This window comes from Brevundimonas sp. KH_025 (assembly GCF_057839885.1).
The window spans coordinates 607,661-831,866 of sequence record NZ_CM174501.1 but is presented as its reverse complement, the minus strand read 5'-3'; the positions used below and the strand labels follow the sequence as shown (position 1 = coordinate 831,866).

At 67.3% G+C, this 224,206-nt stretch carries 214 protein-coding genes and 8 tRNA genes (2 of these 222 cut by a window edge); 109 read left to right on the top strand and 113 right to left on the bottom strand.

Annotated elements, in window-relative coordinates; all coding sequences use genetic code 11:
• Positions 1–4, top strand: the end of a protein-coding gene (locus AC3IS2_RS04170; RefSeq protein ID WP_489199408.1) for an amino acid ABC transporter ATP-binding/permease protein. 1,658 nt of this gene lie to the left of the window's left edge; the window shows 4 of its 1,662 coding nt (coding positions 1,659–1,662); the start codon falls outside the window, past its left edge; the stop codon is at positions 2–4.
• 273 nt (positions 5–277) lie between these two features.
• Here the strand turns inward: AC3IS2_RS04170 and AC3IS2_RS04165 are convergent, their stop codons facing one another.
• The 5 genes from AC3IS2_RS04165 to AC3IS2_RS04145 form a co-directional block, all read right to left on the bottom strand.
• A complete protein-coding gene (locus AC3IS2_RS04165) occupies positions 278–1,597 on the bottom strand; it encodes a hemolysin family protein (RefSeq protein ID WP_489199407.1) in 1,320 nt (439 codons plus the stop codon).
• Between the two features lie 311 nt (positions 1,598–1,908).
• Positions 1,909–3,483: a PAS domain-containing hybrid sensor histidine kinase/response regulator gene (locus AC3IS2_RS04160; RefSeq protein ID WP_489199406.1), complete on the bottom strand. Its 1,575-nt coding sequence runs from the start codon at positions 3,481–3,483 to the stop codon at positions 1,909–1,911.
• Positions 3,484–3,739: 256 nt separating this feature from the next.
• Positions 3,740–4,930: an elongation factor Tu gene (tuf, locus tag AC3IS2_RS04155; RefSeq protein ID WP_489199405.1), complete on the bottom strand. Its 1,191-nt coding sequence runs from the start codon at positions 4,928–4,930 to the stop codon at positions 3,740–3,742.
• Positions 4,931–4,991: 61 nt separating this feature from the next.
• Positions 4,992–5,065, bottom strand: a tRNA-Gly gene (locus AC3IS2_RS04150).
• Between the two features lie 94 nt (positions 5,066–5,159).
• Positions 5,160–5,243: transfer RNA gene (locus AC3IS2_RS04145), tRNA-Tyr, on the bottom strand.
• A gap of 369 nt (positions 5,244–5,612) precedes the next feature.
• Between AC3IS2_RS04145 and rlmB the strand changes: the two genes are divergently transcribed.
• Together rlmB and AC3IS2_RS04135 are read left to right on the top strand one after the other, a co-directional pair.
• A complete protein-coding gene (rlmB, locus tag AC3IS2_RS04140; protein ID WP_489199404.1) occupies positions 5,613–6,266 on the top strand; it encodes a 23S rRNA (guanosine(2251)-2'-O)-methyltransferase RlmB in 654 nt (217 codons plus the stop codon).
• A 95-nt stretch (positions 6,267–6,361) separates the two neighbouring features.
• Positions 6,362–7,210, top strand: a complete 849-nt coding sequence (locus AC3IS2_RS04135; RefSeq protein ID WP_489199403.1) for a TerC family protein — start codon at positions 6,362–6,364, stop codon at positions 7,208–7,210.
• A 55-nt stretch (positions 7,211–7,265) separates the two neighbouring features.
• Here the strand turns inward: AC3IS2_RS04135 and metG are convergent, their stop codons facing one another.
• The 6 genes from metG to AC3IS2_RS04105 all read right to left on the bottom strand — a co-directional run bounded on the left by metG (position 7,266) and on the right by AC3IS2_RS04105 (position 15,933).
• Positions 7,266–8,975, bottom strand: coding sequence for a methionine--tRNA ligase (gene metG, locus AC3IS2_RS04130; RefSeq protein ID WP_489199402.1), 1,710 nt, complete (start codon positions 8,973–8,975; stop codon positions 7,266–7,268).
• Between the two features lie 220 nt (positions 8,976–9,195).
• Entirely contained in the window at positions 9,196–10,542 is a 1,347-nt protein-coding gene (locus tag AC3IS2_RS04125) for an MATE family efflux transporter (protein ID WP_489199401.1), read from the bottom strand.
• 63 nt (positions 10,543–10,605) lie between these two features.
• On the bottom strand, positions 10,606–11,001 hold the full coding sequence (locus tag AC3IS2_RS04120) for a DUF1489 family protein (protein WP_489199400.1): 396 nt from the start codon (positions 10,999–11,001) through the stop codon (positions 10,606–10,608).
• A gap of 169 nt (positions 11,002–11,170) precedes the next feature.
• Complete coding sequence (locus AC3IS2_RS04115; protein WP_489200096.1) at positions 11,171–13,162, bottom strand: acetyl/propionyl/methylcrotonyl-CoA carboxylase subunit alpha; 1,992 nt, start codon at positions 13,160–13,162, stop codon at positions 11,171–11,173.
• Between the two features lie 197 nt (positions 13,163–13,359).
• Entirely contained in the window at positions 13,360–14,262 is a 903-nt protein-coding gene (locus tag AC3IS2_RS04110) for an enoyl-CoA hydratase-related protein (protein WP_489199399.1), read from the bottom strand.
• Between the two features lie 78 nt (positions 14,263–14,340).
• Positions 14,341–15,933 (bottom strand): carboxyl transferase domain-containing protein, encoded by a 1,593-nt coding sequence (locus tag AC3IS2_RS04105; protein ID WP_489199398.1) that lies wholly within the window; start codon positions 15,931–15,933, stop codon positions 14,341–14,343.
• 81 nt (positions 15,934–16,014) lie between these two features.
• Between AC3IS2_RS04105 and AC3IS2_RS04100 the strand changes: the two genes are divergently transcribed.
• Positions 16,015–17,802: a patatin-like phospholipase family protein gene (locus AC3IS2_RS04100; RefSeq protein WP_489199397.1), complete on the top strand. Its 1,788-nt coding sequence runs from the start codon at positions 16,015–16,017 to the stop codon at positions 17,800–17,802.
• Here the strand turns inward: AC3IS2_RS04100 and AC3IS2_RS04095 are convergent.
• The 16 genes from AC3IS2_RS04095 to AC3IS2_RS04020 form a co-directional block, all read right to left on the bottom strand.
• On the bottom strand, positions 17,735–18,526 hold the full coding sequence (locus tag AC3IS2_RS04095) for a methyltransferase domain-containing protein (protein ID WP_489199396.1): 792 nt from the start codon (positions 18,524–18,526) through the stop codon (positions 17,735–17,737). The two genes, AC3IS2_RS04100 and AC3IS2_RS04095, sit on opposite strands and share 68 nt — an antisense overlap.
• 42 nt (positions 18,527–18,568) lie before the next feature.
• A tRNA-His gene (locus AC3IS2_RS04090) sits at positions 18,569–18,645 on the bottom strand.
• Positions 18,646–18,727: 82 nt separating this feature from the next.
• Entirely contained in the window at positions 18,728–19,471 is a 744-nt protein-coding gene (locus tag AC3IS2_RS04085; RefSeq protein WP_489199395.1) for a M48 family metallopeptidase, read from the bottom strand.
• 80 nt (positions 19,472–19,551) lie between these two features.
• Positions 19,552–19,899 carry a TonB family protein gene (locus AC3IS2_RS04080; RefSeq protein WP_489199394.1) on the bottom strand — a complete coding sequence of 116 codons (348 nt, stop codon included), beginning with the start codon at positions 19,897–19,899 and terminating at the stop codon, positions 19,552–19,554.
• Between the two features lie 119 nt (positions 19,900–20,018).
• Positions 20,019–20,738: an energy transducer TonB gene (locus AC3IS2_RS04075; RefSeq protein ID WP_489199393.1), complete on the bottom strand. Its 720-nt coding sequence runs from the start codon at positions 20,736–20,738 to the stop codon at positions 20,019–20,021.
• Positions 20,739–20,756: 18 nt separating this feature from the next.
• Positions 20,757–21,188, bottom strand: a complete 432-nt coding sequence (locus tag AC3IS2_RS04070) for an ExbD/TolR family protein (protein WP_489199392.1) — start codon at positions 21,186–21,188, stop codon at positions 20,757–20,759.
• A gap of 5 nt (positions 21,189–21,193) precedes the next feature.
• Positions 21,194–22,108, bottom strand: a complete 915-nt coding sequence (locus AC3IS2_RS04065) for a MotA/TolQ/ExbB proton channel family protein (protein WP_489199391.1) — start codon at positions 22,106–22,108, stop codon at positions 21,194–21,196.
• Positions 22,109–22,548: 440 nt separating this feature from the next.
• Positions 22,549–22,624 (bottom strand) — tRNA-Phe (locus AC3IS2_RS04060).
• Between the two features lie 72 nt (positions 22,625–22,696).
• Positions 22,697–22,855, bottom strand: a complete 159-nt coding sequence (locus AC3IS2_RS04055) for a DNA gyrase inhibitor YacG (protein ID WP_431565328.1) — start codon at positions 22,853–22,855, stop codon at positions 22,697–22,699.
• Positions 22,852–23,889, bottom strand: coding sequence for a ribonuclease E/G (locus tag AC3IS2_RS04050; RefSeq protein ID WP_489199390.1), 1,038 nt, complete (start codon positions 23,887–23,889; stop codon positions 22,852–22,854). The genes AC3IS2_RS04055 and AC3IS2_RS04050 overlap by 4 nt, the downstream gene beginning before the upstream one ends.
• A 1-nt stretch (position 23,890) precedes the next feature.
• Entirely contained in the window at positions 23,891–24,490 is a 600-nt protein-coding gene (locus tag AC3IS2_RS04045) for a Maf family protein (protein ID WP_489199389.1), read from the bottom strand.
• Between the two features lie 8 nt (positions 24,491–24,498).
• The gene (infA, locus tag AC3IS2_RS04040; protein WP_008261544.1) at positions 24,499–24,717 is read right to left on the bottom strand and encodes a translation initiation factor IF-1; all 219 of its coding nucleotides are present in this window, start codon (positions 24,715–24,717) and stop codon (positions 24,499–24,501) included.
• A 102-nt stretch (positions 24,718–24,819) separates the two neighbouring features.
• Positions 24,820–25,287, bottom strand: a complete 468-nt coding sequence (locus tag AC3IS2_RS04035) for a UPF0262 family protein (protein ID WP_489199388.1) — start codon at positions 25,285–25,287, stop codon at positions 24,820–24,822.
• Entirely contained in the window at positions 25,284–25,769 is a 486-nt protein-coding gene (locus tag AC3IS2_RS04030; protein WP_489199387.1) for a DUF2948 family protein, read from the bottom strand. Before AC3IS2_RS04030 ends, AC3IS2_RS04035 begins: the two co-directional genes overlap by 4 nt.
• On the bottom strand, positions 25,759–27,048 hold the full coding sequence (gene murA / locus AC3IS2_RS04025) for a UDP-N-acetylglucosamine 1-carboxyvinyltransferase (RefSeq protein WP_489199386.1): 1,290 nt from the start codon (positions 27,046–27,048) through the stop codon (positions 25,759–25,761). The genes AC3IS2_RS04030 and murA overlap by 11 nt, the downstream gene beginning before the upstream one ends.
• A gap of 102 nt (positions 27,049–27,150) precedes the next feature.
• Complete coding sequence (locus AC3IS2_RS04020) at positions 27,151–27,357, bottom strand: hypothetical protein (protein WP_489199385.1); 207 nt, start codon at positions 27,355–27,357, stop codon at positions 27,151–27,153.
• Between the two features lie 64 nt (positions 27,358–27,421).
• On the opposite strand from AC3IS2_RS04020, the gene AC3IS2_RS04015 reads away from it, so the two are divergent.
• Both AC3IS2_RS04015 and AC3IS2_RS04010 read left to right on the top strand, forming a co-directional pair.
• Positions 27,422–27,496, top strand: a tRNA-Thr gene (locus AC3IS2_RS04015).
• Positions 27,497–27,669: 173 nt separating this feature from the next.
• Complete coding sequence (locus AC3IS2_RS04010) at positions 27,670–30,963, top strand: amidohydrolase family protein (protein WP_489199384.1); 3,294 nt, start codon at positions 27,670–27,672, stop codon at positions 30,961–30,963.
• A gap of 195 nt (positions 30,964–31,158) precedes the next feature.
• Here AC3IS2_RS04010 and AC3IS2_RS04005 read toward each other — a convergent pair whose 3' ends face one another.
• The 4 genes from AC3IS2_RS04005 to AC3IS2_RS03990 form a co-directional block, all read right to left on the bottom strand.
• On the bottom strand, positions 31,159–31,815 hold the full coding sequence (locus AC3IS2_RS04005; protein ID WP_489199383.1) for a DedA family protein: 657 nt from the start codon (positions 31,813–31,815) through the stop codon (positions 31,159–31,161).
• 128 nt (positions 31,816–31,943) lie between these two features.
• The gene (locus AC3IS2_RS04000) at positions 31,944–32,537 is read right to left on the bottom strand and encodes a hypothetical protein (protein WP_489199382.1); all 594 of its coding nucleotides are present in this window, start codon (positions 32,535–32,537) and stop codon (positions 31,944–31,946) included.
• A 62-nt stretch (positions 32,538–32,599) separates the two neighbouring features.
• Positions 32,600–33,091: a peptide-methionine (R)-S-oxide reductase MsrB gene (msrB, locus tag AC3IS2_RS03995; protein ID WP_489199381.1), complete on the bottom strand. Its 492-nt coding sequence runs from the start codon at positions 33,089–33,091 to the stop codon at positions 32,600–32,602.
• Positions 33,092–33,226: 135 nt separating this feature from the next.
• Positions 33,227–34,705 (bottom strand): hypothetical protein, encoded by a 1,479-nt coding sequence (locus AC3IS2_RS03990; RefSeq protein ID WP_489199380.1) that lies wholly within the window; start codon positions 34,703–34,705, stop codon positions 33,227–33,229.
• A 175-nt stretch (positions 34,706–34,880) separates the two neighbouring features.
• On the opposite strand from AC3IS2_RS03990, the gene AC3IS2_RS03985 reads away from it, so the two are divergent.
• Positions 34,881–35,285 carry a DUF805 domain-containing protein gene (locus AC3IS2_RS03985; RefSeq protein ID WP_489199379.1) on the top strand — a complete coding sequence of 135 codons (405 nt, stop codon included), beginning with the start codon at positions 34,881–34,883 and terminating at the stop codon, positions 35,283–35,285.
• On the opposite strand, the gene lipB is transcribed toward AC3IS2_RS03985, so the two are convergent.
• Positions 35,261–35,977: a lipoyl(octanoyl) transferase LipB gene (gene lipB, locus AC3IS2_RS03980; RefSeq protein WP_489199378.1), complete on the bottom strand. Its 717-nt coding sequence runs from the start codon at positions 35,975–35,977 to the stop codon at positions 35,261–35,263. The genes AC3IS2_RS03985 and lipB overlap by 25 nt on opposite strands.
• 9 nt (positions 35,978–35,986) lie before the next feature.
• Between lipB and AC3IS2_RS03975 the strand changes: the two genes are divergently transcribed.
• The 6 genes from AC3IS2_RS03975 to AC3IS2_RS03950 all read left to right on the top strand — a co-directional run bounded on the left by AC3IS2_RS03975 (position 35,987) and on the right by AC3IS2_RS03950 (position 41,034).
• Positions 35,987–36,292 carry a FliM/FliN family flagellar motor switch protein gene (locus AC3IS2_RS03975; protein ID WP_489199377.1) on the top strand — a complete coding sequence of 102 codons (306 nt, stop codon included), beginning with the start codon at positions 35,987–35,989 and terminating at the stop codon, positions 36,290–36,292.
• Positions 36,293–36,589: 297 nt separating this feature from the next.
• Positions 36,590–36,674: transfer RNA gene (locus tag AC3IS2_RS03970), tRNA-Leu, on the top strand.
• A gap of 62 nt (positions 36,675–36,736) precedes the next feature.
• Positions 36,737–38,152, top strand: a complete 1,416-nt coding sequence (mgtE, locus tag AC3IS2_RS03965; protein WP_489199376.1) for a magnesium transporter — start codon at positions 36,737–36,739, stop codon at positions 38,150–38,152.
• Between the two features lie 103 nt (positions 38,153–38,255).
• Complete coding sequence (locus AC3IS2_RS03960; protein WP_489199375.1) at positions 38,256–39,038, top strand: lysozyme; 783 nt, start codon at positions 38,256–38,258, stop codon at positions 39,036–39,038.
• A 42-nt stretch (positions 39,039–39,080) separates the two neighbouring features.
• A complete protein-coding gene (locus tag AC3IS2_RS03955) occupies positions 39,081–40,247 on the top strand; it encodes an isovaleryl-CoA dehydrogenase (protein ID WP_431565319.1) in 1,167 nt (388 codons plus the stop codon).
• Between the two features lie 148 nt (positions 40,248–40,395).
• Entirely contained in the window at positions 40,396–41,034 is a 639-nt protein-coding gene (locus AC3IS2_RS03950; RefSeq protein WP_489199374.1) for an exopolysaccharide biosynthesis protein, read from the top strand.
• A gap of 309 nt (positions 41,035–41,343) precedes the next feature.
• Here the strand turns inward: AC3IS2_RS03950 and flaF are convergent, their stop codons facing one another.
• Complete coding sequence (flaF, locus tag AC3IS2_RS03945) at positions 41,344–41,706, bottom strand: flagellar biosynthesis regulator FlaF (RefSeq protein WP_489199373.1); 363 nt, start codon at positions 41,704–41,706, stop codon at positions 41,344–41,346.
• Positions 41,666–42,091 (bottom strand): flagellar biosynthesis repressor FlbT, encoded by a 426-nt coding sequence (flbT, locus tag AC3IS2_RS03940; protein ID WP_489199372.1) that lies wholly within the window; start codon positions 42,089–42,091, stop codon positions 41,666–41,668. Before flbT ends, flaF begins: the two co-directional genes overlap by 41 nt.
• 168 nt (positions 42,092–42,259) lie before the next feature.
• Between flbT and AC3IS2_RS03935 the strand changes: the two genes are divergently transcribed.
• From AC3IS2_RS03935 to AC3IS2_RS03765, 35 genes are all read left to right on the top strand, one after another.
• Positions 42,260–42,694, top strand: a complete 435-nt coding sequence (locus AC3IS2_RS03935; RefSeq protein ID WP_489199370.1) for a hypothetical protein — start codon at positions 42,260–42,262, stop codon at positions 42,692–42,694.
• On the top strand, positions 42,691–42,897 hold the full coding sequence (locus tag AC3IS2_RS03930; protein WP_489199369.1) for a hypothetical protein: 207 nt from the start codon (positions 42,691–42,693) through the stop codon (positions 42,895–42,897). Before AC3IS2_RS03935 ends, AC3IS2_RS03930 begins: the two co-directional genes overlap by 4 nt.
• 76 nt (positions 42,898–42,973) lie before the next feature.
• On the top strand, positions 42,974–43,834 hold the full coding sequence (locus tag AC3IS2_RS03925; protein WP_489199368.1) for an AAA family ATPase: 861 nt from the start codon (positions 42,974–42,976) through the stop codon (positions 43,832–43,834).
• Positions 43,835–43,927: 93 nt separating this feature from the next.
• A complete protein-coding gene (locus AC3IS2_RS03920; protein WP_489199367.1) occupies positions 43,928–44,812 on the top strand; it encodes a methyltransferase type 11 in 885 nt (294 codons plus the stop codon).
• Positions 44,813–44,968: 156 nt separating this feature from the next.
• The gene (locus AC3IS2_RS03915; protein ID WP_441455625.1) at positions 44,969–45,562 is read left to right on the top strand and encodes a YfbR-like 5'-deoxynucleotidase; all 594 of its coding nucleotides are present in this window, start codon (positions 44,969–44,971) and stop codon (positions 45,560–45,562) included.
• A gap of 7 nt (positions 45,563–45,569) precedes the next feature.
• Complete coding sequence (locus AC3IS2_RS03910; RefSeq protein WP_489199365.1) at positions 45,570–46,511, top strand: NUDIX hydrolase; 942 nt, start codon at positions 45,570–45,572, stop codon at positions 46,509–46,511.
• A gap of 95 nt (positions 46,512–46,606) precedes the next feature.
• Positions 46,607–46,696, top strand: a tRNA-Ser gene (locus tag AC3IS2_RS03905).
• 145 nt (positions 46,697–46,841) lie between these two features.
• On the top strand, positions 46,842–48,026 hold the full coding sequence (locus tag AC3IS2_RS03900; RefSeq protein ID WP_489199364.1) for a tyrosine-type recombinase/integrase: 1,185 nt from the start codon (positions 46,842–46,844) through the stop codon (positions 48,024–48,026).
• Positions 48,027–48,034: 8 nt separating this feature from the next.
• Positions 48,035–48,715, top strand: a complete 681-nt coding sequence (locus AC3IS2_RS03895; protein WP_489199363.1) for a hypothetical protein — start codon at positions 48,035–48,037, stop codon at positions 48,713–48,715.
• Positions 48,716–48,795: 80 nt separating this feature from the next.
• Positions 48,796–48,981, top strand: a complete 186-nt coding sequence (locus tag AC3IS2_RS03890; protein ID WP_489199362.1) for a helix-turn-helix transcriptional regulator — start codon at positions 48,796–48,798, stop codon at positions 48,979–48,981.
• 95 nt (positions 48,982–49,076) lie between these two features.
• Positions 49,077–50,279 (top strand): helix-turn-helix domain-containing protein, encoded by a 1,203-nt coding sequence (locus AC3IS2_RS03885; RefSeq protein WP_489199361.1) that lies wholly within the window; start codon positions 49,077–49,079, stop codon positions 50,277–50,279.
• A gap of 220 nt (positions 50,280–50,499) precedes the next feature.
• A complete protein-coding gene (locus AC3IS2_RS03880; protein ID WP_489199360.1) occupies positions 50,500–50,775 on the top strand; it encodes a hypothetical protein in 276 nt (91 codons plus the stop codon).
• Between the two features lie 9 nt (positions 50,776–50,784).
• Complete coding sequence (locus AC3IS2_RS03875; RefSeq protein ID WP_489199359.1) at positions 50,785–51,282, top strand: MobA/MobL family protein; 498 nt, start codon at positions 50,785–50,787, stop codon at positions 51,280–51,282.
• The gene (locus AC3IS2_RS03870) at positions 51,254–51,745 is read left to right on the top strand and encodes a MobA/MobL family protein (protein WP_489199358.1); all 492 of its coding nucleotides are present in this window, start codon (positions 51,254–51,256) and stop codon (positions 51,743–51,745) included. The genes AC3IS2_RS03875 and AC3IS2_RS03870 overlap by 29 nt, the downstream gene beginning before the upstream one ends.
• 246 nt (positions 51,746–51,991) lie before the next feature.
• Positions 51,992–53,560 carry a type I restriction-modification system subunit M gene (locus AC3IS2_RS03865; protein WP_489199357.1) on the top strand — a complete coding sequence of 523 codons (1,569 nt, stop codon included), beginning with the start codon at positions 51,992–51,994 and terminating at the stop codon, positions 53,558–53,560.
• Positions 53,557–54,714 carry a restriction endonuclease subunit S gene (locus AC3IS2_RS03860; protein ID WP_489199356.1) on the top strand — a complete coding sequence of 386 codons (1,158 nt, stop codon included), beginning with the start codon at positions 53,557–53,559 and terminating at the stop codon, positions 54,712–54,714. Before AC3IS2_RS03865 ends, AC3IS2_RS03860 begins: the two co-directional genes overlap by 4 nt.
• 3 nt (positions 54,715–54,717) lie before the next feature.
• On the top strand, positions 54,718–55,251 hold the full coding sequence (locus AC3IS2_RS03855) for a hypothetical protein (RefSeq protein ID WP_489199355.1): 534 nt from the start codon (positions 54,718–54,720) through the stop codon (positions 55,249–55,251).
• 8 nt (positions 55,252–55,259) lie between these two features.
• Positions 55,260–55,634 (top strand): type II toxin-antitoxin system RelE/ParE family toxin, encoded by a 375-nt coding sequence (locus tag AC3IS2_RS03850; RefSeq protein ID WP_489199354.1) that lies wholly within the window; start codon positions 55,260–55,262, stop codon positions 55,632–55,634.
• Between the two features lie 25 nt (positions 55,635–55,659).
• On the top strand, positions 55,660–55,986 hold the full coding sequence (locus tag AC3IS2_RS03845) for a helix-turn-helix domain-containing transcriptional regulator (RefSeq protein WP_489199353.1): 327 nt from the start codon (positions 55,660–55,662) through the stop codon (positions 55,984–55,986).
• 28 nt (positions 55,987–56,014) lie between these two features.
• Positions 56,015–59,425 carry a DEAD/DEAH box helicase family protein gene (locus tag AC3IS2_RS03840; protein ID WP_489199352.1) on the top strand — a complete coding sequence of 1,137 codons (3,411 nt, stop codon included), beginning with the start codon at positions 56,015–56,017 and terminating at the stop codon, positions 59,423–59,425.
• 544 nt (positions 59,426–59,969) lie between these two features.
• Positions 59,970–63,224 (top strand): TonB-dependent receptor domain-containing protein, encoded by a 3,255-nt coding sequence (locus AC3IS2_RS03835; RefSeq protein ID WP_489199351.1) that lies wholly within the window; start codon positions 59,970–59,972, stop codon positions 63,222–63,224.
• Positions 63,225–63,460: 236 nt separating this feature from the next.
• Complete coding sequence (locus AC3IS2_RS03830) at positions 63,461–64,909, top strand: aldehyde dehydrogenase family protein (protein ID WP_489199350.1); 1,449 nt, start codon at positions 63,461–63,463, stop codon at positions 64,907–64,909.
• Between the two features lie 11 nt (positions 64,910–64,920).
• Entirely contained in the window at positions 64,921–65,685 is a 765-nt protein-coding gene (locus AC3IS2_RS03825; RefSeq protein ID WP_489199349.1) for a glucose 1-dehydrogenase, read from the top strand.
• Positions 65,669–66,790 carry a 3-isopropylmalate dehydrogenase gene (gene leuB / locus AC3IS2_RS03820; RefSeq protein ID WP_489199348.1) on the top strand — a complete coding sequence of 374 codons (1,122 nt, stop codon included), beginning with the start codon at positions 65,669–65,671 and terminating at the stop codon, positions 66,788–66,790. Before AC3IS2_RS03825 ends, leuB begins: the two co-directional genes overlap by 17 nt.
• Before the next feature lie 10 nt (positions 66,791–66,800).
• Entirely contained in the window at positions 66,801–68,087 is a 1,287-nt protein-coding gene (locus AC3IS2_RS03815) for an acetylornithine deacetylase/succinyl-diaminopimelate desuccinylase family protein (protein ID WP_489199347.1), read from the top strand.
• A 5-nt stretch (positions 68,088–68,092) separates the two neighbouring features.
• Positions 68,093–68,665, top strand: coding sequence for a cupin domain-containing protein (locus AC3IS2_RS03810; RefSeq protein WP_489199346.1), 573 nt, complete (start codon positions 68,093–68,095; stop codon positions 68,663–68,665).
• Positions 68,666–68,958: 293 nt separating this feature from the next.
• Complete coding sequence (locus tag AC3IS2_RS03805) at positions 68,959–71,154, top strand: TonB-dependent receptor (protein WP_489199345.1); 2,196 nt, start codon at positions 68,959–68,961, stop codon at positions 71,152–71,154.
• Between the two features lie 182 nt (positions 71,155–71,336).
• A complete protein-coding gene (gene aptA / locus AC3IS2_RS03800) occupies positions 71,337–72,656 on the top strand; it encodes an omega-aminotransferase AptA (protein ID WP_489199344.1) in 1,320 nt (439 codons plus the stop codon).
• A gap of 29 nt (positions 72,657–72,685) precedes the next feature.
• The gene (locus tag AC3IS2_RS03795; RefSeq protein ID WP_489199343.1) at positions 72,686–74,905 is read left to right on the top strand and encodes a TonB-dependent receptor; all 2,220 of its coding nucleotides are present in this window, start codon (positions 72,686–72,688) and stop codon (positions 74,903–74,905) included.
• Positions 74,906–74,985: 80 nt separating this feature from the next.
• Positions 74,986–76,566: an alkaline phosphatase D family protein gene (locus AC3IS2_RS03790; RefSeq protein ID WP_489199341.1), complete on the top strand. Its 1,581-nt coding sequence runs from the start codon at positions 74,986–74,988 to the stop codon at positions 76,564–76,566.
• Positions 76,567–76,583: 17 nt separating this feature from the next.
• Positions 76,584–77,429 (top strand): acid phosphatase, encoded by an 846-nt coding sequence (locus AC3IS2_RS03785; RefSeq protein WP_489199340.1) that lies wholly within the window; start codon positions 76,584–76,586, stop codon positions 77,427–77,429.
• A 109-nt stretch (positions 77,430–77,538) separates the two neighbouring features.
• The gene (locus tag AC3IS2_RS03780; protein ID WP_489199339.1) at positions 77,539–80,106 is read left to right on the top strand and encodes an ABC transporter substrate-binding protein; all 2,568 of its coding nucleotides are present in this window, start codon (positions 77,539–77,541) and stop codon (positions 80,104–80,106) included.
• Positions 80,103–80,963: an ABC transporter permease gene (locus tag AC3IS2_RS03775; protein WP_489199338.1), complete on the top strand. Its 861-nt coding sequence runs from the start codon at positions 80,103–80,105 to the stop codon at positions 80,961–80,963. Before AC3IS2_RS03780 ends, AC3IS2_RS03775 begins: the two co-directional genes overlap by 4 nt.
• 2 nt (positions 80,964–80,965) lie before the next feature.
• Positions 80,966–82,594 carry an ABC transporter ATP-binding protein gene (locus AC3IS2_RS03770; protein ID WP_489199337.1) on the top strand — a complete coding sequence of 543 codons (1,629 nt, stop codon included), beginning with the start codon at positions 80,966–80,968 and terminating at the stop codon, positions 82,592–82,594.
• Positions 82,591–83,718, top strand: a complete 1,128-nt coding sequence (locus AC3IS2_RS03765) for a P1 family peptidase (RefSeq protein ID WP_489199336.1) — start codon at positions 82,591–82,593, stop codon at positions 83,716–83,718. Before AC3IS2_RS03770 ends, AC3IS2_RS03765 begins: the two co-directional genes overlap by 4 nt.
• Before the next feature lie 28 nt (positions 83,719–83,746).
• Here the strand turns inward: AC3IS2_RS03765 and AC3IS2_RS03760 are convergent, their stop codons facing one another.
• On the bottom strand, positions 83,747–86,203 hold the full coding sequence (locus AC3IS2_RS03760; RefSeq protein ID WP_489199335.1) for a zinc-dependent metalloprotease: 2,457 nt from the start codon (positions 86,201–86,203) through the stop codon (positions 83,747–83,749).
• A 19-nt stretch (positions 86,204–86,222) separates the two neighbouring features.
• On the bottom strand, positions 86,223–87,965 hold the full coding sequence (ggt, locus tag AC3IS2_RS03755; RefSeq protein ID WP_489199334.1) for a gamma-glutamyltransferase: 1,743 nt from the start codon (positions 87,963–87,965) through the stop codon (positions 86,223–86,225).
• 396 nt (positions 87,966–88,361) lie between these two features.
• On the opposite strand from ggt, the gene AC3IS2_RS03750 reads away from it, so the two are divergent.
• Positions 88,362–91,418, top strand: a complete 3,057-nt coding sequence (locus AC3IS2_RS03750; RefSeq protein ID WP_489199333.1) for a TonB-dependent receptor domain-containing protein — start codon at positions 88,362–88,364, stop codon at positions 91,416–91,418.
• Between the two features lie 80 nt (positions 91,419–91,498).
• Positions 91,499–92,953: an amidohydrolase gene (locus AC3IS2_RS03745; protein WP_489199332.1), complete on the top strand. Its 1,455-nt coding sequence runs from the start codon at positions 91,499–91,501 to the stop codon at positions 92,951–92,953.
• Here AC3IS2_RS03745 and AC3IS2_RS03740 read toward each other — a convergent pair.
• Complete coding sequence (locus tag AC3IS2_RS03740; protein WP_489199331.1) at positions 92,941–93,426, bottom strand: low affinity iron permease family protein; 486 nt, start codon at positions 93,424–93,426, stop codon at positions 92,941–92,943. The two genes, AC3IS2_RS03745 and AC3IS2_RS03740, sit on opposite strands and share 13 nt — an antisense overlap.
• 50 nt (positions 93,427–93,476) lie before the next feature.
• Positions 93,477–95,726, bottom strand: a complete 2,250-nt coding sequence (locus tag AC3IS2_RS03735; protein ID WP_489199330.1) for a S9 family peptidase — start codon at positions 95,724–95,726, stop codon at positions 93,477–93,479.
• Positions 95,727–95,864: 138 nt separating this feature from the next.
• Between AC3IS2_RS03735 and AC3IS2_RS03730 the strand changes: the two genes are divergently transcribed.
• Together AC3IS2_RS03730 and AC3IS2_RS03725 are read left to right on the top strand one after the other, a co-directional pair.
• Positions 95,865–96,680 (top strand): ferredoxin--NADP reductase, encoded by an 816-nt coding sequence (locus AC3IS2_RS03730; RefSeq protein ID WP_489199329.1) that lies wholly within the window; start codon positions 95,865–95,867, stop codon positions 96,678–96,680.
• Between the two features lie 4 nt (positions 96,681–96,684).
• On the top strand, positions 96,685–97,017 hold the full coding sequence (locus tag AC3IS2_RS03725) for a chorismate mutase (RefSeq protein WP_489199328.1): 333 nt from the start codon (positions 96,685–96,687) through the stop codon (positions 97,015–97,017).
• 141 nt (positions 97,018–97,158) lie between these two features.
• Here AC3IS2_RS03725 and AC3IS2_RS03720 read toward each other — a convergent pair whose 3' ends face one another.
• Both AC3IS2_RS03720 and AC3IS2_RS03715 read right to left on the bottom strand, forming a co-directional pair.
• Positions 97,159–97,512 (bottom strand): Hpt domain-containing protein, encoded by a 354-nt coding sequence (locus AC3IS2_RS03720; protein ID WP_489199326.1) that lies wholly within the window; start codon positions 97,510–97,512, stop codon positions 97,159–97,161.
• The gene (locus AC3IS2_RS03715; RefSeq protein WP_489199325.1) at positions 97,512–98,921 is read right to left on the bottom strand and encodes an amino acid permease; all 1,410 of its coding nucleotides are present in this window, start codon (positions 98,919–98,921) and stop codon (positions 97,512–97,514) included. The genes AC3IS2_RS03720 and AC3IS2_RS03715 overlap by 1 nt, the downstream gene beginning before the upstream one ends.
• A gap of 195 nt (positions 98,922–99,116) precedes the next feature.
• On the opposite strand from AC3IS2_RS03715, the gene AC3IS2_RS03710 reads away from it, so the two are divergent.
• Positions 99,117–99,192, top strand: a tRNA-Lys gene (locus tag AC3IS2_RS03710).
• 159 nt (positions 99,193–99,351) lie between these two features.
• On the top strand, positions 99,352–100,293 hold the full coding sequence (locus tag AC3IS2_RS03705) for a DUF808 domain-containing protein (RefSeq protein WP_489199324.1): 942 nt from the start codon (positions 99,352–99,354) through the stop codon (positions 100,291–100,293).
• A gap of 12 nt (positions 100,294–100,305) precedes the next feature.
• Here the strand turns inward: AC3IS2_RS03705 and AC3IS2_RS03700 are convergent, their stop codons facing one another.
• From AC3IS2_RS03700 to cyoA, 7 genes are all read right to left on the bottom strand, one after another.
• Positions 100,306–100,851 (bottom strand): response regulator transcription factor, encoded by a 546-nt coding sequence (locus AC3IS2_RS03700; protein ID WP_489199323.1) that lies wholly within the window; start codon positions 100,849–100,851, stop codon positions 100,306–100,308.
• The gene (locus AC3IS2_RS03695) at positions 100,848–102,164 is read right to left on the bottom strand and encodes an ATP-binding protein (protein WP_489199322.1); all 1,317 of its coding nucleotides are present in this window, start codon (positions 102,162–102,164) and stop codon (positions 100,848–100,850) included. The genes AC3IS2_RS03700 and AC3IS2_RS03695 overlap by 4 nt, the downstream gene beginning before the upstream one ends.
• Before the next feature lie 2 nt (positions 102,165–102,166).
• Positions 102,167–102,880 (bottom strand): SURF1 family protein, encoded by a 714-nt coding sequence (locus AC3IS2_RS03690; RefSeq protein WP_489199321.1) that lies wholly within the window; start codon positions 102,878–102,880, stop codon positions 102,167–102,169.
• 67 nt (positions 102,881–102,947) lie between these two features.
• Positions 102,948–103,337 carry a cytochrome o ubiquinol oxidase subunit IV gene (cyoD, locus tag AC3IS2_RS03685; RefSeq protein ID WP_489199320.1) on the bottom strand — a complete coding sequence of 130 codons (390 nt, stop codon included), beginning with the start codon at positions 103,335–103,337 and terminating at the stop codon, positions 102,948–102,950.
• The gene (cyoC, locus tag AC3IS2_RS03680) at positions 103,334–103,978 is read right to left on the bottom strand and encodes a cytochrome o ubiquinol oxidase subunit III (RefSeq protein WP_312146223.1); all 645 of its coding nucleotides are present in this window, start codon (positions 103,976–103,978) and stop codon (positions 103,334–103,336) included. The genes cyoD and cyoC overlap by 4 nt, the downstream gene beginning before the upstream one ends.
• Before the next feature lie 4 nt (positions 103,979–103,982).
• Positions 103,983–105,992, bottom strand: coding sequence for a cytochrome o ubiquinol oxidase subunit I (gene cyoB / locus AC3IS2_RS03675; protein ID WP_489199319.1), 2,010 nt, complete (start codon positions 105,990–105,992; stop codon positions 103,983–103,985).
• A gap of 13 nt (positions 105,993–106,005) precedes the next feature.
• Positions 106,006–107,235, bottom strand: a complete 1,230-nt coding sequence (gene cyoA, locus AC3IS2_RS03670) for a ubiquinol oxidase subunit II (RefSeq protein WP_489199318.1) — start codon at positions 107,233–107,235, stop codon at positions 106,006–106,008.
• A 190-nt stretch (positions 107,236–107,425) separates the two neighbouring features.
• On the opposite strand from cyoA, the gene AC3IS2_RS03665 reads away from it, so the two are divergent.
• Both AC3IS2_RS03665 and AC3IS2_RS03660 read left to right on the top strand, forming a co-directional pair.
• Positions 107,426–108,769 carry an MFS transporter gene (locus AC3IS2_RS03665; protein ID WP_489199317.1) on the top strand — a complete coding sequence of 448 codons (1,344 nt, stop codon included), beginning with the start codon at positions 107,426–107,428 and terminating at the stop codon, positions 108,767–108,769.
• Positions 108,770–108,994: 225 nt separating this feature from the next.
• Complete coding sequence (locus tag AC3IS2_RS03660; RefSeq protein WP_489199316.1) at positions 108,995–109,426, top strand: hypothetical protein; 432 nt, start codon at positions 108,995–108,997, stop codon at positions 109,424–109,426.
• A 77-nt stretch (positions 109,427–109,503) separates the two neighbouring features.
• Here the strand turns inward: AC3IS2_RS03660 and AC3IS2_RS03655 are convergent, their stop codons facing one another.
• The 8 genes from AC3IS2_RS03655 to AC3IS2_RS03620 all read right to left on the bottom strand — a co-directional run bounded on the left by AC3IS2_RS03655 (position 109,504) and on the right by AC3IS2_RS03620 (position 119,917).
• Positions 109,504–110,415: a hypothetical protein gene (locus tag AC3IS2_RS03655; protein WP_489199315.1), complete on the bottom strand. Its 912-nt coding sequence runs from the start codon at positions 110,413–110,415 to the stop codon at positions 109,504–109,506.
• Positions 110,416–110,420: 5 nt separating this feature from the next.
• Positions 110,421–112,952: a fimbria/pilus outer membrane usher protein gene (locus tag AC3IS2_RS03650; RefSeq protein ID WP_489199314.1), complete on the bottom strand. Its 2,532-nt coding sequence runs from the start codon at positions 112,950–112,952 to the stop codon at positions 110,421–110,423.
• A 38-nt stretch (positions 112,953–112,990) separates the two neighbouring features.
• A complete protein-coding gene (locus AC3IS2_RS03645; protein WP_489199313.1) occupies positions 112,991–113,839 on the bottom strand; it encodes a fimbrial biogenesis chaperone in 849 nt (282 codons plus the stop codon).
• A 172-nt stretch (positions 113,840–114,011) separates the two neighbouring features.
• Positions 114,012–114,773 carry a hypothetical protein gene (locus AC3IS2_RS03640; protein ID WP_489199312.1) on the bottom strand — a complete coding sequence of 254 codons (762 nt, stop codon included), beginning with the start codon at positions 114,771–114,773 and terminating at the stop codon, positions 114,012–114,014.
• A 79-nt stretch (positions 114,774–114,852) separates the two neighbouring features.
• Positions 114,853–115,716, bottom strand: a complete 864-nt coding sequence (locus AC3IS2_RS03635; protein WP_489199311.1) for a hypothetical protein — start codon at positions 115,714–115,716, stop codon at positions 114,853–114,855.
• A 96-nt stretch (positions 115,717–115,812) separates the two neighbouring features.
• Positions 115,813–116,655: a hypothetical protein gene (locus AC3IS2_RS03630; protein WP_489199310.1), complete on the bottom strand. Its 843-nt coding sequence runs from the start codon at positions 116,653–116,655 to the stop codon at positions 115,813–115,815.
• A gap of 239 nt (positions 116,656–116,894) precedes the next feature.
• Positions 116,895–117,470 carry a hypothetical protein gene (locus AC3IS2_RS03625; protein WP_489199309.1) on the bottom strand — a complete coding sequence of 192 codons (576 nt, stop codon included), beginning with the start codon at positions 117,468–117,470 and terminating at the stop codon, positions 116,895–116,897.
• Between the two features lie 275 nt (positions 117,471–117,745).
• Positions 117,746–119,917, bottom strand: a complete 2,172-nt coding sequence (locus AC3IS2_RS03620; protein ID WP_489199308.1) for a malate synthase G — start codon at positions 119,915–119,917, stop codon at positions 117,746–117,748.
• A gap of 103 nt (positions 119,918–120,020) precedes the next feature.
• On the opposite strand from AC3IS2_RS03620, the gene AC3IS2_RS03615 reads away from it, so the two are divergent.
• Complete coding sequence (locus AC3IS2_RS03615; RefSeq protein WP_489199307.1) at positions 120,021–120,911, top strand: LysR family transcriptional regulator; 891 nt, start codon at positions 120,021–120,023, stop codon at positions 120,909–120,911.
• A gap of 162 nt (positions 120,912–121,073) precedes the next feature.
• On the opposite strand, the gene AC3IS2_RS03610 is transcribed toward AC3IS2_RS03615, so the two are convergent.
• Positions 121,074–123,536, bottom strand: a complete 2,463-nt coding sequence (locus AC3IS2_RS03610; protein WP_489199306.1) for a S9 family peptidase — start codon at positions 123,534–123,536, stop codon at positions 121,074–121,076.
• 199 nt (positions 123,537–123,735) lie between these two features.
• Here AC3IS2_RS03610 and AC3IS2_RS03605 point away from each other — a divergent pair, with 199 nt between their 5' ends.
• Positions 123,736–124,440: a CoA transferase subunit A gene (locus AC3IS2_RS03605; RefSeq protein WP_489199305.1), complete on the top strand. Its 705-nt coding sequence runs from the start codon at positions 123,736–123,738 to the stop codon at positions 124,438–124,440.
• Complete coding sequence (locus tag AC3IS2_RS03600) at positions 124,440–125,090, top strand: 3-oxoacid CoA-transferase subunit B (RefSeq protein ID WP_489199304.1); 651 nt, start codon at positions 124,440–124,442, stop codon at positions 125,088–125,090. Before AC3IS2_RS03605 ends, AC3IS2_RS03600 begins: the two co-directional genes overlap by 1 nt.
• Before the next feature lie 243 nt (positions 125,091–125,333).
• On the opposite strand, the gene AC3IS2_RS03595 is transcribed toward AC3IS2_RS03600, so the two are convergent.
• The 6 genes from AC3IS2_RS03595 to flgK form a co-directional block, all read right to left on the bottom strand.
• Positions 125,334–125,954: an ABC-type transport auxiliary lipoprotein family protein gene (locus tag AC3IS2_RS03595; RefSeq protein WP_489199303.1), complete on the bottom strand. Its 621-nt coding sequence runs from the start codon at positions 125,952–125,954 to the stop codon at positions 125,334–125,336.
• Positions 125,951–126,889, bottom strand: coding sequence for an MlaD family protein (locus AC3IS2_RS03590; RefSeq protein ID WP_489199302.1), 939 nt, complete (start codon positions 126,887–126,889; stop codon positions 125,951–125,953). The genes AC3IS2_RS03595 and AC3IS2_RS03590 overlap by 4 nt, the downstream gene beginning before the upstream one ends.
• 15 nt (positions 126,890–126,904) lie before the next feature.
• Positions 126,905–127,693 (bottom strand): ABC transporter ATP-binding protein, encoded by a 789-nt coding sequence (locus tag AC3IS2_RS03585; RefSeq protein WP_489199301.1) that lies wholly within the window; start codon positions 127,691–127,693, stop codon positions 126,905–126,907.
• Positions 127,690–128,811, bottom strand: coding sequence for an ABC transporter permease (locus AC3IS2_RS03580; RefSeq protein ID WP_489199300.1), 1,122 nt, complete (start codon positions 128,809–128,811; stop codon positions 127,690–127,692). The genes AC3IS2_RS03585 and AC3IS2_RS03580 overlap by 4 nt, the downstream gene beginning before the upstream one ends.
• Before the next feature lie 310 nt (positions 128,812–129,121).
• Complete coding sequence (locus AC3IS2_RS03575) at positions 129,122–130,042, bottom strand: flagellin (RefSeq protein ID WP_489199299.1); 921 nt, start codon at positions 130,040–130,042, stop codon at positions 129,122–129,124.
• Positions 130,039–132,153, bottom strand: coding sequence for a flagellar hook-associated protein FlgK (gene flgK, locus AC3IS2_RS03570; RefSeq protein ID WP_489199298.1), 2,115 nt, complete (start codon positions 132,151–132,153; stop codon positions 130,039–130,041). Before flgK ends, AC3IS2_RS03575 begins: the two co-directional genes overlap by 4 nt.
• 381 nt (positions 132,154–132,534) lie before the next feature.
• Between flgK and AC3IS2_RS03565 the strand changes: the two genes are divergently transcribed.
• The 5 genes from AC3IS2_RS03565 to mnmA all read left to right on the top strand — a co-directional run bounded on the left by AC3IS2_RS03565 (position 132,535) and on the right by mnmA (position 138,154).
• Entirely contained in the window at positions 132,535–134,124 is a 1,590-nt protein-coding gene (locus tag AC3IS2_RS03565; RefSeq protein ID WP_489199297.1) for a flagellar hook-length control protein FliK, read from the top strand.
• A 2-nt stretch (positions 134,125–134,126) separates the two neighbouring features.
• Positions 134,127–134,885 carry a flagellar hook assembly protein FlgD gene (locus AC3IS2_RS03560; protein ID WP_489199296.1) on the top strand — a complete coding sequence of 253 codons (759 nt, stop codon included), beginning with the start codon at positions 134,127–134,129 and terminating at the stop codon, positions 134,883–134,885.
• 12 nt (positions 134,886–134,897) lie between these two features.
• The gene (gene flgE, locus AC3IS2_RS03555) at positions 134,898–136,331 is read left to right on the top strand and encodes a flagellar hook protein FlgE (protein ID WP_489199295.1); all 1,434 of its coding nucleotides are present in this window, start codon (positions 134,898–134,900) and stop codon (positions 136,329–136,331) included.
• Positions 136,332–136,517: 186 nt separating this feature from the next.
• Positions 136,518–136,802 carry a CtrA inhibitor SciP gene (gene sciP / locus AC3IS2_RS03550; protein WP_331034762.1) on the top strand — a complete coding sequence of 95 codons (285 nt, stop codon included), beginning with the start codon at positions 136,518–136,520 and terminating at the stop codon, positions 136,800–136,802.
• A gap of 182 nt (positions 136,803–136,984) precedes the next feature.
• The gene (gene mnmA, locus AC3IS2_RS03545; RefSeq protein WP_489200094.1) at positions 136,985–138,154 is read left to right on the top strand and encodes a tRNA 2-thiouridine(34) synthase MnmA; all 1,170 of its coding nucleotides are present in this window, start codon (positions 136,985–136,987) and stop codon (positions 138,152–138,154) included.
• A gap of 66 nt (positions 138,155–138,220) precedes the next feature.
• Here the strand turns inward: mnmA and AC3IS2_RS03540 are convergent, their stop codons facing one another.
• The 3 genes from AC3IS2_RS03540 to AC3IS2_RS03530 form a co-directional block, all read right to left on the bottom strand.
• Positions 138,221–138,880 (bottom strand): dihydrofolate reductase family protein, encoded by a 660-nt coding sequence (locus tag AC3IS2_RS03540; RefSeq protein ID WP_489200092.1) that lies wholly within the window; start codon positions 138,878–138,880, stop codon positions 138,221–138,223.
• Positions 138,881–139,023: 143 nt separating this feature from the next.
• Positions 139,024–139,704, bottom strand: a complete 681-nt coding sequence (locus AC3IS2_RS03535) for a hypothetical protein (RefSeq protein ID WP_489199294.1) — start codon at positions 139,702–139,704, stop codon at positions 139,024–139,026.
• Positions 139,705–139,792: 88 nt separating this feature from the next.
• Positions 139,793–140,284 carry a winged helix-turn-helix transcriptional regulator gene (locus AC3IS2_RS03530; protein ID WP_489199293.1) on the bottom strand — a complete coding sequence of 164 codons (492 nt, stop codon included), beginning with the start codon at positions 140,282–140,284 and terminating at the stop codon, positions 139,793–139,795.
• 177 nt (positions 140,285–140,461) lie between these two features.
• On the opposite strand from AC3IS2_RS03530, the gene AC3IS2_RS03525 reads away from it, so the two are divergent.
• The 4 genes from AC3IS2_RS03525 (at position 140,462) to AC3IS2_RS03510 (ending at position 143,687) form a co-directional block, all read left to right on the top strand.
• Entirely contained in the window at positions 140,462–141,289 is an 828-nt protein-coding gene (locus AC3IS2_RS03525; RefSeq protein WP_489199292.1) for an acyl-CoA thioesterase, read from the top strand.
• A 73-nt stretch (positions 141,290–141,362) separates the two neighbouring features.
• Entirely contained in the window at positions 141,363–142,553 is a 1,191-nt protein-coding gene (locus AC3IS2_RS03520) for a thiolase family protein (protein WP_489199291.1), read from the top strand.
• Positions 142,554–142,608: 55 nt separating this feature from the next.
• Positions 142,609–143,121 (top strand): serine protease inhibitor ecotin, encoded by a 513-nt coding sequence (eco, locus tag AC3IS2_RS03515; protein ID WP_489199290.1) that lies wholly within the window; start codon positions 142,609–142,611, stop codon positions 143,119–143,121.
• 230 nt (positions 143,122–143,351) lie between these two features.
• Positions 143,352–143,687 (top strand): VOC family protein, encoded by a 336-nt coding sequence (locus tag AC3IS2_RS03510; RefSeq protein ID WP_489199289.1) that lies wholly within the window; start codon positions 143,352–143,354, stop codon positions 143,685–143,687.
• Positions 143,688–143,691: 4 nt separating this feature from the next.
• Here AC3IS2_RS03510 and AC3IS2_RS03505 read toward each other — a convergent pair whose 3' ends face one another.
• From AC3IS2_RS03505 to thiE, 3 genes are all read right to left on the bottom strand, one after another.
• The gene (locus tag AC3IS2_RS03505; RefSeq protein ID WP_489199288.1) at positions 143,692–144,117 is read right to left on the bottom strand and encodes a T-complex 10 C-terminal domain-containing protein; all 426 of its coding nucleotides are present in this window, start codon (positions 144,115–144,117) and stop codon (positions 143,692–143,694) included.
• Between the two features lie 380 nt (positions 144,118–144,497).
• A complete protein-coding gene (locus AC3IS2_RS03500) occupies positions 144,498–146,177 on the bottom strand; it encodes a sensor histidine kinase (RefSeq protein WP_489199287.1) in 1,680 nt (559 codons plus the stop codon).
• A gap of 64 nt (positions 146,178–146,241) precedes the next feature.
• The gene (thiE, locus tag AC3IS2_RS03495) at positions 146,242–146,901 is read right to left on the bottom strand and encodes a thiamine phosphate synthase (protein ID WP_489199286.1); all 660 of its coding nucleotides are present in this window, start codon (positions 146,899–146,901) and stop codon (positions 146,242–146,244) included.
• 122 nt (positions 146,902–147,023) lie between these two features.
• Here thiE and AC3IS2_RS03490 point away from each other — a divergent pair, with 122 nt between their 5' ends.
• Positions 147,024–147,209: a (2Fe-2S)-binding protein gene (locus tag AC3IS2_RS03490; RefSeq protein WP_105563100.1), complete on the top strand. Its 186-nt coding sequence runs from the start codon at positions 147,024–147,026 to the stop codon at positions 147,207–147,209.
• A gap of 169 nt (positions 147,210–147,378) precedes the next feature.
• Positions 147,379–147,879: a bacterioferritin gene (gene bfr / locus AC3IS2_RS03485; protein WP_489199285.1), complete on the top strand. Its 501-nt coding sequence runs from the start codon at positions 147,379–147,381 to the stop codon at positions 147,877–147,879.
• A 62-nt stretch (positions 147,880–147,941) separates the two neighbouring features.
• On the opposite strand, the gene AC3IS2_RS03480 is transcribed toward bfr, so the two are convergent.
• Positions 147,942–148,667 (bottom strand): ABC transporter permease, encoded by a 726-nt coding sequence (locus AC3IS2_RS03480; protein ID WP_489199284.1) that lies wholly within the window; start codon positions 148,665–148,667, stop codon positions 147,942–147,944.
• Positions 148,667–149,602, bottom strand: coding sequence for an ABC transporter ATP-binding protein (locus AC3IS2_RS03475; RefSeq protein WP_489199283.1), 936 nt, complete (start codon positions 149,600–149,602; stop codon positions 148,667–148,669). Before AC3IS2_RS03475 ends, AC3IS2_RS03480 begins: the two co-directional genes overlap by 1 nt.
• A 93-nt stretch (positions 149,603–149,695) precedes the next feature.
• On the opposite strand from AC3IS2_RS03475, the gene AC3IS2_RS03470 reads away from it, so the two are divergent.
• The 5 genes from AC3IS2_RS03470 to AC3IS2_RS03450 all read left to right on the top strand — a co-directional run bounded on the left by AC3IS2_RS03470 (position 149,696) and on the right by AC3IS2_RS03450 (position 153,337).
• Positions 149,696–150,193, top strand: coding sequence for a DUF2975 domain-containing protein (locus tag AC3IS2_RS03470; RefSeq protein WP_489199282.1), 498 nt, complete (start codon positions 149,696–149,698; stop codon positions 150,191–150,193).
• Positions 150,193–150,438, top strand: a complete 246-nt coding sequence (locus tag AC3IS2_RS03465) for a helix-turn-helix domain-containing protein (protein ID WP_292084284.1) — start codon at positions 150,193–150,195, stop codon at positions 150,436–150,438. The genes AC3IS2_RS03470 and AC3IS2_RS03465 overlap by 1 nt, the downstream gene beginning before the upstream one ends.
• Positions 150,439–150,573: 135 nt before the next feature.
• Positions 150,574–151,140 (top strand): elongation factor P, encoded by a 567-nt coding sequence (gene efp, locus AC3IS2_RS03460; protein WP_489199281.1) that lies wholly within the window; start codon positions 150,574–150,576, stop codon positions 151,138–151,140.
• A gap of 138 nt (positions 151,141–151,278) precedes the next feature.
• Complete coding sequence (locus tag AC3IS2_RS03455; protein WP_489199280.1) at positions 151,279–152,085, top strand: inositol monophosphatase family protein; 807 nt, start codon at positions 151,279–151,281, stop codon at positions 152,083–152,085.
• A gap of 205 nt (positions 152,086–152,290) precedes the next feature.
• Positions 152,291–153,337: a glycerophosphodiester phosphodiesterase gene (locus AC3IS2_RS03450; protein WP_489199279.1), complete on the top strand. Its 1,047-nt coding sequence runs from the start codon at positions 152,291–152,293 to the stop codon at positions 153,335–153,337.
• A gap of 113 nt (positions 153,338–153,450) precedes the next feature.
• On the opposite strand, the gene AC3IS2_RS03445 is transcribed toward AC3IS2_RS03450, so the two are convergent.
• Positions 153,451–155,310, bottom strand: a complete 1,860-nt coding sequence (locus AC3IS2_RS03445; RefSeq protein WP_489199278.1) for an ABC transporter transmembrane domain-containing protein — start codon at positions 155,308–155,310, stop codon at positions 153,451–153,453.
• Between the two features lie 131 nt (positions 155,311–155,441).
• Between AC3IS2_RS03445 and rpmE the strand changes: the two genes are divergently transcribed.
• On the top strand, positions 155,442–155,666 hold the full coding sequence (rpmE, locus tag AC3IS2_RS03440; RefSeq protein ID WP_114818770.1) for a 50S ribosomal protein L31: 225 nt from the start codon (positions 155,442–155,444) through the stop codon (positions 155,664–155,666).
• A gap of 139 nt (positions 155,667–155,805) precedes the next feature.
• The gene (locus AC3IS2_RS03435; RefSeq protein ID WP_489199277.1) at positions 155,806–157,362 is read left to right on the top strand and encodes a L,D-transpeptidase family protein; all 1,557 of its coding nucleotides are present in this window, start codon (positions 155,806–155,808) and stop codon (positions 157,360–157,362) included.
• Positions 157,363–157,370: 8 nt separating this feature from the next.
• On the opposite strand, the gene rcdA is transcribed toward AC3IS2_RS03435, so the two are convergent.
• Positions 157,371–157,898 carry a protease adaptor protein RcdA gene (rcdA, locus tag AC3IS2_RS03430; RefSeq protein WP_489199276.1) on the bottom strand — a complete coding sequence of 176 codons (528 nt, stop codon included), beginning with the start codon at positions 157,896–157,898 and terminating at the stop codon, positions 157,371–157,373.
• A 104-nt stretch (positions 157,899–158,002) separates the two neighbouring features.
• Positions 158,003–158,206: a DUF1192 domain-containing protein gene (locus AC3IS2_RS03425; protein WP_489199275.1), complete on the bottom strand. Its 204-nt coding sequence runs from the start codon at positions 158,204–158,206 to the stop codon at positions 158,003–158,005.
• Positions 158,207–158,285: 79 nt separating this feature from the next.
• Here AC3IS2_RS03425 and AC3IS2_RS03420 point away from each other — a divergent pair, with 79 nt between their 5' ends.
• Complete coding sequence (locus tag AC3IS2_RS03420; RefSeq protein WP_489200090.1) at positions 158,286–159,257, top strand: NAD(P)H-quinone oxidoreductase; 972 nt, start codon at positions 158,286–158,288, stop codon at positions 159,255–159,257.
• A gap of 43 nt (positions 159,258–159,300) precedes the next feature.
• Here AC3IS2_RS03420 and AC3IS2_RS03415 read toward each other — a convergent pair whose 3' ends face one another.
• Entirely contained in the window at positions 159,301–159,933 is a 633-nt protein-coding gene (locus AC3IS2_RS03415) for a beta/gamma crystallin-related protein (RefSeq protein ID WP_489199274.1), read from the bottom strand.
• A 216-nt stretch (positions 159,934–160,149) separates the two neighbouring features.
• Between AC3IS2_RS03415 and AC3IS2_RS03410 the strand changes: the two genes are divergently transcribed.
• Entirely contained in the window at positions 160,150–160,815 is a 666-nt protein-coding gene (locus AC3IS2_RS03410) for a DUF1013 domain-containing protein (protein ID WP_489199273.1), read from the top strand.
• Between the two features lie 69 nt (positions 160,816–160,884).
• Here AC3IS2_RS03410 and AC3IS2_RS03405 read toward each other — a convergent pair whose 3' ends face one another.
• Entirely contained in the window at positions 160,885–161,058 is a 174-nt protein-coding gene (locus AC3IS2_RS03405; protein WP_489199272.1) for a YdcH family protein, read from the bottom strand.
• Positions 161,059–161,173: 115 nt separating this feature from the next.
• Here AC3IS2_RS03405 and AC3IS2_RS03400 point away from each other — a divergent pair, with 115 nt between their 5' ends.
• The 4 genes from AC3IS2_RS03400 (at position 161,174) to AC3IS2_RS03385 (ending at position 163,273) form a co-directional block, all read left to right on the top strand.
• On the top strand, positions 161,174–161,791 hold the full coding sequence (locus tag AC3IS2_RS03400) for a UbiX family flavin prenyltransferase (protein ID WP_489199271.1): 618 nt from the start codon (positions 161,174–161,176) through the stop codon (positions 161,789–161,791).
• Positions 161,788–162,255, top strand: a complete 468-nt coding sequence (locus AC3IS2_RS03395; protein ID WP_489199270.1) for a TIGR02444 family protein — start codon at positions 161,788–161,790, stop codon at positions 162,253–162,255. The genes AC3IS2_RS03400 and AC3IS2_RS03395 overlap by 4 nt, the downstream gene beginning before the upstream one ends.
• A 39-nt stretch (positions 162,256–162,294) precedes the next feature.
• Positions 162,295–162,519: a YdcH family protein gene (locus AC3IS2_RS03390; protein ID WP_489199269.1), complete on the top strand. Its 225-nt coding sequence runs from the start codon at positions 162,295–162,297 to the stop codon at positions 162,517–162,519.
• Between the two features lie 64 nt (positions 162,520–162,583).
• Complete coding sequence (locus AC3IS2_RS03385; protein WP_489199268.1) at positions 162,584–163,273, top strand: class I SAM-dependent methyltransferase; 690 nt, start codon at positions 162,584–162,586, stop codon at positions 163,271–163,273.
• Between the two features lie 19 nt (positions 163,274–163,292).
• On the opposite strand, the gene AC3IS2_RS03380 is transcribed toward AC3IS2_RS03385, so the two are convergent.
• Positions 163,293–163,859: a GGDEF domain-containing protein gene (locus AC3IS2_RS03380; protein WP_489200088.1), complete on the bottom strand. Its 567-nt coding sequence runs from the start codon at positions 163,857–163,859 to the stop codon at positions 163,293–163,295.
• Positions 163,860–163,996: 137 nt separating this feature from the next.
• On the opposite strand from AC3IS2_RS03380, the gene purE reads away from it, so the two are divergent.
• Positions 163,997–164,488: a 5-(carboxyamino)imidazole ribonucleotide mutase gene (purE, locus tag AC3IS2_RS03375; protein ID WP_489199267.1), complete on the top strand. Its 492-nt coding sequence runs from the start codon at positions 163,997–163,999 to the stop codon at positions 164,486–164,488.
• Entirely contained in the window at positions 164,488–165,570 is a 1,083-nt protein-coding gene (locus AC3IS2_RS03370; protein ID WP_489199266.1) for a 5-(carboxyamino)imidazole ribonucleotide synthase, read from the top strand. The genes purE and AC3IS2_RS03370 overlap by 1 nt, the downstream gene beginning before the upstream one ends.
• Here the strand turns inward: AC3IS2_RS03370 and AC3IS2_RS03365 are convergent.
• Together AC3IS2_RS03365 and AC3IS2_RS03360 are read right to left on the bottom strand one after the other, a co-directional pair.
• Complete coding sequence (locus AC3IS2_RS03365; RefSeq protein ID WP_489199265.1) at positions 165,567–165,944, bottom strand: hypothetical protein; 378 nt, start codon at positions 165,942–165,944, stop codon at positions 165,567–165,569. The genes AC3IS2_RS03370 and AC3IS2_RS03365 overlap by 4 nt on opposite strands.
• Positions 165,944–166,609, bottom strand: coding sequence for a COQ9 family protein (locus tag AC3IS2_RS03360; protein ID WP_489199264.1), 666 nt, complete (start codon positions 166,607–166,609; stop codon positions 165,944–165,946). Before AC3IS2_RS03360 ends, AC3IS2_RS03365 begins: the two co-directional genes overlap by 1 nt.
• Positions 166,610–166,799: 190 nt before the next feature.
• Here AC3IS2_RS03360 and rpsU point away from each other — a divergent pair, with 190 nt between their 5' ends.
• Positions 166,800–167,042, top strand: a complete 243-nt coding sequence (gene rpsU / locus AC3IS2_RS03355; RefSeq protein WP_105562988.1) for a 30S ribosomal protein S21 — start codon at positions 166,800–166,802, stop codon at positions 167,040–167,042.
• A gap of 88 nt (positions 167,043–167,130) precedes the next feature.
• Here the strand turns inward: rpsU and AC3IS2_RS03350 are convergent, their stop codons facing one another.
• The 7 genes from AC3IS2_RS03350 to AC3IS2_RS03320 form a co-directional block, all read right to left on the bottom strand.
• The gene (locus tag AC3IS2_RS03350) at positions 167,131–167,412 is read right to left on the bottom strand and encodes a hypothetical protein (protein WP_489199263.1); all 282 of its coding nucleotides are present in this window, start codon (positions 167,410–167,412) and stop codon (positions 167,131–167,133) included.
• Positions 167,413–167,488: 76 nt separating this feature from the next.
• On the bottom strand, positions 167,489–168,937 hold the full coding sequence (locus AC3IS2_RS03345; protein WP_489199262.1) for an ABC transporter permease: 1,449 nt from the start codon (positions 168,935–168,937) through the stop codon (positions 167,489–167,491).
• On the bottom strand, positions 168,934–169,914 hold the full coding sequence (locus tag AC3IS2_RS03340) for an ABC transporter ATP-binding protein (protein WP_489199261.1): 981 nt from the start codon (positions 169,912–169,914) through the stop codon (positions 168,934–168,936). The genes AC3IS2_RS03345 and AC3IS2_RS03340 overlap by 4 nt, the downstream gene beginning before the upstream one ends.
• 98 nt (positions 169,915–170,012) lie before the next feature.
• Positions 170,013–170,639, bottom strand: a complete 627-nt coding sequence (locus AC3IS2_RS03335; RefSeq protein WP_489199260.1) for a M23 family metallopeptidase — start codon at positions 170,637–170,639, stop codon at positions 170,013–170,015.
• Positions 170,640–170,892: 253 nt separating this feature from the next.
• Positions 170,893–172,695 carry an autotransporter domain-containing protein gene (locus AC3IS2_RS03330; RefSeq protein WP_489199259.1) on the bottom strand — a complete coding sequence of 601 codons (1,803 nt, stop codon included), beginning with the start codon at positions 172,693–172,695 and terminating at the stop codon, positions 170,893–170,895.
• Positions 172,696–172,793: 98 nt separating this feature from the next.
• The gene (gene serA / locus AC3IS2_RS03325; RefSeq protein WP_489199258.1) at positions 172,794–174,683 is read right to left on the bottom strand and encodes a phosphoglycerate dehydrogenase; all 1,890 of its coding nucleotides are present in this window, start codon (positions 174,681–174,683) and stop codon (positions 172,794–172,796) included.
• 85 nt (positions 174,684–174,768) lie between these two features.
• On the bottom strand, positions 174,769–175,290 hold the full coding sequence (locus AC3IS2_RS03320) for a hypothetical protein (RefSeq protein ID WP_489199257.1): 522 nt from the start codon (positions 175,288–175,290) through the stop codon (positions 174,769–174,771).
• Between the two features lie 186 nt (positions 175,291–175,476).
• On the opposite strand from AC3IS2_RS03320, the gene AC3IS2_RS03315 reads away from it, so the two are divergent.
• On the top strand, positions 175,477–176,403 hold the full coding sequence (locus AC3IS2_RS03315; RefSeq protein WP_489199256.1) for an Hsp33 family molecular chaperone: 927 nt from the start codon (positions 175,477–175,479) through the stop codon (positions 176,401–176,403).
• 189 nt (positions 176,404–176,592) lie between these two features.
• Here AC3IS2_RS03315 and phoB read toward each other — a convergent pair whose 3' ends face one another.
• The 6 genes from phoB to AC3IS2_RS03285 all read right to left on the bottom strand — a co-directional run bounded on the left by phoB (position 176,593) and on the right by AC3IS2_RS03285 (position 183,258).
• A complete protein-coding gene (gene phoB / locus AC3IS2_RS03310; RefSeq protein WP_105562885.1) occupies positions 176,593–177,282 on the bottom strand; it encodes a phosphate regulon transcriptional regulator PhoB in 690 nt (229 codons plus the stop codon).
• 43 nt (positions 177,283–177,325) lie between these two features.
• Positions 177,326–178,075 (bottom strand): phosphate signaling complex protein PhoU, encoded by a 750-nt coding sequence (gene phoU, locus AC3IS2_RS03305; protein WP_489199255.1) that lies wholly within the window; start codon positions 178,073–178,075, stop codon positions 177,326–177,328.
• A 10-nt stretch (positions 178,076–178,085) separates the two neighbouring features.
• Complete coding sequence (gene pstB / locus AC3IS2_RS03300) at positions 178,086–178,955, bottom strand: phosphate ABC transporter ATP-binding protein PstB (protein WP_489199254.1); 870 nt, start codon at positions 178,953–178,955, stop codon at positions 178,086–178,088.
• A gap of 5 nt (positions 178,956–178,960) precedes the next feature.
• A complete protein-coding gene (gene pstA / locus AC3IS2_RS03295; protein WP_489199253.1) occupies positions 178,961–180,271 on the bottom strand; it encodes a phosphate ABC transporter permease PstA in 1,311 nt (436 codons plus the stop codon).
• A complete protein-coding gene (gene pstC / locus AC3IS2_RS03290) occupies positions 180,264–181,694 on the bottom strand; it encodes a phosphate ABC transporter permease subunit PstC (protein WP_489199252.1) in 1,431 nt (476 codons plus the stop codon). Before pstC ends, pstA begins: the two co-directional genes overlap by 8 nt.
• Positions 181,695–181,833: 139 nt before the next feature.
• Positions 181,834–183,258, bottom strand: a complete 1,425-nt coding sequence (locus AC3IS2_RS03285; protein WP_489199251.1) for a sensor histidine kinase — start codon at positions 183,256–183,258, stop codon at positions 181,834–181,836.
• Between the two features lie 233 nt (positions 183,259–183,491).
• Here AC3IS2_RS03285 and AC3IS2_RS03280 point away from each other — a divergent pair, with 233 nt between their 5' ends.
• Positions 183,492–185,705 carry a response regulator gene (locus AC3IS2_RS03280; protein ID WP_489199250.1) on the top strand — a complete coding sequence of 738 codons (2,214 nt, stop codon included), beginning with the start codon at positions 183,492–183,494 and terminating at the stop codon, positions 185,703–185,705.
• A gap of 10 nt (positions 185,706–185,715) precedes the next feature.
• Here the strand turns inward: AC3IS2_RS03280 and AC3IS2_RS03275 are convergent, their stop codons facing one another.
• Positions 185,716–185,925: a hypothetical protein gene (locus AC3IS2_RS03275; protein WP_331033784.1), complete on the bottom strand. Its 210-nt coding sequence runs from the start codon at positions 185,923–185,925 to the stop codon at positions 185,716–185,718.
• Between the two features lie 15 nt (positions 185,926–185,940).
• A complete protein-coding gene (gene aceA / locus AC3IS2_RS03270; protein WP_489199249.1) occupies positions 185,941–187,218 on the bottom strand; it encodes an isocitrate lyase in 1,278 nt (425 codons plus the stop codon).
• A gap of 154 nt (positions 187,219–187,372) precedes the next feature.
• Here aceA and AC3IS2_RS03265 point away from each other — a divergent pair, with 154 nt between their 5' ends.
• Positions 187,373–188,803 carry a helix-turn-helix domain-containing protein gene (locus AC3IS2_RS03265; protein WP_489199248.1) on the top strand — a complete coding sequence of 477 codons (1,431 nt, stop codon included), beginning with the start codon at positions 187,373–187,375 and terminating at the stop codon, positions 188,801–188,803.
• A 180-nt stretch (positions 188,804–188,983) separates the two neighbouring features.
• On the opposite strand, the gene AC3IS2_RS03260 is transcribed toward AC3IS2_RS03265, so the two are convergent.
• The 3 genes from AC3IS2_RS03260 to AC3IS2_RS03250 form a co-directional block, all read right to left on the bottom strand.
• A complete protein-coding gene (locus AC3IS2_RS03260) occupies positions 188,984–189,817 on the bottom strand; it encodes a universal stress protein (RefSeq protein ID WP_489199247.1) in 834 nt (277 codons plus the stop codon).
• Positions 189,818–189,919: 102 nt separating this feature from the next.
• A complete protein-coding gene (locus AC3IS2_RS03255; protein ID WP_489199246.1) occupies positions 189,920–191,293 on the bottom strand; it encodes a hypothetical protein in 1,374 nt (457 codons plus the stop codon).
• A gap of 68 nt (positions 191,294–191,361) precedes the next feature.
• Positions 191,362–192,351 carry a helix-turn-helix transcriptional regulator gene (locus tag AC3IS2_RS03250; protein WP_489199245.1) on the bottom strand — a complete coding sequence of 330 codons (990 nt, stop codon included), beginning with the start codon at positions 192,349–192,351 and terminating at the stop codon, positions 191,362–191,364.
• 94 nt (positions 192,352–192,445) lie between these two features.
• On the opposite strand from AC3IS2_RS03250, the gene AC3IS2_RS03245 reads away from it, so the two are divergent.
• Together AC3IS2_RS03245 and AC3IS2_RS03240 are read left to right on the top strand one after the other, a co-directional pair.
• Positions 192,446–192,688, top strand: a complete 243-nt coding sequence (locus AC3IS2_RS03245) for a hypothetical protein (RefSeq protein WP_489199244.1) — start codon at positions 192,446–192,448, stop codon at positions 192,686–192,688.
• Positions 192,689–192,940: 252 nt separating this feature from the next.
• The gene (locus AC3IS2_RS03240; RefSeq protein WP_489199243.1) at positions 192,941–193,513 is read left to right on the top strand and encodes an HdeD family acid-resistance protein; all 573 of its coding nucleotides are present in this window, start codon (positions 192,941–192,943) and stop codon (positions 193,511–193,513) included.
• Here AC3IS2_RS03240 and AC3IS2_RS03235 read toward each other — a convergent pair.
• The 12 genes from AC3IS2_RS03235 to AC3IS2_RS03180 all read right to left on the bottom strand — a co-directional run bounded on the left by AC3IS2_RS03235 (position 193,491) and on the right by AC3IS2_RS03180 (position 202,421).
• Positions 193,491–194,960 (bottom strand): amidohydrolase family protein, encoded by a 1,470-nt coding sequence (locus AC3IS2_RS03235; RefSeq protein ID WP_489199242.1) that lies wholly within the window; start codon positions 194,958–194,960, stop codon positions 193,491–193,493. The genes AC3IS2_RS03240 and AC3IS2_RS03235 overlap by 23 nt on opposite strands.
• Positions 194,961–195,001: 41 nt before the next feature.
• Entirely contained in the window at positions 195,002–195,418 is a 417-nt protein-coding gene (locus tag AC3IS2_RS03230; RefSeq protein ID WP_489199241.1) for a DUF1801 domain-containing protein, read from the bottom strand.
• Positions 195,411–195,821 (bottom strand): cupin domain-containing protein, encoded by a 411-nt coding sequence (locus AC3IS2_RS03225; RefSeq protein WP_489199240.1) that lies wholly within the window; start codon positions 195,819–195,821, stop codon positions 195,411–195,413. The genes AC3IS2_RS03230 and AC3IS2_RS03225 overlap by 8 nt, the downstream gene beginning before the upstream one ends.
• Positions 195,822–195,929: 108 nt before the next feature.
• Positions 195,930–197,348 (bottom strand): NAD(P)(+) transhydrogenase (Re/Si-specific) subunit beta, encoded by a 1,419-nt coding sequence (locus tag AC3IS2_RS03220; protein WP_489199239.1) that lies wholly within the window; start codon positions 197,346–197,348, stop codon positions 195,930–195,932.
• Between the two features lie 32 nt (positions 197,349–197,380).
• On the bottom strand, positions 197,381–197,758 hold the full coding sequence (locus AC3IS2_RS03215; RefSeq protein ID WP_489199238.1) for a hypothetical protein: 378 nt from the start codon (positions 197,756–197,758) through the stop codon (positions 197,381–197,383).
• 11 nt (positions 197,759–197,769) lie between these two features.
• On the bottom strand, positions 197,770–198,054 hold the full coding sequence (locus tag AC3IS2_RS03210) for a hypothetical protein (protein ID WP_489199237.1): 285 nt from the start codon (positions 198,052–198,054) through the stop codon (positions 197,770–197,772).
• Positions 198,051–198,362 (bottom strand): hypothetical protein, encoded by a 312-nt coding sequence (locus tag AC3IS2_RS03205; protein WP_489199236.1) that lies wholly within the window; start codon positions 198,360–198,362, stop codon positions 198,051–198,053. The genes AC3IS2_RS03210 and AC3IS2_RS03205 overlap by 4 nt, the downstream gene beginning before the upstream one ends.
• The gene (locus AC3IS2_RS03200) at positions 198,362–198,679 is read right to left on the bottom strand and encodes an NAD(P) transhydrogenase subunit alpha part 2 (protein ID WP_489199235.1); all 318 of its coding nucleotides are present in this window, start codon (positions 198,677–198,679) and stop codon (positions 198,362–198,364) included. The genes AC3IS2_RS03205 and AC3IS2_RS03200 overlap by 1 nt, the downstream gene beginning before the upstream one ends.
• Position 198,680: 1 nt before the next feature.
• Positions 198,681–198,911 (bottom strand): hypothetical protein, encoded by a 231-nt coding sequence (locus AC3IS2_RS03195; RefSeq protein WP_489199234.1) that lies wholly within the window; start codon positions 198,909–198,911, stop codon positions 198,681–198,683.
• On the bottom strand, positions 198,911–200,044 hold the full coding sequence (locus AC3IS2_RS03190) for a Re/Si-specific NAD(P)(+) transhydrogenase subunit alpha (RefSeq protein WP_489199233.1): 1,134 nt from the start codon (positions 200,042–200,044) through the stop codon (positions 198,911–198,913). Before AC3IS2_RS03190 ends, AC3IS2_RS03195 begins: the two co-directional genes overlap by 1 nt.
• Positions 200,045–200,274: 230 nt before the next feature.
• Positions 200,275–200,523 (bottom strand): aa3-type cytochrome c oxidase subunit IV, encoded by a 249-nt coding sequence (locus AC3IS2_RS03185; RefSeq protein WP_489199232.1) that lies wholly within the window; start codon positions 200,521–200,523, stop codon positions 200,275–200,277.
• A 95-nt stretch (positions 200,524–200,618) separates the two neighbouring features.
• Positions 200,619–202,421: a M3 family oligoendopeptidase gene (locus tag AC3IS2_RS03180; RefSeq protein WP_489199231.1), complete on the bottom strand. Its 1,803-nt coding sequence runs from the start codon at positions 202,419–202,421 to the stop codon at positions 200,619–200,621.
• 129 nt (positions 202,422–202,550) lie between these two features.
• On the opposite strand from AC3IS2_RS03180, the gene AC3IS2_RS03175 reads away from it, so the two are divergent.
• The 4 genes from AC3IS2_RS03175 to AC3IS2_RS03160 all read left to right on the top strand — a co-directional run bounded on the left by AC3IS2_RS03175 (position 202,551) and on the right by AC3IS2_RS03160 (position 206,680).
• Positions 202,551–203,024: a DUF1203 domain-containing protein gene (locus AC3IS2_RS03175; RefSeq protein WP_489199230.1), complete on the top strand. Its 474-nt coding sequence runs from the start codon at positions 202,551–202,553 to the stop codon at positions 203,022–203,024.
• A gap of 52 nt (positions 203,025–203,076) precedes the next feature.
• Positions 203,077–204,900, top strand: a complete 1,824-nt coding sequence (locus AC3IS2_RS03170; protein WP_489199229.1) for a DUF4153 domain-containing protein — start codon at positions 203,077–203,079, stop codon at positions 204,898–204,900.
• 113 nt (positions 204,901–205,013) lie between these two features.
• On the top strand, positions 205,014–206,465 hold the full coding sequence (locus AC3IS2_RS03165; protein ID WP_489199228.1) for a sigma-54-dependent transcriptional regulator: 1,452 nt from the start codon (positions 205,014–205,016) through the stop codon (positions 206,463–206,465).
• Positions 206,466–206,485: 20 nt separating this feature from the next.
• On the top strand, positions 206,486–206,680 hold the full coding sequence (locus tag AC3IS2_RS03160) for a hypothetical protein (RefSeq protein WP_489199227.1): 195 nt from the start codon (positions 206,486–206,488) through the stop codon (positions 206,678–206,680).
• Between the two features lie 19 nt (positions 206,681–206,699).
• On the opposite strand, the gene AC3IS2_RS03155 is transcribed toward AC3IS2_RS03160, so the two are convergent.
• From AC3IS2_RS03155 to ykgO, 4 genes are all read right to left on the bottom strand, one after another.
• Positions 206,700–207,263: a hypothetical protein gene (locus AC3IS2_RS03155; RefSeq protein WP_489199226.1), complete on the bottom strand. Its 564-nt coding sequence runs from the start codon at positions 207,261–207,263 to the stop codon at positions 206,700–206,702.
• Between the two features lie 261 nt (positions 207,264–207,524).
• Positions 207,525–207,869, bottom strand: coding sequence for a hypothetical protein (locus tag AC3IS2_RS03150; protein ID WP_489199225.1), 345 nt, complete (start codon positions 207,867–207,869; stop codon positions 207,525–207,527).
• A 107-nt stretch (positions 207,870–207,976) separates the two neighbouring features.
• A complete protein-coding gene (gapR, locus tag AC3IS2_RS03145; RefSeq protein ID WP_331032779.1) occupies positions 207,977–208,252 on the bottom strand; it encodes a nucleoid-associated protein GapR in 276 nt (91 codons plus the stop codon).
• Between the two features lie 236 nt (positions 208,253–208,488).
• On the bottom strand, positions 208,489–208,614 hold the full coding sequence (gene ykgO / locus AC3IS2_RS03140) for a type B 50S ribosomal protein L36 (protein ID WP_006274063.1): 126 nt from the start codon (positions 208,612–208,614) through the stop codon (positions 208,489–208,491).
• 368 nt (positions 208,615–208,982) lie between these two features.
• Here ykgO and AC3IS2_RS03135 point away from each other — a divergent pair, with 368 nt between their 5' ends.
• Positions 208,983–210,269 carry a lytic murein transglycosylase gene (locus AC3IS2_RS03135; RefSeq protein ID WP_489199224.1) on the top strand — a complete coding sequence of 429 codons (1,287 nt, stop codon included), beginning with the start codon at positions 208,983–208,985 and terminating at the stop codon, positions 210,267–210,269.
• Positions 210,270–210,303: 34 nt separating this feature from the next.
• On the opposite strand, the gene cysS is transcribed toward AC3IS2_RS03135, so the two are convergent.
• Positions 210,304–211,755 carry a cysteine--tRNA ligase gene (gene cysS / locus AC3IS2_RS03130; RefSeq protein WP_489199223.1) on the bottom strand — a complete coding sequence of 484 codons (1,452 nt, stop codon included), beginning with the start codon at positions 211,753–211,755 and terminating at the stop codon, positions 210,304–210,306.
• 128 nt (positions 211,756–211,883) lie between these two features.
• Between cysS and folE the strand changes: the two genes are divergently transcribed.
• The 13 genes from folE to AC3IS2_RS03065 all read left to right on the top strand — a co-directional run.
• A complete protein-coding gene (folE, locus tag AC3IS2_RS03125; protein WP_489199222.1) occupies positions 211,884–212,501 on the top strand; it encodes a GTP cyclohydrolase I FolE in 618 nt (205 codons plus the stop codon).
• Positions 212,502–212,700: 199 nt separating this feature from the next.
• Entirely contained in the window at positions 212,701–213,141 is a 441-nt protein-coding gene (locus tag AC3IS2_RS03120) for a biopolymer transporter ExbD (RefSeq protein WP_489199221.1), read from the top strand.
• A gap of 150 nt (positions 213,142–213,291) precedes the next feature.
• Positions 213,292–215,127, top strand: a complete 1,836-nt coding sequence (locus AC3IS2_RS03115) for a gamma-glutamyltransferase family protein (protein WP_489199220.1) — start codon at positions 213,292–213,294, stop codon at positions 215,125–215,127.
• A 24-nt stretch (positions 215,128–215,151) separates the two neighbouring features.
• On the top strand, positions 215,152–215,952 hold the full coding sequence (locus AC3IS2_RS03110) for a hypothetical protein (RefSeq protein ID WP_489199219.1): 801 nt from the start codon (positions 215,152–215,154) through the stop codon (positions 215,950–215,952).
• 51 nt (positions 215,953–216,003) lie between these two features.
• Positions 216,004–216,870 (top strand): alpha/beta hydrolase family protein, encoded by an 867-nt coding sequence (locus AC3IS2_RS03105; RefSeq protein WP_489199218.1) that lies wholly within the window; start codon positions 216,004–216,006, stop codon positions 216,868–216,870.
• A gap of 44 nt (positions 216,871–216,914) precedes the next feature.
• A complete protein-coding gene (locus AC3IS2_RS03100) occupies positions 216,915–217,772 on the top strand; it encodes an aldo/keto reductase (protein WP_489199217.1) in 858 nt (285 codons plus the stop codon).
• Positions 217,773–217,806: 34 nt separating this feature from the next.
• The gene (locus AC3IS2_RS03095; RefSeq protein ID WP_489199216.1) at positions 217,807–218,055 is read left to right on the top strand and encodes a helix-turn-helix domain-containing protein; all 249 of its coding nucleotides are present in this window, start codon (positions 217,807–217,809) and stop codon (positions 218,053–218,055) included.
• Positions 218,055–218,696, top strand: a complete 642-nt coding sequence (locus tag AC3IS2_RS03090; RefSeq protein WP_489199215.1) for a Pr6Pr family membrane protein — start codon at positions 218,055–218,057, stop codon at positions 218,694–218,696. Before AC3IS2_RS03095 ends, AC3IS2_RS03090 begins: the two co-directional genes overlap by 1 nt.
• Positions 218,697–218,706: 10 nt before the next feature.
• A complete protein-coding gene (locus tag AC3IS2_RS03085; RefSeq protein WP_489199214.1) occupies positions 218,707–220,236 on the top strand; it encodes a UbiD family decarboxylase in 1,530 nt (509 codons plus the stop codon).
• 97 nt (positions 220,237–220,333) lie between these two features.
• Entirely contained in the window at positions 220,334–222,652 is a 2,319-nt protein-coding gene (locus AC3IS2_RS03080; protein ID WP_489199213.1) for a methyl-accepting chemotaxis protein, read from the top strand.
• An 80-nt stretch (positions 222,653–222,732) separates the two neighbouring features.
• Positions 222,733–223,359 carry a hypothetical protein gene (locus tag AC3IS2_RS03075; protein WP_489199212.1) on the top strand — a complete coding sequence of 209 codons (627 nt, stop codon included), beginning with the start codon at positions 222,733–222,735 and terminating at the stop codon, positions 223,357–223,359.
• A gap of 118 nt (positions 223,360–223,477) precedes the next feature.
• Positions 223,478–223,819, top strand: coding sequence for a hypothetical protein (locus AC3IS2_RS03070; RefSeq protein ID WP_489199211.1), 342 nt, complete (start codon positions 223,478–223,480; stop codon positions 223,817–223,819).
• Positions 223,820–223,859: 40 nt separating this feature from the next.
• A protein-coding gene (locus AC3IS2_RS03065; RefSeq protein WP_489199210.1) for a M14 family metallopeptidase crosses the window boundary here: on the top strand, positions 223,860–224,206 show its beginning. 1,489 nt of this gene lie beyond the right edge of the window; 347 of the gene's 1,836 nt are visible here — the first part of the coding sequence; it begins with the start codon at positions 223,860–223,862; its stop codon lies off the right edge, out of view.

The following is a 224,206-nucleotide window of genomic DNA, read 5'->3' as shown; positions in this document are numbered from 1 at the left end:
CTGATCCCTCAACATTCCTTTGATCTCCATCAAGGCACGGCCGCCCGGAAACGGCTCTACTGGGATCAAAGGAGATATCCCATGCCCGCAGACGTCGTTCCCGTCATCGCCGCCATTGTTTCGGCCTTCCTCGTCTTCATGGCCGTCCTCGGCTTCGCCTCCGTCTGGAGCAACATGGGCGAAGATCGGAACAACTGAGCATGAAAAAGCGCACGTCCGCCTGGCGGTCGTGCGCTCGCTCAAGGAAGCCCTAACGCCGCTGGCGCGGCCGGCCCCATCAGTTGGTGTCGGTAGGAGCGTTCCCCCCCGGAATGATCGCCCGGAACAGCAGCTTGTCGATCCGGCGATCGTCCATGTCGATCACCTCGACCTCGAACCGGCCCAACTGCAGCACCTCGCCCTCGTGCGGCAGGCGCGACAGATGGTGCAGCACCAGACCGGCGACGGTGTGGAAGCTCTCATGCTCGCCGAAGTCCTCGCCCAGCACGTCGCCCAGTTCGTCCAGATCGGCCTGACCATCGACGGCCCATGAGCCGTCCTCGCGCTTGCGGATCGACAGGTCCAGTTCGTCGTGGCTCTCGTTGAAGTCGCCGGCGATCATCTCCAGCAGGTCGGTGGCCGTGACCACGCCTTCGAAGGCGCCGTATTCATCGACGACGAAGGCCATGTGCACCTTGGATCCCTTGAGGATCTCCAGCGCCTTCAGCACCGAGGTCGACTGCGGGATGAAGGCCGGCTCGGCCACCAGCTTCTCGATATCGTAGGAACCGTCGGTCAGCAGGGCGTCCAGCAGGTCCTTCTTGTGGACCACGCCCAAGGGATTATCGACGTCGCTCTCGCGCGCCACGACGATCCGCGAATAGGGGCAGGTGCGGATTTCCTCGCGCAGCACTTCCTCGGGGTCGTCCAGGGCGATCCAGAAGACCTCGTGGCGCGGCGTCATGGCCACGCGCACCGCGCGGTCGCCCAGGCGCAGGATTTCCTCGATCATCACCTGCTCTTCAGGCTCGATCAGGCCGGCGGACGCGCCCTCGGCCAGAATGCTCTCGACCTCTTCCTGGGTGACATCCGAACCGTCGCGGTCCTTGACGCCCATGACCTTGAGAATGCCCGAGGTCGAGGCCGTCAGCAGCAGCACGAAGGGCTTCATCACCAGGGCCATGGTCGAGATCGGCGCCGCCATCTTCGACGCGATCGCCTCAGGGAAGATCAGGGCCAGGCGCTTGGGCACCAGTTCGCCGACGATCAGCGAGACATAGGTGATCAGCACGACCACCAGGGCCGTCGAGACGATCTCTGAATAGGGAGCGAAGGCCGGGAAGTTGGCTTCCAGGATCCGGTCCAGCTCGCCCGCGATGGTCGCCTGACCATAGGCGCCCGCCAGAATGCCGATCAGGGTGATGCCGACCTGAACCGCCGACAGGAACTGCGTCGGCTCTTCGGACAGCTTCAGAGCCGCTCGGGCCCCGCGATCCCCGCGTTCGGCACGGCTTTGAAGCTTGGATTTGCGCGATGAAACGACCGCGAGCTCGGTCATGGCGAACAGGCCGTTCAGCACCACAAGCAGCAGCACGACGACGATAGCGATGGTCAACATCGAAAGGGGAGAAACCCGCGGCGCGGCGCGACAACCGGCGTCCGCTTCGCAATAGTAAGGCTGATCGCCCGGCCGCGCCAGCATTTCATTGCCGGCGGCGTCCGCTTAGTAGGTCCGGCCGACACCGATCGAACCATAGGCGCCCGAGGTCGGTCGGCCGTCGGAATCCGGCACGGACGCGCATGCGCTCATCCCGACGATGGTCCCAATGAACAATCCAAGCCTGATCGCGCGCCGCATCTATGGTTACCCATTCCTTAACGTCGTGATCCAACGTCAGGCGCGACGGGCGGTTCCGCACCCCCAAAACCTCAGGCGGCGATCGCGGCCACGGCGCGTGCTTCAGCCGCCGCCATGCCCTGGCTCAGCCCCTCCAGAAGGATTTCCAACGTCACGGGCTTGGCCAACAGGGCGTCAGCCCCGGCCTGCCGAGCCCGTTCATGATGCGTGTCGGTCGTATTGGCGGTCAGCATGACGATCGGTGTCCGGACCAGCCCTTTCTGAGCCTCCTGCCCCCTGATGATCGAGATCGCCGCAAGCCCGTCCATCACCGGCATCTGCATATCCATCAGGATCAAGTCGAAGCCGCCCCGCTCGAACTGATCGACGCCCTCCTGGCCGTTGTCGGCGGTCACGATCTCGAAGCCGAAGGGCTCCAGCAGGCATCGGACCACCATCTGATTGGCCGGATTGTCCTCAACCAGAAGGATGCGCAGGCCTCCAGCGGCGACCTGCAGGCTGTCGTCGCCGTTCGAGACCTCGGGCGCTGGCTCGAGACGCTCGATAGGCAGAACGACGGAGAACACGCTGCCCTCTCCCGGCGTCGATCGGGCCGAAATCTCGCCGCCCATCAGTTCGGCAAGGGACCGGCAGATCGACAGTCCCAGCCCCGTCCCGCCGAACTCGCGCGAGATCGTGTCGTCGGCCTGGACAAAGGGATTGAACAGGCGCGCGGCCGTCTGGGGATCGAAGCCGATGCCCGTGTCCTGCACCTCGATCCGCAGACGGTCGCCGTCCGCCTGGCTTGTCAGATCGACCCGCACGTCCACCTTGCCCATCGGCGTGAACTTGACCGCGTTGGAGACCAGATTGGACACGATCTGCGTGATGCGGACGCCGTCGCCCATCACCCGGCCGCTGGCCGCGTCGGAAAATGCGACCGACAGAGCCACATCGCCCCGCTCGGCCGTCGCCGCCCGCATCTCCACGACCGCCGCAATGTCGGCGCGCAGGTCGAACGGCGCCGGGGCCAGGCGGAACTGCCCGGCCTGCATCTTCGACAGGTCCAGCATGTCGTCCAGCACACGACGCAGGGCGTCGCCGGCGCCCGTGATCAGGGACAGCATCTGCGCCTGCCGCTCCGTCAGCGTCGTATGCGCCAAGGCCGAGGCCAGGCCGAGCACGGCGTTCAGCGGCGTGCGCACCTCATGGCTGATGTTGGCGAAGAATCGGTCCCGGACCTGCGCCGCGCTGCGGGCCTCCTCCTGAGCGATCTCCAACGCCTTCAGCGCCCGCACGTGGTCGGAGACTTCAAAGCGGATGGCCGTATAGGTCTCGGGCCGGCCATCCTCGCCCAGGTTCGGCACGATGGTGGTGTCGACCCAATAGAGGTCGCCGTTCTTGTTGCGGTTCTGGATCGTACCCCGCCACACGACGCCGCTCGCAATCGTGCGGTACAGGTTCTGGAAGAACTCGCGCGGGTGATGGCCGGAATTGACCAGCCGATGGCTCTGCCCGACCAACTCCTCACGACTGTAGCCGCTGATCTCGGCGAATTTCTGATTGCAGTACAGAATCTGGCCCGCGCGATCCGTGATGGCCACGATCGCCGCTTCGTCCAACGCCCCGGACAGGCCCGCGCGGCGCGGCCAGTCGATGTCAGTCATGAGTATCCCTTTTCACGAGGAAGCCATGCGCCGATCCTGCCTTCGGGTCGTTAATATCGACGCTTTTCAGCGACTTATCGCGAGATCGGGTGCGACAATTGATACAGGTCAATCGCCCCCTGCCCCGAACGGCAAAAACGGCCCCCGGATTGCTCCGGAGGCCGCTCTGTTACGCTTTACGCTTGGCCTACCGCGCTTGCGCGCTGCTTGAGGCCGGTACGCTTACTGTTCGAGCCCGAGGGCTCGGATCGATCGATTACTCGATGATCTTGGCGACCACGCCGGCGCCGACGGTGCGGCCGCCTTCGCGGATGGCGAAACGCAGGCCCTGATCCATGGCGATCGGGGTGATCAGCTCGACGCTCAGCTCGGCGTTGTCGCCGGGCATGATCATCTCAACGCCTTCCTTCAGGTGAACGATGCCGGTCACGTCCGTCGTGCGGAAGTAGAACTGCGGGCGATAGTTCGTGAAGAACGGCGTGTGACGGCCGCCTTCTTCCTTGGTCAGGATGTAGGCTTCAGCCATGAACTTGGTGTGCGGGGTGATGGAGCCCGGCTTGCACAGCACTTGGCCGCGCTCGACGTCTTCACGCTTGGTGCCGCGCAGCAGCACGCCGACGTTGTCGCCCGCTTGACCTTGGTCCAGCAGCTTGCGGAACATTTCGACGCCCGTGCAGGTCGTCTTCTGGACCGGACGGATGCCGACGATTTCGACTTCTTCACCGACCTTGACGATACCCTTTTCGACGCGGCCCGTGACCACGGTGCCGCGGCCCGAGATCGAGAAGACGTCTTCGACCGGCATCAGGAAGGGCAGGTCGACCGGACGTTCCGGCTGCGGGATGTAGGCGTCGACGGTTTCCATCAGCTTCAGCACTTGCTGCTCGCCGATTTCCGGGTTCACGCCGTCGGTCGCGGCCTTGGCCGAACCCATGGTGACCGGGATGTCGTCGCCCGGGAACTGGTAGGACGAGAGCAGCTCGCGCACTTCCATTTCCACCAGCTCGAGCAGCTCGGCGTCGTCAACCAGGTCGACCTTGTTCATGAAGACGACCAGGGCCGGCACGCCGACCTGACGGGCCAGCAGGATGTGCTCGCGCGTTTGCGGCATCGGGCCGTCAGCGGCCGAAACCACCAGGATCGCGCCGTCCATCTGAGCGGCGCCCGTGATCATGTTCTTCACGTAGTCGGCGTGGCCGGGGCAGTCGACGTGCGCGTAGTGACGGTTGGCCGTCTCATACTCGACGTGAGCCGTGTTGATCGTGATGCCGCGGGCTTTTTCTTCCGGGGCGGCGTCGATGTCGGCGTAGTTCATCGCCTTCGCGCCGCCGGCCTTCGCCAGCGTCATCGTGATCGCAGCCGTCAACGTCGTCTTGCCGTGGTCAACGTGACCGATCGTGCCGATGTTGCAGTGCGGCTTAGTGCGTTCGAACTTTTCCTTGGCCATGGCCAAACTCCTGTGGCCCGGGTCCAAAGCGGAGGGGCGCTTCTGCTCAGTTCAAAAAACCTGGAGCGGGTAGACGGGATCGAACCGACATCCTCAGCTTGGAAGGCTGCTGCACTACCATTGTGCTATACCCGCGCGAAGAATGCGTTGCCCCGACCCCGTGAGAGGTCAGCGTTTCCGCACCCGATTCCTTTTTGAGGTTCCCGTCCTCTCGATTTCGAAACGCGCGTGGTGGGGGAAGAAGGACTCGAACCTTCGAAGCTTACGCAGCGGATTTACAGTCCGCCCCCTTTGCCACTCGGGACATTCCCCCAGCGCGCGTTTTCAAAACCGGTCTGGAAACGCAACGGAATGATCTTTCGATCATTTTCGTCGCGAAAGCCTTCGTGTCCGGCGACGCCTGTAATAGAGGAAGCGCCTGACCCGAAGCCCTAGGGCCCAAATCGGAGGCCGTCTTATAGTGTCGTCATTTCCAGAACGCAACGACCGGAAACCCGGTAAAAAGCAGTCTTTCCACAAGCGCGGGGAGAGTCGGCCCGAGAAGGGTTGGTCGCCTGCGCCGACAGGCCGTTCCGGGGGCGATTCAGCCCCCAAGGCCCCGCGCGGCAAGGCCGATGCGGATAATTTTCTCTGGGGCCGCCACCCGGTTCTAGCCGCCTTGGCCAATCCGGCCCGTCGCGGCATGGGCCGTTTGATGGTCACGGAGGACCGCGCCGCTGAAATCGAACGGGAAAATCTGGCGAACGGCCACCGAATCGAGGTGATTGATTCTGTCGCCCTCGCCCGGATGCTGCCCGCCGGCGCCGTTCACCAGGGCATGGTCTTCAAGGTGCAGCCGCTGGAAGGCGTCTCTCTGGAAGACCTGGCCGAGGAGGCCAGCGGCGTCATCGTCATGCTGGATCAGCTGACCGACACCCAGAACGTCGGCGCCATCTTCCGTTCGGCCCTGGCCTTCGGGGCCAAGGGCATCGTCGTGCAGGACCGGCACTCGCCCGCCCTGGCCGGCGCCCTGGCCAAGGCGGCTGTCGGCGCGACCGAACGCCTGCCCTGCGCCCGCGTCACCAACCTGAGCCGCGCGCTGGAAAAGCTGGCCGACATGGGCTGGCGCGCCGTGGCCCTGGACGGCGCCGCCGAACTGACGCTGGAACAGGCCCTCGATTCGCGCCCGACCGTCCTGGTCATGGGTTCGGAAGGCGACGGCGTGCGCCGGCTGGTGGCCGAGCACTGCGACGTCCTGGCCAAGATCCCCATGCCCGGCGGATTCGAGAGCCTGAACGTCTCCAATGCGGCGGCCATCGCCCTGTATGAAGTCGCCCGCGCCCAGCGCCCGGCCTGATCCTTGCTCCTCCCGTCGGCGCTCTAGCGTCGGCGGGAGGATGACTTTGCCTGCGGCGTCTTGGCGCAGCTTCGCCCGGGCCTTATGAAACCCGGATGGAATTCCTCTCAAATCCCGAATTCGTCAGTCAGGCCTCCGCCCTCGGCAAGGTCCTGATGATCGACCTCGTGCTGGCCGGCGACAACGCCGTGGCCGTGGGCCTCGCCGCCGCCGCCCTGCCCCAGGAACAGCGCCGCAAAGCCATCCTGATCGGCCTGGCCGCCGCCGTCGTCATGCGCATCGGCCTGGCCCTCGTCACCGTGCAGCTTCTGGCCATCGTCGGCCTGCTGCTGGCGGGCGGCTTCCTGCTGCTCTGGGTGTGCTGGAAGATGTGGCGCGAACTGCGCGAACAGGCCACCCACGACCAGGCCGAGGCCGAGGCCGAGATCGAACGCGCCCTGGCCATCGAGAACGGCGGCGGCCCCAGCCCCGAGGAACTGGGCCTGAAGCGCAAGACCTTCGGCGCCGCCCTGATCCAGATCATGATCGCCGACCTGACCATGTCGCTGGACAATGTGCTGGCCGTCGCCGGCGCCAGCCACGACCACCCCTGGATCATGGTCTTCGGCCTGATCCTGTCGATCGCCCTGATGGGTCTGGCCGCGACCTTCATCGCCAGGTTGCTGAACCGCTATCGCTGGATCGCCTACGTCGGCCTGGCCATCGTCCTCTACGTCGCCCTGCACATGATCTGGGACGGCGGGCGTTCGGTGATCGTGCGCACCGGCCACACGGATCAGTTCAACGCCTCGGCCCCCGGCTTCCTCGACATCGGCGCGGCAGAACAGGCCAAGCACCTGCGGCACGGCGGCAAGGGTCCGGATTCCCACACGCCCGCCGCCCTGCCCGGCGGCCGCGAACGACGCGACCAGCCGCCCGTGGCGGCGGACCAGCCCGCCTCCTGATACAAAAAAGGCCCGGAGCGATCCGGGCCTTTCTTCTATCCAGCGCTCGGACGGCTCAGCCCTCGGCGCCGCCGAAGCGTTCGGTCCATTCGGCGACCTGGGCGTCCTCGATCTTGGCGAACAGGACCTCGGCGGCGGCGACCGTCTGACCGGCGGGGACCAGGTTCAGCAGGTCGGCGTCGGCGTTCGGCCAGGACAGGTCGGTCGCACCGACCGTCGCGCCGATGCGTTCGGCGCTGCCCGGCATGAAGGGCACGGTAATGCGGGCGAACAGAGCGACCAGCGACAGGCCGGTGCGCACCACGACGGCGGCGCGGTCGCGGTCGGTCTTCAGCGCCGTCCACGGGGCGGCTTCTTGCAGGTATTCGTTGCCCATGACCCAGAGGGCGCGCGCAGCCTGGGCCGCCTTGCGGAACTCCATGGCCTCGAACTCGGCGGTCAGGGCTTCCAGACCGGCCTTCAGGTCGGTCGCCAGCTTGGCTTCCAGCGGGCCGGCCTCGCCGCCCTCCGGCACGACGCCGTCGAACTTGGACTCAGTGAACTTGACGATGCGGTTGACGAAGTTGCCCAGGACGTCGGCCAGGTCCTTGTTCGTCGTCGCCTGGAACTGCTCCCAGGTGAAGGCGGCGTCAGAGTGTTCCGGGCCATAGGCCGTCAGGTGCCAGCGCCAGTAGTCGGCGGGCAGCAGCTCCAGCGCCTGATCCATGAAAACGCCCCGGCCCATGCTGGTCGAGAACTTGCCGCCGTACCAGTTCAGCCAGTTGAAGGCCTTCAGCTGATCGACCGTCTTCCACGGCTCGCCCGAGCCCAGGATGGTGGCGGGGAAGCTGACGGTGTGGAAGGCGACGTTGTCCTTGCCCATGAACTGGACGTAGCGGACATCGTCGGCGCCCTCGTCCAGACGCCACCACGAGCGCCAGTTTCCGCCCGAAGCTTCAGCCCATTCCTCGGTCGCGCCGATGTATTCGATGGGGGCGTCGAACCAGACGTAGAAGACCTTGCCCTCCATGCCCGGACGCGGACCGCCGTCGGGACCGACGACCGGCACGCCCCATTTCAGGTCGCGGGTGATGCCGCGGTCGATCAGGCCTTCGTCCAGATGCTTGTAGGCGATGGAGCGGGCCAGCGGCTGCCACCCTTCCGAGCGAGCGTCGACCCAGGCGCGGACCTCGTCGGCCACCTTGGTCTGCAGCAGATAGAGGTGGCGGGTGTCGCGGACCTCCAGATTGCGGCTGCCCGAGACCGCCGAATAGGGATTGATCAGATCGGTCGGGTCCAGCAGGCGGCCGCAGTTGTCGCACTGGTCGCCGCGCGCCTTTTCATAGGCGCAGTGCGGGCAGGTCCCCTCGACGTAGCGGTCGGGCAGGAAGCGGGCGTCGTCGATCGAATAGATCATCCGGTCGACGCGCTCCTCGATCAGGCCGCGCTCTTCCAGCACCTTGGCGAAATGCTGGGTCAGGCGGGTGTTCGGGGCGTTGGAGCTGCGGCCGAAGACGTCGAACGACAGGTTGAAGGCCTCGCCGGCCCGGCGCTGAACCTGATGCTGTTCGTCGCAATAGGTGCGGACGTCCTGACCGGCGGCGGCGGCGGCCAGCTCGGCCGGGGTGCCGTGCTCGTCGGTGGCGCAGACGTAGAGGACGTCGTGGCCGCGGCCGCGCATGAACCGCGCCCAGACGTCTGCGGGCAACATGGACCCGGCCAGATTCCCAAGGTGCTTGATGCCGTTGATGTAGGGCAGCGCCGAGGTGATGAGGATGCGGGCCATGGTCGTCCAGTCTGCGGGAGGAAGCAGACGGATATAGAGGGCGATCCGCCGGTCGTCACCTTTAACGGGACATTCACGTTGGAAGCGTCGCCTGCGGCGCCGCTGGGTTCTCCGATCTGCGCTGCGCTTCGTCGGAGAATGACGGAGCGATCTGATTTCCGTCATTCTCCGGGCCGCGAAGCGGAACCGGAGAACCCAGCGGCGCCCGAAGGGCGAAACCTCAGGCCGGGAGCCTTTTCGCGATCCGCACGAAGCGCCCGGTCAGCAGCGCGCCCGAGATCAGGCTGGCCACGATGACCGACCAGACCAGACCGTCGACGCCGATCCGGTGCGCCAGCCACCAGCCCAGCGGGATCATGATGATGCCGTAGGACAGGAGGTGCATTAGCGTCGGCCAGACCACGTCGCCCGCCGCCCGGTTGGCCTGGGCCGCGACGACCTGCTGGGCGTCGGCGACGAAGAACAGGGTCGCCAGCACCAGGGCCGGGGCCGCGATGGCCAGGATGGCCGGGTCGGTCGTATAGGCGCTGACCACCAGGGGCGCAGTCAGCCACAGGCCGACGGCGATGATGAAGGCCAGCACCGTCACCACGCCGATGCCCGCGAGGCCGCCGCGCATGACGCCGGCCTTGTCGCCCGCGCCGTAGCTGCGGCCCACCAGGACCGCCGTCGCGGACGACAGGCCCATCGGCACCATGAAGACGATGGCGGAGACGTTGATGACGACGGCCCAGCTGGCGGTCTCGGCCGCGCCCAGCTGACCGGCGAACAGGGTCATGGCGGCGAACGCCCCGACCTCGATGAAGTTGGACGAACCGGCGCCCATGCCGACCTTGATCTGCTCGCGCTCGACGGCCTTGTCGCGCTTGGGCTTGTTGAACAGGCCCCAGGCCCGCGCTTCGGGCAGTCGCAGGATGAAGATGACCAGGAAGATCGCCAGCGCCATGCGCGCGCCGAAGGTGGCCCAGGCCGAGGCCTCGGCGCCGTGCAGTCCGACGCCCAGCAGGTCAGGCACCAGCAGCAGGTTCAGGCCCAGGTTGACCGCATTGGCCACCCACATGGCGACCATGCCGGCCTTGGGCCGATGCAGGCCCTCGAGGAAGAACTGGGCCGCGACCGAAATCAGATAGGCGGGCATCGACAGGGCGAAGATCATCAGGACCGGCGAAGCGCCCTCGCCCAGACCGTCCTCCAGACCCATGTGCTGCAGGCCGAACGGCCCCAGCAGCATCAGGGCGATCATGGAGATGAAGCCGATCTGCAGCGCATAGACCATGCCGCGCCGCAGCACCGCGCCCACCTCGTCCTTGCGGCCCTCGCCCAGCAGGCGGGCGGTCATGACCTGCACGCCCATCATCAGGCCGACCGCCGTGGTCAACACGACCGACGAGGGCGCCCAGGCCAGGGAGTGGAAGGCCAGTTCGCGGCTGGCGTAATGGCCGACGACGATGGCGTCGGTCAGACCCATGGTCATGATGCCCAGACGCGCCAGCACGACCGGCCAGGCCAGCTTCAGCAGCTCGGACAGGGTCTGACGGGTTTTGAAGCTGAGCAGGGCGTTGGTCATGGGAGGCCGCACCAGCCACGCGCGCGGGCGCGGGTCAAATGATTTTCCGGCCGTTTCAGGCGCCTACCATGCGCCCAGCTCTCGCAGTTCGCGCGCCAGGTCGTCGGGCAGGTCCGTCGCCTCGGCCACCGACAGGTCCGGCGGCACGTCCTTGTCGAAGTAGCGCCAGCCCTGGAACGGCCGCCGGGCCAGCGGCGCGGTGCGGATGACCTGGCTGTCCAGCCTGATCTCGCAACGGCTGGCCTTGCCCTCGCCGATGGTCGTGATGTCCAGAATGCGCTGACGGCAGGTCACCGAGCCCTTCATCACCCAATAGAGCGAGCCGCCGTCCTCGATCTCGGCGGCGCGCTTGGGCGTCATGCGGGTGTGGACGATGCGCCAGTCCGAACGCGCGGCGTTCGCCTCCAGCGTCTCGACCTCGGACACGCCGACGCAGAGTTTGATCATGTTCAGGGGCATAAGGGTGCAGATAATCTCTTGGCGCGATGGGCGAAACCACCCTGTCCGTCATCCCGGGGCCGCGCAGCGGAACCCGGGACCCAGGCGGCGGATCATGGAGTGGCCATAGCGCCTGACGCAGAAGCCTGGGTCCCGGATCGGCCTGACGGCCGTCCGGGATGACGGCGGATTAGTCGGCGGCTTTCACCACGGCCAGAACCGCGCCGTCTGTGACCTGATCGCCGACGGCGACGTTGAACTCAGTCACCACGCCGTCGAAGGGCGCGGTCAGGGCGTGCTCCATCTTCATGGCCTCCAGCACCACGATGGGCTGGCCCTTGGTCACAACGTCGCCAGCCTTGGCGGGCGCGGCGACGATCTTGCCCGGCATGGGCGCGCGAAGGCCGCCGTCGGAGGCGGAGCCGCCCGCGCCTGCGCTGGCCTTGCGACGGCGGAACTCGATGACGTCGCCTTCGTCGAAAACCACGATCCGTTCGGCGTCCGGCGTCAGGGCGCTGACGACCTCGCCGTCCACGACCACCAGATCCGGCTCGCCATAGACGCGGGATGTGCCGAAGTCGCCGGACACGTCGAAGCTGGACTGACGACCATGCCAGCCGGGCTCGCCGTTCAGGGTCATGGCGTGGACGCTGTCGCCGTGGTGCAGGGCGGTGCGCGCCTCGGCGGGGGCGTTCATGCGGAAGCCGAACAGGCCCGCGCGCCAGGGCGCCAGCTCGGCGTCCGGCGCGTCAAAGGCCGCCGCGTCGGCGTCCAGACCGATCAAGCCAGCAGCGCCGGCCAAAGCGCGCGCCGAGACGGGTGCCGCGATCAAGGTCGCCTCTTCCGCCCCGATGAAGCCGGTGTCCACGTCGCCTTCAACGAAGCGCGGGTGGTCCAGGCAGCGGGCCAGGAAGCCGGCGTTGGTGCGGACGGGCCAGACCTCGACCTCGCGGCAGGCGTCGGCCAGACGGGCGGCGGCGGCTTCGCGGCTGTCTTCGTGGACGATCAGCTTGGCGATCATCGGGTCGTAGAACTGGCTGACCTCGCCGCCCTGCTCCACGCCCGTATCCACGCGGATGTCGTCGGGCATGACGAAGTGATCCAGCCGCCCGATGGACGGCAGGAAGCCGTGGGCCGGGTCTTCGGCATAGAGACGGGCCTCCATGGCCCAGCCCTTCATGGGGATGTCGGCCTGAGCCAGCGGAATCGGCTGGCCCGCCGCGACGCGCAGCTGCCATTCGACCAGATCGACGCCGGTGATCGACTCTGTGACCGGATGCTCGACCTGCAGCCGGGTGTTCATCTCCATGAACCAGATGCGGTCGGCCTTCAGCCCGTCCGAGGCGTCGGCGATGAACTCGATGGTCCCCGCGCCCTGATAGTTCACGGCCTTGGCCGCGCGCACGGCGGCGGCGGTGACGGCCTCGCGCGTGGCGGCGTCCATGCCCGGCGCGGGCGCCTCTTCGATCACCTTCTGGTGGCGGCGTTGCAGCGAGCAGTCGCGCTCATGCAGGTGGACGACGTTGCCGTGGCTGTCGCCGAAGACCTGCACCTCGATGTGGCGCGGGCGGGTGATGTAGCTCTCGATCAGGACGCGCGGGTCGCCGAAGGAGGACTGACCCTCGCGCTGCGCCGAAGCCAGACCGTCGGCGAAGTCCTCGGCGCGGTCGACCTTCTTCATGCCCTTGCCGCCGCCGCCGGCGACCGCCTTGATCAGGACCGGATAGCCGATGCGCGCCGCCTCGGCCGTCAGAGTTTCGACCGACTGGTCCTCGCCCTGATAGCCGGGGGTGACGGGCACGCCCGCCTCGATCATCAGCTTCTTGGCTGCGTCCTTCAGGCCCATGGCGCGGATCGAGGACGGTTGCGGGCCGATCCAGACGATGCCCGCCGCCATGACCGCTTCGGCGAAGTCGGCGTTCTCGGACAGGAAGCCGTAACCGGGGTGGATGGCCTCCGCCCCCGTCGCCTTGGCCGCCGCCAGCACCTTGCCCGCATCCAGATAGGATTCACGCGCCGCCGCCGGGCCGATCAGCACCGCCTCGTCAGCCTCGCGCACATGCAGGGCGGCGGCGTCAGCCTCGGAATAGACGGCGATGGTGCGCAGGCCCATGCGGCGGGCGGTGCGGAAGACGCGGCAGGCGATCTCGCCGCGATTGGCGACCAGGACGGACTTGAACATGGCGGTCTTGAACTCTGCCTCTGCGAGAAAACCGGCGGTCTGCCCCATCTTGCTCCTCCCTGTTCGCAAAGCGAATGGGGAGGTGGCGCGGCGCCGAAGGCGACGTGACGGAGGGGGCGACTCCACGGCTGACGTTTACGCCGCCCCCTCCACCACGTCGTGGTCCCCCTCCCAACTGGGCGGGGAGGAAAGTAGTCTTACTGCGCCCAGCTCGGCGCGCGCTTGTCGAGGAAGGCGCGGACGCCTTCCTGGCCTTCGTCGGAGACGCGGGCGCGGGCGATGCGCTTGGCGGTTTCTTCCAGCAGGCGATGGTCGATGGCTTCGCCGGCCACGTCGTTCACCAGACGCTTGGCCTCGCCCATGGCGCCGGGGGCGCAGGTCGTCAGGCTGTCGGTCAGCATGGAGATGAACTCGTCCACCGAGCCTTCCGGCAGGACCATGTCGATCAGGCCCGCGTGGGCGGCGTAGTCGGCGTCGAAGATGTTGGCCGTCAGGAACAGCTGGCGGGCGCGGCGCGCGCCGACGGCTTCAATGACATAGGGGGCGATGGTCGCGGGGATGAGGCCCAGCTTGACCTCGGAGAAGGCGAAGCGCGCGCCCTCGACCGCCACGGCCATGTCGCAGGCGGCGACGATGCCCGCCCCGCCGCCCATGGCCGCGCCCTCGACCAGGGCCACCGTCAGGGCCGGCACGTCGTGCAGGGCCTTCAGCATCTTGGCCAGGCCCATGGCGTCGTCGCGGTTGTCGGCCTCGGACCAGCCGGCGGCGTCGCGCATCCAGTTCAGGTCGGCGCCCGCGCTGAAGGTGCCGCCCGCGCCGCGGATGAAGACCACGCGCACCCGGTCGGCGCCCTGCAGCGTCTCGAAGGCCTCGAACAGGGCGGCGATGGTGGCGGCGTCGAAGGCGTTGCGCTTCTCGGGCCGGTTGATGGTGACGAAGACCACGCCCGACGGCAGGGCGTCGATCTTGACCAGTTCATTGTCCGCATCCGGCGCCGGATCGGTGACGAAGGGATGGGCGATGGCGTTCATCTCGGCCGCCTCGGCGTCGGTGACGTCCAGGGCGTTCAGGTCTTCTTCGGTCGGCTTCTGGTCGGTCATGGTCGGCTCCTCACCGAAGTGAAACGCGGCAGCAGGGCTTTGGTCCTTGCTGCGGATCAAAGTTGAGCTTTCGCCCGATTACATCCGGAACACGCCGAAGCGCGTCTCGGGGATGGGGGCGTTCAGGCTGGCGCTGATGGCCAGGCCCAGGACGTCGCGGGTCTGGGCCGGGTCGATGACGCCGTCGTCCCAGAGGCGGGCGGTGGCGTGGTAGGGATTGCCCTCGTCCTCGTATTTCTGGCGGATCGGGGCCTTGAAAGTCTCGGCTTCTTCCGGCGTCCAGGTCTCGGCGTCGCGGTGGACGGCGGCCAGGACCGAGGCCGCCTGCTCGCCGCCCATCACGCTGATGCGGCTGTTGGGCCAGGTGAAGAGGAAGCGCGGGCTGTAGGCGCGGCCGCACATGCCGTAGTTGCCGGCGCCGAAGCTGCCGCCGATCAGGACGGTGAACTTGGGCACCTCGGCCGAGGCGACAGCCGTCACCAGCTTGGCGCCGTGCTTGGCGATGCCCTCGGCCTCGTACTTGCCGCCGACCATGAAGCCCGAGATGTTCTGCAGGAAGAGCAGCGGGATCTTGCGCTTGCAGGCCAGCTCGATGAAGTGCGCGCCTTTCTGGGCGCTCTCCGAGAACAGCACGCCGTTGTTGGCCAGGATGGCGACCGGATAGCCCCAGATGCGGGCGAAGCCGCAGACCAGGCTGGTCCCGTACAGCGATTTGAACTCGTCGAAGTCCGAGCCGTCGACGATGCGGGCGATGACCTCGCGCACGTCATAGGGAGCGCGCACGTCGTCGGGGATGATGCCGTAGAGCTCCTGCGGGTCCAGGGCCGGGGCGCGCGGCTCGCGCACGTCCAGCGGGACGTCCTTGACCGTGTTCAGGTTGGCGACGATGGAGCGGACGATCTCCAGCGCATGCTCGTCGTTCTCGGCCACGTGGTCGACCACGCCCGACTTGCGGCCATGAGTCTCGGCGCCGCCCAGTTCCTCGGCCGAGATGACCTCGCCGGTGGCGGCCTTCACCAGCGGCGGGCCGGCCAGGAAGATGGTGCCCTGATTGCGCACGATCACCGTCTCGTCCGACATGGCGGGCACATAGGCGCCGCCGGCCGTGCAGGAGCCCATGACGCAGGCGATCTGCGGGATCGAGCGGGCGCTCATCCGCGCCTGGTTGAAGAAGATGCGGCCGAAGTGATCGCGATCGGGGAAGACCTCGGCCTGGTGCGGCAGGTTGGCCCCGCCCGAATCGACCAGATAGACGCAGGGCAGGTTGTTCTGCTCGGCGATTTCCTGCGCCCGCAGGTGCTTCTTCACCGTCATGGGGAAGTAGGCGCCGCCCTTCACCGTCGGGTCGTTGGCGACGATCATGACCTCGCGGCCAGACACGCGGCCAACGCCGCAGATCATGCCCGCGCCCGGCGCTTCGTCCCGGTACATGCCGTTGGCGGCCAGCTGGCCGACTTCGAGGAAGGGCGAGCCGGGGTCCAGCAGGCGCTCGACCCGGTCGCGCGGCAGCAGCTTGCCCCGCGCCACGTGGCGGTCACGGCTGGCGTCCGAGCCGCCGCGCGCGGCCTTGGCGACCTTCTCGTAAAGCTCGTCCCGCAGGGCGCGATTGTGCGCATCCAGCGTTTTGAAAGCAGGACTGTTGCGATCGACGGAGGAAATCAGCTTGGGCATGCCTCAAGGTTTAGGAGGCTTCCGCGTCGGGGGGAAGTCGTTCGGTTTCCTCGGCGAAGGAATCCGGCGTAACTGATGCTCATGGCTGCTGAACGTCCCGACACGCTGGAGGCCGCCCTCGCACGGGTTTTCGAGGGCACCAGGAACACCCGCGCCAGTTGGTTCGCCCTGACGCGGGGCGAGCGGCTGTTCTCGGCGGGAGATCCGGCCGATACCCTTTACCTGCTGCGCGCCGGGCGACTGGGCGTGTTCCGCGACGACAACGGACGCGGGCCTCAGTTCATCGGCGTCATCAAACCCGGCGATCCGGTCGGCGAAATGGCCATGCTGGCCGGCACGACCCACATGGCCAATGTCGTGGCCCTGCGCGACAGCGACATCGTCGCCCTGCCCCGCGACGCCTTTTTCGAGGCCGCCCGCGCCGAGCCGTCGCTGATGGCTGAGCTGGGCCAGATCATGCTGACGCGCGCCCGCGATCGGAACTCGACCGGGACCGACGCCAGCGTCTTCGGCTTCATCTCCGCTCGGTCCCAGCCGATCAGAAGCTTCGTAGAGCGCGTGGCCCGCGCGGTCGAGGCCCAGGGCTTCACCTGCCGGATCATCGACCACACAGCCCTGTCGTCCGCCGCCGAATGGTTCTCGGGCGTCGAGGAAGCCCATGACTACGTGCTGTACGTGGCCGAATCCGACGAACCTGGCTGGGCCTCGCTGTGCGCCCGCCAGGTGGATCGCGTCTTCGTCGTCGGTGACGCCGACCGGTCGCCGCACCCGCCCTTCCCCCCGATTCAGATCGAGGATGAAGCCCACCCTCTGACCGACCTGATCCTGCTGCGCGCGCCGCACATGGCGCGTCCGACCAAGACCCGCGCCTGGCTGGACGCCTACAAGCCCGGTCGCTGGTTCCATGCCGTCGAGGGCCTGTTCGACGACACGGCGCGGATCGCCCGCATCGTCACCGGCTCGGCCGTCGGGGTGGTGCTGTCGGGCGGCGGCGCCCGGGCCTATGCCCATATCGGCGCGCTGAAGGCTCTGCGCGAAGCGGGGATGCCGATCGACTTCATCGGCGGCTCCTCCATGGGGGCGGTGATCGCCGCCGGGCCGGGCCTGGGCTGGTCCGACGAGGAACTGGACGAGCGCATCCGCAAGGCCTTCGTCGTGTCGGATCCGCTATCGGACATCGCCTTCCCGATCATCGCCATGACCCACGCCCGCAAGGTCACGCGGCTGATGCAGGACGCCTATGGCGACGTGGCCATCGAGGACATGCCCCTGCCCTTCTTCGCGGTTTCGACCAATCTGACCTCGGGCAAGGTCGAGGTGCATCGCGAGGGCATGCTGCGCCACGCCCTGCGCGCCTCCATCTCCATCCCTGGCGTCATGCCGCCCGTGGTGATGAACGGCCAGGTGCTGGTGGACGGCGCGGTGCTGCGCAACTTCCCCAGCGAGGTCATGCGGCGGCTGACCTACGGCCCCGTCGTCGGCGTGGACGTGTCCCAGACGCGCGGGGTCGATCCCAAGGCCCTGGAAGACCCGCCGTCCTGGTGGCGCTGGATCGCCTCGGGCGCCTGGAAGAAGGGGCCGCCGATTGTCTCGGTCCTGATGCGCTCGGCGACCCTGACGACCGAGGCCGAACTGCTTCAGGCGCGGGCCGACACGGATCTGCTGATTCAGCCCAAGCCCGAGGGCGTCGATATTCGCGACTGGAAGGCCTACGACCCCGCCGTATCAGCCGGCTATGCGGCGGCCCAGGCCGCGCTGACGACGCTGAAATGCCCGGTCGAGCACCTGCACCGCCACCGCATCAACGACGCCGCGCTACAAGAAAGAGACGAGGAAATGGTAGAAGAGTCGCCCCGTCCGCCCGCCTAGGGAAGGCCGACGACAGACGCTGGGCGAGCGCCGACAGGAAGGCGTCCCGCATCGCCGCATCATCGGCCAGGGCGGTCAGATAGGGCCGCAGCGCCGTTCCCTTCATCCACTCCAGCACGGCGTCGTCGCCGCCCAGGACGTGCAGATAGGTCGTCGACCAGATGTCGATGTCGTCGCACAGCGGCGCCAGGGCCTCGTAATAGGCCTCGGCCGGCAGCAGGGGCGCGATCGTGTCCACGCCCGCCAGCACCGACGCCCACGGCCCCTCGGCCGCCGTCTGGCGCATGAGGGTGTGGTGGCGCGTCTCCCAGGCCATGGGCATCTGCACCGCCAGCAGGCCGCCGGGGGCCAGGGCGCCGGCCAGATGGGCGAACAGCGCCGCATGGCCGGGCAGCCACTGCAGCGAGGCGTTGGCCAGGATCAGATCGGCGGGCCGTTCCGGCCTCCAGGTCGTGATGTCGCCGATGGACCAGTCGACATCGGCGGACAGGGCGCGGGCCTGCTCCAGCATGGCTTTGCTGGAATCCATGCCGTGGACGTGGGCGTCAGGGTGGCGGCGTTTCAGCAGGGCCGCGTGCTGGCCCGTGCCGCAGCCCAGGTCCCAGATCTCGGCCGGATCCAGATCTTCGGGCAGGCGCACCAGAAGGTCGAGCGCAGCGCGGTCGCGCTGGGCTTCAAACCGATTGTACTGGCGGGGGTCCCACACGGGGGAAGCGTCGCTCATGTCGTCACCACTCCAAGTCGCAAAAGCGATTCGTTGGAGTGATGGTACCGCCTCTCAGGCTTGAACTGAGGACCTCCGGTTCCACAAACCGGCGCTCTAACCAACTGAGCTAAGGCGGCGCGATCAACGCGAGGCCGGTTCTCTAGCGGGCCTCGCCTCCGTCAGCAATACGCTTGTGAAGGAAATTCGCTTTATCCCCCGTCAGTTCCAGCCGCGGCTGGCGATATACTGCTGCAAGGCCGCGATCCGGGTCTGATCCGACGGGTGGGTCGAGGCGAATTCGGGCCTGCCCGACTGGCGCTGCTGGGCCATCAGCCGCCACAGGGCCACGGATTCGGACGGCTTGTAGCCGGCGGCGGCGACGTAATCGACGCCGAGACGGTCGGCCTCCAGCTCATGGCTGCGCGAAAAGGGCAGCAAAAAGGTCAGTTGCGCGCCCAGCCCGCCGACGGCGCCCACGGCCTGCGAATAGTCCCCTGCCCGGCTCTGCACCGCGCCCAGCACCAGGCCCGTGGTCGACTGGGTCGAATAGCGCTCAGCGGCGTGGCGGGCGACGACGTGGCCGACCTCATGGCCCAGAACCGTGGCCAGCTGATCGTCGTTGCGGGTCAGGGCCAGCAGACCGGTGGTCACGCCGATCTTGCCTGACGGAAGAACGAAGGCGTTGGGACTGTCGTCCTGGAAGACCCGATAATCCCATGTGCGGTTCGCAAGCCCCGCGACTTGCACGATGCGTCCGCCGACGCGGCGCACGCGCTCGTTCTGGGCGGCGTTGGCCGAGATCTTCGAGGTCCGCAGGGTTTCCGCCCAGGCCGCGTCCGATTGCTGGATCAGGGCGCTGTCATCGACGATCAGGAACTGATTGCGGCCCAGGCTCTCATTGTAGGCGCAACCGGTCAGCATCAGGCCCAGCGCGGAGCCAGCGGCGACAAGGGCGTGTTTCATGCGATTTTCTCGTTTGTTCGGACGCATCATGCGGACAAGAGGCCGCCAAGGCCAGGGGCGCCGTCAGGTTCGGGGCCGCATCAGTCGGCCGAGGTAAAGGGCACGCGCACGACGAATTTGGCGTCCGCCCCCACGCCTTTAAGCGTACGAGCCGAAAGCCGTCCGCGCTGGACGATATCCAGGGCGGCCGCGCCGAACCCCATGCCGGCCGGCGCCTCTGACAGCACCCGGCAGTTCGCGGGCCGTCCATCTGGAGCGACAGCGCACTCGATCGTGGCATAGCCCGCTTCCGGCACGCTCGGTCTGGCCAACCCAGCGCATCCGGTCGCGCCAAGGGCCAGAATGACGGCGCAAGCGACCATCGCATGGCGCGAACGTCCCATCAGATCCTCTCTCCCGTATCCAAAGCGCGCGTCGCGCAACGGCATCAATCCATCACGAAGAAGGAAGAGGCCGAGAGCGCCCAATCCTGGGATGAATGCCAGCCAAAGAAAAACGCTCCGGGACGGGGTCCCGGAGCGTTCTCAAGTTCGACTTGTCGGTCGCGTCAGTCGCCCAGATTGAAGGGCACCCGCACGACGAACTTGGCGTTGGTCGCAGCGCCGTCGACCGTACGGGGCGAAAGCTGCCCGCGCTGGACGATGCGAACTGCGGCGGCGCCGAAGCCCATGCCGGACGGATCTTCCGACACCACGCGGCAGTCCGAAGGACGTCCGCTGGGGGTGACGGTGCACTCAACCGTGGCCGAACCACCCACGCCGCGATCAAGCGCGCGTTGCGGGAAGTCCCGCTCAGTCGGACGCGGCGGGCGCGACCAGCTGGGGTTGGTGATGACCGACGGACGCGGCGGTGCGGGCGGAGCCGGCGGAGGCGGAGGTCCGGGGACGATCACGGGCGGACCCGTGTACTCCTGACGGTCTTCCTTCTTCGTCGGTTCGATAGCCACAGTCACCGGAGGCGGAGGCGCCTGGGTGTTGATCTGCGGCTCACGCACCTGAAGCTTCGGCGGCGGAGGAGTGTCCGGCGGAGGCGGCGGCGGCGGCGGCGGCGGCGGCGGAGGGGGAACCTCCATCAGCTCGACGTCGACGGCCTCGTCCTCGTAGGTCATTTCCTTCAGCTTGAACTTGTTGTTGTACAAGTACAGGCCGGCCAAGCCGTGAACGATCACCGAAACGGCGATGCCCACAACGGCGCCGGTCGAAAGCTTCTTTTTCTTCTTCGGCGGATCCAGGATCGGATCGCGGTGGACGTGAGGTTCAGCTGTCATGCTATGCGCCCCGCCCCCTTACGAGTTGTCTTCGCCAACCAGGGCGACGCTGTAGAAACCATTATCCTGGAGAGCGTTCATGACCTGCATGAAGTCGCCGTACCGAGTCTGTTGGTCTGCACGAATGAAAATACGTTCTTCCGAAGGGTTCCTGCGTCCGATCTGCACCCGCAGGTCGTCACCCAGCGCACCGGGCGAAGACTGCATGTCGCCGATCCAGACATCGCCATCGTTCTGGATGGAGATGAAGACCGGCGTCGGCGGATTCTTGCCCGGAGGAGCAACGGCGCGAGGCAGTTTCACCGGCACCGACACGGTGGCGAGCGGAGCCGCCACCATGAAGATGATGAGGAGGACGAGCATGATGTCAACGAAAGGCGTGACATTGATCTCGGCATTAGCCTCGACGGTGTACTTGCCGCCGCCGGAACCGGAAAGTTTGGCGGCCATCCGTCTTACGCTCCCTTGTCGAGCTGACGCGAGATGGCGTTGATCAGTTCAGCGTTGAAGCCGTCCGAACGCGTGCCGTAGTTCGAGATGCGCGTGTTGAAGTAGTTGTAGAAGATAACGGCCGGGATAGCGGCGAACAGGCCGATACCGGTGGCGAGCAGAGCTTCAGCGATACCCGGAGCAACGACGGCCAGGTTGGTCGTGTTGGACTCGGCGATGCCGATGAAGGAGTTCATGATGCCGTAAACGGTGCCGAACAGACCGACGAACGGACCGGTCGAACCGACCGAGGCCAGGAACTGCTGGCCGCCCGACAGGCGCTTCGGCAGACCCGATTGAACGGCGGCGACGGCGGTCTGGGCGCGCAGCAGCGCCGAGTCGCGGTGATCGCCGGTGACGCTCAGGCCAGCTTGACGCGACAGTTCGATTTCCTCGGTGGCGGCGGCGGCCATGTCGGCCAGCGGGTTGCCGTCAAAGTCTTCCGAGGTGGCGACGCGACGCATGTCAGCGATCGTGCGGGCGCCGCGGAAGGCTTCCAGGAAGCGGTCGGTCGTCTTGTTCAGGGCGCCGAACTCCAGCAGCTTGATCAGCAGCATGGTCCACGAGAAGATCGAGGCCAGCAGCAGGCCGGCCATGACGACCTTAACCACTGCGGTGGCTTCCATGAACATGGAGACCGGGGTGATGCCGCCGCCGTGACCGCCGGAAACCGTTTCGCTGACCGAGGTCGGATCAGCGGCGGGGGCGGCAGCGTCAGCAGCCGGGGCTGCGGCGTCGGCGGCCGGAGCGGCCGGGGCGGCAGCGGCGGTCGGAGCAGCGGCCGGAGCCGCAGCGTCTTGCGCCAGAACCGGCGAGCTCGCCATCAGGACGGCAGCGCCGGCCAGTGCGAGGAGGATATTCGTCTTCTTGCTATCGAGCATTGTTCGCCAGTTCCTGCTTTGGTCTGACACGTGGAACCCAAGACACGGACCGCGTCAGTCGGCCGTCCCTATAATGAAATCGCGCCACCGTCCGGATCGAGCCCGACGAGTGGAGCCGCCCCCTGCAACGCCTGTTCGAAAACGAGCGTCGCCGCCAAGGTCCGGGCACAATATCCCGGGCACCCCGACCTGCAAGCAGGAATGCGGTTAAGTCCCTTTGGCGAACACCCCACGTAGCGTCAAGTGCGCAAAGTTTCTTTTCCCCTTCGCACCTGCAGCAATCGGAAAGTTCGGCAAAATATTTGCGATTTTTGTTATGTCCGCGACACGAAAACGTCGCATCACGCACTGTTACCGAAATGCAATTCCCAAGGCGAAATTGGGGCCATTTTGCGACACAGCTTCACGCTGACAGAAGCGAGGTCATTTTTGAGGGGGAGTGGTGCCTGGAGGCGGGTTCGAACCACCGACACGCGGATTTTCAATCCGCTGCTCTACCAGCTGAGCTATCCAGGCGCGCGATCTCGTCGCGAGAGGCGGGTCTATAGGCGAGGCTGGAGGGGCTGTCCAGACGCCAATTCACTCAATTCAGCGATCTTTTTCATCATCGACCACTTCTTCGGTCGGAATGGCGTAGCCGCCGGTGAACCAGCGCTGCAGATCCACATCGGCGCAACGCTTGGAACAGAAGGGTTTGTAGGCCGGGTCGGGCTTCTGACGACGGCAGATGGGGCAGAGCGACATTATCGGGCCTCTTCAATTCTGACGGCGCCGGCGGCCATCGACGGATCGGCCAGCAGACCGGCCCTCGGCCCCAGGGCCTCGACCAGGGGCGCGGCCAGCGCCGCCTCTTCGGGCTGACAGCGGGCGACGAAGCGCGGCGTGGCGGGATCGGACAGCAGGGCCAGGCGAAGCTGGCGCGCCACGGCGAGGACGCGGGTCTCCAGCATCGGACGGCCCGCCGCGTCCAGCAGCCGCTCGTCCAGCGGCGTGCGCCGCCACGGCAGGGACAGTTGCATCAGGCCGAAACGGCTCAAGGGGCCGAACACGGCCTGCGGCTCCGCCGCGAAGGCGGCGCGAACCCCCTTCATTATAGTGTCGCCGTGCAGACCGGCGCCGATCAGGTCGATCACGACCAGACCGCCCCACCCTTTCAGCGTCAGCAGCCGGGCGGCGTGGACCAGCCCCTCGCGGTTCGCCGCCTCGCGGCTCTTGCGAGACTCGCGGCCCGGCGCGGGGGCGTGGTCAATATCGACGGCGATCAGTGCGCGGGTGCGCTGAATCATCAGGTCCAGGCCGCAGGCGGGATCGACGACGGAGGCGGACAATGCGTCTTCCTCAGCCTCCAGGGCGGCGCGGATCGCAGCCACGCCCGTCTGGGGCGCGACGCCCGGCGCCAGAATGGATAGAATCGCGGAGACGTCCGGTCCCGCCGCCAGCAGGCGCGGCTCGCCGGAGGCGTCGCCGAGACGGCGCAGCACCGGCCCCTTGCGCTCGCGCGGTTCGGCCGTGACCTCGACCTCGACCTTGGCCCCCTCCCCCGGCTTGTCGTGCTGCCCCAAAGGCAGGAAGCCGTAGGGTTCACCCGCGCCCAGATCGACAAAGGCGCCGCGCAGGGCCGGTTCGACCCTCGCGATGCGTCCGACACAACGTGCGCCCAGCCGATCGGTCGGCCGGTCGCTGTCGCGGTGGAGGATCAGATGATGGAAGCGCCCTTTGCGGGCGACGACGCCGCGGGTCTCGCCCGGCGTCTGATCGAGGAAGACCTCGACATCGGCCATGTCAGGCGATCCTGGGCCGCCAGCCGGCGCCCCGAAGCAGATTGGCCGCTTCATACAGAGGCAGGCCCATGACGGCCGGATGGCTGCCGACGATGCGGCGTACGAAGGCGGCGGCCGCCCCCTGAATGCCGTATCCGCCCGCCTTGCCCCGCCATTCGCCAGAGGCGACGTAGGTCGCGATCTCTTCGGCCGACAGGGTCTTGAACGAGACGCGGGTGTCCACGACGCGGCAGGTCGTCTGGCCGTTCGCGATCACGACGACGCCGGTAAGGACGCGGTGATTGCGGCCGGACAGCAGTTCGAGGAAACGCTTGGCCTCGGCCTCGTCCGCCGGCTTTTCCAGCAGACGACGGCCCAGGGCGACGACGGTGTCGGCGGCCAGGACGATGGCGTCGGGCGAACGCGCGGCCACGACCTCGGCCTTGCCGCGCGCCAGGCGCTCGGCCAGACGCGTCGGCGTCTCGCCCTTCAGCGGAGTCTCGTCGATGTCGGCGGGATCAACATGATCGGGAACCACCCCGATCTGCGCCAGCAGTTCGATGCGGCGCGGGCTCGACGAGGCCAGAACGAGCCTCGGAGCCGGAAGGTCAGGACGCGACACGCGCGTCCTTACTTGAAGCGATAGGTGATGCGGCCCTTGGTCAGGTCGTAGGGCGTCATTTCAACCAGCACCTTGTCGCCCGCCAGAACGCGGATGCGGTTCTTGCGCATCTTGCCGGCGGTGTGGGCGATGATCTCGTGGTCGTTTTCCAGCGTCACGCGGAAGGTGGCGTTCGGCAGCAGTTCGCTGACGGTGCCGGGGAACTCGAGAAGCTCTTCCTTGGCCATGCGGTCTCTCTCGCCCGATGAAACAGCATAAGGCTCGCGTTGGGCGTGAACGCGAGCCGTAAAGGAGGCGCCTAATGCACCAAAACGCGGAAATAGTCGAGTTCAGCCGCGTCGATAGACGGCGCACACCAGCGTGAACAGCCTGCGGGCGGTTTCCTTGTCGATCTCGACCTTGCCCTCAAGGCGCGTCTTGAGCAGTTCAGCGCCTTCGTTGTGCAAGCCGCGACGGCCCATATCCACGGACTCGATCTGGCTCGGCGACGAGCCGCGCAGGGCTTCGTAATAGCTTTCGCAGATCAGGGCGTAGTCGCGGATCACCGTCTTCATCGGCGACAGCGACAGGACGTGGGTGCGGGCGAAATCCGGTCCGGCGATGTCGAAGGCCAGGCGGTTGTCCTGGGACGACAGGCGAAGCGTATAGGGACCGCCCTCGGCGCCCTCGGGCGTGAAGCTGTTCTGCTCGACCAGGTCGAAGATGGCGACGCGGCGCTGATGCTCGATCTCGGCGGTGGCGGCCGGCAGGGTCGCGGCGTCCACCTCGATGACCGACAGCTTGTGCGGACCGCTCATGGCTTGCTCTCGTCCAGATGGGTCGGGGCCATGCGGGCGGGCCAGCGGTCGGACAGGTCGGTCAGCACGGCGTCCAGGCATTCCACGTCGATCCGCAGATCGCCGCCCCCGGCGAACATCAGGATGACCCGGCCGCCCGGGGCCTCGGTCGGTTCGAAATCGAGGGCCAGCAGTTCCAGCGCCGATTCGGGCGCGCGCGGCAAACGGCGGCTCTTGACCGCCTCGACGTCGCCGAACTGCATCGCCGCCATGACGCGGGTGCCGCCGCATTCCCAGCAGAAGCGCGACAGGACGATAGTCAGGCGCCGCGCTTCCTTTTCCCAGCTGATGTCGACGGGACGCATGATGGCGTCCTGAAGCGCGGCCGAGATGATCTGCAGGTCGACGGCGTCCTCGGCCAACAGGCGCAGGGGCTCCATCGGCGCCAGGGCCTCCTCGGCCGCAGCATCGTTGTCAGAGGTCGCCTTGGCCTCAGTGTTCATCCGCCTCGCCCTTCACGCGCCGGACATCGGCGCCGCAGGCTCCCAGCTTTTCTTCCATCCGCTCGAAGCCGCGATCCAGATGATACACGCGACCGACCGTGGTTTCGCCCTCCGCGACCAGACCGGCCATGACCAGGCTGATCGAGGCGCGCAGATCCGTGGCCATGACCGGGGCGCCGTGCAGCTTCTCGACGCCGCGCACCCGCGCCTCGCCGGCGTGGACCGAGATGTCGGCCCCCAGACGCGCCAGTTCGGGCGCATGCATGAAGCGGTTCTCGAAGATGTTCTCGTGGATGATGCTTTCGCCCTCGGCGGTCGTCATCAGAGCCATGAACTGAGCCTGCAGGTCGGTGGCGAAACCCGGATAGATATCCGTCGTGACGTTGACGGCCTTCAGCCGCTGCGTCGGATCGCGGCGGACGATAAGGCCGTCGGCGGTCGGCTCGACCTCGACCCCGGCCTCGATCATCTTGTCGGTCAGGGCGGTGATCAGGTCGGCGCGGCCCTTGGTCAGGCGCACCTCGCCCCCCGCCATCGCCGCAGCCAAAGCATAGCTGCCCATCTCGATCCGGTCGGGAATCACCGACCAGGTCGTGCCCGACAGCGACGAAACGCCGGTGATGGTCAGGACGTCGGTGTCCAGACCCTCGATCCTGGCGCCCATGGCGATCAGGCAGCGGGCCAGGTCGCCGATCTCGGGTTCACGCGCGGCGCGTTTCAGCACCGTCACGCCATTGGCCAGCACGGCGGCCAGCAGGGCGTGTTCCGTGGCGCCGACCGAGACGAAGGGAAACTCGATCTCGGCCCCTTGCAGCCCCTTGGGCGCGTGAGCGGAGACGTAGCCTTCCTCCAGTTCGATTTCAGCCCCCATGGCCGTCAGCGCCATCAGGTGCAGGTCGACCGGGCGGGCGCCGATGGTGCAGCCGCCGGGCAGCGAGACCTTGGCCTCGCCCGAGCGGGCCAGCAGCGGCCCCAGGACGTTGAACGAGGCCCGCATCTGGCGAACCAAATCATAGGGGGCGAAGGTCGAGGTCAGTTCCGGCGCATGGAACAGGGTCTCCTGCCCGTCCGCGCCGTTGCGTTCCGTCACCTGGACGCCGAACTGGCGCAGCAGTTGGCCCAGGAACTTGGTGTCCGCCAGACGCGGCATGTTGGTCAGCAGCAGGGGCTGATCCGTCAGGATCGAAGCCGCCATCAGCTTGATGGCCGAATTCTTGGCGCCGCTGACCTCGATCTGGCCGTTCAGGCGGTTGCCGCCGTGGATGACGATGCTGTCCATGGAATCTTTCGCGGCCGGAAACACTGCGCCCCGGCGAACCGCTTATCTAGCAAGCCCTTACGCCCTCGCGAAAGAGCCGGATGCGCGTGAACGCGATGACTTTCAGTTGCGCTCGGTAGCGGGGCGCGGCGCGACGGTCGGCGTCTTGCGGCGCTTCAGGTTGGTGCGCAGGGCGGCGGCCAGGCGCACGGCCCGCTCGGCCTTGGCCTTCTGCTCGCGGGTCGGCTCCACGACCGGGGCGGCGGGAACGGCGTCTTTGGGCGGTGTTTCCATGCGGCGCAGCAGACCGCGTGCAAAGTTTTTGATCAAGCGTGCATTTTGGACTTGTGCGGCCCCGAAGTCGTTGGCTATACGGCCGCTCTCCTCGTTGAGGGCCGCCGTAGCTCAGTGGTAGAGCGCATCCTTGGTAAGGCTGAGGTCGTGGGTTCGATTCCCCCCGGCGGCACCATCCCGGCCCTTGCAGATCAATGATTTGCAAGGGCCGGGGCCACTCTCCTGACAATCAGATGCGATGTCCTGACGCGGTCGAATTGCGCCCGTTCGGCGCCTGACGTCTGGTCAAGTCCGCCCTACGCCCGCTAGACCTTCCAACCTCAGTTTTTAGGGGTTTGGGGGCTTTTCATGAAGCGCAGCTTGTTGACCACCGTCGCGGCCCTGGCCGTGGCCTTCCCGGCGTTCGCGCAAACGACTCCGGCGACCGATTCGACGGCGACCGCCGCCACGCCTGCCAAGCCGAAATGGGACGTCCAGAACCCGCCGGGCGCGTCGCACGAGGCGACCATCGACGTCACCGAGGGCACCTGGATGTCGCTGGACGTCAGCCCTGACGGCCGCGAGATCGTCTTCGACCTGCTGGGCGACATCTATGTCATGCCGATCAGCGGCGGCGAGGCCCGCGTCATCGCCTCGGGCGTCGCCTGGGACATGCAGCCCAAATACTCGCCGGACGGCCGCTCCATCGCCTTCACCTCGGACCGGGGCGGCGGCGACAACCTGTGGGTCATGGACCGCGACGGCGCCAACGCCAAACAGGTGTCGAACGAGACCTTCCGCCTGCTGACCCAGCCCGACTGGTCGCCGGACGGCCAGTTCGTCGTCGGCCGCAAGCATTTCACCTCATCGCGCTCGCTGGGCGCGGGCGAGATGTGGATGTACCACCGCGCAGGCGGCGGCGGCGTGCAGCTGACCGAGCGCCGCACCCAGCAGAAGGACACGGGCGAGCCCGCCTTCTCACCCGACGGCCGCTACCTCTACTTCAGCGACGACTCCACAGCGGGCGGCGTGTTCGACTATTCCAAGGACCCGAACACCCAGATCTATGTGATCCGTCGCCTGGATCGCGAGACGGGCGAGGTCACGCCCTTCGTCACCGGCCCGGGCGGCTCGATTCGCCCCACCCCCTCGCCCGACGGCAAGTCCTTGGCCTTCATCCGGCGTGATCGGTACAAGTCGGTCCTCTACGTCATGGACCTCGAATCGGGTCGCGAGACCCCGATCTATGAGGGTCTGGACCGCGACCTTCAGGAAACCTGGGCCATCCACGGCGTCTATCCGACGATGAGCTGGACGCCGGACAACCGCGGCATCGTCTTCTGGTCGGGCGGCAAGATCCATCGCATCGACGTGGCCTCCAAGGCCGTCAGCGAAATCCCCTTCCACGTCGCCGACACCCGCCGCGTGCAGGAGGCCGTGCGCTTCCCCGTCGAGGTGGCGCCCGACCAGTTTGACGTGAAGATGGTCCGCTGGGCCCAGACCTCGCCGGACGGCTCCAAGGTGGTGTTCGAGGCCCTCGGCAATCTGTGGATTCGCGATCTGAGGAATGGCGTCGCCGGGACGCCCCGCCGCCTGACGCGCCAGAACGACCATTTCGAGCTCTATCCGTCCTGGTCCCGCGACGGCCGCTCCATCGTCTACACGACCTGGAGCGACAAGGACCTGGGCACGCTGCGGGTGATTCCCGCCGCCGGCGGCGAAGGCCGCGTCATCAGCGCCCAGCCCGGCCACTATCTGGAGCCGCAGTTCTCGCCGGACGGCCAGACCGTGGTCTATCGCACCTCCAGCGACGGCTTCCTGCGCACGGCCCTGTGGAGCCGCGAGCCGGGCGTCTATCGCACCTCGGTGCGCGGCGGCGAGCCGACCCTGATCACCGACGAGGGTTCGAACCCGCAGTTCGGCGCGCGCAACGACCGCATTTTCCTGACCTCGCGCGACGGCGACAAGCGGGTGCTGAAATCCGTCAACCTGTCGGGCGACGACGCGCGCACCCACCTGAGCAGCGAATGGGCGGCCGAGTTCTCGGTCTCGCCTGACGAACACTGGGTGGCCTGGACCGAGCGGTTCAACGCCTATGTGGCGCCCTTCGTCTCGACCGGCCGCGCCGTCACGGTCGGCGCCGAGACCAAGGCCCTGCCCCAGACCCGCGTCACCCGCGACGCCGGCGAATGGCTGCACTGGTCGGGCGATTCCAGCCGCCTGCAATGGTCGATGGGACCGGAGCTGTTCTCGCGTCCGTTGAGCGACAGCTTCGCCTTCGCCGAGGGCGCGCCCGCCGAACTGCCCAAGCCCGCCGAGCATGGGGTCAAGATCGGCTTCAGCGCCGACTACGCCAAGCCGACTGGCCGCGTGGTCCTGAGCGGCGCCCGCCTGATCACCATGAAGGGCGACGAGGTCATCGAGGACGGCGTGGTCGTGGTGAACGGCAACCGCATCGAGGCCATCGGCCCGCGCGGCTCGGTCACGGTCCCGACCGACGCCCGCGTCATGGATATGGCTGGCAAGACCATCATCCCCGGCCTGGTGGACGCCCACTGGCACGGCTCGATGGGCTCGGACGAGATCATCCCGCAGCAGTCCTGGGTCAACTACGCCGCCCTCGCCTTCGGCGTGACCACGATCCACGATCCGTCCAATGATTCGAGCGAGATCTTCGCCCACAGCGAACTGGCCAAGGCCGGCCGCGTGGTCGGGCCGCGCATCTTCTCGACCGGCACCATCCTGTACGGCGCGGCGACGCCCTTCACGGCCCAGGTCAATGATCTGGACGACGCCCTGTCCAACCTGCGCCGGATGCAGGCCATCGGGGCCTGGAGCGTCAAGAGCTACAACCAGCCGCGCCGCGACCAGCGCCAGCAAATCCTGGAGGCCGCGCGCCAGCTGGGCATGATGGTCGTGCCCGAGGGCGGCTCGCTGTTCCAGCACAACATGAGCATGGTGGTGGACGGCCACACCACGATCGAGCACTCGATCCCGCTGGCCCGTCTGTACGCCGACGTGCATCAGCTGTGGCGCCAGACCAAGGTGGCCTACACCCCCACCCTCGTCGTGGCCTACGGCGGCGCCTGGGGCGAGAACTACTGGTACGAAACGACCGACGTCTGGAAAGACCCGATCCTGAGCCAGTACGTCCCGCGTCGCGTACTGGACAGCCGCTCGCGTCGCCCGGTCAAGACGCCGCCGGAGGAGCTGAACCACATCTCCATCGCCCGCGAGGCTGCGCGCCTGGCTGACCAAGGCGTGTCGGTGCAGATCGGCGCCCACGGCCAGCGCGAAAGCCTGGGCGCCCACTGGGAGCTGTGGATGTTCGAGCAGGGCGGCATGACCCCGCACGAGGCCCTGCGCGTCGGCACCCTGAACGGCGCTGCGGCGCTGGGCATGGACAAGGACATCGGCTCGCTGGAAACCGGCAAGCTGGCCGACCTGGTGGTGCTGGACGCCAACCCGCTGGAGAACCTGCGGAACACGGTCAAGATCGGCTACACCATGATCAACGGCCGGATCTTCGACAATCAGATGAACGAGGTGGGTCAGGCCCCGCGTCAGCCCTTCTGGCACCAGACCGCCGACGGTCAGGCCTGGAGCGCGGGCGCAGCCTCCGCCGAGGCCGACTCGCACAGCCACAGCCACGGCCACGACTGACGATCCTCAGTCCTGAAACGATGAGGGCCCGACCATCCGGTCGGGCCTTTTTTCATGCGCTGCTTTAAATCGTCATCCCGGAAACGGCGAAGCCGTTATCCGGGACCGCAGGAAACGCAACGAATGGAGGCGTCGGCGCCTTGGGCGGTCCCGGCTCTCCGCTGCGCTGCGGGCGGGATGACGGCGATGTGGAAGCTACTTGACCGCCGCCGCCAGCAGGGCCGACCGCTTGGCCGCCCTGCCCTTCAACCAGCGCATCAGCACCACCGCGCCGACGACCACCGCGGCGAAGGCGATCAGCATCAGGGTCGGCCCATGAGCCTCGCTCATGAACTCCAGCTGCGCCAACCCCTTGGCGGCCAGATAGCCCGGCGCCAGCATGGCCAGCACCCAGACGAAGGCCGAGGTGACATTGGCCAGTTGGAACACCCGCTGGCGCATCCGCAGCACGCCGACCATGACCGGCACAAAGGCGCGCAGAGGCCCGAAAAAGCGGCCGATGAAGATGGAAGCCACGCCGTAGCGACGGCAGTAGAGCCGCGTCCAGGCGATCTTGCGACGGTGCGGCAGCAGCATGGGCTGGCGCAGCACGCCCGTGCCCAGTCGCCGACCGATCCAGTAGGAGATGGCGTCGCCCATCACCGCGCCTGCGATGCAGCCGACGATGACGGTCATGGGATCCAGAACGCCGGCCGCCACCAGTCCGCCCGCAGCGACCAGCAGGCCGGTGGCCGGCACGAAGGCGCCGATGACCACCAGCGACTCGAAGAATGTGACCAGCCCCAGAACGACCCCGGCCCAGACATGGTGTCTGGCGATGAAATCGGCGGCCGAACTAAGCAAACTATCCATACTGGTCCTCTGTCTCCCGACGCATATGGGAGATCGCCGCCCGAAGGGAATGCGGCGATGGGACGCCCCGGGCGAAACGCTCCGCGCCGTGGCGCGAAGACCTCAGTCCGATCGGACGGTTGCGGCCTCTAGCCGCCGGTCTGCAGGGAAACCCCGACCGAACTGGTCGTGCCCTGTGCGACGTCAGGGCGAACCCGCAGCGGCGCATAGGGCCGACCGCGGAAATAGGGCCCCTCGAAGCCGAGCGGCTCCATCATGCCGAACGGACGACCATAGCCGCCGTGAGGATAGTCCCGATACGAACCATAGCCGTAGCCCCAGGGACTGTTCTTGGTCTGGCTGACGCTCAGATTCAGCACGCCGTTCTCGCCTATCGGCAGCGACACCGCCGCCGCATAGTCGCGATAGCCGCCAGTGCCCATGCCGACGCTGACCTGACCATGCATCTTGCGCGGTTCGGCTTCGGCCCAGGGATCGACAGGGGCTTCGGGCGCTTCCGCCGTGCGTTCGCCGATCCAGCGGGCGATCTGCTGGTCCGTGCTCAGGCCATGGGGCGCGGCGGTCTGGACGGTGGTGCTGGGCGAGGCCTCGGTGGTGGATGCGGCCAGCATGGCCGCGGTGGCGGTCGGCACAGCCTGTTCGCCGCGCGGCGCGGTGGCCACGACGCCCTCGGGATCCATGTTCGCCAGCAACATCGCGGCGGCGGCCAGTTCGATCATCATGCGCCCGTACTCCCGTTCACCACCACCCTAACCGCAAATGCGGCCCCAAGACGACCATCCGCTCAGGCGGACCCGTCGCCGCGCCCAAGAGGATCGGGCAGCGGCTCGCCCTCCGGCACGAAGCTGAGAGCCACCGAGTTGATGCAGTAGCGCAGACCGGACGGCGGCGGGCCGTCGGGGAAGACGTGGCCCTGATGGCTGTCGCAGCGGGCGCAGCGGGTCTCGACGCGGACCATGCCGTAGCTGCTGTCGCGGATGGCGCGCACGTGCGCCTCGTCCACCGGCACGCCGAAACTGGGCCAGCCGGTGCCGCTTTCGAACTTGGTGGCCGATCGGAACAGCGGCAGGCCGCATTCCCGGCAGCAGAAGACCCCAGTCCGTTTCTCGCCCAACAGCGTGCCGCAGAAAGGCGCCTCGGTGCCGTGGGCCAGCAGGACGCGCTTTTCCTCCGGCGACAGGTCGGCCTCCAGCGCCACGCGCTGGCTCTCGCTCGGCGGCGTCAGATCATAGCCCGAGGGCGAACGCTGCGGCGCGGGGGATTCGGTCTGGGTCATGCACCCAAAATAGGAAGGGCCGGACGATGTTTCCACCGCCCGGCCCCAATCCTTAGCCCCTTCGGACCTCAAGCAGCCCGAAGGGCGGTAGGCCCACTCAAATGGCCTCAAGCAGCCCGAAGGGCGGTAGGCCCCTTAAAAGAGACCACCGACCCAGGCGCGCACAGCCGTTTCGTCGGCCGGGTTGCCAGTGAAGGCCAGGCCCTGCGCCGGGGTGAAGGGCTGGTTGCTGGCGCGCTGGCGCGTCGTCCAGGCCTTGTGGCCGTAGCTGAGGTCCGCATAGTTCGACGGCAGACGCTGAACGGTCGGCTCGATGAAGATCGAGTCGACGGCGGTGGCGGCGCCGGCCAGACGCACGTTCGGCAGACGGGTCAGCAGGTCCAGCGTGTCCAGGCAGCCGCCTGAGCAGCCGCCGTCGACCAGAACCACGACCTGGCCCTGAACCGGGTTGGCGGCGCCGGTGTCGGCGACCGACGGACGGCCCGGCATGACGAAGGTCTGCTGGCCGGCGGCCAGGGCCGCGTCAAAGGCAGCGACGATGGCCTGAGTCTGTTCGATCACAGCGCCCGATTCCTGCACGAAGCGCGGATCGGCCTGCATACGGCCGAGGGTCTCGGCGAACCACTGACGGTTGGCGGCGGTGGCGCGATAGGTGATCTGACCGGCTTCCGGCTGGCGGCTGACGGTGAACTCGGGCGTCCACAGGCGGTTGGCCAGGCCGTAGCCGCGCGAGGTGGCGTTGACCGAGGCGCCGCCCGCGCCGCGCAGGTCGATCACCAGGCCCTGCGAACCGCGCAGCGTCGTCAGCTGGCTCTCGACCTGAGCGAAGAAGGCGTCCCAGCCGGCGTCGTCGGCCAGGGAGTTGACGTGAACCCAGGGGCGGCCGTCCACCTGTTCAATCGACAGCTTGGTCGCGCCGGGCGTGAAGACCGAGGCGCGGTAGGCGGCTTCCAGGTTGGCCGGCGTCGCCGGTTGCGGGGTCAGGGTGTAGGCGCGCGTGCGGCGGCCGACGGCGAATTCGCAGACCGAAGGCATGCCCGACACCATCGGGTTATTGCGGTTCCACAGCAGGTAGGGCGCGGTGCGCGCGCGACCGGCCTCGGTCTTCAGGTCGCCCTCGAAGCCATCCAGCTTGGCCTTGGCGAAGTCCGCGATCGGCTGGACATTGCAGGTCTTGAGCACGGCGCCGAGCGGCGGCGCGCCGCGCACGCCGGGCTGGACATAGGAGACGACGTATTCGCCGTTGCGCCAGGCCGTGGCCACGCCGGGCCAGCTGGTGGCGAAGAACGGGCCGAGACCTTCGAAGGTCGGGCGGATGGCGATGTTCGCGTCACGGAATCCGTTGGCATAGTAGCGCATCAGATAGGCGTGGCTGTCGCCGCTGTTGACCTGCCCGGCCTTGCCCATGGCGTCCTGCAGTCCGGCGTCGATCCAGCTGCGGAAACCTTCGCTGGCCGCGCCCGGCACCACGGCGGCCGGATGGTTGGCTTTCAGGGCGTCGTGTGCGGCCTGAAGGTCCTGGCGCGCCAGGTCGCTGAAGTTCTGGGCCGAAGCGCCGCCGGCCGCGAAGGCCAGGGCGAGAACAGCCGCCGAAGCGGCGAGCAGACGTTGCATGAAGGAAACTCCCAGGGGGCCGTCGAAACGCGGTTTGGCCGTGTTTAAACCCAAGAAAGGTCCCCGTTCCAGTCCCACGAAGAATTGACCGCGCGACGGGTCGCCGCAACCGCCGGTTTACTCGCGCCGGCGCGCGCCCTATCCGGAACAGGTTCCTTTTCAGAACCAGCGCCGAATGCCCCTCATCTCAGATCTCTTTCTAACGTCCAGCGGCCGCATCGGCCGGGTTGGCTTCATCGCCGGCGCCGGCGCCCTGCTGGCCCTGTGGGCGGCGTTCGACCTGCTGGCGCCCTTGGCGTTGCGAGATATGGCCGGCTGGGTCGTCGCGGCCCTGCTGCTCTACTGCGGCGCCTGCGTCCTGTCGCAACGACTGCATGATCGCGGACGGTCGGGCTGGTGGAGCGGGCTGATCCTGCTGGCCGTCGCCCTGGCCTGGCCCCGCCCCCAGGCGCCGCTGGACTGGGCCGCCGCGGCCGTCCTGATCGTGGTCGCCTTCGATCTGGCGCTGCTTCCCGGGCAGAAGGCCTTCAACCGCTACGGCGCGCCGCCGAAGACTCAGAGCGGCGCAACGCCGGCCTGAACCGGACCGAAGACGCGCTGGAACGACGCCTTCAGCGCCCCGTCAGCCTCATCCATCGTCGCCAGAACGCCGAGATCGACCAGGCTGGTCACGCCGTGTTCGGTGATGCCGCAGGGCACGATGCCGCCGAAGTGGTCCAGGTCCGGCTCCACGTTCAGGCTGATGCCGTGGAAGCTGACCCATTTGCGCACCTTGACGCCGATGGCCGCGATCTTGTCCTCGCGGCTCCAGCCCGCGCCCTTGCGCTCGACCCAGACGCCGACGCGGCCCTCGCGCATCCCGGCCTCGACCCCGAACTGGTCCAGGGCGCCGATGATCCAGTCTTCCAGCCCGTGAACGAAGGCGCGCACGTCCTTGCCGCGCCGGTTCAGGTCCAGCATGACATAGGCCACGCGCTGGCCCGGCCCGTGATAGGTGAACTGCCCGCCCCGTCCCGTCCGGTGGACCGGGAAGCGGTCGGGGGCCAGCAGGTCGTCGTCCTTGGCCGAGACCCCCGCGGTATAGAGAGGGGGATGCTCCAGCAGCCAGACCACCTCCTCGGCCTCGCCCGCCGCGATGGCCGCGACGCGGGCCTCCATGGCTGCGACGGCGGGTTCGTAATCGACATAGCCGGTCGAGACCGCCCATTCGACGGCATGGCCGTCGGCGCGGATCAGGGAGGGTTCGATCAGGCTTAACGGGTCGGCAAGCATGAGGCTTCAATGTGTTTCCGAACGCGGCGGCGCAAGGGCCGCCCGTTGATTGTGAGTATCGTCTTGAGCCAGATCGAAGCCGTTGATGTCGAGATTTCGGTCGTGCTGGGCCGTTCGGTCCTGCCGATGCAGCAGCTTTTGCGCATGGGCCGCGGCGCGGTGATCCCTCTCGACGCCTCGGAAAAAGACGAGGTCTGGATCCTGGCCAACAACCACCCGGTGGCGCGCGGCGAGATCGAGATTCGCGACGACCGCATCGCCATCACCGTGACCCGCACCGCCGACGTCTACGACTTCATGGCCGGCGCGGCCTAAGCCTTCCCTCTCCCGATGGGAGAGGGCTTGAGCGCACGAGAGCGTCAGCGATCGTTCTTGCGCGAAAGGGTGAGGGTTCTCGGCTTATGTCGGCGAATGCCGCAGATCTACGGCTGAACGCCGACTGGACTGTCAGCCCCTCACCCTTTCGCCTGACCAATCGCTACGCTCTTGGAGGCTCAAGCCCTCTCCCGCCGGGAGAGGGACTCTGGGGGGAAAATCGTCACCTTCGCCTATTTCCGCAAAACCCCCTTTTCTTTCCGTCGCCTCTCCGCTATTGCCCGCCCTCCGATGCGAGCGGTCGTGGCGGAATTGGTAGACGCGCAGCGTTGAGGTCGCTGTGGGGCAACCCGTGGAAGTTCGAGTCTTCTCGACCGCACCATCTGATCTGACAGGGCGAAACTCAGCTGCTACCAGGCTGATGACATTCGGGGAGGCAGACACGTGACCAACACGGATTCCGCCTCCCCGGCCCCTGCTCCCGACATCGAAACCGAAGATCACGTCGCCCTCGGCGAGGACTACGCCCTGACGGCGTCCTTCGTCGAAAAGGTCGTGGACGCCGCCGACGACGGCGACGGCATGCGCCTGCGCGGCCTGCTGGAAGACCTGCACCCCGCCGACGTCGCCGACCTGATGGGCTTCCTGACGGCCGAGCACCGCGCCGTGGTGGTCCAGTGGCTGCCGCCGGACCTGCTGGCCGACACCCTGCCCGAGCTAGATGACGGCATCCGCGAGGAAGTGCTGGAGCGGGTGCCCCACCTGACCCTGGCCGAAGCCCTGCAGGAGCTGGAGTCCGACGACGCCGCCGCCGTGGTCGAGGACCTGGAGGACGACCAGCGCGAGAAGGTGCTGGCCGCCATGCCCGAGGTCGATCGAGCCGCGATCGAAAGCTCGCTGGGCTACGCCGAGGATTCCGCCGGTCGCCTGATGCAGCGCGAGGTCATGGCCGCGCCGCAGTTCTGGAACGTCGGCGACACCATCGACCACGTCCGCCGCCAGGGCGAGGACCTGCCCGAACTCTTCTTCGACATCTATGTGGTCGATCCGCTGAACCGCCCGGTCGGCGGCGTCGCCATCAGCCGCCTGCTGCGCGCGCCGCGCGAGACGCCCCTCTCCGAGTTGATGGAGCCGGTCAACGAGGTCGCCGTCAATGTCGATCAGGAAGAGGTCGCCTACATCTTCGAGAAGTACAACCTGATCTCGGCCCCTGTCGTGGACGTCTCGGGCCGGCTGGTCGGCCAGCTGACGGTCGATGACATCGTTCACATCATTCAGGAAGAGAACCGCGAGGACATCCTGCGCCTGGCCGGCGTCTCGGATGAAGACCGGTCCTCGGGCGTGCTGGAGATCGTGCGCGGTCGCGTGCCCTGGCTGGGCATCAACCTGTTCACCGCCATGCTCGGCGCCGGGGTCATCGCCTTCTTCGAGGGCACGATCCAGCAGATCGTCGCCCTGGCCGTCCTGATGCCCATCGTCTCGGCCATCGGCGGCAACGCCGGCACGCAAGCCCTGACCGTCACCGTGCGCGCCCTGGCGACGCGCGAGTTGAACAGCTCCAACGCCGTGCGCACCTTCTCGCGCGAGATGATGGTGGGCCTGGCCAACGGCCTGGTGCTGGCTCCCCTGGTGGGTCTGGCGGCGGGTTTCTGGTTCCAGGAATGGCGCCTGGGCGCGGTCATCGCCGCGGCCATGATCCTGAACCTGCTGGTCGCAGCCACGGTCGGGGTGCTGACGCCGTTGACCCTGTCCAAGCTCAAGTTCGACCCGGCCGTCTCCTCAGCCGTCTTCGTGACGGCGACCACGGACTTTTTCGGTTTCCTGATCTTCCTCGGCCTGGCGACCCTCGTCCTGCTCTGAAGCGGGACCGCGCATTTCGGAACACGGCTTGCTGCTTCGCCTAGCGGGCGAGCGCGCCCGTTTCGAAATGGGTCAGTCCGTGTCCGCAGCCACGTCCCAACGCATGAAGGTGTCCCGCGAGGGTCTGCTTCTGATCAAGAGCTTCGAGGGCTTTCGTCCGCGGGCCGTTCGTCGCCGCGACGGCGTGCTGACGATCGGCTATGGCCACACCCGCTCCGCCCGCAACGGCGCCACGATCACCGAGGTCGAAGCCGAACTTCTGTTGCAATACGACCTGATGCCGGTGGTGGAGGCGATCAACACCCGCGTGTTGATCCCGCTGAATCAGCATCAGTTCGACGCCTTGGTCAGTTTCATCCTATCGATCGGCCTGAAGCGGTTCGAGGGTTCGGACGTGCTGGAACGGCTGAACGCCGGCGCGACGTCCAAGGCGGCCGAGGCCCTCAGCGGTTGGCCCGACCGCACGCCGCCGCCGGTCGACGCCCTCTATCGTCGCCGCTCGGCCGAACGCGCCCTGTTCGACACGCCCGCCGACCGTCCCGCCCCGCTGGACCGGCTGTTGACCGCCCCCGTTCAGGGGCCCGGCGCCCGCGCCGACACCCCCGCCGACGACAGCGCGCCCGCCACCATTCAGGTGCTGCGTCACGAGCGTCGCGCCATGCCCGCCGCCCATGCCGGGGACACCGGCGCGGTGATCTTCATCGGCGGCATCGGCCTGCTGGCCTTCATGGCCGGGATCGCCGCCTTCCGTCGCACCCTGACGGCGTCGCAGACAGCCGACGGTGCCATGCTGATCGGCGGGGTTCTGGTGCTGCTGGGCTTGATCTTCATCGGCGTGGCGGGGTGGAACCTGGCGCGCAACCGGAACAATAAGAGCGCCGTCTAAGGCCGCTTTGCGAAGCGCGTGCGCGATGCTACGGCTTGCGGCATGAGCATTCCCTTCGCGCCCCAATCCATGGAATTCGGCCTCGGCGAGAACGCCGACGCCATTCGTGAAACCACCGCCCGCTGGGCCGCCGACCGCCTGGCCCCGCTCGCCGCCGAAATCGACGAGAAAAACGAGTTCAAGCGCGAGCTGTGGCCCGAAATGGGCGAGCTGGGCCTGCACGGCATCACGGTCGAGGAAGAGTTCGGCGGCCTCGGCCTCGGCTACCTCGAACACGTCGTGGCGATGGAAGAAGTCAGCCGCGCCTCGGCCTCGATCGGCCTCAGCTACGGCGCCCACTCCAACCTGTGCGTCAACCAGATCCGCCGCTGGGGCACGCCCGAACAGAAGCACAAATACCTGCCCAAGCTGATCAGCGGCGAGCACGTCGGTTCGCTGGCCATGTCCGAAGCCGGCTCAGGCTCGGACGTCATGTCGATGCGCACCCGCGCCGACAAGAAGGGCGACCGCTACGTCCTGAACGGCACCAAGTTCTGGATCACCAACGCCCCGTCGGCCGACACCCTGGTGGTCTACGCCAAGACCGACCCCGAGGCCGGCTCCAAGGGCTGCACCGCCTTCCTGGTCGAGCGCGGCATGAAGGGCTTCAGCGTCTCGAAGAAGCTGGACAAGATGGGCATGCGCGGCTCCGACACCGCCGAGCTGGTGTTCGAGGACTGCGAAATCCCGGAAGAGAACGTCATGGGCCCCGTCGGCGGCGGCGCCGGGGTGCTGATGAGCGGCCTGGACTATGAGCGCGCCGTCCTGTCGGCCGGTCCGCTGGGCATCATGCAGGCGGCGCTGGACGTGGTCCTGCCCTACGTCCGCGAGCGCAAGCAGTTCGGCAAGGCCATCGGAAGCTTCCAGCTGATGCAGGCCAAGGTCGCCGACATGTACGTCGCCCTGAACAGCGCCCGCGCCTATGTCTACGCGGTGGCCCGCGCCTGCGATCAGGGCAAGACCACCCGTTATGACGCGGCGGGCGCCATCCTGCTGGCCTCGGAAAACGCGGTGAAGGTCTCGCTGGAGGCCGTCCAGGCCCTGGGCGGCGCCGGCTACACCAGGGAATGGCCGGTCGAGCGTCTGGTCCGCGACGCCAAGCTCTATGACATCGGCGCCGGCACCAACGAAATCCGCCGCTTCCTGATCGGGCGCGAACTTCTGGGCTGACGAAACCGCGCGGCGGGCGAAGGGTCGCCTTGATGATCACTCTGCCCGCCACGTGACGAAACATTAAGCCGCACCCCATGCGTTGGGGATGGCGCGGTCGTCGCGCCGCCCCTAACTTGGCGGACCTTCGCTCCCCGAGTCTCGCCTGATGACGCTTGTTTCCACGCCGCCGCCCGACGAGAGCCGGACGTTTTCCGACGTGCTGGAGCGGCTGGGCTATGGCGACGATCCCAAGCTGAGCCTGAAGGAGATGGTCGAGGCCTTCGGCGAGCGCGGCTTCGGCGCCGTTATCCTGATGCTGTCGCTGATGGCGCTGATCCCCTGGCCTCCGGGCGGCAAGGCGGTGTTTTCGGTGCCGATCATCCTGATCGCCGCAGAACTGGCGCTGCAACGCGACAAGGTCTGGCTGCCGCGCTGGCTGATGAAGGCGTCGGTCAGCCGCGCCACCTATCTGAACGCCAGCCAGAAGATCCTGCCCCGCCTCCGTCAGATCGAGCGGCTGACGCGGCCGCGCCTGCCGATCCTGACAGGCGAGGCCGCCGACGTGGTCGTGGGGGTCATCTGCATCCTGCTGGCGCTGATGATGGCCATGCCCGTGCCGTTCGGGGACGCCCTGCCCGGCCTGACCCTGGCGATCTTCGGCCTGGGCATCATCCAGAGGGACGGCGTCTTCATTATCGCCGGCCTGATCGGAACGGCCGTCTGCGGGGTCTATCTGACCCTGGTCTGGGCGACGGTCGTGGCCATCATCCACGGCATCGCTCACTGGTTCGGCACGCTGTTCTAGTCAGCTTGCGCTCAAGCAACGCGAAGCGTGGTAGCGCCAACAAAAATGCGCTCAAGCAGCGCGAAGCGTAGCAGCGCCAACAAAAAGCGCCGCCGGGTTGCCCCAGCGGCGCTTCATTGTCTGACCGCGAACGGCCGAACCGCTGCCTTCCCGAAGGATCAGGCCCGGGCCTCCCGAGAGGACCAGATCGCGGCTGTCGCTCGCGATTGATGACAATGAGACACTGGCCACCTCCTTTCGACTGCTGAACAGGAAGGTCAGGCTAGGACCGCTTGGCGGGCGCCGTAAAGGCCGCTCCCGCCATCGTGATCAGGGAGCCGGCGACGGCCCCGCCAGCCCCTGCATGATCATGCGGTTGATGTCGATCAGGGTCTCGAAATCGTCCTCGCCGCGCATCACCACCGAGGTATGGCGGTTGATGAAAAGGTCCAGAGAAATGATCTGGGCCCGCAAGGCCTGGGGCATGGTGTTGGACGGCTCGCTGCACGCCGTGGACAGGGCCGACCACAGCCGCCGGTTCCAGTCCAGGGCGTCGATCCGGGTGGAGATGTCCGCCTTGTCGACCGTGGCCGCATGCATCAGCGCGCGTGTCACCTGGCCGAACAGCCGGTATTCCATGTCGCGCGGAGATTCAGCCCGCGTCGCCGCCGTCTTGTACGCCTGAAGCGACATTACCGAGCCTTTGTTCTTCGTATTCGACGATCTTACGGGCGCCCATCAGGGCCTTGTAATACTGGCGCGCCAGCACGTGCTTGGAGCAGGTGACGCATTCCGCCAGGATGTCCGGGTTGCGGATCGCCCCCATGAACTCGGTCAGGCGCAGGGCGAATTCGTCATAGAAATTCGGCGCCGACGCTTCGTCCAGATACATCATCATGACGGGGAAATAGATGCGCCGCGCCGGCGTGTTCACGTCCTCGGGCTGCATGATGTCCTTCTCGCGCAGGACGCTGGCCTTGTTCTGCAGGACCAGGACGCCGCGCCGGTCGCCGTTCTGGACGACAGCGCCGTTCAGGACGAATTTCTCGCCGGGCTTGAGCGATAGTTTCAGCGGCAAAGGGAATCTCCGTGGCGCGCCCCAACCTGAACGGTCGGCGGCTGAGGAACTGTAAAGCGACGTGGTTAACCATCCCTTCCAGAACGTGTCAGGGATATTGCGCGGACAGGACGCACGGAACGCCCGCCGACCTCCGCCGTTACCTCTTGCGAACAGGGAGACGCGGCGGTGGCCCATCCAGACATCGACTTTGAAGGCCAGGATCAGGCGGAAATCTATGACGAAACCCACCTCGACGACGAGGGCGAGGGCGACATTTCGTTTGATGAGGCTGACGATGTTCTGGACGTGACCCAGGCCGACGGCGACGCCGACGACGAGCCCTTTGACGAGGACGATCAGGACCTTGACGACGCACTGGCGCTGGACGGCGTCGAAGCGGAGGCCGACGCCCTGCTCGGCGTTGTTTCAGCACCGATCAGCGAGACCGACGCCGACGGCGAAGTGGGCTCCGCGCCCGACGAGGTGGAACTGGTCTACGCCGGCCTGATGCGCAATCAGCGCGGCGCCCAGGCCAGCGCCGCCCACTGGGAGGCCAGGCGCCTTTCCGATGACGACATCGAGGACCTGGGCTACGGCCCCGACAGCGAGGAGAGAGCATGACCGAACGCCATCCCAGCAAGGCGCAGGAAGACGCCGACCCCAACACGGCCCCCTCCAAGAGCGCGCCGCGCGAAGTGGGCAAGCCGGACCAGTTGAAGGACAAGGCCAAGGAGGCCGAGAACCGTCAGGAGGCCCTGATCGACGAGGCCTGCGAGGAAAGCTTCCCGGCCAGCGATCCGGCGGCGGCCAAGCGGATCACCTGAGCGGCCGCGGACGGTCTGTTCAGGCGCGTCCTGATAAGCTACCTGCTCGTCTCCCCCCGATTGGAGCAGGTTTTTCATGAGCCGGTTCGAAGGCACGTCCGACTATATCGCCACCGACGATCTGAAGGTCGCCGTGAACGCCGCCGTGGCGCTGGAGCGCCCGCTGCTGATCAAGGGCGAGCCGGGCACCGGCAAGACGGTCCTGGCCTATGAACTGGCGCGGGCGCTGAACGCGCCGCTGATCACCTGGCACGTCAAGTCGACGACCAAGGCCCACAACGGCCTCTATGAATACGACGCCGTCAGCCGTCTGCGCGACAGCCAGCTGGGCGACGAGCGGGTGCACGACGTCCGCAACTATCTGAAGAAGGGCAAGCTGTGGGAGGCCTTCACCGCCCCCGTTCGCCCCGTCCTGCTGATCGATGAGATCGACAAGGCCGACATCGAGTTCCCCAACGACCTGCTGCAAGAACTCGACCGCATGGAGTTCTATGTTCAGGAGATCGACGAGACGATCCGCGCCGAAATTCGCCCCGTCGTGGTCATCACTTCGAACAATGAAAAGGAGCTGCCGGACGCCTTCCTGCGCCGCTGCTTCTTCCACTACATCCGCTTCCCCGACGCCGAGACGATGCAGGACATCGTCGAGGTCCACTTCCCCGGCATCAAGCCGCGCCTGGTCGCCGAGGCCCTGCGCACCTTCTACGAAATCCGCGACACGCCGGGCCTGAAGAAGAAGCCCTCGACCTCCGAACTGCTGGACTGGCTGAAGCTGCTGCTGGTCGACGACATTTCGCCTGAGACCCTGCGCGAAAAGACGCCCGGCAAGCTGATCCCGCCGCTGCACGGCGCCCTGCTGAAGAACGAGCAGGACGTGCACCTGTTCGAGCGGCTAGCCTTTCTGAACCGCCGCGAAGGCGCCCGGCCGGGATCGTAACGGAGCGCCGCGCCCCCGCCGCCTTCGATTACCGCGATTTCACTGGATAAGGCGCGCCTTGCGCGCACAATCGGACCCGAACTGGAGCCGACCATGCATCAGATTCTCTGGCCCGTCTGCGCCCTCGCGCTCATGACCGCCGCCTGCGACAGCGGCGGAACGGTGCGCATCACCACGACCACGTCGGGCAAGGAGTCGCGCGGCGTTCTCAAGGTCGTCGACGCCCTGCAATGCCCCCAGACCCAGGGCGTGCTGACCCGCAAGGGTTCCGCCCGCGCCGACGGCGCCACCTGCGTCTACAGCGGCCCGCGCGGCGCCGAGGTGACGCTGCATCTGGTGTCGCTGGACGGCGCCTCGGTCCATGACACGCTGAAGGCTTTCGAAAACCGCCTGACCGCCGATCTGCCCGAAGCCATGGCCGAGGTCCGATCGGCGGAAGACCGCGCGCGCGCCGATGCGGCCCGAGCCGAGGCCGACGCCGCCAGGGCCGAAGACGACGCCATCCGCGCCGAAGCCGACGCCGCCCACGCCGAGGCGACAGCCGCCGCCGACTCCGCCCATGTCAGCGCGCCCGGCATGCGCGTGGACGCCCAGGGCGACAAGGCGTCCGTCCGCCTGCCCGGGATGCGGATCGACTCCGACGGCGACCGCGCCAACATCAAGATCGGCGGCATCACCATCCGCGCCGACGACAAGAACGGCCAGGTGAACGTCGCCTCGGACAAGGAGGTCGTCTCCATCGACGCCGCCGACGGCGCCGCCCGCATCCGCACCAGCGCGCCAGGCGAGGCGGTTCGCGCCACCTTCCTGATGACCGCCGACCAGTCCTCGACCACCGGCTGGCGCGTCGTCGGTTATGAGGCGCGCGGACCTTCGGGCGGACCGATCATCGTGGCCACGGTGCGCGGCAAGGACCGCAACGAAAACCGGGTGTTCGACGCCGCCAAGGCTCTGGTGACGCTGAACGTCGGGGATTAACCCCCACGAATCGCAACGCTTGCCCTTGATCGGGCGTTCGGGATGCGTCACCTCACCTGCCCCATGCGCAGGATGCCGAACTTGCCCGAAGATTACGAAGACCTGGCGCCCAAGCCCAAGCCGAGAACGCCCAAGCCCCCGCGCGCCTGGCAGCGGATGCTGTCGGGCCGTCGCCTGGATCTGCTGGATCCCTCGCCGTTCGACATCGAGATCGAGGACATCGCCCACGGCCTGGCCCGCGTCGCCCGCTGGAACGGCCAGACCATCGGCGAGCATGCCTTCTCGGTCGCCCAGCACTCGCTGGTGGTCGAAGAGATCGCCGCCCACATCCGTCCGGGGCTGGAGCCGAAATGGCGTCTGGCCGCCCTGCTGCACGACGCCTCGGAATACGTCATCGGCGACATGATCTCGCCGTTCAAGTCGGCGCTGGGCGCCGGCTACAAGGACTTCGAGGCCCGGCTGGAAGCCGCGATCCACGTCCGCTTCCAACTGCCGCCCAAGACGCCGCAGACGATCAAGACCCTGATCAAGAAGGCCGACCGCGCCTGCGCCTTCTATGAGGCGACGCAACTGGCCGGGTTCAACAAGCGCGAGTCGCTGCAGATCTTCGGCACGCCGCCCGCCGGCTATGACCTGATCATCGACCCTCTGCCCGCCTCGGTGGCGCAGCAGCGCTATCTGGACCGCTACCGCGTTCTGGCCGAAGCTGTCGGCATCCTGCCCGGCGCCGACGCCTGGCACACGGAATAGGAACTGCATGACGCAAGGGGGGGAACAGGGCGTGCGGATCGGCCTGTCGGCCGTGGTCATCGCCCTGCGCGCCGGTCAGGCCGTGGTCCTGACCACCCACGCCGCCGACGGCGCCCCGGCGCTTCCCTTTGGCCCGTTCGATCCCGCGCGCGACCGCACCTTCGAACTGGCCCTGCGCGCCTTCGTCACCGAGCAGACGGGCTTCCCCCTCGGTTTTGTCGAGCAGCTCTACACCTTCGGCGATGCAGGCCGCGCCTCGCCGCGCGCCACGCCGGGGCCTGAGCGCGCCCGCGAGGTCTCGGTCGGCTATCTGGCCCTGACCGCCGACGCGCCCGAGGCCCCCGGCCTGGACGCCGCCTGGACCCCCGCCTTCGACATCTTCCCGTGGGAGGACTGGCGCGACGGCCAACCCGCCGTAATGCAGGCGCTGGAGCCCGCCCTGCGCGCCTGGGCCGACGGCGACGCCCGCCGCCTGGGTCGCGCCGAGACCCTGTTCGCCCTGACGCTTGATCGCCGCTGGAATGAAGAGCGGGTGCTGGAGCGCTATGAGCTGCTCTATGAGGCCGGCCTGGTCGCCGAGTCCGCCCGCGACCACGACCGCCTGGCGCCCCCGGCCCTGCCCGACCTGCCGATGGCCTCGGACCACCGCCGCATCGTCGCCACCGCCCTGGGCCGCCTGCGCTCGAAACTGAAGTATCGCCCGGTCCTGTTCGACCTGACGCCCGACACCTTCACCCTGTCGGCCCTGCAGGCCGCCGCCGAGGCCGTCGCGGGCCTGTCCCTGCACAAGCAGAACTTCCGTCGCGGCGTCGAACGCGCCGGTCTGGTCCAGGCCACAGGGGTGTTTTCCAGCGATACCGGCGGTCGTCCGGCCGAGCTGTTCCGCTTCGTCGGCGCCGATCCCCTGGGCGGTCCCGCGCCCGGCCTGACCCTGCCCGGACAGCGCTGAAACTTTTATCGAATTTCTTCGCTCGAATCGCTTGCGGCCCGCGCCGCCTTTGACTAGAGAAGCCCCTCGCTCGACCAAGCGAATATCGGCCCCGCGGAGAGGTGGCAGAGTGGTCGAATGTACCGCACTCGAAATGCGGCGTAGGTGGAAGCCTACCGTGGGTTCGAATCCCACCCTCTCCGCCACCGGCTGTTCCTAGATGTCCATCTAGGAACAGGGCCGTCCGAATAGCTCAATGAAATCCTAGCCATGCGTCCACCACCATGTGGACAGGTTCGCGGGCGCGCGTCACAATCCGCCTAACAAACGTGGGTAGTGACGAGGGTAGCTATGCGGAACCTGTCCAGGCTGAGCGCCCTATTCGTTGGCCGCACCAAAGAGCCGGGCATGTATGCCGATGGCGGCGGCCTTTACCTTCAGGTGAGCCGATCCGGCACAAAGTCGTGGATATTCCGCTACGCACTCGACGGCCGCGAACGCGAAATGGGGCTTGGCCCGCTTCACACGATTACGCTCACAGAAGCCAGAAACTTGGCGATGGAAGCGCGTCGGTTGAAGCTGTCGGGGATTGATCCCATCGATGCGCGCAAGGCGGAGCGACAAGCCAAGCGACTGGAAGACGCCAAGGCGATCAGCTTCAAACAGGCTTCGGCTGCCTACATCAAGACCAACAAGTCAGCCTGGAAGAACCCCAAGCACGCCGCACAGTGGGAATCGACGCTGACCACCTATGCCGACCCGATTTTCGGAAGCTTGCCCGTGGCCGCCATAGACACGGCTCTGGTGATGAAGGCTCTGGAGGCGATCTGGTCCGAGAAACCCGAGACCGCCAGCCGGCTACGCGGACGGATCGAGTCCGTGCTGGATTGGGCCACGGCGCGAGGATACCGCACGGGCGAAAACCCCGCGAGGTGGCGCGGCCATCTCGACAAGATGCTGCCCGCCCGTGCGAAGGTACAGGCCGTCCAGCACCATGCCGCCCTGCCCTATCGCGATCTTCCAGCTTTCATGTCGTCCCTTCGCAGCCAAACCGGCGTCGGCGCCCTCGCTTTGGAATTCGCCATTTTGACCGCCGCCCGAACGGGCGAGGTTATCGCCGCTACCTGGGACGAGATCGATCTCGACGCCGCCACCTGGACGGTCCCCAAGGAGCGGATGAAGGCCAAGAGAGAGCACAAGGTCTTCTTGAGCGACGGCGCCCTTGCGATCCTGCTCCTACTGAAAGAGGGGGCCCGAACTGATTTTGTCTTTCCTGGCAACGCGCCCGACAAACCGCTTAGCAACATGGCCATGCTCTCCACCCTCAAACGGATGAATCGGAAAGATCTCACGACGCACGGCTTCCGCAGCACCTTCAGAGATTGGGCGGCTGAAACGACGGACTATCCGTCGGAAGTCGTAGAGATGGCCCTAGCCCATGCGGTCGCCAACAAGGTGGAAGTTGCCTATCGTCGCGGCGACCTATTTGAGAAACGGAAAGGTTTAATGCGCGATTGGGGTGCCGCCACCTATTAGGAATACGCATGTCAAAGAAACCGAAGACACGCCCATCACCCTCCAATGACGCCCTCATCGCCATTGATGATGTGGCGATCCGAGCTTCGCTTCATGCTTTCCTCGAAGCCGTCCTTGCAAGCTGCTTGGACGTTTTGCAGTCCGAAAAATTGTCAAATGAGGAGTTCATGCGTCTCGCAGGTTCGGCCTTGCGGTCGGAACTGCGTTCGTCGGATGTGGAACATCTCAGCGAACGAGCCCGCCGAGCTCTTTCCGCTCGCATATTTTGGGCATCGATAGTTTTCAAGCGAAAGGCAGTCCTAGCAGATGACCCTGAACGCGCGGCCTTTGTTGACGGCATGCTTTTCGACACCGTCATGGCAGCGAGTTATCTCGCGCAGCTTGGGGAAAATAAGGTCGAACTTATGGAAAGCGTCCTGGGGTTTCGGACCCACAAGGAGGGCCTTTCGTCCGGCGGAACAGAAAGTGCGAAAGTGCGGATCACATGGCGAGTTGAGGCGCTCAAACGCTATGACCGCTATGTCCTAGCGCATCCACACATCACGGCTTCCACCGACATTGCCAAAGGTATTCGAAAGATGGGGCCGATTTCTGGTTGGCCCTCGGACAAGCAGGTCGCGTTCGTCGTTGCTCAGTGGAAAGCAGCCAAAAAGCGGCAATCGGAAACGCGATTAAATCCGTTTAGCTAGTTCAGCCTAGCTGCGCATCGCCTGCACTTCCCTGAACCTCTGGACGTCCGCCACTGACGGCGGCCGCCTAGGAGTTTCACGTGCACAACACGGCCCATAAGATGGCGTTGACCGTCTCGGAGTTCTGCTCCTCATATTCGATCGGTCGAAGCACCTTCTATCAACTCGTGAAGTCGGATCGCATCCGGCCTTTGAAAGTCGGTAAGCGCACCGTGATTGCGGTGTCGGAGGCTCAACGCTGGCTCGACAGTCTGTCGGCCGAATAGGCCTGCCCATAGCCCCTCCGCCGTCCACGCTCGCTTTCTGAGCGCCCCTCCTCACACATGAGAACAGGAGTCTTCGCTAGCGCGAGGACACGATGATGCGCGCCTCAATATCTTCCCTCACCGACCCCAAGCGATCCGCTAGGATCAAGTTTGTCTGGCTTCGACAGGTCTTCACCGATCCCGCCACCAGTCATCTGGCCTGCCGCGTGGCGGGCCTCCTGATCGACCACATCAACGGCGTCACAGGCGAAGCCTGGCCCTCGCAGTCGCGTTTAGCCGAGGCCGCAAGTGTCACCCCTAGGGCGATCCAGAACGCTCTCAAGAAGCTGATCTCCGGCGGGCACCTGAAAGTCCGCAGAAAGCCTGGTCTCACCAACCGCTATCGGCCGCTTCTCAAACCGGTGAATGATCGTTCGCTAGACGGTTCTAGACCTACGAACGTCGGTTCCAAAACCGACGAACCCCGCTTCGGCCGACTCCTAGAGACTCCTTTGAATAAGCCGCTGGACGAAGCGGAACGCCAGCGCCTGGGCGTGAAATGGCGACCCTCGCTAAACAGTTGGGCGGCCGCTCATCGCGTGGTGGCGCCGATGCGTAGCCCATTTCCTGACAACCGAGACGAGCGCCGCGAAGTCGAAGCAGACGCGCGATACGACTTCGACGCCGATGTCGCCTCGGCCGAAGCCGAAGCCAACGCCGCCCAGCTCGACGCGGCGCTGGCCCAGATCATAGGCGGTAACCACCAGGTGCTGGCCGGCTTCCGCCGCTTCGAAGCTCAACTGGCCGAACGCGCACGAGAAGACACCCGGCACGTCGCCGCGCTGTCCAAGATCGTGATCGCCCCAGGCGACGTTACAAATGCGGCCTACCGTGGGGCCGCAGCCGGCGTTCAGCAGCAACATGGCGACGACATTCGACAGGTCTCCGATACGGTTCAACAGGTCGAGACCGTCGCGAAGCGGTTGATCGAGAACGCCAAGGAGGAACGCACCGAACGTCGCCTATGGGTTGAGGCCACCATGTACGCGGCCTGCGCCGCCGCTGTGGCAATCCTCATCGCTGGCACGGTCGGCTACTTCGTCGGCTCCGACAGCGGAGCCAGGGAGGGCTATGCCGCCGCCCGCGACGAAAAAGCCGCCGCCTCCTGGGCCATGACTTCGTCCGGTCGCTTCGCCCTGGAACTGGACAGGGCCGGTGTGCTCGACCGGATGCGCACCTGCGACACCGAGGGCTTCATCCGCAAGAAGCGCCAGGGCCGGGCCGCCTGCTTCACGACCAGAGGGTGGTATCTGCCATGAGCGGGACGACCAAACACGGCGCGCTGGCGCCGTCGCCGTTCCCGCCGCATCGCGGCGCCAGCGCGGGTTTGGGGCGCGTAGCCCCATGGCCACAACGTGGCTGGGTGCAGGGGCTCCGCCCTTGCCGCGCGCATTGGGAACCAATGCTAAAGTGCGCCCTTGCTCCTTTCGTCCCTTCGGGTGGTGGAGCGCGGAGATATTTGATCCGGAGGCAGCCGCAATGACCTCCCCTACCCAAGACCGTATCGAAAAAGCTCGCTTGAAAGTCGCCCAGGCTCAAGCGCGGCTTGACGCGATTGCCGCTCGCGCCAGCGCCCATGAGCGGAAGGCCGACACCCGAAGGAAGATCATCCTCGGCGGCCTTCTGCTCGACGCCGCCAGTAAGGATCCGCGATATGTCGGCATCCTCACCACATTGATACAGCGGATAGGTCGCGAGGCGGATCGCCGCCCCTTCGAAGGCTGGTCTCCGCCATCACCGACGACAACCGACTAGCCGTCAGCCATGTCGATCTTTCACTTGACGGTGAGGTCGGTCTCTCGCGCCTCGGGCCGCAGCGCTGTCGCCGCTGCGGCCTACCGCGCGGGCGAGCGCCTGATCAATAACCGCGACGGGCGCGTTCACGACTACACCAATAAGCCGGTCATTGAGGCTTTCATCCTTGCGCCTAGAGATGCGCCATCCTGGGCCTTCGATCGCGAACGGCTTTGGAATGGGGTGGAAACTGCTGAAAAGCGCAAAGACGCGAAGGTCGCGCGAGAATACGAGTTGGCGCTGCCTGCCGAAATCTCCGCCGACGCGCGCCGCCACCTGGCCGCGACGTTCGCACAGCAGTTGGTCGATCGCTACGGCGTGGTTGTTGATGTTGCCATCCATCCGCCGAGCCTGGAAGGCGATCAGCGCAACCACCACGCCCACCTGCTCACGACCACGCGTCATCAGCCGGGACGGCCTTGGAGCCAAGACGCGAGCCTTGGACGTTTCCAGCAGCGCATCGGTTGAGGTCGAGGTCTTGAGGGAGGACTGGGCCAGGTTGATCAATGGCGCATTGGCTCAAGCCAACCTCTGTGAACGAGTCGATCACCGCAGCTTCGAACGCCAGGGTAAGGCGCTCGCGCCGACGGTCAAGCTAGGGCCAATGATCAGCGCCATGGAACGCCGCGCAAATGCCAGAGCCCGTCCGGGTGAACTGAGCGCGCCGATCACGGAGCGCGGAAAACTCAACGCCATGATCAAGGAGATGCGCAGCCTTTCGGCATATATTGATCGAGGCCGCGCCTTCATCGCCGCCGAGCGCCAAAAGTTGGCTGACACAGCCCGTTCAATGGTTCGCGTGGCCGGCCGACTGGGCGTGTTGAACGCATTGCAAAAGGCTGCACGTCAAATCGCGCTGGAGCAACCGGGCCGGGAGCATCAAAGGTCTGTCATACGAACGCGAGATCCGGATCGAGGCATGGGGCGATAACCGCCGCTTGGAGGTTTGAAGCCAGAATGCCCCTGCCCACGAACGCACCTCGCGGTCCGGGATTCTGGCGTGCGGTCGGCTGCTTATAGCTTTGCGTGCCCGAAGCCCTGCACTACTACCTGGGGGAGAGACTGCGACTCGACATGATCACCAGACGCGCCGCCAAATGACTGGTGGTCGCTGGCTATGGCGAGGCGTTTTGAGCGCCCCAGGCCAGGCCATGGGGCCAAGTGCGGGAAGATGTAAATGCTGGTGGGCGACATTCGAAACCAGATCGACGGGATCTGGAACGACTTCTGGTCGGGTGGCGTATCCAACCCGCTTAGCGTCATGGAGCAGCTGACCTACCTCCTGTTCATCAAGCGCCTGGATGAGTTGCAGACGGTCGAGGAACGCAAGGCCGAGGCGCTGAAAAGGCCCATTGAGCGCCGCATCTTCCCAGATGGACGCGACGGCAGGGGTGGCCCCGAACTGCAAAAGCTCGGCGGCGAGCTTTATGAGAACTTGCGTTGGTCCCGGTTCAAGGACTCCGAACCGCGAGACATGTTCCGGATCGTTGACGAACACGTCTTCCCGTTCATACGCGAAAAGGTCGCCGCTGAGGGCGCGGTCGCCCGGCACATGAAGGAAGCCCGCTTTGCCATTCCGACGCCGGCCCTGCTGGCCAAGGTGGTCGACAAGCTGGACCATGTGCCGATGGCAGACCGCGACACCAAGGGCGATGTCTACGAGTACATGCTGGGTAAGATCGCCAGCGCTGGCCAGAACGGCCAATTCCGCACCCCGCGCCACATCATCAATCTGATCGTGGCGCTGATGGAGCCCAAGCCCTCCGACGTGATCTGCGATCCGGCCGCCGGCACCTGCGGCTTCCTGGTCGGGGCTGGCGAATATCTGCGCGACCATCACCCGGAGATTTTTCGCGACGCCGCAGCCCGCCAGCACTTCCACGAAAAGGCCTTCCACGGCTTCGATTTCGATCCAACCATGCTGCGGATCGGTTCGATGAACATGATCCTGCACGGGGTGGAAAACCCAGTGATCGAGCCGCGCGACAGCCTGAGCGAAGACATCGCTGGCGAGAAGGACAAGTACGACCTGATCCTGGCCAATCCGCCGTTCGCGGGCTCGCTCGACTATGAACAAACAGCGGTCGACCTGCAGCGCATCATCAAGACCCGCAAAACCGAGCTGTTGTTCGTGGCCCTGTTCCTGCGCCTCCTGAAGGTGGGCGGCCGGGCGGCGGTGATCGTACCTGACGGAGTGCTGTTCGGCGCATCCAAGGCGCACAAGGAACTGCGCCGGATGATCGTGGAAGAGCACAAGCTGGACGCGGTGATCTCCCTGCCCTCGGGCGTGTTCCGCCCCTACGCCGGTGTCTCGACCGCCATCCTGATCTTCACCAAGACCGGCGTGGGCGGCACGGACAATGTGTGGTTCTACGACTTGAAGGCCGACGGCTGGTCGCTGGACGACAGGCGCCAGCCGCTGCTGCCGGAAGACAAGCTGGGCGTCGCCCCGGTCACCGATCTGACCGATGCCGAGCACGACAAGAACAACCTGCCCGATCTCTTGATGCGCTGGGAGGAACGCGGCACCGCCGAGCTGGAACGCCCGCGCACGGCCCAGAGCTTCGTGGTGCCCAAGGCCGACCTAGTCGGCGACGGTGCCTACGATCTGTCAATCAATCGCTACAAGGAAACCATCCACGAGGCCGTCGCGCATGAAAGCCCAGCCGAGATCATCGCCCAGCTGAAACGCTTAGAGTCCGAGATCGCCGAGGGCTTGGCCAAGCTCGAGGAGATGGTCAGGTGAATACCGCTCTGCTTGGCGACCTCGTTCAGATCAAGGGTGGTGGCACACCCGACAAGGCCGTGAGTGCCTACTGGGGGGGAGATATCCCGTGGGCCTCAGTCAAAGATTTTAAGTCCACTCAGATTGACGCGACGATCGACAGAATCACCCCGCTGGGGGTTTCACGCTCGGCCACCAACATAATCGCAGCAGGGTCATTGCTTGTTCCTACCCGAATGGCGGTTGGTAAGGTGGCGATCAATACCGTCGACGTTGCAATCAACCAGGACATCAAGGCGCTGTTGCCTGGGCCGAGAGTTGATGCCCGGTATCTACTCCATGCTCTAATGAGCAAGGCTGCGGTTCTGGAGGGTCAAGCGACCGGGGCGACGGTCAAAGGCATTACGCTTGATGTCTTGAAGCGGCTGGAAATCCCCCTCCCGTCGCTCAGTGAACAGCAGCGGATCGCGGCGATCCTCGACCAAGCCGACATCCTGCGCCGCAAGCGGCGGGAGGTGATCTTGTGCATGATGAAATTGAGTCAGGCTAAATTTCAAGAAATGTTCGGGGAGTCTGTTGGCCCCCGCACTCGATATCCAAAGGTGGAACTTGGTTCGGTAATCGACCCCGAAAGGCCAGTGAGCTATGGCATCCTGAAGCCTGGCCCAGACATACCCAATGGTCAGCCATACGTCCGGGTTGTTGACATCAAATTCGGCACTATCCTCACCGAGCAGCTGCGACGTACCAGTCCCGAAATCGCTAAGCAGTATAGGCGCTCCACGCTGCGTGCGGGCGACCTATTGATTAGTATCCGCGGCCACGTGGGTCGCATGGCTTTTGTACCCGAAGCCATTGCTGGAGCGAACATCACGCAGGATACGGCGCGCCTGGCGATCTCGGAAGCCAATCCAGTATTTGTCCGGTCAGCGCTCGAAAGTCCGCTCGGTATGCGATGGATGCAGAATTATACAAGAGGCATCGCAGTACAGGGCATAAACCTTGGAGATTTAAGAAAATTTCCGCTAATTCTGCCCCCACGAAGTGAGCAGGACATTTTTGCGAATTTCGTCCTCCAGGCCGAGCAAACAAGATTTGTTGCCGAAAGGCAGCTCGCCCACCTAGACGCCCTCTTCGCCTCCCTCCAGCATCGCGCGTTCCGGGGAGAGCTCTAAGCCATGGCCCCTGCGACCCACGTCCTGACCCTCCCAGGCCCGATACTGCGTCGCGGGTTCTGGCTGTATGTCTGGCGGGTCGAGACGTCGTCGGGCGACCTGCACTATGTCGGTCGCACCGGCGACAATTCCAGTCCGCACGCCACCGCGCCCTATACCCGCATGGGTCAGCATCTGGGCTCGGTCGCCACCCAGAACGCCCTGCGCAAGCATCTGGAAAAGCGCAACGTGCCGCTGGAGGCATGCACCTTCCACCTGATCAGCCACGGCCCGCTCTATGACGAAGTCGCCAAGGCAAACGGCGCGACCCGCGAGGCGCTGATGGCGGCGCACATGCCGCTGCGCGACATCGTCGGCGCCATGGAAAAGACTCTGGCCGTCGACCTCGCCGCCGCCGGCTACGCAGTACTCAACACCGTCAACTGCAAGTGGCCGCTAGACCCAGCCCTCTGGGCGCCTGTAAGGGCCGCCTTTGCGGCGCATTTTCCCAAGCTAGATCTCGCCCACGAGCGACGCTTGACCATCGGTAACGTTTAGGGTACCATTTGATCCGGATAGAGGAATATCAAGACGACGGCCAACGCAGTCCGTTTGGAGTCTGGTTCGATGGTTTGGATCCGTCGGCTGCGGCGATCATCACCATCGCCCTGACGCGGCTGGCCGATGGCAATACCTCTCGGGTGGAGCCGATTGGCGAGGGCGCAGCCGAGATAAAGATCGACCGGGGCCCCGGCTACCGGATCTATTTCGGATGGGACGGCAAGACCCTGGTGATCTTGCTGGGCGGCGGAACCAAGCAGCGCCAGCAGCGCGACATCCAGGCGGCCCTAGCCTGCTGGCGAGACTACAAGGCGCGCAAAACGGCCCCTGGCTCAGCGCCCAACACGATGAAGACGACGACGAAAAAGAAGACCAAGTAAACGAGTTGAGTATCAGGAGAGACCCATGGCTCTGACCCGCGATTTCAAGGCGACCGTTCGCGCTCGCGCCGAACGCGATCCGGCCTTTCGCCAAGCGCTGTTTCAGGAGGCGGTGCAATGCCTGCTGGAGGGCGACACCGACGGCGGCCGCTCTGTGCTGCGCGACTACATCAACGCCACCATCGGCTTCGAAGAACTAGCCGAAACCACCCACACCCCGCCCAAGAGCCTGATGCGAATGTTTGGCCCTAAGGGCAATCCCACGGCCGGCAACCTGTTTGGGGTAATCGGCGTGCTGCAGGATAAGACTGGGGTGCACTTGGAAGTCCGCGCTCTGGCGGCGGTGGCCTAAGTCGACAAACACGCGGGGGCGGGAAACTATGACGTCACAGTTCAGCTTCCTGGCCGCCGAATTCGCCGAGGTTCACGCCCTCGCCGTCCGCGCCGAGAGCATGGCCCGCACCGACGCGCGAGGGGCGTGCTTCTATTCCCGGCTGACATTGGAAACCATCGTCGACTGGCTATATCGTCACGAAGCCAGCCTGCGCTCCCCCTATGAAAAAACCCTATCGGCGCGGATCCATGAGCCGACCTTCAAGGCGCTGGTCGGCACGGCGCTGCTGACCAAGGCCCGCGCGCTAAAGGATCTGGGCAATCGCGCCGCGCACGAATCCAAAACCATCCCGGCCGCTGACGGCCTGGCCGCTGCGCGCGAATTGTTCCACTTTTCTTACTGGCTGGCCCGCACCTATGCGCGGGGCGAAAAGCCGTCGGGGACCCTGACCTTCTCGGCCGACGCCCTGCCCCTGAACAAGGCCGTACCGGCCACGCGCCTAGACCAATTGAACGCCGCCGCAGAGCGCTTCGTCGATGCGGTCAAGGCGCGCGAAGCCGCTGAAGCCCTGGCCCGCGCCAGCGACGAAAGCCGCGCGGCCCTGGAAGCGGAACTGGCGAACCTCCGCACCCAGGTCGCCGCCGCCAAAGCCGCCAACACCGTGCGCCCTGACGACCACGACTACAATGAAGCCGCCACCCGCGACCTCTTCATCGACCTCCTGCTGCGTGAGGCCGGCTGGTCGGTCGGCGCGGGCAATCTGGAGCTGGAAGTTCCGGTCACGGGCATGCCCAACGCCCCCGGCCAGGGCTTTGTCGACTACGTGCTGCGAGGCGATGACGGCAAGGCGCTGGCGGTCGTGGAGGCCAAGCGCACCAAGAAAGACCCACGCGTCGGTCAGCGCCAGGCCGAACTCTACGCCGATTGTCTGGAAGCCGCGTCCGGCCAGCGGCCAATAATCTTCTACACCAATGGCTATGAACACTGGATCTGGGACGACCGCCGCTATCCGCCGCGCGCCATCCAAGGCTTCCTGACCAAGGACGAACTGGAACTTGCGGTACGTCGGCGGACAAGCCTGCGCCCCCTATCCAGCGCCCCGATCGATGCGGACATCGCGGGACGCTACTACCAGACTCGCGCTATCCGCCGGGTCGCCGAAACTTTTGAAAAGGACAAGCAGCGCCGCGCGCTTCTGGTGATGGCGACAGGCTCGGGAAAGACCCGCACCGTCATCGCCCTGGCCGACCTGCTGATGACCGCGAACTGGGCGCGTCGCATCCTGTTCCTGGCGGATCGCAAAGCGCTGGTGAAACAGGCCGCCGGGGCGTTCAAGAAGTTCCTGCCCTCGGCCTCGCCAGTGAACTTGATCTCGGACCGCACCTCGACCGGCCGGGTCTATGTCTCGACCTACCCGACCATGATGGGGTTGATCGACGGCAAACAGGGTGGTGAAGCGCGACGCTTTGGCCCCGGCCATTTCGATCTGATCATCATCGATGAGGCCCACCGCTCAATCTATCGGAAATATGGCGCGATCTTCGACTATTTCGACAGTCTCCTTGTAGGCCTGACCGCCACGCCCAAAGACGAAATCGACCGAGACACCTACGGCTTGTTCAACCTGCAACGCGGCGTGCCGACCGACGCTTATGGCCTGGACGAGGCGGTCGGCGACAAGTTCCTAGTTCCTCCCAAGGCCGTTTCGGTGCCGCTGCGCTTCGAGCGCGAAGGCATTCGCTACGACGACCTTCCTGAAGACGAGAAAGAGGCCTGGGACGCCGTCGAATGGGACGAGGACGGCAATGTGCCCGCCCTGGTCGAGCCCGCCGCCGTCAACAAGTGGCTCTTCAACGCCGATACCGTCGACAAGGTGCTGGAGCACCTGATGACCCACGGTCAGCGCGTGGCCGATGGCGATCGCCTGGGCAAAACCATCGTCTTTGCCAAGAATCAGGATCACGCCCGCTTCATCGTCGAGCGCTTCGACATAGCCTATCCGAGTCTAGCCGGCTCTTTCGCCCGCGTCGTGATCTCGGGCGATCCCTATTCCCAGACCCTGATCGACGATTTCTCCCAGGCAGATAAAGCGCCGCACATCGCCGTCTCCGTCGATATGCTGGACACTGGCATCGACGTACCCGAGGTCGTCAATCTGGTCTTCTTCAAGATCGTCCGCTCGAAGGCCAAGTTCTGGCAGATGATTGGCCGTGGCACCCGGCTCTGCCCCGATCTATTCGGCCCCGGACAAGACAAGAAATATTTCTCTGTCTTTGACTTCTGCCAGAATTTGGAATTCTTCAACCAGAACCCTGAAGTGAGCGATGGCGCGGTCGGAGCCTCGCTCAGCCAGCGCCTTTTCGCGGCGCGGGTCGAACTGATCGGCGCGCTCGATGCACCCCTGGCGACCGTGGAAGCCGAGCGTCCGGACGCAGAGATCCGAGCCTTGCGAGACGATCTCGCTAGCGGCCTTCATGACACCGTCGCAGGCATGAACCTGGATAATTTTCTGGTTCGGCCGAAGCGGCGGCTGGTTGAAAAGTATGCCGCTCCCGAAGCCTGGGACCGCTTGGGACTGGATGATCAAGCCGAGTTAATCCGCGATATTGCGGGACTGCCCACCAGCGTCTCCGACGACGACATCGCCGCCAAACAGTTCGACGCCCTAGTTCTGCGCACCCAGTTGTCCGTGCTGCGCGCCGAAGCCAGCTTCGCCGGATTGCGAGACAAGATCGTCGCCCTAGCCAGCTTGCTCGAAGAGAAAAGCAACATCCCAATGATCGTCAAGGAATTGGCGCTTATCCAAGAGATCCAGTCGGAAGAGTTCTGGCAGGACGCGACTGCACCGATGTTGGAGAGCGTACGCCGTCGATTGCGTGCACTCATCAAGCTCATCGAGATAAAAAAGCGTCCGATCGTCCGCACCGACTTTGAGGACGAGATCGGCGCGGGGACGGAGATCGAACTACCCGGTACTAGCGTCGGGGCCGATATGGATCGGTTCAGACGTAAGGCGCAGCATTTCCTCGAAGAAAACGCTAGCCACATCGCCATTTTGAAAGTGCGCCGCAACGAGCCATTGACGCCAACTGATCTGTCGGAACTTGAACGGATCTTCGTCCAAGCTGGGGTCGCCGAGCCCGAAGACCTCGCCAGATTAAACACCGAGGGTGGGCTAGGCCTCTTTGTCCGCTCTCTCGTCGGTCTGGATCGTGAGGCCGCCAAACTGGCCTTCGCTGGGTTCATTGGGAGGCGAACCCTCTCCGCAAGCCAGATCGAGTTCCTAAACATGGTCATCGACCACCTGACCGAGAGAGGCCAGATGAATCCGGACCTTCTCTATGAGAGCCCCTTCACTGACTTCGACCCCCTTGGGGTATCAGGCCTGTTCAATCTCACGGACACAACCGAAGTGATCACGATCTTGGATGAAGTGAAGAGAAGGGCGGCGGCTTAGGCAGAGAGTTGCAGCGATGCCTGATCGCGCTTCAAGCGCTAGTCACATCGCCCACTCTAACGAGGGTAAAAACGTGGGTAGATATAGCGATAAATTTTAAGATCCTGTTTTATCTACAGTTTCACGTATCCATGGCGGACACCCTCTCCGCCACCGCCTGAAAAAGCGCCATCTTGTTGATGGCCCAATCAGCGGCCTTGCCCCGGACCTCAGAGCCACCGCATCGCGAGGCTTGGGCTCTCGCGCGCCGCACTGACCCGGCAGACACGGCTGCGTCGCATTTCGCCGAGACACACGACAAGAGTTGCGCAGAGTAACGAAGGTCGCCGACCGACGATTTTTCACTCACGGGCTGAGCCCGCGGTCAAGCGTGGCAAACCGTCACCCAAAAGTCTCATTACAGCGTAATTGCGTCGCCGCGCCGCCATAATTCTTGCTGCGGCGCGCCGATGCGAGGATTGAGCTACGGCGGCAAAAGGCGCCGTTTACCCGGACGGAGCTCCGGGAGGGGAAATCAAAAATGACCACAATCAAATCTCGGCTCATGAGCACGACCCTGATCGCGGGCCTGACGGCCGCCGCAGCGATCGGCGTGGCTCCTGTCGCCGCCTCGGCCCAGACTCAGGATGAACAGGCGACCAACGTCGGCGAGATCGTCGTCACCGGCTCGCGCATCCGTCGCAGCCCGACCAACTCGCCCACGCCCCTGATCCAGATCGGTCAGGAAGAGCTGCTGCAGTCGGGCGAAGTCAACGTCGTTGACTTCCTGGCCGACATCCCCGCCCTGTCGACGTCGCAGGTGCCGGAAGACACCACGGGTTCGAACCTGAACGACGGCGGCCTGTCGCTGCTGAGCCTGCGCGCCCTGGGCGCCGTGCGGACCCTGGTTCTGGTGGACGGTCGTCGTCACGTCGGTTCCAGCCCCGGCTCGCTGGCGGTGGACGTCGACACGATTCCGCGTCTGCTTGTGGCCAGCACCGAGGTGATCACCGGCGGCGCGGCCGCGGTTTACGGCGCCGACGCCGTCTCGGGCGTGGTCAACTTCATCCAGCGCAAGGACTTCGACGGCCTGGAGATCGACGGCTCGATCGCCGAGATCAACCAGGACCACCAGCTGAGCCAGCGCCTCTCGGTCCTGTGGGGCCAGAACCTGCTGGACGGCCGCCTGAACTACTATGTCTCGGGCGAATATCAGCGCAACGACGAGGTGCTGGATTCCGACGTCGACTGGCGCCGCGAGTCCTGGGCTCTGATCGGCAACGACGCCGACCCGTCCAGCGCCCCCTCGGACGGCATCCCGGACCAGATCCTGATCCGCGACGCCCGCACCTATATCCGCGGCACCAACTTCGGCGGCGTGACCATCCTGGCGACCGGCACCAAGCCCAGCGCCGCCAGCGACCCCGACGTCCCGTTCAACACCTGCTCGGCCACGAGCTTCGCCGCGGGCTGCTTCTCGCTGGCGCCGTCGAACCGCCTGGACAACTCCTACCTGTTCAATGACCAGGGCCAATCGCGTCCGGTCACCTTCGGTTCGATCCGCCAGGGCACGGGCTTCAGCCGCTCTGTCAGCAACGGTGGCGAAGGCCAGGTCTCGAACACCGAGCAAGGCCAGGCCAGCCGTCTGCCGGAATCGCAAAACTATCGCTTCCAGACCGGCCTGAACTTCGACATCACCGACCGGGTCAGCCTGTTCGCCGAAGCCAAGTACGTCGAGGAAGAAACCTACGACGCCGGTCAGCGCGTGTTCCACGACTTCAACATCCGCAACCTGGCCGCCAACACCGTCGGCGCCATCACCGCGACGTCGGCCTTTGAAATCGGCCTGGACAACGCCTACCTGCCGGCCGACGTGCGTCAGGCGATCACCAACAACCGCCGCGACATCTACAACTCGGCCGGCGTGATCACGAGCACGGTCGCCGACGCCCGCGCCCAGCACAAGCTCTATGGCCCGGCCCGTAACCAGCTGAACAACCGCGACCTGCAACGCTACGTCGTCGGTCTGCGCGGCGACGCTGGCGACATCGGCTTCGTCAAGGACGTCAACTGGGAAGCCGGCTACACCTACGGCGAGATGAACAACTCGAACCGCGAACTGGGCGTGGACGTGCTCCGCTATCAGGCCGCGGCCGACGCCGTCATCGACGTCGCGGGCAAGGTCCACGGCAAGCCGGGCGAAATCGTCTGCCGCGTGCAACTGATGAAGGCCAACGGCGTCGCCGTGCCGGACGCAGTGATCAACGTGGGCGGCGTTCCGACCACCTTCTCGCGTCAGGGCGCCGTGATCGACAGCTGCTCGCCGGTTCGCGTCTTCGGTCCGGGCGGCTTCACCCAGCAGGGTCTGGACTACATCCAGGCCGCCGTCACGGTGACCGACCAGAACAAGCAGCACGACTTCATGGCCTACACCTCGGGCAAGCTGTGGGACTTCTGGGGCGCCGGCCCGATCGGCGCGTCGATCGGTTATGAATACCGCAAGGAAATCACCAGCGGCACGGGCCGCGACCGCGACACCGCTGGCCGCTTCCTGTTCCTGAACGCAGGCCCCGACTTCAAGGAAGCCAGCTACGACACCAACGACGTGTTCGCCGAAATCAGCATCCCGCTGTTCCGCGACAGCTTCCTGGGTCAGTCGGCCGAGATCAACGGCGCCTACCGTTTCTCGGACTACTCGCACGTCGGCCAGCAGGAAACCTACAGCGCCCAGTTCCAGTGGCGCCCGGTTGACCAGTTCATGTTCCGCGCCACGACCGCCACGGCGATCCGCGTTCCGAACCTGGGCGAAACCAACGAACCGCTGGGCCAGACCTTCGCCAACGGCTTCAGCGACCCCTGCAGCGCCACGGTCATCAACAACCTGGCTGACCGTTCGATCGCCGCCAACCGCATCGCCAACTGCGGCGCCCTGGCGTCGGCGGCGGGTCTCAACCTGTCCTTCAACGACCCGTCGGCCGCCAACGCCTATCTGCCCAACTATGGCAGCGGCTCGGTGTCGGGCCTGGCCGGCGGCAACCCCTTCCTGAAGCCCGAGACCTCGGAAAGCTTCACGATCGGCGGCGTCTGGACGCCGGACTACCTGCTCCCGAACCTCTCGCTGGTGCTCGACTACTACGACATCGAGATCAACGACGCGATCGCCTCGGTGACGGCCCAGAACGCCGCCAACCAGTGCGTCAACGGCACCAACGTCAACGCCGGCGCCTGCGCCACCCAGACCCGCGATGCGTCGTCGTTCCTGGTGACCAGCTTCATCCAGGGTTCGCTGAACTATGCGGCGCTGACGGCCAAGGGCGTCGACTTCACCGCCAGCTACCGCACGGACCTGCCGGAATTCTTCGGTCGCAACTGGGGCACGTTCAGCCACTCGGTCCGCGGCAACTGGCTGATCCAGCAGCACGACTTCGTCAACATCGACGATCCGACCGACTCGTCGGACTTCGAAGACACCGTCGGCATGCCGCGCGTGCGCTTCCTGTCGACCGCCACCTGGTCGCCGGTCGACACCGTGGCCTTCACCTGGGACTGGGACTGGCAAGCCAGCCAGGAAATCCTCGACAAGGACAACCTGGTCGCCAACCCCGACCTGTATGAAACCGCCAAGTACCTGGAAACGGGCGACTTCCATCAGCACGACTTCTCCGTGCGCTGGGCCGCTCGCGACAACCTGACGGTCCGTGCAGGCGTCGTGAACGCCTTCGACGCCGAGCCGGCGCGCTGGCTGGGCAACACGACTTCCGACAACTTCGACCTGTTCGGACGTCGCTTCTTCCTGAGCCTGAACTACCGTCCGTTCTAAGCCTTAGGGCCTGAACGGAAGAGGGGCGGCGGACTTCGGTCCGCCGCCCCTTTCTGCATTCTGGGCCTGACCGGATTCGAGCGCGCGGCATGAACGCTCGGAATATCGATCGGGGCGAACATAAAATCAGTAACTTAGACCCCGCCCATAAAGGGCTTGTTGCGTAATCGATAATTGTGCCCACTGACGGCTCAGCGTTCGCAACGGCGATCCGCGATGATGGTGAGCACGGATTGATGGTCGCGCCCTTTCCTACCGATCAGGTCTTCATCGGCGGCCAGTGGCGCGCGCCGGCCGGCGGCGGCGTCCTGCCCATCGAGAACCCCTCGACCGGCGAGCCGATAGGCGTGCTGGCGGCGAGCGGGGCCGAGGACATCGACGCGGCGGTGCGCTCCGCGCGGGCGGCTCTGGACGGCCCCTGGGGGCGGATGACGGCCGCCGAACGTGGGCGCGTGCTGGCGCGCATGGGTCGCGAGGTCGAGGCCCGGATCGACATGCTGGCCCAGCTTGAAGCGCTCGACGTCGGCAAGCCGCTGAAACAGGCGCGGGCCGATGTGGTCGCCCTGGCGCGGTATCTGGAATTCTACGGCGGGGCGGCGGACAAGCTGCACGGCGAGACCATCCCCTTCCTCGACGGCTACACGGTCTACACCCTGCGCGAGCCGCACGGGGTGACTGGTCACATCATCCCGTGGAACTATCCGATGCAGATCATCGGCCGGTCCGTGGTGGCGGCGCTGGCGGTCGGCAATGCGGCGGTGCTGAAGCCCGCCGAACAGGCCTCGCTGACGGCCCTGGCCTTTGCGCACATCGCCGAGGATTGTGGCCTGCCCGCCGGCGCCCTGAACGTCGTGACCGGCACGGGCGCCGAGGCGGGCGCGGCGCTGGCGGCGCATCCGGGGGTCAACCACCTGTCCTTCACCGGCTCGACCGGCGTGGGCGTGGCCATCCAGCAGGCGGCGGCGATCAACGCCGTGCCGGTGACGCTGGAGCTGGGCGGCAAGTCGCCTCAGCTGGTGTTCGACGACGCCGATCTGGACAAGGCCCTGCCCTTCCTCGTCAACGCCGGGGTCCAGAACGCGGGCCAGACCTGCTCAGCGGGATCGCGCGTGCTGGTGCAGCGCGGCGTCTATGACCAGGTGGTCGCGCGGATGTCGGAACGCTATCGCGCGCTCAAGGTCGGCGCCGCCATTGACGACCGCGACGTGGGGCCGCTGATCTCGGCCAAGCAGAAGGCCATGGTCGACCGCTATCTGGACCTCGGCGCGCAAGCCGATCTGATCACAGCCCAGGGCGAGATCGCCGCCGACGCCCCCGCGGGCGGCCACTATGTGCGCCCCACTCTGTTTGCGGGCGTGACGCCGGATCATGCCCTGGCGCAGGAAGAAATCTTCGGCCCCGCCGTGGTCGTCATCCCCTTCGACACCGAGGAGGACGCGGTCGCCATCGCCAACGGCACAGACTACGGCCTGGTCGCCGGGGTCTGGACCGCCGACGGCGGGCGGCAGATGCGGCTGGCGAAACGGCTGCGGGCCGGACAGGTCTTCATCAACAACTATGGCGCGGCGGGCGGGGTGGAACTGCCCTTCGGCGGCGTCGGCAAGTCGGGCCACGGTCGCGAGAAGGGGTTCGAGGCGCTCTACGCCTTCACCACGCTCAAGACCGTCGCGGCCCATCACGGATAGGGAGTAGGCGTATGGGGGGGAACAGAACGAAGCGGCTGGAGGGCAAGCGCGCCATCGTCACGGGCGGAGCCTCGGGCTTCGGCGCCGGGATCGCGCGTCGTTTCACCGAGGAAGGCGCCCGCGTCATCGTCGCCGATCTGAACGGCGACGCCGCCCGCGCCCTGGCGGCGGAACTGGGCGACGCAGGACTGGGTCAGGCCGTGGACGTGGCCAGCGCCGCGGACGTGGCCGCCCTGGCCGAGACGGCAAACCGCCTTCTGGGCGGGGTCGACATCGTGGTCAACAACGCCGGGGTCGGCCACACGCCGCAACCGCTGGACGAGCTGTCGGACGAAGCCTTCGACCGCATTTTCAACGTCAACGCTCGCTCCATCTACCTGATGTCCAAGGCCTTCGTGCCAGGGATGAAGGCGCAGGGGTCCGGCGCCATCCTGAACATCGCCTCGACCGGCGGGGTCAGCCCCCGCCCGAACCTGACCTGGTACAATGCGTCGAAAGGCTGGGTCATCACGGCCACACGCGCCATGGCGGTCGAGCTGGCGCCCTTCCAGGTGCGGGTGAACACCCTGAACCCGGTGGCGGGCGAGACCCCGCTGCTGCAGACCTTCATGGGCGAGGACACGCCCGAGGTCCGCGCCAAATTCCTCGCCTCCATCCCGCTGGGCCGGTTCTCGACGCCCGAGGACATGGGGGCGGCGGCCGCCTTCCTCTGTTCGGACGACGCCTCGATGATCACCGGCGTGGCCATGGAGGTGGATGGTGGCCGCTGCATCTGACCGCGCCTTCAAGCTGCTGGTCCTGCCCGGCGACGGCATCGGGCCTGAGATCGTGCGCGAGACCCTGCGCGTCGCCGACTGGTTTGGCCGGAACGCCGGGCTGAGGCTGGAACTGAGCGAGGGCCTCGCGGGAGGGGCCAGCATCGACGCGGTCGGCGCGCCCATCGCCGAGGATGTGGTGGAGCAGGCGTTGGCCTCAGACGCCGTCCTGTTCGGCGCGGTCGGCGGGCCGAAATGGGACCACCTGCCCCGCGCCCAGCGGCCCGAGATGGGCATTCTGCGGCTGCGTCAGGCGCTCGACCTCTACGCCAACCTGCGGCCCGCCGTCTGTTTCGACGAACTGCTGGACGCCTCGGCGCTGAAGCCCAAGCTGATCCGGGGCCTCGACATATTGATCGTGCGTGAGGCCACCGCAGGGGTCTATTTCAGCCTGCCCCGCGCCAACGAGGTCGACGCGAACGGCCAGCGCCGCGCCTACGACACCCAGGCCTATACCGAGGCTGAAATCGCCCGCGTCTGCCGCGTCGCCTTCGAGATCGCGCGCGGTCGCCAGGGCCGCGTCTGCTCGGTGGACAAGGCCAATGTCATGGAGACCGGCGCCCTGTGGCGCACCGTGGCCAGCGAGGTCGCCGCCGACTATCCCGACGTGGAGCTGAGCCATATGTACGCCGACAACTGCGCCATGCAGTTGGTCCGGCGGCCCAGCCAGTTCGATGTCATCGTCACCGACAACCTGTTCGGCGACATATTGTCGGACGCGGCGGCGGCCCTGACCGGGTCGCTGGGCCTGCTGCCCTCGGCCTCGCTGTCGGGGCTGGATCATCCGGGGCGCAGCCGCGCGCTGTATGAGCCGATCCACGGTTCGGCGCCCGATATCGCAGGACTTGGCATCGCCAACCCGATCGGGACCATCCTGTCCTTCGCCCTGTGCCTGCGCCATTCCTTCAATGCGCCGGAACAGGCCGACCTGCTGGAGCGCGCGGTGCGCCGCGTCGTGGCCCAGGGCGTCCGCACCCCCGACATCGCGGAAGCCGGCGTCGCCCCCGTCTCCACCCTTCAGATGACCGACGCGGTTCTGGCCGCGCTGGATCAGTTGTCCGCATGAGGTCCGACCGATGAGCGCCCCCACAATGCAGACCGTCATGGACCTGATCGACGGGCGCACCGACGAACTGGTCGCCCTGACCCAGGACCTGATCCGCTTTCCCACCGTCAATCCGCCGGGCGAGGCCTATCGCCCCTGCGCCGAATACATCGGCGAGCGGCTGAAAAAGCGCGGCTTCACCGTCGAATATGTTCGCGGCGAAGGCTCGCCAGGCGACAGCGACGCCTATCCCCGCACCAATGTCATCGCCCGCTGGACGGGGTCCGAGCCGGGGCCCTGCGTCCACTTCAACAGCCATATCGACGTGGTCGAGGTCGGCGAAGGTTGGACCGTCGATCCCTTCGGCGGCGAGGTGAAGGACGGCCGCGTCTATGGCCGGGGCGCCTGCGACATGAAGGGGGGCCTGGCCGCCTCCATCATCGCGGTCGAGGCCCTGATCGATTCCGGCCTGCCCCTGCCCGGCGCATTGGAAATCTCCGGCACGGTGGACGAGGAATCCGGCGGCTACGGCGGCGTCGCCTATCTGGCCGAGCGCGGTTGGTTCTCCACCCCGCGCGTCGATCACGTCATCATCCCCGAGCCGCTGAACGTCGACCGGGTCTGCATCGGCCACCGCGGCGTCTGGTGGGCCGAGATCGAGACCAAGGGGCGCATCGCCCACGGCTCCATGCCCTTCCTCGGCGATTCCGCCATCCGCCACATGAATGCGGTGATGCAGGAATTCGAGGACAAGCTCTATCCGGCCATGGCTGGCCGTCATTCGGATATGCCCGTCGTGCCCGCGGGCGCGCGCCAGTCCACCATGAACATCAACTCGATCCACGGCGGTCAGGCCGAGGGCTTCGACGGCCTGCCGGCGCCCTGCGTGGCGGATTCCAGCCGCATGATCATCGACCGCCGCTTCCTGATCGAGGAGACGCTGGAGGACGTGAAGGGCGAGGTGAAGGCCATCCTCGACGGGCTGGCGGCCCAGCGCCACGGCTTCCGCTACGAAATGCGCGACCTGTTCGAGGTGGCGCCCAGCATGGCCGACCGCGAAGGGCCGGTGGCCAGCACCACCGCCGCCGCCATCGAGACGGTGCTGGGCAGGAAGGCCCAGTTCGTCTGCTCGCCCGGCACCTATGACCAGAAGCATATCGACCGGATCGGCAAGCTGAAGGACTGCATCGCCTACGGCCCCGGCGTGCTGGATCTGGCGCACCAGCCCGACGAGTGGGTGGGGATCGAGGACATGAGCAACTCGGCCAAGGTCATGGCCCGCGCGGCCTATGACCTGCTGACCCGCAAGCGAGGATGAGCGACATGGCGCGCGGCGACGGGAACGACGACGACGGCAACATCATCGGCCCGCGCCTGCGAGCGCTGCGGGCGCGGCTGGGCCTGTCCCAGCGGGCGCTGGCGCGCAAGGCCGGGGTGCCGTCCAGCACGGTCAGCCTGGTCGAAAGCGGCCGAACCAGCCCCTCGGTCGGCTCGCTGAAGCGCCTGCTGGACGCGGCCGGCGTGTCCCTGGGCGAGTTCTTCAGCACCGAGTTCGAGACGGCGACCAAATACTTCTATCGCAACGACGAACTGACCGAGATTTCCCAGGGCGAGGTCTCCTATCGCCAGCTGGGCGCCGGACAGGGGTCCTCGCTGCAGATCCTCTACGAGACCTATCAGCCGGGCGCCGACAGCGGCCGGGTCCTGCTGACCCATGAGGGCGAGGAAGGCGGGCTGATCATCGAGGGCCGACTGGAAGTCACGGTCGATGCGCTGACGCGGGTGCTCAAGGCCGGCGACGGCTACCTGTTCCCCAGCACCCTGCCGCACCGATTCCGCAACGTCGGCGATGTCCCCTGCATCGTCATTAGCGCCTGCACACCGCCGACCTTCTGACGCCTGTGTTGCGGTTGATCGGAATACTGAGCAATAAAAATAAATTCCCAATAATTGTCAGGAATCTGCGCCCACAAAGAAACAGTCTTGCGGCCCCGACCGCTTCAGAAGCTACTTCGTGCACGACAAAGCGGTGAAACCGTGGCGCCGCTAGGCAAACGGTGAAGCTTGCTGCGTTGCACAATTTTCGAAGCCGAGGATAGATGCCGGGAGGGCGGAACCATCGTTCCGTTCGCAGCCGCAACAAGACCGCCAAGAACGGTCCGTGCGGCGTCATTGGGAGGGATGAGGCGATGAATCGTCTTTTGGTCAGCGTATCCGTGGGGGCGCTCGCGGCCCTGTGTTCCACCGCCGCCATGGCCCAGCAGGCGCCGCCCGAACGGGCGACGGCGGTCGATGAGGTCATCGTCACCGCCCAGCGGCGCGAGCAGGCGGCCCAGGACGTGGGCATCGCCCTCAGCGTCCTCAGCGGCGAGAGCCTGACGCAACAGGGCATCACCAACGTCAACCAGCTTCAGAACGCCACGCCCAATCTGGAGGTCGAACCGGCCTTCGGCGGCGGCGCGGCCCAGTTCCGGATGCGCGGCGTCGGCTTCCAGGACTACGCCTCGAACAACTCGCCCACCGTCGGCGTCTATGTGAACGAGGTCGCCTATCCGGTCCCGGTCATGACGCAAGGGTTGATCTTCGACATCGACCGGGTCGAGGTCCTGCGCGGGCCGCAGGGCACCCTCTACGGCCGCAACACCACCGGCGGCGCCATCAGCTTCGTCACCAAACGCCCGACCGAAGACCTGTCGGCCGGCCTGATGACCGAATGGGGCAGCCACGACCAGTTCCGCGCCGAGGGCCATGTCTCGGGTCCGCTGGCGGGCGGCCTGCGCGGCCGTCTGGCGGTCTCGACCGAACAGGGCGGCGCCTGGCAGCATAATCGCGTCACCGGCGAGAGCATCGGCGACGCCGACCGCACCGGCGCCCGCGCCCTGCTGGCCTGGGATCCGACCGAGACCCTGTCCCTGCTGCTGGACGTCCACGGCGGGATCGACAAGTCCGAGAACCAGGCCCTCTACCTGTTCAGCGACCTGCGCACGCGCGGCGGCGCCGGACCGCTGATCCCTGCTGACAAGGATCGCTCCAAGACCGGCTGGGGCCTGTCGCCGCGCTTCGCCGCCTCGATCGGCCGCGACGTGAAGGACAAGCCGGGTCGCGACAACTCGTCCTGGGGCACGTCGCTGAACGCCAACCTGGCGCTCAAGGGCATGAACCTGACCAGCATCAGCAGCTTCGAGACCCTAGACCGCAGCGAATACGGCGACTGGGACTCCAGCGCCTCGGTCGAGGCCGACACCTTCTTCGGCAGCGACGTGGACGTCCTCTCGCAGGAACTGCGTCTGGCCTCGGACAACGACAGCAATCTGACCTGGGTCGCGGGCTTCTACTATTCCAAGCAGGACCTGAACGAGCGCTACTTCTCGGACTTCATCGACATCTTCGCCACCTACGCCCAGGTGACTTATGATCAAAAGGTCGAGTCCTGGAGCCTGTTCGGCCAGGCGGAGTACGCCTTCGCCGAGCGCTGGAAGGCTATCCTGGGCCTGCGTTATGAGGAAGAGACGCGCGAGCTTGAGGGCTTCGGTTCGGCCTTCGGCGGCGCCACCGCCCTGCCCCCGACCACGGTCGACACCAAGATGACGCCGCTGACCGGCAAGGCGGCGCTGGAGTTCAAGCCCTCCGACAACATCCTGATCTACGGCTCGGCCAGCCGAGGGGCCAAGTCGGGCGGCTTCACCACCTACAACACCGGCAACCGCAGCGGCATCGAGCCCTTCAACCCGGAAATCCTCTGGGCCTACGAAGTCGGCTTCAAGGCCGATCCCTCGCGAGCGGTCCAGATCAACGGCGCCGCCTACTACTACGACTATACCGACCAGCAGGTGCTGTCGGCGGTCTGGGGCGCCAACGGGCCGGTGGGGCGTTTCACCAACGTGCCGTCGTCGCACATCTGGGGCGCCGAGTTGGAGGCTGTGCTGAAGCCGGTGCAGGGCCTGCGGATCAGCCAGTCGCTGAGCTACAAATCGGGCGAGTACGACGAGTACGAAGCCCTGGACGTGCCCGCCTCGCGCGCGGCCAACCAGGCGATCTTTGTCGACAAGGCCGGCGATCCGATCCTGTTCCCCAAATGGAGCTACGCAGGGTCGGCCAGCTACGACTGGATGGTCAGCGGCTTCGCCGTCACGGCCGAGGCCAACTACAGCTATCGCGACGACTATCCGTCGTGGCTGGGCGCCAAGTATGACGTCGAGGGCTACTGGCTGGCCAACGCCAGCGTGACGGTCGGCCCCGAGGCCGCCAACTGGTCCGTCACCTTCTGGGCGCGCAACCTGTTCGATCAGGAATACGACCTGACGCGCAACTTCTTCACCAGCGCCGACATCGCCCAGCCGGGCCGTCCGCGCACCATCGGCGCGCGCCTCAGCTTGCAATACTGAGCGCCGCCTCCGGGCTGGAAGGATCTCCGTCCGCCTTCCAGCCCGCCCCTTGATCGGGGCGCCCACGATCCTGATCGTCGACCGCCCTAAAGCCCGAAAATCAGTCACTTATGGCGCGCGAATAACAGGCTTTTCTTCGCCCGCCGTTCATCCGCTACTGGCCGCTCTGAAAGGATGCATGCATGACCGCACGGGCCGCCAACGACCTTGATCCCTTCTGGATGCCGTTCACCGCGAACCGCAGCTTCAAGGCGCATCCGCGGCTGCTGGCCTCGGCCAAGGACATGCATTACTTCACGCCGGACGGCCGCCCGATCCTCGACGGCACGGCCGGCCTGTGGTGCGTCAACGCCGGCCACGCCCGCCGTCCCATCGTCGAGGCCATCCAGCGTCAGGCCGAGATCCTCGACTACGCCCCGACCTTCCAGCTGGGCCATCCGCTGGCGTTCGAGCTGGCGGCGCGACTGGGGATGCTGTTCCCGGCCGACATCGACCATGTCTTCTTCGCCGGCTCGGGCTCCGAAGGCGTCGATACGGCCCTGAAGATCGCCCTGGCCTATCAGCAGGCCAAGGGCCAGCCCGAGCGGACCCGTCTGATCGGGCGGCAAAAGGGCTATCACGGCGTCGGCTTCGGCGGCATTTCCGTGGGCGGGCTGGAGAACAACCGGCGCGGCTTCCCCACCCTGCCCGGCGTCGATCACCTGTCGCATACGCTGAACCTGGAGGAAGCGGCCTTCTCGCGCGGCCAGCCGACTTGGGGCGCGCATCTGGCCGAGGAACTGGAATCCCTCATCTGGTCACATGGGCCGGAGACGATCGCCGCCGTCATCGTCGAGCCTCTGTCGGGGTCGGCGGGCGTGATCGTGCCGCCGGTCGGCTATCTGGAGCGGCTGCGAGAGATCACCCGCCAGCACGGCATCCTGCTGATCTTCGACGAGGTCATCACCGGCTTCGGCCGCGTCGGCGGCGCCACGGCGTCCGAGACCCTGGGCGTCATTCCCGACCTGCTGGTCTGCGCCAAGGGCCTGACCAACGGGGCCGTGCCGATGGGCGCGGTCGGGGTGCGGGGCGAGATCCATGACGCCGTGGTCAACGGCGCTTCGGCGCCCGGCATCGAGTTCTTCCACGGCTACACCTATTCCGGCCACCCGCTGGCCGCCGCCGCCGGGCTAGCGACGCTGGACGTCTATGAGAGCGAAGGCCTGTTCCAGCGCGCTGCGGACATGGCGCCCTATTGGGAAGACGCCGTGCACGCTCTGAGGGGGCTGCCGCACGTCATCGATATCCGCAATCTCGGCATGGTCGCCGCCATCGAACTGGCCCCGCGCCCGGACGCGCCCGGCGCGCGCGCCATGGAAGTGTTCCATACGGCCTTCGACGAAGGAATTCTGATCCGGGTGACGGGAGATGTCATCGCCCTGTCGCCTCCGCTGATTATCAGCCGCGCGCAGATCGACGAGTTGATCGATCACCTGTCACAGATCATTCGCCGAATGCCTTAAATCAAGGTTTCGACGAATTGGGGGATAATATGAAAAAATTACTTCTTGGCGCTTCCATCAGCATCCTGACGATTGCAGCCTCTTCTGCCGCATACGCTCAATCTACTTCCAACAATGCAAGTCAACACGCAACAACGGTTGGCGAAATCATTGTCACGGCGCAGCGCCGTGAGCAGGCGAGCCAGGACGTCGGCGTCTCGCTGAGCGTCGTCGGCGGCGAGCAACTGGACGAAAAAGGCATCTCGGTCGTCAACGACCTCGAGAACGCCGTCCCCAATATGGAGGTCGACAGCCAGTTCGGCGGCGGTCAGCCCCAGTTCCGCATCCGCGGCATCGGCGCGCGCGAGTATTCCAGCAACAACGCCTCGACCGTCGGCATCTATGTCGATGAAGTCGCCCACCCCTACACCGTGACCACCCAGGGGGCCCTGTTCGACGTCGCCCGCATGGAGGTGCTGCGCGGACCGCAGGGCACCCTCTACGGCCGCAACACCACCGGCGGCGCCGTCAACATCATCACCAACGCCCCGACCGCCGATTTCGGCGCCGGCTTCAACGCCGAATACGGCAGCTTCGATCGCATGAAGGTCGAAGGTTACGTCTCGGGCCAGATCGCGCCCAACCTGCTGGGCCGCCTGGCCGCCGTCACCGAACAGGGCGGCGCCTGGCAGTACCACCGCGACACCGGCGAGAAGCTGGGCGACCTGAACAAGACCGCTGTTCGCGGCCGCCTGACCTGGGACGCCAGCGAGGCCGTCACCGTCGATCTGGCCGCCACCTATTCGGTCGACAAGTCGGACGGCCGCGGTTTCCGCCTGCTGGGCCCGTACACGGTCTCGGGCGGCGCCGTGACCTATCCGAAGGACACGGCCTGGCGCATCACCGGCTGGGGCATCTCACCGGCGATGGCCGCCGTGGCCGGCGTCGGCCTGAACGCCAAGCCCTTCCGCGACAACGACGGCTTCGACCTCAGCGCCCGCATCAAGGCCGACCTGGGCTGGGCCGACCTGACGTCGATCACCGCCTACCAGACCTTCTCGCGCAGCGAGTTCAACGACTGGGACAGCACCCGTTTCAACGAGTCCAACGTCTTCTTCTACAACGACATCGACGTCTTCGCCCAGGAACTGCGCCTGAGCTCGAACGGCGAGGGCAAGCTCAGCTGGATGGTCGGCGCCCACTATGCCGATGAAAGCATCGACGGCGGCTTCTACACCAACTTCCGGGGCAACCCGAACCTGATCAACACCGGCTACGGCCAGTCGGTGTCGGCCTTCGGCGTCTTCACGCACAACTCGTATCAGGTGAACGAGCGGCTGAACCTGATCGCCGGTCTGCGCTGGGAGACCGAGGAGCGGACCCTGGACAGCGGCGGCACCTTCGTGGCGCCCAACCCGCCGCCCGCGGCCAAGTCCTACGACACCGACCTGAACGAGGTCTCGGGCCGCCTGGGTCTGGAATACAAGCTGACCGACGACGCCCTGTTCTACGCCAGCGTGGCGCGCGGGGTGAAGTCGGGCGGTTTCACCACCTACAACGCGACCTCGGCGACCCCGTTCAAGCCCGAGATCGTCATCGCCTACGAGACCGGGATCAAGTCGGACCTGTTCGACCGCCGCCTACGTCTGAACGGCGCCCTGTTCTACTACGACTACAAGGACCAGCAAGTTCAGGGGCTGGAATACGACCGTCTGACCGGGCGTCTGGGCAAGATCACCAATGTGCCCAAGTCGCACATCTGGGGCGGTGAAATCGAGCTGACCTGGGTGCCGATCGACGGCCTGACCATCAGCCAGAACATCGGCTACAAGACCGGCGAGTATGACGAATACTTCGCCATCGACGGCGCCAAGACCGACGCCGCCAACCCCAAGGACGGCCCCTGGGACGTCATCATCACCAACGACCGCTCCGGCGAACGCCTGCCCTTCCCCAAGATGAACTACGGCGGTTCGATCGCCTATGACTGGGTGATGGCCGGCTGGGATCTGCGCGCCGAGACCAACTACAACTATCGCGACGAGCTGTATTCGGTCAGCTCCTCGTCGATCATCGACGCCTACTGGTTGTGGAACGCCAACTTCAGCGTCGCCCCGACCGGCGCCAACTGGCGCGTGGGCCTGTGGGGCCGCAACCTCTTCAACACCTACTACGAAGAGACCCGCAACGGCTTCAACGGCTCGGCCCGTCCGACCACCTCGCCCAGCCAGGGCCGCACCTACGGCGTGCGCCTGTCGATGGACTTCTAGTTCCTGTCTCCCCGAAGGGGCGGGCCGGCTTCGGTCGGCTCGCCCCCGCTTTTTCCCGTTGCCACGGACCTGCCCGTTCCATGAGCTTCCCGTCGTCCCGCCTCGATCGCCGCGCCCTGCTGACGGGCCTGGTCGTCGCGCCCGCCGTCCTCAGCTTCGGCCAGGCGCGGGCGGGCGGGGCCTATCTGTTCCCGCTCGGCGTCGCCAGCGGCGACCCGGCGCCCGACGGCTTCGTCATCTGGACCCGTCTGGCCGCCGATCCGCTGACGCCCGACGGCATGGGCGGCCTGTCCGCGCCCGTCCCGGTGCGGTGGGAAGTCGCCGCCGACGACCAGTTCCGCCGCATCGCCGCCTCGGGCCAATTCGTCGCCAGCGCCGACGCCGCCCACAGCGTTCATGTCGAGGTCGCGGGCCTGCGCCCCGACCGGCCCTACTGGTATCGCTTCACCGCCCAGGGCCAGCAGAGCCCCGCCGGCCGCGCCCGCACCACGCCCGCCGCCGGCGCCCATCTGGACAAGCTGCGGCTGGCCGTCGCCTCCTGCTCGCACTGGGAGCGCGGCTATTTCAGCGCCTATGGCCACATGGCTGACGAGGCGCCGGACCTGACCCTGTTCCTGGGCGACTACATCTATGAATACAGCCTGGGGCCGGACCGCGCCGATCAGGTGGTGCGCCCCTATAATCTGGAAGAGGCGACGACGCTGGCGGGCTATCGCAACCGCTACGCCCTGCACCGCACCGACGCCGACCTGCAACGCCTGCACGCCGCCGCCCCCTGCCTCGCCGTCTGGGACGACCATGAGGTCCAGGACGACTATTCCGGCGTCTGGTCCAAGGTTTCAGGCGTCTCGCCGCGCGACTTCCTGCAACGCCGCGCCGCCGCATACCAAGCCTTCTTCGAGGCCATGCCGATCCGCCGCACGCAGCTGAGCGCGGCGATGCAGACGCCGATCTATCGCCGCATCCGCTATGGCCAGCTGGCCGAGTTCTTCATGCTCGACGGGCGTCAGCACCGCTCGAAACAGCCGTGCAGCGACGGCGCGAACGGCGGCAAGGGTCAGATCGTCGCCGACAGCGCCTGCGCCGACCGCCTCGATCCCTCGCGCACCTTCCTCGGCTTCGAGCAGGAGCGCTGGCTCTACGACAACCTGGCGCAGTCGCAGGCCCGGTGGAACATCATGGGCCAGAACCTGGTCATGGCGGGGCTGCGTCTCGGCGGAGCGGCCGGCTCCGAGCCGCGCTACTGGACCGACACCTGGGACGGCTTCCCCGCCGCTCGCGACCGACTGACCGGCGCCCTGGCGGCCATCAAGCCGCAGAACCCGGTCGTCCTCAGCGGCGACTACCACTCCTTCTGGACCAATGACGTCAAGGCCGACAGCCGCGATCCCAGCTCGCCGACCCTGGCCACCGAGTTCGTCGGCACCTCCATCACCTCGACCGGCCCGACCTATGACGGGCTGATGGCCACCATGCCGAACAACCCCCAGGTCAAATTCTTCGACAGTCGCGTGCGCGGCTATATGGCCATAGACGTCGAGCGTGACCGCATGAGCACGCGCTATCGCGCCATCTCGGACGTGCGCGATCCCAAGGCCTCGATCTCGACGCTCAAGTCCTGGGTGGTCGAGGCCGGAAAACCCGGCGCGGTCGAAGCATGACCCTCAGGAGCCCCCTCATGTCGCCCATGCCCCGCCTCAGCGCCGCCGTGATCGCCGCCGCCTTTGCCCTCGGCGGCTGCGCCGGTCAGGTCGAGGCGCCGCAGGTCGTCGCCGCGGTTCCGGCCTCTGGCCCCGCGACCTTCTGGACCGGCTTCCGCGATCATCCGCACGGCTATCTGACGGCCGAGAACACGCCGAACGCCGCCAACTTCCTGCCGCCGCCGCCCGCCGAAGGCTCGCTGCGCGAACAGGCCGACATCGCCGCCTATCGCGAAATGCGCGCGCTGGAAGGGACGGAACGCTGGGCCATCGCCCGCGCCGACAACGAGATCGAGACGCCCGGCGCGCCGCGCGCCTTCGACTGCGCCCTCGGCTTCAAGTTCGAGCCCGAGAAGATGCCGACCCTCACCCTGCTGATGGGCAAGATGCTGGGCGATCTGGAGATGATCCAGACCCCGGCCAAGAGGGGCTGGTTCCGCAAGCGTCCCTTCGTGGTCGAATCCCTGCCGACCTGCATCGCGCCGGAAAGCTGGCTGGCGGCCAGCGGCTCCTATCCGTCCGGCCATTCGGCCCTGGGCTGGGCCTGGTCTCTGGTGCTGGCCGAACTGGCGCCCGACCGCGCCGATCAGATCCTGCGACGCGGGCTGGCCTACGGCGAAAGCCGAGCGGTCTGCGGCGTCCACTATCCCAGCGATGTCGAGGCGGGCCGCGTCGTCGGCGCCACCATCGTCACCCGGCTGAAAGCCGATCCGGCCTTCCAGGCCGACTTCGCCAAGGCCAAGGTCGAGTTCGAGGCCGCCCGCGCGGCGGCGACCGAGGCCACGGCCGCCTGTCCGGCCTCGCTGGCCCGGACGCCCTGGTGAGCCGCCCATATTGAATGGTGCGATCGAAAACGAATGACGTAGGCTGACAAAGAGCAGCGGTCGAAACGGGAGGCGAGACGGCGTGAAAAAGGGCGTGGGGAGGGACGCGTTGAACCGACTGCAGCGGACGCTGCTGGCGACGGCGCTGCTTGTCGTCCTGACGATTCTTGCGCCGTTCGGATCGCACAACGCCGTCGCCGCGCCCGTTCGCGACCGTCTGGTGCTGGGCCTGCCGCTGGAGCCGCCGAACCTCGACCCGACCTCGGGCGCCGCCGCCGCCGTGGACGAGGTGGTCTACGGCAACGTCTTCGAGGGCCTGACCAAACTGACCCAGAACGGCGCCGTGGCCCCGGCGCTGGCCGAGTCATGGGAGGCCGCGCCCGACGGCCTCAGCTGGACCTTCCACCTGCGGCGCGGCGTGACCTTCCAGGACGGCGCGCCGTTCGACGCCTCGACCGCCAAGGTCTCGCTGGACCGGATCACGGCCGCGGGTTCGACCAATGCCCAGAAGGCCCTGTTTGCACCGATCCAGAGCGTCGAGGTCGTCGATCCGGCGACCATCCGCATCCGCCTGTCGCGACCGATGGCGACCCTGCCCTATGTCCTGGCCTGGGGCGATGCGGTCATGGTCTCGCCGAAGAGCGCGGCGACCAATGCGGTCGCGCCCGTCGGCACCGGCCCCTTCCGCTTTGAAAGCTGGCAGCGCGGCAGCCAGCTGACCCTGACCCGCTGGCCCGGTTACTGGGGCGCCGCCCCCCGCCTGAATACCGTCGTCTTCCGCTTCATCAGCGACCCGACGGCCGCCTTCGCCGCTGTCAGCGCCGGCGACGTGGACGCCTTCCCCAACTATCCCGCGCCCGAGAACGTCGCCCAGTTCCAGCGCGACCCGCGCTTCCGCGTCGTCGTCGGCGCGTCCGAGGGCAAGGTCATCCTGGGGATCAACAACACCAAGGCGCCGTTCAACGATGTCCGAGTGCGCCGCGCCCTATCCCACGCCATCGACCGCGACGCCCTGATCCAGGGGGCCATGTTCGGTTTCGGCCAGCCGATCGGCAGCCACTATTCGCGCCAGGCGCCGGGCTACGTCGACCTGACCGGCGCCTATCCGCACGATGTCGCCAAGGCGCGTCGTTTGCTGGCCGAGGCGGGCTATCCCAACGGCATCGATGTCACCCTGCGCCTGCCGCCCCGCCCCTATGCCCGACGCAGCGGCGAGGTGCTGGCCTCGCAACTGGCCCAGGCCGGCATCCGCGTGAAGATCGAGAACCTGGAATGGGCCCAGTGGCTGGACCAGGTGTTCAAACGCCGCCAGTTCGACCTGACCATCGTCGAACATGTCGAGCCGATGGATTACGACATCTATGGCCGCAAGGACTACTACTTCGGCTACGACAGCCCCGCCTTCGACGCCCTGCTGGCCCAGGTTCAGGCCGCCCCGGACGAGCCGACGCGGCTGCGTCTGCTGGGCGATCTGCAACGCCGCATCAGCGAGGACGCGGTCAACGGCTTCCTGTTCCAGTCCTCGCGCATCGGCGTGTGGAAGGCGCACCTGAACGGCCTGTGGATCAACGCCCCCATCGCCGCCAACGACGTGTCGGGGGCCTACTTCACCGGCGCGGGCGCGGCTGGCGCGGCGACCGCCGAACGCACAGGCGGCGGCCTGCCCTGGGGCTGGATCAGCCTGATCGCGGGCGTCGCGCTGCTGGCCTTCGTCGGCTGGCGCTTCGGCATCAGCTGGCTGCTGCGCAAGCTGGGCGGCCACGCCCTGACGTTGGCGGCGGCGACCGTCGTCATCTTCCTGCTGCTGCAGGTCGTGCCGGGCGATCCGGCCAGCTACATGATGGGGCTGAACGCCAGCCCCGAGTCCGTCGCCGCCCTGCGTCAGCAGATGGGGCTGGAGGGGTCCGGCGTCGAACGCTACCTCGCCTGGCTGGGCGACCTGCTGACCGGCCAATTCGGGACCAGCTACACCTATCAGGTGCCGGTCGGCGGCTTGATCCTTGAACGTCTGGCCGTGTCCGCGCCCCTGGCCATGATGGCCACGATCCTGTCGCTGGCCGTCGCCCTGCCCATCGGCGTCATGGCCGCCAGCTGTCGCGGCACCGCGGTCGACACCGGCCTGATCGGCGTCACTCAAGTGGGCGTCGCCCTGCCCAATTTCTGGATCGCCATGCTGCTGATCCTGCTGTTCTCGGTGAATCTGGGCTGGTTCTCGGCGGGCGGCTTCCCCGGCTGGAGCCAAGGCTTCTGGCCCGCCTTCAAGGCCCTGATCTTGCCCGCCGTGGCCCTGGCCGCGCCGCAGGCCGCCATTCTCGCGCGCGTCCTGAGGACCGCCCTGCTGGACACGATGAACGAGGACTATGTTCGCACCGCCCGCGCCAAGGGTCTGTCGGTCAATCAGGCCCTATGGCGACACGCCCTGAGGAACGCCTGGATCCCGGTCCTGACCATTCTGGGGCTCCAGTTTCCCTTCCTCTTGGCGGGCGGCATCATCATCGAGAACGTCTTTTCCCTGCCCGGCCTCGGTCGTCTGGTCTTCCAGGCCATCACCCAGCGCGACCTGATCGTGGTGCAGGGCGTGGTCGTGGTGCTGGTCTTCGCCGTGGTTCTGGTCAGCTTCCTGATCGACCTGGCCTATCTGTTTGCTGATCCGCGCCTGAGGGGACGCCGCGCATGACCGACGCCCCCGCTCCCCTCGCCTTGGCCGCCAAGCCCCGCGCCCGCTGGCCGCTGTCATTGATCGTCGGCGGCGCGCTGACCATCGTGGTGATCCTGACCGCCCTGATCGCCTTCGTCTGGACGCCCTATGACGTCGAGGCGGTGAACATCGCCGCCAAGCTGACCGCCCCCAACGCCGCCCACCCGTTCGGCACGGACCATTTCGGCCGCGACGTCCTGTCGATGATCATGGTCGGGGCGCAGAATTCTCTGGCCGTGGCCCTGGTCGCGGTCGGCATCGGCGCCGGGGTCGGCGTGCCTCTGGGTCTGACCGCGGCGGCGCGCGGCGGCTGGGTCGACGAGCTGGTGATGCGCAGCAACGACCTGATCTTCGCCTTCCCCGCCCTGCTGCTGGCGGTGATGATCACCGCCGTCTTCGGTCCCGGCGCGATCAACGCCGTCATCGCCATCGGCCTGTTCAACATCCCGGTCTTCACCCGCGTGGCGCGCGGCGCGGCCCTGGGCCTGTGGACCCGCGAATACGTTCTGGCGGCGCGCACGGCGGGCAAGTCCAAGACGCTGATTTCCGTCCAGCACATCCTGCCCAATCTGATGAGCCTGCTGGTCGTGCAGGCGGCGATCCAGTTCGCGGTCGGCATCGTGGCCGAGGCGGGGCTGTCCTACGTCGGCCTCGGCGCCCAGCCGCCCATGCCCAGCTGGGGCCGGATGCTGGCCGAGGCCCAGACCATGATCGGCTTCGCCCCCTGGCTGGCTGTCATGCCCGGCCTGGCCATCTTCGTCACCGTGCTGGGCCTCAGCCTGACCGGCGACGGCCTGCGCGACCTGTTCGACCCGCGCGTGCGGCGGGAGCGTTGAGCATGAGCGTCCTGACTATCCGCGACCTCAGCCTGTCAATCGGTTCGACGCCGATCCTGAAAGAGGTCAGCCTATCCGTCGCCCCCGGCGAAATCCTCGGCCTCGTGGGCGAAAGCGGCTCGGGCAAGTCGATGACGGCGCTGGCCGTGCTGGGCCTGACGCCGCCGCGCGCGACCATGACCGGCGAGATCCATCTGAACGGCCAGCTCATCTCGGGCGCGTCCGACGCGGCCTTGCAGAAGGTGCGCGGCCGCGATGTCGGCATCATCTTCCAGGAGCCGATGACGGCCCTGAACCCCGTCATGACCATCGGCGATCAGGTCGCCGAGACGGTGCGCCTGCACAAGGGCGCCTCCCGCAAGGAGGCCCTCGCCGTCGCCCGCGCCGTGCTGGACCGGGTCGGCCTGCCTGCCCAGCGCTTCCCGCTGGGTCGCTTCCCGCATGAACTGTCGGGCGGTCAGAGGCAGCGCGTGGCCATCGCCATCGCCATCGCCCTGACGCCCAAGCTGCTGATCGCCGACGAGGCGACGACAGCGCTGGACGTGACGACGCAGGCCCAGGTGCTGGAGTTGTTGAAGCGTCTGGTGCGCGAGGACGGCATGGGGCTGATCCTGATCACCCACGACCTCGCCGTAGTGGCCGAAACCGCCGACCGGGTGGCGGTGATGAAGGACGGCGAACTGGTCGAAGAGGGCGACACGCGCCGCATCTTCACCGGCATGACCCACCCCTATTCGCAGCGGCTTCTGGCCAATGCGACCCACGCCCCGACGCGCAAGGCCGCCGTCCAGCACGACGCCCCGCCGGTGCTGCAGGTCGAGGGCCTGGTGCGCGAGTACGCCGGCGCCCGCCGTCTGTTCGGCAAGGCCGAGGCCTTCCGCGCCGTGGACGAGGTCAGCCTGACCATTCAGCCGGGCGAGAGCGTCGGTCTGGTCGGAGAAAGCGGCTGCGGCAAGTCCACCTTGCTGCGCGCCATCCTGGCGCTGGAGACGCCGCAAGCCGGCCGGGTTCTGGTCCGAGGCCGCGACATCACTTCGGCCAAGGGCGCGGCGCTGAAGGCCATCCGACGCGACATTCAGGTGGTGTTCCAGGACCCCTATGGCAGTTTCGATCCACGCTGGACGGTGGCCCGGCTGGTGGCCGAAAACTTCCATTTGCTGGACCAGACGCCCTCGCCCGCGGAGGCCCGTCGCCGCGTCGATCAGATGCTGGAGCAGGTCGGCCTGCCCGCCTCGGCCGGCGACAAGTATCCGCACGAGTTTTCCGGCGGTCAGCGCCAGCGCATCGCCATCGCCCGCGCGCTAATCACCGACCCGGCGGTCATCGCCCTAGATGAGGCCGTGTCGGCGCTGGACGTGTCGATCCGGGCGCAGATCCTCGACCTGCTGGCCGACCTGTCCAGCCGCCTGGGCCTGTCCTATCTGTTCGTCACCCACGACCTGACCGTGGTGCGCGCCGTGACCGACCGGCTGCTGGTCATGCAGGCGGGGCGGATCGTGGAACAGGGCGACACGGCCGCCGTCTTCGCCGCCCCTTCGCACCCCTATACGCAGAAACTTCTGGCGGCGACGCCGGATCTGGCCCGAAATATCGGCGCGCTCGACGCCGCCCATAAGGAGACCGTTCGATGAACCGCAGAACCCTGCTCGGCTCGGCCCTGATCGGCGGCGCAGCAACCGCCGCCGGCGCGGCCGCCGCCGCCCCCAACACCGAGCAAGCCGCCGCCCCGCGCGCGTCGGGCCGCACCGGCCCGCTGAACCTGATCACCGACGTCGAGGGCATTAAGATCGGTCAGGCCCATGACGCCGGCGTCCGGACCGGCGTCACCGTCATCCTGGCCGAGAAGCCCGCCGTGGCCGCCGTGGACGTGCGCGGCGGCGGTCCCGCCGGGCGCGAGACCGACGTGCTGAAGCCCGAAAATCTGGTTCAGGAAGTGGACGCCATCGTCCTGTCGGGCGGCTCGGTCTACGGCCTGGCCTCGGGCGACGGCATCGCCGCCTGGATGGGGATGCGCGGGCGCGGCTATGGCATGGGGGGCGCGCCCGGCGTGCCGCCCTCGCCCATCGTCCCGACCGCCTGCCTCTATGATCTGGCCAATGGCGGCAACAAGAAGTGGGAGATGGACCCGCCCTATCGCCGCCTCGCCGTCGAGGCGCTGGAGGCGGCGGGCGACCGCTTTGACCTCGGCACCGCCGGCGCTGGCTATGGCGCAGAAGCCGGCGCGCTGAAGGGCGGCATCGGCTCGGCTTCGGCCGTCATGGCCAACGGCTGGACGGTCGGGGCCATCGTCGCGGTCAACAGCGTCGGCGCGGTCGTCGCGCCCAACGGCAAGACCTTCTGGGCCTCGCCGTTCGAGATCGGCGACGAGTTCGGCGGTCTGGGCTCGGCCGGTCTGGCCGCCTCGGCCGAGGACTGGGGTCTGTCGAAAGGCCGCATCCGCCCGCGCGAGAACACCACCCTGGCCTGCATCGCCACCGACGTGGCCCTGACCCGCGTGGAGTGCCAACGCCTGGCCATCATGGCCCAGGACGGCATGGCCCGCGCCATCCGCCCCAGCCACGCCCCTTACGACGGCGACACCCTGTTCTGCCTGTCGACCGGCAAGAAGCAGATCGAGAACCCGGCCATGCGTCAGATCGCGGTGGCCCAGTTGGGCAATGTCGCCGCCGACGTCCTGACCCGCGCCATCGCGCGCGGCGTCTATCACGCGACCAACTACGACGGTCAGACCGGCCAGACCTGGCGGGAGCTGTAAGCCCCCGCCCGGCGGCTGAAGCCTACAGCTAGTCGTCGCTGCCGATCGGGGCGCCGGGGGGAATGGGCTGAACCGCCCGCTCCCCTTCGGTCAGGGCCTTCAGGTCCTCGACGGGGCCGGTCAACAGGCCGCCCAGATAGACGCACTGCGCCGTCTCCAGCCGATCGCCGCGGCAGCGTTTCAGCTGCTCGCCGAAACGCCGCGCATGATCGCGCACCGCGCCTTGCGCCGTGGACGACAGCTCCTTGCCCTGGATCAGGACCGCCAGGTTGGTGACATAGCGCGCGCGGACGGCGCGGCGCAGCTCCATCTGACGCGGGCTCAGCGCCTGACCGGCGCCGACCGCGAGGGCGATCCGGTCCAGCGTCTCCGGCAGTCCCAGCTGGCCGGCGTCGCGACGCTGCTGCTCGATCAGACGGTTCAGGCGCGCGGGGGCCAGGACGGATTCGAACACCACCTCCGACGCCGTCGCCGCCGCCGTGGACGGGTCGAACACCGCGTCGGTCTTGCCCTTGAACAGTTCGATCTCGGTCTGGCGGTCGCCCTCGCCCGACTGGACCGAGGACAGCAGGTCGATCAACGGATCGCGCAGGTCGAGGACCTCCGGCGACAGCCCCTGCATCAGGGCCTCCAGCGCCGCACGCTGGCGCTCGGCGGGGACGACCCTGGCCGTCTCGGTCCCGTCGCCCTTGATCGCATAGGCATAGTCCACGCCCGCGATCAGCCGCGCCACAGCCGTGGTCTGATAGCGGTGATAGAGGTAGATGGGCACGATGACCCGCTGCAGGTCCGCCGCCGCGGCGCCGTCAGGGATGTTGTCCAGACCGAAGCGATCCAGGGCGATCTTGCGCACCGCCATGACGTTGGCGAACTCGGCGACCGGATTGGTCCCATTGTCCCACATGGCGGCATAGGGCTGGGCGCTGCCCAGCGGCCGGGTGTCGGAATCCGAGACGAAGCGATAGCCCCGCGTTTGCGCGTCCGCGACCAGGGCCGCGCGCCGCGCCGCCTCGTCCTGACCGGGCTTGGCCGCGCCATACAGCCAGTCGATGACGAAGTCGTCCCAGGCGCCGACGCCGCTGGTATAGGCGTGGCTGAAGTCCAGTTCGCCGCCGTTCGCCTTCACCCAGGGGGCCGGATAATCCATGACCGAGGCCCGGTCGGCGAAGGTGCTGGCCGCGAAATTGTGGGAAATGCCCAGGGCGTGACCGATCTCGTGCGCCGACAGGTGGCGCAGGCGCTGATAGGCCAGACGGTCGGGATCGTCCTGACCACCCGTGCCGCTCCTGGCGACGCCGACCAGACCCTCGAAGATCATCTTGTCCTGACGGTCGCGCAGCGACCCCAGTTGCACCACGCCGCGCACGATCTCGCCGGTGCGCGGATCGTCCACGCTGGTGCCGGTGGACCAGCCGCGCGACTCGCGGTGGACCCAGGACACGATGCTGTAGCGGGCGTCCATCGGATGCGCCCCCTCGGGCAGCAACTCGACCCGGAAGGCGTCCACATAGCCGGCCTTGTCAAAGGCTTGCGCCCACCAGCCGCCGCCCTCGATCAGGGCCTGCTGGATAGCGGGCGGGGCGGCGCGGTCGACATAGAAGACGATGGGTTTCTTGACCGGCGAACGCGCGGCGCCCGGATCGGTCTTCTCCAGCCGGAAGCGGCGCGCCAGACGGCTGACCACCGGCTGATCCAGATCCGCAGCGAAATCCGTCACCAGAACCTGGCCCGAGGTGCCCGTGCGCGGATCGTGCGGCGCCGTGACGAAGCCGTCGTCCGGCAGGCGGATGAACGAGTGGCGGACCGCCAGCGTTACCGAGCGGGCCTCGGGCGCGAGGCGCGACAGCTCCATGCCCGGCTCGTCGCTGGTATAGGTCTGGACCGTCTGGAACTCGACGTTGTCGGGGAAGACCAGGGTCTGATCCAGGTCGGCGTAGCCCAGGGTCGGGGCCAGTTTGAACGTCCCCTGCCGCCCGCGCTTCAGCCGCCCGGCGGCGTTCAGGGCGTCGCGTTCCAAGAAGCCCGTCAGGTCCACCGTCACCGAGCCGTCGGCCTGGGTCTCGGCTGCGTCGCCCGCCCAGACGATGGAGGGCGAGAAGGAGGCCGTCACCGCATTCTGCTGATCCGCCCCGGCGCCCACGGCGCTGAACCGGGTGTTCTCGAACCGGGCCAGGACGCGATTGCCGACCTTCTGGAAGGCGAGGATCTGGGTCTGGCCCAGACCCGAGCGATCCAGCCCGACGCCGTCCATGCCCAGACCCGCCGAAATACCCGGCTGATAGAGGTAGCGCCCCAGCACACCATCGGCGCCCGGCGCGGGCAAGCGCACCAGAACCTTGCCCTTTTCACGGTCCAGACGAACCCCGAACAACCCGTCCTGGAAGGACGAAGTCGCCGCCGGTCTTGCCGGCGCCACCTGCGCGCTCGCCGTCCCCGCCGCAGCCATGATCAGGCCAGCGGCCCCCGCCAGCAGAATCTTACGCATAACGCCCCCTCTCAGAGATCTATCGAACGCCCAGAGCCAAGGCGTCGGGCCGACGCGTGTCGGCCGCGCCCAGGAATCGGTCGCCCTCGATCATGATGGACTGGGTGCTGCCCATTGTCATGGACGGCCGGACCGTGTGGCCGCGCGCCGCCAACAGGCGTTCGACGTCGGGCGAGAAGCCGCCTTCCAGTTCCAGCGGACTGTCGCCCCCGGCCTGATTCAGGCGCGGACGCATGGCCGCCTCGGCGATGTTCAGCTGGTGGTCGATGACGTTGACGACCAGTTGCACCATGGTGGCGATGATATAGCCGCCGCCGGGCGTGCCCGTGACCAGCCAGGGCTTGTCGTCGTCAAACACGATCATCGGCGTGATGGTCGAGCCCAGTCGCTTGCCCGGCGCCGGCGCGTTCGGCTCGCCGCCCTCCTTGCCCCAGGAGAAGTTGTCGAGCGAGTTGTTCAGCAGGACGCCCGTCCCCGGCGCCGCAACGTGGGCCCCGTAAGAGTTGGACAGGGTGTAGGTGTTCGACACCGCATTGCCGTGGGCGTCGGCCACCGAATAGTGGGTCGTGTCCTGGCTCTCGTACGGATAGGGATTGCCCTCGGGGATGCTGGCTGCGTCCAGCGAGCGATCCATCGCGATCAGCCTGACCCGCTCGGCGGCGAATTCCTTGCTGGCCAGGCCGGTCGCGGGCGTACGCCACTGCGGCGCGCCGCCGATCAGGCGACGGTCCGAGGAGACGATCTTCATCGCTTCCGAAATCAGGTGCAGGCTGTCGACGCTGCCCCAGCGCAGGTCGCGCATGGGGAAGTGCTCCAGCAGGTTCAGCCCCTCGGCGACGCTGACGCCCGAGGCGGTCGGCGGCATGTAGGCGATGCGGTGATCGCGATAGGTGGACCAGATCGGCGCCGAGACGTCGGCGCGGTAATCGGCCAGATCCTGCTCGTCCATGATGCCGCCGCCGGCGCGCACGCCGGCGATGATCTTCTTGGCCAGTTCGCCGCGATAGAAGGCGTCGGCCCCGCCCTGCTGCACCTGACGCAGGCTCCAGGCCAGTTGCGGCTGCTTGAACAGTTCGCCCGCGCGATAGGGCGTGCCGTCGGCCTTCAGATAGGCTTCGCGCGCGCCGGGGTCGGTGGCCAGGACGCGGGCGCGGCCGGCGGTGGCGTCGGCCTCGCCGTCCGACAGGATCACGCCGTCCTCGGCCAGCTTGACCGAAGGGGCCACGACCTGGGCCCAGGTCAGGGCGCCGAAGCGCTTGTGCGCCTCCCACATGCCCGCGACGGTGCCCGGCACCGAGACGTTGCGGAAACCGGAGGGCGCGGCGCGGTCGAACTTGCCGTTGTCGTCCAGCAGCAGGTCGGGCGTCGTCGCGCGCGGGGCCGTGCCGTAATAGTTGATGGCGATGTCGGCGGCCGGGCGATCCGCCGTCGCGGCCATGTGCACGATCATGTAGCCGCCGCCGCCGATATTGCCGGCGCGCGGCAGGGTCACGGCCTCGGCGAAGGCCACGGCCACGGCGGCGTCCACCGCGTTGCCGCCCTGTTTCAGGATGTCGACGCCGACCTGGGTCGCCAGCGCGCTCTGGCTCACCACCATGCCGCCGCGACCGATCGTCGGGCTGTGGATCTGGCCGTAGTTGACGATGTCCCCGCCGCTGCCGACAGCGGGCCGGGTTTGGACCGGCGCCTGCTGGGCCATCGCGGGCGCAGCCGCCAACAGGGCCGCCGCAGCGACCACCAGAACCGTCATGTGAGAACGCATAGCCACCCCGTCACAATTGCAACCGCTCGGCCGAAACCCGAAAACAAAACTCGGCCGCCGCTCGCCACAAAAACCGAAGTTGAAGCGATAGCATTGCTTAAACACGAAGCTCAAGGGCGGTACGGGGTGATTATTTCGCTCAATATATTGAATAACAGCAATATTTTTGCATCGACGGTTGACGCAGCCATTGTGTCCCCTTCTAGTCCTTAACGAGGCGAAATCTCCGGACGCGGCCAAATCCAAGAGGACGGTCGGCGCATCGCGAAATCACCTCTCCTAATCAAACGCCGGCCGCCGCCGGACGGGCATCGGGGGGCACAAGGCTCGATGACCACCAACGGGGATGACAAGACCATGCATGCAGCCTTTGCTCGTCGAAGCTTGAAGACGGCCATGTTGGCCACCACGGCGCTGTTCGGCGTCGCCACCGCCGCGGTGGCCCAGGAGGCGCCGCAGCCGGAGGCCACCCAGGTCGATGAAATCGTCGTCGTCGGCTCGCAGATCCGCGGCGCCAAGGTGACCGCCGCCCTGCCCGTGACCGTGGTCGGCGAGGAACAGATCCTGGCCTCGGCCGCCGTTTCCGGCGACGACCTGATCCGCTCGATCCCGCAGATGGGCGACGTGACCTTCAACGCCTCCTACCTGCCCGCCAGCTCGAACTCGGCGCGCGGCGACACCGGCTCGGTCAACCTGCGCGGCCTCGGCATCGGCAACACCCTGGTGCTGCTGAACGGCCGCCGCGTCGTCGGCCACCCGACCAGTCAGGCCAACGAGCATCTGGTCCCGGTCCTGACCTACAACACCAACGCCATTCCGGTGACCGGCCTGAAGCGGCTGGAGGTCCTGCGCGACGGGGCCGCCGCCATCTACGGCGCCGACGCCGTGGCCGGGGTGATCAACACGGTCCTGCGCGACGACCTGAACGGCCTGACCGTCTCGGCCCAGTACGGCGGCGCCGAGGGCACCGGCATGCGTGAGACCAACCTCAGCGCCTATGGCGGCAAGGACGTCTTCGACGGCCGGGGCAACCTGTCCTTCTTCCTGAACTATGATCAGCGCACCGAGCTTTCGACCACGGATCAGGACTACACGGCCTCGCTGGACAAGCGTCCGCTGTTCGCCGGCACGGGCTTCGAGGGCAATACTTCGCTGAACGGCCGTTCGTCGCTGACGCCCTGGGGCCTGTTCCGCCCCACCGGCGGCACGGTGCGTCTGCCCGGCGCGTCGTCCAACCTGACGGCCTTCAGCACCCAGCCCTCGACCTTCGCCGGCTGCGGCCCCGCGCTCGGGGCCGGCCTGTGCCTCAAGTCCGGCACGACGGTCGATTCCCGCCTCTATTCGGACTCGGCGGCCCAGGGCCTGACCGTCATGCCCGAGGTCGAACGCCTCAACCTCTTCCTGAACGGCAAGTACAAGCTCAACGACAGCATCGAGGCCTTTGGCGAGCTGGGCTACTACCACGCGGAAACCACGGCTTGGCAGGCGCCGCTCAGCACCCTGTCCTCGATCATCCTGACGATCCCGAAGACCAACTTCTACAACCCCTTCGGGGCCACGACCCTGCCGGGCGGCGGCGCCAACCCGAACCGACTGCCGGGGATCACGGCGCCCGCAGGCGGCGTCGATCTGCTGCTCAGCGGCTATCGCTTCGACGACCTGGGTCCGATCGAGGTCAATGTCACCAACAAGCAGTATCGCGCCCTGGGCGGCCTGCGCGGCGAGTTCGCCGGATGGGACTGGGAAAGCGCCCTGGTCTATTCCGAGGCCAGCGCCGAGGACATCAGCGACAACGTCTCGACCACGGCGCTGCAGAAGCAACTCGCCCTGTCTACGCCCGACGCCTACAACCCGTTCAATGGCGGCGACCTGAGCAACCCCAGCTTCGGCGACGGCACGCCCAGCAGCAAGGCGGCCCTGGACGCCATTCGCCAGAAGATGCGCCGCTATACGGAGACCACCCTGGCGCTGTGGGACTTCAAGGTGTCGCGCCCCGATCTGTTCGCCCTGCCCGCCGGCGACCTGGGCATGGCCGCCGGGATCGAGGCTCGCCGCGAGACCCAGTTGGATGATCGCGACGAACGGATCGACGGGACCATCACCTTCAAGGACGTCTCGGGCGCCGTTTACAGCGACCTGATCAACTCCTCGATGAACCCGGACACCGAGGGCGACCGCACCGTCTATTCGGCCTACGCCGAGTTGGCCGTGCCGATCATCTCGCCCGAGATGAACATCCCCTTCGTCCACAATCTGGAAGCCCAGGTCGCCGGTCGCTACGAGCACTATTCGGACTTCGGCGACATCGCCAAGCCCAAGGTCGCCGTGGCCTGGGACCTGGCCGAGGGTCTGCGCCTGCGCGGTTCCTGGGCCCAGGGTTTCCGCGCCCCGAACCTGGAGCAGATCAACGCCAGCATCGTCACCCGCTCGAACAGCAGCACCGACTGGGCCTATTGCGAGGCCCTGACGCGTCGTGGCGCGATCACCGGCCTGAACCGCTGCGTCAGCCCCACCATCACTCCCGGCTTCCCCGACGCCGGCTCGGTCAACACCGCCCGCATCCGCCGCAACGTGGCCGAGCAGCGCGCCGGAAACCCCAACCTGAAGCCGGAAGAGTCGGAAACCCTGTCGTTCGGCACGGTGATCCAGCCGGACTTCACCCCTGCCAACCTCGGCGACTTCACCATCACCATCGACTGGTGGAACGTGAAGCAGGAAGGCATGGTCGGCGTCTTCCGCGGCCAGAACGCCCTGACGCTGGACTATCTGCTGCGCAAGCAGGGCAGCTTCAACCCGAACGTGGTGCGCGCCGCGGCGACGCCTGAGGACATCGCCATCTTCGCCGGCACGGGGATGCAGGCCGCCGGCGAGATCCTCTACGTCAAGGATCTCTACGACAACCTGCAGCCCCAGGAAGTCCAGGGCATCGACCTGGGCGTCATGTGGAGCCTGCGCGGCACCGACCTCGGCGACTTCAGCGTCAACCTGAACGTCTCGCACCTGCTGAAGTATCATCTGGAGCCGTCGCCGGCCGTTCAGGCCCTGATGGACGCCAAGGCCAAGGGCGACATCGACGCGGCCATCGCCTTCAGCGGCAGCGCCGGCGACCTGATCCGTCAGGGCGGCCGGCCGGAGTGGAAGTGGTCGGGCTCGGCCACCTGGCGCTATCAGAACGTCACGGTCGGCGCCTACACCGCCTATACCGGCAGCGTCGAACAGGACGGCCTGACCAACTCGGTCGGCGAAGTCTGGACCGTCGACTCGCAAATCACCGCCAACCTCTATGGCGAGTATGAGTTCGACAACGACGGCCTGCTGGGCGGGACCGCCGTTCGCCTCGGCGTGCGCAATCTGACCGACGAAGCCCCGCCGCTGGCTTCGGACGGCTACCTGGGCACCGTCTATCAGCCCTACGGCCGCTACTGGTACGCCAGCGTCCGCAAGTCGTTCTAACCATCCCTGCACCAAGGGGGCGGAAGGCGAGCCATCGCCTTCCGCCCTTCTCCTATTCGACGCCTGTTGTGGAGTTCCCGATGACACCCGTTTCGATGCGCGCCCTCGCCCTGGCCGCCGCCCTGACCGCCGCCGCCGTTCTTCCCGCTCAAGCGGCTGAACTGTCGCCCCAGGCCCGCGCCCAGATCGCTGACACGGTCGAGCGGAACCAGCCGGCCCTGGACCACGCCGCGCTCGAAATCTGGAAGTTCGCAGAACTGGGCTATCAGGAGACGCAAAGCTCGACCCTGCTGCAGGGTCAGCTGACCGCGGCCGGCTTCAACGTCACGCCCGGCATCGCCAACGAGCCGACCGCCTTCCTGGCCAGCTTCAAGAACGGCGACGGGCCGGTCATCGCAATCCTTGCCGAATACGACGCCCTGCCCGGCCTGTCGCAGACGATGAACCCGATGCAGGAATCGGCCGGCGGCCACGCCGGTCACGGCTGCGGCCACAATCTGTTCGGCGCGGCCTCGGTCCACGCCGCCATCGCGGTCAAGGACTGGATGGTCGCCAACAACATCAAGGGCGAACTGCGCGTCTATGGCACGCCCGCCGAAGAAGGCGGCTCGGGCAAGGTCTATATGGTCCGCGACGGCCTGTTCAACGACGTCGACGTGGCCGCCCACTGGCACCCCGGCAACGTCAACAGCGCCCGCCAGGGCGACACCATGTCCAACGTCTCGGGCAAGTTCCGCTTCTACGGCGTCTCGTCCCACGCCGCCGCGGCGCCCGATCGCGGCCGCTCGGCCCTGGACGGGGTCGAGGCCATGAACGCCATGGTCAACCTGATGCGCGAACACATTCCCGACCGCACCCGCATCCACTACGCCATCACCGACGGCGGCAAGGCGCCCAACGTCGTCCCGGCCTTCGCCGAGAGCTACTACTACGTCCGCCACAACGACCCGCAGATCGTCCGTGACGTGCTGGAGCGGGTGAAGAAGGCGGCCGAGGGCGCCGCGCTGGGCACCGGCACCCGCGTCGAGTTCGAGGCCATCGGCGGCGTCTATTCCATGCTGCCGAACGAGGCCCTGATGAACGTCATGGACCGCAACCTGCGCCATGTCGGCGGCATCACCTGGACGCCCGAGGAAATCGCCCTGGCCACCGAAATCCAGAAGACCCTGCCGTCAAAGCCTGACTTGGCCAGCGTCGGCACGATCGAACCGGCCGTCATCGGCGGCGACTTCGGCGGCTCGACCGACGTCTCGGACGTCAGCTGGGTCGCGCCGACGGTCGGCCTGTCCACCGCCACCTTCGTCCCCGGCTCGGCCGGCCACAGCTGGCAGAACGTGGTGGCCGCCGGTTCGACCATCGGCCTGAAGGGCGCGCACCTGGCGGCCAAGACCCTGGCCCTGACCACCGCAGAACTGTTCCAGAGCCCCGAGACCATCACGGCGGCCAAGGCCGAGTTCGACCGCCGTCGCGGCCCGGACTTCAAATACGAGGCCCTGCTGGGCGACCGCGCTCCGGCGCTGAACTACCGCGACTGACCCCGGCCCGTGGGGCTGACGCCGCCGTTCGGGTCTGTCCCCGTCGGCGGCGTTTCCGCCATCTCCTCGATCCGGGCCGCCGGTTTGGCGTGCACGGCCCGTGCCGGCTTGCCCGCGTGGATGGCCAGCGCCCGCTGCTCGACCTCCTCCAAGATGACGGCCAGCTCCTTGTCGGTCAGGTGCTCGATGCCGATGAAGCGCGCGTCGGCCTTGCGGACGGCATAGATCAACTCGTCCATCTTGGCGTGCATGGCCGCCGCGTCGCGATTCTGGGTGTTCTGGATCAGGAAGACCATCAGGAAGGTGACGATGGTCGTGCCGGTGTTGACCACCAGTTGCCAGCTCTCGCTGAACCCGAACAGCGGCCCCGTCACCGCCCAGATCAGGACCAGCGCCAGACAGGCGATGAAGGTCCACGGCCGACCGGCCATCTTGGCCGCCCCATTGGCGAAATGGTTGAACAGCTTTTCCATTCCGGCGGAACGGCGGCGTTTGCCGCTTGTTCCGCCGGGACAGGATCAGGTCACTTCGCCTGTTCAGGCGCCCGCGTGCCGATGGTGCGGTCGAGGAAGTCAAGGTAGGTGCGCCACAGGTGCAGCTGACGCTCGTTGCCGCGCACGCCGTGGCGCTGGCCGGGATAGAGCATGGTCTCGAACGGGATGCTCTTGGCCTGCAGGCCGTCCAGCACCCGCGTGGTGTTCTCGAAGATGACGTTGTCGTCGGCCATGCCGTGCAGCAGCAGCAGTCGCCCAGTCAGCTTGTCGAGGCGGCCCAGCACGTCCGAGGCGGCATAGCCCTCCACGTTCGCCTGCGGCGTCGACATAAAGCGCTCGGTATAGGCCGTGTCGTAGAGGCTCCATTCGGTCGGCGGGGCGCCGGCCAGGGCCGCGGCCAGACCCATCTTCGGCTCGGTCAGGGCCATCAGGCTCATGAAGCCGCCATAGGACCAACCCATCATGGCGATGCGGCTGTCGTCGACATAGGGCAGCGACCGCAGATAGTCGGCGGCGATGACCTGATCCTCGATCTCGGGCTGGCCCATCTTCAGATAGAGGGCCTGCTTGAAGGCCGCCGAACGGTCGCCCTCGCCCCGGTTGTCCAGGCGGAAGACGATGTATCCAGCCTCGGTCAGAAGCTGGTTGGTCGCGCCCTGCCAGCCGTTCTTGACGCCGCCGCCCGAGGGGCCGCCGTAAACCTGCATCACCACCGGATAGGTCTTGGACGGATCAAAGCCGGGCGGCGTGGTCATCTGCCAGACCAGGGTCTCGCCGTGGCTTTGCAGCGTGCCGAAGGTCGGCTTCTGCTGGCGCTCGGCATAGGGCCAGAAGGGGTGGCCAGGCTGGAGCTTGTTCTCCTCGATCCAGCGCACCCGCGTGCCGTCGATCGCGTACAGCGCCGACTGCGACGGCGTGTTCACGTCGGTGTAGTTGCCGACATAGGCCGTGCCCGTGTCGTTGACCGAAGCGCTCCACCAGCCGCCGCGCGGGGTGATCTCGGTCGGCGCCACAGTCCGCCTCAGGCTGGCGCGGAACAGCTGCTGCTCGATCGGGTATTCCTTGCCGTCGCGCATGGAGGCCGAGAAGAAGACCTCGCCCGTGTCCTGATTGACGCCGGCCAGCGACTTGACCGGATAGTCGCCGCGCGTGATCGCGCGCAGGCGGCGGCCGTCGCGGTTGTAGAGATAGAGGTGGTTCCAGCCGCTCTCTTCCGACGACCAGATGAAGTCGCCGTTCTTCAGCGCCTTGAAGCTGTGGCTCAACGGCACCCAGGCGTCCGAGCGCTGGGTGGCGATAATGCGGCTGGCGCCCGTGGTCGGATCAACGCTCAGCAGGTCCAGGGTCTTCTGGTCGCGCGACAGGCGCTGGACATACATGGTCCGCCCGTCCTTGGCCCAGTTGACGCGGGCCAGGTAGATGTCGGCGTTCGCGCCCAGGTCGACCTTGACCCGACGGCCGGCCTGCACGTCCTGAACATAGAGCACGACCACGGCGTTCGGGCGACCCGCGCGCGGGTAGCGCTGCGAAATCACCGAGGCGCCGCCGCCGGTGATGTCGAGGCGCGGGATCACGTCCACCTGCGTCTCGTCGGTGCGTTGCAGGGCGATGAAACGCTCATCCGGGCTCCACCAGTAGCCGGTGTCGCGGTCCAGTTCTTCCTGGGCGATGAACTCGGCCGTGGCCCAGGTGATGAGGTCCTTTCCGTCTGTGGTGACGGCCTGCTCGGCGCCAGTCTCCAGGTTGACCACGACCAGGTTCTGATCGCGCACGAAGCTGACGAAGGCGCCCTTGGGCGAGACCTTGGCGTCGATCTCGTCGGCCGTCGTCTCGGTCAGGCGACGCACGCTGCCGTCGGCGCGGTTGGCCAGGAAGATGTCGCCTTCCAGCGGCGCCAGGATATAGCGGCCCTGCTCGTCCCACGAGTATTCGACCACGCCGCGCTGCGAAATCCGCATCCGCTCGCGCCGCGCCTTCTCGGCTTCGGACAGTTCGCCGGCGTCGGGCACCAGGGCGCGCGCGTCGATCAGCTTGAACGGCTCGCCGCCCTTCACCGGCGCGGCCCACAGGTCCAGCACGTCCACGTCGTCCTCGCGCGAACGCAGGAAGGCGACCAGTTCGCCGTCCGGCGACAGGCTGACGCCCTTGGCCACCGGCCCCGACAGGGACGGATTGGCGAAGACCCGCTCGACCGTCAGGATCGAGGACGCCGGAGCCACGGCGGCGGGCGGCGCGGCGGGCTGCTGAGCAGATTGGGCGAAGGCCGAGGTCGCAGCCATCAGGATCGTCGAAGCAAGAAGGAATGTGCGCATGGCGGGGAAGCTAGAGGCGGATTCTTCCGCCGTCATCCGCAAATCCGCCCGACTGCGACGCCCGCGAGCCTTTCGCATTCGCCCTCGACGGCCTAGGTAGTCGCCATGACTGACGCCTCCCTCGCCGCGCCGCCCGTCAAGGCCAGCCCGTTCCATGATCTGGAAGTCCTGTGGGTCCGCCACTGGAACGACCAGCTGTTCAGCTTCGCCCTGAAACGGCCCGAAGATTTCCGCTTCCGCTCGGGCGAGTTCGTCATGATCGGCCTGCCCGGCGAGGACGGCGGCAAGCCGGTGCTGCGCGCCTATTCCATCGCCAGCCCCTTCTGGGCCGAGGAGCTGGAGTTCTTCTCGATCAAGGTCGAGGATGGCCCCCTGACCTCGCGCCTGCAGAAAATTCAGCCGGGCGACAGCGTCCTGATGGGCAAGAAGCCGACCGGGACCCTGGTGCTGGACGCCCTGACCGGCGGCGAACGCCTGTGGCTGATCGGCACGGGCACGGGCCTGGCGCCCTGGCTGTCGGTGGCGCGCGATCCCGAGACCTATTCCCGCTTCAAGCAGGTCATCGTCTGCCACACGGTGCGTAACGTCGCCGACCTGGCCTACCGCGACTTCTTCACCCACGAGATTCACGACGACCCGCTGATCGGCGACGAGGCCAAGGCCCAGTTGACCTATTATCCGACCGTGACCCGCGAACGGTTCGAGACGCCGGGCCGCATCACCGACCGCATCAAGTCGGGCGACGTCTTCGCCGACCTGCAACTGCCCATCGGCTTCTCGCCCAACAGCGACCGCGTCATGCTGTGCGGCTCGATGGCCATGATCAAGGAGACCGGCGAACTGCTGGAATCCTACGGCCTGAAAGAAGGCTCGAACGCCGAACCCGGCGACTATGTTCTGGAGCGCGCCTTTGTCGGCTGACCTGATGACCTCTCCCGCCGCCGTCGCCATCGACGCGCGCAAGGCCCCGGAAGATTGCGCTGACATGGTCGACGTGCGTCAAGGCGTGGACGCCCTGGACCGCGCCCTCGTGACCCTGCTGGCTGAACGCCAGCGCTATATGGACGCCGCCGCCCGCATCAAGCCGAACCGCGACGCCGTCTTCGACCAGGCTCGCATCGACGACGTGGTGGCCAAGGTCCTGGCCGCGGCCCAGCCCGCCGGCCTGTCGCCCGACATCGCCGAGCCGGTCTGGCGTCTGCTGATCGACCGCTGCATCGCCCACGAGTTCGCGAAATACGATCAGACGCGGGGCTAACCCTCCTTTCCTCCTCACCTTGTGGGGAGAGGGACCGCAAAGCGGTGGAGGGGCGACACAAACGTCAGCCGTCGAGACGCCCCCTCCTTCACGCCGCTATCGCGACGCGTCACCTCCCCATGGAATGGGGAGGAAAGCCGATCAGCCCTTCAGGCTTCTCAGCATCAGCTCATGGCGGTAGGCGGCGACGTCGGCCAGGGCCGCGTCCAGCGCCGTCCTGACCCGCTCCAGGCCCACAGGGGCCGACGCCGGTTCGCCGTGCTCGACCTCGGCGCAGACCGTCGCCAGGTCGCGCGCGCCGATCCCCGCGCTGGCTCCGCGGATCGTATGCACGGCGTCGCGCCACCCCTCGGACGAAGCATCCAGCAGGGACGACCACAGGGCGGCCTGCTGGACGAAAAGGCCCAGCACCTCCTCGGTGATGTCGTCCATGCCGCCGGTCATGGTCTCGAGGACGGTGAAGTCCACCGCCCCCGTCAGATCACGCGCCGCCATCAGGCCTCCGGCGTCTTTGCCAGACGCGCGTTCCGCGACGACCACAGCAGATAGATGGCCAGGCCGAACAGGTTCCACAGCAGGAAGTAGAACTGGGTCGAGGCCTTCAGGCTGAAGAAGAAGGTGATGCAGCCGATGATGGCGATCCCGCCGACCAGCCACCACAGGGGCGCCTTGAACTTGCGCTCGCGGTTCGGTTCGCGCACCCGCAGCACGATCAGGCTGACGCCCACGGCCATGAAGGCCATCAGGGTGCCGGCGTTGGCCAACGAGGCCAGTTCGTCCAGACGCATGATGCCCGCCAGGATGGCCACGACGATGGCGGTGAAGATCGTCACCACAGCGGGCACGCCGCGCGTCGAGATCTTGGCCAGACGGTTGGGCAGCAGGCCGTCGCGGGCCATGCCCAGGAAGATTCGGCTCTGGCCGAACAGGAAGGCCAGCAGCACCGTCGGCAGAGCGACCACGGCGGCCGCCGCGATCCACTGGGCGGCCACGCCTTGACCCAGGCCGCGCATGATCAGGGCCAGGGGTTCGGGGCTGTCGGCGAAGCTGGCGACCGGGGCGGCGCCGATCGCAGCGGCGGCGACGGCGATATAGAGGATGGTGCAGACCACCATCGAGCCGACGATGCCGATGGCCAGATCGCGCTCGGGCTTCTTGGTCTCCTCGGCCGCCGTGGCGATGGCGTCAAAGCCGTAGAAGGCGAAGAAGATGATGGCCGCCGCCGCCATGACGCCCGTCTGGACGAAGGGGGCGCCGAAACCGTGCGGCATGAAGGGCGTGAAGTTGGCGGCGTCGAAGTTCGGCAGGGCGATGGCCACGAAGGCGATCAGGGCCGCGATCTTCACCAGCACCAGCACGGCGTTCAGCGTGGCGCTCTCCTTGGTGCCCATCAGCAGCAGGCCCGTCACCACGGCGATGATGAAGACGGCGGGCAGGTTGATCAGGCCGCCCTCGACGTGCGGGCCGACCGTCAGGGCCAGCGGCAGGTCGATGCCCATCCCGCTCAGGAAAGGAATGGCGTAGCCGGACCAGCCCACGGCCACAGCCGAGACGACCAGCGAGTATTCCAGGATCAGGCTCCACCCCACGACCCAGGCGAAGATCTCGCCGAGCACCGCATAGGAATAGGTGTAGGCGCTGCCCGAGGCCGGCATGATCGTCGACAGCTCGGCATAGGCCAGGGCCGCGCAGGCGCAGACCAGTCCCGCCAGACCGAAGCTGATCAGCACCGCCGGACCGGCCAGGCCGGCGCCGACCCCGATCAGGGTCAGAATGCCGGTGCCGACGATGGCGCCGACGCCCAGCGCCATAAGGTGCGGCCAGCTGAGCGTCTTCTTCAGCGCCGGCCCTTCGTGCGGGGCCAGCATCGCATCGATCGAGCGCCGACGGTTCCAGAACGCCATCTTCATTTCCTCATTTGCCGCGTCTGTCGGCGGCTGATTCCGGGCGCGACATTAACGCGCGCTCGAAACTTTTAGAAATACCGTAAATCAGCCCTTGCGCGCCTCCGGCATCCTGAGTAATAGGACGGCCCTTCGGGCAACCCAGCGGGTCGCCACGAAGAACCGGCGCCACACCAAGGGCGCAGACGACGGTACGGGTGATTAGCTCAGTTGGTAGAGCAGCTGACTCTTAATCAGCGGGTCCACAGTTCGAACCTGTGATCACCCACCATCGTCTCTTCATTTTCTAGCAAGTTTTTTCCCTTCCAGGGAAGTTCGGCGCGTCATCGCCTTGCCTCGCGCGTGAAGCCTTAAGCTTAGCCTCTTTCCAAGACGCGTCGTCGCGGGCAGGAAAAGGAAACGCTTCCCTCCCCTTCTTGCCGGTGCTCCCATGCCCTCTGGACTTATGGCCCTGATCGACGACGTCGCGGGGATCGCCAAGCTGGCGGCCGCATCCATCGACGACGTCGGCGCCGCGTCGAGCAAGGCCGCGAGCAAGGCCGCCGGCGTGGTCGTGGACGACGCGGCCGTGACGCCGAAATACGTCACCGGCCTATCGCCCAGCCGCGAGCTGCCGATCATCGGCAAGATCGCCGTAGGCTCCATCCGCAACAAGCTGTTGCTGATCCTTCCCGTCGCCCTCCTGCTGACCGCCTTCGCGCCCTGGGCCATCACGCCGCTGCTGATGTGCGGCGGCGCTTACCTCTGTTTCGAGGGGGCGGAGAAGGTGATGGAGATGTTCGGCGGCCATGCGGCGGAGGAAACGCCCGTGAGCGACGACCCGGCCCATCTGGAAGCGGCGACCATTTCCGGCGCCGTGCGCACCGACCTGATCCTGTCGGCCGAGATCATGACCATCGCCCTGGCCGACGTCGCCGATGCGCCGCTGGCGACCCAGGCGGGCGTGTTGATCGTGGTCGGCCTGGCCATGACCGTGGTGGTCTATGGCGCGGTCGGCCTGCTGGTGAAGCTGGATGACATCGGTCTGCACATGGCCGAGCGCCCCTCGAAGTCCAGCCGGGCCATCGGGCGCGGTCTGGTCAAGGCCATGCCGGGCATCTTCTCGTCCCTGTCCGTCATCGGCACCGTGGCCATGCTCTGGGTCGGCGGCGGCATCCTGCTGCACGGCTCGCACACGCTGGGGCTGGCCTGGCCCGCGGAACCCGTCGAGCATCTGGCCCATGCGGTCGGCGCTCTGTTCGGCCCTCTAGGCGGCGCCGTCGGCTGGACGACCACCGCCCTGCTGTCGGCCCTGCTGGGCCTGATCGTCGGCGGGGTTCTCGCCGTTCTGCTGCATCAGGTCATGCGGCTCATCGGACGCGGCGCGCACTAAGACCTGCGGCCGTCATGTGACCTGACGCTTCTCCAGCTTACGGGCCAGGGTGCGGCGATGCATGCCCAGGCGGCGGGCGGTTTCGGAGATGTTGAAGTTCGTCTCGGCCAGGACCTCGTGGATGCGTTCCCACTCCAGCGTCTTGATCGAGGTCGGACGGGCGCTCAGCGCAGCGTCGGGATCGCCCTCCTGGCGAGCGAAGGCGGCCTCGATCTCGTCCGTCCCGGCCGGCTTGGCCAGATAGTGACGGGCGCCCAGCTTGATGGCCTCGACCGCCGTGGCGATGCTGGCGAAGCCGGTCAGGACGACGATGTTCAGCTCGGGATCAAAGGCGTGCAGCGTCTGGACGCAGGTCAGACCCGAGGCCGCGCCCAGCTTCAGGTCCACCACGGCGTATTGGGGGTGATGGATGGCCAGCAGTTCGACCAGTTGCTCGTGGCTGCGGGCCGAGACCACCTCATATCCGCGCCGCTCGAACGACTTGCGCAGGGTCTTGGCGAAGGCCTCGTCATCCTCGACGATCAGCAGCTGGCGAGGGGCGTCGGTCGGTTGGGTCATTTCGGAGCCAAAGCCTCCAGAGGCAAAGTCAGACGGACGCAGGCGCCGCCGTCGCGTCGTTTGGCGGCGACGACGCCGCCGCCCAGCTTGCGCATCACATTGACCAGCAGGAAGAGGCCCAGCCCCGCCCCTGCCCGGCCCTTGGTCGACTGATAGGGCTGGCCTAGGCGTTCGAGGATTTCGGGCGCGAAGCCCGGCCCGTCGTCGTTGAACTCGACCGACAGCGTGTCATCGTCCAGCGCGGCGGCGATGACCATGCGCTCGGCCCCAGCCTCATGGGCGTTGTCCAGCAGGGCGCTGAAGACCTGCTTCAGGGCCGGGTCGGCGATGATGCGCGGATCGCGCGGCGTCGGTCCGGACAAGGTGACGTTCATGGCGTCGCTCGACTTCTCGCGCCAATCGGCCACGATCTCGGACAGGAAACCGCCCAGGGTGGTGATGGTCGGCGCCTCGCCCCGCGCCTCGCCGGCCGACATCAGGATGCCGGTGACGATGGTCTTGCAACGTTCGACCTCGGCCTGCATCTCGGCGATGTCGGACGTCAGGTCGGCGTTGGCGGTCAGTTCCGGCATCCGCTTCCAGTCGCTGAGAATGACCGACAACGAGGCCAGCGGCGTACCCAGCTCATGCGCGGCGCCGGAGGCCAGCAGACCCATGCGAACGATGTGATCCTGCTCCGCCGCTTGCTGGCGGGCCTCGGCCAGATAGGCGTCGCGCGCCCGCACGTTCTGGGTCGTGCGGGTGACGAAGGCGACCAGCAGGACGGCGATCAGGATGAAGTTGACCAAAGCCCCGGCCTGGATCAGCCCCATGTGGGCGTCGGTGTCCGGCGGCAGCAACAGCGGCTGGTGCCAGACCGCCAGCCAGGCCAGGCAGGCGCTCGTGACGAGCACGAAGCCCCAGGCGTAGGGCGGGCGCAGCAGCACCGCCGCCAGCACGATCTGCATCAGATAGAGGGCGACGAAGGGATTGCCGGCCCCGCCGCTGAAGAACAACAGCCAGGTCAGGGCGGCCACGTCGACGAAAAGGGCCAGCAGCAGTTCCGGATCGGTAACGCTCTGACGCCGCAGGGCGACAGGGGCGCTAGCCAGGTTCATCAGCGCCAGCCCGGTCGGAGCCAGCAGCAGCATCCCCAGCGGCAGGGGGATCTTCAGCCCCCAGTGGACCACCGCGATGGTCACGACCTGGCCGATCACCGCCAGCCAGCGCAACTGGATCAGCAGCAGCATGTTGCGTCGTCCGGCCGCGCCCGGCGACACCAGCGCCTCGGCGCGGTCGTCCAGACCCAGCAGACTGCGCGCGAACTCGATCACATTCACCGCGCCGCCCTCCGCCGCTTTTCCTCGCGGGCGAACAGGACGAAGCCCGCCGCCGACATCAGCGCCAGACCGAACCAGGTCAGGGCGTAGATCAGATGACTGTTGGCGAAGCGCACCACGGTCAGTCCGCCGCGCGGCCAGCCGCCGGGATTGGGCGCAGCGTCGGCGTCGATGAAGTAGGAGGCGACCGGCCCGGCCACGCCCCTCGCCCTGGCGATCCCCGCCACGTCGCGCGAGAACCAGCGGTCGCCCGCCGGGTCGTTGGCGCGCAGGAAACCGCCGTCGGGTTCGGTCAGGCGCAGCAGGCCGACGACGGTCACTGGCCCCTCGACCTGACCGGCGGCCCGATCCGCCGGCTTCTGGCGCTCGGAAGGGACGAAGCCGCGGTTGATCAGGACGGTGAAGCCGCGGTCTGTGACCAGAGGGGTCAGCACCCAATAGCCGGGACCGAGGTCCGTCACCGCCTTCACCAAGGCCTCGCGCTGATGATCGAAGCGGCCGCTGACGACGACCCGACGATACTGATCAGCCTGCCGCGTGACGACCTGATCGGGCGCCGGCGCGGCGACGGGCGCGGCGTGGATGCGGGCGTCGACCTGACGGACCAGTTCCTGCTTCCAGGCCAGCCGCTGCACCTGCCAGACGCCCAGCGCCGAGAAGCCCGCGAACAGGACGGCGAACATGACCGCGCCCAGGATCAGGGCGGTCATGCTGCGCGGCGGCCGGGCGGGTCGCGACGACGGCTCTATGGCGCTTCTCCCCGGCTGGCCGTCAGGCTCAGCCCATGGTCTGCATGTCGTGGGTGGGCATCATGTTGACGTTCAGGTGATACATCACCCAGACCGAACCCGCGACGGCGATCACCACCACGACGATGGTGAAGATCAGCGCCAGCATGTTCCACCCGCCCTCGGACTTGTGGTTCATGTGCAGGAAGAAGACCATGTGCACGATGATCTGCACCACGGCGAAGGCCGTGATGATCAGGCCCGTCGCCGCCGCCGGCAGGGCGCCGGTCATGACCAGCCAGAACGGGATCGCCGTCAGCACGACCGACAGCAGGAAGCCGATCATGTAGGTCTTGAACGAGCCGTGGTCATGGTCGTCGCCATGCGCGTGATCGTCATGGTGTCCGACCGCTTGGTCTTTGTGGGCCTCGGCGCTCATCGCAGCATCCCGAACAGATAGACGAAGGTGAAGACGCCGATCCAGATGACGTCCAGGAAGTGCCAGAACAGGCTGAGGCACATCAGCCGGCGCTTGTTGGCCGGGATCAGACCCTTCTGCCAGACCTGGATCATCAGCGTGACCAGCCAGATGCAGCCGAAGGTGACGTGCAGGCCGTGGGTGCCGACCAGAACGAAGAAGGCCGACAGGAAGCCGCTGCGCTGGGGCGTGGCGCCCAGGTGGATCATGTGGGCGAACTCATAGAGCTCGATCCCCAGGAAGCAGAGGCCGAAGACGCCGGTGATCGCCAGCCAGATCTGCATCTGGGCGGTGCGGTTCTTGACCATGGCCAGCATGGCGAAGCCGTAGGTGATCGACGACAGCAGCAGCATCGACGTGTTCAGCGCCACCAGCGGCAGGTCGAACAGGTCCTTGGGCGCAGGGCCGGCGGCGTAGTTGGCGCCGATCACCGCATAGACGGCGAACAGCATCGCGAAGATGAGGCAGTCGCTCATCAGATACATCCAGAAGCCCAGCATGGTGCTGTGGCCTTCCGGGTGATGCGGCTCCTCGACCGGGTGGTAGATCGGCCGCCCGGCCTCGTCGACGTAGTCAGGGTTCAGGGAAGCTGCGTGGCTCATCGGATCACCCCTTCGCCGCTGCGGCCGCCAGGGCCTTGGTGTGCGCGTCCTCGGTCGCCTGCACCGTCTCGGCCGGGATGTAGTAGTCGCGCTTGTAGTTGAAGGTGTGGAAGATGGCGTAGGCGATCAGGGCGAAGAAGCTCAGCGCCGCCAGCCACCACATGTACCAGATCAGGGCGAAGCCCATGACCGTCGACAGACCGGCCAGGATGACCCCTGCGCCCGTGTTCGAGGGCATGTGGATGGCCTGATAGCCGTCGGTCGGACGCTCATAGCCGCGCGCCTTCATGTCCCACCAGGCGTCGCTGTCATGGATGATCGGCGTCTTGGCGAAGTTGTAGTCAGGCGGCGGCGAGGACGTGGCCCACTCCAGGGTGCGGCCGTGCCAGGGGTCGCCCGTCTCGTCGCGCAGCTTGTCGCGGTTGATGATGCTGACGGCGAACTGGATCAGCATGGCCAGGATGCCGACGGCGATGATGCCGACGCCGACCGCCGCGATGATGAACCAGATCTGGTAGGACGGATCGTCAAAGACCCGCATCCGCCGCGTCACGCCCATGAAGCCCAGCACATAGAGCGGGGCGAAGGCGACCCAGAAGCCGACCACCCAGCACCAGAAGCTGACCAGACCCCAGGTCTTGTCCAGCTTGAAGCCGAAGGCCTTGGGCCACCAGAAGTTGATGGCCGCGAACAGGCCGAACAGCACGCCGGCGATGATGACGTTGTGGAAGTGGGCGATCAGGAACAGCGAGTTGTGCAGGACGAAGTCGGCCGGCGGCACCGCCAGCATGACCCCGGTCATGCCGCCGACCACGAAGGTCAGCATGAAGGCGACCGTCCACATCATCGGCAGCTCGAAGCGGATGCGGCCGCGGTACATGGTGAACAGCCAGTTGAACAACTTCGCCCCGGTCGGGATCGAGATGATCATCGTCGTGATCCCGAAGAAGGAGTTCACGGATGCGCCCGAGCCCATGGTGAAGAAGTGGTGCAGCCACACCAGGTAGGACAGGATGGTGATGACCACCGTCGCATAAACCATGGACGTATAGCCAAAGAGCTTCTTGCCCGAGAAGGTCGAGGTGACTTCGGAGAAGACGCCGAACAGCGGCAGCACCAGGATGTAGACCTCGGGGTGGCCCCAGATCCAGATCAGGTTCACGTACATCATCGGGTTGCCGCCGAAGTCGTTCGTGAAGAAGTTGGTGCCGATGTAACGGTCCGCCGTCAGCAGGGCCAGAACCGCCGTCAGCACCGGGAAGGACGCCACGATCAGGATGTTGGCGCACAGCGAGGTCCAGGTGAAGACCGGCATCTTCATCAGGCCCATGCCCGGCGCGCGCATCTTCACGATGGTCGCGATCAGGTTGATGCCGGACAGGGTGGTCCCCACCCCCGCGATCTGCAGCGACCATATGTAATAGTCGACGCCGACGCCGGGACTGTAGCCGATGCCCGACAGCGGCGGATAGGCCAGCCAGCCGGTGCGCGCGAACTCGCCGATGAACAGCGAGGCCATGACCAGCACCGCGCCCGCCGTCGTCATCCAGAAGCTGAAGTTGTTCAGGAAGGGGAAGGAGACGTCCCGCGCCCCGATCTGCAACGGCACCAGATAGTTCATCAGGCCGGTGATCAGCGGCATGGCCACGAAGAAGATCATGATCACGCCGTGGGCGGTGAAGATCTGATCATAGTGGTGGGCGTTCAGGTAGCCCTCGGCGCCGCCGAAGGCCATGGCCTGTTGCAGGCGCATCATGACGGCGTCGGCGAAGCCGCGCAGCAGCATGACGATCCCCAGGATCATGTACATGATGCCGATCTTCTTGTGGTCGACCGTCGTGAACCACTCGGTCCAGAGGTAGCCCCACAGCTTGTAGCGGGCGATCAGGCCCAGGGTCGCCAGACCGCCGAGCACGACGACGGCGAAGGTGGCCACCAGGATAGGCTCGTGGAACGGCAGGGCGTTCCAGTCCAGCCGGCCGAAGATCATGGATGCGATGTGATCAATAGACATGTCGTTCGGGCGCTCAGGATTGCGACGCGGATGCGTCGGCCGCGGTCGGCGCAGGAATGCGAGGGGCGAAGGGCCATCCGGCGGCGGCGACTTCGGTGCGGGACGCCTGACCGGGGCGGGTCAGCCCCCTGCCCATGATCTGTTCAGTCGGGGCCGAGCGGGCCATCTGCACGGCCAACTCCTGACGGCGACGGCCCGCGTCCACGGCGGCCTTCTCGGCCTCCAGCGGGGTGCAGATCGCCATGACGTAGGATTCGCCTGAGCCGAGGACGGCCTCGCCGCGACGGGCGTACTTGTCGTGGACCAGAGGCCAGGTGGCGTGGACGGCGGTCAGACCCAGGCCGCCCTTCTTGTCGATGGCCATCATCTCGCCCATGCACATCTTGCCCGGCTCGACGCACATGTTCAGCACGGCGTCGAACAGGCCCTGATCGACCGAGGCGTAGTGAAGGACGGGCACCTTCTCGCTGGGTTTCTCCAGCTCCAGATAGGTCTCGCGGTCCAGGCTCTTGCTGTCGGCGCGCACGCCGGCGACCCACTGGTCAAAGCCCGCCTGATCCAGGCCGTGGAAGGCGAAACGCATGTTCGAGAAGCCGTCGCCGGAATAGTTGGCCGAGAAGCCGACGTACTCGCCTGGACGGTTGATGACGGCGTGCAGCTTGGTCTCCATGCCCGGCATGGCGTAGATCTGGCCAGCCAGGGCGGGGACGTAGAAGGAGTTCATCACGCCCGACGACGTGATGTGGAAGCGGATCGGCCGGTCCACCGGCGCGGCCAGTTCATTGACCGTGGCGATGCCGTACTCGGGGTAGATGAACAGCCATTTCCAGTCGAGGGCGACGACGTTGACCTGCAGCGGCTCAACCCCGGCGGCGACGGCCTGGCCCTTGTTGACCCGGTCCAGCGAGCGATAGGGGTCCAGCAGGTGGGTGCCCGACCAGGTGATGGCGCCCAGGCAGATGATGATCAGCAGCGGCGCCGCCCAGATCACCAGCTCCAGATGGGTCGAGTGATCCCAGTCCGGCTCGTAGCGGGCTTCCTTGTTCGATTCCCGGTACTTCCAGGCGAAGAAGACGATCATCGCCATCACCGGAATGACGATGATCAGCATCAGCACCACCGACATGACCAGCAAGTCGCGCTGCTGCACAGCGATGTCGCCCGCAGGCGACAGAACAACGGCTTCACAGCCCGACATCAGGGCCAGGAAGGGCAACAGCAATAGAGGTCGCAGGCGGCGCACGGCGGTTCCTGTCCGGAAAGAAGGCTCTGGCACGGTCATTGTGCGCCGCCCGTACCGCCGCCCGTCGAGGGGGGACATTGGACAATCCGTCCTATCCCCGGCGCTGGCGATCGGGAGCAAATGACGGCTTTCGCCATTCTTACCGTGTAGGCGCGCGTGTCGCGCCCGGGTCCAGGGAACGTCATCGGTCATGAACGCCACCAGCGGCGCGCCTTCTTCAGAGCCCCTCGAGCGGGACGCCAGCCAGATCAACGCGCGACACGGCAAAATCGACGCCGGAGAAATCGCGATCGGCGTGATCATCGGCCGCACGTCCGAGTTCTTCGACTTCTTCGTCTATGCGATCGCCTCGGTCGTGGTCTTCCCGCAGTTGGTCTTCCCCTATGCGGGACCGTTGGGCGGAACCCTGCTGTCCTTCGCCGTCTTCGCCGTGGCCTTCATCGCCCGGCCGTTCGGCACGGCCCTGTTCATCGCCATCGACCGGCGCTTCGGACGCGGGACCAAGCTGACCATCGCCCTCTTCCTGCTGGGCCTGTCCACCGTCTGCCTCGGCTTCCTGCCCAGCTATGATCAGGTCGGACACTGGGCGGCGGTCATGCTGATCGTACTGCGCATCGGTCAGGGCGTGGCCCTGGGCGGCGCCTGGGACGGCATGGCCTCGCTGCTGGCCGTCAGCGCGCCTGAGAACCGTCGCGGCTGGTACGCCATGGCGCCGCAACTGGGCGCGCCCTTCGGCCTGATCGTGGCCAGCGCCCTGTTCGCCTACTTCCTCAGCAAGCTGTCGGCCGCCGACTTCCTCGACTGGGGCTGGCGCTATCCCTTCTTCGTGGCCTTCGCCATCAACGTGGTGGCCCTGTTCGCCCGTCTGCGCATCGTGGTGACGCCCGCCTTCCAGGCCGCGTTCGAGACGCTGGAGTTGCACCCTGCCCCCGTGACCAAGGCCGTGCGCGAAGAAGGCGGCGGCATCGTCATCGGCGCCTTCGCCCCCCTGGCCAGCTTCGCCATGTTCCACATGGTGACGGTCTTCCCGCTGTCCTGGGTCTTCCTCTACACCGAAGAGGCGCCCAGCCGCTTCCTGATGATCGAACTGGTCGGCGCCGTCTTCGGCCTGGCCGCCATCCTGGCCTCGGGCTGGCTGGCCGACCGCTACGGCCGCCGCGCCCTGCTGGCCGTCACCGCCGCCGGCATCGCCGCCTTCTCGGGCTTCGCGCCGCAGATGCTGGACGGCGGCCCGGCGGGCGAGTTGGCCTACATGATCCTGGGCTTCGTCCTGCTGGGCCTGTCGTTCGGCCAGGCCTCGGGCTCGATCGCCTCCAGCTTCAGCCTGAGAAACCGCTACACTGCTTCGGCCCTGACCTCGGACCTGGCCTGGCTGTTCGGCGCGGGCTTCGCCCCGCTGGCCGCCCTGGCCCTGTCGGGCAGGTTCGGCCTGGTGGCGGGCGGCGGCTATCTGCTGTCGGGGGCGATCTGCACCCTGCTGGCCCTGTGGCTGAACCGCGAACTGGGACGGGGCCGCGCCGGCGCCAAGACCTGACGCCACCCAAACGGGCTACTCCATCTTAAAGGGGGCGCGATCCGGATCGCGCCCCCTTTTTCATGCGTTCCAGCCCCCGACCACAGCCGTGTCCGGGCGCTCCCAGGTCAACAAGGTTAGCGACGGTTTACGATGGGACTTAAGCGCCCGCTAAGCCTGTCTGATCGCGTGAAGTTAAGAGCCGCCAAGTATCGTGATGTTGAAATCAAGGGTGATGAGGACGTCATGACCAAGCTGAATTCGGCAAAACGCCGTACGTTTCTGGCGATCGCCGCGGGCCTGACCGCCGTTCTGGCGCCGCAAGTCGCCTCCGCCGGCCCGACGGCGGGATACAGCTACCATCTGCGCGCCACCGTGCCGGTGGCCTGCTGGGTTCGCCCCGCCGGAACCGTCATGGCTGAAACCGGCCGCATGGGTTCGGTCGTGGAGGCCTGCAACAGCCCCGGCGGCTTCACCGTCTCGGCTCAGTATCGGCCCCTGACGATTACTGAAAGAGCCCGGATCGTTTACGGCGATCGTTCGCTGGACCTGTCCCGGACCGGCATTCAGGAACTGCGCCGTTCGAGCATGGCGACCATTCGCTCGGTCGACTACCGCTTCGACGAAGTGGCGCTGGAGCAACCGCTGATCCTGGCGCTGACGATCCAGCCGATCTGATCCCCCCAACATCCGATCCGGAAATGAAAACGCCCCGCAGATCCTGCGGGGCGTCTTCGTTTCAACCTGGCATCGACCTAGAGGGCCGCGACCGTAAAGGTCAGGGTATCGCGATAGGCGCCGGCGCGCTTGCCCGCCACATCGCCGATGCTGACGGCCAGCGGATAGCTGTCATTGCGCGCCCGACGCGAAACCACGTCCAGCGTATCGACCTGCGCCAGATCCATGTTCTCGCGACCCAGCGCCAGACGATAGTCGACGTACCAATTCGAGTTGGCGAGACGAAGCCTCCCGCGATTGGCCGAACTGACCGACACGCGGTAGCCGCCCGTGCTCTTTACATAGAGGGAGGTGTTCAGATCGCGCCGTCCCGACGAAAGCTCGCCCAGGTCGATGGTCGCCGTTCCTTGCGACCGCCGGAACTCGCCCTTCAGCCCCATGACAGCCGAGGCGGCGATCTCCACGCCCAGGGTGACGGGGCGCTCGGCCATCGGCTCGCCGTCTGACGCCAGGACCGAGAGATAGGCCGTCTGGGAATAGAAGCCGCGCGCCAGGTCGCCTTCCGGCGCCGCCGCCAGGGCGAACCGGATCAGGCCGCGCTCGCCGGGCGCCAGACGCACCGGCTGGGCGCCGAACCGTCGCGGCCCCTGGCCGGAGCGCGGCGTCACGTCCGCGCCGCTGCGCTCGTCGATCAAGGCATAGGCGACGCGCTCCTGGCCGCCGGCCTGCCGCATCCCGTAGGTCTCGCCGTGCAGATCAACCCGCATGGAGCCGACGCAATCGGTCGTGCCCGTATTGACGACGGCGACATCGTATCGCTGCTGCACCGCGTCATCCTCATAGGGATTGTAGCGCACGACCCATTGGTCCTGAGCCGGTTCGATCGACAGGGTGCAGGCCGCGCTGGCCTGGCCGACGCCCAGCGTCAGCGCCGCTGCGGTCGCCGCTGCGACAGCCATCGTGGCCTTCAGAGCGAGGGGAGAGCTCATGGCTTTCATCCTTCCTGTTCATCCGTGACGTCGACCGGCACCGTGACCGTCTCGAGGTTCAGCAGACCCTGGTTGTCGGCAGGCACCGTAAATTCGAAGCTCACCGCCGGATCGGTGAAAAGCTCCACGCGATAGCGTTTGCCCGGCTCCAGCTTCTGGATCGCGAACCGCCCCACCGAGTTGGTGAAGAACAATTCGGGCTGGGCGTCGGGCTGATCCACAGGGCGCACCCGCCCTGAAACCAGGGCCAGAGGCTTGCCGCCGTTCCCGTGCATACGACCCAGCGCGCTGACGAAGGCGGCGCTGCCGACCTCGATAGCGTAGCCGCTCTTGTAGGTCGGGCGCACCCGCAGGACGCCGTCGCCGATGTCGTAGCCGAGCGGGGCGTCCATCACGTCGTAGCGAACCGACTGGTTGACGTAAGAGCTGAGAACATTGGACAGCGCCGGGCCCAGCAGACCGCTGCGGGCGTTGAAGCGGCCGCCCTGGAAGTTGTCGCCGACGATGACCGGATGGTCGCCCAGGGTCTCGTGCGGATGGACGATGGCGAAGCTGTCGTAGATGTTCCGCCCGATCGCGACCTTGCGCCCGGTCGTGGCGATCGAGGTCCCCACCCGCAGCGTCGTCACCTGTTCGTCGGTGACGCTGCTGAAGTCGCGCCCAAAGGCGGCGTGGGTCAGGCTGGCGTCGAAACGGTTGGCGATATAGTCGACCTGACCCGACAGCGTGCTGGGTCCGTCGTCATAGGTGGACGCCAGCGAATAACCCAACGATCCCGCGCGGTTCTCGGACGACTGCTGATACCGCACGCTGCCGTTGTTGCGCGCGGAGCTGTAGCGAGCCTCTGCGCGCCGGTCGTAGCGCGGCTGCCAGATCAGGGCGACCGTAGCGCCCAGGGCGTCGCCGCGCGATCCGAAGCTGCTCCCGAAGTCGGTCAGTTCAGCCCCCAGCTGGACGCTCCACTGAGGGGTGAAGCGGTAGGTGGTGGTGGCGGTGACGCTATAGGCGTCGTCCAGGACCGCGCTGCGGCTGACCCGATACGAGGCGCTGATGTTGGCGAGCCAGTCCTCGCTGAACTGGTGCGAATAGGCGCCTGTGAAGATCCACGACGTCGGATTGTCCCCGAAGGGATTGCCCAGGGTCGCGAAGTCCGCGGACGTATAGTCGGCGACGACCGTCCAGCTGTCGTAGGTCTCGCCCAGATCCAGAATGTGGTCGTAGCTCAGGGCGTAGGCATAGCCCATGCCGCGGTCGGCGTTGCTGACCGAAGCATCCAGGCGCGCACGGGCGCCGTTCTTGAGGATCAGCTGGGACTGGCCCGACAGGTTCTGGACATCCGCCGAGGCCTGGAAGCCGATCCCGACCGCCGGCCGGTTCTCGAAGGCCTTGCGCCAGAACCCCGTGAAGGCGATCTCGCCGCCCGAATAGTCGGGCGATCCGAAGATCCCCGCGTTGGTGACGCCCAGATAGGCGCCGTATTCATAGTCGCCCGGCTCCAGCTCAATGCTGTCGAGATAGGCGCTGTAGGAAACCGCCTGACGGCGCCCGGAATCGTTCTGGATCTCCAGCTGGATATCGTTCGACCCCGTCTCCAGCGGCAGGTTGGAGAGGTCGTACTGTCCCGGATCGAGACGGAATTCGCGCACAAAGACGCCGTTGCGCAGGACGCGCACGGTCGAGGCCTCCTGCAGCACCAGTTGGCGGCCGCCGGACAGGATGTTGTTGCGGAAGGACTCGAACCTCTGGCGCTGGCGCGAGACGCCGACGCCGCCCATTTCGGCATAGCCTTGGCGGCCGCGCGTTTCGGGATCGAGATCGCCCAGATACCAGCGCCGATACTCGCCCGGCTGATCATAGACGAACCGCGCATAGCGGCGCTCGACCTCGTACTCGCCGCTGAACAGGTCCTCGCGCCCCTGAACATCGGCCTCGAACACCAGGCTCTTGTAACGCACGGCGCCGTTCAGGAAGACGCTGGGGGCGGCGATGTCGCCGGTCGCCTGACGCCGTGTGACGGACAGGTTGGTGTTGAGGTAGGCGGTGAAGTCCTCAGGCGCGACGCCCGCTTCTTCCGGCCGACCGCCCTGGAACAGGGATTCAACGGTCCGCTTCGTCGGGTCGATGCGCAGCACCAGAACCGCCAGTTGCTCGGGGTCGTAGTCGAGCTGAATGCCGGTGGTGTTGATCTCCTCCGGCGCGAAAGACTCCACGCCCTGCAGTCTGGCTGCCAGCTCCGCCTGCGCCTCGGGCGTCAGCAGCGGTTTGATCAGGGCGATGAAGCCGGCGCTGTCGACGATGAAGCGGTCGTCGCGCGTCAGAAGCACGGGCAGTTCGCCCAGCACGCGACGGTTGAAGTTCAGCGGCACCGTCATGGCGATGTCGCGGTCGTAGGGATTGATATTCGGGCGCGGCGCCGGCGCCGCCTGCCCTGCCGGCTCGGCCGTTGTCAAAACGGCGGCGGGCGCCACCTCCTGGTCGATATCCGTCGTCGCCACGCCAGCGCTGGCGACGCCTGCGGGCGTCGCCGTCACAGCCATGATCAGGGCGATGCTCGACGCCCCTGTCGCCCAGCCCCTCACCGGGCGAACCGCAGGGTCAGAGGCTTGGCCGGATCCAGCGCGGTCCCGGTCGGCAGGCGGAAGGTGCGGCGGCCGCCGGCGGGCGCCAGATAGCCGACCCCGACCGTCTTGGAGATTTCATCGCTGGTGAACTGACGGCTGAACGGCTGGCCGGCCGTGTCGGTGCCTTCCAGGACCCAGGTCGCGCCGCTCATCAGGGCGTAGCGCTTGCCGGTGTTGGACACGACGACTTCCACGCCCGGTTCGGCCGGGGGCGGCGGCAAGGCCTCGCCGCCGGTCAGCGACAGATCCACCTCCGGCGCCGGCGGGGTGATCATGGCCGGCTTGACCGACACCAGCTCGACCTTGGGTTCAGCGCCCGGAGGGGCGACCACGATCAGCGCCTTCATGGTGTAGAGAACCGAAACGGACACGGCGCCGCCGGTTTCGCTCTTGGTCGGGTCGGTGACGACCGGCAGCTGCCGGACCCACAGATAATAGGCCTGCGAGGCTTCAAGGCGCGGCTCGCCCACCCATTGAACCCGCACCACCTGACGGCCGCCGACGGGCACCAGGCCTTGTGGCGGGAAGACCAGGAAATCCTCGTCCGCGGGGGTCTCTACGACATTGCCGTCGGCGTCGACCTCCATGCGGGTGATCTTGGTTTCAAACGGCAGGGCGACCGAGCCGACATTGCCGACCTCGATCCGGGCGGCCGATCCGGCGCCCGTCGTCGTCAGTTCCGACACCATCGGCGAGACGCGCATGGCCCAGGCCGCCGTCATGGCGATCAGACCTGCGATCAGTCCCAGCACAGCGCCGACCCAGCGGAACCGGGCCAGGCGAACACGCCCCCGTCGAAACATCAACTTCTCCCCCGAGCCGTGCATGGCCCTGAATTCATCGCCTGATCGGCGCCGGAGTCCTCGCAAGGATCGCGCCAGCCGCAGGCTCGGCCAAGATAGCAGACCAATGGTCACTGAAAGACAAACAGGCGGCGAGGCCGAAGCCCCGCCGCCCGCGGTGTCACACGTGTTCTTAGAACGCGGTGATCGAGACGCTCAGGTCGCCCTGATAGTTGCCGGCCAGCAGCGACTTCGAGGGAACCGGGATGACCACGTCCAGCGACATGGCCGACTTCCAGGCGCCGTGCGTGGCGGTGTCGCCCTGGGCGCTGTCGCTAATGTCGATCCAGGCGCTGGACGTGCCGGCGGCGGTCGAACCGACGGCGCCGGCGGTGTAGGTGCCCTTGACCGTGTAAGGCAGGTTGGCCTGGAAGACGTTGGAGTCGAAGCCGACGCCTTCGTTGTTGATCAGGCCGTTGGCGTTGCTCTTCGACACCGTCACGGTGTTCGAGGTGTTGCAGCCCGCCAGGTTGGTGTCGATCGACACGGTGGCCGGAGCCGTCATGTCGAAGGCGGCCGCCGGGCCGGTGTTGTCCGAGGCGTAGATGCCGATGGTGCCGAAATCGACCGTCGTCGAGGCGTTGCCCGTGTAGTAGGCGCAGTCCTTGGTGACGTTGCCCTTCAGGGTGAAGGTCGCACCGGCCGTGTTGGAGGCCGTGCCGTTGTTGTTGGCCGCGCCGCCCGAGATCACGATCAGCGAGGTGTTGCTCAGACCGAACCAGTTGTTGGCGATATCCGCCAGGGCGACAGCCGTAGTGTTGTTCGTGTTAGGACCGCCGACCCACGGATACAGGTGGTTGGTCACCGAGCCCTGATAGATGTTCGGACCGGCCGAGGCGGCGGTGGCGGACAGGGCGACGACGGCGACGCCGGCCAGAAGCGATGCGATTTTCATGATAGTTTCCGTTATTTCATAGACTTAAGAAACGAACGGCGAGGCCGAAGCCCCGCCGCCCGCGTTGTCACGCGTGTTTTTAGAACGCGGTGATCGAGACGCTCAGGTCGCCCTGATAGTTGCCGGCCAGCAGCGACTTCGAGGGAACCGGGATGACCACGTCCAGCGACATGGCCGACTTCCAGGCGCCGTGCGTGGCGGTGTCGCCCTGGGCGCTGTCGCTAATGTCGATCCAGGCGCTGGACGTGCCGGCGACGGTCGAACCGACGGCGCCGGCGGTGTAGGTGCCCTTGACCGTGTAAGGCAGGTTGGCCTGGAAGACGTTGGAGTCGAAGCCGACGCCTTCGTTGTTGATCAGGCCGTTGGCGTTGCTCTTCGACACCGTCACGGTGTTCGAGGTGTTGCAGCCCGCCAGGTTGGTGTCGATCGACACGGTGGCCGGAGCCGTCATGTCGAAGGCGGCCGCCGGGCCGGTGTTGTCCGAGGCGTAGATGCCGATGGTGCCGAAATCGACCGTCGTCGAGGCGTTGCCCGTGTAGTAGGCGCAGTCCTTGGTGACGTTGCCCTTCAGCGTGAAGGTCGCGCCGGCCGTGTTGGAGGCCGTGCCGTTGTTGCCGCCATTGCCAGTGACCGTCACTGTAAAGATCGGCAGATCCGGACCGGAGGGGTTGGCCCCGCCATTGTTGCCGCCAGCGTTGCCGTTCGAGCCGCCATTCCCGTTGTTGCCGTTGTTCGGGTTGCCGCCGTTGCCATTGCCACCGGCGTTGCCGTTCGAACCGCCGTTCCCGTTGTTGCCGTTGTTCGGATTGCCGCCGCCCGCATTGCCGTTCGAGCCGCCATTTCCGTTATTGCCGTTGCCGGGATTGCCGTTCGACTGGGCGTTGGCGGCGCCGGCAGCAAGCGCCAGAACGGCGACACCAACGAGAAGAATGGGGGACTTCATGAAATTCACCTCAACTGGTGGAGCAAAAATGACCTGCCTGGCACGAGCGGCGGCACGCGGGAGGGAACCTCTCCCGCGTGTCGCCTCAGCATCGGTTTAGAACGCGGTGATCGAGACGCTCAGGTCGCCCTGATAGTTGCCGGCCAGCAGCGACTTCGAGGGAACCGGGATGACCACGTCCAGCGACATGGCCGACTTCCAGGCGCCGTGCGTGGCGGTGTCGCCCTGGGCGCTGTCGCTAATGTCGATCCAGGCGCTGGACGTGCCGGCGGCGGTCGAACCGACGGCGCCGGCGGTGTAGGTGCCCTTGACCGTGTAAGGCAGGTTGGCCTGGAAGACGTTGGAGTCGAAGCCGACGCCTTCGTTGTTGATCAGGCCGTTGGCGTTGCTCTTCGACACCGTCACGGTGTTCGAGGTGTTGCAGCCCGCCAGGTTGGTGTCGATCGACACGGTGGCCGGAGCCGTCATGTCGAAGGCGGCCGCCGGGCCGGTGTTGTCCGAGGCGTAGATGCCGATGGTGCCGAAATCGACCGTCGTCGAGGCGTTGCCCGTGTAGTAGGCGCAGTCCTTGGTGACGTTGCCCTTCAGGGTGAAGGTCGCACCGGCCGTGTTGGAGGCCTGGCCGTTATTGGCTTCCGAATGCCCCTGGATCTCGATCATCGAGACGTTGGTGTTGGCATTGTTCATCACCAGCGGGCTCATGCCCTTCAGAACCGACTTGCCGATACCCGCCGGCATTCCGGCCTGCTCATAGGCCTCATTGATCGTGCCGCCGGCGTTCAACCGGACATTGCCGTTGCCGGGGGCGCCGGGAACATTCACCCAAGGCCCAGCAACAATGCCGGCCGTTGCAGAGGCGTGATAGACGTCGTCGGCCTGAGCGGCGGCGGCGGACAGGGCCAGGACAGCAACCCCAGCAAAAAGCGAAGCGATCTTCATTGCGTTATCTCCAAGCAAGTTTCTGGAAAAATGTTCGACCGAGATGAAGACAATCGCTTCTCGATCTGCGGAAAAGCTTACAGTTTACAAAAACACAACGTCAAGAGAAAAGAACCGCGTTCTGCAATACGATTTCCAAATTCACCTGAACGTGGAATTCTTTTCACTCAAAAATATCTGCGAACTGGATAAATTTTACTTCACCAGAGCCACAACCATGCGATCCATCGCAGTCAAATCTAGACTCGCGGCGCGACAGTGACGGTCAGGGTTTCGGAATACTCGCCCGCCAGCAGACCCGCTCCACTCGGGGCCTGGGTGCGGATTTGTATCCGCCCGCCGCCGGCCGCCACGCCCTCGCCGCTGCTCAGGGTCTTGCGCCCCATCAGATCGCGACTGGTGAAGGAGCCGCTCATCAGGCCCGGCCCTGGGCTCAGCGTCGGCACCGCGACATTCAGCGTGTAGCCGAGCGTTCCGGCGAAGGGTCCCTCGCCCCGAGGCTTGGTGGCGTGCGCCAGTCCGCCCCGCGTCGACTGGAAACTCAGATCGAAGGGCACGTTGCAGCCCAGGCCAAAGCTGGCGTCGGCCTGTTCATTGCCGTCAAGGACGCCGAAATCAATGTCGCCGCCGCCCGACAACTTGCAGACGGGCGCGATACGGCCGTTGAGCACGACCTCCAGACGGGTCGTCATTTCATGATGATCGTCGTCGTCATCATCGTCCCGGTCGTGGGCCGTCGCGGCCGAAGCAGCCGAGACCGTGGCGACAGCCAGAACCAGCGCCAGCACTCGGCTGATACGCGCTGTCGGACGCATCGCTGCGCGCCCCACCTCTGAAGGGGTCAGAAACCAGCCCACTATTCGCCTCCCCGAGCCGCAAACTGCGGCGCCCCCGCCACCAGGAGGGGGTTCGTTGGTCAGCGTTCCAAGAGATGTGCCATCCCATTTTGGCACACCCTCGCGGGCGACACGGCGTCAGCCCCATGCCGCAAGGGTTAATGAAACGTTAACGGACGCGGTTCTACGAGCGCCGTTAAGCTTTGACAAGCTTTTGCTTCATTTTGGGACAGCGACGGTATGCCGCGCTAACCTCAGCCCGCCTTGGCGCGGCGCCGCCAGGCGGTCAGCAGGTGCTCGGTATAGCCGTTCGGCTGCTCGCGCCCCTTGAACACCAGGTCGCAGGCGGCGTTCCACGCCGGCCCGTCAAAGCCGGGGGCCAGCGGATGATAGACGGGATCGCCCGCGTTCTGACGGTCGACCACGACGGCCATCCGCTCCAGCGCCGCCCTCACCTCGCCCTCCGTGACGACGCCATGGCGCAGCCAGTTGGCCAGATGCTGGCTGGAGATGCGCAGCGTGGCCCGGTCCTCCATCAGGCCGACGTCGTGGATGTCCGGCACCTTGGAGCAGCCGACGCCCTGGTCGATCCAGCGCACGACGTAGCCGAGGATGCCCTGGGCGTTGTTGTCCAACTCCTGGCGGATCTCGTCGGCGCTCGGCGCCTCAGTCGCGAACGGCGGGGTCAACAGCGGCGTCAGGCCGGTCGGCGCACGATCCGCGATCTCGGCCTGACGGCTCCAGACATCGACCTCATGATAATGCAGGGCGTGCAGGGTCGCCGCCGTCGGCGACGGCACCCAGGCGGTCGAGGCCCCGGCGCGCGGATGGCCCGCCTTGGTCGCCAGCATCTCGCCCATGCGGTCGGGCGCGGCCCACATCCCCTTGCCGATCTGGGCGCGGCCCGACAGGCCCGCCTTCAGGCCGATGTCGACGTTGCGGTCCTCATAGGCCTTGATCCAGCCGGTGTTGCGGACGGCTTCTTTTCGGACCACCGGCCCGCCCTCCATCACCGAGTGGATCTCGTCGCCGGTGCGGTCCAGGAAGCCGGTATTGATGAAGGCCACCCGCCCCTTGGCCGCCGCGATGCAGTTGGCCAGGTTGACGCTGGTGCGCCGCTCCTCATCCATGATCCCCATCTTGATCGTCAGCGGCGGCAGGCCGACCATGGCCTCGACCGCGCCGAACACGGCGTCGGCGAAGGCGACCTCCTCCGAGCCATGCATCTTGGGCCGCACCACGTAGATGGAGCCGGCCGGGCTGTTGCGCTGATCCGCCGGCCGCTGCAGGTCGTGCAGGTCGTGCAGGTCGTGCAGGCCGATCAGGCCGGTCATGGCGATGTCCAGCAGGCTCTCGGGAACCTCGCGCCCCTCCCCGTCCAGAACCGCGTCGGTCGTCAGGTGCAGACCGACGTTCCTGACCATCAGCAGGCTGCGACCCTTCAGGGCGAAGGGCGCGCCGTCCGGCGCCCTATAGGCCCGGTCACCGTTCATGCGCCGCCGCATCGTCTGGCCGTCCTTGACGAAGCCCGCCGACAGGTCGCCGCGCATCAGGCCCAGCCAGTTGGCGTAGACCAGCCGCTTGTCCTCGGCGTCCACGACCGCAACGCTGTCCTCGGCGTCAGCGATGACCGACAGAGCCGCCTCGACCACGACATCGGCGACACCCGCCGGATCGGTGCGCCCGATGGCGTGATCGCGGTCGATGACGATCTCCAGATGCAGACCGTTGTGGCGCAGCAGAACGCCCGAGGGCGCCGTCGCCTCGCCCGCATGGCCGACGAAGGCGTCGGCGCTAGACAGGCCGGTCTCGATCCCGCCGTCCAGCGCCACAACCAGCCGCCCATGCTCGACGCGGTAGCCGGTCGCCTGGGCGTGCGAGCCAGCCGCCAAGGGCGCCGCCTGATCCAGCACGGCGCGGGCGCGGGCGATGACCTTGCCCCCGCGCTCGGCGTCATAGCCGCCGCCCTTCGGCGCCTCGCCCAGCGCATCCGTGCCGTACAGCGCATCATACAGACTGCCCCAGCGCGCATTGGCGGCGTTCAGCAGATAGCGGGCGTTGGTCAGGGGCACGACCAGCTGCGGCCCGGCCATGGTCGCGATCTCGGGATCGACATTGGCCGTCTCGGCCCGCGCGTCGGTCCGCTCGGGCTCGATGTAGCCGATCTCGCGCAGGAAGACCTGATAGGCGTCCTGATCCGGTTGCCCCGGATGGGCGCGATGCCAATCGTCCAACTTAGCCTGCAGTTCGTCGCGGCGCGCCAGCAGGGCGCGGTTCGTCGGCGCGTACTCGGCCAGCAGCCCTTCCACCCCGGCCCAGAAGGCGTCGGGCGTCACGCCCGTTCCCGGCGCCGCCTCGTCGCGCACGAAGGCGTCCAGTTCGGCGGCGACGCTCAGGCTTCCGTGGCGGACATAGGTGGTGGTCATGGCGGCTTCTCCTTGAGCCTGAACCCTAGCGGCGCGCCCGCCGCCTAGCCACGGCGAAGATCGACGGCTATCTTTGCATAAATCGCAACGATGAGACCGTGCCATGCTGGCCGAGTATGAGATCTTCGTCCGGGCGCTGGAGGAAGGCAGCCTGTCCGCCGCCGCCTGCCGGCTGGACCTGTCGCCCGCCGTGGCCTCACGACGGCTGGCCCGGCTGGAGGATCGGCTGGGGGTGCGACTGATCGAGCGCACCTCGCGGCGGCTAGCCCCGACCGAGGCCGGCAGACTGGTCTATGACCGCGCGATGCAGCTTCTCGACGGGGTCGAGGATCTGGAGGCCCTGGTGTCGCGCCGAACCACCCAGGCGCGCGGCCTGTTGCGCGTCTCGGCTCCGACATCGTTCGGACGGCGACGGCTGGCTCCGCTGCTGACGCCCTTCCTCGACGCTCATCCGCGACTGACGCTGGAACTGAACCTCAGCGACGCCTTCGTCGACCTGATGGCCGAGGATGTGGATGTGGCCGTGCGTATCGGCAGCTATGAGGCGGGCGACCCGGCCATGCACCGGCTGACCCCAAACCGGCGCGTTCTGTGCGCCGCACCTTCCTATCTGGCTGAACACCAAGCGCCGCAGACGCTGGACGACCTGCGCCATCACGCCCAACTGGCGGCCGAGAACCAGTCCGCCTGGCGACTGGAAGGCCCCGACGGCCCCGTCACCTTCCGCGCCCGCAGCCGGGTGCGGACCAACTCGTCAGAAGTGGCGCGTGAACTGGTGCTGGCCGGAGCCGGCATCGCCCTGCGCTCGACCTGGGACGTGGGCGAGGAACTGCGCGACGGACGGTTGCTGCGGATCTTGCCGCAATATGCCGGGGCCTCCGACGTCGCCGTCTTCGCCCTGACCGCCGGACGGGCGCGCGCTGAGAACCGGGTGCGCGCCTTTATCGAGTTTCTGGCCGGCCTCTACGGCGATGTGCCAGAATGGGACAGATGACCCCTTCCTTCTCCCCTTGAGGGAGAAGGTGGCTTGCGCAGCAAGACGGATGAGGGGTGCGAGGAAGCTGGACTCACAGCATTCCGGCAGAGGTCGCGCCGACACCCCTCATCCGGCCCTGACGGGCCACCTTCTCCCTCAAGGGGAGAAGGGGCGCAGACTTTACTGCGCCGCCGCCGTCGCCCTCGGCTTGAGGTAACGGTCCAGCCAGGTGACCATTTCCCACTGGGTATGGCCGACCGACTCTCGCGCGCGATAGCCGTGGGCTTCCAGCGGCAGGACGACATAGCGCACCGTCGCGCCATTGCCCTTCAGCGCCGCATAGAAGCGCTCCGACTGCACCGGGAAGGTGCCCGAGTTGTCGTCGGCCCCGCCGTGGATCAGCAGGATCGGCTCATTGACCTTGTTGGCGTAGGTGAAGGGCGCCATCGCATTATAGGTCTCGGTCGCTTCCCAGTAGGAGCGCTGCTCGGCCTGGAAGCCAAACGGCGTCAGCGTCCGGTTATAGGCGCCCGAACGCGCGATGCCGGTCTTGAACAGGTCGGTGTGGGCCAGCAGGTTGGCCGTCATGAAGGCGCCGTAGGAGTGGCCTCCGACAGCGATCCGGTCGCGATCCGCGACGCCCAGAGCCACCACCGCATCGACCGCCGCCTTGGCGCTGGCCGACAGCTGCTCGATGTAGGTGTCGTTCGGCTCGGCCCCGTCCTTGCCGACGATGGGCATGGAAGGGTTGTCCAGGATGGCGTAGCCCTGGGTCAGCAGGAACAGGTGGCTGATGCCGGTCGGACGCACGAAGCGGTTCTCGGTGTCCACCACCTGACCGGCCACGGCGGCGTCGGTGAACTCGGCCGGATAGGCCCACATCAAGAGCGGCAGCGGACCGTCGCGATCCTTGTCGTAGCCGGCCGGCAGATACAGCGTGCCCGACAGCTGCACCCCGTCGTCGCGGGTATAGGTGATCAGCTCGCGCTTCACGTCGGCCAGTTGCGGGGCCGGATCGGGGAACTGGGTCAGCTGCGTCACGCCGCCGTCCAGATCGCGCAGGCGCAGGTTGGCCGGATCGGCGCGGCTCTCGCGATAGGTGATCAGCTTGCGGCCCGCGTCGTCCAGGATGCCGACGACGGTCTCATATTCGCCCTGGGCCGAGCGCCACAGACGGTCCGTCTCGCCGGTCTTCAGATCCAGGGTGTCGAGGAAGGGATACTCGCCCTGGCGCGTCGCGCCCTCGCCCTCGACAAAGACCTTGGAGCCGTCGGCGGTGAAGCGGATGACCGAGCGGCCGCGCGCGTTCGGCTCGACCACCACCGCGCCCGGATCGTTGTAGCGGTCCTGATAGTTGCGATCGACCAGGACGCGGCCGACCCCGGGGTTCGACGGATCGACCAGGGTGCGGGTCTCGTGACGGGTGTTGAACCAGCGGGTGTTGACGATGGCCACGTCATCGCGGCCCCACTGCACGCCGGAATAGCGCTCCTTCAGGTCGATCAGGGTGCGCGGACGGTCGTTGAACGGCGCCGGCAGCATCAGGACGCGGTCGCGCACCTCGGCGGCGGTGCGCGGATCGCCGCCGTCCTGGGCTTCGACCCAGACCAGGGTGGCGTCCGCGTCGGCGCGCCACTGGGCCGCGCGCGGGCCGGGCGCCACGGCGTCGAACGGCGTCGGCACGTTGTCGCGCAGCGGCAGGTCGGCGACGCGGTGAACCTCGCGCCCGTTCAGGTCGGTGATGACGACATCGGCCGGGAACAGGTTGGCCGGCACGACATAGGAGTAGGGCTTCTTCGCGCGGGTCTGCAGGATGAAACGACCGTCCGGCGACACCGAGGCGTTCAGGAAGACGCCGGGCTGGCCCAGGGTCCGCGCGCGGCCGTTCAGCGGCACGACGGTCAGTTGGCTGGTGAAGTAGTGGTCAAACAGGGCTTCGTCGCCCGCGTCGGACAGCAGGTCCTGATAGGTGCGCACCGGCGCGGCACGGCCGCCGGTCTCGGCCACGGTCGGACCCGAGGGCGGGCGCGTCACGTCGGGCGCGGCGCGACGGCCGGCGGGGACGGCCTGAACCAGCAGGCCCGAAGCGTCGGGCAGCCAGTTGAAGCCCGACCCGACGGCGGCGTTGACGCTCGGCCCGGTCAGGCGGCGCGCCTGGGCCGAGGCCACGTCGGCGGTCCACAGCTCAAGCCCCGTCGGGGTGTTCAGCAGGAAGGCCACGGCCTTGCCGTTCGGCGCCCAGCTGACGTTGGTCAGACGCGCATTGACGGGCAGGCCCGCGACGACGCGCGCCGCGCCGCCGTCGACGGTCTGGAAGCTGAGACCCGTCAGCCAGGTCACGCGGCTGTTGGCCGGGCCGTTGTTCTGCGGGTTGATGCGGTATCCGGCCAGGCGCAGCATCGGCTCCGCCAGTTCGGCGATGGTCGGCAGGTTGGAGCGATCCTGCAGCAGCAGGGTCTTGCGATCCGGGCTGAGGCTGGCCGTGGGGTTGGGCTTGGAATCCAGGATCTGCGCGATCGGCTGCGGCGGCTGCTGATAGGTCGGGGCGGCGGGCGCCTGAGCGGCGGCGGGCATGGCCAGGGCGGGCACGGCAGCCAGAATGACCAGGGCAGGCAGGGCCCGTTTCAACAGTTGACGACGCATGGAACGCTTCCCCCAAAAGGATCTGGATGCCCAGAATTTTTTATTGTGCTCTGGTCTAGGGGGCGGCTTGCCCAAGGGTCAACCCGAAAGGCGACGCTGAAAGCCGGCGTCCGGCCCACAGACGCTTGCCCGCCGCTCGCCCGCGCTTTAAGGACGGATAAGACCGCAATATTCATCAAACGATGAAAAAGGGAGAGCGATGCGCAAGATCTACGCTGACGTCACGTCCGCGCTGGAGGGCCTGACCTTTGACGGGATGACCGTCATGTCCGGCGGCTTCGGCCTGTGCGGCATTCCCGAAAATCTGATCGCCGGGCTGAAGGCCTCGGGCGTCAAGGGACTGACCGTCATCTCCAACAACGCGGGCGTGGACGGCTTCGGCCTGGGCCAACTGCTGGAGACCAAGCAGATCGCCAAGATGATCTCCTCCTACGTCGGTGAGAACAAGGAGTTCGAGCGGCAGTATCTGGCCGGCGAACTGCAGCTGGAGTTCAACCCCCAGGGCACCCTGGCCGAGCGCATCCGCGCGGGCGGCGCGGGCATCCCCGCCTTCTTCACCGCAACCGGCGTCGGCACCCTGGTCGCCGAGGGCAAGGAAGTGCGCCACTTCGACGGCCGCGACTATGTGATGGAAACCGGACTGGTCGCTGACCTCGCCATCATCAAGGCGTGGAAGGCCGACGAACGCGGCAACCTCGTCTTCCGCAAGACGGCCCGCAACTTCAACCCGATGATGGCCACCGCCGGCAAGGTCACGGTCGTCGAGGTCGAGGAGATCGTCCCCGTCGGTTCGCTGGACCCCGACCACATCCACACGCCGGGCGTCTATGTCGACCGCCTGATCCAGACCGTGTCCGAGAAGCGCATCGAACAGCGCACCGTGCGTCAGAAGGAGTCCGCGTAATGGCCCGCACCCGCGAACAACTGGCCGAGCGCGCCGCCAAGGAGCTGCAGGACGGCTTCTACGTGAACCTGGGCATCGGCATCCCGACCCTGGTCGCCAACTACATTCCCGAAGGCATGGTCGTGACCCTGCAGTCGGAAAACGGCATGCTGGGCATGGGCCCCTTCCCCTATGAGGGCGAGGAAGACCCCGACCTGATCAACGCCGGCAAGCAGACCATCACCGAGATCCCCGAGTCGGCCTATTTCAGCAGCGCCGACAGCTTCGCCATGATCCGCGGCGGCCACATCAACCTGTCGATCCTCGGCGCCATGGAAGTGGCCCAGAACGGCGACATCGCCAACTGGATGATCCCCGGCAAGCTGGTGAAGGGCATGGGCGGCGCCATGGACCTGGTCGCGGGCGTCAAGCGCGTGGTCGTGGTCATGGATCACGCCAACAAGCACGGCCAGTCCAAGGTGCTCAAATCCTGCACCCTGCCGCTGACCGGCACGGGCGTGGTCAGCCGCATCATCACCGACCTGGCCGTCTTCGACGTCAAGCCGGACGGTTCGGGCCTGGAGCTGATCGAACTGGCCGAGGGCGTGACCCTGGACGAGGTCGCGGCCAAGACCGAGGCCGACTACACGGTGGCGGCGAACCTGGGCTGAACCTCCCTGCTCGGCTGGAAACAGAAACCCCGGCGACCGCGCGGCCGCCGGGGTTTTTTCTATTCCTCCCTTCTCCCGGTGGGAGAAGGTGGCCCGAAGGGCCGGATGAGGGTTCGCGATTGCCGTCGGCGTAAGCCGAAGCACGCCAGCGGCTTACGCCTATTGAAGCCCTAGCCCCTCACCCTTTCGCCTCACGGATCGCTTCGCTCTCCTAGGCCCAAGCCCTCTCCCGCGGGGAGAGGGTCAGCGCGGCGTCGCCTGGAAACCCTGCTGGTCCGTCCAGAGGACGATCTGGCGGCTGGCTTCGGCGGTGGCCCGGTCGAAGGCGGCGACGATGGCCGACTGGCGGTTCTCCTCGGCGCTCTCGCTGACCGAGATGCGATCCTCGGCCACGATCGTGCGGTCGCCCGGCCGGACCAGGCGCAGCAACGCCACGATCTTGACCTCCGGCGCGGCGCCCGGCGCCGCGTAGGCCGCCTCGAACCGCCGCACGTCCACGCTCAGCAGCAGACCGTCGCGCGTCAGCGGGCCGCCGCTCAGGACGGTGCAAGTCGCGCCGTCCAGGAAGGCGTTGCGCAGGCTTTCTTCGAACAGGGTCTCGGCCGGCGACACCCAGCGCGCGCCCTTGATGTAGGCGGCCTCGGCCCCGGTCACGGCCAGCAGCCGGTCGCCGCGCGAGGCCTCGGGGAAGTCGACCCGGCGCATGGAGACATGGACGTCCGGGCAGGCCGAGGTCGCGCCGGTTCCCGCGAAGGCCGAGGCGCCGCCGAAGCGATAGAGCTGGACCGGATCAGGCGTCGCCAGCAGCGCGCACCCGGAAAGGGCGACCGAAGCGGCGGCGATCAGAAGAGAAGAACGGATCACGGCTGCACCTCGATTTCCTTGGACGGCGCCTTGGCGATGAAGTCGCGCGGGCTTTCGCGCACATTGTCGATCAGCGACTGCAGCGAGCGCGTCGCCTGATCCAGTTGCCGGATGGTGTCGTTCATCTGCGGCACCGTCTGCGTGCCGAAGTCGCCCAGCGGCCCTTCCAGCCCGGCCGCCGAACGGTTGATCGAGGCGATGGCCGCCTGGGCTTCCAGCGTCGCCTTGTTGATGTTGGCGATGGCTTGCTTTCCATCCGTATCGACCAGTTGTCGAGCCGAGACGCCCAGGGCCTGATACTCGCCGACGGCGGCGTTGGCCTTGGTCAGGGTCTCTTCCAACTGCTGGAACATGCCCTTGCGGGCTTCCAGTTCGGCGGTCAGGCCTTCGACGTTCTTCACGCTGGAGGAGAAGCTGCGGATGTTGTCGTCCGACAGGACCCGGTTGATGCGGTTCAGGGCGTCGACCGTCTGGGCCAGAACCGTGCCGGAACCGCTGAGCAGTTCGGCGATCGGGCTGGGCTGGCTCTGGATCACCGGGACCACGCTCTCGGGATACTGGTCCTTCAACAGGGCGCTGCTGGGCTCGCCCGCCGTGATCTGGATGTAGTTCAGGCCGGTGATGCCCTGCGGCTCCAGCTGGGCGCGCGAAGTGACGCGCACCGGCGTCGTGCCGTTCAGGCGGACGCGGGCGATGACCTGATCGCCCTTCTTGGGATCGAGATTCAGGGCCGTGACCTCGCCGACGCGGATGCCGTTGAAATGGACCTCGCCGCCTTCCGACAGGCCGCGCACGGGGCCGTAGAAAACGATGTCATAGACGTCGAAGTCGTTGTTGAACTGCAGTCGGGCCAGCCAGATCGTGAACACAGCCAGCGCCGCCAGAAGGGCGACTGTGGCGATGCCGACGGCGGCGTAGTGAGCGTCTCTTTCCATCTCGTCCCGCTCTCCTCAAGCGGCCCTGTGGGCGGCGCGTCCGCGCGGCCCCAGGAAGTATTCCTTGATCCACGGATGATCGGAACGTTCCAGTTCCTGAACCGTGGCCTTTTCGACGACGTGCTTGTCGGCCAGCACCGCCACCTCGTCACAGATGGCGTAGAGGCTGTCGAGGTCGTGGGTGATCATGAAGACCGTCAGGTCCAGATCATCCGACAGATCGCGGATCAACTGGTCGAAGGCGGCGGCCCCGATAGGGTCCAGTCCCGCCGTCGGCTCGTCCAGGAAGATCAGCTCGGGGTCCAGCGCCAGGGCGCGGGCCAGGCCGACGCGCTTGCGCATCCCGCCCGACAGCTCGGCGGGCTTCAGATAGAGCGCCTCGGGCTTCAGCCCGACCATGGCGATCTTCATCTCCGCCAGTTCACGAATGACGTTGCGCGGCAGATTGGTGTGTTCGACCAGCGGCGAGGCGACATTGTCCAGCACCGTCAGGGACGAGAACAGGGCTCCCTGCTGGAACAGGACGCCGGTGCGGCGCTCGACCTCAGCCGCCTCGGCCTTGGTCATGGCGTCGCGCTCATAGCCGAACAGTTTGACCGAGCCGCCTTCGGGCTGCTTCAGGCCGATGATGGAGTTCAGCAGCACCGTCTTGCCGGTGCCGGAGCCGCCGACCACGCCCAGCACCTCGCCCCGCCGCACGTCCAGATCGAGGTCCTGGTGGATCACCCGGTCGCCGAACTGGCTCAGCAGGCCGCGCACCTCGATGACGGTCTCGCGCCGAGGCTCTTCCTTGCGGGCCGTCACAGGTTCAGCTCCAGGAAGATCATGGCGAAGACGGCGTCGAGGAAGATGATGGCGAAGATGGCCTGCACCACAGCGGCCGTCACCCGGCGGCCCAGGCTCTCGACATCGCCGGCCACCGACATCCCCTGGCGACAGCCGATGGCGGCGATCACCACGGCGAAGACGGGCGCCTTGATCAGACCGACCATCAGATGAGTGTCCATCGTCGGGTCTTCGGTAATGCGCTGAATGAAGAAGGCCGGGCCGTAGGACAGCTCGCTCCACGTCACCAGAGCGCCGCCGAACAGGCCCGCCACCATGCCGACGAAGGTCAGCAGCGGCAGCATGATCAGCATGGCGGCCAGACGCGGGATCACCAGGGCCTGGAACGGATTGACGCCCATGACCTGCATGGCGTCGACCTCCTGGTTCATGCGCATCGAACCGATCTCGGCGGCGAAGGACGAGGCCGAACGGCCTGCCAGCAGGACTGAGGTGATGACAACCGCGAACTCGCGCAGCACCGACACCGCGACCAGTTGGACTGTAAAAACGCCCGCCCCGAACTGGGTCAGCATATTGGCCCCCAGGAAGGCGATGACGGCGCCGATGAAGAAGTTGGTCACGGCGATGATGGGGATGGCGTCCAGCCCCGACCGCTCGGCCTGACTGAACCAGGCCGGCCAGCGGATGGCGTCGGGGTGCCGCAACGCCGACCCCACGGCCACGATCAGCCGCCCCAGGAAGGCCAGCGACAGCATGGCCTCAGCCGCGAAGTCGTAAACGCCCAGGCCGATCTTGGCGAAGGTGCGGGTGATCGGGTGCGAGCGACGCGGCGGCGCGCAGGACTCGCGGTCCAGCTTCTCGATCATCGCATAGATGCGGCCCGCCTCGGGCCGCTCGGCCCAGGCCGCCTCGGGGATCGGCTGGGACGTGGCCTGGGCGACAGCCAGGGCGCCGGCGGTGTCGAAGCGGCCGAGGTTGGTCAGATCCAGCGCGCCCACCGTCCGACCGCCCAGTTCGGCCTCAAGGCGATCGCCCTGGCGGCCGATGCCGGTCGTCGACCAGTCGCCGCTCAGGCGCAGCGTGGCCGTCTGTCCCTCGCCGTCCTGAATTTGATACTGGGCCGACCGACTCATCGTTCAGATCACCGGCACGACGCGCGGTGGGCGCATGAGCATGGGCTGGGGCATGAGTAGGGGCATGGGCTCGCACCCTCCCTGGCGCGAAATCGGCTGTCCGTCGGCGCGTCCGACATGGCAAGGCTTAGACCGAGCAAGAGCGCTCCTGTCAACGCGCGATGACTTCATGCGACTCGCCGGATTCGCCGCCCGCCCCTGCAAACTTCGCCCTCCCTGCTACGGCGCAGGTTGATCAACGCCGGCCGCGACGTTTCGTTCAGCCAGGCGTCGCCGCCCGCTCAAACGGGAGGCCGAGGCCTATTCGGTATCAGCGCAGATAGTTGAGCAGCGACACGTCACGCAGTTGGCTGATCACCTGGGCCGAGGCCTGGATGGCGATCTGGGCCAACTCCAGTTCGGTCACGGCCTCGGCCATGTTGGCGTCGGTCTTGCCCGACAGGATGGTGTCGACCGAAATTTTCCGCGCTTCCTGGGATTCGATCAGCAGATCCACGCGGGCCTGCTTCGCGCCGTTCTGGGCCTGGACGTCGATCACGCCCTTGGCCGCGGTTTCGAAGCGCGTCATCTGGGTCGCCAGGAAGGTGCGCTGGGCATCGGTCATCAGGCCCGTCAGCGGCGTGCCCTGATGGAAGATCTGAACGTCGCGGAACACGTCGAACAAGGCCTGGCCGATGTCGCTGGCCAGGAAGCCTGTGTCCATCGTCACCGTTTCATCCAGCCAGGACGTCTGCTTCAGCTGATCATTCTTGAAGGCGTCCGCCGTCGCCGGCAGGGCCGTCAGCGCATTCAGGTCGGCGACGTTGACCGAGCGCTGGTCCACCGCCCCGCCCGAGAAGACGTACTTGCCCTGATGCTTCGTGTTCAGGCCGTCCTGAGCCACCTGAAACTGCGACTCGAGTTCGGACATCAGGCCGTCCAGCCGCCCGGCGGCGATGGCGTTGGCGATGGCCTGTCGCGCGGCCGTCGCGGCGTCGGCCACGCGATCCAGCGCCAGATCCTGCGTCGTCAGCCGGTCGGCGACGGTCTTGGAAGTGTCGATGAAACCCTGAATCCGGGTCTGGCTGGACTTCAGCGCGCTGATCGTCTCAGAGCCGCGGCCGAAGCCGACCAGGTCGGTTGCGTTCTTCTTGGTGTTGACCTTGTTCTGCGCTTCCTCGCCGCGCGACTGCGCCGCCATCAGCTGCAGCAGGGCCGACTGGTAGTTTCCGAACGTCGCTACGCGGTTCATCGCATCATTCCGATCAGGGTGTCGTACATTTCAGACGCCGCCTGGATAAGACGCGCCGAAGCGTTAAAGGCTTGCTGATAGGTGGTCATCAGCACCAGCTCCTCGTCCATGTTGACGCCCTCGCTCGAGGTCCGGCGGCCGGCAGCCTCGGTATAGAGCGCCTGGGCGCTGGTCGCCCGGTTCTTGGCTATGGTCGCCTTGCCGCCGATCTCGCCCGACAGCTCCGAAGCGTAGCGCGACACCGACATCGAGCCGCTGGCCGCGCCCCCGGCCGCCGAGAAGGCCGTGGTGTTCTGGCCCGCGCTGGCCAGCAGACGCGCGCCGCGCCCATCGTTCCTGCTCAGCGCCGCCGTTCCGGCCGCCACGCCCAGATTCAACTGGGCCAGCGCCAGCTTGGACGGGTCCTTGACGATGTCGCCGCGCACCGTGAATCCGTCAGCGCGCGAGGCGCGGACGCCGCCGATGCCGAACAGCTCGCTCATCGACACGCCGGACGGAACCTGGGTCGTCCGGTCCTCCTGCACCGACATGGTCGGCGCCGGATCGCCTCGGCCGGTGAAGCTCAGTTCGCCCTTGGCGTTCATGCTGAACGTGCCCATCCGGCCCACGCCGGTCGCCGGGTCGTTCAGCGCCGTCAGCAGGTCGGCCACCGTGCCCGCGCCCGCCGGCACCGCCACGGCGATGTCGCGGATCTTCGTCCCCGCGGCGTCGCTGAAGCGCAGCGTCAGCGTCTCGCCGGGCGTGAACCCGTGCAGCGACGCGGGCGTCAGGCCGTTGTCGTAAAGCGCCGGACGGTCGGTCGAGACTAGGTCGTTCAGGCCGAAATAGTGCGAGAAGCCCCGGCCTGCCTTGTTGCTGGGCGTCGCCGCGTCGTCGGCGATGGCGACGCCGTTGGTTCCGCCCGCGTCGATGCTGAGCACACCGTTGGTGAAGCTGGCCGTGGCTCCGCCCAACTGGCCGTTCAGCGTGGTCAGGAAGGTGGCCGGGGTCGCCGCCACGCCGTTGACCGTCATGGTCCCGCCCGAGAAGACGATCTCGGCCGAGTTCTGGATGACGCCCTGGGCATTGACGATGGCGATGGTGGTCTTGCCGGCGAACCCTTCCAGCGCCGTCTCCAGCGACTGACCGACATTGCGGCCGTTCAGGACTGTCGGAGCCGGGATCGACGACGAGGCGTTGTGGGCGCGGTTCAGTTCGTCCGCCAGCCGCGTCATCAACTCGCCCAGACGTTCGGCCGCCGCCGGCGCCTCGACGTCGCGCAGTTCCATCAGCCCCTTGATCTCGCCCGAGGCCAGGCCCGCCGACAGGGGACGCCGCTGGCTGTTCGGCTCAGTCACCCAGATCTCGTCAAAGGCGCTTTCAGCCGAAACCGCCCCGCCCCGCGTGTATTCCAGTTTGGCCGCGCCCTGCCCGGCCAGCAGGATGCCCGCCCCGGTGCGGATCTCGACGCCGCCGACCGAACGCGGCGTGGTGCGCACGTCCATCAGTTCGGCCAGTTCGTTGATCAACGAGGCCTGGGCCGTCTCGGCGCCGGTGGAGTCGGCCCCGACCACATTGGCCTTGGCGATTTCGACGTTCAGCTTCTCGATCTGCTCCAGCAGGCCGTTGGTGCGCTCGACCGCGCTCTGGATCCGGCCGTCGGCGTCTTCGCGCACGGCCTGGATCTGCTTGGCGATGCGCGCTGATTCATCGAACATGGCCTGGGTCTTGTAGATGGCGTCCTGACGCATCGGCCCCGACGTCGCGTTCTCAGCCGACGCGCCGAACGCTGCGAACAGGCTGTCGATCTGGGAAAAGAAACCGCTGTCCGCGCCCGGATCGCCGAACAGCGACTGGATACGGTCGAACAATTCATAGCGCACGTTCTGCCGCCCCGCCTCGGCCCCGGCGTTCAGGCTGGCGGCCTGGAGGAAGCGGTCGGTGGCCAGACGAATGCGGGTGATCTCGACGCCGGTGCCGACGCCATGCTGCGCCCAGGCCTGCTGATCCGCGACCTTGCGGATATAGCCGGGCGTATTGACGTTCGAGACGTTGTCCGAGACCACGCGCAGCTGGGTCTGAGCAGCGCTCATCCCCGACGTGGCGATGTTCATGATCGAGTTGAGCGACATCAGACACGCCCTCCGCACAGGGCTTCGCCCGGCAAGCCTTGCTGGCCTGCGCGCAAATCTTGCCCGGCTTTCCGGCTCAGCCTTCTGGCTAACCCATTGAATTTAATAAACATCGACTTTCAGCCTCTGTGCGTTCCTTCTCACAGGGGCAAATCGCGGGCCATGCCGAACCATGTCCGGGCCACCCGGCAAAAAGCGTAGCGGCGCGGCAAGAAGGGCCGACCGAAAGGCGCCACAGAGATCGCCGCAAACGCACATAATTTTCCGCTATTTCAACAACTTAACGTCAATAGTCAAACTTGGCCCGAGGCTTGCGGAGCAGCCTGTCGAATAGCCCGGGCGCAGCAGGCGCCGACCTCATCGAAAGCCGCCCTGCGCCCCATGTCCGCCCAAAGCGTCATGTCCGTCATCGTCCCCGCCGCCTCGACCGCAGCGGGCGTCGGCGTGTCCGAAGACACGGCGGCCGACGGCGCCCTGTTCGCGGCCCTGGTGGCCGATGCTTCCAGCGTTCAGGGTGATGCGGCCAAGACCGCCGACGCCGCCCCGGCCGCATCCGTGGACGTCATGGCGCCCGACAGCAACGCCCCCGCAGCCGACATCGCCGTGCCCGGCTGGCTGCTGGCCCCCTTCCCCGCCCCTGTCGTTTCCCCGATGACGGCAGAAGCGCCCGCCGCCGAAACGCCTGGCGCAAACTCTATATCTGGCGCGCCCGCCGCCCCGCCGCTCGAAGCCGCGCCGACCGCGCCGGCCATCGACGCTGGCTCATTGGCCCCGGCGCCGACCGCCTCTGCTCCCTCCATGCCGGACCAACCTCCGGCTTCGGCGCCCGCAGCCCCTACGCCCAGCCCGACCGCCGATGGCGCTGCGCCCATGACGGCCGAAACGGCGACGCCCGCCCAGGCCTCGACGCCGCCCCAGGAGCAAGACGCCGTCCCGGTCCTCGCTCCTGCCGACGCCTCGGCCGACGCCCGAACGGAAACCAGGTCGCCCCCCGCTACAGGTCCTGCGACGCCGCCGGCCGCGCCTTCGGCGGCTCTGGCGGCGGCCCTGGCCGCCAACCGGGCCATGGCCTCCGTCCCGTCGATGACCGCCGAGCCGGCGGCGCCGACCGAGACGGCCGAGCCGTCGCCGCCCCCGTCCGCCACGCCGACGCCCGCCGCGACCACGGCCCAGGCCGCCGCCGTTCCCACGCCCGCTCAACCGATGCCGCAGCCCGCGCCCCGGCTGCGTGAGGGTCGCGGCGAGGACCGCCCCTCAAACGCCGCCGCCGCGCCCGTCGACGACAGCGCCCTGGCTTCCGCCGCATCCCCGCTCGCCCCCGCGCCTTCGGCCTCGAACGGCGCGGCCATGGCCGCCAGCTTCGCCGCCGCCACGCCGGCCGCAAACGACATGGCCGCCCTGCCCGCTGCTGCCGGCGAGACCCCGGCCTTGACCGAGGGCGACGCCGCCGCGCCCGCCGCCCTGCCGCCCCTGGAAAGCCAGACCGGCGCCCCGGCGGCGAACCGCGACCTGGGGCTGTCGATGCTGTCGCGCGCCACGGTCGAGACCACGGCCCAGATCGCCGCCCAGATCCTCAAGAAGCTGGACGGCCGTTCGACGCGCTTCGACATGGCGCTGACCCCCGAAGGCCTCGGTCGAGTCGACGTCAGCATGGACATCGATTCCGACGGGCGCCTGACCGCGCGTCTGGCCTTCGACAATCCCGCCGCCGCGACCGATCTGCGCGCGCGCGCCGACGAACTGCGCCGTCAGTTGCAGGAAGCCGGCTTCCAGTTGTCGCAGGACTCGTTGGAGTTCGCCGAGCGGAACCCCTCCTCCGGCTTCGGCGGCGGCGCCTTTGACCGCCCGCCGGATCGTCGGGCCTTTGCCGGCGCCGCGCGCCTCGCCGCCGACGCCGATCTCGCCGTTCCGCCGGCCGGAGCCTGGACTTCACTCTCGCTGACGCCTGACCGCGTCGATCTGAAAGTTTGACGATGGTTGACGCCGTCTCCTCCAACGCCGCCGCGGGCAAGATCAACACCGGCTCGACCATGCTGGCCTCGAACTTCGAGACCTTCCTGTCGCTGCTGACCGCCCAACTGAAGAACCAGGACCCGCTGTCGCCTGTGGATTCCAACGAGTTCACCGCGCAACTGACCCAGATGGCCGGGGTCGAGCAGCAACTGCTGACCAACACCCTGCTGAACAGTCTGCTTCAGGCCCAGCAGGGCGACGGACTGACCGGCGCGGCGCAGTATATCGGCAAGGACGCCACCGCCGTCTGGTCCTCCACCCGGATCGAGAACGGCGAGGCGAACTGGAGCTACGAGCTGGGCGGAAACGCCGCCACGGCGACGATCCAGGTGCTGGACGCCGGCGGCAAGGTGGTCTGGACCGGCGACGCCCCGGCCAAGACCAACGGCATGCATGACTTCAAGTGGGACGGCAAAACCACCGGCGGCGGCCAGGTCGACAATGGCGGCGTCTATACAATGAAGGTCATCGCCAAGGACGGCGCGGGCAAAGATGTCGACAGCCAGGTCATCATCCGCGGCCGCGTCACCGGCGTCGAGATGTACGACGGCAAGCCCTTCGTCACTATCGGCAACTCCATCATGCCCGTCTCCAGCCTGATCGCGCTGGAGGAGCAGAAGGCCGCCGCGCCGCCGGTCACACCTCCCGACGGCAACGAGGAGGTGAACCCCCTCGCCGCCCTCGCCTCGCGTCTCAACCCCCTCAATCTTCTCTCGTAAGGAAGCCCAGTCATGAGCATCAACGGCGCCATGCTGGCCGGCGTGTCCGGCCTGACCGCGAACGCCGCGGCCCTGTCGACGATTTCCCAGAACATCGCGAACGTGAACACGGTCGGCTACAAGCGCGCGACCTCCGAGTTCGCCACCGTGGTCAACAGCCAGACCCAGGGCGTCGGCTTCTCGGCCGGCGGCGTGCAAGCCACGGCCCGCCACTTCATCAGCCAGGCCGGCCAGCTTCAGCGCACCACCTCGGGCACCGACCTGGCCATCGCCGGCCAGGGCTTCTTCGTCGTGACCGAGAAGTCCGAGAACCTGGTGAACAGCGACGCTCGCCTGTTCACCCGCGCCGGCGCCTTCAAGATCGACGACCTGGGCTATCTGCAGAACACGGCGGGCCTCTATCTGCAGGGCTGGCCGGTGGACACCGACGGCAACGTCGCCAGCGACCCCTCGGACGTGAACCGGCTGAAGACGATCAACGTCGGCTCGGTCGGCGGCGCGGCCGAACCGACCACCCGCGTCGGCCTGAACGCCAACCTGAAGTCCAGCCAGAAGGTGTCCGACGCCGCGACCGTGCCCACCCCGGCCGGCGTGACGGCCTACAACCCCGCCACCAACTCGATGGCCATGTGGGACCCCGTGACCGGAACGGGCGTCAAGCCCGACTTCGAGATCACCATCCCCGTCTCGGACTCCAAGGGCGGCCAGCGCAGCATCGCCATCGCCTTCCTCAAGGGTCCCAACGCCAACGAATGGTACGCCGAGGTCCACGCGCCCGACGGCTCGGTCGTGAACCCCAACACTCCGCTGAAAAGCGGCATGGTGAGGTTCACCCAGGACGGCCGCCTGGACGCCACCTTCAACGGTCCGACCGCCCTGTTCCCCGACCCGTCCAAGGCCAGCCTGACGCTCGGCGCCTCCGGCTCGCCCCCGCCGGCCCCGCCGGCCACCCGTGACGGCGTGTGGGACCCGGCCCTCGGCATCGCCGCCCAGACCATCGCGATCGACCTGACGGCGGCCGCCGGCGGCCTGACCCAGTACGACAGCACCTCGATCGTCCAGGCCACCTATACGAACGGCACCGCCTTCGGGAACCTGACCGAGGTCAAGATCGACGACACCGGCTTCGTCACCGCCATCTTCGACAACGGCGTGATGCGCAAGATCGCCCAGGTCGCCCTGGCCACCTTCCCCAGCGCCGACAGCCTGACCGAGGTTTCGGGCAACGCCTTCCGCGTCAGCCAGAACTCCGGCACCTTCAACCTGAAGGCGCCCGGCACCGGCGGCGCGGGCCTGCTGGGATCGTCGCAGCTGGAAGCCTCGACCGTCGACCTGTCGACCGAGTTCACCGGCCTGATCACCACCCAGCGCGCCTACTCGGCCTCGTCGAAGATCATCACCACCGCCGACGAGATGCTGGCGGAACTGATCAACATCAAGCGCTGATCGCTTAACCGGAATCGATGAGTAAGCCTTCGTTAGACTCGATGAATCCTTCGTTTCCGGCGCCTCGCAAGCGCCGGACGCGGAGGGTGCGTCTTAGCCATTCCTTCACCACGACGCTTAAACGGCCCTTAGCGGGGCCGGGCCTAGCCTACGCGTCTATGGTGGTGGTGAAAGAGGCTTAAGCCCATGCTGCAAGAGCGACGCCTTAATAACAGAGGCGAACAGTACGTGGTCGGCCCGACGGGCACGCCGCTGACCCTGCGGGATCTGCCGCCGGCGGATACGAACCGCTGGGTGATCCGCCGCAAGGCCGAAGTGGTCGCCGCCGTTCGCGGCGGTCTGATCAGCCTGGAAGACGCCCTGGCGAAGTATCGCCTGACGGCCGAGGAATTCATCGCCTGGCAACAGGCGATCGACAAATGGGGCATGCAAGGCCTGCGCACCACGCGCATCCAGAGCTATCGCGACTAACATCCCTTTTGGGCCTATCGCGCTTCGCGCTACTTGAGGCCCGCAAGATCACAAGGCCGCTTCTGGAAACGGAAGCGGCCTTTGTCGTTTTCAGCCCATGCCTCGAAATCGAACGCAGGGCCCTCTATATGGCGGCGATGACCCTGGCTGACGACATTTGCCCCGTTCCGACCATCGCCCCCATGTCCGGCGCCGCCGACATGGACGCCGCGATTGAGAGCGCGCGACAGGCGGTCGGCCTGCCGGTCGGCGCCCGCGTGGTCGCGGCCATGTCGGGCGGGGTGGATTCCACCGTCGTCGCCGCCCTGCTGGCCAAGGCGGGCTATGACGTGGTCGGCGTGACGCTTCAGCTCTACGACCACGGCGCGGCGCTGAAGAAGAAGGGCGCCTGTTGCGCGGGGCAAGACATTCACGACGCCCGCCTGGCCGCCGAGACCATCGGCATCCCCCACTACGTCCTCGACTACGAAAGCCGCTTCAAGGACGCCGTGATCGACCAGTTCGCGGACTCCTATCTGAAGGGCCAGACGCCGGTCCCCTGCATCCGCTGCAATCAGACGGTGAAGTTCCGCGACCTGCTGGACGTGGCCCGCGACCTGGGCGCCGAGGCCATGGCCACCGGCCACTACGTCCGCCGCGCCGCCGTCGGCAACCGCTCGCAGATGAGGAAGGCGATCGACCACTCGCGCGATCAGTCCTACTTCCTGTTCGCTACGACCCAGGATCAGCTCGACTACCTGCGATTCCCCCTGGCCGATCTGGAAAAGCCCCAGGTGCGCGGCGTGGCCGCCGCTCTTGGCCTTCGCATCGCCGCCAAGCCGGACAGCCAGGACATCTGCTTCGTCCCCTCCGGCGATTACCGCACCCTGATCGACCGTCTGCGTCCGCAAGGCCGTGAGGCCGGCGAGATCGTCCACATGGATGGTCGGGTGCTGGGCACGCACAGCGGCATCACCGACTACACCATCGGCCAGCGCCGGGGCCTGAACGTCGCCGTGGGCGAGCCCCTGTTCGTGACCAAGCTGGACCCCGACAACCGCCGCGTCATCGTCGGCCCGCGCGAGGCCCTGCTGACCGCCAGCCTGACGCTGGAAGAAACCAACTGGCTGGGCGATCAGGCCTCGATCGAGGAAGCCGCCCGCGACGGTGCCCCCGTCCTGGCCCGCGTCCGCTCGACCCGCCAGCCCTCGCCCGCCCGCCTGAGCATGGGCGAGGACAACCTCGTCTCGGTCGTCTTCGATGAAGGCGAGGAAGGCGTCGCCCCCGGCCAGGCCTGCGCCCTCTACGACCCGACCGACCCTGACCGCGTCCTGGGCGGCGGCTTCATCCAGAGCACTGCCGCCGTCGCCTGAGCCGCACAACGGCGAGACATCGTCATCTCCCTGATGGCGCTTGGGGGCGAGCCTCGGACCTGATCTTCACCACGTGCCGGCGGCGATCCGAGCGCGGCGTTCAAGTTCCGCCGGGCTCGGCGCCATGTCCGCGCCAAACCTGCCGGGCTCGACCGCGCCGTCCGGTTCATAGGCAGCGATGACGACGCCGCGCGGCGTGACCTCGTGCTCGACCATACGCATCGATCGGGGCGGCGTGCCGTCGCCGAACAGCCGCTTGCCGCCGCCCAGCACCACCGGAAACGTCATCAGGATCAGCCGGTCGATCAGGCCGGCGGCGAGAAGTTGAGGATAGAGGATGCTGCTGCCCTGAATGATCAGGTCCGGCCCCTCCCCGCGCTTGACCTCGGCCAGATCGTCCAGGCTCGCCAGACGATGGCTGTTTTGCCAGGACAGCGGCTGCTCGCCACGCGTCACGACATATTTCGCGGCGCGATCGAACCGCGCGCCCAAGCCCTTGTCCTCGCCTTCGACGAACGGCCAGTAGCCGGCGAAGATGTCATAGGTCCGCCGCCCCAGCAGCAGGGCGAAGGGCTCGGTGAACAGCGCATCAATCCGCCGCCCGCCCGCTTCATCAAAGTAGTGAAACAGCCAGCCGCCCAGCTTGAAACCGCCGGACGTATCCTCCTCAGGACCGCCGGGCGCCTGCATCACCCCGTCCAGCGACACAAAGGCCGCACCGACCACCTTGCGCAATGACCCTCTCCTCGCGCCTTGCATGGAGCCGACAACCGCCGGTCGGGCTGTTCGTTCCCATACGCCAGAGACAGGCGGGTCCCTAAACGCTGACGTCTGCTCGCCACCCTTGGTGAAAATCCCCTATCGACCCCTTAGCGGACGTTTGCTTCCGGAAGCTCTGCGGCTCGCGCACGATCCTCCGTCTGCCAAGACCGTTCCGTCGCGAAGGCTGCGGCGATCGCAGGCGCGGGAATGATTACCGTGCTTGAGCGCGACTCGGTCAGATTGTAGCCCGGCGCGAACAGTCTGAGGCACACGTCGCGGGCCTCGGTCGCTAAATTATAGTGCGGCATTTCGAGGCTGCTTGAGCTGTACTCGATGCCGGGCATCGGGTGTGACGGCAGTAAATACGCTGTGTAGTGATAGCGGCCATCTAACGGATTTGGCTTCAGTGCCTTCACCGGTCCACGCACGTAGTCATATTGGCGATCATCTGCTTTTCCAGGGAGCCGCTCGACCAACTCACCGTTGTCGTCGGCGACTTCTTTTCCATCAGCATACGGACCGAAAGCCCAGATCCTGTGACGGTCCCGGATTGGGCAAAGGTCAGCGGCGACGTAGAGCGAGGCTCTTGCCCCGACGGGGGTGAGGTTGGTCTCCGACGAGAACTCAACTTCCAAGTATCGCCCGTACAGGTCTGTACTGCCCTTAACGTCCATGGAGCCGCGCGGCTTGGAGGTAACGAGCCGGACGCGCTCGAAACGTTGGTCCCCTAAGTACTCGCCGCACCCCGCGACGAGCGCCACGACTGAGAGCATGGCGACTACGGTCAAATGCCTCATGATCATGATTCAATGGGTAGCATGGCAACGTCCGCGAACCACCCCTAGCGGACCCTCGCTCAGCCCGCTTGCCGCCCCCCTAGGCCGCCTCTTCCTTCGGCATCACGTCCCCCACCGTCGGACGGTTCTCGGCCCAGGTCAGGGCGATGTCGCGGGGTTTGACGATCTCGTTGCAGTGGCCGCAGGCGATGCGAGGTTTCAGGTCGTGGCCGCAGGTCTTGTGGATCATGGCGATGCCGCTGTCGGCCTCGCCATAGACGTGCTTCTCGCCCCAGGCGTGCAGCGTGACCAGCACGCCGTACAGGTCCTTGCCCTTAGGCGTAAGGACGTATTCGTTGCGCGGCGGGCGTTCGGAATAGAGCTGCGGCTCCAGCACCCCGTGCTGCACCAGCGACTTGAGCCGCGCCGCCAGGACGTTGCGCGCCACGCCCAGCCGGTCCTGCCACTGCTCGAACCGGCGCACGCCGTTGAAGGCGTCGCGGATGACCAGAAGCGTCCACGGGTCGCCGATCACCTCCAGCGTGGCGGCGATCGAGCAGCTCTGGCGGCTATAGTCGGCGGTGCGTCCCATGCCGGGAAAGTGACCCCGCGTCAGGCATTTGACAAGTGGGTTGCCAATCGGGACGCAGTTTGTCAGTTTCTTTTGGCAACGAACTGGCGGCTCCCCGGTCGCGGTTTCTGCGTTCCTCGACTTGCGGGCGGCGACGCTTCAGTCTCCGCCCGCCTCTTTCGCCAGTTGCGTGGACCGATGACCGAAGCCGACCTGCTGCACGACGCCCTGGCCCTGACGCCCGACGATCAGGGGCTGGCCGCCCACCTGTCCGGCGAATTCTCCAACGGCCCCATCGCCGCCCCGCCCGAGGCGGGCTTCCCCTTCGGCGGCCTGCTGGCGGCCCTGTGCGCCGGGGCCATGCGTCAGGGGCTGGAGATCAAGGCGCCGCTGCGCAGCCTGACCGTCCAATACCTGGCCGCCGCCAAATACGGCCAGCCGATCCATTTCCGCCCCCGCCTGCTGCGCGGCGGCCGCAACGTCGCCTATGCCGTGGTCGAGGGCGGGCAAGGCTCGAAACTGACCCACCACGCCAGCGCCACCTATGGCGCCGACAGCGACAGCGCCGAAACCCTCAGCCCCCTTCTGGCCCCGCCGCCCTCGCTGGACAGTGACGCGCCCGGCCTCAGCGGCCCGATGGCCCCCCGCTTCTCGCAGCACGTCGATTATCGCTTCGACGGCGGCCCCAACATCCTCGGCGGCAACGAAGGCAAGCCCGCCGTCGAGCGCGTCTGGATGCGAACCCGCGACGGCGCGCCGCTGGACGAACTGCGGCTCTGCTACCTGCTGGACGCGCTGTATCCCCCGGCCTGGACCGCTTTCCGCGCGCCGCCGATGATGACGAGCGTCGATCTGCGCTACGACTTCCTTGCCGATCCGACGCCTCAGACCGCGCCCGACGGCTGGGCCTTCTTCGAATACCGGCTGCTGGATCACGGCCTCGGCTGGTCGATGGACGAAGCCGTAGCCTGGGGCGCGGACGGCCGCCCGCTGGCACTGGCCCGCCAGCGTCGCAAGCTGCTCTAAGGCCGCACCGCTTGCCAGCGCCCCTCCGCCTCCCCTAATCCCCCGCGAAACGATTCATACTGGAAACGCTCCCATGACCGCCGCATCCGATCCCGTCGTCATCGTCTCCTTCGCCCGCACGCCCATGGGCGGCTTCCAGGGCGCGCTGTCGCCGGTCAAGGCCACCGACCTGGGCGCCGCCGCCGTCAAGGCCGCCGTCGAGCGCGCGGGCGTCGCCCCTGAAAGGGTCGAGCAGATCTTCATGGGCTGCGTCCTGCCCGCCGGTCTGGGCCAGGCCCCGGCGCGTCAGGCCGCCATCGGCGCGGGCCTGGGCAAGCACGTCGAGGCGACGACGGTGAACAAGATGTGCGGCTCGGGCCTGCAGGCCGCCATGATGGCGCACGACGCCCTGCTGGCCGGCACCGCTGAGGTCATCGTCGCGGGCGGCATGGAGTCGATGAGCGGCGCCCCCTACCTGATGAACAAGCACCGCGGCGGCGCCCGCATCGGCCACGACGTCATCGTCGACAGCATGATGATGGACGGTCTGGAAGACGCCTATTCCCCCGGCAAGGCCATGGGCGTCTTCGCCGAGGACTCCGCCGCCCAGTATCAGTTCACCCGTGAACAGATGGACGAATACGCCATCGAGAGCCTGACCCGCGCCCAGGCCGCCATCGCCTCGGGCGCCTTCAAGGCCGAAATCGTCCCGGTCGAGGTCGCCACCCGCAAGGGTCCCGTCACGGTCAGCGAGGACGAACAGCCCGGCAAGGCCGACGCCGCCAAGATCCCCACCCTGCGTCCCGCCTTCACCAAGGACGGCGCCATCACCGCCGCCAACGCCTCCTCGATCTCGGACGGCGCCGCAGCGCTGGTCATGACCCGCGAAAGCACCGCCAAGGCCCTGGGTCTGCCCATCGTCGCCCGCGTCGTCGCCCACGCCGCCCACGCCCATGAGCCGGGCCTGTTCACCACGGCCCCGGTCCCGGCCATGCAGAAGGCCCTCAAGAAGGCCGGCTGGTCGGTCGCGGACGTGGACCTGTGGGAAGTCAACGAGGCCTTCGCCGTCGTCGCCATGATCGCGCAGCAGGAACTGGGCATCGACCGCGCCAAGCTGAACGTCAACGGCGGCGCCACGGCGCTGGGCCACCCCATCGGCGCCTCGGGCGCGCGCATCCTGTCCACCCTGCTGGCGGCGCTGCAGGCGCGCGGCGGCAAGAAGGGCGTGGCCTCGCTGTGCATCGGCGGCGGCGAAGCCGTGGCCATGGCCGTGGAACTGGTCTGATCCGACTGCGTTCTCCACGGTCACGCTAACCTTGGCCGTGGAGACCTCCCCCCCCATGAAACTCCCCTCCATCCTCTTCGCCGGCGTCGCCGCCCTGACGCTGACCGCCTGCGCCACCGCTCAGGCTGAAAGCACCATGACCGACAGCACGCCTTCGGCTCAGACCGGCGCGGCCGACGCCCTGAAGGCCTTCCCCGCCGCGGCGGCGGGCCAGACCCGCCACGTCATCACCCTGCCGGCCCAGACCGACGAAAGCGCGCTCAAGGTCGAACTGATCCTGGGCAAGACCCAGACGGCGGACTGCAACCGCCAGTTCTTCGGCGGTCGTCTGGAGACCCGCACGGCCGAGGGCTGGGGCTATGACTATTACGTCCTGCCCGCCCTGGGGAACGCCGCCAGCACCCTGATGGCCTGCCCGCCCGGCTCGGAGCGTCAGGCCTTCGTGACGACGCAGGAGCAGCCGCTGATCCGCTACAACTCTCGCCTGCCGGTCGTGGTCTATGCGCCGAGCGACGTCGAGGTGCGCTATCGCATCTGGCGTGCGGGCGAGACCCAGACGGCGCGCTGATCCCCGCCGCTCATGGAGATCAGGCGCGGGCGTCGGTCAGTCTCGACCGGCGCCCGTGTCGTTTCCGCACCCGCACTCGCCCCCGCATCCTGGCGCATGAGCGAAGCCAACGAGGCGCATCCGGCGCTCAGGATGATCATGGCCGACTCCTGCATCTGCGAACCATTTGCAGGTTTGCGCAGATGGGGCGGTCGTGCAAGCGTCAAGTTCGCAGCCCAAGGAGCCTCGCCATGCGCGAAGACGGAAAACTGGACTACCTCGAACTGCCCGCTGCCGACATGCCGGCGCACAAGGCCTTCTACGCCGCCGCCTTCGGCTGGGTGTTTCAGGACTACGGCCCCGACTACGCCGCCTTTGGCGAGGGCCTGGACGGCGGCTTCACCACCGAGGCCATGACGCCCAAGCCCCTGCCCATCCTCTACGCCCACGATCTGGAAGCCATGCTGGCCAGGGTTCAGGCGGCGGGCGGCGAAGTGATCCACCCCATCTTCGCCTTCCCCGGCGGACGGCGGTTCCATTTCCGCGACCCGTCCGGAAACGAACTGGCGGTCTGGTCCGAGACCTGAGGCCCTACTTCGGATCGACCGACTGGGCGATGCGCTCGGCGGCGTCGCGATCGGCGCCGTCCAGGCTCATCAGCCAGACGTGAATCTCGGCCGGCGCGGTCGGGCGCTGGAACAGGTGCTCCATGGCGATCCGGCGCGTCCCATCGGGCACGACGACCGTGATCCGGCCCGTCGCCTGGACCTGCTCGCCGTCATAGATCGGAAACTGCGACGACGGCCCAGCATAGATCATGGCGAAGGTCTTGCCGGCCTTGCGCACGGACCAGACCTTGGCGTCCGGCGCGCCCCGGCCTTCGAACAACTGGAACCCGGTCGGCAGGTCGATGCGGAACGGCAGGGCCGCGACCGCGGCTGGGCTGAGCGCGCCGGGCGCCGGTGACGCCGGAGCTCGCACAGGGGCCGGGGCCGTCGAGGGCGGCGCCGGCCGCACGGGCGCAACCGGCGTCGCTAGGCTCGACGCACGACCTGCTGCCGCCGCGGCGGGCGCCGGCGCCGGCGCCGGGGTCGGGACTGCCCTGGGGGCGGCGTTCGATGCAGAGGACGGCGGCTGACGCTGGGCCGGGACCTGGGCTGGGCGAGCAGACGCCGGCTGCGGCTGCGGCTGCGGCTGCGGCTGCGGCTGCGGCTGCGGCTGAGGCTGAGGCTGAGGCTGAGGTGCGGGACGGGCGGCGGGCGGTGCGCCGTTCAGCAGCCGCGTCAGTTCCTCCGCACTGGGATTCTGCGCCAGCGCCGAAGCCGGAAAGATCAGGAGGGCGGAGGCGGTCAGCAAGATTCTCATCGTCCGACCTTGGCGCGGAGGGCGCGAAGCGGTCAAGCCGCCGCCAGTTCAACCCAGAAGGTCGCCCCTTCGCCGGGCGCCGAGATCACGCCGATCTCGCCGCCCTGAAGCTCGGTCAGCCGCTTGGCCAGGGCCAGGCCGATGCCGTGCCCCTCGATGGCCGAGCGCTCAAGCCCCAGCCGGTTGAAGGGCTCGAACAACTGCGCCTGTTTCTCCACGGACAGTCCGGGGCCACGGTCGCGAACCTCGATCCGAACCCGTCCATCGACCCACTGCACGCAGAGCCGCACCACACCGCCCGACGCGCCGTACTTGATCGCATTATTGGCCAGATTGCCGATCACCTGAGCCAGCCGCTGCGAGTCCGCCTGGGCGATCAGGGCGTCGCCCTCGACCACCAGGCCGATGCTCATGCTTGCGGCCTCGGGCTTCAGCAACAAGGCGCGGCGCACGTCTTCCAGCACCCCGACCACATCGGTGGGACGCAGATCAACCTTGACGGCGCCGGACTCCGCGCGCGCCACGTCGAGCAGATCGTGGGCCAGGGCCTCGACCTGACGGGCCGTCTTGACCAGCATCTGCGCCATCTCGATCTGGCTGGCCGAGGTGTCGCCCAATTGACCGCCGGCCCACAGCTCGCCGATGCCGATGATGCCGCCGACCGGGCTTTTGATCTCATGGGCGACGTTGGCCAGCAGCCGCGACTTGGCCGCCGAGGCCCGCTCGGCGCGCTCGCGTCCCGCGCGGGCGCGTTCCGCCAGGCGGTCGCGCTCCTCCAACAGGGCGGCGACCATCAGGATCGGCATATAGCCCAGCAGCACCAGAAGCTGCGCCAGCAAGGCCCGCTGCTCGGAGTCAAACGCATGATAGGGGCCGTGGCCGGCCATGGTCCCGCCGATCGCCATGACCGAAACGATCAACAAGGCGGTGGCGATGCCCGCGACACGGAACCGCACAGCCATCAAGACGAGCAGCGGCAACAACAGGAAGCCGTAGGGCAGGCTCAGATGGGAAAAGATCGCGTAGCAGGCGCCGCCGATCAGGCCGCACAGGACGGCGCCTTCGGCCAGACGCGCAGGTTGGCGGAGAATCGTCAGATGCCGCGTCTGGAACGTCAGGCCGAAAACGCCGATCACCGCAAAGCCCAGCGAATGGCCGAACCACCAGATCCGGAAGCCGTCCAGCAGGTCAGCCCCGACCATGATCTCCAGAAGGATCGCGCTGAGAATCGCCGCGGGCAGCGCCGAAGCGGCGCAGACCGCCAGGAACCGGGCCAACCCCTCGACGTTGCCGACGTTGAGACCCGGCACGAACCGGCGGGTCAGCACGACGGCTAGAGTGATCTCCAGCAGGTTCAACGCCGTGAACATGGCCGACAGGACCGGACCGTTGCCGACCAGGAACTCGCCCGCCAGCACGCCTGTGACCACCAGGGCGCCGAAGCCGAAGTCATAGGCCATGCCGCGGCCGCCGCGCAGCCAGACCGCCATGGCCAGGCCGCCCGCGCCCCACAGGGCCGCGACCAGACCGTTGGTGCGGGCGAAGCTGATCGCCAGAACCACCAGCACCGTCACGCCGACCGCAGTCAGGATCGGCGCCAACGGCTGCCGGAAGAAGCTGGCGTTCGGCGCAGCGGCGACGGCGGCGGGGCCGCGCGCCGCCTCAGCGTCGATGACGTATTCAGGCCTGTCGAGCGCGCGGCTCATAGTCATGATCGGGTCCGGTATACGCGACTAACACCCCATCCTGGCCGAGCTTCCTAAACATCCTCTGAAGTCAGAAGGCGCTTTCAAGAACAGTGTTGAACGCGCGAACCGCCGCAGCCGGGCCTGCCGGATGGCTCCAGACGCCTGCACTGACGGCGACGAAATCCGCCCCCGCGGCCGCCACCTGAGCGGCGTTCTCGATCGTGATGCCGCCAATGGCGACGCACGGGGTCTCCATCGTCTCCTGCCAGATGGTCAGTTCGATCAGTTCAGGCCGATGGGTGGTTTCCTTGGTGTCGGTCGGGAAGAAGGCGCCGAAGGCGACATAGTCCGCGCCCGCCTCGGCCGCCTCCATCGCCAGGTGGCGGCTGTCATGGCAGGTGGTGCCGATCATGGCGTCCGGCCCCATGATGCGCCGCGCCTCGGCCACAGGCGCATCGTCCTGGCCGACGTGAACCCCGTCGCAGCCGGTGGCTTTCGCCAGGTCCGGGCGGTCGTTCAGGATCACCGCCACGCCGTGCGCCTGGGCGATGGGCGCCAGCCGCGCCACGGCGGCGCGGATCTGATCGGCCGAAGCGTCCTTGAGGCGGATCTGCAGGGCTGCGACCTCGCCGGCGGCCAGCGCCTGCTCCAGCAGACCGGCGAAGACGTCCAGGTCCGCAATGACCGGCGGCGTGATCAGATACAGCTGACAGGGCGGACGGGGCGGGAGCGAGGGTTGACGTGCCATGTCCCCGCCCTGCCCGTCCCCGCGCCGGGCGTCAATGTCGCAACCCCATGCGAACGATTTGCACTCGCCTTAATAAATGCTATAGCGAGCCATTCTCAGTAACTGCTTCGGGGCTTGCCGCCTTGTACGTCTGCAACTGTAACGGCCTTCGCCAGCGTGACGTCGCCCAAGCCATCGAGGCCGGCGCGACCCGTCCCAAGGATATTTTCGCGTCCAATCAATGCGCTCCGCAATGCGCCAAGTGCGTCTGCGAAATGCGCCAGATGATTCAGGACACTCAGGCCGCCTTCGCCCTGGCCGCCGAGTAGTCCGGCGCGCCGAAAGGCGAAATTCACTCGCACTATCAATGCAGTGATAAATACTCGCAAATAAATTTCGCCGCCTCTGCCGTGGTAAAAGCGTTCGCGACAGGCCGTGGATCGAGTCTGGACGCCGCCCGGGCGTCCGTTCCGCCGCCGACGACGAAAGGCGACGACCATGAAGGGCGATCCGGCGATCATCCGCACCCTCAACGCGGTGCTGACCAACGAGCTGACGGCGGTCAACCAGTACTTCCTGCACGCCCGCATGTTCGAGAGCTGGGGCCTGGCCCACCTCGGCAACGTCATCTACGAAGAATCGATCGGCGAGATGAAGCACGCCGACATGCTGATCAAGCGCATCCTCTTCCTCGACGGCCTGCCCAACCTGCAGGACCTGCACAAGCTCAAGGTCGGCGAAGATCCGATCGAATGCCTGGGCGCCGACCTGAAGCTGGAAATCGACAGCCGCGCCACCACCCGCGACGCCGTCACCCAGTGCGAGGAAGCCCGCGACTACGTCAGCCGCGACCTGCTGATGAAGATCCTGGCCGACACCGAGGAGCACGTCGACTTCCTCGAGAACCAGCACAAGCTGATCGAACTGATGGGCGCCCAGAACTACCTCCAGTCCGCCATGAGCGAGATCAAGACCGACGGCGGCGCCACCGGCGGCTGATCGCTCGCCGAACGTCCGCAAGATGATGGGGCGGCCGATCATCGGCCGCCCCTTTTCCTTGGTTAGAGCACCTCGCGTCGCGCCAGGTGCGCCACGGCCAGGATCAGCACGATCAGGCCCAACCCGCCGCCCAGCCCCAGCGCCGTCTGCATCCGCCAGGCTTCGCCCGCCAGCACGTTGACCGGCATCTGCCACGGCATGAAGACGCCCTGCTTGGCGGCGGTCGCCACCACGGCGAAGAAGGTGCCGCCGATGCCGACGATCAGGGCCGGCACGAAGCTGGCGAAACGCATGGCGACCCAGAACTGGATGGCGATCATCAGCGTCCCCGCCACGGCCATCAGCCCCAGGACCCGGGCATAGGCCACGAGGTCAAACGCGCCCGTCGGCGCCACGCTCGGCTTGATCAGGGCCGCCAGCGACACCGCCCCCGCCGACAGCGCCAGCACCCCCGCGCTCATCAGCACCACCAGACCGATGACGCAGATCGCCTTGGCGGCGTACACCTTCCAGCGCGGGATCGGCAGGGCGCGCAGGTGATCCCAGGACTTGGGCCCGTGCTCCATGTGCGCGACCAGGGCGGTCAGGGCCGTCACGCTCATCGGCATCATGAAATAGGCCCAGATCGCCGAGCCCGTCCCCATCCACATTTCCCACGGCGCAGGCTGCTTGGCGCGCAACATCATGAAGAAGGCGAAGATTGCGATCAGGCTGGGGGCGGCCAGGGCCAGCAGCAGGGCCAGCGACCGGTTCAGCTTGCGCATTTCGACAGACAGGACAGCGAGCATCACGCGGCCTCCGGCATGGGGTGAGTGTTTTCAGTGACCTGGCGATAGAGTCCCTCCAGCGAGCGCCCGCGGGCGCCGAAGGCGAAGACTCCGACCCCCTGCTCCACCAGCGCCCGATTGATCCCCGCCGCGACTTCGTCGTGATCCTGGCCCGGTCGCAGCCGCGCGACCATCCCGTCGGCGCTCTCGGACAAGGTCAGGTCCCATCTCTGCAGCACGGCGGCCGCCCGCTGGCGGTCATCGACGCGCAGATGAATCTCGGGCGCCTCGGCCGCCTTCAGCGCCGCCAGGTCGCCTTCCAGCACCAGCCGCCCCTGATGGATCACCCCGACATGGGTGGCGATCTGCTCGATCTCGCCCAGCAGGTGGCTGGACAGCAGGACCGTCGCCCCGGTGCGAGCGGGCAGATCGCGCAGAAAGCGGCGCATCTCAGCGATGCCGTCCGGGTCCAGGCCGTTGGTCGGCTCGTCCAGCACCAGCACCGGCGGCGCGCCCAACATGGCTCGCGCCAGCCCCAGCCTCTGCCGCATCCCCAGGGAATAGCCGCCGACCCGGCGACCGCCGTCGGCGCGCATCTCCACCACGCCCAGCACCCGGTCGATCTCGCTGACCGGCAGACCCAGCAGTCGGCGGCTCAGATCCAGGTTCTCGCGTCCGGTCAGATTGCCGTAGAAGCCGTGCGCCTCCAGCAGGGCGCCGATCTTGCGCGCCGCGCCGATCCGGTCGCGCGCCACATCGACGCCGCCGACGCGCGCGGCGCCCGCCGACGGCCGGATCAGACCCAGCAGCATCTTCAGCGTCGTCGTCTTGCCCGCGCCGTTGCGGCCCAGGAAGCCATAGACCGCCTGATCCGGCACGGTCATCGACACCGCATCCACCGCCGTCCGCGCGCCGAAACGCCGCGTCAGCCCCTCCGTCTCGATCGTCGCCGCCATGTCCGGCGCCTCCTGTCGTTTAATTCTTACATAAAGTTGCAAAGCGCCGATCTTTAAGTCAAGATTAAAGATCAGTCAGATTCGGAGAACCCCATGACACGCGATCTCGACCGCTTCCGCCGCCTGTGCGGCCAGTATCGCTGGCTGGCGGTCTTCATGGTGGCCAGCGTGGGGCTGCTGTTGACCTTCGCCAACCTGCTCGCCCCGCTCATGCTGTGGGTGCGCGTCCCAACGCTGGTCGGCGGCCGCGAGGTCGCCGCCTCGGTGATCTGGATCGCCCCCGCGCTCTGCTACCTGTTCGGCGTCTGGTCGATCGGCAGCGGCATGGGGCAACTGGCCAAGGGACGGCTGATCCAGCCCACCCTGGCCTCGACCCTGCGCCGGGTCGGGCTGGCGCTGGGCGTCGGCGGCGTCATCAGCGTCTTCGTCGTCACCAATCTGCTGCGGGTGATCGGCCACACCAAGGGCGGCTACCTGCATTTCGACGTGGCCGGCATGACCCTGGGCATGATCGGCGGCGCCCTGTTCCTGCTGGGGCGGGTGGTGGATCAGGCCGGCGCCGTTCAGGCCGAGCTGGACGAGATGATCTGATGGCCGTCCGCGTCACCCTCGACGCCCTGATCGTCGCCAAGGGGATCAAGGCCCGCGATCTCGCCGCCCAGGTCGGGCTCAGCGAGACCCAACTTTCGCTGTTCAGATCCGGCAAGGTGAAGGGCATCCGTTTCCGCACCCTGGCCCGGCTGTGCGCCGCCCTGGGCTGCCGCCCCGGCGACCTGCTGGATTACGACCTCGATCCCGCCGATCTGGAGCCGCCCGGCGGGGATGAGGCGGACTGACGGGCCCGGTTGATCAATCGCCGATCAGCGCCCCCATTGCCCTTTTTCCGCTGTTCCTCTACGGCTCGCCGCGATTTCGCGCGCCCGCCCATGATGCGGCCGGGCCGCCTCCAGCCCTCAGATCCAGCGGTTTCTATGAAAATCAACGGCAACAACATCAAGCCCGGCATGGTCCTGCAGCACAATGGCGGCCTCTGGGTCGTCACCAAGGCCAGCCACGTCAAGCCCGGCAAGGGCGGCGCCTTCGCCAACGTCGAGGCCAAGAACCTCGAAACCGGCAACAAGCTGAACGAACGCTTCCGTTCGGAAGACAAGGTCGAGCGCGTCACCCTGGAACAGAAGGACTTCTCCTACCTGTTCGACAACGGCGACAGCCTGGTCTTCATGGACGACGCCACCTACGAGCAGATCGAACTGCAAAAGGGCTGGGTCGGCGACGAGCGCATCCCCTATCTGCAAGAGGGCATGAAGGTCATCATCGAGATGCATGAAGACCGTCCGATCGGCCTGGAACTGCCGGAACAGGTCACGCTGGAAGTCGCCGAGACCGAGCCGACCGTGAAGGGTCAGACGGCCTCGTCGTCCTACAAGCCCGCGATCGCCAACAACGGCGTCCGCATCATGATCCCGCCCTATATGTCGGCCGGCGAGCGCATCATCGTCGACACCTCGACTGGCGAATACGTCCGCCGCGCGGACTAACAAACACCGTCTTTCCCGGCCAAGGTCGGGCGCTATAAGACGTATCTACAGGGGCGCGGATGGTCCGCGCCCCTTTTGCTTCTCCGTCTCTCCGGGCCGACAGGGCCTTCAAGGACAGCCGGACCAGGAGAACTCCCCATGGCCCTCGCCTCCGCCCTCGTTCAGGTCATCATCAGCGCGGTCCGCAAGACAGCCCGCCCCATGCTTCGCGATTTCGGCGAAGTGGCCCAGCTGCAGGTTTCGCGCAAAGGCCCCGGCGACTTCGTCACCGCCGCCGACCTGAAGGCCGAAGACACCCTCTACGAACTGCTGATGAAGGCGCGCCCCGGCTACGGCTTCCTCGGCGAGGAACGCGGCCTGATCGAAGGCACCGACAAGTCGCACACCTGGATCGTCGACCCGATCGACGGCACCACCAACTTCATGCACGCCATGCCCCACTTCGCCATCACGGTGGGCCTGGAGCGCAAGCACCCCGACGGCTCGTCCGAGATCGTCGCCGGCGTCACCTACAACCCGGTGATGAACGAGCTGTTCTGGGCCGAAAAGGGCAAGGGCTGCTACCTGAACGACCAACGCATCCGCGTCTCGGGCCGTCGTGACCTGTCCGAGAGCCTGATCGCGACCGGCCTGCCCTTCATCGGCAAGGCGGGCCACGCCCAGGCCATCAAGGACATCCACGCCGTCGGCCAGCGCGTCGCCGGCATCCGTCGCCTGGGCGCCGCCTCGCTGGACTTCGCCTGGGTCGCCGCCGGCCGTTACGACGCCTTCTTCGAGCGTAACCTGCAGCCTTGGGACGTGGCGGCCGGCATCCTGTTCGTCACCGAAGCGGGCGGCGCCGTCACCACCATCGACATCGACGGCGACCCCAAGAACGGCAAACAGATCGTCGCCGCCAACCCGGAACTGCACCCGCAACTGCGCAAGATCCTGCAAGCGGCGTAAGGCCTCTGATCCTCCCCCGTTCACGGGGGAGGGGGACCGCCGCAGGCGGTGGAGGGGGCGGCTACAGCCGCCGCCCTCGATATTTCTTCCCGAACAATCTCTAGCTCGCCCCCTCCACCATGCTGCGCATGGTCCCCCTCCCCCGCTACGCAGGGGAGGATCGCTTTATCACGCGCCCGTCACGTCATGCCCCTACCCTCAAGGCATGATCCGTCTCATCCTGACCGCCGCCCTCGTCCTCAGCGGAACCCCGGCCATGTCTGCGCCCGTCCCTCCAGTCGTCGCCAAGGTCATCGCCCATCGCGGCGCCTCCGGCGAACGCCCCGAGCACACCGCCTCGGCCTATCTTCTGGCCATCGGACAAGGCGCGGATGTCATCGAGCCGGATCTGGTCATGACCCGCGACGGCGCCTTCGTCGTCCGCCACGAGAACGAGATCGGCGGCACGACCGACGTGGCCGACCGCCCCGAATTCGCCGCCCGCAGGACGACCAAGACCATCGACGGCAATGAGGCCGCGGGCTGGTTCACTGAAGACTTCACCCTGGCCGAGCTGAAGACCCTGCGCGCCCGCGAGCGTCTGCCCCTGCTCCGCCCCGCCAACACCGCCTGGGACGGCCAGGAGCCCATCCTGACCTTCGACGAGGTCGTGGCCATCGCCCGCGAGGCCAGCGCCCGCACCGGCCGGGTCATCGGCGTCGCGCCGGAACTGAAGCACCCCGCCTATTTCGCCGGCATCGGCCTGCCGATGGAGGATGCCTTCGTCGCGGCGCTGGACCGCCACGGCCTGACCGGCGCCGACGCCCCCATCCTGATCCAGTGCTTCGAGGTCGGGCCGCTGCAACGGCTGAACGCCCGCATCGACGCCCCCCTGCTGCAGTTGATGAGCGTCTACGGCGGCCCCGCCGACCGCCCCGACCTGACCTACGCCGCCATGAGCACGCTTGAGGGCCTCGGCGCCGTCGCCGCCTACGCCGAAGCCGTCGGGGTCGAGACCGGCCTGATCCTGCCGCGCGACGACATGGCCCGCAGCCTATCCGCCACCTCACTCGTCGCCGACGCCCATGCGGCGGGGCTCAAGGTCGTGGTCTGGACCCTCCGCGCCGAGAACTTCTTCCTGCCGCTGGAACGCCGCCACGGCGACGCCCTCGCCGACCACGGCGACCTGACCGCCTATCTCAAGGCCTTCTACGCCCTCGGAGTCGACGCCGTGTTCAGCGACTACCCCGGCGCGGCGGTGGCTGCGCGCTAACTGCTCCCGTCATCCCGGCCGTAGCGAAGCGGAGAGCCGGGACCGCTCAAAACGACGGTCAGCGCCTTGGGCGGTCCCGGATAGCGGCTGCGCCGCTTCCGGGATGACGAAAATCAGGTCCCCTGGAACTGCAGGGCCGCCAGACGCGCATAGAGCCCGCCGCGCGCCGTCAGCTCGGCGTGGGTGCCTTCCTCGACCACCTTGCCGCCGTCCATGACGACGATGCGGTCGGCCCGCAGCACGGTCGCCAGACGGTGGGCGATGACCAGGGTGGTGCGCGCCTCCATCGCCTGATCCAGCGCCGCCTGCACCAGACGCTCGTTCTCGGCGTCCAGGGCGCTGGTGGCCTCGTCCAGCAGCAGGATGGGGGCTTCGCGGACCAGGGCGCGGGCGATGGCCAGGCGCTGGCGCTGACCGCCCGACAGGCTCTTGCCGCGCTCGCCCAAGGGCGTGTCGAAGCCCTGCGGCAGGGCCTCGATGAAGCCGAGCGCCTGGGCCTCGTCGGACACGGCGCGGGCCTCGGCCAGGGTCGCGGCCTCGCGGCCGAAGCGGATGTTCTCCAGCGCCGAGCCCGAGAACAGGGGCGCCTCTTGCGACACCCAGGCGAAGCGGCTGCGCACCTCGACCGGATCGGCCGCGCGCACGTCCACCCCGTCCACCGACACCAGGCCCGACTGCGGATCATAGAACCGCAGCAACAGGCGGAACACGGTCGACTTGCCCGCCCCCGACGGCCCGACCAAGGCCACGGTCTCGCCCGGACGCACGGTCAGGCTGAAGCCCTTCAGCGCCGGCAGGTCGGGACGGCCCGGATAGGCGAAATCCACGGCCGACATCGACACCTCGCCCAGCGGCGGCTGCGGCAGGGCGACCGGATGCGCAGGCGGGGCGATGGCGGGCACGGCCCGCATCAGTTCGTCGATCCGCTCCATGGCCCCCGCGGCCTTCTGCACGTCGCCCCAGCTTTCGCCCAGGGCGCCGACAGCCCCGGCGGCGAAGACCGACAACAGGACGAACTGCAGCAGGGCGCCCGGCGTCATGGTCCCGGCGATCACGTCCTGCGCCCCCAGCCACAGCACCAGGGTCACGCCGCCGAACATGACGACGATGATCAGGGCCGTCATGACCGCCCGCGCCCGCATGCGGATCAGGGAGACGCCGAAGGCCTCCTCCACCGCCGCGCCGAAGCGGCCGATGGCGCTCTTTTCACGTCCGAAGGCCTGGACCGTCTCAATGGCGTCCACGCTCTCGCCGGCGAAACCGACGGCATTGGCGAAGGTGTCCTGCGACTTGACCGTCAGCTTGCGCACCTGCCGCCCGAAGACGAACAGCGGCACGATCAGGATCGGCACGATCAGCAGCACGAAGCCGGTCAGCTTGGGGCTGACGAAGAACAGCAGAATCACCCCGCCGATCAGGGTGAAGAAGTTGCGCAGCGCATAGCTGACCGAGGTGGTCAGCAGGGTGTCGACCAGCTGGATGTCCGTGGTCAGGCGCGACAGCACCTCGCCCGTCCGCATATGGGCGAAGAAGACCGGGTCCAGCGTCAGGATGCGCTTGAACAGGGCGGTCCTCAGGTCGGCGATGACCCGCTCGCCCGTCTTGGTCACGTAGAAATAGCGGAAAGCCGTCGCCAGTCCCAGAATCAGGGCGTTGGCGCCCAGAATCAGGAACCAGGCGTCGATGTCGCGGCCGCCGTTGTCGAAGCCGTTGTCGATGGCCCCGCGCGCCGTCGCCGTCAGCCCCAGCGACGCCACCGTGGACATGATCAGCCACAGGCCGGCGATCCCCGCGTTCAGCCTGTGCCGCATCATGAAAGGCAGCAAACGCCCCAGGGGCTTGATGTTGCGGGTCTTGGCGCGCTTGCCGCCAGCCTCGTCCATCTGTTCGGCCAGCAGGGCGCCGGCGCCGGGACGGCCCCGAGCCGCTGAGCTGGCCTCTTGCGAGGCGGAGGGCGAGGAAACTTGGGTCATACCCGCGCTCTTGCCCCGGAACGCCCCCCGGTGTAAACGCCGCCCCTCATTCCCGCCGCAGCCTCGGCGGGTTTCTCTATTTACGCGCATTGACGGTCGGCATCGTCGCCGCGCAGAGACGGATCAGATCGATGAAAGCGGACACGCACCCCGACTACCACTTCATCACGGTTGTGATGACTGACGGCAGCACCTTCCAGACCCGTTCGACCTACGGCAAAGAAGGCGCCTCGCTGGCCCTCGACATTGACCCGTCGACGCACCCCGCCTGGACCGGCGGCAACGCCCAGATGCTGGACCGCGGCGGCCGCGTGTCGCGCTTCAACAACAAGTTCGGCGGCTTCATCAAGAAGTAAGCCGCACAGTCCCTCTCTGGGGCTGCGACAAAGTCGCCACAGAAGCGCCGGTCCGAGGGGCCGGCGCTTTTTGTTTGCCCGGAACGTCGATAACATGGCCGCGTTCGATCCTTCGGGGCGCACTTAAGAGCTTTTGCATATGAACCGACGGGAATTGGGCTTTGGCGTCGCGACGACGACTCTGACCCTTGGCGCGGCCTCGGCCGCACTGGCGCAGAACCGTCCGGTCGATCCCCAGGTGTTCATCGCCGGGTTCGACGCCCAGGCCAGTCGTCTGCCCGAAGCCGTGCAGGCCGACGTCCGCGCCGTCTATCAGCTGACCGGCGGCAAGCCGATCTGGACCGCCGACCGCCTGCGCATCCTCAATGAAGTCGCCGCCGGGGCCGAGCGCCACGCCTTGCCCGCCGGGGACTTCTTCGACTTCGTCGGCCTGGCCGCCGATCCCGGCTCGGCCGAGATCCGCACCACCGCCGCCGCCGTCACCTACGCCCGCGTCCTGGCCGAGGGCCGCGTCCGTCCCGAGACGGTCGAGGACCTGTGGGAGATGCAGAAGAACAGCGTCGACATCCCGCGCGGCCTGACCCAGGCGATCAGCGCCAACCAACTGAGCCTGTGGTTCGACAACCTGGCCCCGACCGACATCGGCTACACCAACCTGTCGGCTGGCTACGCCCGCTATCGCCGCATCACCCGCGCCGGCGGATGGCCCGCCTTCCGCCAGGGCGGCACGATCGAGCCGGGAAGCAGCGACAACCGCATCCCCGCCCTGATCGCTCGCCTGGTCGCCGAGGGCGACCTCAGCGCCGCGGCCGGCGATCGCCTGAAGGGCAATCTGGTTTACGGATCGGAGTTGCAGCAGGCGGTGCGCAGCTTCCAGACCCGCCACGGCCTGGGCTCGGACGGCCGCGTCGGCCCCGGCACCCAACGCTCGCTCGGTGCATCGGCCGAGGACCGCGCTCGCCAGATCGCCCTCAACCTGGAACGCCGCCGCTGGCTGAAGCGCGAGTTGAATCCCGAGCGGATCGAGGTCAACACCGCCGCCGCCATCATGGTCTACTGGAAGGACGGCAAGCCGGTTCACTCCAACCGCGTCGTCGTCGGCTCGGCCGAGAACCAGACCCCCAGCCTGGAAAAACCCTTCGCTTCGGTCGTGGCCAATCCGCCCTGGACTGTGCCCATGGGCATCGCCCGTCGCGAGATCCTGCCCAAGGGTCCCGGCTATCTGGCCGCCCACGACATGTACATCAACGCCGACGGCTGGGTGGTGCAGCGCGCCGGACCGCAGTCGTCGCTGGGCTATGTGAAGTTCGAGCTGCGCGACAGCTACGCCATCTTCCTGCACGACACGCCGGGCAAGGCCGCCTTCAACCTGTCGGTGCGCCAGCGCAGCCACGGCTGCGTGCGGGTGCAGAATGCGGTCGAGTTCGCTCGCCTGCTGCTGCAGCCCGACCCGACCAAGCTGGCCGAGTTCGACGCCGCTCAGGACAGCCGCGAGACCAAGCGCGTGACCACCGGGCGCGAGATCGCCGTGCGCCTGCTCTACTGGACGGCCTTTGTGGACGGTCAGGGGCGCGTGGCCTTCCGCGAGGACGTCTATCAGCGGGACGCCAAGCTGGCTCAGGCGTTGGGCATTGCGGTCAACCTGCCGCGCGTCATCGCCGACGGCCCCAGCGACGCCAACGACGTCGGGCCGTAGGTTCGGGGTTAGCCCCCGAAGGCCGCCTTCAGCCGGTCCAGCTGATTCTGGACCGGATTGACGGGCTGATCCTCGTCCCCGCCCAGATACATCCGCCGGTCCAGATGCAGGACGCGGTCGTACAGTTTCTCGGCGCGGACGGCGTATTCGATCAGGGCGATGGGCAGATCGCGGTGGCTCGGCTCGCTCTCGACCTTGCGGTCGGCCAGCCGATAGCGCGGTTCGCAGGCGGCGGCGGCGCTCATGTCGTCCTCGCGCACGGCGCGCTGCACCAACAGCCAGGATGCGATCTGCATCAACCGCGTGGTCAGCTTCATGCTCTCGCCGGCATAGGCCAGGGCCGCCGCGCGCGACAGCAGACGCGAATCCTGACGCCCGTCGCCGTCCAGGTAGGCGGCGGTCTCCTCGACCAGTTCCATGCCTTCGCGGAAGGTGCGGTCGAACAGTTCCGAACGCGCGAAGTCCAGCACCTCGGCGCTGCGCGAACGCGATCCGGCCACATCAAGGTCGATGGCTGTCAACTCGGTGCTACCCATGAAATGTCACGCGCGTCCGTCAGAACTCGCGGGTCGGAAGGACGCCGCACGGACCGGAACTGCAATCGTCATGCCACGGATTACGAAAACGCGGGAGAGGCTTGTCAGCGGAAATTGAACAGGGCGTCGGCGGCGCTGCGCTTGGAGGACTTGCCTTCGATGGCTGCCTTGGCGCGCGTGATTTCAACTTCGAGCGCGGCGATACGCTCGTGCAGTTCGTCCACGGCGTAGAGGTCCAGGTCCTCGCGTCCTAGCGCCGCCAGGGCCTCGCCGCGTTGGGGCCTGGGCTCCAGATCTTCGAACGTCATCACCGCCTCCGTGGCCAGAAACCACACGAACCCGTATGAAAACGCCCCAATGACGACGATTGCAAGCGGCGGAGACACTATGCGGGTCATCGAGATCGAGGGGGGCAAGGGTCCCGCCGAAGCCCTGCGGCTCGCAGAACGCCCCATGCCGACGCCCGGCCCGGGCGAAATCCGCATCCGCGTGCGGGCCGCCGGGGTCAACCGGCCCGACATCGTTCAGCGCGAAGGCCGCTATCCCGCCCCGCCCGGCGCCTCGGACATTCTGGGGCTGGAGGTCGCCGGCGAGGTCGACGCGACGGGCGAAGGCGTCACGCGATGGGCCGTCGGCGACCGGGTCTGCGCCCTGCTGGGCGGTGGCGGATATGCGGACTACGCCGTGGTCGATGCGCGCCACGCCCTGCCCGTCCCGGGCGATCTGGCCTTTGTTCAGGCCGCGGCCCTGCCCGAGACCGCCTTCACCGTCTTCGCCAACGTCTTCGAGGGCGGCGGGCTGAAGGCGGGCGAGACCCTGCTGATCCACGGCGCCACCAGCGGCATCGGCGTCATGGCCATCCAGATGGCCAAGGCGGCGGGCGCGCGCGTCATCGCCACTTCGCGCGGCGCGGCCAAGACCGAGGCGGCGCTCGCCCTGGGCGCCGATGTCAGCCTGGACGCCACGAACGGCGACCTGCTGGACGCGATCAAGGCCGCGGGCGGCGCCGACGTGGTGCTGGACATGGTGGGCGCGGCCTACGCCGAACTGAACCTGAATGCGCTGAAGCCCGGCGGCCGCTGGGTGGTCATCGCCACATTGACCGGCGCCCTGGCGCAGATCGACCTGATGCGGGTCATGCTGAAACGGATCGTGCTGAGCGGCTCCACCCTGCGCAGCCGCTCAGGCGACGAAAAGGCGCGTCTGGCCGCCGCTGTGGAACAGACCGTCTGGCCCTGGGTCGCCGTCGGCGCCGTGCGAGCGCGGGTCGAGGCGACCTTTCCCCTGGACCAGGCCGCCGCCGCACATCAGCGGCTGGAGGACGGCGACCATGTCGGCAAGATCGTCCTGACGCTCTGAGCGCCGAAAAAAACGGGAGGCCGAAGCCTCCCGTTTCATACGCTTACCAGTTGCCGCCGCGACGGGCGGGGCGGAGCGACGAAATCCGGTCGTTCATGCCGGTGCGGCCCAGATCGCGCACGTCGCCGTCGATGATCTGGCAACGACCGCGATAGTAGGCGTCCTCGCAGACTTCCCAGCTGCCGCGGCCCAGTCGCATCGAGCTGATCGCGTCGTTCAGGCCGCTGTTGCGCAGATTCGAGACGTCTTCGCGGAAAGTCATCGACTGCCCCCGGAAGTTGGCGTCGCGATAGACGGTGATCGAACGCTCGTTCCAGCCGCCGCCGCCGCCGCCCGGTCCGCCCGGCCAGCCGCCGCCATCGCCGCCGCCCGGCCGACCGTTGTCCTCATAGTCGCCGCGGTGATTGTAGCAGACCAGCAGACCGTTATCGTTGCCGATGTCGCTGCTGGAGCAGCGCGCCAGCTCGATCGACGTCTCCCGCATCTGGCCGCGCCGGTCGCGACAATCGGCATACAGCCGGCCCTGGTTGACGTAGGAGCCGGTGCAGCTCTGCGCATAGCTGCCGCGCGGAGCGCCGCGCGCCTGCGCCTGGGCTTCAGCCGACGTGACGTTGACGGCGGACAGGCCGCCGGTCGCCGCAACCACACCTGCGGCCGCAATCAAGAACCTTCTCATGGGACGGTCTCCTCCGCTGAATCCCACGGCGCACAACGCGCCCTAAGCCACACAGTTCAACATCTCGGATGAACCTTGGCTGTATGGCAAGGTCAGACGACGTTTTCATTTGCCGGAAAATCACCTATACAGAAGCTCTCGCGCCCGGCCGAAAGGTCGGGCGCCGTCGATTCAAACGCTCGATTTTCGAGCCGCAAACGCCGGGACGCACGCCCCATGACCGACATCCTGATGCCCAAGGCCACCGCGGTCTGGCTGGTGGACAACACCTCGCTCTCCTTCGAGCAGATCGCCGACTTCTGCGGCCTGCACCCGCTGGAAGTGCGCGGCATCGCCGACGGCGACGTGGCCCGCGACATCCGCGGCGTCGACCCGGTCACGGGCGGCCAGCTGACCCGCGAAGAGCTGGAAAAGGCTCAGGACAACCCCGACTATCGCATGAAGGCCGTGGTCAGCCGCCACGCCGAACTGCTGAAGCCGTCCAAGACCGGCCCGAAATACACCCCCGTGTCGCGTCGTCAGGACCGCCCGGACGCCATCGCCTGGTTCGTGCGCAACCACCCGGAAGTGACCGACGCCCAGATCGCCAAGCTCCTGGGCACGACCAAGTCCACCATCGAGACCGTGCGCAACCGCACCCACTGGAACTCGGCCAACATCAAGCCGGTCGATCCCGTGACCCTGGGCCTGGTCGGTCAGCTGCAGCTGGATGAAATCGTCAAGAAGGCCGCCGACAAGAAGGCCAAGGACGACGCCAAGTCGGGCGGCGGCGTGCTGCAAGCCATCGAAGCCGAGCCGGAAGAGCCCGAGTTCGTCCCGGAAGAGCGCGTGCGCCCCGGCGCCGAACCGACCGCCGAGTCGGTCTTCGGCAAGAACGACTGATCGTTCTGATCTCAATATGGAAACGGCCCCGGAGTTCGCTCTTCGGGGCCGTTCTCAATTCTGGGAGGCCTACTGGGTCCTGGCCTCCAGACTAGTGATCTCTTCTTTCAGTTTGAGCTTTCGCTGCTTGAGTTCCCTGAGGTGTGTCGGGTCCGCGGTGGGGCGGCGGGTCTCCTGCTGGATCGTCTCATCCAGCGAACGGTGCCGATTTCCCAGTTCGCGAATACGAGCCTCGATGGTCATGGCTTGCGCCTCCATGTCTAAGGGACCACTACACAGAACGCCCGGTTCGGCGGGCTGTGGAATCACATTCCAGTGACCCTGCGCCGCTCCGGACACGGACAGACTGGAAGTCAAAATGGCCGATGATGTGAACTCGACCATACGGAACCCGACGCCCCCGCGATTGGTCGTTGGAATCTCTGGCGCTTCCGGCGCTGTCTATGGCGCGCGGGTGCTGGACGCCCTGCGCGAACTGGGCGTCGAGAGCCATCTGGTGGTGACAAAGGCCGCCCTGCTCACATTGTCGCAGGAGACGGATCTGAGCCCCGAGGAGCTGCTTGCGAAGGCCGACGTGACCTACAAGCTGGGCGACGTCGGCGCCGCCATCGCCTCTGGCTCGTTCCGCACGCTCGGCATGATCGTGGCCCCCTGCTCGGTCCGAACCATGAGCGAGATCGCCACCGGCGTGACCTCGACCCTGCTCACGCGCGCCGCCGACGTGGTGCTGAAGGAGCGCCGCCCGCTGGTGCTGATGGTGCGCGAGACGCCGCTGCACCTGGGCCACCTGCGCACCATGACGGCGCTGGCCGAGATGGGCGCGACCATCGCCCCGCCCCTGCCCGCCTTCTACGCCAGGCCCGCCTCCATCGCCGACATGGTCGATCAGTCGGTCGGCCGGGCGCTGGACCTGTTCGGCCTGGATTGGTCGGCCGTGCGCCGCTGGGAAGGCCTGAACGCCGGAACCCAGGCGTGAGCGACCTGTGGACCTGGGCCGTCGCGGCCTATGAGGCGCCTGGCGTGGCCGAGGCCTGCCTGAGCCTGCAGGACCACAACGAGCAGAACGCGCCCCTGCTCTTGTGGGCCGCCTGGGTCGCCGTCACCGGCCGCCGCCCGGACGAGGAAACCCTGGAAGCCGCCTGCGATACGGCTCGCGCCTATGACACCGTGATCATCGCTCAACTCCGCGCCGTCCGCCGCACGCTGAAGGCGCCCATCCCCGACGTCGAGGACGACCACCGCGAGGCCCTGCGCCAGCAGGTCAAGGCGCTGGAGCTGGACGCCGAACGCCGCCTGATGCTGGAGCTTGAAAGCCTGGCTCCCGCCCCGTCGGGCGCCCCGCGCCGCGCCATCGACGGTCTGGCCGAAACCGCGCGGTTGTGGACCCGGATCGTGCCGCGTCCGGCGCTGACGACGCTCGCGGATCGCCTTCCCGCCTGACGGTCGGTCGGCTATAAGAAGGGGCTTCCGGGGCGAGCCATGAACGACGATCAACCTTTCCTGTCCGACGAGGACAAGCTGCTGCGGGCCGAGTTGAAGGCGCTTCAGCAGGAACACGCAGACCTCGACGCCTCGATCGACGCCCTTGGGCGTATGCCGATCCCCGATCAGCTGCTGATCGCGCGCCTCAAGCGCAAGAAGCTGGCCCTGCGCGACGACATCGTAAAGATCGAAGATCGCATCCTGCCCGACATCATCGCCTGATCAACGGGCGCACACGGTCGGCTTCACCATCATTGCAGCGCCGCCCCACCCCAGGAAGTCGACCATGTTCATCTTGAAGAAATGGCTGCAGAGCGGCGCCGCGACACCGGCAAAGGTCGATGAGCCGGCGCACTCTCTCGAAGCACGCTTCACCGATGTCTATGAAAGCCGGTTGTGGGGCTCCGAGGAATCCGCTTCCGGGCTGGGCTCGGAACGCGGCTCCGGTCAGGTCACGCACGCGCTTGATCTGCTCCGTCGGATGATCCGCGACTATGGCGTGCGTTCAATTTCCGATGTTCCCTGCGGGGACTTCAACTGGATGCCCATCCTTCTCGATGAGCACCCCGATATTGACTACATCGGCTACGATGTGGTCGCGCCGCTGATCCGGGAAAACCAGCGCCGTCACCCGACGCGTCAGTTCGATACGCTGGACATCACCAAGGAAATTCCTCGCCAGTCGGATCTGGTCTTCTCAAAGGACATGCTCAACCACCTGTCGCACAAGGACGTCTGGGCGGCATTGTCCAACATGGTCGCGTCCAATGCGCGCTATGTGATGGTGACGAACAATACCGGCTTCGAGAACGTCGAGCTGGACCCTTCGACGCCGCACGCCTCCCGCTATCTCGACGTGTTCGCCGCACCCTTCCTGATGCCGCCGCCCCTCTACTCCGACCACTATATGATCATCTGGGAGCGCGACACGCTGGTCGAGCACATGCAGCAGGGCTTCGGCGGATCTCCGGCCTGATCTGCTCTGCCGGCGCGCTCTAGCGGGCCTTCTTCCTCAGCCACATGGCGGCGTCGGCTTCGGACAACCAAACCTCGGGGTCGGTCTGCCCCGCATAGGGCCGCACCCCGAACGAGCCGCCCAGGGCGGCGCGCTCGCCCTGCCACTGGAAGCCGTCGGCTTCGAGCGTTTCCGCCAGACGCCGCGCCTTGTCGCGCCCTTCCTCGACCCCGGCGTGCAGCAGCAGAAGCGCGAACTCGTCGCCGCCCAGCCGCCCGACGGCGTCGGATTCGCGCACGTTCTCCAGCAGCAGGTCGGCGACCCGCATCAGGGCGGCGTCCCCGGCGGCGTGGCCCAGCCGGTCGTTGACGCCCTTGAAGCCGTCCAGATCGAGATAGAGCAGCACCGCCTGAACCTCGTGACGGCGGCAGAAGGCCATGCTGCGGTTCAGCACCGTCATGAAGCCGCGCCGGTTCAGCGCCCGCGTCAGCACGTCATGGTCAGCCAGGGCCTCGGCCGCCTCGGCGCGAGCGGTCAGGGCGGCGACTTCGGCGCGCAGCCGTTCGATCTCGGCGTGCAGATCGGTCTCTGCAGTCGGTTCGGCCACGTCGGTCAAGTCAGGCTCCGATATCGCGAATCGCGGGCGACTCAGGCCCTCGCGACGATAGGGATTCTAGCGACCTTGGTTGCGGGCGCAACGCGCGTGCTGTAACGGGCCGCTTTCCGTGTGGGGAGCCTTCGCGCATGACCGCCTCGACGCCACCTGTCGCCATCATCATGGGCAGCCGTTCCGACTGGCCGACCATGAAGCTGGCCGCCGACCGCCTGGACCAACTGGGCGTCGCCTGGGAAGCCAAGGTCGTCAGCGCCCACCGCACGCCCCAGCGCCTCTATGACTTCGCCACCAATGCAAAAGCGGTGGGCCACAAGGTCATCATCGCCGGCGCCGGCGGCGCGGCCCACCTGCCCGGCATGGCCGCCTCGATGACCGACCTGCCCGTGCTGGGCGTGCCGGTCCAGTCCAAGGCGCTGAAGGGCATGGATAGCCTGCTCTCCATCGTCCAGATGCCTGGCGGCGTGCCCGTCGCCACCCTGGCCATCGGCGAGGCGGGCGCCGCCAACGCCGGCATCCTGGCCGCGCAGATCTTGGCCCTGTCGGACCCGGCCCTTGCCGAACGCCTCAGCGCCTTCCGCGCCGCCCAGACCCTATCCGTCGCCGAAACCGTCGAGGACTAATGCCCCAGCTGCCCCTGAGCCCCGGATCGACCCTCGGCATTCTCGGCGGGGGCCAGTTGGGCCGGATGCTGAGCCAGGCCGCCTCGCGCCTTGGCTTCGACGTGGTGATCCTCGATCCCCAGCCGGACTGCCCGGCCGCCCGCGTCTCGCGCGCCCAGATCACCGCCCCCTATGACGATCCCGACGCGCTTCAGGCCCTGGGCCGTCTGTGCGACGTCGTCACCTTCGAGTTCGAGAACGTCCCGGCCTCGTCGGTCGAGACCCTGGCCGAGGCCGGCGCCCTGGTCGCGCCGGGACCGACGGCTTTGGCGGTCGCTCAGGACCGGGTGGACGAGAAGACCTATCTGAACGCCGTCGGCGCCGTGACCGCCGACTTCGCACCCGTCACGACGCTGGACGACCTGACCGCCGCCATCGACCGCCTCGGCCTGCCCGCCGTGCTGAAGACCCGCCGCGAAGGCTATGACGGCAAGGGTCAGGTCTGGATCCGCGACGCGGCCGACGCCGAAGCCGCCTTCGACGCCATCGGCCGACGCCCCGCCGTTCTGGAGGCCGCCGCCGTCTTCAACCGTGAACTGTCGGTGATCGCCGCACGCGGCCACGACGGCGCCGTCGCCGTCTATCCTCTGGGCGAGAACATCCACGCCAACGGCGTGCTGAAGACCACCCTGGCCCCCGCCGCCGTCGATGCGAAAACGCAAGGCCGCGCCCATGAGATCGCCGCCGCCGTCCTCGACGGCCTCGACTATGTCGGGGTCATGGGCATCGAGCTGTTCGACATGGGTGAAGGCGTGCTGCTGGTGAACGAGATCGCCCCGCGCGTCCACAACACCGGCCACTGGACCCAGGACGGCTGCGTCTGCGACCAGTTCGAGCAGCATATTCGCGCCATCGCCGGCTGGCCCCTCGGCCCGACCGAGGCCCACGCCCGCATCGAGATGACCAATCTGCTGGGCGACGAGGTCGATCAGTGGCGGGCGCTTGCCGCCGAGCCGAACGCCCGCCTTCATCTCTACGGCAAGCACCAGGCCCGCGCCGGACGGAAGATGGCGCACGTGAACCGGGTGCTAGACAGGCTTTAAGCACCTTCGCAGAGGTCCGCGCCTACCTCCTTGGCAGCTTCGAGTAGCTCTTCGCGGGTGCTGAGGCGCTGCGGAGAGATTGTGATCAGTCGATACCCGTTACCCGTATCTCCAAGGAGAAAGGTGCGCCCGTAATCGTGCCTGATCTCGGCGTGCTGGATACCTTGAACTTGAATCCTGCGCCCTTCGAATTGACCGAGCAACACACGCCGGACACTCAGGTCGACACGCCAGGGCCAGCGAATAACGATGACGTCCGGATCAGACTCCGGCAACGGCAATGGAATTTGCTTCAGGATGCGCCCTTCGAAGGCGAGACTTACGCAAACCTCAGGAGCAGGAACCCAGTTGGATGGTGGCTCCTGCGCGTCCATCAATCCTTCGCCCCATAGCGCAACCGCCCCAGCGCATCCGTGACCGCCTTCAGCGGGGCGTCGAAATCCTTGCCCGCCTTCCACTTCTCGAAGGCCATGACGTTCTCGATGCGGCGGGCGACGAAGGCCTCAGCAGCCTCCTTGCCGTCGAACCAGCGCATGGTCAGGGCGGGGATCAGGATGCCGCCCAGGATGGCGCGCTTGGAATAGTGGTTCTGGTCCGTCGCCGTGTCCCCGGCCCAGCGCCACAGGTGGTCGGCGCTCTCCCAGGCCAGTTTGAAGCCCAGGTCGATGTTAGTCGGCAGACTGAGGAAGCCGGCGCAGCGCTTGGCCGCCTCCACGTCCTGCGCCCCCGCCTCCATCCGCGCCGAGACAGCGGCGGCGATTCGTTCGCGAATCTTCATCGTCTCCGGCGGCGTGGCCTCCAACGCCTTCAGGGCCCGCGAATCGTGACGCCGCGACAGCAGCACGGCCAGGTCGCGCGCGCCGTTCGGCAGCAGCAGCTCCTCGTCCCCCAGCGACAGGCCGTTGGCCTCACAGGCCGCGCGGACCAGACGGCTGTTCCAGCCCAGCACAGGCGCGCGCTCTATGGCGGCGTCCAGGACGGCCTGCTCCATGCGAGAGGCCCAGTCGAGTTTGGGGGCGGCGTCGGCGGTGTCGGTCATATCCCCAGAATAGTCCTGTCCTCCGGGCTTTTCGACCCATCACGATTGCCTGTGTCGATCTGGACAGGCCCCCGTGCGTCGTGTATCAGCGCGCCTTCATCCGAGAGCCCTGTCTTTCGGGAGAGGTTTTTATTTTGTCTGCCCGTCTCCCTTCGAAAGGACGCGGCGGGCGGCCAAAGGAGAGATAACCCTGGTTCAGATTTTCGTCCGCGACAACAACGTCGATCAGGCGCTCAAGGCCCTGAAGAAGAAGATGCAACGCGAAGGCAGCTTCCGTGAAATGAAGCGCCACGTGCACTTCGAAAAGCCGTCGGAAAAGCGCGCCCGTCAAAAGGCTGAAGCTGTCCGTCGCGCCCGCAAGCTGGCTCGCAAGCGCGCCCAGCGCGAGGGCCTGCTGCCGGCTCCGAAGCCCCGTACGCCGGGCGGCCGTTAATACGGCCCCAGCCTCGGCTGAAAGATCAAGGCCCGCCCCGGGAAACCGGAGCGGGCCTTTTCTTTGGCTGACAGGTCGGACGAGAGGCCTAGAAGACGCCGACGGCGGCGTCGGCCCAGATCAGCAGCACGGCCAGGGCCAGGCCGGCGCCGATCACCAGCCGCCACGTCAGGCTCCGCGTCGCCCTCACCGCCAGTTCGAACAGCAGCCCCGCCCCGATCAGCAGGGCCCCGGCGAAGGCGAAGTCGGCGGCATCCCACGCCACCTCCCGCGTGAACTGCATGGCGACTAGCGGCGACAGCAGCAGCACCGCGATCAGCCCCCACAGCGCCGGCCGCCAGTGCGCGGCCGCTTTTGCAAAATCAGTCATGGCTCACCTCACGATGTGAAACGCCGCTGGATGAACGGGCGACGAGGCGCGAGGTTCACGCCCGCCGCCCCGCAGCTCACCCTGCCCCGCGCACCGCGCCGAGAAAGCTCTTCCAGTTCAGCTTCACGTCCGACAGGGCGCCGGCGCGGAACGCCCGCCCCGCGACCCAGACCATCAGGGCGGCGAACAGGAACATGCCGATCAAGGCGCCGATGATCTCGATCAACGGCGGCTCGCTGGGCGCGCGCGCGGCCATGACGAAGGGGGTGAAGGGCGGGATCAAGCTCATCACCTTGACCACCGTCGCGTCCGGCGTGCGGATGGCCATCTGCATGACCAGCAGCGGCACGAACAGCACCATCATGATCGGCCCCATCAGGGTCTGGGCGTCGCGCGGGGTCTCGCAGAAGGCGCCGATGGCCGCGAACAGGACCGCGTACATCAGATAGCCGCCGACCATGAACAGCAGGAAGTAGATCAGCAGGCCGTTGCTCATCAGCACCGAGCCGATGTCGCGCGCCATGTCGGGCGCCGCGGCGAACAGGGCTCCGCCGCCCAGACCGCCCCAGGCGACCAGCACCGTCAGGGTCAGCAGGGCCACGCCCAGCACCTTGCCGGTCAGGATCTCGGTCGCCGAGGCCGAGGACAGCAGGACCTCCAGGATCTTGTTCGACTTCTCCTCCATCACGCTGTTCAGCAGGATGGAGGCGCCGGTGATGATCAGCGACCACAGGATGAAACCGACCGCCAGCCCGACCACGGTCGGCAGCTTGTCGCGGAACGAGACCTCGCCGCCCGACGCCGCCTTGGGCGAGAAGACGGACAGATCGGGCCGGAAGCGGTCCGTCTGGGCCACCACCGCCGGGTCGATGCCGCTGGCGGCGAAGACCCGATGGCGGTTGGCGTCCTTCAGCGCATCGCGGACAGCGTCCTCGACCGCGTCGTCGGTGGCGCGGGCGGTCCAGACGCGGGCGGCGGGCTGGCCGTTCGCCTCGGTCAGGAAGACGACGGCGCTCAGCTTCTGGCCACCCTCGGGCGCTTCATCGCTGACAAAGCGCCGGGCCAGGGCGTCGCGCGCCTCGCCCGGCGCTGCGGCCATGATCTCGGCCGGCGGCGCGACCAGGGTCATGCTGCGCTTCGGCGTCTCGAAGGCGGCGCCGGCGCGGGGCGCCTCGCGCTTCAGCGCGGCGATGCCGGCCTCGAAGCCTTCGCTCTCGGCGACCTGTCGCACCCGGTTGCCTCCGGCCACGCCCGCTTCCGGGATGGCGGCCATGCGCAGGGCGCTGATGTCGCCCTTGGCCTGTTCATTCTCCAGGGCCTGCCGCACGGCGGCGGCCACGCCCGACCCGGCCGGGGCCTCGTCCACCAGGGCCACCTGCCGCACGGGTTCGGCGTTTTTCATCAGCAGGGGAATGGCCCCGCCCAGCACTCCGAACAGGGGGAAGGCCAGCAGCGACAGCCAGAAGCCTACGGTCTTGGCATAGGCCATGAACTCGCGGCGCGCGATCAGAAGGGTGCGGTTCATCGGGCGGCCTCCGCCTTGAGAGCATCACGGGCGCCATCGCGGGCGACGCTCTGGTCTTCGTCGGGATGGTCGCCGGTCAGGGCGATGAAGGCGTCGTGCAGGGTCGGCTCCTTGATCTGGAAGCGCCGCACGTCCAGCCCGGTCAGGAAGGCCGACTTCAGCGCCTCCTGCCCGCCCGCGCCCTGCGCCAGTCCGGCGCGGAGCGTGCGCGCGCCGTCGTGGTCGTTCAGCACCTCGACGCTAGAGACGCCCGGCAGGGCCGACACGGCGGCGTGGTCCAGCGCCCCCTCCAATTCCAGGAAGCGCGGCGAGGTCGCGCGCGCCTGATCCACCGTGCCCTCGAACGCCTTCTTGCCGCGCGCCAGCAGCACCACCTTGTCGCACAGCCGCTCGGCGTGCTGCATGACGTGGGTCGAGAACAGGACGGTCGCGCCGTCGGCGGCCAGCGCCCGGATCATGGCCTCCAGTCCCTGCTGGTTCATCGGGTCGAGGCCCGAGAAGGGCTCGTCCAGGATCACGAACTCGGGCCGGTGCACGACCGAGGCGATCAACTGGACCTTCTGGGCCATCCCCTTGGACAGCTCCTTCATCTTCTTCTTCTGGGCGTCGCCCAAGCCCATCTGCTCCAGCATCTCGCGGGCGCGCTTGCGCCCTTCGGGCGCGGGCAGGCCCTTCAGCCCGCCGAAGAAGGCGATGGCGTCCACGGGCGTCATCTTCTTGTAGAGGCCGCGTTCTTCCGGAAGGAAGCCGATCCGGTCGCGCACCTTGCGCCCGTCGTCGGCGCCCAGGATCTCGATCCGGCCCGAGGTCGCCGACTGCAGACCCAGGATCATCCGCAGCGTCGAGGTCTTGCCCGCGCCATTGGGGCCGAGGAAGCCGCAGATCGTGCCCTTCCCGACCTGGAAGCTCAGGTCGGAAACCGCCTGAAAGCCCCCATACTTCTTGCTGATTCCGTCCAGCGTCAGCGCTGCGTCCATGCCGTCCCCCTACAAGCGTCGGATGAGAATCCTAGCGGCGGGGGACGGTTGATGGAAAGGGTATTTTACATTACGAATTGGTCATGTTCGACGCGCGGTCACGCCGGAGCCCGGACCTTCACGTCAAAGCTCTGGCCGAGAACCTTGGTCGGGTTCACCTGGGCGCCGTTGCGGCGCACCTCGAAATGCAGGTGCGGGCCGGTCGAATAGCCGGTCGAGCCGACCAGGCCGATGCGCTGGCCCGACGCGACTTCCTGACCCGAGTGCACGTCGATGCGGCTGAGGTGGCCATAGACGCTGCTCAGGCCGTTGGGGTGCTTCACCTCGATGAAGTTGCCGTAGCCGCCGGCCTGGAAGCCGGCGCGGATCACCCGTCCCTCGGCGGTCGTATAGACGCTGACGCCCTTGGGCGCGGCGATGTCGACACCCTTGTGCGCGCGCGCCTTGGCCTCGATGGCCAGCTTGCGCAGACCAAAGGCCGAGTTGATGCGATAGCCCTTCACCGGGGCCTCGAACATGACCTTGCGGGTGACGGGACCGGCGGGCTTGGCGACAGCCTTGACCGGCGGCGCAGCGGGCGCGGACAGGTCTTCGATCTTGTCGGGCGCCGGACCGGCGGCGCCCAGGGGCGCGCCGGCCATGGCCAGGACTGCGGTGACGGCGACGACGCCGGTCTGGCCGAAACGAATGACGAACGGCCTCACGGCCGGGGGAAAAATACGCATACTATACAAAGGCTCCGGTCTCGCTCGATGAGCGGGAGGGGGCCGTCGTGTTCACGCGGAATAGGCAGCGCGGGTGGCGAGAAACTCAGTCGCCGACGGCCGTGTGTGACCGTCTTTTGCCATCACACCGGGACGCGAATGGGGCGCACGAGGGGCGACAAGGCGTCGCACCGAGGGAACCGAACGCCTCGACCCGAACGAAAGAGGCCGCGCGACGTGCGCCGCGCGGCCCCTCCCCGTCTTGCCGGACGCCTTACAGCGGCAGGGTCAGTTGCACCCCGCCCATGTGGCTGTCGGCCTGATCGCCGAAGCGGCCCTTGTAGCCGATCGAGACCTTGAGACGGTCCATCACCGTGCCCTCGATGCCCGCAGAGGCCAGGAACTGCCCGCCCCAGGGCATTTCGACGTCGCGCGCCAGGACCTGGGCCGGGTTGCCGGAGATGCCGGTGCGGACCGCGTCGCCGTCGTCGCTCAGCGTGTCGCGATAGCCGCCCTCGGCGTAGAAGTGGAAGCGGTCGATCCCGCCTTCGGCCCTCAGGACGATCTCGGCGGTCGCGCCCTGCACCGAACGGTCCTGATAGGCGTACTGGGCCGCCGGTCCCTGCTCGGTAAAGCCGTCCACGTCGCTGTTGATCCAGGCGACGGCGGCGCGGGGCGACAGGGCGACGCCGCCCATGTCGAACCACATCCCGCCCTGCAGGCGCGCGCCCGTGCTGACGCCACGGGTTGAACCTGTGTGCACCACCGGGGCCAGCGACGTCAGGCGGCTGATGTCGTTGAAATCGTCCTGGGCCGCGCCCACAGCGGCGTTGACGAACAGATCGCCCGAGCGCCAGCCGCCGTAGAGATCGATGCCGAAGCTATCCAGATCGACGTTCACGACGCCCGCGTCCACGTCGGCGTTGCGATAGCTGCCGGCCAGGCCGAACTTCATCGTCTCATTGCCCGACTCCAGCGCAATCCGCACGCCGTATCCGTCCGAGGTCGCCTCGCCGATCGCGCCGCGCGCGTCGGTCTTGGTCCGATCCGCCAGCGCTGCGACCGAGATCGCAGTCCCCGCCGTCCAGGCGTCGCGCCCCGACAGGCCGGCGGTCGAACCGTCCAGCGCATCCTCGCGGTGCCGCCACGCCGTCTCGCCCAGGACGGCGGTCTGCGAGCCCAGATCGCCATAGTAGAGATAGTCGTTGGCCAGGCGCGCCATCACGGCATGGCCCTTGGCCGTCGGATGCACCCCGTCGAAGTAGAAGTAGTCGTTGGGGTTGGCGCAGACCGTGACGCCGTTGAAGCAGGGCTGGGTGACATTGGTCACGCCGAAGGCGCTGGGATTGGCGGCGATGACGTCGCCGATCTTGAACAGGTCCATCATGATGATGTTCGAGCCGGGCCGCGCCGCCGCCGTGGCGTTCAGCCCGGTCAACAGGGCGCCGTTGAAGGTCGTCACCGCATAGTCGGCCAGGGGCGCCGCGGGCGAGGTCCGAAACTGCGGCGTCAGGCTGAGCTTGGGCAGGTTGGTGACGAGGATGGTCCCCGCCCCCGCCTGGGCCACGCTGCCGACGATGAAGTTGATGTCCGCCGCAGCGGCCAGCGAGACCGGCGCGATGCTGCCCTGCGGATTGGTCGAGGCGCCCGCCGCCGGCAGGCCCTGGAAGATGTTGTTGGCCCCGCCCAGGATGCTGACCAGGTCCCTGGCCCCGAACACGCCGCCTCGCGACTGATACTGCGCCAGTTGCACCCGCATCCCCATCGGCGAGGCCTGGCTGTCGGTGCGCGCGCCGCCGAAGGCGTAGTTGATGCTGCCCGTCACCGGCCCCATGAAGTTGGAGGCCGTAAAGCCCAGCCGCTCGGTGAAGACCGGCCCGTTGGAGAATCGCCCCTGGAAATAGGGCGGCGAGGTCGGGGTCGTATTGCCGGTCGCCAGATAGAGGTTGCCGTTGTCGGACAGGCTGTCGCCGAACACGACCAGTCGATTGTAGCTCTGCGCCCCGGCGGCGCTTGCCGTCGAGACGGCCGCCAGGGTCAGGGCGGCCAGGGCCGCTCCGCGAAGAAGACGAGACATCGTTATTCCTCCCTCGACCGTCAGTATGCGGCCGTTATCCGGCAGTCTGCGCTGCTTTGCCGCAAGCGCAAGATGCCGTTAGGGAAGCTGAACAGCGATCAGTGAAGCATGCGGAACCGGACTGTGCCCGGCAGGTCACGCAAGGCCTTCAGCACCTCGGGATCATAGTCGCGGTCCACGTCGGTGATGACGTAGCCGGTGCGCTCGTCCGTCTTCAGGTGCTGGCCCAGGATGTTGAGGCCCGCCGCCGACAGGGCGCGGTTCAGTTCGGCCAGAACGCCCGGCTGGTTCCTGTGGATGTGCAGCAGACGGTGGGCGCGCGACACCTCGGCCAGCTGCACGTTCGGCAGGTTGACGCAGAAGGTGGTGTCGCCCCGGTTCAGATAGCCCAGCAGCCGCTCGGCCGCGAACTCGGCGATGGCTTCCTGCGCCTCCTCGGTCGAGCCGCCGATGTGCGGCGACAGGATGACGTTCTTCAATCCGCGCAAGGGGCTGTCGAACGGGTCGGCGTTGGTGCGCGGCTCCTCGGGGAAGACGTCGACCGCCGCCCCGGCGATCCGGCCCGACTTCAGCGCCTCGGCCAGGGCGTCGACGTCGACGACGTGACCGCGCGACAGGTTCAGAAACAGGGCGCCCGGCTTCATCTTGGCCAGTTGGGCCGCGCCGATGACGTCCGCGTTGTCCTTGCGCCCGTCGACGTGCAGGCTGACCACGTCGGCCTCGGCCAGCAGGGCGTCCAGCGAGCGCATCCGCCGGGCGTTGCCCAGGGCCAGACGTTCCGACAGGTCGTGGAAGATGACCCGCATCCCCAGCCCCTCGGCCAGGACCGACAGCTGCGAGCCGATGGCGCCGTAGCCGACGATGCCCAGGGTCTTGCCGCGCAGCTCGCGCGAACCGGTGGCGGACTTGTTCCATTCGCCCCGGTGCATGGCCGCCGACTTGTCGGCCACGTCGCGCATCAGGACGATGGTCAGGCCGATGGCCAGTTCGACCACCGAGCGGGTGTTGGAATAGGGGGCGTTGAACACGGCCACGCCGTGCTCGGCGGCGGCCTCCAGGTCGATCTGGTTGGTGCCGATGCAGAAGGCGGCGATGGCCAGCAGGCGATCGGCCTGCTCCAGCACCCGCGCGCTGACATTGGTCTTGGAGCGAATGCCAAGCACGTGCACGCCCTTGATCGCCTCGATCAGGTCGTCCTCGTCCAGCGCGCCCTTCATCGTCTCGACGGAATAGCCCGCCTCCTCCAGCCGTTCGACGGCGGCGGGGTGGATGTTCTCCAGCAGCAGCATGCGGATGCGGTTGCGCGGATAGGACCAGCGGCCCGACACGCCCTCGGCGAACAGGACCTCATCCAGCGAGGCGGCGGTCGCGTCGGCGACCTCGATCACCTTCTGGCGGCTGACGACCTCGGTGAAGGCGTAAAAGCGGTCGGCCGCGCCCTCCAGCTTGACCTCAGCGTCGGTCCAGCCGTCGCCGACCATGACCACGGGTCCGGTCAGGTTCAGCGCCTTGATGACCTCGGGCTTGCCGTTGTCGCGCGACAGGGGGTTGGCCTCGTCCACGCCCGTGACCCGGCCCTCGGCATCATAGATCAGGTCGTTGCACAGCAGATGGTCGGCGGCGATTCCCAGCCGCGCGGCCAGCGGCGCGATGATCTCGCGGAAGCCGCCCGACAGGATATAGACCCGCTCGGCGTGGCGTTCGAAGAAGTCGACGTTGCGCCGCACCGAGGCGCTGGCCTCGTCCAGGATCCGGTCGCTCAGGGCCTCGACATGGCTTCGGGTCAGGGACAGCAGGTCCAGGCGACGGCGCAGGGCCGTGCCGAAATCCACCTGCCCCGACATGGCCTGATCGGTCAGGGCTGCGATCTCGGCCTTCCTGGCCGCCGCATCGGGCGCATCGGACAGGGCGATTTCGGCGAGCGCTTCGAGCGTCTCGATACGCACCAGGGTGGAGTCGAAGTCGAAGATGAAGACAGGCGAAGTCATGCCCCGGACCTAGCCCACCTTCGCACTTGCAGCAATGAAAAGGGGCGCCAGAGCGCCCCCTCCCGCATGAATTTTCCAGCAGAGCTCAGAATTTGCCGAAGCCGCGCGCCCCCTCGCCCTTGCGTCGGCTTTCCAGCGCGGCGGCGCCGATGGCGGCCGCGATGGTGGCGACCGCCAGCAAGGCCCCGCCCTCCTTGGCGTGGTCGCGGGCGAAGTCGCCGGCGTCCTCGGCGTAACGGCGCGCCTGTCTGGCGTAGCCTTTCAGCGGCTTGCGCGACTTCTTGCCCGAACGGTGCAGCCAGTGTTCGGCCCGCGCCCGGGCGTCTTGACCGAAGCGCCCCGCGCGCTCGCTGGCGTAGTCGCCCAAGTCGGCGGCGCGGTGGGTCAGGTCGTCGGCGCCGTGGCGCACCCCGCGCGCGATGTCGTCAAAGCGGTGGCGCAGGGCCTCGGCGTCGAACCAGCCGCGCGGATGGACCCGCTCGCGCGGGCCGGAGCGCTGATTCAGCAGCAGGGCGGCGATTCCCACCCCCGCCAGCACGGCGACGACGCCGGCGGCGATGCCGGGGTGTTTGCGGACCTCGTCCACGGCGTTGAACTGTCGAACCATCGGCAACCTCTTCTTGTCGAAACTACTGTCGTCAGGGACAGGAGCGAACCGCGCCGGAAGAGGTTCCGCTGTAAACGGCCAAGCTGCAAGCGGATGACGCGCCTTCCCGCCGCCCCTTACCAAGCGGGGATCGTCTCCCTATGTTGCGCCGCTTCCGACAGTTTCGCCTTATTCAGGATCTTCGCCGTGACCGATCACGCGCCCGCCGCACAGCCCATCGCCGCCCCCGCCGACGACCTCGCCGCCGCCTTCCAGATCGAAGGCTGGCCGGTGCGCGGCCGCCTGGTGCGGCTGGGCGAGGTGGTGGACAAGATCCTGTCGGCCCATGACTACCCCGAGCCGGTCGCCGCCCTGCTGGGCGAGGCCTGCGTCCTGGCCGGCATCGTCGGCTCGGCGCTGAAGTTCGAGGGTCGCCTGATTGTTCAGGCCCAGGGCGACGGGCCGGTGCGCTATGTCGTGGCCGACTACGACACCGCAGGCACGCTGCGCGGCTTCTGCCGCTTCGACCCCGAAGAGGTGGCCAAGGCGTCGGAAGGCTTCGCCCGTCCCGGCGCGCAGACGCTGCTGGGCAAGGGCGTCTTCATCATGACCATCGACCGGGGCGAGGACTTTGAGCGCACCCAGGGCATCACCCCGATTGACGGCGAAAGCCTGTCGCTGTGCGCCGAGCACTACTTCACCCAGTCGGAGCAGGTGCCGACCAAGGTGCGTCTGGCCGTGGGTCAGGTGACGACCGAGGCCGGCACCTCGTGGCGCGCGGGCGGGGCCATGATCCAGGTCATCGCCGGCGACGAGGCTCGCGGTTCGACCGAGGATGTGTGGGAGCGCAGTCGCGCCCTGTTCGCCACCCTGGGCGACGACGAACTGATCGACCCGACCATCAGCGCCGAGACCCTGCTGTATCGCCTGTTCCACGAGGACGGCGTGCGGCTGGAAGGCGCCAAGACCCTGGCCGCCGTCTGCCGCTGCTCCAAGGACCGGATCGTCGCCGTCATGCAGTCCTTCCCGCAGGAAGACCGCGCCGAAATGATCGAGGACGACGGCAAGATCCGCGCGACCTGCGAGTACTGCTCGACCGTCTATGAGATCGACCCAGAAGAGATCGCGAGCTGAGGCAAGGTCTTTCCTCCCCATTCCATGGGGAGGTGGATCGGCCGCGCCAGCGGTCGAGACGGAGGGGGCGGCGCCGTCGCCGGCCGGTCAGACGCCTGAAACTTCTAACGTCGCGCCGCCCCCTCCACCACTTCGTGGTCCCCCTCCCCACAAGTAGGGAGGAAAGGCGTAGCGCCCAGCATCCCGTGCCTAGCTGTTCAGATCCAGCGAATAGCCCGCCGAGCGCACGGTGCGGATCGGGTTGACCGTGCCTTCGACGTTCAGGGCCTTGCGCAGGCGGCCGACGTGGACGTCGACGGTGCGGGCCTCGACATAGACGTCCGAGCCCCAGACGGCGTCCAGCAGTTGTTCGCGGCTGAACACCCGGCCCGGGTGCTTCATCAGATGGTCCAGCAGACGGAACTCGGTCGGGCCGAGGTGGACCTCCTTGCCCGCGCGGCGGACGCGGTGGGCCACGCGGTCGATGACGATGTCGGCGTGGTTGATGCGGTCGTCGGCCAGGCCCGGACGGATGCGGCGCAGAACGGCGCGGATGCGGGCCGTCAGCTCGGTCATCGAGAAGGGCTTGGTCATATAGTCGTCGGCGCCGGTGTCGAGGCCGCGCACGCGGTCGGTTTCCTCGCCGCGCGCCGTCAGCATGATGATCGGCAGGTTGCGGGTCTCGGCCCGGCCGCGCAGGCGGCGGCAGACCTCGATGCCCGACAGCTTGGGCAGCATCCAGTCCAGCAGCACCAGATCGGGCAGGCGCTCGTCGACCTGCAGCAGCCCCTCCTCCCCGTCCGCCGCCACGGTGACGTCATAGCCTTCCTTCTCCAGATTGTACTGGAGCAGGGTGGCCAGGGCGTCCTCGTCTTCCATCACCAGAATATAGGGTTGCACGTCAGGCTCTCCGGTCGGTCGAAGTCGTCAGCAGTAGTGGAAGTCAGTCGTCCGTCAGATCGGACAGCGGGGTCGCGACGTGCGGCGTGGGCGAGGGCTCCTCGCCGGGGCCGGGCACGGCCTTGGGCCGCTCGCCCAGCATTTCCTCGCCGGTGATCTCGTAGTGGACCGTCTCGGCGATGTTGGTCGCATGGTCGCCGATCCGCTCCAGGTTCTTGGCCATGAACAGCAGATGGGTGCAGGCCGTGATCGTGCGCGGGTCGCCCATCATGTAGGTCAGCAGCTCGCGGAACAGGGCGTTGTAGTGCTCGTCCACCTCGTCGTCGGTGCTCCACACCGACAGGGCGCGCTCGATCTCCGACGCCGTATAGGCGTCCAGCACGTCGCGCAGGCGGGTCGAGACCAGCCGGCCCATCCGCTCGATGGAGCGGGTCAGGGGCTGCATCGGCTCGCCCTCGGCCAGGATCAGCGCCCGCTTGGCGATGTTCTTGGCCAGGTCGCCGGTGCGCTCCAGATCGGAAGCCAGCTTCATGGCCCCCAGGGTGCGGCGCAGGTCCGAGGCCACCGGCTGACGCAGGGCGATCAAGCGGATGGACTTCTTCTCGATGTCGCGATGCAGGGCGTCGAGGCGATTGTCGCGTTCGACCACCGCCTTGGCCAGCGCCACGTCGCGGCGGGCGACGGATTCGATGGCGTCCGCGACCTGCGCCTCGGCCAGACCGCCCATGCGGACGACCTCGGCCGTCAGCTGGTTCAGTTCGTCGCCGTAAGCCTTGACCGTATGCTGGTTCATGCTCGCGCCCTTAGCCGAAGCGGCCGGTGATGTAGTCGAGCGTGCGGCGCTCGCGCGGATTGGTGAAGATCTCTTCGGTGTCGCCGGTCTCGACCAGCTTGCCCATGTGGAAGAAGGCCGTGCGTTGCGAGACGCGGGCCGCCTGGGCCATCGAGTGGGTGACGATGACGATGCAGTAGCGCTCGCGCAGTTCGTCGATCAGCTCCTCGATCTTGGCCGTGGCGATCGGGTCCAGCGCCGAGCAGGGCTCGTCCATCAGGATGACTTCGGGTTCGACCGCGATGGCGCGGGCGATGACCAGACGCTGCTGCTGGCCGCCCGACAGGCCGGTGCCCGGCGAGTGCAGACGGTCGGCCACTTCGTCCCACAGACCGGCGCGCTTCAACGCCTTCTGGACGATGTCGTCCAACTCGCCCTTGCTTGAGGCCAGGCCGTGAATCTTCGGCCCATAGGCGACGTTCTCATAGATCGTCTTGGGGAAGGGGTTGGGCTTCTGGAACACCATGCCGACCTGGGCGCGCAGCAGCACGGGGTCGATCTTGCGATCGTTGATGTCGCCGCCGTCCATCTCGATCACGCCGGTGACGCGGCAGCCCGGGATGGTGTCGTTCATGCGGTTCATGGTCCGCAGGAAGGTCGACTTGCCGCAGCCCGACGGGCCGATCAGGGCCGTGACGGTCTTGTCCGGGATGTCCAGCGAGACGTCGAACAGGGCCTGCTTGTCCCCATAGAAGACCGAGACGTCGCGCGCGGCGATCTTGATCGGACCCAGGGGCGCCGAGGCGTGGGCGCCGACGATCGGGGCGGTCGACAGGCTGGCGCCTCCGGCGCCGCCGCCGTCGGCCTGACCATCGGGAGCGCGGAAAATATTGAACTTCATAAGACTTACCACCGGCGTTCGAACCGCCGACGCAGCAGGATCGCGGCGGCGTTCATGACGATCATGAAGGCGAGGAGCACAAGGATGGCGGCGGCGGTCCGCTCGTGGAACGCGCGCTCCGACGCGTTCTCCCAGATGTAGATCAGCGAAGGCAGGGCGCCGACCGGCTCGTCGATGGCGTGGGGCACGCCGGGGACGAAGCTGATCATGCCGATCAGCAGCAGGGGCGCCGTCTCGCCCAGGGCGTGGGCCATGGCGATGATCGAACCCGTCATGACGCCCGGCATGGCCAGGGGCAGGACGTGGCCGAACACCGTCTGGGTGCGGCTGGCGCCCATGGCCAGGGCGGCCTCGCGGATCGAGGGCGGCACGGCCTTCAGCGACGAGCGCGTGGCGATGATCACCGTCGGCAGGGCCATCAGGGCCAGCACCAGACCGCCGACCAGCGGGCTGGCGCGCGGCAGGTGCAGGAAGTTGATGAACAGGGCCAGACCCAGCAGGCCGTAAACGATCGACGGCACGGCGGCGAGGTTGTTGATGTTGACCTCGATGATCGCCGTGATGCGGTTGCGCGGCGAATATTCCTCCAACCACACAGCCGCGCCGACGCCGACCGGAATGGCGATCAGAGCCGTAACCAGCAGCATCAGGGCCGAGCCGACGACGGCGCCCAGCAGGCCCGCCAGTTCCGGCTGGGTCGAGTCGCCCTTGGTGAACAGGGCGCTGTTGAAGTGAGCGCGGACCGCGCCCGACGCCTTCATCCGGTCCAGCCAGGCCATCTGCTCGTTGCTGATGCGGCGCTGGTCCTCGGGCGTGGCCTTGGAGACCTCGCCCTTCAGATAGAGGTCGGCGTTGTCCGCCAGGGGCGCCGCGACCGGCACCGTCTGGCCCAGCAGGCTGGGCTGGCGCGAAATCATGCCCGCCGCCTGGAACTTCAGCTCCGACGAGAACAGGGCCTTCATGGCGGCGGCCTTGGAGCCTTGCGCGTCGTCCTGAATGCCCAGACGGCGCAGCTGCTGTTCGGCGACGATCTGCTCGAAGTTAGCGCCCTGAGGATAGGCGCGGTCGATGCGCGACGCATCCATATAGACCGGCAGGGTCACGCTATGGCTGTAGAAGGCGGTGCGGCCCTGCATGATGATGCTGCCGAGCAGGATCACCAGGAAGACCAGGGCGAAGCCGATGGCCGCGCGGCCGTACCACTTGAAGCGGGTCTCGCGCGCGTAGCGGCCGCGCAGACGGGCTTGCAAACGCTGGGTGCGCGGGCTGACGCCGGTCATGGTCTGCCCCACAGGGTTCTGGGCGGCGTCAGTCATACTGTTCCCGATAGGCTTGCACGATGCGCATGGCGACGATGTTGAGCAGCAGGGTGACGACGAACAAGGTCAGGCCCAGTCCGAAGGCGGCCAGCGTCTTGGGGCTGTTGAACTCCTGGTCGCCGGTCAGCAGGGTGACGATCTGCACCGTCACGGTCGTGACCGTGTCCAGCGGGTTCAGGGTCAGCTTGGCGGCCAGACCGGCGGCCATGGTCACGATCATGGTCTCGCCGATGGCGCGCGACACGGCCAGCAGGAAGGCCCCCGCGATGCCCGGCAGGGCGGCCGGCAGCAGCACCTTCTTGACCGTCTCGGACTTGGTGGCGCCCATGGCGTAGGAGCCGTCGCGCAGGGACTGCGGCACGGCGTTCATGATGTCGTCGGACAGGGAGCTGACGAAGGGGATCAGCATGATCCCCATGACGGCGCCGGCCACCAGCGCCATCTGGTTCTGCACCAGCAGCAGGTATTGGCCGATGCCGTCCAGCGGCCCGCCGGCCAGCCAGCCGCCGATGGTGTTGAAGAAGACGCGGAAGGCCGGGCCGACGGTCAGGGCGGCGAAGAAGCCGTAGACCACGGTCGGCACGCCCGCGAGAACCTCGAGCATGGGCTTGACCACGGCGCGGGTGCGGCGACCGGCGTATTCCGACAGGTAGATGGCCGAGAACAGGCCGATCGGACCGGCCACCATCATGGCGATCATCATGATCAGGAAGGTGCCCGCGAACAGGGGCACGGCCCCAAAGGCGCCCGACGAGCCGATCTGGTCGGCGCGGATCGCCATCTGCGGGCTCCACTTGGTCCCGAACAGGAATTCCGTGATCGGCACCGAGTTGAAGAAGCGCAAGGAGTCCCACACCAGGGAGAAGATGATCCCCACGGTCGTCAGCACCGCCACCGCCGAACAGGCGAACAGGACGATGCTGATCCAGCTCTCCACCCGATTGCGCGCGCGCAGGTCGGGACGGATGCGGACGAAGACGAAGACGCCGCCCAGGACAGCCGCGATCAGGGCCGCGACGCCGCCGCCCCAGCTCAGGGCCGACGAGATGCGGTGGGCGCGGCGGCCCTCGGCCGGCAGTTCCTCGGCATAGGGCGCCGGCCAGATCTGCTGGGCTTCAAGACCGTCGCCGATGCGGCGCGCGTCCGAGAAGAAGGCCTCGCGACGGAAGGGCTCCAGTTGGGTGACGCTGTCGGGCGCGCCGGCCGCCAGCATCTGGCGCTCCAGCGGGGCGGAGAAGATCGAGGCGGCGATCAGCACGACCAGGGCCGGCACGCCGACCCAGATCAGGGCGTAGAGGCCATGCTGGCCGGGACGCGAATGGGCCTTCACCCCCGCGCTGCGGCGCGTCGCCAAAGCGCGCCCGCCCAGATAGGCGAGCACCGAGAAGGCGATCAGCAGTAACAGGAAAATCCAGATCATCCGGGTCCGTGCGCGCGTGAATCATTAACGTGCCGGGTCCGGCGCGTTTCGGCCGGGAAACTGCCTGCGATTGGCGAGCGGATTAAGACGGCCGCGTGACAGTTCTGTTACGACGCCCATCCTTCTTGTCGCAGGGCCTTCACACGGCCGGTCCGGCGGCGGGTTCAGCCTCACGCGCAGGGGCCAGAGGGAAGCAGGCGGCGAAGACGGCCCCTTGTCCCAGGGCGCTGTCCACCGTCAGGCCGCCGCGGTGACGAATGATGATATGGCGCACGATGGCCAGACCCAGACCCGTGCCCTGACGTTCGCCGCTCTTCTGGCCCTCGACGCGATAGAATCGCTCGGTCAGGCGCGGCAGGTGCTCGCGCGCCATGCCGGGTCCGTGGTCGCGCACCGTCACCACCGCGTACTTCTGTCCCGCCTCGCGGTCCGGCGTGGCCAGCGACAGGCGCGTGCCCTCGGGCATCCGCGCCGCCATGGCCTCATCCAGCGCGCGGTCGCGGTCAATGGACAGTTCGACCACGCCGCCGCTGCTCGAATATTTCAGAGCATTATCGACCAGATTTTGAATGACCTGCACGATCTCGTCGCGATCACCCGCCACGGTGGCCCCGCCCTGCCCCAGGTCGGCGCGGATGGTCACGCCGCGCTCGCGCGAAATCACGCTGACGGCGTCCACCACGTCCGACGCCGCCCGCGCCAGATCGACGCGACCCAACGGCGCGATGTGCTCGTTCAACTCGATCCGGCTCAGCGACAGCAGGTCCGCGACCAGGCGCCCCATGCGGTCGGCCTGGATCGCCATGATGTCGAGAAACCTGTCCCGCGCCTTGGGGTCGTCCTTGGCGTGGCCCTTCAGCGTCTCGATGAAACCGGACAGCGAGGCCAGGGGCGTGCGCAGTTCGTGGCTGGCGTTGGCCAGGAAGTCGACGCGCATCATCTCCATGCGGCGAGCGTCGGTCTCGTCGCGCAAGGCCAGCAGGGCCAGGGCGCCCGCGCCCCACAGATGAGCGTCCCGCTCGGGCAAGGGACGGATGAAGGCCCGCCAGTGCCGCTCCTGAGCGCCGCCGCCGACATAGTCGACCGTGCTGCTGACGTCGCCGAACAGGGCCTCGTCCACCGCCTCCAGCACCTTGGGATCGCGGATCACCGAGACCAGCAGCCCCCCGCCCGTCCCGTTCAGCCGAAACAGGTCGCGCGCGGCGGCGTTGGCCAGGGCGATTCGGCGTCCGGCGATGTCGTCCGCCTCGCCTCCGCTGACGATCAGGATGGGATCGCCCAGGGCCTCGAACACGTCGCCCAGCAAGGCCCCGTCGGGGGCCAGGTCGACAGGCATGCTGCCGTCCAGCTCGCTGATGCTGACCGGCGACTGCGACTGACGATTGACCAACCAGGTCGCCGCCGCCACGGCCACGGCGCCGACCGCCAGCCAGCCGGCCAACTCCGGCTTCATCACCGCCAGAACCGCCATCACCAGAATCGCCACGCCGCCGCTGGCGCCGGCGGTCCACAGACGAGACGAAGCGGTGGGGGCGACGGGAGAAGGCGAGTGCTCGTACGGCATGATGATCGGCGTTATCTCATTATTTAGCGGACACGCGATATGTCCATGCGACTCAGGCCGTGCGGGGCGGCCGCGATCCGCAAATCCCGCGCTTAGCGTATTTTCTTCACCGATTTGCGGCAGTTTGCATCAACGGCGCGGGGGCTTCGGACGTGAATACGATCCTGAACTGTCTGGTTCAGCAGCACGACTGGCGGATTGTGCCTTTCGCCGCGCTCGTGTCGATATTCAGCATGTTGATCGCCGTCAGCCTGTTCGATCGCGCCCGCAGCGTCGCCCGGCGCTCGCGCCGCGTCTATCTGGTCGCGGTGCCGCTGGTCGGAGGCGTCGGCGTCTGGGCCACCCATTTCATCGCCATGCAGGCCTACGACGTGGGCGCGCCGGTCCGCTACGATCCAGGCGAGACCGTGGCGTCGCTGGCCATCATACTCATCGCCTTTTTCACCGCCACCGTCCTGGCGCTCGCGTCCGAGTCGAAATTCTGGCGCGTGCTGGCGGCGCTGACCGGCGGCGCCGGCGTGGCGGCCATGCATTTCGTCGGCATGGCGGCGCTGCGCATTTCCGGCGCAACGCTGGCCTGGAACGCCCCTCTGGTGGCGGTCGCCGTCGTCGGCGGCCTGATCCTGATCTCCGCACCATTTTTCGCGCCGCCCCTCGCCGGCGTGAAACGCATCGTCGCAACCGCCGTCATCGGGGCGTTGAGCGTGTGCTGGCTGCATTTCGTCGCCATGAGCGCTGTCATTCTGGTTCCCTCGCCCGGCGCCCTTCTGCCGACCGCGGCGGCGCCCGAGGCGACGATCGCCTTGTGGGTCGGCGTAAGCGTCGCCTTCCTGGCCATCATCGCCGCCTTCCTGACCGGCATGATCTGGTGGTCGCGGCATAGTGCTCTGGGCCAACTCCGCGAGGCCATCGAGGCCATGCCCGACGGCCTGGGTTTCTATGACGCGGACGACCGACTGGCGATCTGGAACCGGCGCTACACCCAGATCAACCCTGAGGTGACGGCCGCGCTGAAGGTGGGCGTCACCTTCCGTGAAGTCCTTATGGCGGGGATCACCGCTGGGCTCTATCCCGCCGCCGTGGGCCGCGAGGAAGCCTGGATCGCCGAACGCATGGCCAACCGCCGCCGACCGATGGGCGCCATGGAGCAGCAGGTCGGCGAACGCTGGCTGCGGGTGCAGGACCGCAAGACCGCCGAGGGCGGCACCGTCACCGTCTGCTCCGACATCACCGAAATGAAGCGCGACGCCCAGGCCCTGGCCGAGGCCCGCGACGCGGCCAACGCCGCCAACCGCGCCAAGAGCCAGTTCCTGGCCAATATGAGCCACGAAATCCGCACCCCGATGAACGGGGTCATCGGCGTGGCCCAGGCCCTGGCCCGCACCGATCTGGACGAGCAACAGCGCGAGATGCTGAACCTGATTCATTCCTCCAGCCGCACCCTGCAGACCCTGCTCAGCGACATTCTGGACCTGGCGCGCGTCGAATCCGGACGGCTGGAACTGAGCGACGAACCCTTCGACCTGGCGCGCGCCGTCGAGGAGGCGGCCCAGCTCTACGCCGCCGCCGCGCGCGACAAGGGCCTGCAGTTCTTCGTCGAGGTGGCGCCCGAAGCGCGCGTCTGGATCCACGGCGACGCCGTACGCCTGAAACAGATCCTGACCAATCTGGTGTCCAACGCCGTCAAATTCACCGCCTCGGGCTTTGTCAGCCTGACGGTCGACGCCGGGCCGCAAGGCCTGCGCTTCGTGGTTCAGGACACGGGCATCGGCTTCGACGCCGAGACGCGCGACCGACTGTTCAGCCGCTTCGAGCAGGCCGACGGCGACATCACCCGGCGCTTCGGCGGCTCGGGCCTGGGGCTGGCGATCTGCCGCGAGCTGGCGGGCATGATGAGCGGCGGGCTGGGCTGCGAGAGCGAGCCGGGCGGGGGCGCAGCCTTCATCCTGACCCTGCCCCTGCGCCCGGCCGAGGCGCCGGCGGCGCCCCCGTCGATGACGACGGCCATTCCCGCCGCCGAAGCCGGGCTGGACGACGCCGCCCGCCGGCTGCGCATCCTGGTCGCCGACGACCACCCCACCAATCGGCGCGTGGTCGAACTGATCCTGGATCAGGCGACGGTTGATCTGGTTTCGGTAGAGGACGGCGCCCAGGCGGTCGAGGCCTGTCGCGCCTCGGCCTTCGACCTGGTGCTGATGGACATGCAGATGCCGGTCATGGACGGGCTGACCGCGACCCGCGAGATTCGCCTGCACGAAGTGGCCATGGGGATGCCGCGCACCCCGGTCGTCATGCTGACCGCCAACGCCCTGCCCGAACATATCGCGGCGGGGCTGGAGGCCGGGGCCGACCGCCATCTGGCCAAGCCGTTCAGCGTCGAGGCGCTGATCGCCATGGTGCAGGAACTGACGGCGAATTCGCCTCAGGCCGCCGAGCGGGCGGCCTGAGGGTCTTCTTCTACTCGTAGCCGTGGGCGGCTTCGTTGATGACCTGGCTGGGCATGGACGAGAAGTCCACGCTCATCGGCCGGGCGGCCTTGGACTGGAACGTCTTGATGACGTGCTCCAGGCGGCGACGCACCTCGCGTTCGGCCTCGGTGGATCCGTCCAGCGCCAGGGGCGCCAGGCAGAAGTCGATGATGGCCTGCGGACGGGTCAGCGGTTCCATTGGAGTCTCTCCTGATTAGGCGGCGTGGAACTGGGCGGTTTCGGTCGAGTCTTTCAGGGCCGTGGTCGAGGACTGGCCGTTCGAGATCACCGTGGCGACCTGATCGAAATAGCCGGTGCCGACTTCGCGCTGGTGGCGGGTGGCGGTGTAACCGGCGGCCTCATTCGAGAACTCGCGCTGCTGCAGCTCGGAATAGGCCGCCATGCCGCGATCGCGGTAGCCGTCGGCCAGCTCGAACATCGAGTTGTTCAGGCTGTGGAAGCCGGCCAGGGTCACGAACTGGAACTTGTAGCCCATGGCCCCCAGCTCGCGCTGGAACTTGGCGATGGTGGCGTCGTCCAGCTTGGCCTTCCAGTTGAAGGAGGGCGAGCAGTTGTAGGCCATCAGCTTGCCCGGATGCTCCTTCTGGATCGCCTCGGCGAACTTCTTCGCGTCGTCCAGATCGGGGTGCGAGGTCTCCCACCACAAGAGGTCGGCGATGTTGGCGTAGGACAGGCCGCGCGCGATGCAGTGGTCCAGGCCGGTGCCTTCCTTCAGGCGGAAGAAGCCCTCGGGCGTGCGGTTGTCGCGGTCGATGAAGGGCTGATCGCGCTCGTCGATGTCCGAGGTGATCAGCTGGGCGCTCTCGGCGTCGGTGCGGGCGACCGTGATGGTCGGGGTGCCCATGACATCGGCGGCCAGGCGGGCGGCGACCAGGTTGCGCTCATGCGCCTGGGTCGGGATCAGGACCTTGCCGCCCAGGTGTCCGCACTTCTTCTCACTGGCCAGCTGGTCCTCGAAGTGGACGCCCGCGGCGCCCGCCTCGATGAAGGCCTTCATGATCTCGAAGCTGTTCAGCGGCCCGCCGAAACCGGCCTCGGCGTCGGCGACGATGGGGGCGAACCATTCACGCTTGGCGCCGCCCTCGGCGTGTTCGATCTGGTCGGCGCGCTGCAGGGTGCGGTTGATGCGGCGGCACAGTTCCGGCGCGGCGTTGGCCGGATACAGCGACTGGTCCGGGTACATGGCCCCGGCGGTGTTGGCGTCGGCCGCGACCTGCCAGCCCGACAGGTAGATGGCCTTCAGACCGGCGCGGACCATCTGCATCGCCTGATTGCCGGTGACGGCGCCCAGGGCGTTGATGAAGGGTTCGGTGTGCAGCAGTTCCCACAGACGGTTGGCGCCGCGCTCGGCCAGGGTGTGGGTGATCGGCACCGAACCGCGCAGGCGCAGGACGTCCTCCGGCGTATAGGGGCGTTCGATGCCGTCGAAACGGCCGGCGGGCGAAGGAACCAGATCGGCGAAGGTCGTCATGTTCGTCTCGGCTTTGAAATGGCGCGGCAGCAGCCGCCGTCACCAGACCCAAACACGCCGCCGTCACGATTGACACAGCATGAGCCATGTCATTCAAGTCAAACAGTCACATCATGACACTTGCCATTCAGTCATATCGTGACATCATCGCGTCATGAACGCCGCCGCTGATCGCAAACTCTTCCTCGGCGGCCGCCTGAAACGGCTGCGGCGCGACCTCGGCCTGTCGCAGACGGCGATGGCGGGGGATCTGGGCGTTTCGCCCTCCTATCTGAACCACATCGAGCGCAATCAGCGCCCCGTCTCGGCCCAACTGCTGCTGCGTCTGGCCGAGACCTATGACGTGGACCTGAGGAACCTGGGCCAGTCCGGCGGCCCGGCGTCCGAGGCGGAACTGGCCGAGGCCTTCGCCGACCCCCTGTTCCAGGGCCTGGCCGTGCCGCGCCACGAGATCGTGCAACTGGCCGAGGATCAGCCCGCCGCCGCCGACGCCATCCTGCGCCTCTATCGCGCCTTCTCCGATCGGCGCGTGCGCGACCGGGCCGAGGCCGAGGTGGCCGGCGCCGCCTCCCCCGCCGACAGCCCGTCGGAATGGGTGCGCGAATACATCCAGGCCCGGCACAACCACGCCCCCGAACTGGATGCCCTGGGCGAGGCCCTGCACGAGGCCCTGCGCGCCGAAGCCCCGTCGCCGGACGAGAGCTTCGAGGCCCTGGCCCGCGCGCGGCTGTTCGCCCGGCACGGCCTGACGGTGCGCACCCTGCCCGCCGAGGTCATGGTGGAATGGACCCGCCGTTTCGACCCGCACCGGGGGCGGTTGCTGCTGTCCGATACCCTCGGCCCGTCGTCGCGCGCCTTCGCCGTCGCCTGCCAGCTGGCCCTGATGGAGCACGGCCCTGAGCTTCAGGCCCTGACCGAGGCCGCCAAGGCCCCCGACGCCCCGACGCGCAACCTGCTGAAGACCTCGCTGACCAACAGCCTGGCCGCCGCCATCCTGATGCCCTACGCCGCCTTCCAGCGCGCGGCGGAAGAGACCGGCTATGATCTGGCGCGGCTGCAAGCCCGCTTCGGCGTCGGCTTCGAACAGGCGGCGCACCGGCTGACCACCCTGTCGCGACCCACGGCGCGCGGCGTGCCCTTCTTCCTGATGCGTGTGGATCAGGCGGGCAATGTGTCGAAACGCTATGCCTCGGGCGCCTTTCCCTTTTCGCGCTTCGGCGGGGCCTGCCCGCGCTGGCGGCTGCACTCGGCCTTCCGCACGCCCGGCCGGATCGTCACCCAGATCATCGAGACGCCGGACGGCGGCCGCTGGTTCACCCTGGCCCGCACCGTCGACCGCCAGGGTCAGGACGCCTTCACCGAGGGACAGGACCTGGCCATCGGCCTGGGCTGCGAGTTGAAGCACGCGCACCGCCTGATCTATGCGCGCGGCCTCGACCTGCAGAAGCCCGAGGTCACGCCCATCGGCCCCGCTTGTCGCCTGTGCGAACGCCACCCCTGCGCCGAACGCGCCGCGCCGCCGGTCGGGCGGGCGCTGACGGTCGATGACTGGTCGAAGTCGGTCAGTCCCTACCCGTTCGCGTAACGCGCCTCAAAATCCGCTCATCCCGGCGAAGGCCGGGATCCAGATCATATGACGGCGCGGCGGGCTTTTAGGAGCGTGATTGCGCCAGTTGAAATAGGCGGAGCGTCTTACAATCTGGATCCCGGCCTTCGCCGGGATGAGCGGCGGGACTTATGCCCCCCCCAAGGGAGAAGGATCAGGTCAGTGGGCCAGCAGCAGGGCCACCGGGCTTTCCGTGATCAGCGTCTGGGTCACGCCGCCGAAGATCCACTGACGCATCCGCGCATGGCCCCAGGCCCCGCTGACGATGGCCCCCGCCTTCATCTCGGCGGCGCAGTCCAGCAGACGGCGGCCCGCCGCGCGGTCGTCGTGAGCACGAGCGTCGGCCTCGACGTTGACGCTGTGACGCCTCAGCCAGGCGGCGACGTCGGCGGTGCGCAGGCGGCCCCCGTCCATGTCTTCAGGATCGCACAGCTCGACCACGCGCACGCTTTCGGCCGCTCTCAGCAGCGGCAGGGCGGCGACGGCGGCCAGGCGGCTCTCGCGGCTGTCGGTCCAGGCCATCAGGACAGGCGCGCCGGCGACAGGACGGGCGGGCGCCGGCGGCACGATCAGGATCGACCGCCCGGCCCGCATGGCCAGATCGGCCGGATGCGGGGCACGCCAACCGCTGGCGGCGGCGGCGTCGCGCCCGACGATCAGCACGTCGGCGGCGCGGGCGTGCTTGACCAGAAGCCCCGTCGGATCGCCCACATCGGCGCGCCACTCGCACGACACCCCGGCGCGAGTAGCGATCTCGTGGAAGCGTTCCTCTGCGCCCTTCAGCGCGCTCTCTGCCCGCTCGTGCTGGGCCGTCAGCACCTCGCCCAGCAGGATGCCCGCCCCATAGGCGTCAGCCATCGGCGTCTCCGGCGCGCAGGCCGACACCCCGATCAGGTGGGCGCCGTGCGCCTTGGCCAGATCGCAGGCCTGCTCAATCCGCTGGGTGTTGTCGGGTTCGTCATCGACATAGACGATCAGGCTGGACCAGGTCATGGCGGCTTCCTCTTGTTCCAGAAGGATAGAACGCCTGAGGCAGGGAACGGTCCTTGATCCCAATCAAATAACAGCGATCAAACCAGGATCACCTTGCCGTTCTCAATCCGATGCGGGACGCCCGTGCGGCGGAACAGGCTGGCGATTTCCGCCGCCGGATCGGCCGCGCCCTGATCCAGCATCTGCTCGATGGTCTGAGCCAGCGACGGCGCGGGTCAGGACACCGTCCGCGCGGTTCGCCGCCAGAACCGGGCGCAGGAAGTCGAACCAGTCGCCGCCGTCGCGCCGCTTCTGCGCCCCTTCCGCCGCCAGAGCGAAGACGGCGCCGCAGGCGTAGTAGGCCCGGTGCTCGCCCCGCGCCCCCGCCTCGGCCAGCGGCTTGCCGCGGCTCAGGCTGATGCAGTCGTCCACCTCGGTCTGCAGTTCGGCGCGGTCGTCATAGGCTGGGTTCAGGGCCTTCAACGCCCGCACCGCCATCAGATCGGCCCCGCCTTCGGTGATCCAGGCGTCGCGCGCGAACTGATAGCGCACCGCCTGGCCCAGCCAGAAATGCGCGCTCTCGTGACCGATGAACCAGCGCGAGCGTTCCAGCATCTCCCTGTTAGGCCGCAGCACGCCGACGCCCTCGAACTGCATGACGATCAGGCCGGGCAGGACGCTGCCGCCCATGCTGGACAGGCGCTCGGTCGGACCGTTCCAGCTGACCATGACGGTCGAGGTCTCGCTGCCGACGCCCGGCGCGCCGAGACGCCGCAGGTAGTAGCCGCCGACGTGCGGCGCGAAGCCGCGAATCTCCTCGCCGATCCAGGGCGGCAGGTTGGGGTCGATGACCGTGGTCAGCCCTTCGCCCGGCGTCACCCGCGCCTGCCCCAGCAGGACGTAAGAGCGTTCGCCCGTCGTGGTCAGGCGGGCGCGGCGCTCGCCGTTGAACAGCACCGGCCCGGCCGTGTCGCGCCAGATCACGGTCGAGGGGCCGCCTTCCAGATCAATCCCGTTCAGGTCGGCGGGCATGGCCTCGGCCGCTTCGACTGACGGCAGGGCGAAGACGTCGAACTGCCGCGTCGGCAGGGCGACGGCGCCGTCGGAAAACGTCAGCGTGCCGTATTCCGCCTCCAGATCCACCGCCTTGGGCCGGATCGAGAATCGAACCTGGCGCGGCACGGGGCCGCCGTCCAGGCTGCGGATCACGTCGTAGTTGCCGCGCCGCTCCATGACGACGCCCGGCGTCTCGACCGTCCACTGACCCGGCCGCCAGGGTTGGCGCGCGTCCACGACCAGAGCCGAATCCATGAAGGCCCAGACGGCCGCGTCGCGGTTGAAGACATAGTCCGCCGTCCAGCGGTTCCCGTCGCGCGTGACCTCGACCACGGGCGCGGCCCGCGCGTCCCAGGTCCCGGGCGGCAGGGGCGCGGCGGCGCAGGCGCCCAGCAGGGCGAAGGTCAGGACCGACGCGGCGGCGAAGGCTTTCAGACGCAAGGCAACAGACTCCGAACGGTTCAGCTTGAACATAGGCGACGCCATGGCGGCGTCAGCTTACGGATCGCTCAGGATTGCGCCCGCGCGAGGGCGCGGCCCGCCGCCGCCAGTTCGCCGGCCATCACCGACTTCAGCCGCTGCGGCGCCTCGATCGTCACCTGCTCGCCCCAGCTGAACAGGTGCCAGGCCAGTTCGCGCATCCCCGAAGCCCGGAACCGCACCACAACCGAACCGTCCGGCTGATCCTCCAGCGTCTGGGTCGGGTGCCAGCGCCAGCCGCGCGCCTCGACCGCGCCCTCGGGCGTGACCCGCAGCACCACCTCCTCGATCTCGTCCTGATAGATGCCGAACGACTGGCTGGCGAAGGCGGCCAGGTCGAAATCGGCCGGGGGCTGGGCTGTGCCGTCGCCCGCCTCGACCGAGGTCATGCGATCAAGGCGAAAGGTTTGAATGCGCCCGCTCTCGCGGTCCGCCGCCACCAGATAGTTGGCGCGGCCGAACATGACGCCGCACGGCGCGACGCTTCGGCTACGCGCCTCGGCCCCCGGTCGCGAATAGATGAAGCCCAGCGGCCGCCCCGCCAGCACCGCCCCGCGAATCTCGGCCAGCACGGATTCGTCCGCCGAGGGACGCGGCCCGGCCTGCACCGCGATGGTCTCGGCCCGGACCAGGGCCTCCAGATCGGGGGCCAGCCGGTTCAGCGTGGTCGACCGCATCGCCGCCTTCACCTTGCGCTCCAGCCCCTCCAGCGCCGCCGCCCGGCTCGCCTCGCCTTGACCGCGCAGGCCCGCCGCCGCCTTGGTCAGCTCCAGCATCTCGGTCGCGGTCGGGGCCTGCTCGAAGGCCGACAGGCCGCCGCGAATGCGCCAGCGCTTGGTCGGCGGGTCCGACACCTCCTCGACCTGCGGGAACAGCATCAGCACGGCGTCGCGCATCCGCTCGGCGGTGCGCCGCCCAACCCGCAGTTGCCCCGCCATCTCGTTCAGCGTCAGCCCCTCGGCGCTGGCCGCCATTCCCCGCGCCAGATCGATGACCATCGCCGCCTTGTCGTGCCTCACTGAAACTTCTCCACAAGCCTACGTCCGAAACTGGCGCAATGCTGTCGCATCCTCTCAACATCAGCAAGAGGCAATCGCTTCAGGAGATCCCGACATGGCCTTCGCCCGCACCGTTCAAAAGCCTGCCCGCAAGACTTTCGCCAGCCGCTACATGATCGTGCCGTGCGAGGCCGACGGCGCGTCCGACCTGGCGGTCATCTGGGACCGTCAGGAAGAACAGGTCGTGGACGTCATCTCGGCCTCGGCCAGCAGCCGTTATTCGGACGAGGACGCCCTGTGGGACGAGTTCCACGCCCCCGCCGCCGCCTCGCACGCCGACTGGCGCATGGCGGCGTAATCATCCCTTCTCCCGATGGGAGAAGGTGGCCCGAAGGGTCGGATGAGGGTTCCCGGCGGCCTTCGGCGTAAGCCGTCCTGCTACGGCTCCCGCCGACTGACATCGAAGCCCCTCACCCTTTCGCCTTCGCCAATCGCTACGCTCTTGGAGGCTCAAGCCCTCTCCCGCCGGGAGAGGGAGCGGAACCGCCCCTCCCCTTCCCGCGTTCGCCCAAGCGTGACCGTTCCGGTCCCGCCAGACGGGGAACTGCAGATGACCCATACCACCGCGCCTTCGCTGGAAAGCATCGTGAAATCGGCCCTGCATCGTTCGTGGTGGCTGTTGCTGTTGCGCGGCGTCCTGGCCATCGTCTTCGGCGTCCTGACCTTCGTCTGGCCCCAGATCAGCCTGCTGAGCCTGATCCTGGTCTATGGGATCTACGCCGTGGCGGACGGGGTGCTGGCCCTGATCGCCGCCATTCGGGGAGGCGGGATCGCCCCGCGTTGGTGGCTGGCCCTGTCGGGCGTGGTCAGCATCCTGACGGGCGTTCTGGCCTTCGCCCTGCCCGGGCTGACGGCCCTGGTTCTGGTTTACCTGATCGGCTTCTGGTCGATCATGCGCGGGATCATCGAGATCGTCGGCGCCATTCGCCTGCGCAAGGAGATCGAGAACGAATGGACGCTGATCGCGGCGGGCGCCCTGTCGGTGATCTTCGGCCTGATCCTGGTCTTCGCGCCGGGCAGCGGGGCCATGGGCCTGCTGTGGCTGATCGCGGCCTGGGCCATCCTGTTCGGCGGCCTGCTGATCTTCCTCGCCTTCCGGGTCAGGACGCTGGCGAAGGCGTAAAGCTGGCGTTGCGCGCCGTGACGCGGGCGCGGATTTCACCCCGCATCCGCTCCAGCGTCGCCGCGTCGATCAGACGCCCGCGCAGCACCACGTCGTGGACGCCCCGCGTCGCGCTGATGTCGGCCAGCGGGTTCGCCTCCAGCACCAGCAGGTCGGCCGACTTGCCCGCCGCCACGGCGCCGTAACGCTCGCCCTGGTTCAGGAAGCGCGGCCCGTCCACGACCGAGCCCATCAGGGCCTCGCGCGGGGTCAGCCCCAGCTTCACATAGAGCGCCATCTCGTCGTGCAGCGAGAAGCCCGGATAGTTGAACGAGTTGAGGAAGCCCGCGTCCGTCCCGGTCAGGATGACCACCCCCGCATCGCGCAGCATGGGCAGGGTACGGGCGGTGACGTCCTTGACGAAGTGGCGGTCGGCCACCTGTTCCGGCGTGGCCCGGGCCGCGCGCTGCACGCGCCAGTCATAGGTCGCTCGGATGCCCGGTCCGACATAGGCCAGCCCGGCGTCGTGTGAATGGTCGTCCAGGTCCAGGTTCGCCAGGGTGGTCGAGCCGTAGAGGGTCGGCGACACCGCCGTGCCCAACTCCCGCAGCCGGGCATAGACCCGCCGCGCCGTCTCGACATCAAAGGTATCGGCGTAGCGCCGCATGGTCTGGGCGTAGGTATATTTCCCCGCCAGATAGTCGGCGGCGATGGCCGCTTCATCCTTCGAGCCCGCCTTCATGGCATAGTCGAGGTGCTCGATGGACGACAGGCCCGCCTCGGCCGCCTCCAGCACGGTGATGCTGGCCGGGATGTGGGCCGAGGTCTTCATGCCCCGCTTCTTCGCCTCGCGCACGGCGTAGAGAAAGAGCTCGGGCTTCAGGGTGTTGTCGGTGATCTTGACGAAGTCGACGCGCAGGGCCTGCAGCCGGTCCAGGGCGGCGTCGATGTCGGCCTCGCTGCCGGTCTCGATCACGCCCTTCCAGACCGGGGCGACGCCCTCGATCTTGGGGCCCGAGGTGAAGATGCGCGGGCTGTCGGGCGTCGGCGGGGCGTCGCGCCAGTCCAGCACCTGCTGCGCCAGGTCGCCCGCCGCGTCGCGCACCGCGACCACGCCGTTGACGACATAGAGGGGCATCAGCTCGGCGTTCTCTTCGATCAGGGTCTCGCCCCCGCCGAAGTGGACGTGCATGTCCCACAGCCCCGGCATGACATAGCGGTCGCCGAGATCCGCCGTCCGCGTCGCGCGATAGCGGTTGGCCTCGCCTTCCGGCGCCACGGCGACGATGTCGCCGCCGCGCACGGCCACCAGTTGATCGGGTGTCGTCGTCCCCTTCTCGACATCGACCACCGTGGCCGAGGTCAACAGCAGATCGACCGTCTCGACCGGCGTTTCAGCGGCGGTCAGCGGCGCTGTGGCGCAGGCGGACAGCAGGGCGGCGGCGGCGACGATCAGGAAGGTGCGCATGGCTATCCGCTATACGCTCGTGTGCGCGTCCGGCAAGCCAATCAGGGATAGAGCCGCTTCATCTCGGCCACCGACCATTCGCACAGCTCGCGCAAGGCCCCCATGTCGATCTGGTCCAGGCGCTTGATGTAGAGGCAGGACACGCTGGTCGTGTGCGGCCCCAGCCGGGCCAGCAGATCCGCCTGCGCCTGGAAACCCGGCATGATGTAGACGGTCAGCGCCGCCTTGCGCGGCGAGAAGCCGATGATCGGCCAGTCAGCAGGTTTTTTGGTCGTGTTGACGTAGGTGTAGCGGCCGAAGCCGACGATGGACGGCCCCCACATGACCGGCGCCTCGCCCGTGATCTCGCGCATCAGGGCGCAGACCGCCAGGCCGTCCTCGCGCCGCCGCGCGGGTTCGACGGCGGCCAGGAAATCCTCGACCGGCACATCGGTGGGTTTGGTCTTGGGTTCAGACATGGGACGCCTCCACCGCTTCGATCGCCAGGCCCGGCGCCCTCGAACAGGCGGCCAGGGTCCAGTCGCCCTGACTGCGCATCCGCCGCCATGCGCCGGCAGGCGCCGCGACCTGCCGCCGGTCCGGCCCCAGCACCAGCGGCCGCAACCCCTGATCCGTGGCGATCTCCAGCTCCATCGGCGCGCCCATGTAGAAGGCCCAGATCTCGGTCGTCTCGACCAGGCGCCACTCGCCCGCCTCGTCCGCCGCCAGCAGGCGATAGTCGGTCGAGGCCTCGGAGCCGCAGGCCGCCAGACCCGGATCGCGCGCCATGGTGCGGAAATGCCCGCCCTCGGGATGCGGCGCCAGCGACAGGTTGGCGATGATCTCGTCCGCGCTGAACGCGATCTCCCCCTCCTCCGTCATGGCCGCCCCGCTGCTGGTGTTTCAGCCTTGATGGCGCTGTTCGCGGCGGGACTCAACGTCGGTCAACGCTGCGCGCTACCGAGAACGATCGGCGCATTCAACCGAGCATCACAGCGCCTTCACGATCCCCTCGACCATCTTCTTGGCGTCGGCGAACAGCATCATGGTGTTGTCGCGGAAGAAGAGTTCGTTCTCGACGCCCGCATAGCCGGCCGCCATGCCGCGCTTGATGAACAGCACCGTCCCGGCCTTCTCCACGTCCAGCACCGGCATGCCGTAGATCGGCGATTGGGGGTCGGTCTTGGCGGCGGGGTTGGTGACGTCGTTGGCGCCGATGACGAAGGCCACGTCGGCGGTCGAGAACTCGGAGTTGATGTCCTCCAGCTCGAACACCTCGTCATAGGGGACGCTGGCCTCGGCCAGCAGGACGTTCATGTGGCCCGGCATCCGGCCCGCGACGGGGTGGATGGCGTATTTCACCTCGACGCCCTCTTCCTTGAGGATGTCGGCCATTTCGCGCAGGGCGTGCTGGGCCTGGGCCACGGCCATGCCGTAGCCGGGGACGATGATGACCTTGGAGGCGTTCTTCATGATGAAGGCGGCGTCCTCGGCCGAGCCGTGCTTGACGGGGCGCGTCTCGACCACGCCGCCGCCCGCCGCTGCTGCATCCCCGCCGCCGAAGCCGCCCAGGATGACGCTGATGAAGCTGCGGTTCATGCCCTTGCACATGATGTAGCTGAGGATGGCGCCCGACGACCCGACCAGGGCGCCGGTGATGATCAGGGCGATGTTCTCCAGCGTGAAGCCCAGGGCCGCCGCGGCCCAGCCGGAGTAGGAGTTCAGCATCGACACCACGACGGGCATGTCGGCCCCGCCGATGGGGATGATCAGGGTCGCGCCGAGGATCAGACTGAGCGCAAAGACGCCCCAGAAGGCCCAGATCGCCGTGCCGCCGGTGCCGATCAGCACCCCGATCAGGAAGACCAGAGCCAGGGCCAGGCCGATGTTGATCAGGTGCCGCGCCGGCAGCAGGATCGGCGAGCCGCTCATGTTCCCGTTCAGCTTGGCGAAGGCGATGACCGAGCCGGTGAAGGTGACGGCGCCGATGGCCACGCCCAGGCTCAGCTCGACGATCGACAGGGTCTTGATGCCGCCCTCGACCGTCATGATGCCGAAAGCGTCGGGCGCATAGACGGCGCCCACCGCCACCAGACAGGCGGCCAGACCGACCAGGGAGTGGAAGGCCGCGACCAGCTGCGGCATGGCCGTCATCGGCACCCGCCGGGCGATCAGCGCCCCCGCGCCCCCGCCGACCACCACGCCCCCTCCGATCAGGCCCAGGGTCATCAGATCCAGCGCGCCCGAGGTCGCCAGCGTCAGCAGGGTCACGCCGACGGCCAGGCCCATGCCGACCATGCCCAGCGTATTGCCGCGGCGGCTGGTCTCCGGGCTGGACAGCCCCCTGAGGGAGAGGATGAACAGGACCCCCGCGACCAGATAGGCCAGCGCGGCTATGGATGCGTTCATCAGATCCCCTCCCCTAGGGTAGTTTCAGCGTGTCAGAAGACGTTGATGACGGCCGGCTTGGCCGGGTCGTTGGTGCCGGCGGCGGTGGCCTGACCGTTCTTGACGATGGCGACGCCGACGCCGCCCTCGCCGCCCGTCTTGGTCAGGCGGCAGCTGCCGTTGTCGCCCGGCAGGCGCCCGGCCATGCGGCCCGTGCCCGTGTGATTGATGCGGTTCATATGGATGCCGCGCACCGTCACCGGCGCGAACTGACACTGCAGCGCCCAGGTGGCGCCCTGCGGCGCGGCGACCGACCAGTGCAGGCCGCCGTAAGGGTTCTGACCGACTTCTTCGGTTTTCTGGGCCGAGGCGGCGCCGGAAGCGGCGACGGCGGCGGTCAGGACGGCGGCGAAGATCAGGGTGGTTTTCATCACGGTTACTCTTAGCGTTTGGTCAGACTTTGGGTGCGGGTCAGTCGCCACAGCGCAGCGGCGATGAACAGCGGTCCCAATATAAACATGGCCCAGTCGAAGACGGTCATCTCGCGGTCCTGAATGACGATGCGCGTCAGCACGGCGGCGAAAACCAGCACCACGCCGCAGTCCTGAAACCGCAGCTTGCCGATGGGGTCTTTCACCCGCACCCAGCTCCAGATCCACAGGGCCACGCCCAGGCCGGTGACGGCCCAGGAAACATAGAAGGCGAACAGGACAGGCGAGAAGATCACGAGGCGGCGTCTTTCGGGCTTCTCGACATGAGACGACTACGGACGAACCGGACGCCCTTCCAGCCGATGAAGACGGCGAAGGAGCCGAACGCTGCGATCGTCAGCCAGTCACCTTCGCGCGCCCATTCCCCGGCCCGCAAGAGAAAGACCCCCATGAATGCCAAATAGCAGACCAGCTTCAAACAAAGCTCGACGCGGCACCGTATTTGGGGCTGCAGCCTTCCACCAACCAGGACGAGTCCCAGCGTCAACAGAAGCGCTACTGGAATCGCGGCCGTTAGAAAAATGTCCGCGCGCGTGCCAAGCATCAGGCACGCACCTTCTTCTTGTACATGGCCAGCATCCGCCGCGTGACCATGAAGCCGCCGAAGATGTTGACGCTGGCCAGGGTCACGGCGACCACGCCCGCGCCCTTGGCGATCCAGGCGTTCGGCCCTGCGGCCTCGGGGCTGAGCGCCGCCGCGGCGATCAGGCCGCCGACGATGATGACGCTGGAAATGGCGTTGGTCACGGCCATCAGCGGCGTATGCAGGGCGGGCGTCACGCTCCACACCACATAATAGCCGACAAAGATCGCCAGCACGAAAATGGCCAGGCGGAAGACGGTGGGATCGACGTGTTCCATATCAGCTCCTGCGTTCCAACCGCGCGTCGATGCTGAGCAGCACTCGCAAGATACCGCTAGCCAGCACGCTGACGACGATCAGTTTGATGACCTTGCCTATGGCTTCACCGATGGGTTTTCCTGAAGGGTCCACCGATATGACGGCGACCAAGGCGATGAGGCCGATCACCGGACCGCCGACCATCACGGTCATTGCGAAGGCGCCCAATGCGTTGCGAAGCTTCTCGCTCATCATCCCTTCACGCCTTCATGCACCACGGCCCCGCCGTGCGTCACGACAGCGGCCTTGAGGATTTCGTCGTCCAGATCCAGCGTCACCGCGCCGTCCTTCACCATCAACCCGACGAAGGCCGCCAGGTTGCGCGCATAGAGGGCGCTGGCGTCGGCCGCGATCCGGCCCGGCAAGTTGGTGTAGCCGACGATGGAAACGCCCCCCGCCGTGGTCACGACCTCGCCCGCCTTGGCGCCCGCGACATTGCCGCCCGCCTCGACCGCCAGATCGATCAGAACCGAGCCGGGCTTCATCGAGGCCACCTGTTCGGCGCTGACCAGCACCGGCGCCGCGCGGCCGGGGATCAGGGCGGTGGTGATGACGATGTCCTGCTTCTTGATGTGTTCGCCGGTCAGGACCGCCTGCTTGGCCTGATATTCCGCCGACATGGGCTTGGCGTAGCCGCCGGCCGTCTGGGCGTTCTTGAACTCCTCGTCCTCGACGGCCAGGAACTTGGCGCCCAGGCTCTCGACCTGTTCCTTGGTCGCCGGGCGCACGTCGGTGGCGGTGACGACCGCGCCCAGGCGCCGCGCCGTTGCGATGGCCTGCAGGCCCGCCACGCCCACGCCCATGACGAAGACCTTGGCCGGGGCGACCGTGCCCGCCGCCGTCATCATCATCGGGAAGCCGCGGCCAAAGGCGTAGGCCGCCTCGATCACCGCGCGATAGCCGGCCAGATTGGCCTGGGACGACAGCACGTCCATGACCTGGGCGCGGGTGATGCGCGGCACGAACTCCATGGCGAAGGCGGTGACGTTGGCGCCTTTCAGCGCCTCGACCGTATCCTTCTCGCGATAGGCGTCCAGCATGGCGACGACGACCGTGCCAGGCTTCAGCGCGCTGGTCTCCTGCGCGGTCGGACCGCGCACCTTCAGCACGATGTCGGCGCCGTCCAGCACGGCGCGGGTGTCGGGCTTCACCGTCGCGCCGGCCTCGGCGTAGTCGGCGTCGGGAATGGACGAGCCCAGCCCCGTCCCGGCCTCGACCGAAACGGTCGCGCCTAGGGCGATCAGCTTCTTCACCGTTTCCGGCGTTGCGGCGCAGCGCGTCTCGCCTTCACGGCGCTCGCGGGTCACGGCGATGGCGACAGCCAAGCGAATCCCTCCCTTATCCCCCAGCCTTCGGACGTTAGGACGAAGCGGAAGGGCGCGTCAAAGTCGGAATTGCTGCAACTGCGTAATTTTCTTGCTCAGAACGCTGACGCAACGGCAGCAATGGGCAAAATCATGCTGTGTCGCCGAACAAACCTCAAAAGAAAAGCCCGCCGAGCGCGAAGCTCGACGGGCTTTTCGAATGTCGCGACGCCGCAGACGCGGCGCGGAACTCAGTGCGCGGGCTTGGAACGCAGGGCGAAGAAGCCCGCCACGAACAGGGCCACGCCGCTGATGGCGCCGGCGATGAAGCCCGCGCCGACGGCGAACCAGACCGTCAGGAACAGCAGGATGGCGGCGGTCAGCAGCGAGCCCCACTTGGCCAGGAAGACGAACAGGTGCCAGGTCGAGACCTGTTCCGAGATTTCCATCGAGCCGTGCACGTAGGCGTGTTCGGCGTTGTCTGCGTGCTGGTCGGCCATTCAGGTCTTCCGAAAAAGAGTCGAGATTTCGACGGCTCTTATAGCGACGCCCGCGCGGGGCTCAAGCCCGCGCGGCGCATGGCCACATTCTGCGCCTAGCCGGCCAGGGCTTCAAACCGGTCCACCAGCCCTTCCAGACGCTTGGTGCCGATGGTCCAGAAGGCCGGGTCGCGCGGGTTGAGGCCGAAGGGCTTCAGCGCCTCGACATAGGTGTGCGCCCCGCCGCCGGCCAACAGTTCGCGATACAGGGGCGTGAAGGCCGCCGGGTCCTTGGCCCGCGTCTCCATCAGGGCCGCGACCAGCAGGTCGCCGAAGGCGTAGGCGTAAACATAGAAGGGCGAGTGGACGAAGTGGCTGACGTAGGCCCACCAGGTCTCATAGCCGGGGTTCAGCGTCACCGCCGGACCGAGGCTGGCGCCCAGCTCCTCCATCCAGATTTCGCCGATGCGCTCGACCGACACCTCGCCCGCCGCGCGCTCGTCGTGGAAGCGGGTCTCGAAGCGGTGGAAGGCGATCTGGCGCACCACCGTGTTCAGCCCGTCCTCGATGCGGCTCGCCAGCAGCGCGCGCTGATCCGCCGGCGTCGCCTCGGCCAGCAGCCGGTCAAACGTCAGACCCTCGGCGAAGATGGAGGCGGTCTCGGCCAGGGTCAGCGGCGTGTCGGCCAGAAGCGAGCCTTGCGCCGCCGCCAGCGTCTGATGCACCCCGTGGCCCAGTTCGTGCGCCAGGGTCAGCAGGTCGCGCCGCTCGCCCATCCAGTTCAGGAAAACGTAAGGGTGGCGATCCGCCGTCACCGGGTGAGCATAGGCGCCCGACTGCTTGCCCGCCCGCGCCCTGGCGTCGATCCACGGCCGGTCGAAGAACCAACCGGCGCGCTCGGCGAAGTCGCCGCCCAGATCATTGAAGCTGGCCAGCACCACCTCGCGGGCCTGCGCCCAGTCATAGGTGCGCGGCGGCGTCGCCTCGATCGGGGCGTTGCGGTCCCAGTGGTCCAGGGCGGTCTTGCCCATAGCCTTGGCCTTGAGCGCGTAATAGCGGTGCGAGATGCGCGGATAGGCTTCGGCCACCGCCTCGGCCATGGCGTCGACGCTCTCGCCGTCGACCTCGTTGCCGAGGTGGCGGCTGTCGGCGGGACGTTTGAAGCCGCGCCACTTGTCCTCCAGCGCCTTGTCGGCGGCGACGGTGTTCATGACCATGGCCATGGTCTGGGCCTTGTCGGCGAAGGCTTTGGACAGGCCCTCGGCCGCGCCCTGACGCTTGGCGGCGTCGGCGTCGCTGAGGCGATTCAGGGCTTCGGACAGGGTCAGGCTCTCGCCGTCGGCCTCGGCCCGCAGCGCCGCCAGCGTCTCGTCGAACAGGCGCGGCCACTGGGCCTGGATCGGGCCGCGCTCGGCGATGAAGGTCTCCAGCTCGGTGGACAACTCATGCGGCTTCATCGCCCGCACCCGGCGCAGCCACGGCGACCAGCGCGCCGCGGCGGGATGGGCGGCCAGGGCCGCCGCGATCTCGGCCTCGTCCAGTTGGTTGATCTCCAGCGTAAGCCAGACGGTCGGGGTGGCGATGACCGTCATCTTCTCGCGGATATTGGCCTCGAAACCTTGCGCGCCCGCATCGTCGCGCGCCGTCGAGGCCGCGAGGAAGGCGTAGGCGCCCAAGCCCCCCATGACGTCCGCCACCTGTTCATACAGATCAATGGTCTGGTCCAGCGCCTGACCCAGAGCCGCCGCGTCGCCGCGCTGGCCGATCAGCTGGCCCTGGAAGGCGTTCATTTGATCCACCAGCGCCTTGGCCCGATCCAGGTCGGCATTGATGCGCGCATCCTCGCGCGAGGCGTAGAGGTCGGACAGGTCCCACAGCGGGGCGTCGGCGAAGTCGGTCGTCTTGACGGGCGCGTTCATGGTCGAGTTGTGAGGTCGCCGACCGGCTTGCGCAAGGGCGTCGGGTTTCAGAACGCCAGTTCCGATTGTCGCCAGACGCCGTTCGCGGCGAGGGGCAAGGTCAGGCCTCGCATCGTCACGAGGAACCCCATGACCTACCGGATCGAACCCCTGCCGCTCGCCCCCTTCCAGCCCCTGTTCGCCTTGGACGACGAAGGGCTGGCCGCCCTCGGCGCCCGTCGCTGGGTGGCCGACCGGGCGGGTCTGGCGCCGTGCCGCGTCAGCCTGACCACCGCCGACGTGGGCGAGCGCCTTGTCCTGATCAACCACGCCCATCTCATCGACCCGACCTCGCCCTACCGCGCCAGCGGGCCGATCTTTGTGAGGGAAGACGCGAAAGAGACCGCACCCTTTGTCGAGACTGTGCCGGACATGCTGGCCCAGCGCCCGCTGTCGATCCGGGTCTATGACGACCGCAATATGATGATCGACGGCGAGGTGATCGACGGCGCCGACCTCGACGCGCGGCTGCGGCACTGGTTCGCCGCGCCGCGAACCGTGACGGTCCACATCCATTTCGCCCCGCGCGGATGCTATCTGGCGCGCGTCGTCCGACACGACTGAGCTTTCCCCCGTCCGCCATTTGGGATCAGATGGCCGCGAGGGGAGAACCGCCATGACCAAGATCGACGCCGAGGTCTTTTCCGGACGCGCCACGCTCGGCCAGGAGGGACACCACCGCCTGGCCGTCGCCCGTATCGGCGTCGGACTGGTTCAAGGACTGCTGCTCTACGCCCTCTATCGCAGCGCCATGCCGTCCGATGCCATGAGCTGGCCCGCGACCCAGCCGCCGCTGTTCGCCGCGCTGGCCCTGGCCTGCGCCTTCACCCCCGTCATGCTTCTGGCGGGCGTCGGACGGCTGTCGGTGAAGGTGCTGGCGATCTGGGGCGTGATCGCCGCCGCCGTTCTGGCCCTGTTGGGCTGGCACGATGCGGCGCAGCAGGCGCAGGACTATTTCCGGCCGCCCTATCTGCGCTTCCCCGTTGTCGCCTTCAGCGCCGCCGCCCTGTTCATCGCCCATCACCTGATCGTCCCGGCGGTCGCTTCCCGGCGCTGGATCGCCGACTTCGACGACTATTTCGACACGGCGTGGAAGGCCGGGGTGCAGCTGGTCCTGTCGCTGGGCTTCACCGGCGCCTTCTGGCTGTTGCTGTTCCTCGGCGCGGCCCTGTTCCGTGTGATCGGGCTCAGCTTCCTGTCCGACCTGATCGGCGAGGAATGGTTCTCCATCCCCGTCACCTGCCTGGTCTTCGCCGTGGCGGTGCAGCTGACCGACGTGCGCAGCGGCCTGATCCGGGGCGTTCGGACCGTGGCCCTGATGCTGCTGTCCTGGCTGCTGCTGGTCATCACGGTTCTGGTGGCGGGCTTCCTGCTGGCCCTGCCCTTCACCGGCCTGGACGGCCTGTGGGAGACGGGCAGCGCCACGGCCCTGGTGCTGTCGGCGGCGGCGGCCCTGATCATCCTGATCAACACCGCCTATCAGGACGGACGCGAGGACAACCTGCCGCCCGTGGCGCTGCGCGTCGCCGTGCGGGTCGCCGCCGTCCTGCTGACTCCGTTGATCCTGATCGCCGTCTGGGGGCTGAGCCTGCGCATCGGTCAGCACGGCCTGACGTCGGATCGGATCATCGCCTCGGCCTGCGCCCTGGTCGGAGCGGTCTATGCCGCGGGCTACGGCTGGGCGGCGCTGTCTCCGCTCTGGCGCAAGACCGCCTGGATGAAGCCGCTGGAGCGGACCAATGTCGCCGCCGCCGTCCTGACGGTCGCTGTCATCCTGGCCCTTTTCAGCCCCCTGCTGGACCCCGCCCGCCTGTCGGTCGGGGATCAGGTCGCCCGGCTGCAGCGCGGCGCTGTCAGCGCGGCCCAGTTCGACTACGGCTTCCTGCGCTTCGAGGCGGGCAAGGCCGGTCGTCTCGCCCTGGCCGATCTGGCCAAGTCGCCGGACGCCGAGATCGCGCGCCGGGCCAAGGCGGCCCAGGCGAGCGACAACCGCTATGATTTCAAGCAGAAGGACGAGTCCATTCCGCCCCGCACGCCGCACGTCGCGGTCTGGCCGGCGGACGCAGCCCTGCCCGCCGGGTTCGTGATCCCGGTGCGCCCCGGCGATCCCCGCTACGAATGCGAAGCCTCTGTCGAATGCCTGGCGACCGCCCGCGACCTGAACGACGACGGCAAGGCCGAGGTACTGCTGGCCGACCGCTTCCGCATCGCCCTGTTCGCGCAGGGGCCTGACGGCGTGTGGTCCCATCAGGGCGATTATCGGATCGCCTTCTGCGGTTCGGCTCCAGGTTCCGGCCCGGCGGCCGACCCGCGCGACGCGCTGAAAGCGCCGCAGACCGCGCCGGTCGCCTCGCCCTGGCCCGACCTTTCCACCCCGCGCGGCGGCGCCCGTTTCCAGCCGGAACAGGAATGTCCGTCACCCGTCGCCGTTAACCCCTGACTCAGTTCTCCGAAACCCGATCTTCACCCCCTTCGGCCTAAGGTTGTCTAGAAACGAGCCGATCCCGAGCAACGAGGACGGCCGTTACGGTGATGTTTTAGGGTGTGTTTCACATGGCCAAGACCGTTCTGGTCGTCGACGATGATCCCACGCAGCGCCGCCTGATCCAGGCGGTGCTCGACCGCGAAGGCTACGCCGTCGTCCACGCCGAAAGCGGGGGCGAGGCGATCGACCGCCTGACCAAGGGCGGCGGCGCCGACGTGGTGCTGCTCGACCTCGTCATGCCCGGTCTGTCGGGTCTGGAGACGCTGGCGGAAATCCGCACGGCGGGCGTGGCCGTGCCGGTCATCGTCCTGACGGCCAACGGCGGCATCGAGACCGTGGTCAAGGCCATGCAGGCCGGGGCTCAGGACTTCTTCGTCAAGCCGGTCGGGCCGGAGCGCCTGCTGATCGGCGTGCGCAACGCCCTGCAGCTGACGCAGCTTTCGGCCGAGATCGGCCGCCTGAAGAAGCACGTCTCGGGCCGGACCTCGTTCGACGATCTGGTCGGCGACAGCGAACCCATGCGCGTGGTCAAGGCCCTGGGCGTCCGCGCCGCCAAGTCCGGCATCCCGGTGCTGATCACCGGCGAAAGCGGCGTGGGCAAGGAAGTCATCGCCCGCGCCCTGCACGGCGCCTCGGACCGGGCCGGCAAGCCCTTCGTGGCCGTCAACTGCGGCGCCCTGCCCGCCAATCTGGTCGAATCCATCCTGTTCGGCCACGAGAAGGGCAGCTTCACCGGCGCTGTCGACAAGCACGCCGGCAAGTTCATGGAGGCCAACGGCGGCACCCTGTTCCTGGACGAGATCGGCGAACTGCCGCTGGACATGCAGGTCAAGCTGCTGCGCGCCCTGCAGGAAGGCGAGATCGACCCGGTCGGCGCCAAGCGCGCGGTCAAGGTCGACGTCCGCATCGTCTCGGCCACCAATCGCGACCCGGCCCAGCAGGTCAAGGAAGGCGCCTTCCGCGAGGACCTCTTCTATCGCCTGAACGTCTTCCCGATCGAGGCCCCGGCCCTGCGCGAACGGCGCGAGGACATCCCGGCCCTGGTCGAGCACTTCATCGCCCGCTTCAACGTCGAGGAAGGCAAGCGCGTCGCCGGTTGCGCCGTCGAGACCATGGCTCTGCTGCAGGCCTTCGACTGGCCCGGCAATGTGCGCCAGCTGGAAAACTCGATCTATCGCGCCCTGGTCCTGGCCGATTCGCCGCTGCTGCAGCCGCACGATTTTCCAGCCATCTCGGGCGTCGCCATGCCGCTGAACGCCGTCGTCTCGCACGAGCGCGCCGAGACGCCCGAGGGCGACGCCGGCGGCGAGGCCCAGCCCGACAGCCCGGTCCGCATCATCGACGCGCGCGGCCATCTGCGCACCCTGGAAGAGATCGAACGCGACCTGATCCAGCACGCCATCGAGGTCTATTCCGGCCACATGAGCGAGATCGCCCGTCGCCTCGGCATCGGCCGCTCGACCCTGTACCGCAAGGTCCGCGAACAGGGGCTGGAAGAGCAACTGAAGGAAGCGGGCTGAGGACGTGCTAGGCTGCGGTCATGAGCGACCATAGCGACGACCAGTCCCCCGCCCCGCCGGACGAGGCTCCCACCGAGACCCCGATCCAGCGCGCCCTGCGCGAAAAGCAGGAAGCCATCGCCGCTCGCGCCAAGCCCCCGCGCGGCGGTCGCTTCCAGCGCGAACAGGCCAAGCGCATCAAGACCGGCGCGGCGCGGCCGTGGAGCAGTAAGTAGGGTTAGCCGTGAAGCAGACCTAGCCGGGCGCTGACGACGAGTTCGTGACTGCGGGACTGCACTCCACCTCCCCGCAGAAGATTTCACGCACCCTGTCGTTGACCTGGTTCTGGAGATCCGCCGCCTCGGGGTGATAGCCGCTCCAAATCCCGAGCCAAAAGGTCGCGGGCATGGAGAGCTCGCGCTCGCTCCACGTTTTTTTGCGCGCACGAGCGGCGACGAGTGACCGTATCGCAGACAACCTTGGACGGAACTCCATCTCGATTTGCCCCTGGATTCTTAGAAGCCGCTCGCGATGCTCCGCACCTGTGGCAGTCAGCGAAGGTGGCAGATCAAAAATGAAACCGGGCATTTGGGGCAGTCGAGAAACGCTCACGCTCTGGGCGTCGATCTCTCGTTGCGAGGGCCGGTAGCCCGTCCATTCAGTCCGCTCGACACTAATGTCGGCCTTGAACAATATCCTCTGTTGAAACTTCACAGGGAGCGGTTGATCTGCCGCCAACACGCCGCTTTCGAGAGCCTCGACACCTGCCTGGCCGACGCCAAGGCCAGGAGGGTTTTCATCGACGGCGATACACGTCAAGCGTGGACCATCGACAGCTTCGCACCTGACGAGCGCAACGCTCGGTATGCCCAACAGGACACTCAGCGGCGGAAATCTTTCGGGGCTTGGCCCCTGTTGCCACTTGATAGGGCCAGGCTGCTGGGCAAGGGCCGGCGTAGAAGTGCACAGGCACAACACGCCGAACCCTACGAATACGATCTGCATGATGTGGGCTATGGACTTCATAGCCGCGCTTTAGATCATTGTTCGACGAGTGACTGCAACGGTCGATAGCCGACCTCACTCCTCCCGCTTCGCCTTCCGCTTCCAGGGGCGGGTTTCCTCGCCCTTGGCCTTGGCGGTGATTTCCTTGAGCTTGCGGCCCTGCATGGCCGAGAGGGCCTGACCGGGGGCGCCTTTTTCGGGGTCGGCGAAGGCGCGGCCGTGGGTCTGGATTCGCTCGCCCACCGAATCGAGGAAGTCGCCCTCCCATTCGGACAGCGAAACGCCCGCCTTCTCTGCCGAGCGGCGGGCGCGTTTCAGGGCGTTCAAAGCCGACCGCTTGGCGGCCTCTTTCTGCTGCTCCCAGGGGCTAGGGAGCTTCTTTTTAGAGGCGCCATCGCCCTTCGGGCTGCTTGAGCGCATCAGGCCGCTCGAGCGCAGCTTGGATTCGCCGCCGCCCTTCGAACTGCCGGAGCGCGAAGGGCGGTCGCTGGGGGGCTTGAAGGGCGTGCGCTTCAGGCCCGCCTCCCTCAGATCTCGCCGAGGGCCGACAGGTAGAGGTCCAGGATCGCTTCTTCTTCCTGACGCTTGGCCTTGTCCTGCTTGCGCAGGCGCAGGACCTTGCGCAGGACCTTGACGTCATAGCCCTCGCCCTTGGCCTCGGCGAAGACCTCCTTCATGTCGACCATGACGGCCTGCTTGTCCTCTTCGAGGCGCTCCAGGCGCTCGATGATGGAGCGCAGACGGCCCTGGGCCGTGGCGGTCAGGACGTCGGGATTGTCGAAGGCGGGGGCGTCGTCGGCCATGGGAGAAACTCCAGAAACTTGAATTGGCCGGCGGGCGACCTTGAGACCACTCTCAAGCAGACCCGGGGCCGACAGGGCAAGAAAGGAATCGCCCGAACCGCCCCCAGAGCAGGCCAAGGGACCAAATCGCGTCCGATCCTGCCCCCCTGACGTCCGGACACGAAAAAGGCCGCGGGCAACGCCCGCAGCCTTTGAATATCGCAACCGTAGCGCCGTTGCAGGCGCCGACGCGGTTCTTAGCCTTGCTTGGCTTTGAAGCGCGGATCGGTCTTGTTGATCACATAGACCACGCCCTTGCGGCGAACGATCTTGCAGTCGCGGTGGCGACCCTTGAGCGACTTAAGCGAGCTGCGGACCTTCATGGTCGGACGTCCCGAAGATTGGAGGCCCGTGAGGGCGGTCAAAAACAAATGCGCGAAAGCCCTGCGGACAGGACCTTGCGGCGGAGCGGTGCGTATAGAGAGGCCTCCGCCTTTCGTCAACATTCCGCGCGGGGATTCCGCTGGAGGCCTGGCCTCCGAGTTGAACGGAGGGTCTCCGGACATGCACGTCCGGCGCGTCGCCCCTCCGCCACCAGGCCGTGTCCAAGGGATAAGCGAGGTTACGACGCTCGCCTTAAAGCTCCCCTCTCGCAAAAGGTTAGCGCCGCCTTAACCCTTATCACGGAAACCCCGAGGGGCTTCGCGCGCTTGTGATTGGTCGTGGAATTCGGGGGCGTTAGCCTGTGGTCATGCGTATCGCCTATCGTCTTGTCCTGATTGGTTCCGTTGCGGCCTGTGCGCCCATGGTCCCGACACCGCCCCAGCCCCAGCCCGCGCCCCCGCCGGTCGTGGAGCCGGCGCCCGCCACGCCGCCGTCCACGCCGCCCCCGGCCGCCACGGACCTGTCGGACGCCTATGACCAGGCGAGCTTCGAGACGTGGAAGCAGAGCTTCCTCAACCGGCTCGGCGGCGCCCGAAAGTGGGAGTATTCGCGCGAACTGCAGAACGTCACGCCAAACGCCAGCGTCATCCGTCTGGATCGCAACCAGCCCGAATTCTCGCGCCCGGCCGGCGCCTATATCCAGAGCGCGACGGCGCCCGCCCGAATCGGCATGGCCCGCCAGCGCGTCGACCGCGTGCCGTGGGACGTGACGCAGCGATTCGGCGTGCCGACCGAGATTCTGCTGGGCGTCTGGGCTCAGGAAAGCGCCTTCGGCCAGGTTCAGGGCGATTTCGACGTCATCCGCTCGCTGGCGACCCTGGCCTATGACGGCCGCCGCCGCGCCTGGGCCGAGGACCAGTTGAAGAACGCCCTCGACATCGTCATCGACGGCAAGCGCAGCCGCAGCGGCCTGAAGGGCAGCTGGGCCGGCGCCATGGGCCAGACCCAGTTCATGCCCGACAGCTATCTGAAGCTGGGCGTGGATCAGAACGGCGACGGCCAGGTGGACATCTGGGGCTCGGACGCCGACGCCCTGGCCTCGGCCGCCAACCTGCTGGCCCAGGCCGGCTGGAAGCGCGGTCAGGGCTGGGCCTATGAGGTCATCCTGCCCGCCGGCTTCGACTACAGCCAGGCCGAGGGACCGAAGCACAACTGGGCCTATTGGGCGGGACGCGGCGTGCGCCTGGCCAACGGCTCGGCGCCGAACAGCGAGGAAGCCGCCGAGGGCGCGACCATCCTCTTGCCGCAGGGGGCCAAGGGACCGGCCTTCCTGGCCCTGCCCAACCACTATGTGATCCGGCGCTACAACAACTCGGTCAGCTATGCGCTCGCCATCGGCCTGATCGCCGACGGGGTGCAGGGCAAGCCAGCCCTGACCGCGACCTGGCCCAACGACGGCCCCCTGACCCGCGAACAGCGCGTCGGCGCCCAGACGGCCCTGACCCGCATGGGCTTCAATACCCAGGGCGTGGACGGCGTCATCGGCTCGAACACCCGCGCGGCGCTTCGCCGCTGGCAACAGGCCAACGGACGGGTGGCGGACGGCTATCTGACCGACGTGCTGGCGGACGAGTTGATCCGCAAGGCGCGCTGAACCTTCCTTCTCCCCTTGAGGGAGAAGGAAAAACTCAGCCCTTCACCCGCCAGGTGGCGCCTTGGGGGCCGTCCATGACGACGACGTTCAGGTCGTTCAGGCGGTCGCGGATGCGGTCGGCCTCGGCCCAGTTCTTTTCGGCGCGGGCGCTGGCCCGTTGCTCCAGCAGGGCCTCGACCTCGGCCTTCAGGGCCGGATCGCCGCCTTCGAACCAGGCGTCGGGCGTCAGGGTCAGCACGCCCAGCAGGCCGGCGGCTTCGGTCAGCGTCCAGCGGGCCATGGCCACATCATTGATGTCGGCTTCGGCGTCGTTCAGCAGGTCGCGCAGAGCGTTGCCCAGCCCGAACAGCTGAGCGATGGCCCCCGGCGTGTTGAGGTCGTCCTCCAGCGCATCCAGCACCGGGTCCATCGCATTCTCGGCCAGCTCCATCTCGGCCTCGTCCAGCGTGGAGATGTCGAAGTCCGCCAGGGCCGCGTCGGCGTCGCGCAGGACGCCGTAGAGGCGATCCAGGTTCTTGCGGCTCTGCTCCAGCAGGGTCTGGTTCCAGTCGAGCGGCTGACGATAGTGCGCGCTCAACAAGGCCCAGCGCACCACCTCGCCCGGCATGGCCTGCACCAGATCGTGCAGCAGCAGGACGTTGCCGATCGACTTGGACATCTTCTCGGCGTCCACGGTCAGGAAGCCGTTGTGCATCCAGTAGCGGGCGTATTCGTCGTGGGCCTTGTCGCCATGAGCATGGCCGTGGGCGCAGACGCCCTGGGCGATCTCGTTCTCGTGGTGTGGGAAGACCAGATCGATGCCGCCGCCGTGGATGTCGATGGGCAGGCCCAGGGTCTGCTCGATCATGGCCGAGCATTCGATGTGCCAGCCGGGACGGCCCTCGCCCCACGGGCTCGGCCAGGACGGCTCGTCCGCCTTGGACGGCTTCCACAGGACGAAGTCGTGCGGGTTCTTCTTGTAGGGGGCGACCTCGACGCGGGCGCCGGCGATCATGTCGTCCAGATTGCGCCCCGACAGCGCGCCGTAGGACGGATAGCTGGAGACATCGAACAGGACATGACCCTCGGCGGCATAGGCGCAGCCGGCGTCGATGATGGCCTGGATCTGGGCCGTGATGGCCTCGATGTAGTCGGTGACGTGCGGGGCGATGTCCGGCGGGCTGACGTTCAGCAGGCCCATGTCGGCCAGATAGGCGGCTTCATAGCGCGCCGTGATCTCGCCGATGCCGACGCCTTCCTTGGCGGCCTTGGCGTTGATCTTGTCGTCCACGTCGGTGACGTTGCGGGCGTAGACGACGGCGTCCGGCCCATAGGTCCGGCGCAGCAGCCGCACCAGGACGTCGAACACCACCGGCGGCCGCGCATTGCCGATATGGGCGTAGTCATAGACCGTCGGGCCGCAGACATAGAGCGTCACCCGGTTCGGATCGCGCGGCTCGAAAGCGCGCTTTTCACGGCGAAGGGTGTCGTGGATGTGCAACGGCATGGGAGATGGTCTTTGCGAGTTTTCTTGCGGGACGGACGACGTGTCCCATATAGCGGCCTGATACACAGTCATATGTGAATGGTAAAAGGTAGCCTTGGCGGCTCGTCCCCGCCGCGCTGGATCAGTTCATGAGCAATTCGCCCGCCAAGCCCGTCCTCGTCGCCAACGAGGAAGCCCCCAAGCGCCCCAGCCGCGAGCAGGCGCTGGAGGCCGTGCGCACCCTGATCGCCTGGGCGGGCGACAATCCCGAGCGTCCCGGCCTGATCGACACGCCCAAGCGCGTGGTCGACGCCTATGGCGAATGGTTCGACGGCTATGACGCCGACGCGGCCAAGGAGCTGTCGCGCACCTTCGAGGACGTGACCGGCTATGACGACATGGTCATCCTGCGCGACATCGAGATCGAGAGCCACTGCGAGCACCACATGGCCCCCTTCCTGGGCAAGGCCTATGTGGCCTACCTGCCGGGCGAGAAGGTCGTGGGCATCTCCAAGCTGGCGCGCGTGGTCGATATCTACGCCCGTCGCCTGCAGAACCAGGAGACGCTGACCAACGACATCATCGAGGCCATTGAATCGAACCTGCAGCCGCGCGGCGTGGCCGTCCTGCTGGACGCCGCCCACCAGTGCATGACCACGCGCGGCGTGCATCACCGCCACGTCACGACCATCACCACCCGCTTCACCGGCGCCTTCAAGAACGACCCGGCCCTGGCCGACCGCTTCCTCAAGCTGGCCAAGGGTTGAGGGCATGGGGCTGAAAGCAAAGGGTTTGAACCGGTCGTCTCGCACCTGCGAAACGGCCGATTAGGCAATCTTATTGCCGCCTGACGCGAATTCGTCATGCAAGACGGCTTTACAAGCCCGGCGCGGGACGCCAAGAGACGATCCATACCTTTGAGTGCTGCTCGCCGAAGAATGCGAGCCGTGATGGAGACGACGGCGTATGGGCTCTAAACTTTCCGGTCCCGCGGGCCAGGGTGGCAAAACGATCGAACAGAACGCGGACATCAACGTCACGCCGTTCGTCGACATCATGCTGGTGCTGCTGATCATCTTCATGGTCGCCGCGCCGCTGGCCACCGTGTCGATCAAGCTGGACCTGCCGCCGGCGACCCCGCCGGCCCCGACCGACAAGCCCAAGGAACCCGTGTACATCACGATCCAGGAATCGGGCAGCATCTACATCGCCGAGAAGGAAACCTCGGTCGCCACCCTGCCGGCCGACGTCTGCGCCGCCCAGGCCGTGGCCACGGACTGCCGCGAAGAGCGCGTCTTCGTCCGCGCCCAGCCGGAAGTGAAGTACAACCAGTTCATGGAAGTCATGAACAAGCTTCAGGAAAACGGCTTCTACAAGGTCGGCCTTCTGAACGAAGACATCGAGTAGGCCTTCCGTCCGCTCCAGTGAATCAGGGCCGTTCCTCCGGGAGCGGCCCTTTTTCTTTGCCCGAATTCGTAAGCTGAACGTCATCGGGCGCTTGCCCCCGGCCCAAGCCCGGTCCTTGATGCCGGCGTCAGTTTTCGGGGGAGTCACACCATGCGTCGCCGCACCTTCCTGTCCACCCTGCCCGCGGGCGCCCTTCTGGCCGGCGCCGGATCGGTCGCCGCACAGACGGCGAGTCCGACGCCCGCCACGACGAACGCCGCCCCCTCGCCTCGCCCGGCCGATCCCTATGCCGGCGTCGGCATCGGCGACCGGGTGACAGGACCGAAGTTCGTGGGCCGCTCGACCGTCTGGGGCGCGAACGGCGCTGCGGCGACGGCGCATCCGGCCGCCACCCTGATCGGACTGGACACCCTGCGGCGCGGCGGCTCGGCCATCGACGCCGCCATCGCCATCAACGCCGCCCTGGGCTTTCTGGAGCCGACCGCCAACGGCATCGGCGGCGACGCCTTCTGCCTGATGTGGGACCCGGCCCAGAAAAAGGTCGTCGGCTTCAATGGTTCGGGGAACAGTCCGCACGGTCTGTCGCTGGCGACGGCGCGGTCCAAGGCCGTGGACGGCTACCTGCCCAAGTACGGCGCCGTAACCGTCAACGTGCCCGGCACGGTCGACGCCTGGTGGAGCGCCCACCAGCGCTACGGCAAGCTGCCGTGGAAGGACGTGCTGCTGCCCGTCGCCGAACTGTGCGAGCAGGGCGTGCCCGTACCCTCGGTCATCGCCTGGTATCTGGAACGCAACATGGCCGGTTTCGACCGGAGCGCCGCCCTGATCGAGGAAAACGACAACCGCAAGAAGGTCTGGCGCCCGCACGGCCGCACCCCGCGCACCGGCGAGGTCTTCGCCAATCCGGACCTGGGCCGCACCCTGCGCCTGATCGCCGAGGGCGGCCGCGACGCCTTCTATGACGGAGTGATCGCCGACCACATCGAACGCTATTTCAAGCGCATCGGCGGCTGGATGACCCGCGCCGACCTGGCCGCCCACCGCACCGAATGGGTCGAGCCGCTGATGACCACCTATCGCGGGGTCGAGGTCTATAGCCTGGGACCGAACACCCAGGGCCTGTCGACCAACCAGATCCTGAACATCTGCGAACAGTTCGACCTGAAGGGCATGGGCTTCCAGTCCGCCGCCTCCATCCACCATCAGGCCGAGGCCAAGCGCCTGGCCTTCGAGGACCGCGCCCGCTACTTCGCCGACGAGCGCTTCACCAAGGCCCCGACCGCCTGGCTGAATTCCAAGGAATACGCCGCCGAACGCGCCAAGCTGATCAACCCGAACCGCGTCATGGACCGCGTCTTCCCCGGCGACGCCCCGACCCAGGGCGACACCACCTATTTCAGCGTGGCCGACAAGGACGGGATGATGGTCAGCTGGATCCAGTCCAACTATCGCGGCATGGGCTCGGGCCTGACGCCCGACGGCCCGGACGGCGGCACCCTCGGCTTCATGTTCCAGGACCGGGGCGAGCTGTTCGCCCTGACCGACGGCCACCCCAACGTCTATGCGCCGGGCAAGCGGCCCTTCCACACCATCATCCCCGGCTTCGCCTGCAAGGACGGCGAGCCGTGGCTGGCCTATGGCGTCATGGGCGGCGGGATGCAGCCGCAGGGCCAGGCCCAGATCATCATCAACATGGTCGACTACGGTCTGGACCCGCAGGAGGCCGGCGACAGCCCCCGCTGGCAGCACTACGGCTCGTCCGAACCGACCGGCCAGCCGGCCGAGGGCGTCGGCAAGCTGCATCTGGAATCCGGCGTGCCCGAAGCGACCAAGCAGCAGCTGACCGCCATGGGCTGGGACCTCGGCCCGCCCGACGGCGGCTTTGGCGGCTATCAGAACGTGATGAAGCAGATCAACGCCCAGGGCCGCTGGACCTACGGCGCGGCGACAGAGATGCGCAAAGACGGCAACGCGCTGGCCTATTGATCCGGTCTATTTGAGGAAGACGCCATGATCGCCGCCCTTCTGGCCGCCAGCCTGCACGCCGCCGCGCTCGACGCCCCCGCCGAATGCCGCCCTGTCCCGGGCGTCGAAGCCCTGTGGAAGGACAACATCCGCTACGTCGTCGTCGGCGAGATGCACGGCACGACCGAGACCCCCGCCGCCTTCGCCGACATGGTCTGCGCGGCGCGTGACAAGGGGCCGGTGACGGTCGCGCTCGAGTTCTCGGAAGGCATGCAACCGATGCTGGACGCCTTCATGGCCGCCGAAACGGAGGCAGCCGCGCGCGCGGTCCTGGCCGCCTATCCGCAGGGGCCCTTCGTCCATCACGACGGACGCGGCAGCGTCGCCATGCTGGACATGCTGCTGCGCCTGCGCGCGATGAAGCGCGAGACGCCGGGCCTCAAGGTCGTCGCCTTCGCCCCCGACAGCCCGCGCGTTCAGGGTTTCAGCCAGTCCTACTACGAGTTGGACATGGGTCACCGGCTGGCGACGGCCGCGCGCAATGCGCCCGGCAGCCGGATGCTGGTCCTGGTCGGCAATATCCATGCGCAACGAAAGACGATCGAGCGCAGGAACCTGACCCCGGCCGTCGTGCACCTGCCGTCCGCCGAGGTCGTCAGCCTCTATGCCGTCGAGCAGGGGGGAACCGCTTGGAATTGCCGCAACGACAGCTGCGGCCCCGCGCCCCTGCCCGAAGCCTACGATGCCGCGGCGCGGGGCGTCATCATCCAGCCCTACGGGAGCGGCGCATTCGACGGCGTCCTCGCCCTCGGCCCGACCACGGCGTCCGAACCGGCCAAGCCTTGACCTGACGCCGCGTCAATCGACTAAAGTTCGTTTCCAAACAGGACGGACCTTATGAGCGATCTCGTCACGCGTGACTTCACCGCCCCGGCCGCCGACGGCTATCCGCTGTCGATGCGGCTGGTGTCAGCGGCGGAACCTCGGATCGCGGTGCTGGTCTCGTCCGGCACAGGCTTCCCCAAGGGCTTCTATGAACGGTTCGCCCGCCACCTGGCCGAGCGGGGCGCGGCGGTGCTGACCTATGACTTCCGCGGCATCGCCGGGTCGCGGCCGGATGACCTGAGGGGCTCGGCGATCGACTATCCCGACTGGGGCCGGCTGGACATGGTCGCCGCCCTGGACGCCCTGATCGAGACGGCGCCGGGCCTGCCGGTCGTCCATGTCGGTCACAGCGTCGGCGGGCATTTCCTGGGCTTCATGGCCAATCAGGACCGGATCGACCGCCACGCCTTCGTCTCGGTCGGCACCGGCTGGTGGGGCGGGCACCATCGATCCTACAATCCGCTGGAGCTGTTCTTCTGGCTGGGCTTCGGCCCCTACAGCCTGGCGCGGCACGGCTATATCAAGGGCGGCGGCCTGTGGGCCGGGACCGACCTGCCGCGCGGGGTCTTCACCACCTGGCGGCGCTGGTGCCTGAAGCGGGAGTACTTCTCGCGCGAGTTGGAGACGACGCTGCGGCCGCATCACTATGAGGCGGTGACCGCCCCGATCCGCTCGTGGATCTTCACCGACGATCCCATCGCCACGCCGAACAGCGCCCGCGACCTGCTGAGCGTCTATCCCAAGGCCCCGTCCGAGATCAGCGTCCACGCGCCCGGCGATTTCGGCGTGCGCCGCATCGGCCACGAGGGCGCTTTCCGCAAGGGGATGGAGCCTTTGTGGGACCGGATTTTCCACTGGCTGGAGAATGGCGCAGCCTGATCCGGCGCCTATATCGAGCGCTCCCTGATCTCGCGGAGCCTCCCATGCCTTACTCAAACCAACCGACCGTGACCGCCTCGGGCGTGGAGATTCCGCTGCTGGGCTTCGGCACCTGGCAGCTTGAGGCCGAGGACGCGCGGCGCATGGTGCGCGAGGCCCTGCGCATCGGCTATCGCCACATCGACACGGCCTGGATCTACAAGAACGAGCAGGCGGTCGGTCAGGGGATCGCCGACGCCGTGGCCGAGGGCGTGGTGGCGCGCGAGGACGTCTTCGTCACCACCAAGATCTGGGTCGAGCATTTCCATCGCGACGCCCTGCTGCGTCAGGCCGAAGAGTCCGCGATCAGCCTGGGCCTGACGCCGGACCTGCTGCTGCTGCACTGGCCCAAGCCGACGCCCTCGCTGGAGGAGACCATCGGCGCCCTGAACGAGGCGCAGGCGCAGGGCTTCACCAAACATTTGGGCCTGTCCAACTTCCCCTCGGCGCTGTTCCGGCAGGCTGCAAGCCTGTCCAGGGCGCCGCTGATCACCAATCAGGTCGAACACCACCCCTATCTGTCGCAGAAGACGCTGATCGACACGGCGCGCGAGCTGGGCTCGTCCATCACCGCCTGGTCGCCTCTGGCCCAGGGCAAGATCGCCGACGACGCCGTGATCGGCGAAATCGCCAAGGCGCATGGCAAGACCAACGGCCAGGTCGTGCTGCGCTGGATCATCCAGCAGGGCCTGATCGCCATTCCGCGCACCGCCAGGGAAAGCCGCGCGGCCGAGAATTTCGACATTTTCGACTTCGCACTGTCAGCCGCGGAGGCGGCCCGCATCCACGCCCGGGCCCGTCCCGACGGCCGTCTGGGCGACTGGCTGGACGAGGCCTTCCAATGGGATCAGGATGCCGCCTGACGGCAACGCCTGATCAGGGCGGCGGGAGGTGGCGATGGGTTCGGTACTGGGATTTCCGGGCGTTGACCCGACGGACGCCGTCATCGGCGCCCGCATACGGCGCTGGCGCGATCAAAGGGGCGTCGCCTCGTCCGATCTCGCCGCCGCCCTTCACCTGACGCCCGAGGCCCTGCGCCGCATCGAGGCCGGCCGCGAGCATCTGGATTCCGCCGGCATCGACGCCGCCACCCGCGCCCTGCACCTGCCGGTGTGGGCGCTGACAGCCGACCGGCCCGGCTACTGATGGCGGCCCGCCTCTATCGCGCCGTCTTCGCCTGCGTCGGCTGGTTCGCGCTCGGCCTGCAGTATTGGCTGACGATCAGCGGCAACCCGCACATGGGCGCGGGCGAGCTGACGCTGAATTTCTTCAGCTACTTCACCATCCTGTCGAACATTCTGGTCGCCCTGGCCCTGACCGGCCCCGCCCTGTCGCCCGACAGTCGGCTGGGGCGCTGGTCCGCCAGCGAGGGCGTACGCGCCTCGGTCGCCATGTATATCGTCGTGGTCGGCCTGACCTATCATTTCCTGCTGGCGGGCGTCTGGGACCCGCAGGGCTGGGCGCTGGTGGGCAATAACCTGCTTCACTACGTCATGCCCGCCGCCTTCGTGGTCGACTGGCTGGCGTTCACGCCCAAGGGGCGGCTGCGCTGGGTCGATCCGGCCAAATGGCTGGTCCCGGTGCTGGCCTATGGGGCCTGGACCTTGCTCCACGGCAAGCTGAGCGGCTGGTGGCCCTACTGGTTCGTGGATGTGGACAAGCTGGGGCTGGGCAAGACCCTGGTCTATTTCGCGGGCCTGCTGGTCTTCTTCCTGATCGTCGGCCTGATCGTCGTGGCGATCGACCGCACCTTCGGACGGCGTGACAGACAGGCGATTGCCGCCTAAGCGTCAGCGCATGGCCTACAAGTCCCTGCGCGATTTCATCGCTGTCCTCGAAGCCGACGGCGAACTGGTTCGCGTCTCCGAACCCGTCTCCACCACGCTGGAGATGACCGAGATCCAGACCCGCCTTCTTCGGAATGGCGGCCCAGCGGTCCTGTTCGAGAAGCCGGTCATGCCGGACGGCTCGATCAGCCCCATTCCCTGCCTGGCCAACCTGTTCGGCACGGTGAAGCGCGTCGCCATGGGCGTGACGCTGGAGGGCAAGACGCGGACGACGGCGGGCGAACTGCGCGAGGTCGGCGAACTGCTGGCCTTCCTGCGCAACCCGACGCCCCCGCGCGGGTTTTCGGACGCCCTGGAGATGCTGCCCCTGGCCCAGACCGTCATGGCCATGCGGCCCAAGGTCGTGAAGAAGGCCCTGGTGCAGGAGGTCGTCCTGAAGGGCGACCAGATCGACCTGAACAGCCTGCCGATCCAGGGCTGCTGGCCCGGCGAGCCGGCGCCCCTGATCACCTGGGGTCTGGTCGTCACCAAGGGGCCGTCCGACGACCGCGAGGACGACTTCAACCTGGGCATCTATCGGATGCAGGTCCTGGGCAAGGACAAGGCCATCATGCGCTGGCTGGCCCACCGCGGCGGCGCCCAGCACTACGCCCGGCACAAGAAGGCGGGTAAGCGCGAGCCCCTGCCCTGCGCCGTGGTGCTCGGCGCCGATCCGGGGACGATCCTGGCCGCCGTGACCCCCGTGCCCGAGACCCTGTCGGAGTATCAGTTCGCGGGCCTGATGCGCGGCTCCAAGGCCGAACTGGTGCCTTGCAAGACCGTGCCGCTGATGGTGCCGGCCAACGCCGAGATCGTGCTGGAAGGCCACGTCCTGCTGGACGAGTTCGAGGACGAAGGCCCCTACGGCGACCACACCGGCTACTACAACTCGGTCGAGAAATTCCCGGTCTTCCAGGTGACGGCGATCACCATGCGCAAGGACCCCATCTACCTGACCACCTTCACCGGCCGTCCGCCGGACGAGCCGTCCGTGCTGGGCGAGGCGCTGAACGAGGTCTTCATCCCCTTGATCCGCCAGCAGTTCCCCGAGATCGTCGACTTCTGGCTGCCGCCCGAGGGGTGCAGCTACCGCATCGCCGTGGTGTCGATGAAGAAGGCCTATCCGGGCCACGCCAAGCGCGTGATGATGGGCTGCTGGAGCTATCTGCGGCAGTTCATGTACACCAAGTGGATCATCGTGGTGGACCACGACATCAACGCCCGCGACTGGAAGGACGTGATGTGGGCCATCTCGACCAAGATGGACCCGGCCCGCGACATCACCGTCATCGAGAACACCCCGATCGACTATCTGGACTTCGCCTCGCCCGAGAGCGGCCTGGGCTCCAAGATCGGTCTGGACGCCACCGACAAGTGGGAGCCCGAGACCAAGCGCGAATGGGGCGAGGAAATCCGCATGGACGAGGCCGTGATCGAGCGGGTCAACGACCTGTGGGACCGCCTCGGATTGCCGGGTGACGGAACCCCGATCTGGAAATAGCCGCCAGCGCGGTCGTCGAACCGTAATCTCCCTAAGGCCACGATAAGCCTCCCCTTAACATTGCCATCGGTAGGACGGTGGTGATCGAGGAGAGCGTATGCGCGTGTTCAAGAACCTGACTGTCGCCGGAAAAATGCTTCTGGCGGGAGGCGCTGTCACAGGCGTTCTGCTGCTCTGCGCGGCCTTCGCCGTGTCGCAGAACACGCGAACGGTCGCTCGCGGCCTGTCGCACGACTATGCCCAGGCCCTTGGCGACAGCGCGGTCGCCAACGTCAGCGGCAAGATCACCGAAGCTTCGGCCACCACCCGCGCGATGGCGGACATCATCGGCAAGGCCCACGAGACCGGCTTGCGCGACCGCGCCGCGGTTCTGGCCATGCTGAAGCCTGCGGCCTCCGCGACGCCGCTGGTCATGGGAAGCTGGTTCATGGCCGCACCCGACGCCTTCGACGGCAGGGACGCCGCCCTGGCGGGCCGCGACGACCTGGGCTCGAACGCCTCCGGGCGCTTCTTGCCCTACTGGGTGAATGACGGCGGCACGACAACGCTGCAGGCGCCGATGGAGAGCTCTGACTACGAAGAGCCCTATTTCACCCGGCCCTTCACCACCGGCAAGCCAGCCATCGTCGAGCCCTACGCCGAGGACATCGGCGGCAAGTCCGTCCTGATGACCTCCATCGCCTATCCGGTGGTGTCGGGCGGCAAGGTGATCGGCGTGGCCGGCCTTGATCTGGCCCTGGACGACCTTTCCACCCTGCTGGGCGCGATGAAGCCCTTCGGTTCGGGTCAAGTGATGCTTCTGTCCAGCACTGGCGCCTGGGTTGCGCACCCGAACCCGGCCTTGCGGACCAAACCCTATGCAGAAGACCAGGTCGACGCGGTGCGTGCGGTCCTGAGCAGCGGCAAGGCGGCCCAACTGGACAGCCTGCGCAGCCTGTCCGGCGAGCGCATCGAGCGACGGGTCGCGCCTGCGCCTCTGGCCGGCCTGGGCGCCACCTGGGGACTGGTGACCGACATCCCCACAACCGCCATCAACGGCCCGTCTGATCGCCTGGCGCTCGCGATGATGATCGGCGGCCTGGTCATTCTGGCCCTGGTCCTGGCCGCCCTGTTCGTCGTGACCGACAAGGTGGTCCGCAAGCCGCTGGCCCGGCTGACCGCCTCGGTCAAGACGCTGAACGCCGGCCGCTACGAAACGCCGGTGCAGGGGACTGAAAGCTCGGACGAGGTCGGCGGCATCGCTCGCGCTCTGGAAGGCTTCCGCCACCAGCTGGCCGACACCGACCGCCTGCGAGCCGAGCAGGAGCAGAACCGCGCCGCCGCCGAGGCCGAGCGTCTGCGCAACGACGCCATCCGCCAAGCCGCCGAAGAGGAACAGCGTTTCGTCGTTAGCTCGGTCGGCCAAGGCCTGTCGCGCCTGTCGGACGGCGACCTGACCTATCGCCTGGAAGCCGACTTCCCCGAGGACTATCGCAAGCTGCGCGACGACTTCAATCTGGCCATGGGCCGGTTGGAAGAGACGATGACGGTGATCATCGACAGCGCCGCCGGCATCCGCTCGACCACCACGGAAATCAGCCAGGCGTCCGACGACCTGTCGCGTCGCACCGAACAACAGGCCGCCAGCCTGGAAGAGACCGCCGCGGCCCTTGAGGAAGTCACCGCAACGGTCCGCCAAGCCTCGGATGGCGCTGATCGGGCGCGCGACATCGTGGAAACCACCCGCCATAACGCCCGCCGCAGCGGCGAGGTGGTCGACCAGACTGTCACGGCCATGCGCGAGATCGAGACCTCGGCCCAGCAGATCGCCCAGATCACCGGCGTCATCGACGAGATCGCCTTCCAGACCAACCTCCTGGCCCTGAACGCCGGCGTCGAAGCCGCCCGTGCGGGCGACGCCGGTCGCGGCTTCGCCGTCGTGGCCTCGGAAGTGCGCGCCCTGGCCCAGCGTTCGGCCGAAGCCGCCAAGGAGATCAAGATCCTGATCGGGTCCAGCACCGAGCGGGTCAACCAGGGCGTCCGACTGGTCGATGACACCGGCCAGGCCCTGACCCGCATCATCGACGAGGTCGCCCAGATCAGCGGTCTGGTGGCCAATATCGCAGCCTCGGCCAAGGAACAGGCCAGCGGCCTGGGCGAGATCAATGTGGCCGTGAACCAGATGGATCAGATGACCCAGCAGAACGCCGCCATGGTCGAGGAATCCACGGCGGCCTCGCATTCCCTGGCCCAGGAAACCACCAGCCTGGCCGACCTGATGCGCCGCTTCCGCATCAGCGCCGAGGCCGTCCCGGCGCGCACGCAGCCCGTGCGTCAGGTTCCGTCTGCCGCGCCTCGGACGGTCACCGCCCTGAAGACCGTGGGCGGACGCGGTCTGTCGGCCGTAGCCGCGACCGAGGAATGGGAAGAGTTCTGAAGCCCGACCCTCCCCGCCGCCCGCTGGTGCGGCGGCGGGGAACCGTCTAGCTTGCCCCACGGCATGGTCGGGGGGCTGCATTGAGCGCGTTCGAGTTCTTCTTCAGCTTCTACGGCCTGCTGCTCGGCCTGTCGGTGGCCGAACTGGTCGGCGGGTTCGCCCGCGTGCTGCATGAGCGCGAGCGCATCCGCTTCGGCTGGCTGACGCCCGCGCTGGCCCTGTTCGTCGCCATCGACATCGCCACCTTCTGGAACCAGGCCTGGGTCATCTTTCGCGGGGCGCCGTTCAACACCTTCCTGCTGCTGGTCAGCCTGAGCATCGCCGCGACCTTCTATGTGGCGGCCAGCGTGACCTTCCCGCGCGTCTCAGCCGAGGGCGCCCATGAGCGCATCGACATGGACGCCCACTTCTGGGCGCACCGAAAACTGGTGTTCGGCTGCATCCTGGCCGCCAATCTGATCGTCGCGATCATGGTCATCATCCTGGCCCAGATGAACCCGGGCTTCGCCAAGATCGCCAGCTCCGTGTCCTTGTGGAGCGGGGTCGCCATCTTCGTGGCCGGGACAGCGACGGCGGCCTTTGCGCCTTGGCGCCGGGTCGCGGTCGGCGCCCTGGCCGTCGTTCTGCTCTACAGCCTGTGGGGCATGGCCAAGTCAGCGTCGGCGCTGGCCGCAGCGGGCGGATGGTCGCCGATGAGCGGCGGCTGACAGAGCAGGGGAACCTGCCGAAAAATCCCGCTTTCCCAAATGTGTCCCAAATACGATTTTTAGGTGACGAGATTGTAATCTCGTCATAGCGTCCCTGCTTCCAATTGTCGGAGGCAAAATGACCCGCGTTCTCCCCATTGTTCTCGCCGCCCTTCTCGCCGCGCCGGCCGCCATGACGGCGCCCTCGCCGGCTGACGCCCAGGTGCGCGTCGGATCCGGAGCGATGGCCCGCAGCCCGTCGCGCCCTCGCCCGCGTCTGAGCGAAGCTGAACAGGATCGGCTCTATGAGGCCCAGGACGAGGTCACCGAACTGGACATGAAGATCGCCGACCTTCAGGAAGCCAGCACGGCAGGGGCGCTGACCGAAGCGCAACGCCAGGAATGGAACACTCACAGCGCGCGTCGCCAAGAACTCCAGGAAACCATCGAACGGCTGGAGACTAAGCGCCGTCGCGGCTGAGCGGGCTTGCAAGCAGGGCCGTGAGGGCGGAAGACAGGATATGCGCATCAGCCTGTTCCTCGCCGCCCTCGCGGCGCTCGCGTCGAGTCCCGCCATGTCCCAGACCCCGCCCGCTTCCGTCCCCAACGCCGCGCCCTGGGATCAGGCCTTCCTGCCGCCCGCGCCCGCGTGGAACGGCGCGTCCAAGGCCCTGCTGCGCGAGGCGTCGGATCCCTGGGTCACGGCGTTCGAGGCCGATGCGGCGCATGACTTCTCGCCCTCCTATGCCGACACCCGCGCCTGGTTCGACCGTCTGGATGCGGCCAGCGACCTGATCCGCATCGAACAGTTCGGCGTCTCGCCGGAGGGCCGTCCGATCTATGCGGTGATCGCGTCCAAGGACGGCGC

Bases quoted from the DNA above. Each gene is read 5' to 3' on its own strand.
- AC3IS2_RS03880 (WP_489199360.1), top strand. From the start codon at position 50,500: ATGACCTCCCCTACCCAAGACCGTATCGAAAAAGCTCGCTTGAAAGTC.
- AC3IS2_RS03875 (WP_489199359.1), top strand. From the start codon at position 50,785: ATGTCGATCTTTCACTTGACGGTGAGGTCGGTCTCTCGCGCCTCGGGC.
- AC3IS2_RS04160 (WP_489199406.1), bottom strand. From the start codon at position 3,483: ATGACTGACATCGACTGGCCGCGCCGCGCGGGCCTGTCCGGGGCGTTG.
- AC3IS2_RS03510 (WP_489199289.1), top strand. From the start codon at position 143,352: ATGCGCGAAGACGGAAAACTGGACTACCTCGAACTGCCCGCTGCCGAC.
- AC3IS2_RS03805 (WP_489199345.1), top strand. From the start codon at position 68,959: ATGAATCGTCTTTTGGTCAGCGTATCCGTGGGGGCGCTCGCGGCCCTG.
- AC3IS2_RS03560 (WP_489199296.1), top strand. From the start codon at position 134,127: ATGGTTGACGCCGTCTCCTCCAACGCCGCCGCGGGCAAGATCAACACC.
- AC3IS2_RS03530 (WP_489199293.1), bottom strand. From the start codon at position 140,284: ATGGGACGCACCGCCGACTATAGCCGCCAGAGCTGCTCGATCGCCGCC.
- AC3IS2_RS03985 (WP_489199379.1), top strand. From the start codon at position 34,881: ATGCCCCTCATCTCAGATCTCTTTCTAACGTCCAGCGGCCGCATCGGC.
- AC3IS2_RS03920 (WP_489199367.1), top strand. From the start codon at position 43,928: ATGCATCAGATTCTCTGGCCCGTCTGCGCCCTCGCGCTCATGACCGCC.
- AC3IS2_RS03715 (WP_489199325.1), bottom strand. From the start codon at position 98,921: ATGGCGTTCTGGAACCGTCGGCGCTCGATCGATGCGATGCTGGCCCCG.
- AC3IS2_RS03750 (WP_489199333.1), top strand. From the start codon at position 88,362: ATGTTGGCCACCACGGCGCTGTTCGGCGTCGCCACCGCCGCGGTGGCC.
- AC3IS2_RS03120 (WP_489199221.1), top strand. From the start codon at position 212,701: ATGGGCTCTAAACTTTCCGGTCCCGCGGGCCAGGGTGGCAAAACGATC.
- cyoD (WP_489199320.1), bottom strand. From the start codon at position 103,337: ATGAGCGCCGAGGCCCACAAAGACCAAGCGGTCGGACACCATGACGAT.
- flaF (WP_489199373.1), bottom strand. From the start codon at position 41,706: ATGTCGCTTCAGGCGTACAAGACGGCGGCGACGCGGGCTGAATCTCCG.
- cyoC (WP_312146223.1), bottom strand. From the start codon at position 103,978: ATGAGCCACGCAGCTTCCCTGAACCCTGACTACGTCGACGAGGCCGGG.
- AC3IS2_RS03370 (WP_489199266.1), top strand. From the start codon at position 164,488: ATGCCCCAGCTGCCCCTGAGCCCCGGATCGACCCTCGGCATTCTCGGC.
- AC3IS2_RS03730 (WP_489199329.1), top strand. From the start codon at position 95,865: ATGACTGACGCCTCCCTCGCCGCGCCGCCCGTCAAGGCCAGCCCGTTC.
- AC3IS2_RS03790 (WP_489199341.1), top strand. From the start codon at position 74,986: ATGAGCTTCCCGTCGTCCCGCCTCGATCGCCGCGCCCTGCTGACGGGC.
- AC3IS2_RS04070 (WP_489199392.1), bottom strand. From the start codon at position 21,188: ATGGCCGCCAAACTTTCCGGTTCCGGCGGCGGCAAGTACACCGTCGAG.
- AC3IS2_RS03165 (WP_489199228.1), top strand. From the start codon at position 205,014: ATGGCCAAGACCGTTCTGGTCGTCGACGATGATCCCACGCAGCGCCGC.
- AC3IS2_RS03265 (WP_489199248.1), top strand. From the start codon at position 187,373: ATGAACGCCGCCGCTGATCGCAAACTCTTCCTCGGCGGCCGCCTGAAA.
- pstA (WP_489199253.1), bottom strand. From the start codon at position 180,271: ATGACTGACGCCGCCCAGAACCCTGTGGGGCAGACCATGACCGGCGTC.
- AC3IS2_RS04125 (WP_489199401.1), bottom strand. From the start codon at position 10,542: ATGACCAACGCCCTGCTCAGCTTCAAAACCCGTCAGACCCTGTCCGAG.
- AC3IS2_RS03500 (WP_489199287.1), bottom strand. From the start codon at position 146,177: ATGACTATGAGCCGCGCGCTCGACAGGCCTGAATACGTCATCGACGCT.
- rcdA (WP_489199276.1), bottom strand. From the start codon at position 157,898: ATGGGTAGCACCGAGTTGACAGCCATCGACCTTGATGTGGCCGGATCG.
- AC3IS2_RS03345 (WP_489199262.1), bottom strand. From the start codon at position 168,937: ATGAACCGCACCCTTCTGATCGCGCGCCGCGAGTTCATGGCCTATGCC.
- flgK (WP_489199298.1), bottom strand. From the start codon at position 132,153: ATGTCGCTCAACTCGATCATGAACATCGCCACGTCGGGGATGAGCGCT.
- AC3IS2_RS03070 (WP_489199211.1), top strand. From the start codon at position 223,478: ATGACCCGCGTTCTCCCCATTGTTCTCGCCGCCCTTCTCGCCGCGCCG.
- AC3IS2_RS04165 (WP_489199407.1), bottom strand. From the start codon at position 1,597: ATGTTGACCATCGCTATCGTCGTCGTGCTGCTGCTTGTGGTGCTGAAC.
- purE (WP_489199267.1), top strand. From the start codon at position 163,997: ATGACCGCCTCGACGCCACCTGTCGCCATCATCATGGGCAGCCGTTCC.
- AC3IS2_RS03205 (WP_489199236.1), bottom strand. From the start codon at position 198,362: ATGCTTGGCACGCGCGCGGACATTTTTCTAACGGCCGCGATTCCAGTA.
- AC3IS2_RS03840 (WP_489199352.1), top strand. From the start codon at position 56,015: ATGACGTCACAGTTCAGCTTCCTGGCCGCCGAATTCGCCGAGGTTCAC.
- bfr (WP_489199285.1), top strand. From the start codon at position 147,379: ATGAAGGGCGATCCGGCGATCATCCGCACCCTCAACGCGGTGCTGACC.
- eco (WP_489199290.1), top strand. From the start codon at position 142,609: ATGAAACTCCCCTCCATCCTCTTCGCCGGCGTCGCCGCCCTGACGCTG.
- AC3IS2_RS03260 (WP_489199247.1), bottom strand. From the start codon at position 189,817: ATGACCTGGTCCAGCCTGATCGTCTATGTCGATGACGAACCCGACAAC.
- AC3IS2_RS03645 (WP_489199313.1), bottom strand. From the start codon at position 113,839: ATGTTTCGACGGGGGCGTGTTCGCCTGGCCCGGTTCCGCTGGGTCGGC.
- AC3IS2_RS03285 (WP_489199251.1), bottom strand. From the start codon at position 183,258: ATGCCGTACGAGCACTCGCCTTCTCCCGTCGCCCCCACCGCTTCGTCT.
- AC3IS2_RS03390 (WP_489199269.1), top strand. From the start codon at position 162,295: ATGAACGACGATCAACCTTTCCTGTCCGACGAGGACAAGCTGCTGCGG.
- AC3IS2_RS03615 (WP_489199307.1), top strand. From the start codon at position 120,021: ATGCTGGCCGAGTATGAGATCTTCGTCCGGGCGCTGGAGGAAGGCAGC.
- AC3IS2_RS03640 (WP_489199312.1), bottom strand. From the start codon at position 114,773: ATGAAAATCGCATCGCTTCTGGCCGGCGTCGCCGTCGTCGCCCTGTCC.
- AC3IS2_RS03420 (WP_489200090.1), top strand. From the start codon at position 158,286: ATGCGGGTCATCGAGATCGAGGGGGGCAAGGGTCCCGCCGAAGCCCTG.
- AC3IS2_RS03200 (WP_489199235.1), bottom strand. From the start codon at position 198,679: ATGGAACACGTCGATCCCACCGTCTTCCGCCTGGCCATTTTCGTGCTG.
- AC3IS2_RS03095 (WP_489199216.1), top strand. From the start codon at position 217,807: ATGGGTTCGGTACTGGGATTTCCGGGCGTTGACCCGACGGACGCCGTC.
- AC3IS2_RS04085 (WP_489199395.1), bottom strand. From the start codon at position 19,471: ATGAAACACGCCCTTGTCGCCGCTGGCTCCGCGCTGGGCCTGATGCTG.
- AC3IS2_RS03795 (WP_489199343.1), top strand. From the start codon at position 72,686: ATGAAAAAATTACTTCTTGGCGCTTCCATCAGCATCCTGACGATTGCA.
- AC3IS2_RS03605 (WP_489199305.1), top strand. From the start codon at position 123,736: ATGCGCAAGATCTACGCTGACGTCACGTCCGCGCTGGAGGGCCTGACC.
- AC3IS2_RS03915 (WP_441455625.1), top strand. From the start codon at position 44,969: ATGCTGTCGGGCCGTCGCCTGGATCTGCTGGATCCCTCGCCGTTCGAC.
- AC3IS2_RS03635 (WP_489199311.1), bottom strand. From the start codon at position 115,716: ATGAAGTCCCCCATTCTTCTCGTTGGTGTCGCCGTTCTGGCGCTTGCT.
- AC3IS2_RS03445 (WP_489199278.1), bottom strand. From the start codon at position 155,310: ATGACCCAAGTTTCCTCGCCCTCCGCCTCGCAAGAGGCCAGCTCAGCG.
- AC3IS2_RS03885 (WP_489199361.1), top strand. From the start codon at position 49,077: ATGCGCGCCTCAATATCTTCCCTCACCGACCCCAAGCGATCCGCTAGG.
- AC3IS2_RS03990 (WP_489199380.1), bottom strand. From the start codon at position 34,705: ATGCAACGTCTGCTCGCCGCTTCGGCGGCTGTTCTCGCCCTGGCCTTC.
- AC3IS2_RS03160 (WP_489199227.1), top strand. From the start codon at position 206,486: ATGAGCGACCATAGCGACGACCAGTCCCCCGCCCCGCCGGACGAGGCT.
- AC3IS2_RS03340 (WP_489199261.1), bottom strand. From the start codon at position 169,914: ATGGACGCAGCGCTGACGCTGGACGGAATCAGCAAGAAGTATGGGGGC.
- ggt (WP_489199334.1), bottom strand. From the start codon at position 87,965: ATGCGTTCTCACATGACGGTTCTGGTGGTCGCTGCGGCGGCCCTGTTG.
- AC3IS2_RS03700 (WP_489199323.1), bottom strand. From the start codon at position 100,851: ATGACCCAACCGACCGACGCCCCTCGCCAGCTGCTGATCGTCGAGGAT.
- AC3IS2_RS03235 (WP_489199242.1), bottom strand. From the start codon at position 194,960: ATGCGCACCTTCCTGATCGTCGCCGCCGCCGCCCTGCTGTCCGCCTGC.
- AC3IS2_RS03170 (WP_489199229.1), top strand. From the start codon at position 203,077: ATGACCAAGATCGACGCCGAGGTCTTTTCCGGACGCGCCACGCTCGGC.
- AC3IS2_RS03855 (WP_489199355.1), top strand. From the start codon at position 54,718: ATGGCCCCTGCGACCCACGTCCTGACCCTCCCAGGCCCGATACTGCGT.
- AC3IS2_RS03105 (WP_489199218.1), top strand. From the start codon at position 216,004: ATGAGCGATCTCGTCACGCGTGACTTCACCGCCCCGGCCGCCGACGGC.
- AC3IS2_RS03520 (WP_489199291.1), top strand. From the start codon at position 141,363: ATGACCGCCGCATCCGATCCCGTCGTCATCGTCTCCTTCGCCCGCACG.
- tuf (WP_489199405.1), bottom strand. From the start codon at position 4,930: ATGGCCAAGGAAAAGTTCGAACGCACTAAGCCGCACTGCAACATCGGC.
- AC3IS2_RS03335 (WP_489199260.1), bottom strand. From the start codon at position 170,639: ATGCGTATTTTTCCCCCGGCCGTGAGGCCGTTCGTCATTCGTTTCGGC.
- AC3IS2_RS03810 (WP_489199346.1), top strand. From the start codon at position 68,093: ATGGCGCGCGGCGACGGGAACGACGACGACGGCAACATCATCGGCCCG.
- AC3IS2_RS03930 (WP_489199369.1), top strand. From the start codon at position 42,691: ATGACCGAACGCCATCCCAGCAAGGCGCAGGAAGACGCCGACCCCAAC.
- pstB (WP_489199254.1), bottom strand. From the start codon at position 178,955: ATGAAGTTCAATATTTTCCGCGCTCCCGATGGTCAGGCCGACGGCGGC.
- AC3IS2_RS03825 (WP_489199349.1), top strand. From the start codon at position 64,921: ATGGGGGGGAACAGAACGAAGCGGCTGGAGGGCAAGCGCGCCATCGTC.
- AC3IS2_RS03080 (WP_489199213.1), top strand. From the start codon at position 220,334: ATGCGCGTGTTCAAGAACCTGACTGTCGCCGGAAAAATGCTTCTGGCG.
- AC3IS2_RS04010 (WP_489199384.1), top strand. From the start codon at position 27,670: ATGAAGCGCAGCTTGTTGACCACCGTCGCGGCCCTGGCCGTGGCCTTC.
- AC3IS2_RS03135 (WP_489199224.1), top strand. From the start codon at position 208,983: ATGCGTATCGCCTATCGTCTTGTCCTGATTGGTTCCGTTGCGGCCTGT.
- AC3IS2_RS04105 (WP_489199398.1), bottom strand. From the start codon at position 15,933: ATGCCCAAGCTGATTTCCTCCGTCGATCGCAACAGTCCTGCTTTCAAA.
- AC3IS2_RS03225 (WP_489199240.1), bottom strand. From the start codon at position 195,821: ATGACGGAGGAGGGGGAGATCGCGTTCAGCGCGGACGAGATCATCGCC.
- rpmE (WP_114818770.1), top strand. From the start codon at position 155,442: ATGAAAGCGGACACGCACCCCGACTACCACTTCATCACGGTTGTGATG.
- AC3IS2_RS03450 (WP_489199279.1), top strand. From the start codon at position 152,291: ATGATCCGTCTCATCCTGACCGCCGCCCTCGTCCTCAGCGGAACCCCG.
- AC3IS2_RS04095 (WP_489199396.1), bottom strand. From the start codon at position 18,526: ATGAGCGACGCTTCCCCCGTGTGGGACCCCCGCCAGTACAATCGGTTT.
- AC3IS2_RS03415 (WP_489199274.1), bottom strand. From the start codon at position 159,933: ATGAGAAGGTTCTTGATTGCGGCCGCAGGTGTGGTTGCGGCGACCGGC.
- AC3IS2_RS03090 (WP_489199215.1), top strand. From the start codon at position 218,055: ATGGCGGCCCGCCTCTATCGCGCCGTCTTCGCCTGCGTCGGCTGGTTC.
- msrB (WP_489199381.1), bottom strand. From the start codon at position 33,091: ATGACCCAGACCGAATCCCCCGCGCCGCAGCGTTCGCCCTCGGGCTAT.
- AC3IS2_RS03475 (WP_489199283.1), bottom strand. From the start codon at position 149,602: ATGGCGGCGACGATCGAGACGGAGGGGCTGACGCGGCGTTTCGGCGCG.
- AC3IS2_RS04135 (WP_489199403.1), top strand. From the start codon at position 6,362: ATGGAATTCCTCTCAAATCCCGAATTCGTCAGTCAGGCCTCCGCCCTC.
- AC3IS2_RS03775 (WP_489199338.1), top strand. From the start codon at position 80,103: ATGACCGACGCCCCCGCTCCCCTCGCCTTGGCCGCCAAGCCCCGCGCC.
- AC3IS2_RS03910 (WP_489199365.1), top strand. From the start codon at position 45,570: ATGACGCAAGGGGGGGAACAGGGCGTGCGGATCGGCCTGTCGGCCGTG.
- efp (WP_489199281.1), top strand. From the start codon at position 150,574: ATGAAAATCAACGGCAACAACATCAAGCCCGGCATGGTCCTGCAGCAC.
- infA (WP_008261544.1), bottom strand. From the start codon at position 24,717: ATGGCCAAGGAAGAGCTTCTCGAGTTCCCCGGCACCGTCAGCGAACTG.
- aptA (WP_489199344.1), top strand. From the start codon at position 71,337: ATGACCGCACGGGCCGCCAACGACCTTGATCCCTTCTGGATGCCGTTC.
- AC3IS2_RS03245 (WP_489199244.1), top strand. From the start codon at position 192,446: ATGGCCTTCGCCCGCACCGTTCAAAAGCCTGCCCGCAAGACTTTCGCC.
- AC3IS2_RS03765 (WP_489199336.1), top strand. From the start codon at position 82,591: ATGAACCGCAGAACCCTGCTCGGCTCGGCCCTGATCGGCGGCGCAGCA.
- folE (WP_489199222.1), top strand. From the start codon at position 211,884: ATGAGCAATTCGCCCGCCAAGCCCGTCCTCGTCGCCAACGAGGAAGCC.
- gapR (WP_331032779.1), bottom strand. From the start codon at position 208,252: ATGGCCGACGACGCCCCCGCCTTCGACAATCCCGACGTCCTGACCGCC.
- AC3IS2_RS03760 (WP_489199335.1), bottom strand. From the start codon at position 86,203: ATGCGTAAGATTCTGCTGGCGGGGGCCGCTGGCCTGATCATGGCTGCG.
- AC3IS2_RS03590 (WP_489199302.1), bottom strand. From the start codon at position 126,889: ATGGAAAGAGACGCTCACTACGCCGCCGTCGGCATCGCCACAGTCGCC.
- AC3IS2_RS03435 (WP_489199277.1), top strand. From the start codon at position 155,806: ATGAACCGACGGGAATTGGGCTTTGGCGTCGCGACGACGACTCTGACC.
- AC3IS2_RS03085 (WP_489199214.1), top strand. From the start codon at position 218,707: ATGGCCTACAAGTCCCTGCGCGATTTCATCGCTGTCCTCGAAGCCGAC.
- AC3IS2_RS03690 (WP_489199321.1), bottom strand. From the start codon at position 102,880: ATGACCGCCCTGATCCTGGGCGCGGTCATGTTCGCCGTCCTGTTCGCG.
- AC3IS2_RS03110 (WP_489199219.1), top strand. From the start codon at position 215,152: ATGATCGCCGCCCTTCTGGCCGCCAGCCTGCACGCCGCCGCGCTCGAC.
- AC3IS2_RS04115 (WP_489200096.1), bottom strand. From the start codon at position 13,162: ATGTTCAAGTCCGTCCTGGTCGCCAATCGCGGCGAGATCGCCTGCCGC.
- AC3IS2_RS03745 (WP_489199332.1), top strand. From the start codon at position 91,499: ATGACACCCGTTTCGATGCGCGCCCTCGCCCTGGCCGCCGCCCTGACC.
- sciP (WP_331034762.1), top strand. From the start codon at position 136,518: ATGCTGCAAGAGCGACGCCTTAATAACAGAGGCGAACAGTACGTGGTC.
- rlmB (WP_489199404.1), top strand. From the start codon at position 5,613: ATGGGCCGTTTGATGGTCACGGAGGACCGCGCCGCTGAAATCGAACGG.
- AC3IS2_RS03770 (WP_489199337.1), top strand. From the start codon at position 80,966: ATGAGCGTCCTGACTATCCGCGACCTCAGCCTGTCAATCGGTTCGACG.
- AC3IS2_RS03575 (WP_489199299.1), bottom strand. From the start codon at position 130,042: ATGAACCGCGTAGCGACGTTCGGAAACTACCAGTCGGCCCTGCTGCAG.
- AC3IS2_RS03725 (WP_489199328.1), top strand. From the start codon at position 96,685: ATGACCTCTCCCGCCGCCGTCGCCATCGACGCGCGCAAGGCCCCGGAA.
- AC3IS2_RS03660 (WP_489199316.1), top strand. From the start codon at position 108,995: ATGACCAAGCTGAATTCGGCAAAACGCCGTACGTTTCTGGCGATCGCC.
- cysS (WP_489199223.1), bottom strand. From the start codon at position 211,755: ATGCCGTTGCACATCCACGACACCCTTCGCCGTGAAAAGCGCGCTTTC.
- AC3IS2_RS03320 (WP_489199257.1), bottom strand. From the start codon at position 175,290: ATGGTTCGACAGTTCAACGCCGTGGACGAGGTCCGCAAACACCCCGGC.
- AC3IS2_RS03580 (WP_489199300.1), bottom strand. From the start codon at position 128,811: ATGAGTCGGTCGGCCCAGTATCAAATTCAGGACGGCGAGGGACAGACG.
- AC3IS2_RS03900 (WP_489199364.1), top strand. From the start codon at position 46,842: ATGCGGAACCTGTCCAGGCTGAGCGCCCTATTCGTTGGCCGCACCAAA.
- AC3IS2_RS03215 (WP_489199238.1), bottom strand. From the start codon at position 197,758: ATGAAAACCACCCTGATCTTCGCCGCCGTCCTGACCGCCGCCGTCGCC.
- AC3IS2_RS03655 (WP_489199315.1), bottom strand. From the start codon at position 110,415: ATGAGCTCTCCCCTCGCTCTGAAGGCCACGATGGCTGTCGCAGCGGCG.
- AC3IS2_RS03865 (WP_489199357.1), top strand. From the start codon at position 51,992: ATGCTGGTGGGCGACATTCGAAACCAGATCGACGGGATCTGGAACGAC.
- AC3IS2_RS03955 (WP_431565319.1), top strand. From the start codon at position 39,081: ATGAGCATTCCCTTCGCGCCCCAATCCATGGAATTCGGCCTCGGCGAG.
- AC3IS2_RS04120 (WP_489199400.1), bottom strand. From the start codon at position 11,001: ATGCCCCTGAACATGATCAAACTCTGCGTCGGCGTGTCCGAGGTCGAG.
- pstC (WP_489199252.1), bottom strand. From the start codon at position 181,694: ATGATCTGGATTTTCCTGTTACTGCTGATCGCCTTCTCGGTGCTCGCC.
- AC3IS2_RS03115 (WP_489199220.1), top strand. From the start codon at position 213,292: ATGCGTCGCCGCACCTTCCTGTCCACCCTGCCCGCGGGCGCCCTTCTG.
- mnmA (WP_489200094.1), top strand. From the start codon at position 136,985: ATGTCCGGCGCCGCCGACATGGACGCCGCGATTGAGAGCGCGCGACAG.
- thiE (WP_489199286.1), bottom strand. From the start codon at position 146,901: ATGGCACGTCAACCCTCGCTCCCGCCCCGTCCGCCCTGTCAGCTGTAT.
- flgE (WP_489199295.1), top strand. From the start codon at position 134,898: ATGAGCATCAACGGCGCCATGCTGGCCGGCGTGTCCGGCCTGACCGCG.
- AC3IS2_RS03895 (WP_489199363.1), top strand. From the start codon at position 48,035: ATGTCAAAGAAACCGAAGACACGCCCATCACCCTCCAATGACGCCCTC.
- AC3IS2_RS03150 (WP_489199225.1), bottom strand. From the start codon at position 207,869: ATGCGCTCAAGCAGCCCGAAGGGCGATGGCGCCTCTAAAAAGAAGCTC.
- AC3IS2_RS03625 (WP_489199309.1), bottom strand. From the start codon at position 117,470: ATGCGTCCGACAGCGCGTATCAGCCGAGTGCTGGCGCTGGTTCTGGCT.
- AC3IS2_RS03195 (WP_489199234.1), bottom strand. From the start codon at position 198,911: ATGAGCGAGAAGCTTCGCAACGCATTGGGCGCCTTCGCAATGACCGTG.
- AC3IS2_RS03480 (WP_489199284.1), bottom strand. From the start codon at position 148,667: ATGCTCGCTGTCCTGTCTGTCGAAATGCGCAAGCTGAACCGGTCGCTG.
- AC3IS2_RS03175 (WP_489199230.1), top strand. From the start codon at position 202,551: ATGACCTACCGGATCGAACCCCTGCCGCTCGCCCCCTTCCAGCCCCTG.
- AC3IS2_RS03720 (WP_489199326.1), bottom strand. From the start codon at position 97,512: ATGGCGGCGCGTGATCTGACGGGGGCGGTGGACTTCACCGTCCTCGAG.
- AC3IS2_RS03735 (WP_489199330.1), bottom strand. From the start codon at position 95,726: ATGGCTGCGACCTCGGCCTTCGCCCAATCTGCTCAGCAGCCCGCCGCG.
- serA (WP_489199258.1), bottom strand. From the start codon at position 174,683: ATGACTTCGCCTGTCTTCATCTTCGACTTCGACTCCACCCTGGTGCGT.
- AC3IS2_RS03835 (WP_489199351.1), top strand. From the start codon at position 59,970: ATGAGCACGACCCTGATCGCGGGCCTGACGGCCGCCGCAGCGATCGGC.
- AC3IS2_RS03630 (WP_489199310.1), bottom strand. From the start codon at position 116,655: ATGAAGATCGCTTCGCTTTTTGCTGGGGTTGCTGTCCTGGCCCTGTCC.
- AC3IS2_RS03610 (WP_489199306.1), bottom strand. From the start codon at position 123,536: ATGCGTCGTCAACTGTTGAAACGGGCCCTGCCTGCCCTGGTCATTCTG.
- AC3IS2_RS04000 (WP_489199382.1), bottom strand. From the start codon at position 32,537: ATGATGATCGAACTGGCCGCCGCCGCGATGTTGCTGGCGAACATGGAT.
- AC3IS2_RS04075 (WP_489199393.1), bottom strand. From the start codon at position 20,738: ATGACAGCTGAACCTCACGTCCACCGCGATCCGATCCTGGATCCGCCG.
- AC3IS2_RS03425 (WP_489199275.1), bottom strand. From the start codon at position 158,206: ATGACGTTCGAAGATCTGGAGCCCAGGCCCCAACGCGGCGAGGCCCTG.
- metG (WP_489199402.1), bottom strand. From the start codon at position 8,975: ATGGCCCGCATCCTCATCACCTCGGCGCTGCCCTACATCAACGGCATC.
- AC3IS2_RS03785 (WP_489199340.1), top strand. From the start codon at position 76,584: ATGTCGCCCATGCCCCGCCTCAGCGCCGCCGTGATCGCCGCCGCCTTT.
- AC3IS2_RS03925 (WP_489199368.1), top strand. From the start codon at position 42,974: ATGAGCCGGTTCGAAGGCACGTCCGACTATATCGCCACCGACGATCTG.
- AC3IS2_RS03600 (WP_489199304.1), top strand. From the start codon at position 124,440: ATGGCCCGCACCCGCGAACAACTGGCCGAGCGCGCCGCCAAGGAGCTG.
- AC3IS2_RS03975 (WP_489199377.1), top strand. From the start codon at position 35,987: ATGTGTTTCCGAACGCGGCGGCGCAAGGGCCGCCCGTTGATTGTGAGT.
- AC3IS2_RS03230 (WP_489199241.1), bottom strand. From the start codon at position 195,418: ATGTCTGAACCCAAGACCAAACCCACCGATGTGCCGGTCGAGGATTTC.
- lipB (WP_489199378.1), bottom strand. From the start codon at position 35,977: ATGCTTGCCGACCCGTTAAGCCTGATCGAACCCTCCCTGATCCGCGCC.
- AC3IS2_RS03830 (WP_489199350.1), top strand. From the start codon at position 63,461: ATGGTCGCGCCCTTTCCTACCGATCAGGTCTTCATCGGCGGCCAGTGG.
- AC3IS2_RS03665 (WP_489199317.1), top strand. From the start codon at position 107,426: ATGAACGCCACCAGCGGCGCGCCTTCTTCAGAGCCCCTCGAGCGGGAC.
- AC3IS2_RS04100 (WP_489199397.1), top strand. From the start codon at position 16,015: ATGGCTGCTGAACGTCCCGACACGCTGGAGGCCGCCCTCGCACGGGTT.
- AC3IS2_RS03280 (WP_489199250.1), top strand. From the start codon at position 183,492: ATGTTGATCGCCGTCAGCCTGTTCGATCGCGCCCGCAGCGTCGCCCGG.
- AC3IS2_RS04035 (WP_489199388.1), bottom strand. From the start codon at position 25,287: ATGAGCGGTCCGCACAAGCTGTCGGTCATCGAGGTGGACGCCGCGACC.
- AC3IS2_RS03465 (WP_292084284.1), top strand. From the start codon at position 150,193: ATGGCCGTCCGCGTCACCCTCGACGCCCTGATCGTCGCCAAGGGGATC.
- AC3IS2_RS03620 (WP_489199308.1), bottom strand. From the start codon at position 119,917: ATGACCACCACCTATGTCCGCCACGGAAGCCTGAGCGTCGCCGCCGAA.
- AC3IS2_RS03950 (WP_489199374.1), top strand. From the start codon at position 40,396: ATGACGCTTGTTTCCACGCCGCCGCCCGACGAGAGCCGGACGTTTTCC.
- AC3IS2_RS03400 (WP_489199271.1), top strand. From the start codon at position 161,174: ATGGCCGATGATGTGAACTCGACCATACGGAACCCGACGCCCCCGCGA.
- AC3IS2_RS03405 (WP_489199272.1), bottom strand. From the start codon at position 161,058: ATGACCATCGAGGCTCGTATTCGCGAACTGGGAAATCGGCACCGTTCG.
- AC3IS2_RS04080 (WP_489199394.1), bottom strand. From the start codon at position 19,899: ATGCCGTTGCGCGACGCGCGCTTTGGATACGGGAGAGAGGATCTGATG.
- AC3IS2_RS03455 (WP_489199280.1), top strand. From the start codon at position 151,279: ATGGCCCTCGCCTCCGCCCTCGTTCAGGTCATCATCAGCGCGGTCCGC.
- AC3IS2_RS04065 (WP_489199391.1), bottom strand. From the start codon at position 22,108: ATGCTCGATAGCAAGAAGACGAATATCCTCCTCGCACTGGCCGGCGCT.
- murA (WP_489199386.1), bottom strand. From the start codon at position 27,048: ATGGACAGCATCGTCATCCACGGCGGCAACCGCCTGAACGGCCAGATC.
- AC3IS2_RS03330 (WP_489199259.1), bottom strand. From the start codon at position 172,695: ATGTCTCGTCTTCTTCGCGGAGCGGCCCTGGCCGCCCTGACCCTGGCG.
- AC3IS2_RS03185 (WP_489199232.1), bottom strand. From the start codon at position 200,523: ATGGCCGACCAGCACGCAGACAACGCCGAACACGCCTACGTGCACGGC.
- AC3IS2_RS03815 (WP_489199347.1), top strand. From the start codon at position 66,801: ATGAGCGCCCCCACAATGCAGACCGTCATGGACCTGATCGACGGGCGC.
- AC3IS2_RS03410 (WP_489199273.1), top strand. From the start codon at position 160,150: ATGACCGACATCCTGATGCCCAAGGCCACCGCGGTCTGGCTGGTGGAC.
- AC3IS2_RS04110 (WP_489199399.1), bottom strand. From the start codon at position 14,262: ATGACCGACCAGAAGCCGACCGAAGAAGACCTGAACGCCCTGGACGTC.
- AC3IS2_RS03845 (WP_489199353.1), top strand. From the start codon at position 55,660: ATGGCTCTGACCCGCGATTTCAAGGCGACCGTTCGCGCTCGCGCCGAA.
- AC3IS2_RS03525 (WP_489199292.1), top strand. From the start codon at position 140,462: ATGACCGAAGCCGACCTGCTGCACGACGCCCTGGCCCTGACGCCCGAC.
- phoU (WP_489199255.1), bottom strand. From the start codon at position 178,075: ATGAACCAGCATACGGTCAAGGCTTACGGCGACGAACTGAACCAGCTG.
- AC3IS2_RS04050 (WP_489199390.1), bottom strand. From the start codon at position 23,889: ATGGCCGATGTCGAGGTCTTCCTCGATCAGACGCCGGGCGAGACCCGC.
- AC3IS2_RS03470 (WP_489199282.1), top strand. From the start codon at position 149,696: ATGACACGCGATCTCGACCGCTTCCGCCGCCTGTGCGGCCAGTATCGC.
- AC3IS2_RS03350 (WP_489199263.1), bottom strand. From the start codon at position 167,412: ATGACTGATTTTGCAAAAGCGGCCGCGCACTGGCGGCCGGCGCTGTGG.
- AC3IS2_RS03240 (WP_489199243.1), top strand. From the start codon at position 192,941: ATGACCCATACCACCGCGCCTTCGCTGGAAAGCATCGTGAAATCGGCC.
- AC3IS2_RS03275 (WP_331033784.1), bottom strand. From the start codon at position 185,925: ATGGAACCGCTGACCCGTCCGCAGGCCATCATCGACTTCTGCCTGGCG.
- aceA (WP_489199249.1), bottom strand. From the start codon at position 187,218: ATGACGACCTTCGCCGATCTGGTTCCTTCGCCCGCCGGCCGTTTCGAC.
- AC3IS2_RS03365 (WP_489199265.1), bottom strand. From the start codon at position 165,944: ATGGACGCGCAGGAGCCACCATCCAACTGGGTTCCTGCTCCTGAGGTT.
- AC3IS2_RS03385 (WP_489199268.1), top strand. From the start codon at position 162,584: ATGTTCATCTTGAAGAAATGGCTGCAGAGCGGCGCCGCGACACCGGCA.
- AC3IS2_RS03705 (WP_489199324.1), top strand. From the start codon at position 99,352: ATGCCCTCTGGACTTATGGCCCTGATCGACGACGTCGCGGGGATCGCC.
- AC3IS2_RS03360 (WP_489199264.1), bottom strand. From the start codon at position 166,609: ATGACCGACACCGCCGACGCCGCCCCCAAACTCGACTGGGCCTCTCGC.
- AC3IS2_RS04005 (WP_489199383.1), bottom strand. From the start codon at position 31,815: ATGGATAGTTTGCTTAGTTCGGCCGCCGATTTCATCGCCAGACACCAT.
- AC3IS2_RS03565 (WP_489199297.1), top strand. From the start codon at position 132,535: ATGTCCGCCCAAAGCGTCATGTCCGTCATCGTCCCCGCCGCCTCGACC.
- AC3IS2_RS03220 (WP_489199239.1), bottom strand. From the start codon at position 197,348: ATGAACGCATCCATAGCCGCGCTGGCCTATCTGGTCGCGGGGGTCCTG.
- AC3IS2_RS03180 (WP_489199231.1), bottom strand. From the start codon at position 202,421: ATGAACGCGCCCGTCAAGACGACCGACTTCGCCGACGCCCCGCTGTGG.
- ykgO (WP_006274063.1), bottom strand. From the start codon at position 208,614: ATGAAGGTCCGCAGCTCGCTTAAGTCGCTCAAGGGTCGCCACCGCGAC.
- AC3IS2_RS03100 (WP_489199217.1), top strand. From the start codon at position 216,915: ATGCCTTACTCAAACCAACCGACCGTGACCGCCTCGGGCGTGGAGATT.
- AC3IS2_RS03960 (WP_489199375.1), top strand. From the start codon at position 38,256: ATGAAGGTGTCCCGCGAGGGTCTGCTTCTGATCAAGAGCTTCGAGGGC.
- AC3IS2_RS03650 (WP_489199314.1), bottom strand. From the start codon at position 112,952: ATGGCTGTGACGGCGACGCCCGCAGGCGTCGCCAGCGCTGGCGTGGCG.
- cyoB (WP_489199319.1), bottom strand. From the start codon at position 105,992: ATGTCTATTGATCACATCGCATCCATGATCTTCGGCCGGCTGGACTGG.
- AC3IS2_RS03740 (WP_489199331.1), bottom strand. From the start codon at position 93,426: ATGGAAAAGCTGTTCAACCATTTCGCCAATGGGGCGGCCAAGATGGCC.
- AC3IS2_RS04030 (WP_489199387.1), bottom strand. From the start codon at position 25,769: ATGAACACTGAGGCCAAGGCGACCTCTGACAACGATGCTGCGGCCGAG.